We start from the raw sequence: 228,576 nt of genomic DNA, 5'->3' as shown, positions 1-228,576 counted from the left end.
CGGATGCGGCGAAGTGACAGGCGTCGCCCGGCTTCAGCACGCGCGCCGTGTCCGAGACGCGAAGCCGGCACTCTCCGGCCAGCACCACCACGAGTTCCTCGCCGGCGTGCCGGTTCGGCCGGGCGTGATCGCCCGGCTCGCCCCTGATCAGGCGTGACTGGAGTGTGGTCGCGCCATGAGCCGTCATGTTCCAGATTCCTTGACTTCCCGGCATTGCGGTCAGACCTGGAAGTGTCGTGAAACGCGCCGGAAACGGGCTGTTGTCCGTTATGTCGCCACGTTCGGCGCCGAGCAGTTCGTGCAGTTCGAGGCCGAGCACTCCGGCGAGTTGCGCCAGGCTGCGGACGGTCGGGTTCGCCGACCCGGATTCGATCTGCGAGACATACGCGGGGGAGAGGCCGGCCCCGGCCGCGGTGGCGGCCAGGGTCAGCTCTGCCGCCCTGCGTGCCGACGCAACGGTCTTGGCCAGGTGGGCGGTTGCCCGATCGGCGGCGGACGTCTCGACCGGTGAATCCGCGGCCGGCGGGGCGGGGGCTGGAACATCCCTTGACTCAGGCATGCAGTGACAGTAATACTCGCGCCACCTTAGATCAATGTATCCGCCACCAGGTGATACTCAGGGAAGAAATCGCTGGTGGTGGCGGTGAAGTCCACGCCACGGCATGGAGGGAGGTATCGATGTCTGTCCTTACGCCCGATCCTGTGCTCGGCCTGTTGGAGCGCGCCGCTGCGCAATGTGGTCCCGGGGCGGTTCGGCTGTACGCCGTGCTCGCCGCGGACTTCCCCGCGGCGCTGTCCCGGCGCCCCGCCCAGATCCTGCGGGCCGCCGACGCGAACGCCGAGGATCTCGATCAGCTGCTCGCCATGGCGGGCTTTGCCGACACCGAGGACCTGCGCGCCTGCGCCGCTCGCGAGACGGGCCGCCGGCTGCCCGTCCCCGACCAGCGCATCGCCGACCGCGAGGGCCGGCCCGGTGACCGCACCGCGCTGCCGCGCATCCTCGCTCGCGAACAGGAGAACCTCGCCGGCACGCTCGACGCTCTGCACACCAACGGCGCCTTGGAACTTGCCGCACGTGCGGTGGTCGCAGGCCGTCGACGCTGGGTGTTCGGTGACATGAAGTCCATCGGGTACGCGGCTCTGGTCGCCGCCGACCTCTCCTCCGCGCTCCGTGACGTGACGCTCGTCCAGCCGGGGGTGGGAGCGGCCGTCACCGCCCTCGCCGACGCCGGCGACCAGGACGTACTGATCACCTTCAGCTTCCACAGCTACAGCCGCCACACCGTGCGCGTGGCCCGCGAGTTCCATGCGCTCGGGGCCACCGTCGTGGCGATCACCGACGGCTACGACAGCCCGGTGTGCGCGTACGCCACCCATGTCCTCGCGGTGAACACCCGAAGCGAGTCGCGCACCCACTCGCCGACCGCCGTCACCGCCACCGGCCATCTGCTCGCCTCACTCGCTGCGGCCGGTGCGAAGGGCGCGGCCCGTCGCGCCCAGCGCCGGCACGCACTCACCTCGGCCCTGAGCGACGGCGAGAGCATCACCCCGCTCGGCCCGCCTGAAAGGACTGCTCCGTGACCCAGGAGCCCACCGACCCCTCCGCAGAACAGCTCTCCCACCACGAGGCGCTGGCCGCTGACACGATCGACCACTGCTCGCGGCTGATCCGCTTCGACACCAGCAACTACGGTGGAGGCGATTCCCGCGGCGAGCGGGAGGCCGCCGAGTGGGTCGCCGAAGTCCTGACCGACGCCGGATACGCACCGCAGGTCCTGGAGTCGGAGCCGCGTCGCGCCTCCACCGTGGTCCGTATCCCCGGTGCCGACCCGCTGGCGCCCGCGCTGCTGGTCCACGGCCACCTCGACGTCGTACCCGCCGAGCCTTCCGACTGGTCCTTCGACCCGTTCAGCGGCGAGATCACCGAGGGCGCGGTCCGCGGCCGCGGCGCCCTCGACATGAAGGACATGGACGCGATGATGCTGGCGTGCGCCACCGGCTTCGCCCGGACCGGCACCCGCCCGCCGCGCGACATCGTGATGGCGTTCGTCGCCGACGAGGAGGACACCGGCGCGTACGGAGCGGGGTTCCTCGTCGACAAGCACCCCGGACTCTTCGAGGGTGTCACCGCCGCCATCAGCGAGTCCGGCGGCTACAGCGTCCACCTGCCCAACGGCCGCCGCCTCTACCCGGTCGCCACGGGCGAGCGCGGCAGCGCCTGGATGACGCTCACGGCGCGCGGCGCCGCGGGGCACGGTTCCCGCCGGAACCCCGACAATGCCGTCGCCACGCTGGTGCGCACCGTCGCCGAACTCGCCGCGCTCTCGTGGCCGGTGCACCTGATCCCGCCGGTCCGGGCGCTGCTCGACGGACTCCAGGCGGAGCTCGGCGTCACCGTCGACCCGGCGGACCCGGAGAGCGTCGCCCAGCTCGGCGCGGCTGCCCGGCTGGTGGAGTCGACCATGTCGAACTCCCTCAACCCGACCCGCCTGAACGCCGGTTACAAGCACAACGTGATTCCCAGTGAAGCCACCGCAGGCATCGACGGACGTGTCCTGCCCGGCGCCGAGGATGCCTTCTTCGCCACCGTGGACCAGGTGCTCGGTACCAAGGTGACCCGCGAGTTCGCCAGCTGGACCAAGCCGGTCGCCGCCGATCACACCTCGCCCGAGTTCGCGGCCATGGCGGACGCCCTGCGCGCCCACGACCCGCAGGCCCTGGTCCTGCCGTTCTGCATGTCCGGCGGCACGGACGCCAAGGCGTTCGCCCGCCTGGGCATCGCCGGCTACGGCTTCGCCCCCGGCACCACCCCGCCCGGCTTCAATTCCTGGGACTACGTACACGGCGTCGACGAACACGTCCTCACCGACAGCCTCGCGTTCGGCGTCCGGGTCCTGGACACCTTCCTGCGGGCGGACCCCTTCGCTCCCACCTCGGGCTGACCCCACGGCCGCACCCGGCCGCACGGCAGGCGAGCCGCGCAGACACCGCGCCGGCTCGCCGCAGCACGGCACCACACAGCACGTTCACCGGTGCGGAGCGGACCCCACGTGGGCCGCTCCGTGCCCGCCCCCTGGAGTAGCACGACATGAGACACGCAATGGTCCGCGGCGCGATACGCCGACGTGGTACCGCCCTGGCCGCAGCCACCCTCACCGGCGCACTGGCCCTCGGCTCGGTGGCCCTGGCCCCGGCAGCCACCGCCGAGAGCAAGGGCACCACCCTCCGCGCGGCGATGACCGGCAACGGTATCGACTCGCTGAACCCGTTCCTGGCGTACTTCGCCGGTTCCCTGGACGTCGTCAGCGCCGTCTACCCCTCGCTGAACTCCCTGAACACGGACGGCTCCGCCGCGCCGTACCTCGCCACCAAGTGGGAGCCCTCCGCCGACAAGCTCACGTGGACCTTCACCATCCGTGACGGGCTGAAGTGGAGCGACGGCAAGCCGATCACCGCAGCGGACGCCGCCTGGACCCTCGAACTGATCCGCACGAACGAGGTCGCCGGCACCGCCAACGGCTCGCTGGTCGAGAACTTCGCGTCGGTCACCGCGCCCGACGCGACGACACTGGTCATCAAGACCAAGAAGCCGCAGTCGAACGTACCGTTCGTGTCCATCCCGTACAGCGGCGTGCCGATCGTTCCCAAGCACATCTGGGAGAAGCACGTCGACGGGCTGAAGGACTTCAAGAACGACTCCGGTGACATCGTCGGTTACGGTCCCTGGACGCTCACCGACTACAAGCCCGAGCAGTACGTCAAGTACGACGCCACCAAGGACTTCGTCCTCGGCGCCCCCAAGTTCGACCACCTGGTCCAGCAGCGCTACAAGGCCGTCGACGGCGCCGTGGCCGCGCTGCGCAGCGGTCAGCTCGACTACGTGTCGGACCTGAACTCCACCCAGTTCAAGGCGCTGAAGAGCGACAAGAAGGCCGACACCTTCCAGAACGCCGGCCGCCGCTGGATGAGCGTCGCGCTCAACTCGGGCGCCCACACCCGGTCCGGCAAGAAGATCGGCAACGGCAACCCGGCGCTCGCCGACGACGCTCTGCGCCGTGCCATCGCGCTGGGCACCGACAAGCAGACTCTGGTCGACAAGGTCCTCGACGGCTTCGGCCAGGTCGGGGCCGGATACATCCCGCCCACCTGGAAGCAGTGGGACTGGAAGCCTGCCGCCGGCCAGGAGCAGTCGTACGACGTCGCCAAGGCCAACACGCTGCTCGACGACGCCGGCTACACCAAGGGCAAGGACGGGATACGCGTCTCGCCCAAGACGAAGAAGCCGCTGAAGCTGCGCCTGGGCACCCACGCCGACGCCGCCTCCGACACCCAGATCGCCACCTACCTCACCGGGTGGATGAAGGAGATCGGTGTCGAGCTCACGGTCCAGCCGATGAGTTCCACGAAGCTCAACGACGACCTCGCCAAGGGCGACTGGGACCTGCTGATGGACGGCTGGGGCACCGGCCCCGACCCCACCTACCTGCTGTCGATCCAGAGCTGCGACGCGCTGCCGCTGGATGACGGCACCGGTGGTTCCACGGACTCCTTCCACTGCGACAAGGAGTTCGACAAGCTCTTCCAGCAGCAGGTCACCGAGTTCGACCCGGCGCAGCGCGCGGAGACCGTCGGCAAGATGCAGGAGATCCTTTACGAGGCCGACAACAACGTGATCCTCTACTACGGCACAGGCATGACCGCGACGAATGCCCGCACCGTGAAGAACCTCGCGGTCGGCAAGGCCGACGCCGCAGGCATCTACCCGATGCAGTACACCTTCGGCCAGTTCCGCAACGCCACTCCGGTAGTCGCGGAGAAGGCCGCCTCCTCCGGTTCCACCGCCATCTGGGGCGGCGCCGGTATCGCCGTGGTGATCATCGCGGGCGTCGCCTTCGGCATCAAGCGCCGCTCGTCGGCCGGCGAGCGAGAGTAACCGCTCATTCCTTCCGCGCACCCGGTGCCGGCACCGGGTGCGCGGTCCACCAGACCGAGCAGATCGAGAAATCATGACCACTACGTCCGACAGCGTGAGCGCCGTCGGCCCCGTGCCCGGGAGCGACGCGTCCGGCGATGCCTCCCGCCCGGGCACGGGGCGCGCCGCCTTCCTCCGCTTCCTGGGGGGCAAGCTCGCCGCAGCTGCCGTGAGCTTCGTCATCATCCTGGGCATCGGCTTCGTGATCTTTCAGCTGATGCCCGCCGACCCGGTCCAGACCATGACGCGCGGCCGTCCCACCAGCGACGCGCAGATGGCTCATCTGCGTGAGACGCTGGGCCTCGACCAGCCGGTCTGGGAGCGGTTCCTCTCCTTCGTGAACGACACACTCCACCTGGAGCTGGGCCGTTCCTGGCAGTACCAGCAGTCCGTCTCCTCGCTCATCGCGGAGCGCGTCGGTCCCACCCTGCTCCTGATGGGCACGGCCACCGCGATATCCGTGGTGCTCGGCCTGTGGCTGGGCGTCCGCAGCGGGTGGCGGCACGGCAGCCTCTTCGACCGGATCACCTCCTCCGCCGCGCTCACGTTCTGGTCGGTCCCCACCTACTGGCTGGGCATGATCCTGCTGATCTGGCTCAGCGTCGGCCTGGATCTGTTCCCGTCCGGCGGCATGTCCGACGCGGCGCTCGGCGCCACGGGCTTCGACCATGTCCTCGACGTGGCACGCCACATGGTGCTGCCATGTCTCACCATGGTGCTGGTGGTCTTCGCCCAGTACGTGTCGATCATGCGCTCGTCGATCATCGACGAGCTGGGCAGCCCGTACCTGCTGACCGCCCGGGCCAAGGGACTCGTCGACGACGCCGTACGCCGCAAGCACGCCGTGCCCAACGCGCTCCTGCCGTCGGTCACCGTGATCTTCCTTCATCTGGGCACCATGGTCGGCGGCGCGATCACCGTCGAGACCGTCTTCAGCTGGCCGGGACTCGGATCGCTCACCATCGAGGCCCTCAAGGTGCCCGACATCCCCGTCCTCCAGGGCACGTTCATCATCTTCAGCGCCAGCGTGATCCTGATGAACCTGCTCGCCGACGTGCTCTACCGCTTCCTCGACCCCCGGGTGCGTGTGCGATGACGACTCCTGACACCACCATCACGACCGCTCCGGCCGGCTCACCTCCCCGGCTGGCCGCCATCAGCCGCTTCGTACAGGACTACGCCAAGCGTCCGGCGGGACTCGTCGGGCTGGGCATCCTGCTCGTCTGCACGGCCCTCGCGCTGGCCGCCCCGCTCTTCATCGGCCCTGCACAACTCGACGTCACCAAGGTCGACGGCCCGCTGCTCGCCGCGCCCAGCGCCGACTATCTGCTGGGCACGGATCAGGCCGGCCGCTCCGTGGTGGATCTGCTGATCTGGGGGGCGCGCTCCTCGCTCTCCATCGGCGTCATCGCGACCGTGCTCACCATGGTGCTCGGCTCCGCGATCGGACTGCTCGCCGGCCACTATCCGGGCAAGCTCGGCAAAGCCCTGATGCACCTGACCGACTGGTTCATCGCCCTGCCCAGCCTGCCGCTCGCCATCTCGCTGGCCGCAGTGCTCGGCCAGGGAACGGCGTCCATCACCATCGCCATCGCGGTGACCTCCTGGACGTCCACCGCCCGGCTGGTGCGCGCCCAGACCCTCGCCGTGGAGGCCCGTCCGTTCATCGAGCGCGCCAAGGTGCTCGGCGCGGGCAACCGTCAGGTGATGCTCCGTCACGTACTGCCGAACGTAGCCCCGCTGATCCTGGTCTCCGGAACGCTCACGGTCGCCTCGGCGATCCTCTCCGAAGCCACCCTGACCTTCCTCGGACTCGGCGACCCGACCGGAGTCTCCTGGGGCTCCATGCTCAACGCCGCCTTCTACCAGGGCGCCATGACCTCCGGTGCGTGGTGGTACGTCGGAACGCCCGGCATCGCCATTCTTGTCGTCGTCCTCGGCTTCACCCTCACCGGGCGTGCCGTGGAGCACGTCCTCAACCCGCGGATGGTGGGCTGATCATGACCCTGCTCGACGTACGCGACCTGTCCGTCACCTATCGCGACGGCGACCGCGACATCCCCGCCGTACGAGGCGTCAGCTTCACCCTCGACCGGGGCGAGACCCTCGGAGTGGCCGGTGAGTCCGGCTCCGGCAAGACCACCATGGTGCTCAGCCTGCTGCGGCTCCTGCCCAAGAGCGCGAAGGTCACCGGCCAGGTGCTCTTCCAGGGTGAGGACCTGCTCACCGCCAAGTGGTCCACACTGCGCGCGGTGCGCTGGAACGGTGCCTCCGTGGTCTTCCAGGGCGCCATGAGCGCCCTCAACCCCGTGCGCCCCATCGGCGAGCAGATCTGCGAGCCGATCCTGCTGCACGAGAAGGTGTCCCCGCGCGTGGCCCGCGGGCGCGCCGCCGAACTCCTCGACAGCGTCGGCATATCCCGGCAGCGCATGGGCAGTTACCCGCACGAGTTCTCCGGCGGCCAGCGCCAGCGCATCATGATCGCCATGGCGCTCGCCTGCCGTCCCGACCTGATCATCGCCGACGAGCCCACCACGGCCCTCGATGTGATGGTCCAGGCGCAGATCATGGAACTCTTCACCGATCTGGTGAGGGACTTCGGCGTCGGCGTGATCATGATCAGTCACGACCTCTCCGTGCTCTCCGAGATGTGCGGGCGGCTCGCGGTCATGTATGCCGGCGAGATCGTCGAGACCGGTCCCTCGCAACAGGTCATCGAAGCACCCGAGCACCCGTACACCGGCGCCCTGTCCCGGGCGTTCCCCGCCATCGGCGACCCCGCCTCCCGGTTCGCGCCCTCCGGACTGCCGGGCGACCCGCCGGACGTCTCGGCGCTCGGCGACGGCTGTGCCTTCGCCCCGCGCTGCGCGCACGCCGTCGACGACTGCCGCACCCGGACCATCGAGCTGTGGCCCGCAGGCGACCGGCGCACCGCCGCATGCCTGCGCGTCCTGGACGCGCACACCCCCCCACCCGAAGGGAGCCGGTCGTGAGCACCGCGCCGACCCTGGAGGTCCGCGACCTCCACATCACCTATCCGGCGCGGGCCGGCCGCGGCCCCGCCCGCGCCGTGGACGGAGCCAACCTGACCGTGGGCCAGGGCGAGATCGTCGCCCTGATCGGCGAGTCCGGCTGCGGCAAGTCCACACTGGCCCGCGCGCTCGTCGGTCTCATCAAGCCCACCAGCGGCGAGATCCGCTACCAGGGCAAGCCCCTCACCTACTCGGCGAAGGCGCTCAAGGAGTACCGCCGCCACGCCCAGCTGGTCCTTCAGGACCCGGGCGGCGCCCTCAACCCCCGGCAGAACGTGTACGACGCGGTCGCGGAGGGACCCCGGCTGCACGGCATCACCGGCGAGCTCAACTCCCGGGTGCACACCGCCCTCCAGCGTGCCGGACTGCGCCCTCCGGAGCGGTTCCTCCACCGCTTCCCGCACGGGATGTCGGGCGGCCAGCAGCAGCGCGTGGTCATCGCGGGTGCACTCGCCCTCGACCCGTCGGTGATCGTCGCCGACGAGCCGGTCGCCTCCCTCGACGCCTCCGTGCGCGGCGAGATCCTCAAGCTGATCCTGGAACTGCGTGACGACTTCGGCCTGTCCGCCCTGGTGGTCAGCCACGACCTGGGCCTGGCCTGGAACATCGCCGACCGGGTCGCCGTGATGTATCTCGGACGGATCGTCGAGGTCGGCACCGTCGAGGAGGTACTGCTGCGTCCCCAGCATCCGTACACCAAGGCGCTGCTCTCGGTGCTGCCCGAGGCGGGCCGCGACCAGCCGCGGACCGTCCTGACCGGTGAGCCGCCGGACCCGACCCGCATCCCGGCCGGCTGCCGCTTCCATCCGCGCTGCCCGCGCTGGGCGGAGCTGAAGGGCGCCGAGCGCGCCTCCGCGGGCTGTGACACACGAGAACTGTCCGTACTGACCGCCGACCCGGCGGCCGCCCAGGCGGCCTGCCATTTCGCCCATGGCCGCTGACACCGCACTCGTCGTGCGCGACGTCGAAGGCCCTGCCGCCATGGCGGCCTGCATAGGTCTGTACACCGATGTGATGGGGCTGCGCCCGGCCGACGGGAGCCTCAACCCCCGCCTGCTGACCGCGCTCCAGACCAACGGAGGCATCGTCGTCGCCGCGTACGAGAGCGGCGACCCGGCGCGGCCGGTCGGCTTCGCATACAGCTTCCTGGCCCGCGAACCCGGCGGCGAGCTGTTCCAGTACTCGCAGCTCGCCGTCGTTGCCCGCCACCTCCAGGGGCGGGGAGTGGGCCGGCTCCTCAAGTACGCCCAGCGCGAGCGGGCACTGGCGATGGGGCTCACTCGTATCCGCTGGTCCTACGACCCCCTCAAGACCCGCAACGCGCACTTCAACCTGGACGTGCTCGGCGGGCGGATCTCCGTACTCAAGCCGTCCATGTACGGCGACGAGGGCTTCGGGGACGACGCGGGCGAGTCGACCGACCGGTTCCTCCTCGACTGGGACCTGACGCGCCCCGCCATGGCCCAGCCCGAACTACCCGACCGGGCCTGGCAACCAGGCGAGTGTCTGGCATACGGCGACGACCTGCTGATCGCCGTACCCGCCCTCTGGGACCTGCACCGCACCGCGATAGGAGCGTCCGCAGCCGCTGCGCTGCGCACCTCGCTCAGAGAAACTTTCACCGAGGCCCTTACCACCCATGTCGGGGTCTCCTGCCTGCGTGTCACCGACGACCTCGCGGTCTACCGGTTCGTCCCGCGCGGCACCGACCAGGAAGTCGCCTCATGACGATCACCATCACCGAGATCGAACTCTCTCTGGTGCGACTGGACTTGATCCACGAGTTCGAGACCAGTTCCCACCGCAAGTCGTACCTCGACCACATCGTGGTCAGGGCCACCGCATCCGACGGCACGGTCGGCTGGGGCGAGTGCGCCTCGCCCAGCGACCCGTACTACTGCAGCGAATCCACCGAGAGCTGCTGGTACGTGCTGAGCGAGCACCTCGCCCCCATGGTTCTCGGCCGCCCCTGGGAGCACCCGGACGACGCGGTGGCTCTCACCGCCCGGCTGTCGGGCAACCACTTCGCCCGCGCCGGGCTCGACATGGCCTGCTGGGACCTGTACGGGCAGGCCCGCGGCGAAACTCTCTCCACCCTCGTCGGCGGCACCGCCGAGCGGATCAGCGCGGGCGTCAGCCTCGGCATCGAGCCGACGGTCGACGCACTCCTTGCCCAGGTCGCCCGGCATGTCGGTGACGGCTACCGCCGGGTCAAGCTCAAGTGCCGCCCCGGCTGGGACCTCGAGCCGGTACGGGCGGTGCGCGCGGCCTTCCCCGGCATCGCGCTCCAGGTTGACGCCAACACCGGCTACCGGGCCGACTCACCCGAGCACCTGGCAGCCCTGACGGCCCTCGACGACCAGGGCCTGCTCATGATCGAGCAGCCCTTCGCCGAGGACGATCTGCTCGGCCACGCGGACCTCGCGGCCCGGCTCGACACCCCTGTCTGCCTCGACGAGTCGATCACCTCACCCGCCGTACTGGCCACGGCACTGCACCTGGGCGCCGCCGACATCGTCAACATCAAGGTGTCCCGGCTCGGCGGGATCGGACCGTCCGTCGCGGTGCACGACGTGTGCCGCGAGGCGGGAATCCCGGTGTGGTGCGGCGGTATGCACGAGTTCGGCATCGGCCGCGCCGCCAACCTGGCCGTCGCCTCGCTGCCCGGCTTCACGCTGCCCTCGGACGTGTCCGGATCCGACAAGTACTACCGCCAGGACATCGTCACGCCGCCTATCCGCGCCACCGACGGCCTGGTCCCGGTACCCGACGCCCGCCCGGGCCTCGGCGTCCATGTCGACGAGTCCCTGGTCAGGGCGAACCGGTTGCGGCACGCCGTGCTGAAGGAAGGCTGAGCCCGTGCGATTCGACGCCGCGCATCTGCGCGACCGGGCGCTCGCCCGCCTGGAAACCCTCGTCATGGCCGAGAGTCCGTCCGGGGAGCCCGCACTGCTCCAGATCGTCAACGCCGATCTGGAGCAGGCCTATCGGGCTCTCGGAGCCCGCGTCACCCGTGAGAGCGGACCGCACGGCGACCACCTGATCTGCGAGTGGCCGGGCGCCGACGGCGACGACGGCCACATCCTGCTCATCGGCCACAGCGACACCGTCCTTCCCGTCGGCACCACCGCCGATCGCCCGTTCACGCTCCACGAGGACGACGACACCGTCACCGGCCCCGGCGTGTACGACATGAAGGGCTCCCTCGTCGCCATCGAGCTGGCCTTCGTCCTGCTGCGCGAACACGGCCTCTCCCCGGCCCGCCCGGTGCGTCTGGTCGTCGCCAACGACGAGGAGATCGGCTCACCGGACGGCCGCCGCATCATCGCCGCCCATGCCGCGGGCGCCTTCGCCGCGCTCGGCTTCGAACCGCCGCTGCCGGGTGGCACGCTGAAGACCGGCAGACGTGGTGTGGCCCGGGTACGTATCGACGTCCAGGGCGTGGAGGCGCACGCCGGGCTCGACGCCTCGCTCGGCACCTCCGCGATCGACGAGCTCATCGACCAGATCGCCGCTGTACGAGCGGCCGTCCCGGCGTCGCCCGCCGCCGAGTTCAACATCGGCACCATCAGCGGCGGCACCCGCGCCAACGTCGTCGCGGGAGCCGCCTCGGCCGAGCTCGGCCTGCGCTTCGCCACCCCTGCCGCCGAAACCGCCGTACTCGGTGCGCTCGACGCCGTCACCCCGGTCCGCCCCGGCGCAAAGGTGACCGTCACCCGGCTGTCGTACCGTCCCGCCTGGGAGCGCGACCCCGCAAACCCCCTCGCTGCGCGACTCGCTTCGCTCGCGGCCGAGCGGGGCACGGAACTGCTCACCGGCACCTCGGGCGGCGCCGGGGACACCAACCTCACCGGCTCGCTCGGTATCCCCACCGCCGACGGCCTCGGCCCGGACGGTGCGGGCGCCCACTCCATGTCCGAACGCGCCTCGGTCGCCTCACTGCTGGACCGCGCCGCCCTGCTCGCCGCCTACCTCACCACGCCCGAGGAGTCCGCATGACCTCCCCCGAGAACACCGGCCTGATCCGTCCGCCCGCCCTCAAGGCGGGCGACCGGGTCGCCGTCACCGCCGCCTCGGGAGCGCCGCGCGCCGAGGACCTGGAGAAGGGCGTCGCAGCCCTGGAGAGTCTCGGCCTGATCGTCGACGTACTGCCCTCGGCGCGCGCCGCAGGCATCCCCCTCGACTACCTCGCCGGTGACGACGCCACCCGCGCCGCCGACCTCACCACCGCACTCACCGACCCCCGCTACCGTGCCGTCTTCCTGGCCCGTGGTGGCTACGGCGCCCAACGCACCCTGGAAGGCGTCGACTTCGCGTCCATGGGCACCCCCGCGCCGCGCGTCCTGGTCGGCTACTCGGACGTCACCGCGCTCATCGAGGCGGTCGCGGTGCACCTGGGCTGGGCGTCGCTCTTCGGGCCGATGCCCGTATCGGACGACTTCACGCCCGGTTCGTATGCCTTCGACATGATGGCGCGGACGCTGTTCACCCCGGCCGAGGCCACCCGGATGACCTTCCCGGCAGCCCGCACCCTGGTCCCCGGAACCGCCGAGGGCGTCACCCTCGGCGGGACCGCGAGCCTGCTCTGCTCTTCGCTGTCCACCTCCACCTCGCGCCCGGCCCGCGGCGGCATCCTCTTCCTGGAGGACGTGGACGAGGAGCCGTACCGGCTGGACCGCATCCTCACGCAGCTGCGCCGCTCCGGTTACCTCGACGGGGTCGCGGGCATCCTCTGCGGCACCTTCACCGGCTGCGGCGACCCGGCCGAGATCGACGCCCTGCTCATCGACCGGCTCGGCGATCTCGGCGCCCCGGTCCTTGCCGGCGCCGACATCGGCCACGGCGTCCCGATGCAGACCTTCCCGGTCGGTGTGCAGGCCCGTCTCGACGCCGACGAAGCCACGCTCACCTTCGACGTACCGGTGCTCGCCTGACCGGACCGACGGCCGGTGAGGCGCCCTTCGGCGGTGGCCGGGAGCTCCGGATGGAGCGGTGAAGAAGCGGCGGGGAGAAGCTCCCCGCCGCTTCGGCATGTCCTGACCAGGTCGGATCATGCGTCCGCGACCGCTGCACGACGTGACAGGGACCGCCGCTCACCGTTCGGTTGAAGTTCTTCACTCTGAAGGGTTGTTTTCAATCTAGTGAAGCTCTTCAATATGACCAAGCTCGGATCGTCGAGGCCGCACACGCTCCGCCGAAGCGCTTGTTGCTCAACGGCGAAGCTCCTTCCGTCCCCACGCCACTGAGGCAGGTCGAAGCTGTGAGTGACGCAATCCACGTACCCCAGGACGGTCAGCCGGACCTGGACGCTCTCGTCGCCACAGTGGGAATCCAGATCAAGGCACTGCGCAAGCAGGCCGGTTACACCCTCGACGACCTCAGCCGAGGATCCGGTGTGAGCACCGGCCTCATCAGTCAGATCGAACGCGGCAAGGGCAATCCGTCCTTCGCCACCCTGGTCCAGATCGCGCACGGGCTGGACATCCCCATCGGCAGGCTCTTCCACCTGACCGAACAGATCAGCCCCGTGGTGCGGCGCGCCGAGCGCCGCAGTCTCGATTTCCACGGCACCGATGGACTCGACGACGCCACCTACGAGTTGCTCACTCCTACGCTGAACGGCGCGCTCGAGGTCCTCTGGGTCGAGACCCAGCCGGGTCATGACACCAGCAGCACCCCCTTCCGCCACAACGGCGAAGAGTTCGGCATCGTTCTCTCCGGTGTCAAGGACGTCTATCTCGACGGCGTCCGGCACCGGCTCGAGGCCGGTGACTCGATCACGTACTCGTCGAGCGTCCCGCACTGGTACGCCAACCCCGGTGACGAGCCGTCCACTTCCGTCTGGGTCATCACCCCGCCCAGCTGGTAGGCCCGGGGCTCCGCCGTACCCCGCTCCCTCAACGCCCCGGCCGTCGGCCCGGGCGCAGCTCCCGCACGGCCTGAGCCGTGCGCCTTTCACCGCGAGGTGCCCCCGCTATGGCATCGCTCCATGAAAGATCAGCTACTGCAGTCCGTACTCCTCTCTCCCAGCGGCGCGCACTGCTGGCCCTCGGTGGCGGCAACGCCGTCGAGTGGTACGACTGGATGGTCTACGGACTGCTCGCGTCCTCCCTGGGACCGCAGTTCTTCCCCTCCACCGACAGTCTGTCGTCCACCATGTCCGCCCTGGCCGTCTTCGCGACGCCGAGCTGTACAAGGACCGCAACACCGTCGAGCGGTGCATCAACCGGCTGCGCAACTGGCGCGGGATCGCCACCCGCTACGACAAGACTCCCGAGAGCTACCTGGCCGGACTCCACTTGTGCGGCACGATGCTGTGGCTACGCAGCATCACCGGACCTGCATGACTAGTGACCTCGTTCCCGGCCGAGGAAGCACGACAGGAGTCGCCTGAAGTCGTGCGGGTGCTCGAGCGCCGGCACGTGCCCGCATCGGCCGAGCACGTGCAGACGGACATCGGCCAGGTGTTCGAGCAGGGGCAGGGCTGCCGTCCCGAGCGAGGTGACTCGGTCCTCGGCGCCGTGGACGAGCAGCACGGGCGCGCGGACCCCTGCCAGCGTTTGCGCCGAGAGGGTGAGCTCGTCGGCCCAACGTGCCCTAGGTGGAGGGAACAACGACGCGAATGCGGCCGCCCCCGCTCGCATCGCAGCTGCACGGGCAGCGACGGCCGACTCGGTCACGAGCGCTTGGTCGAGGACGAGGCGACTCAACATGTCTCGTGCCCCGAGCGGGCCGGCGGGGGCGGCCCAGACCGCGTCGAGCTCGGCGGACAGCGGCGCCCCGGGGGCGCCCATCGTCGAGACCGCCACGACACGGGTGACCTGCTGGGGACGCGCGGCCGCCAACGCCAGCGCCACGGCACCGCCCATGGAGTGGCCCACCACGGCGTAGTGCTCGACGCCGAGAGCATCCATCAGGCCCGCGGCCTGCTCCGTCCACAGCCGGAGCCCACCCCTGGAGCCCGCCGGGATTGGTGTACGGCCGAACCCCGCCTGGTCAGGAGCCACCAGGTGCCAGGACGTGCCCAGCGCCTGTGCCGTCGTTGACCAGGCTCCGGATCCGGTCGTACCGGGTCCGGAGCCGTGCAGCATCAGCACCGCGGGCCCGGTGCCGCTCTCCATGACGTGGACGGGGGAGCCGTCGACTGTGACGGTCCGAAGTGCCGTCACTGGGACAGGCCAGGTGTGCTCATGCCGATGCGGAGTTGATGGATTTCGAAAAGACCTCCATCATCGCCCTGCCGAATTGCGGCATGTCGGGCCACCCCCGGCAGGAGACGAGGTTGCCGTCCACGACGTCGGGAGCGTCGATGACCGTCGCGCCCGCGTTCTCCATGTCACCGGTGATGGGGGGGAAGCACGCTGTCTTCCTGCCCTTCAGCAGCCCGTACACAGCTGGCACCTGCGCGCCGTGGCATACCAGCGCGATCGGGAGGCTGCGCGCGAAGAAGTGCTCGGTGATGCGCCTGACGTCGGCGTCGACCCGGATCCACTCGGGGGCGCGTCCCCCAGGGATGATGAGGGCGTCATAGCGCTCGACGTCGACCTCGGCCCAGGGCACGTCGACCGGCAACTTTCGGCCGTTCTTCTCCACGTAGGCGTCGGAGTTGGGGTCGAACTCGTGGATGACCAGCTGAACGTCACGCATCGTCCGTGACGAGACGTCAACGTCCCAACCGCCCTCCTGCACGCGATAGTAGGGATACATGGTGTCGAGCTCCTCGGCGGCGTCGCCGGTCAGGAGCAGCGCTCTGGGCACCTACTTCTCCTCGCATCTGAGGCGGGTGACGTCGATCCAATCCAATCCGATCTGATCCAATTGCGTTAGCATTCCTCGGCCCAGCCCGCCCGTCAAGCCTTTACGCCATACCGTCCGAACCCTTGATTTCGTCGAACAATCGTCGGAACCGCTCGCCGGACAGCAGGATGTGCCGACGCATGGCGTAGGCGGCGGCGTCGGGGTCACGCGCGGCGATCGCGGCCACAACTTCTTCGTGCTCGGCCATCGCCAAGTGAGCGACCTGGGTGTCGTGGAGAAGCCGGAACAGGTGCACGTGCGCGTGCAGGCGAGCGAGCGCTTCGCGGATGAGCTGGTTCTCCGCGCTCAAGGCGATGAGATTGTGAAAAGCGGCGTCGCGGAGCCCGAAGGCGCCATAGGCCATGAGCCCGGTGCCCCCCTCCAGCTCAGCCATCTCCTCCAGCAGTCGCCGCAGGCCGGCCACCTGCTGCAATGATGCGCGTTCGGCAGATCTGCGCGCCGCCGCCGGCTCGAGGAGCAGGCGGAGCTCGAGCATGTCCTCGAATCGCTGACGGGTGATCTGGGGGGGAATGTGATAGCCGGCATGGGGCACACGCACGACCAGGCCCTCGGCCTCCATGCGGTTCAGAGCGTCTCGGATCGGCGTCTGCGAGACCCTCAGCTCTCGCGCCAGGACGTCGATCGTGACGCGGGAACCAGGCTCGATCCGTAGCGACATCAGCTGTCCGAGCAGCGTGTCGTACACCTCGTCGGCAAGCCGGCCGCGAGATCTTCCCGGCGGCGTTCCGCCCGTCATGGCCTCCTGGCGCCGCGCGATCGTCGCTTCGTCGTCCATCTTGACGTGAGGTCCTTTCTTACGTCTTCGCGAACCTGTTGACATCGGTCGCAACGCTGCTGCATGGTGACGACCACTCAGATCGTATAGGAAAGGTGACGGACGCCAGCCCTCCTTCACCCGTCCACCCGTCGCGGAACCGCCCGCCATCGCTCCGCTTCGATCAGTTGGAGCTCCTATGAGCATGCTCGATGTCCTACTCGGTTCGCCGCCGGGCCGCACAAGGGTCGAAGGACCTGTCGACTGCTTGAAGCCCCATTACCTCGCGGCGTACCCGTGACGCCGGTCTGCGGGTCAGCCCTTGCGGCAGCCGTCGACCCGCCTGAACATCCCCCAGCAACTGCTCGGCGAAGCACGCAGCAAGGCTCCAGAGCTCCCCACCCAGAAGGCAGGCAGGAAGATGCGGCATCCAGAGCGAATAAGACGACTGTCCGTTTCCGGTCGAACGGCGCAGCTGGCGACGGCGGCCGTATTAGTGGCCGCGACCATGGCGGCTTGCGGGCAGGACGACGGCGCGGATTCGAGCGCGCCCAAGGCGCCGGCGACCATCCCGGAGCTCACCAAGGACCCGCTGACCCTCAGCTTCATCTGGTTCGACTGGCCCCCCGCTCACGCTCTGGAAGCCTTCGCGAACGCGGAGTACACCAAGGCGCGGCCGAACGTGACCATCAAGGTCAACACCGTGCCGAACGCGAACTGGCACGACGCGATGTTCACCCAGTTCGCAGCGCACAAGACCGACTTCGACATCCCGATCCTGGACTCGCAGCACATCGGTGAGGCCGTGACGAACGGCAACATCCTCGACATCACCGACTTCGTCAAGAAGAACATCGACGTCAAGGCCTACAACCCGTACCTCCTGGCGGCCTACGGCCAGTTCCCGCAGGCGGAGACCGGGAAGCGCGACGAGAACGCCAGCCTGTACGGACTGCCGCTGCTCGGCGACACCTGGACGATGATCTATCGCAAGGATCTGATCGGCGACAAGCCACCGCAGACCTGGGACGAGATGATCTCAGTCGCCGAGAAGTGCCAGGCGGACAACCCTGGTGTCAGCGGGCTGGCTTTCCACCAGGCCAACGGCTCCGACGCCGCGGCCGTGACCTACAACACGGTCAACGGCGTCTACGGCGGCAACCTCTGGGACGCCAAAACGCACAAGACCGAGGGCGTCCTCAACGACGCGGCGGGCCAGGAGGCGATGGACGTCCTGGTCAACAAGATGAAGCCGCTGACCGCCAAGGGCTCCGGCAACTGGTTCATCGACGAGGTGAACGCGGCGGTCGCCCAGGGCAAGGCATGCATCGCGTTCAACTGGATCGCCGCGAGCGGCGGCCTGCTCGACCCGAAGCAGTCGACGCTCGGCACCACGCGGGAGCAGATTCTCGACAAGCTGGGTTTTGCCACCCTGCCGAGCCAGAAGACGAACCTGGTGCCTCTCGGCGGCATGGGGATGCACGTGTCGGCCTACTCCTCCAAGGCGAACCAGGCGGAGGCACTGAACTTCATGAAGTGGTTCGAGCGGGCTGACATCCAGAAGAAGTGGGCCGCGGCTGGTGGCGTGCCCGCACGTACGGACGCCCTGCAGTCGCCCGAGTTCCTCAATGCCGGGCCGTTCAACCAGGTGTACGCCGACTCGGTTCCGCGGATGCGGGACATGTGGAACGTGCCCGAGTACGCGCGCCTCGTCGACATCGAGAACACCAACGTGAACGCGGCTCTCAACGGCACGAAAAAGCCGAAGGATGCGCTCGACGACATCGCCAAAGAGCAGCAGAGCGTGCTCGACTCCGGCAGCCGCAAGGGCGGCGGCGGACTGTGAGTGACCCCACCCTTCTGACGACCGACCACGCCCGGCAGGTGGCGTCCGCGACGCCGCTTGCACCAAGTCGGTCCCGCCGCTTGAGCGACCGCGGGCTCGCCGTGGCCTTCATCTCCCCCGCGCTGCTGCTGCTGCTCGCCATGTCGGTGTTCCCGTTGCTGTGGGCGTTGTACCTGTCTTTCACCGACTACTCGGCCACCCGCGGGGGGCCGGCCCATTTCGTCTGGTTCGAGAACTACACCGCCATCCTGACTTCGGCGCAGGTCCACACGAGGGCCTTGACGACGTTGATCTACGTGGTCGGCGCGGTCACCCTGCAGACCGTGCTCGGCTTCTCCATCGCCTACCTGATCTCACGGCGCACGCACGGGCGAGGACTGCTGACCACTCTGTTCCTGGTCCCGATGATGCTGTCGCCGGTCGTGGTCGGGCTGTTCTGGCGATTCATGCTCGACGCGCAGTTCGGCGTGATCAACAGCATGCTCGACTCGCTCGGCCTGGGGCAGGTGGAGTGGCTCACCCAGCAGCGAACGGCACTGATCTCCCTGATCGTGGTCGACACCTGGCAATGGACGCCGTTCATCATGCTCATCGCACTCGCGGGCCTCACCGCGGTCCCCAAGTACCTGTACGAGGCCGCCTCGATCGACCGGGCGTCCGAGTGGTTCCGGTTCCGCACCATCACTCTTCCGCTGGTGTGGCCGCTGCTCCTCATCGCTGTGCTGTTCAGGGCCATCGAGGCCTTCCGGCTGTTCGACCTCGTCTACATCCTCACCAGCGGCGGTCCGGGGGTCTCCACCGAGACGTTGTCGTTCCACGTCTACAAGGTCGCGTTCCTGGGCTTCAACACCGGAACCGCCTCGGCGTACGGGATCCTCATGGTCCTCGTCGTCATCGTCCTCACGCAGCTCTACCTGCGCTACTTGAACAAGCTCAAGGAGGACTGATGGCCGTCTCCGTCGACGAGGCCGCGTCCACTGATCCTGTCCAGGATCACACGCCCCCCGCGAGTCGCCTCCGCGGCCGGGGTCGCTCCGTGCTGGAGGTCGCGCTGCTGACCGTGCTGGCCGTCGTGATGCTCTTTCCGGTGCTGTGGATGATCGAGACGTCCATCAAGGAGAACCGGGACGTCTACGCCATCCCGGCCAAGTTCTTCCACTTCATGGTCACCATGGACCATTTCAAGGACGTGTTCGTCGCCCCCGGCGGCGGTCGCTCGGAGTTGTCCGTCGCGTTCCTCAACTCCCTCCTTGTCGCCGGGGCCTCCACGGTGCTGGCCACCGTGCTGGGGGTCCCGGCGGCCTGGGCTTACTCGCGCTTCGCCGTGAAGGCCAAGAAGGACCAACTGTTCTTCATCCTGTCCACCCGCTTCATGCCGCCTGTGGTGGTCGTGATCCCGATCTTCCTCATGTACCGCGAAGTCGGGCTCATCGACAGCAAGCTCGGCCTGATCCTCATCTACGCCGCCTTCAACGTCCCGTTCACGATCTGGATGATGAAGGGGTTCGTCGACGAGGTGCCCGCAGAATACGAGGATGCCGCCATGCTCGACGGCTACACCCGCTTGCAGGCGTTCCGGCGGTTCACCCTTTCCCTGCTCCTGCCCGGCATCGCCGCGACGGCGGTCTTCGCACTCATCTTCTCGTGGAACGAGTTCGTGTTCGCCATCTTCCTCACCTCCAGCGATGACGTACGGACGGCCCCACCCGCCATCGCCGGCCTCATCGGCGGAACCACCGTGGACTGGGGTCTCGTGGCCGCCGCCTCCCTGGTGTTCGCCCTACCGGTGCTCGTCTTCGCCTACCTGGTGCGCAAGCACCTCGTCGCCGGTGTGACGCTCGGGGCGGTGCGACGCTGATGGCGGGCATCGAGGTGACCACCCTGCACAAGCGCTACCCGGATGGGACGGTCGCAGTCGAGCACGTGGACCTGTCCATCGACGACGGCGAGCTGTTCGTGATGCTCGGCCCTTCGGGCTGCGGCAAGACGACCACGCTGCGGGCCATAGCCGGCCTGGAGCGGCAGACGACGGGCGACATCCGCATCGGCGACACGCTGGTCAACGACCTGCCGCCAGCAGAGCGCGACATCGCCATGGTGTTCCAGTTCTACGCTCTCTACCCGCATCTGAGAACCCGCGACAACCTGGCGTTCCCGCTGCGGGCCGAGGGATTGCCCAAGGCGGAGGTGCGCGAGCGGGTCGACGAGGCCGCCCGGCTGATGCGGCTCGGTCCGCTCCTGGACCGGCGACCGCACCGGCTGTCCGGCGGGGAGCAGCAGCGCGTCGCGCTTGCTCGCGCCCTGGTGCGACGACCGCGCGCCTTCCTCATGGACGAACCCCTCACCAATCTGGACGCGGAGCTGAGGGCGGACATGCGCACGGAGATCAAGCACCTGCAGGGGGGACTGGGGACGACGATGGTCTACGTCACCCACGACCAAGTCGAGGCGATGTCGCTCGGCCACAGAATAGCCATCCTCAACAAGGGCCGCGTCGAGCAGATCGGCACGCCGCTGGAGGTCTACGACCGTCCGGCGAGTCTCTTCTGTGCCGCATTCATCGGCTCCCCGCCGATGAACCTGATCGAGGTGGAGCTGGCCGAAGGGAAGCTGCGCAGTCAGGGCGGACTGGTCCTCACGCCACCGCCAGGCCTGCCGCGCGACCGTCGCCTGGTCGCAGGCGTCCGGCCGGAGGCGCTGGAGGTCACGGAACCAGGGGCGGAGCGTTCGGCCCCGGCCCGCGTGGTCTCGGCGGAGTGGCTGGGAGACGAAATCATCTGCGTGGTCGACCACGGTGGCCGGCGCGACGTACGGGTTCGGATGCCACCGACTGTCCGTTTCGCCGCTGACGCGCCGGTCGGGCTGCGGCACACCGGCGGGCCCCCGCCGGTCTACGACGTGCGCACGGAAGAGCTGGTGGCCTGATGGGAACCGTGGCAGTGCACGGGCTGCGCAAGTCCTTCGGCAAGGTCCAGGCCCTGGACGGGGTGACGCTGGACGTGCCGGACGGCTCGTTCTTCGTCGTGCTCGGGCCCTCCGGGGCAGGCAAGACGACGACCCTGCGAGCGATCGCCGGCCTTGAGAGGCTTGACGCCGGGTCGGTGCATCTGGACGGGAGGGACGCGACCGGTGACTCCCCGGCCGCACGCGACCTGGCCATGGTCTTCCAGAGCTACGCCCTCTACCCGCGACTCACGGCGTACGAGAACATCGCTTCGCCGCTGCGGGCACGCCGCTGTTCTTCGAGCGAGATCGCCGCTGCCGTCGAGCAGATGTCGAGCCTGCTGCACATCGAACGTCTGCTGCAGCGTCGTCCCGCCCAGCTGTCGGGCGGTGAGATGCAGCGTGTCGCGCTGGCGCGGGCGCTGGTCCGTCGCCCGCGCGCGTTTCTCATGGACGAGCCGCTGACGAACCTCGACCTCAAGCTCCGCGTCGAGATGCGCACCGAGCTCACCCGCATCCACCGGAGTCTCGGGGGAACCTTCGTCCACGTGACCAACGACCAGGTCGAGGCCCTGTCCATGGCCGACCAGGTGGCGGTCCTCAAGGAGGGGAAGGTGCAACAGGTCGGAACGCCGACCGAGGTGTACGAGCGACCAGCCAACCAGTGGGTCGCAGGCTTCGTCGGGAGCCCGTCGATCAGCCTCCTCCCCTGCCGCGCCGAGGGGGATCGTCTGGTCGGGGCGGAAGGCTGGACGCTGCCGCGGCCCCGCTGGACCACGGCTGAAGACGGTCGTCCGCTGCTGCTGGGCCTGCGGGCAGAAGACTTGTCCATCGAGCAGCGTGGGGACGCGTCGTTGTCGGGTGAGCTCTACGGCCTTGAGCCGCTCGGTGACCGAACGGTGGTCGACGTCCGAGTGGGGACGGAGATCCTCAAGGTCAAGGCACGACCCACCGTCACGGGTACGCCGGGCGAACGGCTGCTTGTCACGGTCGACCTGGACCGCGCGCACCTGTTCGATGCGAGCACCGGGCTGGCGCTGTCCGAGGCCGGGAGGTAACCGCGCAGGGCGGCGACGTCAACATGCCCCCGCACGTGGCAATCGAGCCTCGGCGGACCGTCACCGGTGAGCACGCCTTGATGACGCTGAAGCAGCCATGGCCCGAGAAGGCGATCGGTGGCGCGGGGCGTCGCCCTGCAACCAAGGCCACGTTCGACCCGCTCGGCAACCTCGACCCCGACGAGGTCGTGTGACCGCTTCGTCCACGCGCGTGGCGCGATCGCCGAGGTCACGCCGGACATCACCAAGAACATCACAGGAGGCGACGCAATGAGTGACCCGATGAACGTCCTGGCCCCCGAGCACCGGCGGCTCCGGATTGGCGACGTCTGGCGCGACGCCGCCGGCGGAGCCACCTTTGTCGTCGAGGACCCGGCCACCGGCAAGACCATCGCCGAGGTGGCGGGCGCCGGCGTCGTCGACGGGCTCGCCGCTCTGGACGCGGCGAGCAAGGCAATGGCGGAGTGGGCGGCGACCCCGCCGCGAAAGCGGTCAGAGTTGTTGACCGCGACGTACCGGGCACTGACCGAGCGATCCGAGGAGGTCGCCCGGCTGATAACGCTCGAGATGGGCAAGCCGCTCGCCGAGGCTCGGGGAGAGGTGGCCTACGGTGCCGAGTTCTTCCGTTGGTTCGCCGAGGAGGCGGTGCGCGTCGAGGGGCGCTACAACGCCGCTCCCGCTGGTGGATATCGCATCCTCACCGTGCCGAAGCCGGTCGGACCGTGCGTCTTCGTGACGCCCTGGAACTTTCCGTTGGCCATGGGTGCCCGGAAGATCGCTCCTGCGCTGGCGGCGGGCTGCACGACGATCACCAAGCCGGCAGCCCGGACGCCACTCACCATGCTGTTCCTGGCCCGCATCATGGAGGAGGTCGGCGTTCCCCCGGGCGTCGTCAACGTCGTGACAACCGAGCGTTCCGGCGAGGTGGTCTCAGCACTGCTGGCCGACCGTCGGACCCGCAAGCTTTCGTTCACCGGGTCGACCGAGGTCGGGCGCGTGCTGTTACGACAGGCGGCGGACAACGTGCTGCGCACCTCCATGGAACTGGGCGGCAACGCGGCCTTGATCGTGTGTGCCGACGCGGACCTGGACGTCGCGCTCGACGGTGCCATGGTGGCCAAGATGCGCAACATCGGGGAGTCCTGCATCGCGGCGAACCGAATCTACGTCGAGGAGCCGGTGCGCGAGGAGTTCACGGCGCGCTTCGCCCAGCGGATGGGCGCGCTCTCGGTGGGCCATGGTCTCGACGACGGCGTGGACGTCGGGGCGTTGATCGACGAGGCCTCGGTCACCGAGATCGACGAGCTCGTCGCCGACGCGGTCAATCGCGGCGCCCGCGTCCTGGTGGGCGGCGAGTGTCCGGATGGGCCAGGCCATTTCTACCCGCCTACGGTCATCGTCGACGTGCCCGAAGACGCGCGGATACTGCAGGCGGAAATCTTCGGCCCGGTGGCGCCGATCATCTCGTTCACGTCCGACGACGAGGTCATGGCGAAGGCCAACGACACCGAGCACGGCCTGGCCGGATACGTCTTCACCCGTGACCTCCAACGGGCGCTCCGGTTCACCGAGGGGCTGGACACGGGGATGGTCGGCATCAACCGCGGTCTGATCTCGGACCCGTCAGCTCCGTTCGGAGGCGTGAAGCAGTCCGGGATCGGCAAGGAGGGGTCGCACGAGGGCATCCTTGAGTACCTCGACGTCACCTACGCGGCGATCGACCTACCGTGACCGGTTTGCTGCTCCGGGTGCCCGCCGAGGATGACCGCGCCCTGTGCACACATGACCTGACCGGCCTCCACCCGTGGGGCGGGACCCGGGCCATGGCCGGCACGAATCCGCTGGCACCCGGGGACGCCGTCGACTCCGCCGGTGTGCGCGTCACAGACGCGGCCGCGGCGGTGGATGGGGCGATCAGCCCTTTCGATGGTCCCAAAGGCTACGCCCTCGGGCTCATGATCGAGGTGCTGGTCGCGACCTTGACTCGTACCGCCCTTGGCGACGATGTCCGCGGGACCGTCGACCCGACTGACCTGCCCACCAGGGGCGATGTCTTCATCGCGATGGACCCGAGGGCGCCCGGGCACGACCGAGTCTGGGAGCCCGGCGCGCGCCTGCGCCACCCGGCAGCCGACGCCGTCCCGGTCTCGCAGGTGAACTGGACGTTGGCCCAGCAAATCACCGCCGACGTTCCAGAGAGGCACTGACATGCTTGAGACCGTCCGCGGACCACGCCAGCTGATAGTGGGCGAAGGGGTCGCGCAGAACATCCCACGAGTGGTGGCCGAGTGTGGCTCGCGAGTCCTCATCGTGACCGACCGGGTTCTTCTGGGGCAGCCGGGCGTGGCCGAGATCGTGGCCGCCGTGCGGGAGAAGGCCGAAGTCGTCGGGGTGTTTGCCGACGCGACTCCGGACGTGCCACTCGCCGATGTCGCCCTGGCCGTCTCGGTCGCCGCAGAGGTGGACGCCGACGTAATCCTCGCCATCGGGGGTGGCACGGTGATCGACCTCGCCAAAATCGTCGGCGTCATCCGGCGCCACGGTGGGACGCCGCGCGACTTCTACGGCGAGTCGAAGGTGCCGGGTCCGACGATTCCTCTCGTCGCGGTTCCGACGACGTCAGGGACCGGCTCCGAGCTCACGCCAGTCTCGGTGTTGACCGACCCGGACCGCGAGCTGAAGGTGGGGGTCTCCAGCGTCCACATCGTGCCCGACTTCGCCATCGTCGACCCCGAGCTCACCTACACCTGCCCTGCGACCGTCACTGCCCACTCCGGCATCGACGCGTTTTGTCACGCGGTGGAGAGCTACACCGCGCGACCCCGGGCCCACGGACCGCGCGACCCGGTGGAGCAGGTCTTCCTCGGCCGCAACCCGATCACCGATCACTACGCGCTCCTGGCCGCGAAGCGGATCGCCCGCAGCTTGCCCCATGTCGTCAGGGACGGAGGCAACAAGGACGCGCGCGCGGACATGTCCTATGGGTCCATGCTAGCCGGGCTCGCATTTTCCCATGCAGGCAACGCGGCTCCGCACGCCCTCCAATACCCCATCGGCGCAGCCACCCACACACCGCACGGCCTGGGCGTCGGGCTGCTGCTGCCCTACGCGCTGGACGCGGCCAGGGATGCCATCGGCGACCGGTTGACCATCCTCGCCGGGGTGTGCGGGCTCGACGTGACCGACGCCTCGGATGCCGAGGCCGCAGATACGTTCCTCACCTGGCTCGACGGGCTCCTTGCCGACATCGGCATTCCTGCCACCTTGGCGGACATCGGCGTGGCACGCGCCGACCTCCCGCGCTTCGCGGAGATGGCCAGTGGCGTCACCCGCTTGATCCAGAACCATCCAGGCCCGACCGACACCGCCAGTCTGACCGCGATCCTCGAAGCGGCCTGGATCGGGGACCGGACCCGACACGTCCTGACTCCGGAGCAGAGATAGTGACGGGCCTTTCACATGACGACGAGTTCCCTGCCCCACCCTGGGTATCGGAATTGTCGGCTACGACTTAGTACTCCAGCAGTACTTCGTGGCTTGACCTGGGGAAACGTCGAGTGGTGGGAGTGTAGCGGGCAGGATGCCGTCACGGACGGCTTCTGCCCGCTCGCCCCTCGAAGGAGTGCCCACGACGGCAAAGTCCTCCCGGGCCGGGGAAGCCTCGCGTCGTGATCACCGAACAGGCAGCCGAGACCTGGGACCGCGACCTGGACCACCTCTTCACCACCATCGGGCACCACTTCAGCCGCGTCGAACCACGCCGCCGCATGCGGGACTACGTACGCGGACTGTTCGCCCCGGTGGCCCGCAAGAACAGCTGGCAGCTCGCCGAACCCGTCGGCCACGCCACCCCCGACGGACTGCAGCACCTGCTCTCCCGAGCCCACTGGAACCCCGACAACATCCGCGACGACCTGCAGACCTACATCGCCGAACACCTCGGCCGCCCCCACGGGGTACTGATCATCGACGACACCGGCTTCCTGAACAAGGGCACCACCTCCGCCGGAGTTCAAAGGCAGTACTCCGGAACCGCCGGCCGGACCGAGAACTGCCAGATCGGCGTCTTCGCCGCCTACGCCAGCACGGCTGGCCGCGCTCTGGTGGACCGCGAGCTCTACCTGCCCAAGTCCTGGACCGACGACCGCGACCGCTGCCGCGCCGCCAAGGTCCCCGACCAGCGGGAGTTCGCCACCAAGAACACCCTTGCGGCAACGATCGTCCGCAGGGCGCTGGCCTCGCCGCTGCCGATCGCCTGGGTCACCGCGGACGCCGCTTACGGATCGGGTATGCCGCAGAACGCGGCGAGGTGGACTTGTCGCTGGTCAGCGTGGACTCTGCTACCTCCCGCGCTCACCACCACGCCGCCGGGATGGTTCTGGACGAGGAGCAGTTGAAAGCTCTGGTGGAGGCCGCAGAGTCCGAAAAGGGGGCGGGAAGAAGGGACAAGAGCCGCAAGACGAACAGGACGGAGACCCGGAACGAGCCGAGCGGCGGCGGCTGCGGCGACGCCGCCGGGCGCGTTTGAAGGCTGCTGACCTGGGTCGTTCCCGGGGTGGGCTGACCAGCAAAGTGCACTTGTCAGCCGACCGGCGCTGTCGTCCGCTGTCGTTCGTCCTCACTCCCGGCCAGGCCGGTGACAGTCCGCGGTTCGCGCGGGTCGTGGACAAGATCAAGTTCCGTGGCAGGAGGGGCCGTTCCCGCACCCGCCCGGACGCGGTCGCCGGCGACAAGACATCCCACGCTGATAAGCGTCAAGCCGCTGCTGCAGCGAGTTCGGGTGTCGGCTGCGGGAAGGCGATTGCTTCGTCGTAGATGTTTCCTCAAAGGCAGTACACATATCGGCGGCGCAAGTGGCGGGTGGGTGGTGCCGGTCTGCCCTAGACCCATGGCCTGGCGCGGGCGTTGAGCTGGGCTGTCGCGAGTTCGGTGGCCTGGGTGATTTCGTCCGGGCCAGCGAAGGTCTGTCCGGCGAGGGCGGCCTTGCGGAAGATGCGCCACCAGCCTTCCTGGAGGTTGAGCCAGCACGCGCCGACGGGTATGAAGACGTGTCGGATACGCGGGTGGTCCTCGAGCCAGGTCCGGGTCGACAGGCTGTTGTGGGAGGACAGGTTGTCGGTGACCACGTAGATGTCGCCCGCCGGGTTAGCTTCCTCCAGCTTCCGCAAGAACCGCTGGTAGAAGGCACTGTTGCGGGAGGACGCGGTCATGGTGACCTGCTGCCCGTCCGTGACACGCAAGCCGCCGTAGACCCAGGTCTTCTCCGGTCCGCGGCTGTACTCCACCTCAGCTTTGATGCGGTGTCCGTCCGGCGACCAGCCCGGCGCCGGCGGGAAGGTACGCGGGATCACCGGCCCGAGTTCGTCGACGCAGACGACCGTCGCGTCCTCGGGCGGGCAGGTGTAGAGGCCGACGACCCGCGTCCTTTTCCCTCGAAATCCGGATCCTTGGAACGGATCCAGGAACGCGTGCGGCGCCATCTGACGCCCTCGGCCAGCAGGATTCTGCGGACCTGCGAGCGACCCACCTCAATCCCCAGTTCCCTTGCCCGACCGGCCAACGCGTCCAGGGTCCACTCCGGCGGTCCTGCCTCGTCCATGGCCTCGAGATCCCCGCCCGGCTGGACCATCAGTCTGCCCGGCGGGGGCTGCCTGACCAGGGCGATGATCCTCGACCGCTCGAGTTCGGTGATCCGCCGCTTGCGGCCCTGCCCGCCCAGATCCTCCAGACCCTCGAGACCGTACCGGTTGAAACGGTGCAGCCAACACCGCACCGTCTTCTGGCTACAACCCAGTTCAGAGGCGATCGCGGGCACCGAGACCCGGCCCAGCTCAGCTCGACCATCCGCGCCCGCATCACCAAGTCCGCCGGCGCCTTCCGCGCTCGAGCTAACCGCCGCACCACCGAACCCTCACCCGAATCACGGCTCTGTCGCGCCCGCAACACCACCCCGAACCACCCACCCCGAACCACCCACCCCGACCACCCCAAACAACCCCGCCACCAGCATGTATACCCACTGAAAGCGGAATCCAGCACTAGTTGTATTGCCCTGCGACGTTGTTGACTCGGCTGATGGGCGGCTGGCCTCCGAGTGCGGTGTGGCAGCGATGGTAGTTGTAGCTGTGGAGGAAGTCGTCCAGGGCCGCGGTGCGTTCATCGTTGCTGGTGTAGGCGCGGACGTAGGCCCATTCCTCGATCAGGGTGCGGTTGAAGCGTTCGACCTTGCCGTTGGTCTGGGGCCGATAGGCGCGGGTCGGCTTGCCGGTGGCGCCGAGGTGGGCGAGTGCCTCTTTCCAGGCGAGGCCTTTGCGGTAGGCCCAGGCGTTGTCGGTGAGGACGCGTTCGATGCGGCTGATGCCGTGGGCTTGGAAGAACGCGGCGGCGCGGAGGAGGAAGGCTGTGCGGGTGGCGACCTTCTCGTCGGAGTGGATCTCGCTGGAGGCAAGGCGGGTGTGGTCGTCGACGGCGGAATGTACGTAGTCGAAGCCCATGCTGCTGCGGGTGGCGCGTCCGGCCTGTCGTCCGAGGACCTTGTGGCCTCCGCCATCAGGGATCCGGCCGAGTTTCTTGACGTCGATGTGGACCAGCTCGCCTGGGCGCTCGCGCTCGTAACGGCGGATGACCTGTCCGGTGGGCGGTCGAGGAACGCCAGGCGGTTCAGGCGGTTACGGGTCAGGACGCGGTGCACGGTCGACGCGGGCAGGCCGAGGATCGGGCCGATCCGGGCGGGGCCCAGCTTGCGTTCCTGCCGCAGCCGGCAGACTCTTCGGTCTCGGTGGCGGCCGGGGTCCGGTGCGGGGTGGTGCGGGGTCGGCTGGATCGGTCGTGCAGGCCCGCGTCGCCTTCGGCGGCGAACCGGCGGACCCACTTGTGCGCTGTGGTGCGGGATATGCCCATCTCGGCAGCGACATGGGCGACCGGACGGCCGGAGCTGACGCGCTCGACCAGGAGCCGCCTGCCATGAACGGTCAGACGGGCATTACGGTGGGACACGAAGACCTCCGGTGCGGTGCAGTCCTAGACAGCTCCACCACACCGGAGGTCTTCGTCATGATCAAGCCCCACGACGTGTCAACAACGCTCGTGATCAATACACCTAGTGCCGAACGGCCTTGGGCTGCTTCCGGGGGACGCTCTCCCGAACCGGGCCGTACGCCGAGCGCCCGGTACCCCTCTCGAACGAGAGGGGTACCGGGCGCTCCTGTTGTGACGTGCGAACTACTCGCGGTCGCCCGCGTTCGCCTTGCGACGACGGAGGAGCAGCACTCCGATGACACCGATCAGTGCCACACCGCCGACACCGGCTGCCAGGGTCCCGGTGGACATGGAGGACTCGGCGCTCTCGCTGACCGGAGCTGCCTTGATGTAGTTCCAGAAGGCCAGCTGGGTGGGCATCACGCCTGCCGCGTCCGCCTTGCCGGAGACGAGGCCCTTGACAGTGTCGGTGCGGGCCGCGGCGAGGCCGTTGTCGTAGTACAGGATCATGTCCTGGTTGTGGCGGTAGAGGATGTCCTGCATCTCGCCGACGATGCGCGCGCGCTCGGCCGGATCGAAGGCCTGGATCTGCTCCTGGAAGAGCTTGTCGTACTCCTTGTCGCAGTGGAAGGCATCGGTGGAGCCGCTCGTGCCGTCGTCCTGCGGGCGGGTGTCGCAGGTCTGGATGCCGAGCATGTAGCTGGGGTCGGGGCCGGTGCCCCAGCTGTCCATCAGCATGTCCCAGTCGCCCTTGGCGAGGTTGTCGTTGAGCTTGGTCATGCCGAACGGCTGGATGGTGACCTCGATGCCGATGTCCTTGAGCCAGCCCTTGACGTAGGACGAGATCTGCGCGTCGCCGGTGCTGTCGGAGTGGATACCCAGGCGCAGATTCAGCTTCTTGCCGGACTTCGGGGCCGTTCGCACCCCGTCCTTGCCCTTCTTGTAACCGGCTTCGTCCAGCAGCGCGTTGGCCTTGGCGAGATCGAAGTCCACCGCCTTGCCGGCCTCGGGCGTCCACGCCCACTGGCTCCAGGCGGGCGGAAGATAACCCACGCCGGGTGCGCCGAGGTCGTTGAGGACCTTCTTGACCAGGGTCTTCTTGTCCGTGGCGTAGGCGATGGCGGTGCGCACGGCCTGGTCGGCCAGTACAGGGTTCGCCGTGCCGATCGGCTTCTCATTACGGGTCTTGGCCCCGGCGTTGATCTCGATGGCGGTCCAGTGGTGGCCGGGCGTCTGGAAGGCCGTGACGTTCTTCTCGCTCTGCATGGCCTTGAACTGCGTGGAGTTCATCGAGGTGACGTAGTCGATCTGACCGCTGCGCAGGGCGGCCACGGCGGCGTCGGTGGTCTTGTACTGCTGCTCGAGCAGGTGGTCGTACTTGGGGGCGCCGAGGAAGAAGTCCTTGTTGGCGTCGAGCTTGGCGTACTGCTCGGTCTTGTAGGTGGTGAGCTTCCAGGGGCCGTAACCGACCAGCGGGAAGCTGTTGTTCTTGAAGTTCTTGAGGTCGCCGGTGTGCTTCTCCCAGATGTGCTTGGGCACGATCGGGATGCTGCTGGGGGTGGAGACGTACAGCATGTTCGACTGCGGGGCCTTGGTGGTGATCACCAGGGTGTTCGCGTCGGTGGCCTCGACCTTGGCGAAGTTGCGGACCAGCGAGCCGTTGGCGGTGGCCGCGGTCTCGTTCGTCATGATCAGGTTGAGCGTCCAGGCGGCGTCCTCGGCCGTGATCGGCTGGTCGTCGGACCACTTCAGACCCTTGTGGATCTTGAAGGTCCAGCTCAGCTTGTCGGCGGAGGTGGTCCAGGAGTCGGCGAGGTACGGAGTCGCGCTGCCGTCCGGCTTGAGTGAGTTCAGCGAGGGATAGACCTGGCCGAAGATGTCCAGGGCGCCGTCGAAGTACGCAAGGAACGGGTTGAGTGTGTCCACTCCGGAGGTGTCCATGGTCACGCGGAGGGTGGTGTCGCCGGATGCGGCCGCCGGTGTGGGCAGCGCGACGAGCGGCAGGGCCAGCGCGGCGAGGGTCGCAGCGGTTCTGCGAAGTATGCGCACGTTCAACGGGGACAACTCCCTTGTATGTGAGCGGTGGAGGTCGATGTGGCGGCGCGCCTGGCGGCACCTTAGTAAGTAAAATTCGCCACACTCAGCTTTGACGTCGAAAAGTTACAAAGATTCGGTGGTCGGCTCCGCGCCGCGGAGCCGACCACCGTCACTCGCCGCGCGTCAGTTGGTGAGGTGGTAGTACCCGAGCAGGTCCGTGTGCGACGCGACGGTGTCCTGCCGGACGTACGTGCCGGTGTGCGAGGCGTTGATCATCATCGCCACCCCGTCCACCTTGCCGATGTAGACACCGACGTGGTGCACGGTCGACGGCGAGCCGCCGAAGTACACCAGGTCGCCCGGGACCGCCGTGGCCGCGGTCACCTGCGCGAGGCGCGGGTTGACCACCTGATCCCGGGTGGTCTGGCCGATGTTCCCGGCCCCCGCCCGCCAGTACAGCCAGCGGGTGAAGCCCGAGCAGTCCAGGCCCACCTCCTTGTCGGCCGGGCACGGCGTGATCGAGCCCGAGTAGTCGTCGCAGATGCCGATCGACGGGCCGAAGTCCGTCTCGTGGCCGCCGCCCCAGACGTACTGGATGTTCTGACCGGTTGCCTCCTGGGCGAAGCTCACGACGGCGGCATAACGCCCCGCGCCGAGGTCCGCCGGCTGCTGCGGTGCCGGGTCGCCGTACAGCTTCGCCTTGGTGGCCGGGTTCACTTCCCCGGTGGACGGCAGCCCCACCGAGGACTGGTAGGTGCGCACGGCGTTCGTGGTGGCGGTGCCGAGGACATGGTCCACGGTCAGTGCGGCCCCGTGCGCGTTGAGCTTGTTCTGCAGCTCGGTGACACAGCCGTCGTTCTCGTTCGGTTCCAGGTCCGCCGGGCAGCGCAGCGAACGCAGGTCGATCGCCACCGCCGGGTCCTCGTAGTACAGCGCGGCCTTGGTCGCCGGGCCGACCAGGCCGTCCGAGGTGAGCCCGCGGGACGTCTGATACGCCTGGACCGCCGCGGTGGTCGCCGGGCCGAAGTCGCCGTCGACCGTCAGTGTGGCCCCACCGAAGTTCAGGAGCGTCTGAAGCTCCGTCACACACCCGCTCGCCTGCCCCTGCTTGATGGTGCTCGGGCAGTCGGAGGAGAGCAGATTGGTCCGTGCGGGTGCGGTGGCCGCCGCCGCGGGGCCGGCGGCGCTCAGCGCGAGCAGTCCGGCCGCGACCGCGACCGCCAGACCGCGGCCTGCCCGCCGGCGAACTCCGTACGCAGACATGGTTCTCCTTTGAATCGTCATGGGGCGGGGGTCACTTGCCGGCTTGCAGGGCGGTCCAGGTCAGACTGCCGACGATGCCGTCGGCGGTGAGGCCCTGGGAGGTCTGGTACGCCTTGACGGCCGCGGTGGTAGCGGGACCGAAGTCGCCGTCGATGGAGAGCGTCTGGCCGCGGGCCGCGATCAGCGCCCGCTGAAGGCGCTTGACGTCCGTTCCGGTGGCACCCGACTGGAGCGTCGGCTTGGTGCCCGCGGACAGCAGGGCGGTCCAGGTGTGGGAGTCCACGGTGCCGGTGGCCGACAGGCCCTTGGCGCTCTGGAACGACTGCACGGCCGCGGTCGTGCCGGCGCCGAACGCCCCGTCCACCGCGCCGCTGTAGTAGCCCTGGCGCTGCAGCAGGCACTGGGCCGCGCTGACCGTTCCGCCGGAGGAACCGGCCGAGATCGAGCCGTACAGCGAGAAGTCCAGGTTCGCGGAGCAGGAGTTGCCGAACGGCCCCGTGCCCACGTCCAGGTAGTCCCGGTCGATGTTGATGGTCACGCCGCCCCAGGTCTCGTCGGTGTCCCCGGTGAGCTGGTGGATGCGCTGGTGGTCGGCCCAGTACTCGTCCGGGACGTACGGCTTGGCGTCGGTGTCGGCCGCGCTGTTCCAGCGGGCGAACCAGATGTGGTCCGGCAGCGTGTAGGTGCCGGTGTTGTACTCCCCGGCCAGGTCCACCATGCCGGAGCCGGCGGAGGAGTAGACGCCGGAGAGGTAGCCGTTGGCGTGCAGTTCGTCGGTCCACGCGCTGAGGAACGTCATCACCGCGTCACTGCAGGCGGCGTTGTTCTGGTCGTACGCCTCCATGTCGTTGTAGAGCACGCTGCCCTGCGGCAGCCCGAGCGCCGCGGCGGCGGCGAGGGACTCCTGGGCCTCGGAGCGGCCCTGGCTCGCGGCGGTGGACAGCGTGTACGACACCTTGTGGCTGAAGGAGTTGCACGGCGCCTGCAGGCCGACATGGATCGGGATGATGTGCCATCCGGCCGAGGTCTGCGTCTGGATCCACGGCGCGGTCAGGTTCGGCTGGGCGCAGGCCGCGCTGATGCCGCTGATGTACACCCCGATGGCCCGGAACGGCGAGGCGGACCAGGCGGACATCTGCGCGTTGGAGGGTGCGGCGCACGGGTCGAAGCCGAGGCCCGTGTATCTGCCGGGCTGCGGAGCCACGGCTGCAGCGGCCATGGCCTCGACCTGCGCCGAGGGCGCGACGGAGAGTGTGACGGCCTTGGCGTCCGTGTCCAGGGCCGCGCTGTCCAGGATGGTCTGCGCGGCGGCATCGTCCGCGCCCACCGATGCGGTGACCAGTACGCCGGCGGCGGGTACCGCCTGACGTATCCGCCCGGACGGGGCGGCGGCGGTGCGCGGGACCGCCGCCTTGGCGGATCCCTTGGGTGCGATGCGGGTGGAGCCGTCCAGCGACTTCCGGCCCGTCGCGTCCAGCGGTTCGATCACCAGCGCCTCGGTGCGGCCCACCAGCCCGGCCGGACAGGTGGCCTGGCCGGCGGCGGTGGCGTGACCGAGGTAGACCGCGTGGCGGTCGAAGCGCACACAGGTGTCGGGGTTCGCGGCCAGGTCGATGACCGGCCAACTGCTGGGCACGCGTACGTGATAGCCGCGATAGGAGATGTCCTTCGCGCCCTCGGCGGCGGCAGGTGATGCGGTGGCGGTACTCAGTGCGGCGGTGCTCAGTGCGGCCAGCGCGGTGAGCACCGTGCTGGCGGCGCGCAGACGTGCTCGCGGGGGTCTGGGCAGGGTCATGACACTCCAGGTCGGCATCTGGGATGGACAGGACAGTGCACCTCACGCCCGGACTTCGGGGCCGTCGAGCACTGTTGTGCGACGCCGCCGAAGGCCGGGCAGGCGAAAGGTAGCGCGTCATTGAGTTGCGTTGCACTACCTGTTCCTGAAAATTTTTAACCAAACAGTGAGGGGCGGCCGAGCCAACGGTCCGGTCCGGTCCGGAACTTCGGCAGCGGGCACCTGCGGAGCGAGTCCCGGGTGCGGCGGCGCCGGGCGTTCCGTCGGGGGAATGTGCGGGGAATGACGGAATACGCAACGGTGTTGGGGACGTCATGTCTTTCTTTGTCGATGTGACGGTCCGCGGCTACGAACTCGATACACAGGGGCATCTGAACCAGGCCGTCTATCTGCAGTACGCCGAGCACGCCCGCTGGGAGCTGCTGCGGGCCGCCGGTCTGTCGCAGGAGAAACTGCTGGCCGGCGGCGTGGGCCCGGTCGCGCTGGAAGTCTCGGTGAAGTACCTGCGGGAGCTGCGCGGCGGCGATCGGGTCCGGGTGACCTGTCAGTTCGTATACGGAAGCGGGAAGACCTTCGAGGTCGTACAGAGGATCATCAAGGAGGACGGTGCCGTTGCGGCGGAGATCACGGGTGTGGCGGGCATGCTGGATCTGACCGCCCGCAGACTCATCGCCGACCCGGCCGGCCATCTCGCCTCGCTGGCGGAGAGGCCGGATCTGCTGAGCGGCTGACTGCGGGCCCGCCGTCGTGTGGGCGCCGGTGAACGGTGTGGATGCGGGGCGCCCTGCGGCGCCCGCTCTGCCGGGGTGCCCTCCCTGTGCTGCGCGTCCAGGACTGCACCCGTCCTGTCCCGTCCTGCCTCCGTGGTGCGGCGCTCGGCAAAGTACGATGAGCCTCGTACCATGGACCCGTCCGGACGCAGCGACGAAGTGGAGCCACCGTGACCGACGCCACCGTCACTGCCATCAGCGAGGCCGCCCCGGGCACCGGCGTCCGCACCCTCGCCCACCCTGCGCGCGAGGAGATCCGGATCGAGTCGGTGCTCCACGCGCTCTCCGACCCGATGCGTCTGCGGGTGGTCCGTGTGCTGGCCGCCGTCGAGGACGAGCTCACCTGCTCCCGTATCGAGCTGCCGGTGTCCAAGTCCACGACCACGCACCACTTCCGGGTGCTGCGCGAGAGCGGCATCATCAGCCAGACCTACCGGGGCACCTCCAAGATGAACGGGCTGCGCCGCGACGACCTCGACGCGCTGTTCCCCGGGCTGCTCGACAGCATCCTCGCCGCCGTGAACCGGCAGGCGGACCGGCTGGGCTAGGACCTTTCGTCTGGCTCAGGCTGGATCAGGGAGCGGCCCGCCGCGGAGCGTAGAGGACTGACGACAACGCGGCAGATGTGCGTGCCGGCCCCCGCGAGCCCAGCATGATCCAAACGAAAGGCCCTGGGGCTGACGCGGCGCCGCGGTCCCGGTCCCGGTTCCGTGGCCTCGTGTCAGTGCGGGCTGCTGTGTGCGGCCTCCAGCAGTCCCGCCCAGTCCGGGATCTTCACCGGCCCACGGCCCAGCGACCGCCCCCATGCCGCCTCCGCCCGCTCGATCGACTGCCAGCCGTCCCATTGCACCGGCCGCAGCCCCCATGCCCGCAGTGCGGCGACGGGATCGGGCGCCGTCGGCCGCCCGGAGAGCTGCGGCGCGTCATCCAGCAACGACGCCACGGTCTCCTTCGCGCACGACCGGTTGGAGCCGATCACCCCGGTCGGCCCCCGCTTGATCCAGCCCGCGACATACTCACCGGGCGCCGGTGCCCCGTCCCGGAGCACCCGTCCCGCCAGATGGGGCACGGTGCCGCGGGCCGGATCGAACGGCAGGCCGGGCAGCGGCAGCCCGCGGTAGCCGACCGCCCGCAGAACGAGCTGGGCGTCGATGTCCTCGTACGCCCCCGTGTCCTGTACGCCCCCGCTGCCGTCCGGAGCGGTGTGCGCGAAGCGCACCCCGGCGACCCGCCCGTCCCGTTCCAGGAGCTCGACCGGGCGCAGGAAGAACCGCAGGTGGATCGTGCGCACCGGGTCCGGCCCGCTGGCGGGGGCACCGGCCTCGGCCCACCCGCGCAGCACCTCGACATTGCGTCGGGCCACCCCCGACAGGGGCGCGGGTACATCCGACGGCGCAGCGCCGGGGGCGTATGCCGGATCGCGGGCCAGTTCCGCCTCCTCCACCACGACCCGCGCTCCGGGCAGCGTGCCCAGCTCACGCAGCTCCTTGGTGGTGAACCTGGCCTGCGACGGTCCGCGCCTGCCCGCCATGTGCACCTCGCGGACCCGGCTGCCGGCCAGCACATCGAGCGCCGGGTGCGGCACGTCGGTGGGCCGCAGCTCCTCGGCGCTCCGCGCCAGGATCCGTGCCACGTCGACGGCCACATTGCCGACGCCGATCACCACGACCGAACGGGCCTGCAGGGCAAAGCCGTCGGCAGCCGCATCGGGGTGTGCGCTGTACCAGGAGACGAACTCCGTCGCCGAGTGGCTGCCGGGCAGATTCTCGCCCGGCACCCCGAGACTGCGGTCGGTGGCGGCCCCGACGCAGTAGACCACCGCGTGATACAGCTCCCTGAGCCGTTCGGGTGGCAGTCCGTCGCCGCCGACCTGGACATTTCCGAGAAAGGTGATCCGCTCGTGCTCCAGGACGGTCCGCAGACTGTTCTGCAGAGACTTGATCTTCTCGTGGTCGGGGGCGACGCCGTATCGCACGAGGCCGTACGGGCAGGGCAGCCGGTCCAGCACGTCCACCCGGACATCGGGCACCCGGGTCTGCGCGACCAGAGACTGGGCGGTGTAGACCCCGCTGGGTCCGGAGCCGACGACGGCGACACGGAGCACGGCGCACCTCTTCCCTGAGGGTGCCTCCAGCATCGCACCGGTTGCCCGGCCAGGGGAGAGGCGCGACCGTGCGGCGCGTCAGGAGGACAGGGCGCGCATCCGGTCGATCTCGACGGTCTGCTGGGCGACGACATCGCCCGCCATCTCCTCGACCTGGACGTTGTTCCCCTGCGAGAGGGCCTCGGTCGCCATCGTGACCGCTCCCTGGTGGTGCGTGATCATCAGCTTCAGGAAGAGCTCGTCGAAGGCCTTGCCCTTCGCCGCCCGCAGCTGCTGCAGCTGTGCCTGCGTCGCCATGCCGGGCATCCCGGCGTGGTCGTGCCCGCTCTGCGGCTTCCTGCCGCCGTGGTGCGTGAGCCAGCCCTCCATGGCGCCGATCTCCGGCTTCTGCGCCGCGGAGATGCGCTCGGCGAGCCGCTTGACCGCGCTGGACGAGGCCCGTGAGGGCACAAGGCCGGTCAACTCCACGGCCTGCGCGTGATGCTGGATCATCTGCTGTACGTAGCGGAAGTCGGCCGAGTTGGGAGTGTCGTCCCCCGCCGCCTTCGCGGCCTCCTCGACGGACAGCGTCTGCGCGGGCTCGCCCGGCTTGCCCGGGGCCACGACCGAAGGACCCCTGTCCGCCTTGGTGTTCGCGGCTGTGTCTCCGTCGCCCGCATCGCACGCGCCGAGGGAGAGCACGGCTGCCGTGACGACGGCGGCGACCACGGATCTGCGTACCTTCGCAACCTGACGGTAAATCAACAAAGCTTCCTCCAGCGTCACATGGGGTAGTTGCGGATCATTCACCACGCATCAGGAATCTCACGTGTCAGAAACTTTCATTACGTCTCTGTTGCCATCTGTTGGGATACCCATGGGGAGGACGATACTGCCGGGGTCGATCGATAGTTCAACTACGTACTGGTTCAGGGGAGGACGCAGTGACTTCGTTGCACACCACCCAGGTGCGGCGCAGACGTCTGGGTGTGGCGGCTGCCGCCGCCGGACTCTTCGCCGCTCTGCTGACGGCCGGACCCGCGGCCGCGACGCCCGACCCCGGTGATTCATCCGCCACCCGTACCGGTCTCTCCGCCGCCCAGGAGGCAGTCGCCACGGCCGCCATCGAGGACGGCGAGATACCCGGCGTGGACGAGATCGTCCACAGCGACAACATCACCCCGCTGGTCAACATCCCGAAGGACGCGCTCAAGGGCCTCAACACGGACCTGGCCTTCCAGGGGAAGTACGCGTTCGCCGGGAACTACGACGGTTTCCGGATCTACGACATCAGCAACCCGAGGTCCCCGAAGACCGTCACCCAGGTCCTCTGCCCGGGATCCCAGAACGACATCTCGGTCTCCGGGAACCTGCTGTTCCTGTCCACCGACTCCTCGCGCAGCGACAACTCGTGCGCCAGCGCCACCCAGCCCGCCACGGAGAAGTCCTCCTGGGAGGGCATGAAGATCTTCGACATCAGCGACAAGCGCAACCCGAAGTACGTCGCCGCCGTCGAGACCGCGTGCGGCTCGCACACCCACACGCTGGTTCCGGAGCGCAGCAGCGTGTATGTGTACGTCTCGTCGTACTCGCCGAGCGACACGTTCCCCGACTGCCAGCCGCCGCACGACGGGATCTCGGTCATCAAGGTGCCGCGCAAGGCGCCCGAGAAGGCCGCGATCGTGAACTTCCCGGTGCTCTTCCCGGACGGCGGCAACCCGGGCGCGCCCACCAATCCGGGTGTCTCGAAGACGACCGGCTGCCACGACATCACCGTGCTGCCGTCGCAGGACCTGGCCGCCGGTGCCTGCATGGGCGACGGTCTGCTGTTCTCCATCAAGGATCCGGAGAACCCGAAGATCATCGACCGGGTCCAGGACAATGTGAACTTCGCGTTCTGGCACTCGGCGACGTTCAACCAGAAGGCCGACAAGGTCGTGTTCACCGATGAGCTCGGCGGCGGTGGCGCTGCCACCTGCAACGACGAGATCGGGCCGAAGCGCGGCGCCGACGGCATCTACGACATCGTCGGCAAGGGCGATCACCGCAAGCTGGTCTTCCGCAGCTACTTCAAGATCGACCGCCCGCAGGCCACCACCGAGGTCTGCGTCGCCCACAACGGTTCGATCATCCCGGTCAAGGGCCGCGACCTGATGGTCCAGGCCTGGTACCAGGGCGGGGTCTCGGTATGGGACTTCACCGACTCCTCGGCACCGAAGGAGATCGGGTACTTCGAGCGCGGTCCCGTCAGCCTCGACGCCGTCACCACGGCCGGCCCCTGGTCGGCGTACTACTACAACGGGTACATCTACTCCAACGACATCGCCAAGGGCTTCGACGTGCTGAAGCTCGACGACCGGCGGACCGACCCGGCGAAGCGGGTGCGCATGCCGGAGCTCAACGTGCAGACGCAGCCGGACTACTTCGCCAGGTGATCCGACTGCACGGGTGACGGCGGGCGAACGGGCCGTTACGGCGCCGTGTGCTCACGGCGCCTCCCGCCGGGCGGTTCTCCGCCCGGCGGGAATCCGCTCGCGGCGGAGTGCGGTGCGACGCCTCATTGACCGATGCGCCCTGCGGGCACATGCTGTACCTCTGCGTTGACCGGTGCATGCTGTCCGTCATCGGCGCAGCCGCCGACCGGTGCCTCACGGCGCAGGTCGACCGGGGCTGCCCGATTCCGGCGACACGGGGGATCGTCGGAATCGGCTGTCCCCCGGCGTCCGGGGGACAGGGTTCACGCGGCCCGCGCGTTCCCGCCGGTCACCGCGGCCCACTCCACGAGCAGTCGCTGGTACTGCTCCTCGTCGTCCGGGGAAAGGCATCCGCCGGAGCGCTGCCACAGGTCGCGAATCTCTTCATTCACCGCGGCGGCGGAACGCACGGAATCGGATGAGTACGGAGAACGGGACATGCCTCCAGGCTAAGGCCCCGGTGTGACAATCCGACCCATTGGGCGTCAGGGACATCTCTCACATGTCCCCCCGCCCGTATCAGGGAACCAGTCCCAGCGCCCGCAGTCCGTCCGGCCGTTCCTCCACAGGCAGGTGGTCCACGAAGCGCACCTCGCACCCCAGCGCCGCGGCCCCGCCGTCCGCGTGCCGGTCGTCACCGACCATCACCACATTCGTCGGATCCTGGCCGATGAGTGTGCAGGCGATGTGAAAGAGCTGTGGATCCGGCTTCTGGATGCCGTGCTCATAGGACAGGACATAGGCGTCGACGAAGCCGTCCAGACCATGGGCGCCGAAGACCGGCCGCAGATCCCAGCCGATGTTGCTCACCACGCCGATCCGGACCCCGCGCGCACGCAGCGCCCCCAGTACCTCCGCCGCGTCCGGGTACGGGCGCCACGCCGCCGGTGACCTGTGCCGGTCGTACAGCGCGTCGTACAGCCCGGGATCGGGCAGGGCCACCTGCCGGGCCAGCCCGGTGTACACCTCCCGGTGCCGTTCCGCGTTCGCGTCGCGGGTGGCCCACGCCTCGGCGAGCCGGTCGGGTACGCGCTGAGGGTCCGGGCCGCCCGGCAGTGCCCCGGCGGCCGTGAGTTCCTTCACGTACCGCTCGAAGTCGGCACCGGCCACGGCCACCCCCCGCTGGGCCAGCACCGCACCCAGCCAGGACCGGACCGGTTCGATACGGAACAGGGTCCCGGAGAAGTCGAAGAGCACACCCTTGATCGGCATGGACCGATCCTCGCCCGGTCAGGGGCGACGCGGCAAGGACGCCCGCTCGCGCCGCTCGTAGCCGGCGACCGAGAACGCGGCCACCGCCGCCCCCAGAAGCCAGCCGCCGAATACATCCGTCATCCAGTGCACCCCCAGATACAGGCGGGTGAGACCCACCCCGATCACCGAGACCCACGCCGCCACGAGCGCGGCCCGCCACACCCGCCGCCCCGCCCCGTGCCGGTGCAGCAGCCACAGCAGCAGCCCACACGTCACCGCAGCCGTCATGGCGTGTCCGGAGGGGAACGCCGCGTAGTGGGCGGAGTCCACCGGGTCCGGCCAGTGCGGCCGCTCGCGGCCGACGGCGGCCTTCAGCCCCTGCTGCAGCAGCGTGGCGAACAGACAGGTCGCCGCCACCCATCCCGCGAGCACCCGGGCCCCGCGGCGCCACAGCCACACCACGGCGACGGTGATCAGTACGCGCATCGTCCAGGGATCCCACACCCAGTCCGTCAGGATCCGGTTGGCGTGGACGAGCCCGGGCTCGTCCACCGCCCGCCGGTGCAGCGCGTCGGCGACGGAGCGGTCCAGCGACATCAAGGGGGACCAGCGGACCGCGACCAGGATCAGCAGCGCCACACCGAGCACCCCGCAGACGATGCCCGTTCCGAGGCCCGGTACAGGGGTGGGAACGCGGACCGGCGGGGAAGGCGGCGAGGAGGGGGAGGACATGGGACTGATCCTCGCGGACGGATCACTGCACCGGCTATCCCAGCGCGCTGAGACCCGGGACGAAGGCCACTAGAAGTGGTACCACCGGCACCAGGGCGGCCGCCGCCGTCAGCCGCAGCCGGCGTCCGGCGGTGAGCCGCTCCACCGGTGACAGCAGCCGGTTCACCCGCAGGGGCAGCTGCGCGTCCGGCGTCGGGGCGGGGCCGAACACACCCCGGTCCTCGTTCAGTTCGACCAGCGCCAGAGCGATCGTCAGCCGGCCGAAGCGACGTGACGCCACATCGTCCGCGGCCAGTTCGACGAGCCGGTGCATCTCGTCACGGAACGCGGCGAACACCGGTACCTGCGGGAAGCCCGTCGCCAGCGCGGCGGAGCAGTGCAGCAGCCAGTCGTGCCGCGCCTGCGCGTGCCCCTGCTCATGGGCCAGCACGGCATCCAGCTGACGTCCCTTCAGCCGTCCAAGTGCCCCGGTGGTGATGACCAGTTGAGGTGCGGCCCCCGGCAGCCACCAGGCGTCCGGGCGTGCGCCCTCCAGCACCACGAGCCGGTCGCTGCCGGGCTTCTCGCCGGGCATCAACGGGGAGCGGACCAGCAAGTCGGCCCGGCGCTGCCTGCGCCGCCGCCGCGCCCGGTGGACCTCCCGGGTGAGCATCGCGCCGGTCCAGATCCCGCCGAGCGCCAGCAGTACGGCGACGACGGCGGACCACGGCCCGTACGCGGCCAGCGCATACGCCTCCACCACGGCGTGGGGCGCGGGCGCGAACACCTGCCCGCGCACCGCCTGCCAGGCGGCGGCCGCGCTGAACGTCATGGAGAGACCGAAGGACAGCAACACCCCCGCCACCACGCACTGCCACACCCACAACGCCACAATGGGCTCGCGCTCCGGCCATTCGGCCTGCGCCATCAGACGCGGGGTCACGACGGCGGCCAGTGCACCGAGCAGCAGGAGCGCCAGGGAGACCAACATGGGCCTCAGCCTATGAGCGGCGCAGTACCCACGGGTATGGGTGCGCTCGGCAAGTGACGCACGCCACGATCGGCGGTGCCCCCTGTCTCACAACGTGAGCAGCATGGTGAACATCGCGATCCCCATCGTCAGCCGGCAGGCCAGCGCAAGCTCCGGCCGTGCGCCCCGGGTGCGCCCCTCAGGGACCTGCCCGCCACCCGCGTTCGCCGTGGCGGCGACGGGTATCAGCCGCACCCCGGACCGCAGTACATAGACCGCGTAGTAGACCAGCAACCCCCCGGTCAGCAGCGGCAGCCCCCCGGCGGCCTGCGCAAGCTGATGTCCGCCGTGCCCCCCGTGGCCCGCCGCGCCACTGCCCGGCGCCGCCATCACCACCGCCATGTAGACCATCGCCAGCGAGCCGACCAAATGGTGCAGATGGTGGCCCTTGCGCCGTGCGAACCACAGGGCGCGCACTGCTGCCCCGCCGAACAGCGCCACGTACACCGCCCACCCCCACACCGGCGGGGTGACGACCGCGGCGGGCACCGCCATGGCGGCCATGCCGAAGCCCATCAGCGCTTCCGCGCGCGCCGTTCTGCGTTCCTCCTCCGTCCCGCTGCGCATCCGGAGCAGGCAGTACGCGCCCGTCACCCCGCACAACGCCATCAGTAGCCAACTGGACATCGTCGGTCCGTGCACAGCGCACCTCCCCAGGACGTACGACGTCGCTGTCGACTAGTCGATGCCCCGGCCCGGCAGGTCGTACGCGGCGCACTGATGTATGAAGGGAGCGCGCCGCGGGCATGCGCTGCCGCGGGTGGACCTGTGCGCGCCGTGGAAGGATCAGGGCCGGTACCGCATCGGATGGTCCGCCGGTACCTCGACAACGGCGATCCGCACCCCGTCCGGATCACGGATCCACATCTCCACGAGCCCCCACGGCTCGCGCACCGGCGGGCGCTCGATGCCGACACCGCGGGCCGCCAGCTCCTCGTGCGCCGCGTGGACGCCCTCGACCTGGAGCCACAGCCGAAGTCCGGGCGAGGGCGGCGTGGCCGAGCGTCCGGAGACCTCCAGGAAGCCACCGCCGAGGAAGTAGACCGTGCCCCGCTCGGGGCCGGTGCCGAACTCCCGGTACACCGGGAGCCCGAGGGACTCGCCGTAGAACTTCCGTGACCGCTCGGGGTCCGTCGGGCTCAACAGGATCCTGCTGCTCAGCACATGCACCATGCGCCAGACCCTAAGGGCTGTCCCGTCATCCCCGGTGGATCAGCGCGCGGCGTCGGATGTGGTGCATCGCGCGGCGGAGGAGCGTCCTCATAGGGCCGTGTCCGGGCTTTCCGACAACGCGGCGAGGTGCCGCAGCTGTCGTCGTGCGCCCGCCAGGGATGACGGGGCAGACCTTGGGCGGGCACCACCGGGATACCCTGCTGCGGCACGGCCCAGCAGAGAAACGGAGACCCTGACGATGGACACCGCCCCGCCCCGTGACTCGGGACAGCTGACCTTCCGCGACGCGACGGACGCCGATGTTCCGGCACTCGTGGCGCTGATCCAGTCAGCGTACCGAGGGGACTCCAGCCGGGCTGGATGGACCACGGAGGCGGACATCCTGCAGGGGCAGCGGACCGACCCGGACGGGGTACGGCAGGTCGTCGGCGCTTCCGGCAGCCGGCTGCTGGTGGTGGAGCGGGACGAGGTGCTGATCGCCTGCTGCCAGCTCGAGCACCGCGGTGAGGCGGCCTACTTCGGGATGTTCGCGGTCCGGCCCGACCTGCAGGGCGGCGGGCTCGGCAAGGCGGTCATCGCCGAGGCCGAGCGGACCGTTCAGGACAGCTGGGGCGCGACCGAGATGCACATGACGGTGATCTCGGTGCGCGAGGAGCTGATCGCCTGGTACGAGCGCCGCGGCTACCGCCGTACAGGAAGGATGAGCCCGTTCCCGTACGGCGACGACCGTTTCGGCATTCCGCAGCGCGACGATCTCGCCTTCGAGCTGCTGATCAAGGACCTCGAGGCGAACCGGACCCTGACGGGCAAGTGACCCTCGAGGTGAAGTAGACCCTCAAGGGCCGCCGGCGCCGCTGTGCGCGGCGGCTACGCGGTGAAGCGGCCGGCGCGGCGGATCTCCGGGAAGTCGGTGGTCGCGCCGTCCAGCCCCAGGCCGCGAGCCAGACGCAGATGATCCTGGGTGTTCACCACCCAGCCGATGACCTTCAGACCTTCGGCGTGCGCCTGCTCGACGACCTCCAGGGTGAGGCGGCGGATGTTCAGCACGAGTGTCGCCGCGCCCACCGCTTTGGCCCGGTCCACCACATCGCTCTTCCAGCGGCTGGCGACGAGCGCGGTCCGCACCCCCGGTACGAGTTGAGCGATCTCGGCGACCGCCTCGTCATGGAACGACAACACCTCGACCCGGTCGACGAGATCGCGCCGCCGCATCACTTCGGCCAGCGCCCGCGCGGCCGTCGCATCCTTGATCTCCGCCTGCACGGGGGAGCGCACGGCGTCGAGCACCTCTTCGAAGACCGGCACCCGCTCACCCTGCCCGGCGTCTAGTTCGCGCAGCTCGGCGAGGGTCTTCTCGGCGATCGGGCCCGTACCGTCGGTCGTACGGTCCACGTCGGCGTCGTGCATGACGGCGAGTGCACCGTCCTTGGTGAGATGAAGGTCCAGCTCGATGACGTCCATCCCGGCCCGTTCGGCATGGACGAACGACCGCAGGGTGTTCTCCGGTTCGACACCCATGACCCCGCGATGACCGATGGTGAGAAAAGGCAAGGCATTCTCGCTTCCGTCGACGGCGACTCCCGCGTGCTGCTCCTACCCACGCGGCGATACGGCATTACGGCAACTCGGCATGGGGCAGCCTAAGGGCTGTCCCATGATCCCCGGTGGATTAGCGCGCGGCGTCAGATGTGGTGCATCGCAAGGCGGAGGAGCGGCCTCATACGGGGCGTATTCGGGCGTTCCGGCAACGCGGCGAGGTGCCGCAGCTGTCGTCGTGCGCCCGCCAGGGATGACGGGACAGCCCTCAGCGATCCGGCCACGTGAGGTGACCGGTCACGCGCGGCGGAGTGGCGCCGTGTCCCTGGATCTCGGCGGCGCCGAGCAGGAATCCGGTGATGACGGCAGCGACCAGGACGGCACGGATGCTCACGCGGCAGTTCTCCCGAAGGTGGTGCGCCGGGCGCAGGGCCGGCGATTTCCATGCCGTCCGTCCTATCGGCGGCAGCCGGTGCGCCGCGAGCCGTGTCACTCGTGCGTAGGCGCGCCGTGCGCCGCCTGAACGCTCGGGTGTGCGAGTGCGGGCCGCTCCGACCCCCGGCAGGCCGACGGAAGAGGCCGCGGAAGCGTCATGCGACAGGAAGAATCGCGGTGACCATGGGGGGTCGGCAGGATAATTTTCTGGGGTGCACTTGTCTGGAGGAACCACACATGGATACGGTGTCTTGACGCGAGGTTCTCCCGTGGAGGAAGTGTGATGACGGAAATTCTTGTGCATGAAGCCACCGCCGGCGCGATAGATACTGCCCAGCGCGTTGTTGAGCAGCCGGCCTGGCCTGCGCTCAAGAATGCCGTGGAGGAGATCCGCCCCTGGCAGTCGAAGGACGGCTCGATCGACTTCGACGCCGACGGCGCCCCCGCCCCGGCCACGGTGCGGGCCGCACTGGACCGCGTGATCGCCGCGGTCGAGGAGGTCGCCCCGCTGCTCCCGCACGACGCCGCGTACCACCGTGCCCTCGTCGTGGACCTGCGCCGCTGGGCGGCCGAGGGCTTCGGCGTACCGGATTTCCTGGACTCGCTGCTCGCCTTCCAGCCTGCCAAGGACCGTGCCGACGGCCGCCAGCACCTGGTTGTCTTCGCGATGTACACGCAGAACGGCAACCCGGACCGCAACCTCGAAGCGGTCGTGCTGCGGATGGTCTGGCCGGAGTGGCTGGCCGAGCTCGAAGCCACCCGTTACGACAACCCGCTGTTCTGCGGCATCACCTTCGAGGACTTCACCACCGGCTACGACACCAACTCCGCGGTGCTCTTCCCGGAGACGATCGCCGTGCGCGAGGCCCCCGAGCGGTTCAGCTGGGGCGGCATCTTCTGCGACCGCGAGGCCGCCCGCTTCCGCCGCGTCACCGAGGCCTCCGTCGACATCCTCGGCGTCCGCCTGCCCGACGACATCCGCGAGATGGTCGGCGACCAGCAGCGCTGCGAGCAGGCGTTCGTGCTCTGGGACATGGTCCACGACCGCACCCACAGCCACGGCGACCTGCCGTTCGACCCGTTCATGATCAAGCAGCGCCAGCCGTTCTGGATGTACGGCCTGGAGGAGCTGCGCTGCGACCTCACCGCCTTCAAGGAGGCCGTGAAGCTGGAGGCCGACGGCTTCCCGCAGGGCCGCGACGTGCAGTTCGCCGTACTGTTCGACCGGATGTTCCGCTTCCCGGTCACCGGCGAGCGGGTCCGCAACTACGACGGTCTCGGCGGCCAGCTGCTGTTCGCGTACCTCCACAAGCACGACGTGATCCGCTGGACCGACAACACCCTGAAGATCGACTGGGACCGGGCTCCGCAGGTCACCAACCAGCTGTGCGCCGAGATCGAGGATCTCTACCGCAAGGGCATCGACCGCCCGAAGCTGGTCCACTGGTTCGCCGCGTACGAGCTGGTCTCGACCTACCTCGCCCCGCACCCGGGTTCCCGCTGGGCCAAGGGCCCGGACGCCCTGGACCTGTCGCAGCCGCCCCGCAAGCTCGTGGACGATGTGCTTCCGGACGAGTTTCCCCTGAGCATGTTCTATGAGGCGCTCTCCAAGAAGCTGAAGCACGTGATCGCCTCCACGCGCGGAATCACCGCGGCCGGCGCCGAGCAGGCAGCCGCATGAGCGCTCGTTCCAAGGAGGCGGTGGCCATGAACGCAAACGGCAACGGTGCGCTCGAAGGTGCCGTGATCGCGGTCGCCGGAGCCGCCGGGCCGGCCGGCCGGGCGACGCTGCTCCGGCTCGCCGAGGCCGGCGCGATCGTCGTCGCCTCGGACGCGGACCCCACCCGTCTGGCGGAGGCTGTCGACGCCGCGCGCTACGCCCACGGCGGCGCCACCGTCACCGGCGACACCGTCGATCTGCTCGACCTCGCCGCGGCCCGCGCATGGGCGGACAAGACCGAGAAGGAATTCGGCCGGATCGACGGCCTGGTCCACCTCGTCGGCGGCTGGCGCGGCAGTGCCACCTTCGCCGAGACCGACCTCGCCGACTGGGATCTGCTGGAGAAGCTGCTGATCCGTACCGTTCAGCACACCTCGCTGGCTTTCCAGGCAGGGCTCCAGCGCAGCGACCGCGGCCGGTATCTGCTGATCAGCGCGGCCGGTGCGAGCAAGCCCACCGAGGGCAACGCCGCCTACTCCGCGTCGAAGGCGGCCGCCGAGGCCTGGACCCTCGCGCTCGCCGACGCCTTCCGCAAGGCGGGGGGCGACGAAGGGCCGAAGACGGCGGCTGCGATCCTGATCGTCAAGGCACTGGTGCACGACGCGATGCGCGCCGAGCGCCCGAATGCGAAGTTCGCGGGCTTCACCGACGTCAAGGAGCTGGCCGATGCCATCGCCGGCGTCTGGGAGCGGCCCGCCCCGGAAGTGAACGGAAAGCGTCTGTGGCTGACTCCGCAACCATAAGGACCGACGCGCGACGTCGCCACGACCCGCAGGTGCGCGGTTTCGCGAGTGACAACTACGCGGGCGTCCACCCGGAGGTCCTCGAGGCCATCGCCCTCGCCAACGGCGGTCACCAGATCGCGTACGGCGAGGACGACTACACCGGCCATCTCCAGCAGATCATGCACAGCCACTTCGGCCCCACCGCCGAGGCGTTCCCGGTCTTCAACGGAACGGGTGCCAACGTCGTCTCGCTCCAGGCGATGACCGACCGCTGGGGCGCGGTGATCTGTGCCGAGTCCGCGCACATCAACGTGGACGAGGGCGGTGCCCCGGAGCGGGTGGGCGGCCTCAAGCTGCTCACCGTGCCGACCCCGGACGGCAAGCTCACCCCCGAGCTCATCGACCGGCAGGCGTACGGCTGGGACGACGAGCACCGTGCCATGCCGCAGGTCGTGTCGATCACCCAGAACACCGAGCTCGGCACGGTCTACACGCCCGACGAGATCCGTGCCATCTGCGAGCACGCCCACGAGCGGGGCATGAAGGTGCACCTGGACGGGGCGCGGATAGCCAACGCCGCCGCGTCGCTGAACGTGCCGATGCGCGCGTTCACCAGCGAGGCCGGCGTCGATGTCCTGTCCTTCGGCGGTACCAAGAACGGGGCGCTCTTCGGCGAGGCCGTCGTCGTCCTCAACCCGGACGCCGTGCGGGCCATGAAGCACCTGCGGAAGCTGTCGATGCAGCTCGCCTCGAAGATGCGCTTCGTGTCGGTGCAACTGGAGGCGCTGCTCGCCGGCGACCTGTGGCTGCGCAATGCCCAGCACTCCAACGCCATGGCCCAGCGGCTGGCCGAGGGGGTCCGCTCGGTGGACGGCGTGGAGATCCTTCACCCCGTCCAGGCCAACGCCGTCTTCGCACGGCTGCCGCACGACGTGAGCGAGCGGCTCCAGAAGCGGTTCCGCTTCTACTTCTGGGACGAGCCCGCCGGTGACGTGCGCTGGATGTGCGCCTTCGACACCACGGAGGACGACGTCGACGCGTTCGTTCTCGCTCTGAAGGAAGAGATGGCCAAGTAGCGCCACCCGACGTATGGATATGCGGTCGGTCGGAAAGTCATTGGCTTCCGGTCGGCCGCTTCCGTATGCTCTGCGCGCATGGAGCTGACACAGCAAGTCCCGGAGATCTCTGCCTATCTCGCCGCTGACCCGGCCATCGATCATGAGCATCCGCTCGTGCGGCAGACGGTCGACCAGCTGCGCGCCGAGACGGTCGATGCATACTCATACGCGGTCGCTGCCTATGAGTTCGTCCGTGACGCCGTGGTGCACTCCGTCGACTCGGGCGATCTGCGGGTCACCTGGCGCGCCTCCGACGTCCTCGCAACCCGCAATGGCATCTGTCATTCGAAGTCCCATGCGCTGGCCGCCCTGCTGCGCGCGGCGGGCATCCCGGCCGCCCTCTGCTACCAGGGCTTCGACGACGACACCGGAGCTCCGGGAGTTCTGCACGGTCTGATCGCCGTGCGCCTGCCGGGCCGGGACCGGTGGGACCGTCAGGATCCGCGCGGGAACAAGCCCGGTGTCGATGCCCAGTTCTCCCTGGACGAGGAGCGGCTGGCCTGGCCCATCGGACCGGAGTCCAATGGAGTGGACTACCCGGTACTCTATGCAGCACCGCATCCGGCGGTTCTGCGCGCGCTGCAGTGCGCCGAGGACCGCGTGCAGCTGTGGCGCACTCTCCCGACCGCACTCTGACCGTCCCGTTCCGAACCGTCCCGGAGGCAAGGCAGCCGATGACCCTGAGTTTCACCGTTTCCGAGGACGTGCGCGCCCTCGCCCCCGGTTTCACCCACCTCGCCGTCGAGGCGCGCGGCCTGGTCAACGGGCCGAGCAACGAAGACACTTCGGCCCTGCTCGACGACGCCACCCGGCGGCTTGTCGAGCGGCTCGACGGCAGAGCGCCCGACGAGCATCCCCATGTCGCCGCCTGGCGGGACACCTATACCGCCTTCGGCGCAAAGCCGTCCCGTACCCGGAACTCCGCCGAGGCCCTTGCCAGGCGGGCTCTCACGGACTCCGGTCTGCCGCGCATCAACCTGCTGGTCGACCTCTACAACGCGATCAGCGTCGCCCATCTGGTTCCGGTCGGCGGCGAGGACACCGACCGCATCAAGGGCGCCATGCGGCTCGTGCGCTCCACCGGCCAGGAGCCGTTCCACACCGTTGCGGGCGGTGAGGACACCGTGGAGCACCCCGAGCCCGGCGAAGTGGTCTGGTGCGACGACGACGGCGTCACCTGCAGGCGGTGGAATTGGCGTCAGGGTGTACGCACTCGGCTCACTGAGCAGTCCGTCAACGCGGTGTTCCTGCTGGAGCGCCTCGATCCCATGACAATCGGCGAGCTCGAAGCCGCAGGCACCGAACTCGCCGAGTCGCTGGAGAAACTGAGCCCCGGAGCGCGGGTCACCGTACGCACTCCGGAGTGACGTTTCAGCTGGGGCCGTGACCCGGCCGGGTCAGCTCGCCTCACGCACCTCGGCGGGCGTCGGAGCCGTACCGCCGAGATGCGCGGGCACCCACCAGGTGTCGCTCGCGTCCCTCGGCCGCACCGGATAGGAGCGCTGGGCCGCTTCGAGAAGCTCCTGCACGCGCTCGCGCAGCCGCCGGGTGATCGCACCCGCGTACTGGTCGGTGGGGGCTTCCACCGGCTCACCGACCCGGATCGTCACCGGGATGTGGCTGCGCTTGAAGTTGCGCGGCCGGCCCTTGGTCCAGATCCGCTGGGTTCCCCACAGGGCCATCGGGATCAGCGGTACGCCGGCTTCCTGGGCCAGTCGTGCGGCGCCCGACTTGAAGCTCTTCAGGGTGAACGACTGCGAGATGGTCGCCTCGGGGAAAACGCCGATGATCTCGCCGGACCGCAGCGAGGCGAGTGCGTGCTGATACGCGTCCTCGCCCTGCTTGCGGTCGACGGGAATGTGCTTCATGCCGCGCATCAGCGGACCGGAGACCTTGTGCCGGAAGACCGACTCCTTCGCCATGAAACGCACCAGCCGCTTCTGCGGCAGAGTGGTCAGCCCGGAGAAGATGAAATCGAGATAGCTGATGTGGTTGCTGACCAGTACGGCACCGCCGGTCTTCGGGATGTGCTCCGAACCCTGAGTGTCGATCTTCAGGTCCAACGCCTTGAACATGGTGCGAGCGGCGCCGATGACCGGCCGATAGACGAGTTCTGCCATCTGGGGAAGACCCTTCTTCTGCGCCTGAGGAGGGTTCTCCCGGCGGAAGTTACGCAGCCGTAGGTTTTCGGCATTGGGGCGATCGTGCCCCATGCGCGTCGCCCTGGCCAGTCCCGGCGGGCGCGGGGCGCGAGATTCTCGTCACGTGGAAGCTTCGGGAATGTCGCCGCGCGCGGGGGCGCTCACCCTGTGCGAAGAGCTCTGACAGGAGGCCGAAGGTGGACGGGCAGACAGGCGTGAGAAGGCTGGACGCGGCCCAACTCGGTGCGGAATTGGGGGAGAGAGCAACCCTCGTGCAGTTCTCCAGCGCCTTCTGCCAGCCCTGCCGGGCCACCCGCCGCACCCTCGTCGAGGTGGCGGGGATGGTCGACGGCGTCGCTCACGTCGAGATCGATGCCGAGGCGCATCTCACTCTCGTACGCGAACTCGGCATCAGCCGCACGCCGACGGTGCTCGTCCTCGACGCAGCCGGCCGCATCGTCCGCCAGGCGGTCGGGCAGCCGCGCACGGTGGATGTGGTCGCGGCACTGGGGCGCGCAATGTGACGCACCGTGATGCATCTCCCACATTGCGGAACCCTCTTGACTGCACCCACCACGCATCGTCAGTCTGACGCTATGCCGCCGGAACTCCTTCTCTACGGCCGGGCCCATGTGGACCTGGCCCGCAACGCGAGTGCGCGCTGTCCGGGTGTCTGAGCACCCACGGCCCCGTATGCCCCCCTCGCAGAAGGACATCTCCATGACGGCTTCGCCCGAGCTCGGCACCGCCCGCACGGCATCCCCCGATCTCCTCCGTTCCGTCTTCCGGCAGCACGCCGCCGGTGTGGCCGTGATCACCGCCGCCGGTGACCGGCCGGTCGGCTTCACCGCCACCTCCCTGAACTCCGTCGCCGCCGAGCCGCCGCTGATCTCCTTCGGTGTGGGGACCTCGTCCTCCAGCTGGCCGGTCGTGGCGGAGGCCGAACACATCGGGGTCCACATACTCGGCGAGCACCAGCAGGAGGTGGCCGCCACGTTCGCGCGCAGCGGGGCCGACCGCTTCGGGCCGTCCACCGACTGGCGTAACGGACCCGAGGGCGTGCCGCTGCTCGACGGAGTGCTTGCCTGGCTGGTCTGCCGCGTGGTGGCGCGGATCCCGGCCGGTGATCACCGCATCGTGATCGCGCAGGCGGTGGTCGGCGATCCGGTCGGCGGAGGCCGTCCGCTGGTCTATCACCAGGGCCGTTTCACAGCGCTCCGGGAATGAGAACACCCAGGTGGCACTTGGCTACGGTGCGTTGGCTAGGTCACAGTTCCAAGCGCTTGCTTATGGGGTACGTACTGGGTGTACTGCTTAGTAATATTTCCCTCGGAGCGCCGGTCGCCCCGACCGGAAACCGCCCCATCAGGCGCCTATGCTGCGTGCAACAAGGCAGCCCAGAAATGACGATGCAGTAGGAGAGCCGGCGTGAGCTTGAGGATCGTTGTCTGTGTGAAGTACGTGCCCGACGCCACCGGTGACCGGCATTTCGCCGATGACCTGACGCTGGACCGTGAGGATGTCGACGGTCTGCTGTCGGAGCTGGACGAGTATGCGGTGGAGCAGGCGCTGCAGATCGCGGACGAGGCGGACGATGCGGAGATCACTGTGTTGACGGTGGGTCCGGAGGATGCCAAGGACGCGTTGCGCAAGGCGTTGTCGATGGGTGCGGACAAGGCCGTTCATGTCGAGGACGACGATCTGCATGGCAGTGATGTGATCGGTACGTCGCTGGTGCTGGCGAAGGCGATCGAGAAGACGGGTTACGACCTGGTCGTGTGTGGGATGGCGTCGACGGACGGGACGATGGGGGTGCTGCCGGCGGTGCTGGCGGAGCGTCTGGGTGTGCCGCAGGTGACGTTGTTGTCCGAGGTGAAGGTCGAGGGCGGCACGGTGACCGGGCGTCGGGACGGTGACAGTGCGTCCGAGCAGTTGCAGGCGTCGTTGCCGGCGGTGGTGTCGGTGACGGACCAGTCGGGTGAGGCGCGGTATCCGTCGTTCAAGGGGATCATGGCGGCGAAGAAGAAGCCGGTCGAGTCGTTGGATCTGGAGGATCTGGAGATCGACGCGGACGAGGTCGGTCTGGCGGGTGCGTGGACCGCGGTGGATTCTGCGGCGCAGCGTCCGGCTCGCACGGCGGGCACGATCGTCAAGGACGAGGGTGAGGGCGGCAAGCAGCTCGCCGAGTTCCTGGCGGGCCAGAAGTTCATCTAGGCGGCTGTGGCGGGCCGGGAGTTCGTCCGGGCCCGCGGGTTGTCATTCCCATCCGTTCCTCGTTTCTTCGCAACTCGCAGGAGAGCATTGTCATGGCTGAAGTTCTCGTCTATGTCGACCACGTGGACGGTGCCGTCCGCAAGCCCACGCTGGAGCTGTTGACGCTGGCGCGTCGGATCGGTGAGCCGGTCGCTGTTGCTCTGGGTGCCGGTGCCGCCGCGACGGCGGCGGTGCTGGCCGAGCACGGTGCGGTGAGGGTTCTGGCCGCGGAGGCGGCGGAGTTCGCCGACTATCTGGTCGTGCCGAAGGTCGACGCGCTGCAGGCCGCTGTGGAGGCGGTGTCGCCGGCAGCGGTGCTGGTTCCGTCGTCGGCGGAGGGCAAGGAGATCGCGGCGCGTCTCGCGGTCCGGATCGGTTCCGGGATCATCACCGACGCCGTCGATCTGGAGGCCGGTGAGCTGGGCCCGGTCGCCACGCAGTCCGCGTTCGCCGCGTCGTTCACCACGAAGTCCCGGGTCTCCAAGGGCACCCCGGTCATCACCGTCAAGCCGAACTCGGCGCCGGTCGAGGCGGCCCCGGCCGCCGGTGCGGTCGAGACCCTGGCGGTCACCTTCGGTGCGCAGGCGACCGGCACGAAGGTGCTGTCGCGGACCCCGCGCGAGTCGACCGGGCGCCCGGAGCTGACCGAGGCCGCGATCGTGGTCTCCGGCGGCCGCGGGGTCAACGGTGCGGAGAACTTCCACCTCATCGAGGCGCTCGCGGACTCCCTCGGCGCGGCGGTCGGTGCCTCGCGTGCCGCGGTCGACGCCGGCTGGTACCCGCACTCCAACCAGGTCGGCCAGACCGGCAAGTCCGTCTCCCCGCAGCTGTACATCGCGTCCGGGATCTCCGGCGCGATCCAGCACCGGGCCGGGATGCAGACCTCGAAGACCATCGTCGCGATCAACAAGGACGCCGAGGCCCCGATCTTCGACCTCGTCGACTACGGCATCGTCGGCGACCTCTTCCAGGTCGTCCCCCAGCTCACCGAAGAGGTCAACACCCGCAAGGGCTGACCCCCGGGGACTATGTGCTGTTCCGACGGTCCGGGGCCGCGCGGTGTGTTCTCACCGTGCGGCCCCGGGCCGTTTCCGATCACCATTGACGCAGATGTGACCGCCTTATAGCTTCACCATGCGGATTAGCGATTCCGGAAAGCGGAAGCAGACAGCGCGGAAGGTGCCGACATGGGTCAGCAGGAGAAGGTGGCAACGAGCCTCGCCGGTGCGGTCAGCGAGGAGATCAGTGCCTCCCTCACCGCGGTGGACGCCGAGCTCGCCCGCCGTTACCCGGGAGACCCGGGCACCCGCCAGCCCGTCCACACGGTCTACGTCCCCGGTGACGTCTTCACCGCCGGCACCCTCCGGTCCTGGGGCGACCAGGCGCTGAAGGCCCTCGACGAACACGCCCCCGACGCGGCCTCGTTCGCCGCGGTTCTCGGCATCCCGGAGGATCTTGCCGCGCCCGTCCACGATCGCGTGCGTGCCAAGCTGAGCCGCGAGCCCGTCGAGGATCTGCGGATCGACTTCGAGGACGGCTACGGCCCCCGTCCCGACGCCGAGGAGGACGAGGCCGCGGCCCGCGCCGCCCGGCTGGTCTCAGAGGCGTACGGGAACGGCACGGCGGCCCCGTACATGGGCATCCGGATGAAGTGCATGGAAGCGGCCGTGCGCGACCGGGGCATCCGCACCACGGACATCTTCCTCACCGGCCTGATGCAGGCGGGCGGCCTCCCCGACGGACTGATCCTCACCCTGCCCAAGGTGACGTACCCCGAACAGGTCACCGCCTTCGTCCGCCTGCTCGAAGCCTTCGAAGAGGCTCACGGCCTGCCGTCGGGCCGGCTCGGGTTCGAGATCCAGATCGAGACCAGCCAGTCGATCCTCGCCGCCGACGGCACCGCGGCCGTGGCCCGTATGATCGACGCCTCCCGGGGCCGTGCGACCGGCCTGCACTACGGCACCTTCGACTACAGCGCATGCGTCGGGGTCAGTGCCGCCTACCAGGCCAGCGACCATCCGGCCGCCGACCACGCCAAGGCCGTCATGCAGGTGGCCGCCGCCGGCACCGGCGTACGGGTGTCGGACGGCTCGACCAATGTCCTCCCGGTCGGCCCGACCCACCGGGTGCACGAGGCCTGGCGGCTCCACTACGGCCTCACCCGCCGGGCCTTGGCCCGTGCCTACTACCAGGGATGGGACATGCACCCGGGCCACCTGCCGACCCGTTACGCAGCCGTCTACACCTTCTACCGCGAGGGCCTGGAGCAGGCCGCCGCCCGCCTTGCGGCATACGTGGCCAAGGCGGGCGGCGACGTCATGGACGAACCCGCCACCGCCAAGGCCCTCAGCGGCTACCTGCTGCGCGGCATCGACTGCGGTGCCCTGGACACCGCCGAGGTCGCCCGCCTGACCGGGCTGACCCGTGCGGACCTCGACGCCTTCGCCTTGCCGCGGCGCGGGGGCCTGACGGTCACGGCGCCGTAGGGCCCGGCCCATCACCCCTGCAGGAAGGTTTCCACGGTGTGCCGGAAGCGGAGGGGGTCGTCGAGCCACGGGAAGTGGCCCGTGCCCGCTGAACGGTCAGTTCGGCTCAGGCCGCCAGCGTGTGGTCCACGCGGCGGCTGACGCGGCTCGCCAGGGCGAGCGGCGCGACGGAGCAGAGGACACCGGCGAGCAGCGCCGTCCACCAGAGCACGGCCGGGCCGAGGGCCGTGTAGAGAGTGACGCCCAGGGTGAGGGCGGCGAACCGGGACACCCCCCAGGTCCACTGGAACGCCCCCTGGTAGCGGCCGCGCGCGTGGGCCGGGGCGAGGTTGGCGACGATGGCCGAGGCGATCCCGGACACGCACGCCTCGCCCACGGACCAGACGACCACCGACAGCGTGTAGCCCACGACACTGTCCGCGACACCCGTGAGCGCCACACCCACCGCGATCAGAACGCTGCCCGCGGCGAGGACCGGAATCTGGGGCAGCCTGGCGAGCCGGGCTGTCGCGAACGGCTGGACGACCACCACGAGTACCGCGTTGACCGCCGCCATCGCCCCGTAAGCCGCGGGGGAGAGCGCACTGTCATGGATGGCGAGCGGCAGAGCGACCTCGGTCAGCGAGTAGACGAAGAGCTGGACGCCGAACAGCGGGAGCAGCGCGAGCATCAGCCGGTCATGCAGCACGACGCCGTATCCGACGCCGTCGCGCGCGCCGGCCCGGCCCTTCGTACGCGGGGTCTCGCTCACCCGGGTGGCGACGACGGCGGCGTACACCAGCATGGTCCCGGCGTCGACCGCGAAGAGGAGCCAGTAGCCGTGTGCGGCGAGGAAGCCGCCGAGGACGCCTGCCGCCGCCGCACCGATGTTGATGCCCCAGCCGAACAGGGCGTACGCACGCCGTCGTCGCTCCGCGTCCACGGAGTCGGCCATCAGCGCGTACACGGCCGGGCTGATCATCGCGCCGGTCGCGCTGAGCAGCAGTGCGGCGCCGGCCATCGTCAGTACGCCTGGTGCCAGGAAGAGCGCCCCCTGCGCTGCGGATGCGCCGAGAAGCCCGATGAGCATCGTCGGGCGGCGGCCGATCCGGTCGGCCAGCAGCCCGCCGATCGCCGGTCCGAGCAGGTTGCCCGCCCCCAGGGCGCCGAGGACGTACGAGGTCTGGGGGCCGGTGACGCCGCGTGCGGCCAGGAAGAACACCAGGAACGGAGTGACGAGATAGCCGAGCCGGTTGACGATCGTGCCGGCGAAGAGGGTCCAGACCGTGGGCGGCAGACCGCGAAAGGTGGAGAACATGCGAGGAGCGTGCGGCCCGACCGCCATGCAGGGCCATTGATTAAGCTGGGACCGAATCCGACGAGCGGTCGGCTCGGGAATTTCCGGACGGGCGGGGGCACATGGAGTCGGAACTGAGCTTCTCCACCGCGGACCTGGCGCAGACCCGGTTCGCCATCTCCCCGATGTGGGAGGTCGTCACGAGCTTCAGACTGCTGCGGGCCGAGGCCGAGCCGCTGCTGCACCGGCGCTGGGCCGCACAGGTGCGGCCCAGACTCCTGGAGGCGGGGCTCGACCGCGGTTGGCTCGCCGAACTGATTCCGGCCGGCGGCTACCTCGCGGACTTCCTCAACCCGACACCCCCCGCCCCGTTCCCGGAACTCGACGGCGAGCGGGAGGCGATCCGGCGGACGACTCCCGAGCGGGTACGGACCGATCTCGAACGGCTCGGCGCCGAGCGGGACATCAGCGGGTCCGCGCGGCTCAGGCTGCTGGGTGAAGCCCCGGAAGCAGCGCTGGAGAAGGTGGCCGCGGAGATCGAGACGTACTGGGAGCTGGCGCTCGCGCCCTACTGGGCCCGGATCCGCCGGGTGCTCGAAGCCGATGTGTTCCGCCGGGCCCGGCAGGTGGCCGAGCTCGGGGCCGCTCAGGTTCTTAACGAGCTGCACGAGTCGGTGCGTTGGGACGAGAGCAGCCTGCGTATGGTCCGCCGGCACTGCAGTCTGACCCGCGACGACACGGGCGCCGGGCTGCTGCTGGTGCCTTCCGTGTTCGCCTGGCCGCGGGTGCTGACCCGCTCGGTGGCGCCGGACCCGCCCCAACTCGCCTATCCGGCACGGGGTATCGGCACCCTCTGGGAGCCGCGGAGCCCGGTTGCCGCCGAGGCGGTCGCCGCCGTCCTGGGCCGCTCCCGCACCCTGCTCCTCGCCGAGCTCGACATTCCGGCCTCGACCACCGCGCTCGCCCAGCGCTCGGGACTGTCCGCGGCCGGGGTCTCCCAGCACCTCACCGCCCTGCGGAACGCGGGCCTGGTCACCGCTCACCGGGCAGGACGCTCGGTCCTCTACGCACGCACGTCCGTCGCGGACGCGCTGCTGACGCCTGCCGGAAGCTGATCGAGCCCCGTCTGCCGACGCTCCGTCTCAGGCCGGCGGCGGCAGTTCGCCGGAACCGCGGGCGATGAGGGACGTCGGCAGTTCCACCCGTGCCGGGGCGTCGTCCGCACCGTCCAGTCGGCGGAAGAGGTGTTCGGCCGCCGTCCGGCCCACCGCCGCGGCGTCCTGGGAGATGACCGTGATGCCCAGGAGATCGGCGAGTTCGATGTCGTCGAAGCCCACCAGGGCGACCGGGCGTTCGCGGTTCGCCAGCACACGGACCGCCGTGACCGTCACACGGTTGTTGCCGGCGAACAGGGCGGTGACGGGTTCCGGGCCGGAGAGCATCGCCTCGGCGGCCGCGGCGACTCGCTCCGGGTCGGTCGAGCCGAGAGACACCCAGGAGTCAGGGACCGTGATTCCGGCGTCCACCATCGCGGCGTGATAGCCGCGCAACCGCTCGGTGGCGGTGTGGATGCGCGGCTGGTCACCGATGAAGCCGATCCTGCGGTGGCCGTGCGCGATCAGATGGGCGACCCCCTCGCGGGCGCCGCCGAAGCTGTCGGAGAGGACGATGTCGGCGTCGATCCGGCCCGCCGGGCGGTCCACGAAGACGGTCGCGATGCCCGCCTTTATCTCGGGTTCCAGATAGCGGTGGTCGTCGCCGGCCGGGATCACGATCAGCCCGTCCACCCGGCGGGCGCACAGCGCGAGCACGAGTTCCTGCTCGCGCTCCGGGTCCTCGGCGCTCGACCCGTTGATGAGCAGGGCGCCGTGTGCGCGGGCGACCTCCTCCACGGCGCGGCTGAGCGGGCCGTAGAACGGGTCGGCCAGATCCTCCAGGACCAGGCCGATGGAGGCGGTACGGCCCTTGCGCAGCACGCGCGCGCTGTCGTTGCGGCGGAAACCGAGGGCCTCGATCGCCTCCTGCACCCGGCGCTCCGTGTCCGGGGTGACGCCGGGCTCGCTGTTGACCACGCGGGAGACCGTCTTGAGGCCCACCCCGGCGCGGGCCGCCACGTCTTTCATGGTCGGCCGGTTGCCGTATCGGGGCTCGGAGTGACGGGCGGTCTCGGCCACGGTGCGCGTTCCTGTCGTCGGGTGCGGGCTGTCCGTACGGCCCGCAGGCGGGTGCTGCGGAACAGCCCGGAAGCTGTGGCGTCGAGCATAGGCCCTGGACAACGTTGTCAGGGGAATGGAGACTATGCAGACCATTCAGTGAAGATGCAGGTCCCGCCCCTCACCCATCCGGAGCCCACACCGATGCATACCGACCTCGTCGCCGCGCTCGACATCGGCGGCACCAAGATCGCCGGCGCCGTGGTCGACGGATCCGGTGCTCTTCTCGTACGGGCGCAGCGGCCGACGCCCGCCAGGGAGAGCGGCGAGACCGTGATGGGTGCGGTGGCGGACGTGCTGGCCGAGCTGACCGCGTCGCCGCTGTGGGGCCGGGTGACCGCCGTCGGTATCGGCAGCGCGGGACCGGTGGACGCATCGGCGGGGACGGTCAGCCCGGTCAATGTCCCCGGCTGGCGGGACTTCCCGCTGGTGGAGCGGGTACGGAGGGCCGTCGGCGGGTTGCCCGTCGAGTTGGTCGGCGACGGGGTCGCGATGACCGCGGCCGAGCACTGGCTCGGTGCGGCCCGTGGCTACGACAACGCGCTGTGCCTGGTCGTGTCGACCGGGGTGGGCGGCGGCCTGGTCCTCGGCGGCAAGCTGCACACCGGCCCCACGGGGAACGCCGGTCACATCGGTCATATCAGCGTGGATCTGGACGGCGACGCGTGCCCGTGCGGTTCGCGCGGCTGTGTCGAGCGGATCGCCAGCGGCCCCAACATCGCGCGACGCGCCCTCCAGGGGGGCTGGCAGCCGGGCCCGGACGGCGACACCACGGCTGCCGCCGTGGCCGCCGCCGCCCGGGCCGGCCATCCGGTCGCCCTCGCCTCGTTCGAGCGCGCCGCCCAGGCGCTGGCCGCCGGAATCGCCGCCACCGCCACCCTCGTCGAGATCGACATCGCCGTGATCGGCGGGGGAGTGGCCGGCGCGGGTGACGTCCTCTTCACCCCACTGCGCCGCGCCCTGCGCAGCTACGCCACGCTCTCCTTCGTCCAGCACCTCACGGTGGCCCCTGCGGTGATGGGCAATGACGCCGGCCTGGTGGGTGCCGCGGCCGCTGCCTCGGTGGTCAGGCCGGGCGGGGCGCCGGCCGCGGCGGCGCTGAGCGGCTGAACGGGGTCCGTCAGCCTTGGCAGGGGCGGTCGCGACGGCGTGGCGGCGAGGGGAGACGGGGTGAATCACCATCGGCTCATCTCCGACCTCCTCTGGACCGGCCGGGACGGACTCGGCCTGCGACGTCGGCGGCCGGCACTGCTCCTTCCGTAGGGGCGGCCGTGGTGCGATCAGGCCGCGGGGTGAAGAAGCTGCGGGTCAGCCGCGGGATCGGCACCGCCGTCACGCCCGCGATCGCCGCGACGGCGACAACCGGCCGACCCGGTGCCACCGGCAACCCGGCCACCGTGGCGCCGAGCAGGACGAACACGTCGAGAGCCGCCGAAGCCTTCGACGCCGGGCGGTTCCGATGGCCGAGCGTCTCGGCGAGTCGGCAGGTGGTGATCCATAGGCGCTCCTGAGGCCTGACTTCTCAAGACAGAGTCGGTCCCACGTGCCCCATCGGCATCATCGATGTCGTATCCGACCCGTCCTACAGGCCTAGAGATCACGCCGTGGCCGCGGACGCTGGGCGGCGCGACCCGCGGTCGTGGCATAGCGGACCGCGAACACCGTGGTGTCGTCGGCCAGTTGGCCGCCGGTGTGCCGCAGCGTCGCGTCCCGGATCAGCTGGACCAGTCGCACCGGCTCCGCCACGCCGGGATCGTCGGCCAGCGCCGCGGCGATATGCTCGCGCAGCGGAAAGAACGTGCCGTCGGCGTCGCGTGCCTCCGTCACTCCATCGGTGAACAGCAGCAGTGTCTCGTCGAGCGCGAGGGATGCGTGTTGCAGCTGCGGCGGTACGCCTGTCAGATCGCCCATACCGACCGGCAGCCCGTCGCCGGGCGGGAGCTCGCGCACACCACAAGGGCCCACCACCAGTGGGGGGTCATGGCCGAAATTGACGACATGGATGCCCCTGCTGAAGTCGGGGGGTCCGTACCGAGGGTTGGAACTCTTGTGCGGGTCCGTGTCCTGGGCCGACGGCGGGAAGCCGACCAGGACCGCTGTGGCGAAACGCTCGCTGTCGAGCCAGGTGTCGGCTCCGGCGACATCATCCTCGGCCTGCGCAGCGTAGTATCCGGCGTTCGCTGCGCCCAACGTGTGGTCCTGGTAGTACCGGCTGTCGTACGCGGGGTCGAACGTGCTGTCGTACGGGTTGTCGTGCGTGCCGTCGTATGCACCCCTGCGGTCACGGGCCGCCTGGATCCGCGCCATGTGGGAGCGGTGGCGGCGTATGCGGATCTCCAGCCGCTCGGCGACGGTGGCAAGGTCCGGTTCGTGGTAGCCGGACTCGCGGAAGGTGCCGAGCAGCACGGATGCCACGGCGACCGCACCCAGGCCCTTGCCCTGGACATCACCGAGCACGATACGCGGGCCGTACGGACTCGGCTGGATGTCGTAGAAGTCGCCGCCGACGCGTGCCGCGCTGTCTGCCGGTAGATAGACGGCGGCGTGGTCGAGGCCGTACCAGCGGGACGGCAATGGACGCAGCACAGTGCGCCGGGTCGTCTCGACGACGTCCTGCATGTGCCGCAGGCGTCGATCGGCGCGGACGCGGACGCAACACGCCGCCGTGGCCAGTATGCCGCTCAACGCGACGAGGATGAGGCCCGGCAGACCCACCTGGTACTCGAGAGGCCGGGCGTAGTCGACCAGCAGGTACGTGATCAGGGCGAGGAGGCTGTAGATCGCGGTGATCCGCACGCCGCATATCGCCGCGGCCACCGCCGGCACGAGGACGACCCAGGACACGCTCCGAAAGTCCCCGACCGTGTTCCAGTCGACGAGGCAGATCATGGCGAGGAGGACGAGCGGCGGTATCCAGGCGACGCTGTGGCCGTGGACGTGGAGGGATGAACTCCGGTCCCGGATTCCCAGCATCTCGAACCTGCGCATCGCCTGTCTGCCCTTCAGCATGGGACCGGGATCCAGGCGCGCGGCTGGGTGCTGCTGTCGAGTTCGTCCCCGAAAGGGAGGGTCAAGGCGTCGACGCCGAAGCGGCCAGGACTGTCGGAGTCGTTCAGCAGTTGGTTGCTCGCGATGCAGGGGTGTCGGCGCGTTCGACGGGGCCGGTCGCGATGGCCGGAGCGTCCGCGGTTCGGCCCGTGCCGCTGACCGCGCGGTGGAAGGGCGAGGACGTCGCGGTGGGCGAGTGTCTCGCCGAGACAGCCGGCGGGGAAGCCGACTGCTTTCATGGCCGTCGCCGTCACAGCTGGTACGGGGGCCTGGCCGGTGCTGCCGCACGTGACGCGCCGGCCGCAGGTTACCGCCTGGGAGGGGACGCCGTTGCCCACCATGTCGATGGCACCGAACAGGACGATCTCCATGCACGGCTCCTGTTGCGTTCCTGTCGCCCACTGGGCCTGCGTCCCGAAACGCGGGCTGCTTACCGCGGCGCCTTTCATCAAGCCAAACATGGTGGAGTGCTGCACGCATCCGGGGTGTCCGGGCGGTTGTCAGACGGTTCTCCGGGATCGTGCAGCGGATCCCGCGCTCGCGCAGGTGGATGCGGCGCCGGGTGCCGTCTCGCCGTCAACGCCGGAACAGCCCGTACACCGTCCAGACGCCGACCGGATCAACGCAAGCCGACGGCAATCCGGGCGCACCGGTGCGGGTCGCCGGCGAGCCCGGCTGAACCCACAGTGACATCGCTGCCACGACGGTTTTCAAGATTCCGTGCTTTCCCCCTACACGGCATCCCCCGTCCTTGTGCGAGGGGCGGCCGGGCGTGATGGAGCCGGTTCCGGTGCTGCGGCGGCTTCGCGGACCGCGATCGTTCGGACGATGAGGGGCTGTGCGATGGCGAGGACGAGGCAGGCGGCCGCCATGCCGATCCACAGGGGAGTCGTCCCGGCATGCTCGAGAATCTGGGTGCCCGCGAGGGGTGCTGCAGTCGCGGCGATTCCCCAGCTGGTTCCGAAGGCGGCCATGTATCGACCGGTCCCGCCGGGGGGTGCGAGGTCGGCTACGACGGCATAAACCCGGCCCATCAGGAGCAAATCGCCAAGGCTCCAGCAGGTGGTCGATGCCAGGAACGCCCCCAGGGTGTGGTCTATGGCGTAACTGCCCAGGCCGGTGGCCAGCAAGAGGTATCCGGCAGTCAGTGCTCCGGGTACGGACAGTGCGGTGATCCACTTCAGGCGCAGCAGTGGTTGGCCGGCCACGATGGCCACGGCGGAGGTGGTGAACAGCATTCCTGCGTCCGCGGGTTGAAGACCTTGCTGGGTAACGGCCAGCGGCAGGGTGACCATGACCTGGAGATAGATCAGGGCGAACAAGGTCCCGGAAAGGAACATCGCAAGCAGCGCTCGGTCGTGCCACGGTTTGATGTCGATGGCCCTGTCCGCGGTGAGGGCCGGGGCGTTGGGCTGGTTGGCGGGCAGGACGAAGTGCACGACGGTCGCGCAGGCGAGGCATGTCAGGGCGTCGGCAACGAAGAGCCATCGAAGGTCCCAGCGCCCGAGGCCGGCAGCGATGAGGCCGGCGCCCATGCCCGCTGCGGCCAATGAGGCGTTCAGCAGGCTGTAAGCGCGTTCGCGTTCGGAGGATCCCACGGCGTCAGCGATCATTGCCTGGCTCGGTGGCTCGTAGAGCTCGAAGACGAGTCCGAGCAGTACGGCGCAGCTTGCGACCGTCGCCAAGGTGTCCGCAGCGGCGATCCCGAGCTGTGCGACGGCGCTGCCGGTCAGGCCCAGCACGATGGTGCGACGGCGTCCCAGACGGTCGGCCAAACGTCCGCCGGCCAGGCGCGAGGGAATCGTGGCGAGACCGAACGCGGCGGCAATGAGGCCGGCCGTGGCGACGCTCGCGCCATACTCCGTGCTGATCAGCACGGTGAGGAAGGACGGGGAGAACGCTCCGAGTCGGTTGATCGCTCTTGCTGCGATGAGCAGCCACACGGCACGTGGTAGCCGTTGCCCACTGACCAGGAATCGCACACAGACCCCGTTCGTCACTGATGAATCGGATAATGTCGGTGACGAAAACTAGAGCCAGAAGGAGTGACTGGTCAAGTGATGTACGACAGTCACGTGGGAGCGCTGCTGGACGTGGCGGTCTCACTCGTCAATGTGCTGACCGATGGCATGCAGCGCGGTAAGCCCTACACCGCACCGAGCGACAAGCTCGCAGTCGCGGTCAGTACCGCACTGCCTCCCGGCAGCACCGACCCCGCCGACATCGAGGAGGATCAGGCCGCCTATCTCGCCCACTCGGCTCGGCAGATGCGGGCTGTGTTCGAAGCCGTGGACGAAGGGCTGATCGACGATGCCGCCAGCGCACTCAACGCGCTCCTGTCGTCCACTGGAGCGCGACCGCAACTGGACCGCGTTGACGGCGAACCCTGGCAACTCCATTTCCACGGCGCGAACGATTCCCTCGCAGTGGGATGGAGCGCTGGATGCGCAACCGCGCTCGCTCTGGCCATCGGAAGCGACCATGCCGGCCGACTCGGCGTCTGCCAGGCAGCCCAGTGCGATCGCGTCTACGTCGACAGCTCCCGAAACGCCGCCCGACAGTTTTGCTCGACCACGTGTCAGAACCGTGTCAAGGCAGCAGCGTTCCGTGCGCGCCAGGCCGGCAAGAGTGAATCAGGGGCACCCTGACATCACCGGATGACATCAACGGCTGTGTACGGCGACGAACTTGATCGGGGGTGGGGTCTGCTCAGGGCCGTGTGCGTCGGGAACTGTTCCTGAGGGACAGCCCGGGCCCGAGGCGGGGTTGGTGCACATGTCGGCTGTGCTTCTGGCGTTTTCGGTCTGCGAGGAGTGGCGTTTCCGTACGCTGAGATTGCGGTACAAGCAGACCCGCAGGCCAAGGAGTTGGGATGAGCGCGGAGATCGTTCAGTTTGTGGGGCAGGCGGGCCCGTACCTGACAGCAGCCCTGGGGGCCTATGGCGCAGGAGTGTTGACCCGGACCGAGAACGCTGCGGTCGACGCGACCGCAAACGTGGGGCGGCGCATACTGCAGTCGGTGTGGCGTCGTCGGGGCGAGCAGGGGCGTGCCGAACTGGAGGCGGCTGTGCAGGACGCGGCCGAGGCAACCGACGATGAGGACGCAGCCGCAGCACTGCGGCAACAGCTCAGGCGTGCGGTACGCGAGGACGCCGAGTTGCTGCGGGAACTGACCGAGTTGCTGCCGGCTGCCGGTGGGCCGGTGACAGTGACCGCGTCGGGTGAGCGCTCCATCGCGGCCCAGACGATCGGTACCGCGGTCACCGGTGACAACGCCACGCTCAGGCCGTGAGCAGTGACGACCCGGCTGCGGCAAGCGGGCCACAGGCCTCGGGCCCGCGATCGGTCGCGGCCGCCGGCAGCATCGAAGTAGCGATCACGGGTGACGGCGCCCGGGTTGTGATGCTGCCGCCGGAGGCGGTGCGCTGGGCGCGTGAGGTGAGCGCGCCGCCGGGGGCAGCGAATCTGCCGGGATCGGCGTCCGGGGTGTTCGTGGGCCGGGACCAGGAGCTGAAACGCCTACGGGGGCTGCTGGCCCGGGGCGGTGAGGCCGCGGTGACTCAAGCGCCCTCGGGGACGCACGCCATCCACGGGCTGGGCGGGATCGGTAAGAGCTCTCTCGCGCTGCACTATGCCTATGAGTACCGGTCGAAGTACACGCTGGTGTGGTGGATCACTGCTGAGTCCACCGAACAGATCGTTACGAGTCTGGCCGCGCTGGCAATGAGGCTCTGCCCGCAATGGGCGGCAGCGGTGGGCGTGGAGGACCGCGCAGCATGGGCGATCGTCTGGCTCCAATGGCATCCGGGCTGGCTGCTGATCTTCGACAACGTTGAGGACCCGACGGACCTGCGCCACTACCTCGGCGCGCTGGCGGACGGCCATCACCTGGCCACCAGCCGCAAGGCAACCGGCTGGCACACCATCGCCCCGACCATGAGTTTGGGTCTGATGGACCCGGACGCGTCAGCAGACCTGCTCTGCACGCTCGCCCTCGGACAAGGACAGTCCCCGACCCCGGAACAGCGACGCCAGGCCGATGATCTGGCGGCCGAGCTCGGGTATCTGCCGTTGGCGCTGGAGCAAGTGGGAGCCTACCTGTACCAGACCGGAACCGATCTGGGCCTATACCGTCAGTTGCTGGGACGCGTCCTCGACAGGACAGCTGACGGCACCGCCCCGGAACGCACGATCGCCCGCATCTGGCTCCATACCCTGACCGCGGTCGAAGGCCGTGACCCGCTGGCCCTCAAGCTGCTGCACACGATCGCATGGCTGGCCCCTGATGACATCCCCCGGAGTCTCCTCGCTCCGCTGGCCACCGATCCCATCGCCCTGGGCGACGCGCTGGGCGTGCTCCACGCCTACAACATGATCGCCTTCGATGCCGACCGCCAAGCCATCACCGTGCATCGCCTGGTGCAGATGGTGCTGCGTACCCGCGCCACGGCTGATCCCAGCAGCGCCGCCCCGGGCCGGCAGGAGGCCGAACAGGTTCTGAAGCAGGCCATCCCCGAAGGGGACGAGGGTGCCACGGAGGCGAACACGCGGTGGGAGCGATTGCTCCCTCATATCTTCGCCCTGGCCGAATCCACATCGCTGAGCCGCCCTGCCTCACCCCAGAGCGTCGGCATTCACCGAGCTGCCGCGCAATATCTGTTCCGGCAGGGCCGCGATGCTCATTCCATCCCGCTTCGCACAGCTGTCCTTGCGCAGTCTGAGCAGGTGCTGGGTGACGCCGACCCCGCTACCCTCACCAGACGCAGCAGCCTGGCCAGCGCCTATAAATCGGCGGGGGATCTGGACCGGGCCATCGCGCTCTACGAGGCCACCCTCACCCAACAGGAGCGGGTACTGGGTGACACCCACCCCGACACCCTGAACAGCCGTACCAACCTGGCCGGGGCCTACGAGGCGGCGGGGGATCTGGAGCGGGCCATCGCGCTCTACGAGGCCACCCTCACCCAACAGGAGCGGGTACTGGGTGACACCCACCCCGACACCCTGATCAGCCGCAACAGTCTGGGCCTTGCCTACAACGCAGCGGGGGATCTGGAGCGGGCCATTTCGCTGCTCGAGTCCACCCTCGCCCAGCGCGAGCAGGAGTTGGGCGACGCCCACCGATTCACCTTGAACACCCGCAACAACCTCGCCCTCGCCTACATGGCGGCGGGGGATCTGGAGCGGGCCGTCCCGCTGTACGAGGCCACCCTCGCCCGGCGCGAGCGGGTACTGGGCGAGACCCACCCCGACGCCCTGACCAGCCGCAACAACCTCGCCCTTGCCTACGAGGCGGCGGGGGATCTGGAGCGCGCCATTCCGCTGCTCGAGTCCACTCTGGCTCAGCGCGAGCAGGTACTGGGTGCCACCCACCCTCATACGTTCACCAGCCGTGTCAACCTTGCGGGCGCCTACAAATCGGCGGGGGATCTTGAACGGGCCATCGCTCTCTGCGAGGCCACCCTTACCCAACAGGAGCGGGTACTGGGTGACACCCACCCCGACACCCTGATCAGTCGCAACAACCTCGCCCACGCCTACAACGCAGCGGGGGATCTGGAGCGGGCCATCGCGCTGTACGAGGCCACCCTCGCTCAGCGCGAGCGGGTACTGGGTGTCACCCACCCTCGTACGTTGACGAGCCGCAGCAACCTCGCCCTTGCCTATGAGGCGGCGGGGGATCTGGAACGCGCCATTCCGCTGTTCGAGGCCGCCCTTGTCCAGCGGGAGCGGGTACTGGGTGACACTCACCGCGACACCTTGACGAGCCGCAGCAACCTGGCCGGCGCTTACCGGGCGGCGGGGGATCTGGAGCGGGCCGTCCCGCTGTACGAGGCCACCCTGGCTCAGCGCGAGCGGGTACTGGGCGAGACTCACCCTCGTACGTTGACCAGCCGCAGCAACCTCGCCATCGCCTACGAGGATGCAGGGGATCTGGAGCACGCCATTCCGCTGTTCGAGGCCGCCCTTGTCCAGCGGGAGCGGGTACTGGGTGACACCCACCCCGACACCTTGACCAGCCGCGGCAACTTGGCCGGCGCTTACCGGGCGGCGGGGGATCTGGAGCGGGCCGTCCCGCTGTTCGAGTCCACCCTCGTCCAGCGCGAGCGGGTACTGGGCGAGACCCACCCCGACACCCTGGCCAGTCGCAACAGGCTCGCCCTTGCCTGCGAGGATGCAGGGGATCTGGAGCGGGCGATCGTGCTCTTCGAGGCCACCCTCGCTCAGCGCGAGCAGGTGCTCGGCGACACTCACCGCGACACCTTGACCAGCCGCGGCAACTTGGCCGGCGCGTACCGGGCGGCGGGGGATCTGGAGCGGGCCGTCCCGCTGTTCGAGTCCACCCTTGCTCAGCGCGAGCGGGTACTGGGCGAGACCCACCCTGACACCCTGGCCAGTCGCAACAACCTCGCCCACGCCTACAACGCAGCGGGGGATCTGGAGCGGGCCGTCCCGCTGTACGAGGCCACCCTGGCTCAGCGCGAGCGGGTACTGGGCGAGACTCACCCTCGTACGTTGACGAGCCGCAGCAACCTCGCCCTTGCCTATGAGGCGGCGGGGGATCTGGAGCGCGCCATTCCGCTGTTCGAGGCCGCCCTTGTCCAGCGGGAGCGGGTACTGGGTGACACTCACCGCGACACCTTGACCAGCCGCGGCAACTTGGCCGGCGCGTACCGGGCGGCGGGGGATCTGGAGCGGGCCGTCCCGCTGTTCGAGTCCACCCTCGTCCAGCGCGAGCGGGTACTGGGCGAGACCCACCCCGACACCCTGGCCAGTCGCAACAGGCTCGCCCTTGCCTGCGAGGATGCAGGGGATCTGGAGCGGGCGATCGTGCTGTACGAGGCCACCCTCGCCCAGCGCGAGCAGGTGCTCGGCGACACCCACCCCGACACCTTGACCAGCCGCGGCAATCTCGCCGGCGCTTACCGGGCGGCGGGGGATCTGGAGCGGGCCATCCCGCTGTACGAGGCCACCCTCGCCCAGCGGGAGCGGGTACTGGGTGACACTCACCGCGACACCTTGACCAGCCGCGGCAACTTGGCCGGCGCGTACCGGGCGGCGGGGGATCTGGAGCGGGCCGTCCCGCTGTACGAGGCCACCCTCGCCCAGCGCGAGCGGGTACTGGGCGAGACCCACCCTCGCACGTTGACCAGCCGCAGCAACCTTGCCATCGCCTACGAGGATGCAGGGGATCTGGAGCGGGCGATCGTGCTGTACGAGGCCACCCTCGCCCAGCGCGAGCAGGTGCTCGGCGACACCCACCCCGACACCTTGACCAGCCGCGGCAACCTGGCCGGCGTGTACCGGGCGGCGGGGGATCTAGGGCGTGCCGTCGCGCTGTTCGAGTCCACCCTCGCTCAGCGCGAGCGGGTACTGGGCGAGACCCACCCCGACACCTTGACCAGCCGCGGCAACCTGGCCGGCGCGTACCGGGCGGCGGGGGATCTGGAGCGGGCCGTCCCGCTGTACGAGGCCACCCTCGTCCAGCGGGAGCGGGTACTGGGCGAGACCCACCCTCGCACGTTGACCAGCCGCAGCAACCTTGCCATCGCCTACGAGGATGCAGGGGATCTGGAGCGGGCGATCGTGCTCTACGAGGCCACCCTCGCTCAGCGCGAGCAGGTGCTCGGCGAGACCCACCCCGACACCTTGACGAGCCGCAGCAATCTGGCCGGCGCGTACCGGGCGGCGGGGGATCTGGAGCGGGCCGTCCCGCTGTACGAGGCCACCCTCGCTCAGCGCGAGCGGGTACTGGGCGAGACCCACCCTCGTACGTTGACCAGCCGCAGCAACCTCGCTCGCGCCCGTAAAGCCGTCGAGACCGTACAGCAACCAGATACGGCAACCTCGGCAAACGCCCTTGGCCGTCAGTGCCCCTCAACTTCCTCCGAGCAACCGGAATGACCCCGGCAACCGTTACGCACAGAGCTGCGGATCAGAAGGCTTCTGACATCTACGGCTGACTTCAACGTCGCAGGACGGAGGCGTACACCAGCATCTCAGTCCGGCTGTCGGACCAGTCGACGGCAGCGGCCGGAGGGGGCTCGGATCGAACTCCTAACAGGTCATCTCGATAGGCGATCTCTGTGCGTTCCGGAGGGGACGATCAGCGTCACGAAGGACGTACTTCGGTGAGACGGCGTCAGTTCCTGTGTCACGGACCACATTGGCGTCTTTACGTCACTCCTGTCTCAACTCCCTTTCCGCTTCCTAGGATTGCGTGTCCATGGAACAAAGGGAGGTCACGTGCGCCGACTTGCGCGTATGAGTGTCGTGGCGGTCAGTGCAGCCGCACTGTTCGCTGCCATGTCCGGGGTGTCGTATGCCTGGACCCAGCCGCTGTCGCTCTGTGAAGGTTCGGAGAAGGACGCGGGCGGTGTGGACTGCAACGTCGGCTTCTGGACCGACCTCAGCTACCTCGACAAAGCCGGAAGCGGGTGGTTCACCGCCTACGGTGAGGGCCTGACCGCCTGGGACCAGCACGCGGACGGGTACGGCGTCTACGCCAAGGCGACCTGGGCCGCCGGCGGACAGTCCGGAGAGGTATGGGCCACCGGTGGCTCGGGCGACAGCAAGTCGGTGGACCTGTCGTTCCCCGAGGGCGCCAAGATCACCCTCAAGGTGTGCCAGACGGACAACGGCGGACTGTACAACTGCCTTTCGGTCACCGCGACGGCCTGACCGTCGTTGTCTCCGCCCGTCTCCCGGCGCCGGAAGGGCGCCCCACCCGAACATGGGGCGCCCTTCCGGCAGCAGGACGGCCCAGCGGCGGACTGGCTGGGGCGGTGCGAGTCCAGCCCCAGGCCGGGCTCGCACCGCCCCGGGCCCGCGCCCGGCCTGTCTCCGACAGCCCGACCATCCCGCCCCGCGCATTGCACTCCCGGGGGGCGTCCGCGCTCGGGCCGGGGTCGCGAGTCCTGCTCAGCAGCCGATCCGCAGGTCCGCCCAGTCCGCGTGGTCGGAGTCGACCCCGTCCCCGCCGTCGGTGACCACCAGCCGCACCACCTGCGCACCGCTCACATCCGCGGTGATCGGCTGTGCGGCCATCGCATTGGTCAGCACTCCGGAAGACGCCGCCTTCGTACCATCCGCCCAGATCTCGAACGCCACGGTTCCCTTGGCACCCTTCTCGTCGTCGACGCCGACCTGCGCGGTGACGGCGCTGCACGCGCCGCCCGCATAGAACTCGACGGCGCTGTCCGCGTGCACCCCGAGTCCCTTGGTGAAGACCGCGCCGCCGATGGTCAGCGGATGACCGTCGCCCGCAGCGCTCTCACCGTTGCTGGTGTCCTTCTCGACCGGGCCGTAGCCGTTGGCCGCGGACAGTTGCGGCAGATCGCTCAGATAGCTGTCGCCCGCCGGTGGCGCCACCACCACATGGGCACTAAACGGGACCGTGGACCGTACCCGCGTCCCGGCCGGTGAGCGGTACTGGGCGGAGAGCGTCAGATCGTACGTACCGGTGGCCGTGCCCGCGGGAGGCGTCACCTGCCAGCGTGTCGTCAGGGCCCTGCCGGTGGGCACGACGTGCGACCCCGTCGGGGACTGGGCCTTGATCCGCCAGCCGGCCGGGCCGGTGAGCGCCGCGGAGATGCTCTCGGCGGGTGTACGGCCCAGATCGGTGACCGTCGTCGTCAGCGGTGCGCTGCGGCCCGCCTCGACCAACGGGCTTCCGATCAGACCGAGTTCCACGGCCGGCGGGTGCGCGGCCCACTTGCGGTCGGCGGCGACGCGCAGCAGCACGGTGCCGTGCGCCGGGACGGTCGCCGAGATGCCGCCCGCCGTGTTGTACGTCGTGTGCTCCCACAGGTCGCGCATCGTGTACGCGGCGGCCTCCGGCAGGCCCGCCTCCCGCGCCGTCGTGGAGATGCGCTGAGCGCTTCCGGTCTCGTTGAAGAGCGCCACGACCCGGCTGCCGTCCTGCATCTCCTTGGCGACGACCCAGCGTCCGGCGGTCGACGAGAACACGGTGCCCTGCTTGCCCAGCGGGTCCTGGTCGACGGCGATGACCTCGTCGTTGGAGAGGATCTCGAAGGTCTCCGGGGTCGCCTTGCGCAGATCGGAACCGATCAGCAGCGGCGCCGCCATCACGGACCACATGGAGAAGTGGGTGCGGTACTCGGTGCCCGTCATTCCGCCGTTGCCGACCTCCAGCATGTCCGGGTCGTTCCAGTGTCCCGGTCCGGCGGCGGAGGCGAGCGGCAGGTTCTGCTTCATGATCGACAGCATGCTGCCCCAGCTGTCGCTGATGTCACCCGTGGTGCGCCAGAGGTTGCCGACGCCGGCCGCCCACTCCCAGGGCTTGTTCTGCCCCCATTCGCAGATGCTGTAGACGATGGGACGGCCGGTGGCCTCCAGCGCGTCACGCATGGTCGTGTAGCGCAGCTTCGCGTCGACGCCCTGGTTGTTGCAGTTGTCGTACTTGAGATAGTCGACGCCCCAGTCCGCGAACTGCTGTGCGTCGCTGTACTCATGGCCGAGCGCACCGGGCAGGCCGACGCTGTCGCACGTCTTCGTGCCCGCGCTGGTGTAGATACCGAGCTTGAGCCCCTTGGAGTGGACATAGTCCGCGACGGCCTTGATGCCGTTCGGGAAGCGCACCGGGTCGGCCTCCAGCTTGCCGTCCGCGTTGCGCTGCGGCTTCGCCCAGCAGTCGTCGAGGTTGACGTACTGATATCCGGCGTCCTTGAGGCCCTTCTCCACGAAGATGTCGGCGATGCCCTTGACCATCGACTCGTTGAACTCGGCCCGGCAGTGGGTCGAGTTCCAGTTGTTGAAGCCCATCGGCGGGGTGAGTGCGAGACCGTTGTCGGACTGCGGGGCGGGCATCTCCGCCGGAACCGGTGAGTCCGCGACGGCCGGAGCAGCCGCTCCCGCCGCGCAGAGCAGTCCGGCGGTCAGCGCTCCGATGACTCTCCTGCGGACAGTGCGGGTTGTACGGGTTGGAAGATGACGCATCGTTGCATTCCTCCGTACTCGTGCCAGATCGGATGACGCCATGTACACGCCGTTCGTGCGCGATTACGTTAGAGCGTGTTGAAGTCTGTTGGAAGGGGCGTGGTAACGGTTATTCGATATCTCGTCAAAACCCTTGACGGGTCCACGACTTGGGGGTGAGATCCAATCGCACGTTCGGTTGTGTTGGGTTGGCATCCCGAAGGAGGGGCCGTGGCGCACTCTTCGTACAACAGTTCAGGCGTGCCGGGCAGTGTGGCAGGACATCGGATGTCCCGGCGAAGCCTGTTGCGTGGTGCGGCAATGGGAGCAGGCGCGATCACGCTGCCTTCGCTGCTCACCGCATGCAGCAGCGGCCCCGGCGGCGACGGCAAGACGATCCACATGGGGTCGAATTCATCCGACCCTATTCCGAAGAAGGCCTTCGCCGAGGCGTTCAAGGCCTACGAGGCGCAGTCGGGGAGCCGCAAGATCGCGGTGAACACCGTCGACCACAACACCTTCCAGGAGAACATCAACAAGTACCTGCAGGGCAACCCGGACGATGTCTTCATGTGGTTCGCCGGCTATCGGATGCAGTTCTTCGCCAAGAAAGGCCTGTTGTACGACATCAGCGACAACTGGCAGCACTACGAGGGATTCTCGGACGCGCTGAAGGCCCAGTCCACCGGCGAGGACGGCAAGCAGTACCTCACGCCGTACTACTACTATCCGTGGGCCGTCTTCCACCGCAAAAGCCTCTTCGCCGACCGGGGTTACCAGGCACCCAAGACGCTCGACGAGTACGTGGCGCTCGCGAAGCAGATGAAGAAGGACAAGCTCGACCCCATCGCGTTCTGCGACAAGGACGGCTGGCCCGCCATGGGCACCTTCGACTACATCAACATGCGGACCAACGGCTACGAGTTCCACAAGAGCCTGATGGCCGGCGAGGCCGCCTGGACGGACAAGCGGGTCAGGGAGGTCTTCGACACCTGGCGCCGTCTCCTGCCGTACTGCCAGCCGGGCGCCAACGGACGCACCTGGCAGGAGGCCGCGACCAGCCTGCAGAAGAAGGAAGCCGGCATGGCGGTCTTCGGACTGCCGCACCCCGGCGCCCAGTTCCCGAAGGGCGAGCAGGAGGACATCGACTTCTTTCCGTTCCCGGTCATCAACCCGGAGCACGGCCAGGACGCGGTCGAGGCCCCCATCGACGGCTTCCTGCTGGCGAAGAAGTCCAAGAACCTCAAGAACAAGAAGAACGTGGAGAGCGCCAAGGACCTCCTGAAGTGGCTGGCCACCGGCAAGGCCGAGGACATCTACCTCAAGAGCGACCCCAACAACATCGCGGTCAACGACCAGGCGGACACCTCCCAGTACTCCGCGCTCCAGAAGAAGGCCGTGGAGCTCGTCTCCGGCGCGAAGCAGATTTCACAGTTCCTCGACCGTGACACCCGGCCGGACTTCGCCTCGACCGTGATGATCCCGGCCATCCAGAAGTTCATCAGCACCCCGAACGATGTGGACGGTCTGGTCAACGACATCGAGCGGCAGAAGAAGACCATCTTCGCCTCCGACTGAACCTGGAGTACCGACCGTGTCGTTCCTCTCGGAGCGGCGCACCGAACGGCGGGGCCTGCGACGATTCACCGGCCGCGACCTCGTCGTCATCGGTCTGCTGCTCGGCATACCCGTCCTGCTCGACATCGCCGTCGTGTGGGGTCCGACCCTTGCCTCCGTCGTTCTCTCCTTCACCAGCTGGGACGGGATCGGCGACATCCAGTGGGTCGGCACGCGCAATTACGTGAACCTCTTCACGAACTACCCGCAGTTCTGGCCCGCCGCCCGGCACAACCTGCTGTGGCTGGCCTTCCTCGGCCTCGTCGCGGCGCCGTTCGGACTGCTCCTGGCCGTGCTCATCGACCGGGGTGTGCGCTTCAGCCGCTTCTACCAGTCGACGCTGTACATGCCGGTCGTGCTGTCGCTCGCCGTGGTCGGCTTCATCGCGCAGCTGATCTTCTCCCGCGACCAGGGCGCCCTCAACGCGATCATCGGGGACACCAAGTCGCCCACCGACTGGCTCGGTGACCCGGACCTCAACATCTGGATGGTCCTGCTCGCCGCTGCCTGGCGGCACACCGGCTATGTGATGATCCTCTACCTCGCCGGGCTCAAGGCCGTGGACCCCTCGCTGAAGGAAGCCGCCGCCATCGACGGAGCGAACGAGGCCCAGACCTTCTTCCGCATCGTCTTCCCCACACTGCGACCGGTCAACGTCATCGTCGGCGTCATCACCGTCATCGAATCCCTGCGCGCCTTCGACATCGTGTACGCCGTCAACCACGGCCGCAACGGACTCGAACTGCTCTCCGTGCTCGTCACCGACAACATCATCGGCGAGGCCAGCCGCGTCGGCTTCGGTTCCGCCATCGCCGTCGTCCTGCTGACCGTCTCCCTCGGATTCGTCGTGACGTACCTGGTCCAGGAGCTCCGAGGGGAGAAGAACCGATGACCGTCGACACCGCCCCCGCCCGCCCTGCCGCGCAGCCCGCGCCCCCGAAGTCCGTCACCGGGCGCCGCGGGCTCCGTCCCGGCCGGCTCGGGGTGCACGCCTTCCTGATGGCGGTCTCGCTCACTTTCCTCGCCCCGCTGCTGCTGGCGGTGTACGCCTCGCTGCGGCCGTACGACGAGACCTCCCAGTACGGCTACTTCTCGCTGCCGAAGCATCTCTCCTTCGACTACTACCGGCAGGCGTTCGCCGACTCCGGTATGACGAAGTACTTCGTCAACACGATGATCATCGCCGTGCCCGGGGTGCTCGTCACCCTCTTCCTCGCCTCGTTCGTGGCCTTCGCTCTCGCCCGGTTGAAAATGCGCGGCGGGATCGTCCTGCTGATGCTCTTCACCGCCGGGAACCTGCTGCCCCAGCAGGTGATCGTGACGCCCCTGTACGTAGTGTTCAACCGCATCCCGCTGCCCTACTGGATGTCCGACTCGATGACGATGTACGACTCGTACTGGGCCGTTGTCGTCGTGCAGATCGGCTTCCAGATCGGGTTCTGCGTCTTCGTCCTCGCCAACTTCATGCGCACCCTGCCGCAGGAGATCCTGGAGGCCGCCATCGTCGACGGCGCGGGCGTATGGACGCAGTACTGGCGGATCACCCTGCCGCTGTGCCGCCCGGCACTCGCCGCGCTCGGCACGCTCCAGTTCACCTGGATGTACAACGACTTCCTCTGGGCCCTGGTCTTCGTCTCCGACGGCGACAAGCTCCCCATCACCTCGGCTCTCAACAACCTGCGCGGCCAGTTCTTCACCGACTACAACCTCCTGGCCGCGGGCTCGGTGATCGTCGCCCTGCCGACGCTCGTGGTCTTCCTGTTGCTGCAGCGCCACTTCATTGCGGGGCTCACGCTGGGGTCGAGCAAGGGGTAGGGGCGACCTGCGCACATGCAGTCACGCGCTCGCCTCTGCCAGAAGCGTCCTGCCGCGACCATCGGCCTCAGGTAAGAACGGCACCTCGGGCTCGGAGCTCTCACGGCAACCGCCATGCACAGGAGACTCGATGGCCGACAACCCGCCGCCACGCGTGGGTGAACCGCCTTCGCGGCCGCAATACACAGGCCTGTTCGTTGAAGCGGACCTGGTGCCCGTCGACGAAACAGAGTGAGGGCGAATGCCCCACCGCCCTTCTGGGACAGTGGGGCATCGTTGTGTTCCGGGGCCCTGGGCAGCCGGCAGGCGGTGGGCGTGACAGCGAGAAGCGGGGCTGCGGGCCCGGTTCGCCTACTCGCAGGCCACTCCGTCTCCGTCGCGGTCGAGGTGGCGCCCGTAGCCGGGGTCTCCCGCGTGGATGGGTGCGGCACCAGCAGCCCTCACCGCCGAGCAGTTCGCGTAGTACGCCGACTCACTGCCGCCGCCCGATCCGGATCCGCCGCTACCCGCGTCGGGCGCGACGGTGACCTTGACGGTCTTCGTCTTCGTCACGGTCGGCACAGGCTCCGGACTGGCGGTGACAGTCTCGGTGACGGCGGGCTCGGGCTCAGCGGTCTCGGTCGTCGTCACGGTTGCCGCGGGTGCGGCCTTCGCGCTGGCGACCTCTTCCGTCTTCGTGCTGTCGCCGGAGCCGCCGATGCCGACACCGATGAAGAACAGCAGCCCGGCCGCAGGGAACAGAACTCGCTTCCGCGTCCACTTCGGCCGTCCCCCGGCCGGCGCGGGAACGACATACGGGTTGGAGCCGGCAGGCTCCGGCGGCCGCCCCCAAGGAGGCTGCTGCGGCGGCGGATTATGCGACATGGGTCCCCCTGAGAAGTTCGTGGAGGGATGACCGTAGCGACGCCGTCCGAGGCGGGGGAGCCGGATGCTCCGGTAGTGACGGAGTTGTGACCGATACGTGGGGGAGTGAAGGCGATGGGGTCATGTCTGTGAGGGTGGGGATGGGGCGGGGCGCATCCGCGGCCGGGGCCGCGGCGTAGGGCAGGAAGCGGATGACGGCGGCGGCGATGACGGTGCGGCTGTCCCGGGCGGTGTCCACGCTGCGGGCGACGAAGGGCCCAGGAGGTGCGGTGACGCAGGCGCCCAGGGCGCCGGCCGGCCGGCCCGAGCCGCCGCTGGTGTTGACCGTCAGCACGATGACCACGACGGCGCCGCCGTCGGAGGTGCGGGCCAGGGTCGCCGCGATGACATAGCGGGCCGGTGGGCCTCAGCCGGGCTCGTCGACGAAGTGGCCGGTGCTTCGGCGCTTGGCCGCGCGCTCTCCTGTATGGATGTCGGGCAGAGGGATGGCTGGAGCGCCGCCGCCCCCTGTACGCGAGGGGGCGGCGGGCTGTCAGGCGTGGAGCTGGAGCTGCTCGAGCACCGTGGCGACGTGGGCGCAATCCTTGGTGTCGAGGCCGCGCAGCGGCAGGGGGAGGTTGCGGTGGGCGGTCAAGCCCAGGTGCGCGGCGGCCGCGGCGACGACCCGCAGGGATCCTCCGTGCTGGGCGAACAGGTCCCACAGGGGTTGGAGCCGCTGGGACTCCTCAAGGGCGTGCTCGTGCCGCCCGGCCTGCGCTGCGCGGGTGAGGGCGAGTGCCGGCTCGGGGAAGCTGCCGCCGATCACCGAATACCAGACGTCGCATCCGGCGTTCAGGCCCCTGGCTGCGGCAGCGTCTCCGCTGATGCCCACGGTCACCGTGTGGGGCAGGAGCCGGCGCAGATGCTGGACACGAGCCCGGGCTTCCGTGGGGTCGTCGGGAAGCGCGGGGATCTTGATGGATGCCACCTGCGGCAGCCGGGCCAGGCGGGTGTACAGCTCGTCGGTGAAGGTGAAGTGGGTGGTGCGGGGGTTGTCGTAGATCACCAGGGGGATCGACAGGCTCGCGGTGACCTCCTTGAACAGGCCGAAGACGTCCTCGTCGGTCAGCGGCTGGTAGGACACCGGCGCAAGCAGCACGCCGGAGGCCCCGGCGTTCTGCGCGTCCTCGGCCGCTTGAAGGACCTGGCGGGTGCGCAGCGCCCCGATGCCGACGATGACCGGCACTCCGTCGGCGTGCTCGACCGCGATGCGGGCGACGCGGGCGCGTTCCTCGCGGGTCAGGTAGGCGTAGGAGCCGGTGGAGCCCAGCGCTCCGATCGAGTCGACGCCGGCGCCGGCGAGCCGGTGGACCAGCGCGGCGAACGCCTTCTCGTCGACGCTGCCGTTGCCGGGGATGGGGGTGAGCGGGAAGGCGCTCAGACCGGTGAACAAGGCGAACCTCCAAGGGGTGCGGGTGGTCCCTCAGCGGTGATGGGCTGCGCCCTCACCGCCGTGTGTCTGGTGCCGCCGTGCGGCGGGCGGGCCGGAGGGTGGTGGTCAGGCGGTGGTGTCGGGGTGCGCCGGGCTGAGGTAGTGCACGGTGCTCTTCTCGCAGTGCGGCTGGAGCAGGGTCTGCAGGTCGTCGGCCGCGGTCTTGAGCAGGTGCCCGTCGCGGGTGGCGGCGACGGTCTCCAGGACGAAGGCGACATGGGTGGAGTCTTCGGTGACGCGGGTGCGGTGGGCGTCACGGTGGTTCCAGTGCCGGGTGAGGACGTCGGTGGTGTCGGTGTAGATGATCTCGCCGGGCTTGGGGTTCTCGACGGTGTCGGGTTCGCCGAGCGGGGTGAAGGTCTCGCTGCCGTCGGCGTAGCGGATCTCGACGTCGCCGGTGACGTGGTCGAGGTCGAAGGCGCCGGCGGGCAGCCCGTGGCGGACGGAGACGGAGTTGTAGGAGTCGACGGCCGGGTTGATCCGGGGCAGGGTGCCCTTCTTGGCCATGCGGCGGCCCAGGGCGTCGACGCTGGGCCGGATGCGGCGGGGATTCGTACCGAAGCAGCGGTAGGCGGCATGCCACGCCTCGATGCGGGGGTCGCTCTCGTCGGCCGGCTGCCAGACGCCGCCGGCGAGCTGGGCCTCCAGGTCCTCCAGGGCGGCGGCGGTGGCAGGCCAGGGCTCGCCGCCGCGCAGGCCGATGCCGGTGACCACGGCGATGAGCGTGTCGGGGAAGGCGTCGGCGACAGCGGGGCTGACACGGAAGGCGGTCATCAGTGGTCCGTTTCGGTGGAAGGCGGGTGTGAGCTACGGGGTCAGGTGAGGGCGAGGAGACTGACGGCGACGGCGGCGGTGCCCAGGCCGATCAGCTGGCCGCGGTGGATCCGCTCGGCAAGCACACTGCGGGCGAGCAGGACGGTGCCGGCCGGGTACAGGGCGGTGATCACGGCGACGACGGCCAGGTCGCCGCTGCGGGCGGCGAGCAGGAACAGCAGGTTGGCCACCGAGTCCAGCACGCCGGCCGTCGCCGAGGTCGCGTAGGCGGGCTTCTCCGGGCCGAGCCTGCGGTACATCAGCCCGGCCGCGGCCAGGGTGACGGCGGAGGAGACGGCGCGGCCGATGATCAGTGGGCCGACGCCGCTGTCGGACGGCGCCTGGTGAAGGAAGACGAGCTGGAGGGCGATGGCGGCCCCGGCACCGAAGGCCGGCAGCAGCGCGGTACGCGACGGTCGGGCGCTGCCGGCCCCGTGTCCGGCGCTGACCAGTACCACGGCCGCCAGCGCCAGCGGCAGCCCGATCAGTCCCGCCAGGCCCAGGTGCTCGCCCTGCAGCAGGCCCACGCCGACCGGCAGCATCGCCGAGACCAATGCGGTGACCGGGGACAGGACGTTCATCGGACCGATCGCGAGCGTGCGGTAGAGCAGGGCGAACGCGGCGGCCGACGCGACGCCGGACGCCGCGCCCCAGGCGAGGGTGGTGGGGGCGAAGGAGGCGCCGAGGAAGGGCCACAGCAGCAGCTCGACGGTGAGCGAGGCCGGGGCGGCGATCATCACGGTGCGCAGGACGTGGGCCTTGCGGGCGCCGAGACCGCCGAGGAAGTCGGCGCATCCGTAGGCCAGGGAGCTGCCAAGAGCCAGCAGCAGAGCGATCACGGGTACATCCCTTACTATCAATGGAACGACTACACCGTACAACGCACCGACCGGAAGTCGTCGACCGAATGACCGCGTGGTGCAGTGCACTGACCCACTGTCTGAAGGGTGATAGCGATGGCCGAGACTGAGGCGGCGCTGCGGACGCTCGCGCACAACGTCCGCGCGGCCCGTACCCGCGCCGGACTGTCCCTGGATGAACTCGGCCGCCGCGCCAAGGTCAGCAAGGGTGCCCTGGTCGGACTGGAGAAAGCCCAGGGCAATCCGAATTTCGCCACTTTGGTCCGCCTCGCCGACACGCTCGGCATCTCGGTGTCCGCGCTGATGGAAGGGCCGGCCGAAGGCCGTGTCCGGGTCGTGTCCGCCGACGCCGTCATGCCCTTGTGGGCCGGGGAGAAGGGGGGGCGAGGCGCGGCTCATGCTGACCACGTCGGGACCGGCCCCGGTCGAGGTCTGGCGCTGGACACTGGAACCTGGTGAGGAGTACCCCAGCCACCCGCACCAGACCGGCGTCGTGGAGACCGTCAGCGTCACTGCCGGGCAGATGGTGCTCGTGGTCGAGAGCACCGAGCATGCAGTCGAGGCCGGGCAGACCGCCACGTTCAACGGGGACGCCCCTCACACCTACCGCGGCTCGGGCACCGAGACATGCCATCTGATCATGACCGTTCACATCCCGCCCGGTCCTGGCTCTGCGGCCTGACCAGTACGTGCTACGGAGTACGAATTTCGCTGCCCTGCCCGGGCCAAGGGCTGTCCCGCCAGGGATTACGGGACAGCCCTTGGTGAAGGGTGCGCCGCCGTGGGCCCGCTGTACTTCGAGGGGGCCGCGGGTCCGTTGTCCGTCGTCGGGATCTGCCCGCACCTGCGCCTTTCACTGAGCCGGACCGGCCCAGTGACTACTGCCGTGATCGCTGCCGGGCAGCGAGGCAGGGAGCCCAGCTGTTCCCGGCAAGCTGCGACCAGCGCTGGGCAGTCACCGGGCTGATACCGAACAGGTCGGCCACGACGATGGGGGCAGGTCGGTAATCGCCTCCATCAGCGCGGTGTTGCGTGCCGCGCGTACGGGCAGCCCGTGGCGCTGTAGCCCGGATCGGAACGGGTCGGAATCAACCGGAACCCAGGTCAGAGGCAATCGGTGACGAACCTTCAGGACCAACAACGTGCGTGGCCGGTTCCCGGCACCGCCCGATCTGCCGCCAACCGACGAAGAAAGAGTGCCTCAGCACCCTCCCGACACGGCGGGATGTCTGCGGGCACGACTCGTCGTACTTCGGCGCCGGCATTGGTGACCGTGACCGGAATTTCTGTTGCTGCGGCGGGAGTTGACAGTGATGACCCCGATGGGTGTCGCGCACCCCACGACCTCGAACGAAGGACTCCGACCGTGGCAGCCGAGCTCTCCGACGAACTCAAGAAGTACCTCGACAACTCGAAGGCATTCGCCACCGTGGCCACTCTCTCGCCGGACGGGCAGCCGCACCTCACCGTCGTCTGGATCACGCGCGACGGTGACGACCTGCTGTTCTCCACGACCGTCGACCGGCTGCAGGGGAAGAACGCCGCCCGCGAACCTCGCGTCACCCTGCTGATCAGCCCGCCCGACAATCCGTACACGTACGCCGAGATCCGCGGCACCGCCACCGTCACACCCGACAGCACGCACGAGTTGCTGAACGACCTGGCGCACAAGTACACCGGTCAGGACTACGCCACGTTCAATCCGGCCTCGAAGAACGACGGCCAGCGGGTCGTCGTGCGTGTCACGCCGGTCAAGGTCGCGGGCAGGCTCTGACACCACGGCACATCCGGCCCTGCCGACCGCATCGGTGGGGCCGGATCAGTGACCCCGGTCCGCCGACTGCTGCGGTACGACCACCAGGAACGCGTCCTCCTCCAGGTCCATCACGACTTCGGCCGCCACGCCCTCCCCGCGGCGTGCTGCCGCGAACTCCTCCGCAGGCCAGCTGCCTCGCGGACCGCCCGCCGGAAACCGCTCCAGTACTGTGCGCCGCACGATGTACCCCCTTGCCCTCGACGGCTCCAACGACCTCCCGCCGCCGCCGTTACGGCCGGGCGGAGGCATGGACTCGTACAGAGTGGGACGCCCACCGAGGGCCTCCGGCGGTTCCGTTCGTGCAACAGGATCGCCACAGCCGGGTTTTCGCGGCAGGGTGTTACGGGCAAGCCACAGGGGGCTACGGAAGAGGGGGAACCGTGATCGTCTGGATCAACGGTGCGTTCAGCGTGGGCAAGACGAGCGCCGCGCGCGAACTGATCGATCTGATCCCGAACAGTACCTTCTACGACCCCGAACTGACCGGCGGGGCGCTGCGGCGCCTACTGCCGCAGAAGAGACTGGCCGAGGTGACCGACTACCAGGACCTTCCGATCTGGCGGCGGATGGTGGTGGACACCGCGGCCGCTCTGCTCGCGGAGCTGCCCGGGGTGCTCGTGGTGCCCATGACGCTGCTGCGCCAGGAGTACCGCGACGAGATATTCGGGGGGCTCGCCTCCCGGCGCATACCGGTGCGTCATGTCCTGCTCTCACCTGAGGAAACGATCCTGCGGCAGCGGATAGCGGGTCGTGAGGAGGTGCCGGACGACCCGGAAGCGAGTGCCCGTGTACGGCAGTGGGCCTACGAACACATCGAGCCCTACCGGACGGCTCTCGACTGGATCACCGCGGACGCCCACACCATCGACACCAGCACACTGACCCCGCAGGAGACGGCCGAGCGCATTGCCGAGGCCGTGCGCACCGGAGCGGCCGGCGCGTGCGAGATCGTGCAGACGCCCGAACCGGTCGCCGAGACCCTCGCCGCCGGGGTTCTGCTCTTCGACGAGCACGACCGGGTCCTGCTCGTCGACCCCACGTACAAGCCCGGCTGGGAGTTCCCCGGGGGAGTGGTGGAGACCGGTGAGGCGCCGGCGCAGGCCGGGATCCGGGAAGTGGCCGAGGAGATCGGCATACACCTCGACCGGATCCCGAAACTCCTCGTCGTCGACTGGGAGCCGCCGAACCCGCCCGGATACGGCGGTCTGCGGCTGCTTTTCGACGGCGGTCTGCTGCGCCGCGACGACGCGGAACGGCTGCTGCTGCCGGGATCCGAACTGCGCGGCTGGCGCTTCGTCACCGAGGCTGAGGCCGCCACGATGCTTCCGCCCGTCCGGTACGAGCGGCTCCGCTGGGCGCTGCGGGCCCGCGAGCGGTCGACCGTGCTCAACCTGGAAGCCGGAATCCCGGTCGGCTGACGCCCGACCCCCCGCCGCCGCGTCGACGGTACGCCTGGCCGACGCGGAAGCGGGACATGTGCAGTGGGTGGAGCATCTCTACGAGATCCGTGCGGCGAACGTGTGCAACCACGGGCGTCCGCCGCACGGATCCTCGCTCCGGGCGAACTCCGCTCAGCGCGAACCCCGGCCCCGGAGCGGGCAACGTGGGATCAGGCCCGCTTGGACTCCGCGTAGTTCTGCAGGAACAGCGCCTCGGCGACCGACAGCCGCTCCAGTTCCTCGGGCGACACGCTCTCGTTCACCGCGTGGATCTGGGCCTCCGGCTCGCTCAGCCCGATCAGCAGGATCTCCGCCTCCGGGTAGAGCGCCGCGAGGGTGTTGCAGAGCGGGATCGAGCCGCCCATGCCGGACGACTGCATCTTCTCGCCGGGGTAGGCGGCTTCCATCGCCTGAGCCATCGACGTGTACGCCGGGCTGGAGGTGTCCGCGCGGAACGCCTGGCCCTGGCCCACCTGCTGGACGGCCACCCGCGCGCCCCACGGGGCATGCGCCTTCAGATGGGCGGTGAGCAGCTTCGTCGCCTCGGCGGCGTCCTGTCCCGGCGGCACCCGCAGGCTGATCTGCGCCCGTGCGGTCGCCTGCAGCGACGGTGTCGCGCCGACCACCGGCGGGCAGTCGATGCCGATGACGGTGACGGCGGGCCGGGCCCAGATGCGGTCGGCGACCGTGCCCGTGCCGATGAGCTCCACACCGTCGAGGACCTTCGCGTCCTTGCGGAAATCGTTCTCCGGGTACTGCAGCCCGTCCCACTCGGCATCCGTGGTGAGCCCGTCGACGGTCGTGGTGCCGTCCTCGGCGCGCAGCGACGCGAGCAACTGGATCATCGCGGCCAGCGCGTCGGGTGCGGCGCCGCCGAACTGCCCGGAGTGCAGGTTGCCTTCGAGGGTGTCGAGCGTGACCCGGAGCATCGTCATCCCGCGCAGCGTCGCGGTGACCGTCGGCAGGCCGACGCGGAAATTGCCTGTGTCGCCGATGACGATGGTGTCGGCGGCCAGCAGTTCGGGGTGCGCCTCCGCGTACCGCTCCAGACCGCCGGTGCCCTGCTCCTCCGAACCCTCGGCGATCACCTTGACGGAGACCGGGACGCCGCCGTTCGCCTTCAGCGCGCGCAGGGCGAGGAGGTGCATGATGAAGCCGCCCTTGCAGTCCGCCGCGCCGCGGCCGAACCACCGGCCGTCACGCTCCGTCAGCTCGAACGGAGGGGAGAGCCAGGCGGACTCGTCGAGCGGCGGCTGCACGTCGTAGTGCGCGTACAGCAGCACCGTCGGGGCGCCGGCCGGGCCGGGCAGGAAACCGTAGACCGACTGCGTGCCGTCGGGGGTGTCGAGCAGGGCGACGTCCTGGAAGTCCTCGGCGCGCAGTGCGTCGGCGACCCAGTTGGCGGCCGCCTCGCATTCGCTCTTCGGGAACTGCGCGGGATCCGCCACCGACTGGAAGGCCACCAGCTCGGCCAGCTCCGCCTGGGCACGGGGCATCAGCGAGGCGACGGTCTCGGAAATCGGATGGGCGGTCATGGGCACGCTCCTCGTGGGTGCGACGTTATGTGTACGGATCCGTCTCACGCACGCCGTGGATGCGGCGTTGCGTGTATGGCGAAGGCGTGGTCGATCCTCCCACAGCGAGGCGCGGCCGCAACGCGCCGTAGGATGCCGTGAGCAGTGTGGGCCACTGGTCGGGATCGGGAGCAGAAGCACATCGTGAGCAGCGAGAACGCAGACGCCGGACGTGAGCTGGAAGAGTCGTCCGTGTGGGATGTCGTCGTAGTCGGCGCCGGGCCGGCCGGAGCCTCCGCGGCATACGCGGCCGCAGTCGCCGGCCGACGGGTACTGCTGCTGGAAAAGGCGGAACTGCCCCGGTACAAGACCTGCGGCGGCGGCATCATCGGGTACTCCCGTGATGCGCTGCCACCCGGGTTCGAACTGCCGTTGCAGGACCGGATCCACGCGGTGACGTTCTCGCTCAACGGACGGCTGGCGCGGACCCGCCGGTCCAAGCGGATGCTCTTCGGGCTCATCAACCGGCCCGAGTTCGACGCGGGCCTGGTGGAGCAGGCGCAGAAGGCGGGCGCCGAACTGCGCACCGGAGTGACGGTGACGCGGGTCGAGCAGCACGGCGCCGCGGTCCCTGACCGGCGCACGGTCGCCGTGGTGCTGTCCGGCGGTGAGGTCGTCCTTGCCCGTGCGGTCGTCGGCGCCGACGGCAGTGCCGGGCGGATAGGCGCCCATGTCGGTGTGAAGCTCGACCAGGTGGACCTCGGCCTGGAGTCGGAGATCCCGGTGCCGGCCACGGTTGCGGAGGACTGGGCGGGCCGGGTGCTGATCGACTGGGGCCCGCTGCCCGGCAGTTACGGCTGGGTGTTCCCGAAGGGCGACACGCTGACCGTCGGTGTGATCTCGGCACGCGGTGACGGCGCAGGGACCAAGCGGTATCTCGAGGACTTCATCGCCAGGCTCGGACTCGCCGGATTCGAGCCGACGATCTCCTCCGGTCACCTCACGCGCTGCCGCAGCGACGATTCGCCGCTCTCGCGAGGGCGGGTGCTCGTCTGTGGCGACGCCGCGGGCCTGCTGGAGCCGTGGACCCGCGAGGGCATCTCGTTCGCACTGCGCTCCGGTCGGCTCGCCGGTGAGTGGGCGGTCCGTGTCGCGGAGTCGCACGACGCGGTGGACGCCCGCCGCCAGGCGCTCAACTACGCCTTCGCCATCAAGGCGGGTCTGGGCGTGGAGATGGGCGTCGGGCGGCGCATGCTGAAGCTGTTCGAACGCCGCCCGGGCCTTCTGCACGCGGTGCTGACCGGATTCCGCCCGGCCTGGACGGCGTTCGCCGGGATCACCCGGGGGACGACGTCGCTGGCCGAGCTGGTCCGTACGCATCCGCTGGCGCAGCGGGCCCTGTCGGCGATGGACCGATAGGCGGACACCGGACACCGGACACCGGGCCAGCGTCGGCGGACGGCGAGCGGGACCGAAGGGCCGGACGGGGCCGGGCCGGATGGCCGGGCCGTCGGTTGCTGGACCCGTGGTCCTGCGGGTACTGACGGCCGGGTGCGGGTGTACCGGTCCGTCAGGCCTTGAGCGTGATGCGGAAGACCGGGTGGTCGGGGGCGATGCGGCGCAGTTCCTCGGCGGACGAGTCCGGGCCGACGCCTCCGAAGAAGACGCCGACCTCCGCCTTCCAGCGCTTGAGGTAGGCGCGAAGCAGGTCGGGCTTCTCGTCGTCGGGAACTTCTGCGGCGGTGAAGGCGTCGACCTTCTTGCCGAGGTGGAGCTCGCCACCGCCGGCGGCGCGCATGTTGTGAGTCCACTGGACATGGCCACGGGGAGCGACGAGGTACTGCTGCCCGTCCACGGTCAGGAGGTTCACCGGGGTGCGGCGCCACTCGCCGCTCTTGCGGCCGCGGACCGCCAGGACCCGGGAGCCCCAGACGCTGATGCCGCGCCGGGTGATCCAGGCGACGGTGCGGTTCATGACGTTGACCGTGAACCAGCCGGGCTTCTGAACGTGCACGGACATGGGACTCCCCTTTGGAAAGTGTGAGCACTGCTCTCGCTTGAGATCAGTGTGCACGTGTGTGGTGCTCAAAAGCAAGAGCACTGCTCTCGTTATTGGTCGGTGCTCCGAGTTCGTGGCAGACTGAAGACCATGAGCGCCATCCGAGGAGCCAGGGAACGGGCCCGTGTCGAAGTCACCGCCGCGATCAAGGACGAGGCGAGAAAACAGCTCGCAGCCGATGGCGCCGCGAGACTTTCGCTGCGCGCCGTCGCCCGTGAGCTGGGCATGGTCTCGTCCGCGCTCTACCGCTACTTCCCGAGCCGTGACGAGCTGCTCACCGCCTTGATCGTGGATGCCTACGACGCCGTGGGCGAGGCCGCCGAGGCCGCCGACCGCACCGCGTGCGCCGGCCCGCCCGGACCCGCTCCGCATCTCGCGCGCTGGACCGCGGTCGCCTGTGCCGTCCGCGACTGGGCCCTGGCCCACCCCCATGAGTACGCCCTGATCTACGGTTCACCGGTGCCCGGTTACAGCGCACCCGAGGCGACGATCGGCCCCGCCTCCCGCGTCGGCCTGGTCCTCATCGCGATCGTCGGCGATGCCCACCGTACGGACGGTCTCGCCCTGCCGCAGCTCATCGCCGAACTGCGCCCCGAGGGCGAGCGGATGGCCGCCGACTTCGCCCCGGACCTCCCTCCGGCGGCCGTGGTTCCCCTGGTGGCCGCGTGGTCGCAGCTCTTCGGGCTGATCTCCTTCGAGGTCTTCGGACAGTTCCACCGGATCGTCGAGGCCCGGGAGGACTTCTTCCGGCAGGCGGTCGGCGATCTGGCGCGGCACGTCGGTCTCCTCGGCGGCCGACCCGCGCGCACGGCCGGCACCGGCACCGGCGCCTGAGCCGGCCGTACGCGCAGGCCGGCCGCCTGCGGCGGCCGGGTACTCCGCCGGGAGTACGCGTGATCACCTCGCCCGGCTGACGCCGCCGCCGGGGCCCGCGGTCTAGCGTTGCCGGTATGGAAGAGCAGCGCTCACACGGAAGCGGCGGTCCCTCCCGGGAGCAGGGCGGACCATCGCCGCGGCGGCCCTGGGCGCACGCGGGTCCCGGCGGTCCCTGGGAGCCAGGCGGGCCGTTCGAGCACGGCGGACCACTGGGCAGGCTGATGGGCATGCGCGCGCGGTCGGCCGCCCGACTGCCGTGGCCGTCCACCCTTCTGCTGGGCGCATTCGTCATGATCGGATCGTCCGTCGCGGCGCGTGGGCAGCTCGACGAGCGTGCTCCGCTGGACCTCTTCGCCCGGATCCTGCTCTTCATCGCCGTGGCCGTGCTGCTGCTGCGCCACCGCCGGCCCGTTCTGGCGGTGTTCGTCTCCTCGGCCGCGGCCACGGTTTATCTCGGGGCCGGCTATGCGTACGGCCCGGTCTTCCTGGCCGTCGCAGTCGGCTGCTTCAGTGCCGTCGTCGCGGGGCACCGGAGGGCCGCCTGGGCGGCAGTGGGCATGCTGTGGGTGGGCCATCTGCTGGTGGCGCACTGGCTCTATCCCTGGTTGCCGCCGAGCGGCGACTCCGCCGCGCCCTGGGGGCAGGAACTGGGCGTCGCCGCCTGGGTGGTGGCGATCGTCGCGGCAGCGGAGTTCGTGCGGGTGCGCCGCGAACAGTGGGCCGCGCAGCGTGCCGAACGGGAGGCCGCGGAGAAGCGGCGGGCCGACGAGGAACGGCTGCGGATGGCCCGGGAGCTCCATGACGTGCTCGCCCACAGCATCTCCGTCATCAATGTCCAGGCGGGCGTCGGACTCGCGCTCCTCGACACCGACCCCGAGCAGGCGCGCACGGCCCTCACCACCATCAAGGCCGCCAGCAAGGAGGCGCTGGGCGAGGTCCGGCAGGTCCTCGACACGCTGCGTACCCCCGGTGACGCCCCCCGGGCCCCGGCCCCCGGTCTCGACCGGCTGCCCGAACTGGTGGACCAGGCGTCGAGCGCCGGACTGATCGTCACGGTGGAGACGGACGGTATACGGAACGCCGTCCCGCCCGGTACGGATCTGGCCGCCTTCCGGATCGTGCAGGAGGCGCTCACGAATGTGGTGCGGCATTCGGGCTCGCGCAGCGCACGCGTCCGGATCGGTTACGGCACCGGCCGCATCCGGCTCCGTATCGACGACGAAGGACCCGCCACCGGCAGCGAGGCCGGAGGCAGCGGCAACGGACTGGCCGGCATGCGGGAGCGGGCCGCCGCACTGGGCGGCACGATCGAGGCGGGCCCCCGGCCCGACGGCGGCTTCCGGGTGCGGGCCGAACTTCCCCTGCACCCGGAGTCACCGGAAGGCGCCGCGCAGCACGCGACGGAGGACACTGCACAGCACGCGACGGAGGACACTGTGCACCACACGACGGAGGAGGCACCGTGATTCGCGTACTGCTCGCCGATGACCAGCTTCTGGTCCGGGCCGGCTTCCGCGCCCTGCTGGACGCCCAGCCGGACATCGAGGTGGCGGGGGAGGCCGCCGACGGCGAGGAAGCCGTACGCCTGGTGCGCGAACTGCGGCCGGACGCCGTGCTCATGGACATCCGGATGCCGCATCTCGACGGCCTCGCCGCCACCCGCACCATCACCGGGGACCCGGAGCTGAACGACGTCAAGGTGGTCATGCTCACCACCTTCGAGCTCGACGAATACGTCTTCGAGGCGATCCGTTCCGGCGCCTCCGGCTTTCTGGTCAAGGACACCGAACCGGAGGAGCTGCTGCGGGCGGTGCGGGCCGTGGTGGGCGGCGATGCCCTGCTCTCGCCAGGAGTGACCCGGCGGCTGATCGCGGAGTTCGCGGCCCGCTCCAAGGAGCCCGCGGCTGCGACCGGGCTGAGCGAACTCACCGAACGGGAGAGGGAAGTGATGGCACTGGTCGGCATCGGGCTCTCCAACGAGGAAATCGCCCGCAGACTCGTCGTCAGCCCGCTCACCGCGAAGACGCATGTCAGCCGCACCATGGTGAAACTCGGAGCCCGCGACCGGGCCCAACTCGTCGTGCTCGCCTATGAGTCGGGGCTCGTGCGACCCGGCTGGCTCGGCTGAGGCGGAGTCTGCCGGCGGAGCCGTGCCGTCGGGCCACGGCCCCGACGGGGGAATCCCCACAACACGTCGACGAGGCGGGCGACGAAGACGACGGCCGCGACAACGGCTCCGCTCGTGAACACCACGTGCTCTGCCGTGCGCGACAGATCGAGGTACACGGAGGTCGCACCGATGGCAAGGAACGCGGCCGCGGCCAGAACGGCTCCGCTGACCAGGGCGAAGCCGATCTCGACGGTCATTGCGTCCCGGTCTTCCTGGCTTCGTCGCCCCATGTCCGAAGTGTCACAGGGGCGGTGGGCCGCGGGCAAGTACGCCTCGCCGCCCACCGCCCCTTCCCCCCGCCGTTCGGCCGGCGGGGCAGCGGTTCGGCCGGTCAGTCCCGGACCGTCACCCTCTCAACGGCTGCCGCCTCGGCGGCCGCCCGGTCGCCGGCGGACGACGCGACCAGCACGGAGTGCCCCGCGGGCCTGCGGCGGAGCAACCCGGACAGGGTGATCAGCAGCCCGCCGAACGCGATCACCGTCACGACCACGAGACCGGGCCGGTAGCTGTCGAGGACCGCCTGCGGGGAGCCGTCGCCGCTGCCGTGCGCGGTGATCACCGCGGTCACGACGGCCAGGAAGATCGCCCCGCCGACCTGGATGGACGTGTTCAGCAGGCCCGACACCATGCCCTGCTCGTCGTCGTCGACGCCATTGGTGGCCTGGATGTTGAGGGACGGGAAGGTCAGTGCGCAGGCCGCGCCCAGCAGCAGCATCGACGGCAGGATGACCGCTGCGTACGACGGAGTGAGGGTGATCCGCAGGAAGAGTGCGTATCCGACGACGAGGAAGGTGAAGCCGGCCGCGATCACGCGCGGCGTCCCGAACCGGTCCACCACATCACCGATCTTCGTCGACGACAGGGCGACCAGTACGCCCGCGGGCAGGAAGGCCAGTGCCGTCTGCAGGGCCGACCAGCCGAGCAGCGACTGCATGTACTGCGTGACCAGGAACTGGAAGCCGACGTAGCTTCCGAAGAACGCCGCGGCGCCCAGTTGCGCCCTGACCTGGCTGCCCGAGCGCAGCACGCCGAGCCGGACCAGCGGGTTCGCGGTGCGCCGCTCGATGGTGACGAAGACGGTGAGCAGTACGGCGACGGCGAGGAACGACAGCAGCGTGCGGGCGGAGGCCCAGCCCGCCTCCGGGGCCTGGACGACGGTGAACACCAGTAGCAGCATGGAGGCCGTGCCGGTGACGGCGCCCGGGAGGTCGTATCCGCGATGGGTGTCCTCGCGGTCGCTGTGCGGGATCAGCCTCAGCCCTGCGACGAGGGCGATCAGTGCGATGGGGGCGGGCAGCAGCATCGTCCAGCGCCACGAGAGCTGGGTGAGCAGACCGGACAGGACCAGGCCCATGGAGAAGCCGGTGGCCGCGCAGGTGGTGTAGATGGACAGGGCGCGGTTGCGCTGTGGGCCCTCCTTGAAGGTCGTGGTGATGATCGAGAGCCCGGCCGGCGCGGTGAACGCGGCGCTCAGTCCCTTGATGAAGCGGCTCGCGATCAGGAGAGGGCCGGAGTCGACGAATCCGCCGAGCAGCGAGGCGAGGGCGAAGACGGCGAGTGCGATCAGGAAGACCCGGCGCCGGCCGAGCAGATCGGCGGCGCGGCCGCCGAGGAGTAGCAGTCCGCCGTAGCCAAGGATGTATCCGCTGACGATCCACTGAAGGGTCGAAGTGGTCAGATCGAGATCGTCGGCGATGGACGGCAGGGCGACGCCGACCATGGAGACGTCGAGGGCGTCCAGGAACATCGCGGCGCAGAGCACGAGCAGCGTGCCCCACAGGCGTGGGCTCCATCGGGCAGGGGAATCGGGGCCGTTGGGCGCAGTGGTCATAAGCAAGAAGATACATGCACATGCATTGAATGCAAGCGCATTTAATTCCGATGCAACAAACGGCCTCATCTCTGCTAACGTGCGGATATGGCAGCGAACAAGCCCGAGCGGGTGCTCGTGGAAGAGTGGCGGGACATCCTTGCGCTGCACGCCAGGACGCTCTGCGAGCTCGATCGCGCGCTGCATCGGCACGGTCTCGGCGCCAGCGACTTCGAGGTGCTCGACGTCCTGGCCGAAGGCGCGTCGCAGGGCGGCGGCGCCGCCTGTCGCGTCCAGGAACTGGCCTCCCGGGTCCATCTGAGTCAGAGTGCGCTGTCGCGGCTGATCGCCCGGCTGGAGAAGGACGACCTCGTGCGCCGCGGGATGTGCAGCGAGGACCGGCGCGGCGTCCAGGTCGAGCTGACGGCGAAGGGCCGGGCGCGTCATGCCGAGGTGAAGCCGTTGCAGCGGTCGGTGCTCGCCCGGATGCTGGACGGCGCGGCCGGCTGACCGCGGTGCGGACCGCGGCTGGGGACCACCCGGCCGTCGGTCCCGTACGTCCGTCAGGACCAGGTGACCCCGGAGTTCTCGCACCACAGGCGAGCCAGTCCCCGGTCACCTGTCACGGTGACCGCGGTGAGCGGCAGCCTGTTCCAGAGCGTCAGATAGAGCCCCTCGGCCGTCCCGCTCAGTTCGCAGTCGACGGATTCCGCCCCCTGCGAGTCGGCCTCCGGCTCGTGTACCGCCTGCGGCGGCTCGGGCGAGAGCCGTACGGTCCATGCGTCGCCCGTGTCCGTGGCGCGCACCCGCAGAGTGCGTGGTGCATCGGTGCGCACCCTGCTCTTCGGGCGGGCGTGGAGGCCGAGCAGCAGCTCGTCGATCCCGTCCAGCGCCTGCCCGGCCGCCACCGGCGAGAGCGGGCCGCCCTGCGCGGACTCGGCGTCCACCCGGTGAATCGTCGTCTCGTGCGCCTGCCGCCGTGCCCAGAACGCCAGGGGGGAGGGTGCGGGCAGAAAGGTCCAGCACTCCAGGTCTGCCGGGGCGCTCGCCAGCGCGTTCACCAGCAGACTGTGTCCCTCGCGGAACCAGTCGAGCAACTCCCCGCCGTCCAGGTCGGGTTCCCCGCCGTCCGGGTGGTACGAGGTGTGGCCGTCGGCGACGTATGCGGTGGCCCAGCGGTGCACCATGCCGGTGTGCCGGAGCAGATTGCGCACCTGCCAGCCCGGGCATGTCGGCACCGAAGCGCCAGGCCCGGCCTGCTCCGCCGCGGCGGCCAGCAAGTGGCCTGCTTCCATGAGGGACTTGACGTGGTTCGTGATCTCCATGGCGGAGATTGTGCCAGTGGCTCAGACGCCCTGGGGACGGGCGGTACGGGACCGTCCCCCGCCGCGCACCAGCCGTACGAACCAGCCGAGGGCGAGCGCCTGCACGAGGACGGACACGACGAGGGCGAGATAGAGGAACCAGGCCGGTCCGGCCGTGTCCGTTCCCCACACGGAGCCGGCGGCGAAGAACACGAACACCGTGGGCGCCGCGAGAAGGAACAGCCAGACGCCCGCGAACGAGGCGTCCTCGTGCGCGACGAACAGGGTGTCCACGGCGACGAACACCGCTGTCGCCAGGACCACCCCGAGGTAGGTCAGCGAGGCGGCGTTGCCGAAGGTCAGCCGTGCGAGCGTGCGGAGGTGCTGCGTGTTCCTGACCGGCTTGTCCATGGCCTGCTCCCCGTAGATGGTCGATATCTCCCATCGTGCGGCCGGGGAGCCGGTCCCGCCTGAGTACGCTTACTCAGACCGGCATGTGCGTCGTACGGGGATCAGACGCGGGCCGTCGCATGACGTGCCGCGTACCCCAGCGCCGCGGCCGCACCTGCCAGCACCGCCACCGTCGTGAGGGCCAACGGCAGCGAGAACCAGTCGGCCAGGAACCCGATCGCGGGCGGCCCGAGCAGCATCCCGCCGTAGCCGATCGTCGACGCCGCGGCCACTCCGCTCGGGCCGGCCAGCTCGCCGGCCCGGCCGACCGCGACAGGGAAGATGTTCGCCAGGCCGAGTCCGGCGACGGCGAAGCCGAGAAGGGCGAGCCAGGTCGTCGGTGCGAGCGATCCGAGGAGCATTCCGGCCGCGCCCGTCGCGCCGCCCGCGACGAGCGTGCGGGTCTGCCCGAGCCGTTCCAGCAGCGCGGTGCCGGTGAGCCGGCCCGCGGTCATGGCCAGGGCGAACAGGGAGTATCCGGCGGCGGCGATCCCCGGGCGGGCGTGCAGGTCCTGTTCCAGGTGGAGCGCGCTCCAGTCGGCCAGTGCGCCTTCCCCGTACGCGGTGCAGAGCGCGATCACGCCGAACAGCAGCACCACGTTGCGGGCGCGCCCGGTCATCCGGCGCGGCTGCTCGGTGCGGTCGGCCACGGACACGGTTCGAGGAGCCCGGTGCCGCAGCAGGGTCGGTCCGGCGGCGGCGGTGACGAGCAGTCCGACCCCGGTGAGGATGAGGAGGTGGGTGGCGGGGGTGAGCCCGCCGGCGACCAGTCCGCCGAGGCCGGCGCCGAGCATGCCACCGAGGCTGAACGCGGCGTGGAAGCTGGGCATCACGGGACGCCGCAGACCCGCGACCAGGTCGACCGCGGCGCTGTTCATCGCGACGTTCATCGCGCCGTACGCGGAGCCGAAGACCAGCAGGACGAGACCGAGCGAGAGCGCCGAATGCGTCTGTGCGGGCAGGGCGATGGCCAGTGAGAGCAGCACTCCGCAGACCACGGTCACGGGGTGGCTGCCGAACCGTCGGCATAGCCCGCCGGCGAGCATCATGGTGATGACCGCCCCGGCGGAGACGCCCAGCAGTGCGAGGCCGAGCGTGGAGGCGGAGGCGCCGGTCTGGTGCTTGATGGCCGGGATCCGGACCACCCACCCGGCGAAAAGGAAGCCGTCGAGGGCGAAGAACACGGTCAGCGCGGTACGGAGGCGGGCCGACGAGGGTGGGACGGTGTCTCCGTCTGGTCCCCCCGACTGGGCCGTCCGCAGTTTGTTTAGTTGCGGCACAAAAGAAGCATAGGGGCCGCCGGGCAACGGATGCAAGACGGCCGGACACCGTGGCTGCCACGACCGCAAAGGGGGTGACGGCCATGACCGGGAGAGGCGACCGCGGTGGACGCACGCGGCGATCACCATGGGCCGCGGGTGCGTCCGCCGTGGCCGGAAGCGGGCAGGAGCCCGCCACCGGGGCGTCGGCAGTCGCTCAGGATCATGGGAGACTCGCCCCCATGAACGGCAAGGCGACCACCACCCGGACGAAGCTGGAGAGGGGCCGGAGCGCGCTCGGGCCCGCGCTGGAACTGGTCCACACAGGGCGCGCACCCACGCGTGCCGTGCTCACCTCCGAGCTCGGCGTCACCCGCGCGACCGCCGGTGCGGTCGCCGCGGAACTGGAGGCGCTCGGCCTCATCCGCGTCGACTCCAGCCCCGGTTCCGCGGCGGGCTCGCAGGGCCGCCCCTCTCACCGGCTGGCCATTCGGGAGTCCGGCCCGGTCGCCATCGCCGCGCAGGTGCATGCCGACGGGTTCCGTGCCGCGCTGGTGGGCCTCGGCGGCCGCCTCGTCGCCACCGACCCCGGCTGCGTCACGGTCACCTCGGACCCGGCGCAGGTCGTGGGCGAAGTCGTCGATGCCTGCGCCCGGTTGCTGCGCGACAGCGGACTGCGCTGCGTCGGCGCGGGCCTCGCCGTCCCCTCCGCGGTGGCCGAACCGGAGGGCACCGCGCTCAACCCGCTGCACATCGCCTGGCCGGCAGGCGCCCAGGTCCGTGAGATCTTCGCCACGTGTGTACGTGAAGCAGGTATCTCCGGCCCCGCGTTCACCGGGAACGACGTCAACCTCGCCGCGCTCGCCGAGCACCGCCACGGCGCCGGCCGCGGAGCCCAGCATCTGCTCTGCGTGGCCACCGGCCACCGCGGCGTCGGCGGGGCCCTCGTGCTCGACGGCCGTCTGCACACCGGAAGTTCGGGACTGGCCCTCGAAGTCGGGCATCTCACCGTGAACCCCGAAGGACGCCCCTGTCACTGCGGCGGACGCGGCTGCCTCGACGTCGAGACCGACCCGCTCGCCTTCCTGACCGCCGCCCGCCGCACACCGGGACCGGAGGAATCCCTGCTCAAGCAGGCGAGCGACCTGCTGCGTACGGAGTACGAGGACCCGGCCGTCCGGGCCGCGGCCGAGGAGCTCATCGACCGGCTCGGCCTGGGACTGGCCGGACTGGTCAACATCCTCAACCCGGACCGCATCATCCTCGGCGGACTGCACCGCGCACTGCTCGACGCCGCCCCGGATCGGCTGCGCGCCGTCGTCGCCGACCGCAGCCTGTGGGGGCGCAGCGGCAGTGTGCCGATCCTGCCGTGCACTCTCGATCACAACAGCCTGGTCGGCGCAGCCGAACTGGCCTGGCAGCCGGTTCTCGACGACCCGCTGAGCGCACTGGCCTGAACAGGTGCCGTGGAGCGCCGGCAGGACACTCCTCGTGCCGCTGCTCCACGGCCGCCGAGCCCGCATACCGGCAGTTCCGCGTCGCGAGCTCGCCGATCGACGGCAGGATCAGGGTGTCGGCCGTTCGTACGCCGATCCCGGGCCGTCCCGTATCTGTCGCAGGTCCGCCGCCGTGCGCACGACGGCGGCGAGCGCCGGATCGGACCTGCCCGCGACGTGGTGTCACATGCTGCCCTGGCCGGCGCCCGCGTGCTGCTGGATGACCTTGGGGCTCGTGCGCACCTAAGGGCTGTCCCGTAATCCCTGGCGGGCGCACGACGACAGCTGCGGCACCTCGCCGCGTTGTCGGAACGCCCGAATACGCCCCGTACGAGGACGCCCCTCCGCCTTGCGATGCACCACATCCGACGCCGCGCGCTGATCCACCAGGGACTACGGGACAGCCCTTAGCCGCGTTCCCACAGGAGCTCCCGGGTGGCCTCGATCAGCCGGTCCGGAGTGCGCACGAGACGCACGGTACATACCAGTAGGTACAGGATCCGTGGATCTTGGCCGGCCAACGGGAGCAGCCGCCCGTACGCCGCGTACTCCCAGAGGGGTACGCACACGGCCGCTGGCCGTACGACGACTCGGACCCCCACCCGGAGCCACGCTCGGAAGCGACAGAAAACAGCACACGGGACAACCGGGCAACCGAACCCCGTACCGAGGGAGCTGACCGAGATGAACACCCTGGCGCACTCCGGCGGACCCGGACCATGGATCCTTCTCTTCCCACTGATCTGGGCGGCCGTCGCGGTCACCGTCGTCACCGTGCTGCGCCGTACCGCCCGGCGCGGTGGCCGGCGCGGCCCCTGGGGCCCGCGCACGGCACACGGCGGCCCGGACGTGCCCGTCGAGCAGTCGCCCATCACCCTGCTCGGACGCCGCTTCGCCGCGGGCGAGATCGACGAGGACGAGTACTGGCGACGACTCTCCGTCCTGGAGGAGCAGTTCGGCCGTACGGGCCGTGGCGGTGCCGCATGACCATCACGGTCCGCACCACGGCCACGTCCACCGACGCCGTCACCGCCGCCCGCGTCGTCGACGCCGTGAAGATCTACGGCAGGGGTGACACCGAGGTCAGGGCCCTGGACGGGGTGAGCGTCGACTTCCCGGCCGGCCGCTTCACCGCGATCATGGGGCCCTCCGGCTCCGGGAAGTCCACCCTGATGCACTGCGCCGCCGGACTCGACACCCTCACCTCAGGCTCCGCCTTCATCGGCGACACCGAACTCAGCGCGCTCGACGACCGCCGGCTCACCCTGTTGCGCAGGCAACGCATCGGCTTCGTCTTCCAGGCCTTCAACCTCGTCCCGACCCTCACCGTCGCCGAGAACATCACCCTCCCCATGGACCTCGCGGGTGAGCGCGGCGACGAGGAGTGGATCGACGCCCTGATCGACACCGTGGGCCTGCGGGACCGCCTGCACCACCGGCCCGCCGAACTCTCCGGCGGCCAGCAGCAGCGGGTCGCCGTGGCGCGGGCCTTCGCGGGCAGTCCCGACGTCGTCTTCGCCGACGAACCGACCGGCAACCTCGACTCCCGGTCCGGCCAGGAGGTGCTGCAACTCCTCGGCCGCACCGTCCGGCAGTCCGCCCGTACGGTGGTCATGGTCACCCATGACCCGGTCGCCGCCGCCCACGCCGACGAGGTCGTCTTCCTCGCGGACGGACGCCTCGTCGACCGGATGCAGGATCCCACCGCGGAGCGTGTACTCGACCGGCTGAAGGCCTTCGACCCCGCGCCCGGCCGGGCAGTGGTGACGCCCTGACCGGCACGCGCGCCGCTGTGCGCCTCAGCGTCTCCTCGCTCCGCGCCCACAAACGCCGGTTCGCCGGTACCGTCACCGCCGTTCTGCTCGGCGTCGCGTTCCTCGCGGGCACGCTCGTCATGGGCGACACCCTGCGGGCGAGCTTCGGCACGATGTTCGCGAACGCCGCGGCCGGCACGGACGCGGTCGTCCGCAGCACCAATGTGGTGACCGTCCCCGGTGAAGGGGCGGGCACCCGGCAGCCGGTGAGCACCGCACTGGTGAAGACGATCGAAAGGACACCGGGCGTCGCCGCAGCAGCCCCCGACATCCAGGGCGCCGGCCAGCTGATCGGCGCCGACGGCAAGCCCATCGGCGGCCAGGGCCCGCCGACCCTCGCGGGCAACTGGATCCAGGACCCGGAGCTGAATCCCTACCGGCTCGCCGCAGGACGCGTTCCGTCCGCACCCGGCGAGGTGGTCATCAACCGCGGCACCGCCGACAAGGGCGGGTTGAAGATCGGCGACTCGACCGTCCTGCGCACCCCCGACCCCGTACACGTCACGGTCGTCGGCCTGGCCACCTTCGGCGGCGAGGACGGCATGGGCCAGGTCACCTACACCGGGATGACACAGGCCGACGCCGAGAAGTACCTCACCCCGAAGCCGGGCGAGGCGTCCGGTATCCAGGTGCGTGCCACCCCCGGCACCAGCCAGCAGGAGCTCGTGGACGCACTGACTCCGGTGCTGCCCGCGAACACCGAGGCCATCACCGGCCAGGCCTCCGCCGCCGAGAACCGGAACGTGATCTCCGGAGCGTTCCTCAGTCTGTTCACCACGCTCCTGCTCGTGTTCTCCGGGATCGTCCTGCTGGTCGCCACCTTCTCCATCCACAACACGTTCGCGATCGTCGTCGCCCAGCGCACCAGGGAGAACGCCCTGCTGCGCGCCCTCGGCGCCTCCCGTCGCCAGATCCTCGGTTCGACCCTCGTCGAGGCCGGCGTGGTCGGCGTGCTCGCGTCCGCCGCCGGACTGGTCGCGGGCATCGGCATCGCCGCCGGACTGCAGGCGCTCTTCCCCGCCGTCGGCTTCCCGTTTCCCGCGGGTGCGCTCGTGATCAGCGGGGTCTCGCTCCTGCTGCCGCTCGCGGTCGGCGTCCTCGTGTGCCTCGGCTCGGCCCTGCTGCCCGCCGTCCGCGCGGGACGCACCGCGCCGCTCGCAGCCCTGCGGGAGACCGCCGTCGACGACGCGGCGGCCTCCCGGACCCGCACCGTCGCCGGCGTCGCACTGCTGCTCGCGGCGGTCGGTGCCCTCCTGACCGGCGCCCTGGCCGATCCGTCCGTCCGGCTGTCGGCCACGGGCGCGGTTCTGGCACTCGCCGCGTTCGTCGTGCTCGGCCCGGTCGCCTCCTCGTACGCCGTACGGGTTCTCGGCGCACCGCTCGACCGGCTGAGCGGTGCCACCGGCGGTCTCGCCAGGCGCAACGCCCTGCGCAGTCCGAAGCGGACCGCGGCCACCGCCACCGCGCTGATGATCGGCGTCGCGGTCGTCTCGCTCTTCACGGTTTTCGGCGCCTCGCTGAAGGCGACCATGAACCAGACGGTGGACCGCTCCTTCGCCGGTGATGTCGCCATCAGCGCGCCCACGTTCGGCGCCGGCGGCAGCGGTCTCAGCCCCGGGCTCGCCCCCGCCGTCGACCGGCTGCCCGACGTGGCGACGGCGGTCGGCCTCGGCAAGGGCGTGGCGGAAGTGAACGGGGCGGGACGTGCCCTGACCGTCACCGACGCGGCCGCGCTCGCCGAAGTCTTCGACCTCGGCAGGACCCAGGGATCGATGGACGCCCTGGGCGCGAACGGCATGGCCGTCTCCGCGACCGAGGCCGCCCACCGCGGTCTGCACACCGGCTCCACCGTCCGGCTCACCTTCACCGACGGCACGCAGCAGACCTTCACGGTCCACGCGCTCTACGACCGGTCCGAACTCGCAGGCCATTACGTCATCAGCCGGCAGGCCTGGGCGCCGCACCGCGCACAGGACTCCGACACGCTGATCGCCGTGTCATTCAAGGACGGGGTGTCCATCGCCGACGGCAAGGACGCGGTCGAGAAGACCGCGGCGGCGTACGGCAGTCCGGACGTGCAGACCCGTGGTGAGTACGCGCAGTCCTCGGCCGGCCCCATCGACATGATGCTCACCCTGGTCTACGCCCTGCTGGCGCTCGCCGTACTGATCGCGCTCCTCGGCATCGCCAACACCCTCACCCTGGCCATCCACGAACGCACGAGGGAACTGGGCCTGTTGCGGGCCGTCGGCCAGACCCGGCGTCAGCTGCGGACCATGGTCCGCTGGGAGTCGGTCCTGGTCGCCGCGTTCGGCACGGCAGGAGGCCTGCTGCTCGGCGGCTTCCTCGGCTGGGTGCTGGTCAAGGCGTCGGAAAGCGCGGGCGAAACCCCGTTCGCCTTCGCGCTGCCGCCGACGCGGCTCCTGGCGGTCGCCCTGGTGGGGATCGCCGCCGGTGCGCTGGCGGGCTGGCGGCCGGCGCGGCGTGCGGCACGTCTGGACGTGCTCCGCGCGATCGCCGCCGATTAGGACCTCGTGTCGGCCGTCGACGACAGGCGGGGCGCCTCCGGGCGTCCCGCTCTCCGTCCGTCCAGGGCCTTTCGTTCGGATCGGGCCCGCTGCGGGGGAGCTGCTGCCACCGTGGTGCGTGCAACTGCATGGCGGGAGGGACGACTTGAGAGCCCTCAGCCCACCGCGGCCGACCGTGCGTCGGTGTGGGCCACCTTCTCCAGGGACGGAGGATCGACATCGCCGAACGGCCCGTCAGTTGTTGCCCCGTACACCGAATGCAGGGGAAGCTCGGCGAACAGTGAAGGCGCCGGCAGTGTGAACCAGACGACCTTCCCGGCCCCGCCCCGTGGCCGGACCCCCCAGCTCTCGCTCACCGCGGCGATCAGCGCCAGGCCGCGCCCGGAGGTGCTGGACGCGTCGGGATCACACACGGTCGGCAGCCGTGGGTCATGGTCGTGGACGGAGACCGTCAGCCGGTCGAGCAGCAACTCGATCTCGACGGTGCACGTTTTGTCCGGCTGTGCATGCCGGTGGACATTGGTCAGCAGTTCGGTGACGCCGAGCGCTGCCTGGTCGATCAGAGGATCCAGACGCCAGTAGCGCAATTGCGCCGCGATGATTCTGCGGACTTGACCGATCCGCGACGGCAGGGCCTGGAGCTCCACCGTGCAGTGCCTGCTTGGCTCGCTGATCACGGCTGCGACTCCCCGAAATAGGTCCGGAAGAAGACGGCGGAACGGAGTCGGCGGACGGCCGGCTTCCTGATTCCTGTTCCGGCGGACTGGATCGCAGTGTCACCGCCGGTAAACCATGAGTGACGTGAGACCAATGTCGCTCAGGGGGTACGCCTCCGCAACTTAGGGTGTTCCATCGGTGCCGCTCCGCAGTCCTGCCCGGCCGGGCCCGCGAGACCGGCGCGGCGCGGCTGCCCTCGCGATGCCCGTGACCCGGCCTGCGGCGTCGGCCCGACGGAGCCGGCCCGCGAGGTCAACTCAGCCGGGCGCCCGCGCTGCGCAGCGCTTCCAGGAAGCGGCGCGACGGTCCCTCGCGGTCCGGCCCGCGCTGCCCCATCGTCAGCCGATAGCGCGTCCCGTTGAACCGTGCCACCGCGGCGTTCGCACCGGCGAACCACGGTCTGCCCGCACTGACCGTCCCCACCGGAGCGCTGTCGATCTCCCGGCCGTAACTGGTCAGCAGGGCCACCCGGCCGTCCTTGACGACGACCTGCCCGGCCCTCGTGAGCGAGCGGGCCCACCGCTCGATCCGTACCCCCGTCGCACTGAACTCCGTTTCCGGCATGGTTGCTTCGCCCCCTTCGTCACGCTTCCGACGGCCAGTCTGCATGCGCCGCGACCGGCGCACCAGACCGGATCCGGACCGGATCCTGCAGGTGCGCCACGGTGAACGGCGGCCGCCGGGACCGCTGAGGCCAAGGCAGCGCTATGGATCCCCAAAGTCAACGTTTGCGCAGGTGGGGGGCATATCGTTGAGCTGCAGAGTCCGGCGGTCCGAAGGCCCGGCCGTTCGGCCATCGAGGTGACGACGAGCAGGAGCGTGCTGATGGACACCAGTGAGCACAGGCGCGGCGGTGCGGTCGTGGGGACCGTCGACATCGACCGCTCCGACCCCGAGTACCGCGCCTGGCTGAAGGAGGCCGTGCGCAAGGTCCAGGCCGACGCCAACCGCTCCGCCGACACGCATCTGCTGCGTTTCCCGCTGCCCGAGGACTGGGGGATCGACCTCTACCTCAAGGACGAGTCGACGCACCCCACGGGCAGTCTCAAGCACCGGCTGGCCCGTTCGCTCTTCCTCTACGGGCTCTGCAACGGCTGGATCCGGCCGGGCAAACCGGTGATCGAGGCGTCCAGCGGATCGACGGCCGTCTCGGAGGCGTACTTCGCGAAGCTGATCGGTGTGCCGTTCATCGCCGTGATGCCGCACACCACCAGCCCCGAGAAGTGCCGGCTGATCGAATTCCACGGCGGCCAGTGCCACTTCGTCGACGACGCCCAGAAGCTGTACGCGGAGTCGGCCAGACTCGCCGCCGAGTCCGGCGGTCACTACATGGACCAGTTCACCTACGCGGAGCGGGCCACCGACTGGCGCGGGAACAACAACATCGCCGAGTCGATCTACCAGCAGCTGCGGCTGGAGCGCTACCCCGAACCCACGTGGATCGTCGCCACCGCCGGGACCGGCGGCACTTCCGCGACCATCGCCCGCTATGTGCACTACATGCAGTACGACACCCGGATCTGTGTGCCCGACCCGGAGAACTCCTGTTTCTTCGACGGCTGGACCCACCACAACGCCCTCGCCACCAGCGACTGCGGCTCACGCATCGAGGGGATCGGCCGTCCCCGGATGGAGCCGAGCTTCGTGCCCGGCGCCATCGACCGGATGATGAAGGTGCCCGACGCCGCCACGGTCGCCACCGTACGCGCCCTGGAACAGGCCATCGGCCGCAAGGCGGGCGGCTCCACCGGCACCGGGCTGTGGAGTGCGTTCAAACTCGTCGCCGAAATGGTGGAGGAGGGCCGCACCGGCAGCATCGTCACACTGCTCTGCGACCCGGGCGACCGCTACCTCGACAAGTACTACTCCGACAGCTGGCTCGCCGAACAGGGCCTCGACATCGCTCCGTACGCCGCGACGATCGAGCACTTCCTGGCCACCGGCAACTGGCCCCGCTGAGGCCCGTTCGCCGTCCGCGGCACACGGCTCAGGCCGAGGCCCCGGCCAGACGTGTGCCGAGCCGGCGCACCGCGTTCCGGAACGACCGGCCCAGCGCCGGCCGGACCAGTCGCACGGCGAACCGGAACGGCGCGGGTCCGTCGGTGGCGAAGGTCCACTGCACCCGGGTGCCGGTCCTGGTCGGGCTGAGCCGCCACTCCTCCAACAGTGCTTGCACGGCAGGTGCATTGGTCTCGTCGACCCGGTAGGCATACCGCTCGCCCGGCTCCGTCGAGAGAACCGTCTCCTGGAACAGGGTGCCGCCCCTGAGCCGGATCTCGCGGCCCGCGCCCGCCGTGGTGGGGCGGGCCGACGTCACCGCGGTGAACCAGCCAGGCCACCCCTCGACGTCCTCGGCGAGCGCGCGGTACACCGCCTCGGCGGGCGCGGACACCTCGGCGGCGAACACCAGCCGCAGCGGAGCGGCCCGGACGAAGTCGAGATCCACGGAGCGCAGCCGACGTGCCATGGGACGCACCTCCTGTGCGATCGGCAGCGGACGCACCTGTCCGCGAGGAGCCACACCTTAGCTGTCATGCCGTCAGATGTCCGTACCCGTACGTGCTACGGGTACGGCTGCACCGGGCTGTCCAGGAGACCGTCCAGCACCCGGCCGAAGACCCGGCGGCCCGCGCCGGAGATCAGCGCGTCTCCCCACTGCGGCAGCAGCCGGATGCGGAGCTCCTCCACCCACACCACATGGGATCCGCACTCCGTCGGGTAGACATCGATCGACGCCCGGCCCAGTACCACCGAACCGCGCTTCTCCAGCCGGCAGAGCCCGGCCCGGCCGGCCGCGGGCGGTGTCCAGCGCACCACTTCCATCGGATCGTCGAAGCCCAGCGGGCCCAGCCCGGTGCGGGCCACGAAGACGGTCCCGATTCCGCTGGGCAGCCCTGCCGGGACACTGATCCGGGTGAGCGGGACATGAGCGGCGTGCCGTTCCCAGTCGGTCACCCGTCGCCAGGACTCGGCGGCGGGCAGGGGGCTGAATCGCTCGATGCGGAAGATGGCCACAGCGCGATCCTAGGACGTGACGGGCGCGGCGTGAGCTGAGCGGAATGTGCGGCCGGCGCTGCGCCGGCCGCTGCTCAGCCGTCCGAGGGCTCGTCGTGCGCGGCAGCGCCCGCCACCACCAGGCCCGGCAGATGTTCCTCGATCTCCTCGCGGGCCCCGGCCGACAGCCCGGAATCGGTGACGAACATGTCCACCTGCTCCAGCGTCGCGAACGAACTCAGGCCCACGGTGCCCCACTTGGTGTGGTCGGCGACGACCACCACCCGCCGCGCCGAGTGCACGAAACGCCGGTTGGTCTCGGCCTCCGCCAGATTCGGCGTCGACAGCCCGGCCTCGACCGAGATCCCGTGCACCCCGAGGAACAGGACGTCGAAGTGGAGCGAACCGATCGCCTGATCGGCGACCGGGCCGACCAGCGAGTCCGACGGAGTCCGTACCCCACCGGTGAGCACCACCGTGGCGGCGCCGGCCCGCGGTCCGCCGGTCACCGCCGAACGCTGGGCGGTGTGGAACACGTCGGCGACCCGCACCGAGTTCGTCACGACCGTCAACTCGGGTACGTCCAGTAGATGCTGGGCCAGCGCGTAAGTCGTCGTGCCACCGGAGAGCGCGATCGCGCTGCCGGGCACGGCCATGGCCGCGGCCGCCCGCGCGATGTCCTCCTTGGCGGAGAGCTCCAGCGCCGACTTCGCCTCGAAGCCGGGCTCATGGGTGCTCGCCTCGACGACGGGCACCGCCCCGCCGTGCACCTTCTCGATGACACCCTGGCGGGCGAGCGCGTCCAGATCGCGGCGGACGGTCATGTCGGAGACGTTCAGCCTGCGGGTCAGCTCATTGACCCTGACCCCGCCGCGCCTGCGCACCTCGTCGAGGATCAGGGCGCGCCGCTGCTCCGCGAGGAGGTTCTGATTCTCGCTCAACGCCGGGTCCGGTCCTTCCGTCTGGCCGCACAACAGTCTGTCGGACGGGGTCATCCTGCCACGCAGCTCCGTGCGGCGCCGCACTGGGGAGATTCGGTGAGACGGGTGCCCTCGCGGCCGCTGTTCCGCGATTCTGGTGACAGGGCATCAGCATGCCGCCCCTGATCCTCGAAAATCATGGGTAATGCCCGTAATGCCGAGAGCGCGAGAGAGCGAGTCACCCACGTGCCCCCTGTCACCCAGGCCCCGCAGAGCACGGGGGCCGCGCTGGAACTGCTCGTCCACGGAGTCGGTGGAGCCACCCCCCAGGGCATGCTCGACGATCCCCGGATCACCCGGGTCACCGGTGATGCGACGGCCGCCGTCTACCGGCGCACCGGGGACATCGACGCCGAGCAGCACCCCGAGCGGTACCGGGCCCGGCCCATCGAGGAGGCCTACTGCTGGTCCAACCTCACCTCCGGCAACGGCTCCCGCGCGCTCTGGCTGCTGCTCCTCCCGTTCATGGTGGTCAACCTCGCCCACTGGATGCGGCCCACCGCCAGGGGCCGCACCCGCGCGGTACGGCTCTACGGCGTACTCGTGCGGCTCGTCGCGCTCAGTCTCACCGTGCTGCTGACCGCCGCGGCCTGCGAGGTCGCACTCGACCTGGTGGCCTGGCAGTGTGCGGGCGTACCCGACTGCTCGAACCAGCGGTCCTGGCTCGGTTTCCTGTCGACGGCGCAGGGCGGCTGGTGGTCGCAGCCGGGCCGCCGGCTCGCGCTCGCCGCGGTGGTGCCGACGGCGCTGGTGGGGCTGCTCTGGTACCTCTCCAACCGGACCTGGAGCGCCTACGAGTCGCAGCGCCCGCTCACCGGCGCGGAGCCGGACGACGGCGATGCTCCCGACGACCCCACGACCGACGACCCGGCGACCGACGACCGCACCGCCGGTGGAGGCGACCCCGGCCCCGCTCCCACCGCAGTCGTCCGCCCCGCCCTCGGCCGACCCGGCTTCTGGTACGGCCGACGGCTGGTCGCCCGGCTGCGGGCCGCGCACACCGCCGCCGGCTTCCTGACCGTGGCGGCGGCCGTCGCCGGCGCCGCGGCCCGGCACGACCGCGCCGCCACCGGCCCCGTACCCGGCTTCCTCGGCAGTCTGATCGAGGCAATGCTCGTGCTGGGCACGCTCGTTGTGCTCTGGGTGGTGTGCCGTCGAGGCCGCAGCGAGCGCCGGCTCGACAACCGGCTCGACAGGGCCCTCATCAGCTGGCTGCCCGGCGCCGCCCTCGCCCTGCTCGTCCTTGCCGCCGTGTACGCCGCCTGGTCCCGTCCCGGCTGGGTCTCCGAAGGCTCACTCCCCGGAGATGTCACGTTCCGCGTCCTCACCGTGGGCCAGGGGGCTCTCGTGGTCGTCCTCGCGGCGGTGGCGCTCGGCCTGTACCGGCGGACACCCGAGCCGCGCACGGTCCTGTACGGACTCGGCGGCCCCGCGGTCGCGATGCTCGCCTGCGCCCTCGGCGGCGTCATGTCCGGCGGGGTCGCCCAGCGCGTCGCCGACTGGCTCGACGGCTCCGGCACCCCCGGCATGGGCCGGGCGCCCGTCATCGAAGGGCCGCCGGTGCTGCTCAGCTGGCAGGCTTCCGTCATCCCCGTGCTCCTGGTGCTGCTGGTGGTCCCCGCCGCCGTGCTGGGCGTCCGCACCTGGCTCGCCGCCCGCGCCCTGGAGCCCGAGGTCGACCAGGAGTACGGGCAGAAGTGGCCGGACGCCGCTCGCACCCGGCAGATCGCCAGGACCCGGGCCACGGCCGCCCTGACCGACTCGGCACCCTGGCTGCTCGGCCTGGTCTCCGGCGCCACCCTGCTGCTCGGCGCGGGGGCCGTCGCCGGAGCGTGGGTGAGCGGACAGGTGCCGGGACGGGCGATGGACGGTGCGGGACCGTTCATCGAATCGGTGGCGGAGGCAGCCCAGTCGACCGGGTCCTGGATGGTCGGCTTCGGCTTCATCCTCTTCGTCACCTGGGGGCGGCGCGCCTATCGCGATGCGTCCGCGCGGCGCACCATCGGCATCCTCTGGGACGTCGGTACGTTCTGGCCGCGCGCCGCTCACCCCTTCGCGCCGCCGTGCTACGCCGAGCGTGCCGTCCCCGACCTGGCGTCCCGGATGTCCGGCTGGACCGGCCTCACCCGCGGCAGACTGGTCATCTCGGGCCACTCCCAGGGCAGCGTCCTCGCGGCGTCCGCGGTCTGGCAGCTGCCCGCCGAGACCCGCGGGCGGGTCGCCCTGCTCACCTACGGCTCGCCGATCGAGCGGCTGTACGGGCGCTGGTTCCCGGCCTACTTCGGTCCAGGACCGCTGCGCGGACTGCACCGGTCCGTGCACTGCTGGCGCAACCTGTGGCGGGCAACCGACCCCATCGGCGGCCGGGTCCGGCTCGATGACGGGCCCGGGCCCGAGGTGGACCGGGGCCCCCTGCGGGACCCGCTGGTCTACCGGCGTACGCCGGAACACCCGCTTCCCGAACCGGTTCTGGGACACTCGGACTACCAGGCCGACCCGGTCTTCGCCGAGGAGCGCGCCGCACTGCTCGCCCGGCTCGGACCGGTCGTGCCCCGCCAGGGCGACGGGGGCACCGAGGAGACTCAGGGGAGCTCCGGCAGGTCCTCCGGGTAGAGGAGCGTGAGGTCGTCCGTGCTCGCCTCGGCGAGCTGGGCGACCCGGCCCGCATGCCGCTCGACCATCGACTCGAAGGTCTGACGGGCCGTCCGGCCGTTGCCGAACGCAGGGCCCTTGGGCAGCTCGGTGAAGTACTTGAGCAGCGCGTCCCCGGTGCCCTCGGCCAGGCTGTACTCGTGTTCCTCCGCCTGCTGATCGACGATCCGCAGCAGTTCGCCGGGCTCGTAGTCGCTGAAGGTGATGGTCCGTGAGAACCGGGACGCCACACCGGGGTTGACGGTGAGGAACCGCTCCATCTCCCGGGTGTAGCCGGCCACGATGACGACCACCGCGTCCCGGTGGTCCTCCATCAGCTTCACGAGCGTGTCGATCGCCTCGCGGCCGAAGTCCCGGCCCGAGTCCTCCGGCGACAGCGCGTACGCCTCGTCGACGAACAGCACCCCGCCGCGCGCCCGGTCGAAGGCCTCCTGGGTGCGGATGGCGGTCGATCCGATGTGCTCACCGACCAGGTCGACCCGGGACACCTCGACGAGATGCCCGCGCTCCAGCACGCCGAGCGAGGCGAGGATCTCGCCGTACAGCCGGGCCACCGTCGTCTTGCCGGTGCCGGGGGAGCCGGTGAAGACGAGATGGCGCCGCACCGAAGCGGCTTTGAGGCCGGCCTCCAGACGGCGGCGGCCCACCTCGATCATGTCGGTGAGGGCCCGCACCTCACGCTTGACGCTGTCCAGGCCCACCAGCGCGTCGAGTTCACCGAGAACGGCGCCCGATGTGCGTACCGGCTCGGTGGGCACCTCGACGGCGGTGGGCACGACCGCACGCTGCGTGGGTACCCCACCGAGCAGTCCGGGGGCCGTCTCGGTCGCCGTGACCACCGTGGGCGGCGGGGGAGGAGGAGTGCGCAGCCCGCTCTCGTCGCTGGTGCAGCCCTCCACGACCGGGCCCGTCCCCTGCCCGTCGCCGTGCGAGCCGCCTTCGGCGAACTCGTAGCCCCCGCGGGCGCACCGCTCCGTGCGGCACCGGGTCAGCGTCGTACGGCAGCCGTCCATCACATGGAAGCCGTAGCCGTCACTGCCGGTGACCCGGCAGCTGTGGAAGGTGCCGCGGCCCTCGGCGGAGACATAGAAACCGGCCTCGGCGGGCGAGGTGACCGTGCAGCGCTCGATGGTCGGGTCGGCGCCCTTGGTGACGATGACGCCGGTCTGCGCCGCGTCGATGGTGCAGTTGTTCAACGTGCCGCCGCTGCCGTGGTCACGGAACCAGGCACCGGTCGACGCCTCGCGGATCCGGCAGTCGTCGAGCTGCGCGGTCGCCCCGTCACTCACCGACACCGCCGTGTTGCGGACCTGGGTGAGATCACTGTCGACGACGTCGGCGCGCGAGCCCCGGTCGAGGACGAAGATCGCGTCCGGCACGTCATGGACCCGGCAGGAGTCCAGTATCACGGTCGCCCCGTCGCTCACCCAGACCGCCGGGTAATCGCCGGTACTGTCGTGGATCTCGCACTGGTTGGCATCGACCCGGGTGCCCGGGTCCCACACCGAGAGGCCGTTGCGGCCGAATCGGCGCACCGTGGAGCGGGTCAGCGTGAGAACCGAACGCGAGCGCAGATCCACCGCGTTCTCCGGGATGTCATGGATGTCGCAGTCGGCGAGCGTCAGCACCGCGTCGGTGTCGAGCGTGACCCCGTCGGACGAAGTGCGGTGCACCGTGCAGTCGGTGAGATGGGCCGAGGCGCGAGCGGTCACCTGTATGCCGCTGCCCTTGATCTCGTACACCTCGCAGCCGACGCCCTCCAGACCGCTGCCCTCACCGGTGACGCTCAGCCCCGCGCCCGAGGTGTGATGGATCCGGCAGCGCTCGAGCCGTGGATGCGCCCCGTCGCGTACGGCGACACCGGACTGTCCGGCCGAGACGATCTCGCACTCCTCGAACACCCCGCCCGCACCCTCGAGTACGGCGATGCCGACACCGGCGGGATTGTCGACCGTGCAGCGGCGCACGCTGGGGCGGGCCGCCCCGCGCACCTCGATCCCGGCGGCGGAGCGCGTCACGATCCGCAGATCCGCCAGTTCCGGAGCGCCGTCCTCGATGAGTACCGCGGGGGCCGCCGAGTCCTGGCCCTCCACATGCAGATCCTGGACGACGGCGGAGGCGCGGACCGTCAGTGGAACGCCGTCGACCGGGGCGATCCGCACGGAACCGACGGAGCCCTCGGGGCCGCGCAGTGTCACCGCGCGGTGCAGGACCAGATTCTCCCGGTAGGTGCCCGGCGCGACGGTGAGGACATCACCGTCCGCCGCGGCCTCGAGGGCTGCGGTGAGGGAGGCGTATTCGCCCGTGCGGCGCCGCCACCGCGATGTGCCGGTGTGCGTCACCTGGACCGTGCCCTGTGCCATGGCGCTGCTGTGCCCCCACCTCGTGCGTGTGTGATGCCCTGACCACCGGCCTTGCGGCAGCGGTCATTCCGGGTCCGCCCGCCGAAGAGGCGGGCGGGCCGGTCCACCGTAGCGCGCGCGGGGGGCGGGAGTTGACCCGATCAGCAGCTCATCAGCTGCCTGTGCCCGTCCTGCCCCAGTCCGGGCCCGACTCGGCCCAGTCCCGGTCGAGTCGCGCATACCGCCGTTGCACCATGCGCCATACGATCAGACGCCGCCCGGTCTCGATCAGACCGACGCCGATCAGCGTCACCCCGAACCCGGCCAGTGCCGCATGCGTGCGGGCCGTCGTCCCGTCCATGGGGGGCAGCGCGGCACGGCCCTGCCGGTCGGTCCAGATACGTACCCGGGAGCCGGGCTCCGTGACGCGGGAGGAGGTCGCCACCGTATCCCTGCGGGGCGTGCCGTCCGGGGCCTTCCAGCGTGCCAGCACCGTCGTCCGGGTCGTGCGCTCCGAGGAGACTTCAGGATCCGCGGCAAGATTCGACGCCCCCGGCACGCGGCGTACCACCACGGCCGTGATGACATGGCGCTGCGCCTGCTGGGCCCGTACCGCCTCCTGCAGGGCGCCGTCGGTGAGCACCCCGCACAGCCAGCCGCACACAGGCGCAGCCAGGACCATCAGCAGCAACGCGACCAGGGCCAGCCATGCCTCGAGCCGGTCAGTGGCGCGGCGCAGAGGATTGTGCCGCCAACGCCAGACTCCCGAAACTGCTCGCACCGTTCTGCACCCCCTTCCGCATCCGTCATAACCTGATACGGCACCGTTCGCGCGCTGGAGCAGCGAAGAGAGAGCTACTTCACTCTGTGCAACGCGCGGGTCACCCCGGTGAGTTCCCCCTCGACCGGTCCTCGTGCGTCGGCGTGATGATGAGACGACCGGCGCCGTGCGCGGCTGCCGGCTCGCGCGGGCCCCGCCCCGCGGACACGCGCCATCGGCGGCCGTCGTCGAGTCCCCACGGCTCGACGACGCCCCGACCGGATGCATGGGCACAGCACGCAGTGCCGGAGGATGCATGCCCCCGGCAAGCATCCCGGGCGGCCCGGTGTGCGGCGGGTCGCCCGGCTCGGTGCGGCCGGCCGGCAGCGCCGGCCGGCGTCCCCCGGCTCAGTACCCCCGGCTCAGTACCCCCGGCCCTGGTACGGGCGGTTGTACGGGTCCTCGTACGGAGAGGGCGCGGGCACGGGGCGCGGCGACGCGGGACGCATCGACTCGTATCCGGTGCTCGGCGCGGGGCGCTGCTGCTGGGGCTGCGGCGCCTGGTATCCGCCACGCATCCCCGTCGGCTGCTGCGGGATGTACGGCGCCGGGGCGTGCTGCAGATGAGCCGGCTGCATCGGCGTGTAGCTCTGCTGCTGCGCGGCCATCGGCTGCGGGTAGCCGTACGACGGGCCGGACTGGGAAGGCGCCGCGGGCAGGGCCGGCAACGCCGACGGCAGCGCCGGCAGATAGCTGCTGCCGGTGTCATAGGCGGCAGGCACTCGGATCGGGGCGATCTGAGGGGTGCCCCGCTCCGCGACCAGGGAGTCGTAGATCGGAGTGTCGGGGAACGACGGTGCGGCGTAGTAGCCGCCGCCGTAGGTGGAGCGGGGGGAGGTCATGGCACATAAGTTAAGCCCACGATGTGCTGGTTGGGGAGCCCGATAAGAGGGTTGGTTTACGAGATGTGAGTGAACTGGGATCCCCAATGCGAGCGAACTTGGGAAAAAAGGGCGTCCGGGCCCGTAGTGATCGTGTAAAGGGCGAGTTCACAGGGGGTTACCGGCGGATCGCCGGACGGGGCACGGCATGGCTGTGGGCTCCGCGGCGGGTACGGATTAGGTTGGCCCGGAAAGCCTTTGGCAGCCGGGCTCGCGATGGGGGCGGACATGACCATGCTAAAAGGAGCCAATGTTCCGGTGGCGGCTCAGGCCGTGCGCGTCGAATTGGGGTGGCGTGCCGCCCCCGGCACACCGGACGTGGACGGATCGGCGCTCCTTCTCGTGTCGGGAAAGGTCCGCAGCGACGCGGACTTCGTCTTTTACAACCAGCCGGTGCACGGATCGGGTTCGGTCCGTCACGAAGGGCGACGGAGTGTGGCGGGTGGTGTCGCGGACAGCATCGCGGTCGACCTGGCGCGGGTGGAGCCCGTCATCGAGCGCATCGTCCTGGCCGCATCCGCGGACGGCGGCGCGTTCGGGCAGGTGGCAGGGCTGCACGTACGGATCATGGATGCGTCCGACGGCGCCGAGATCGCGCGCTTCGACAGCGCCGATGCGACGGTGGAGACGGCATTCATTCTCGGTGAGCTGTACCGGCGGCAGGGAGCGTGGAAATTCCGCGCCGTCGGCCAGGGGTACAGCACCGGTCTCGAAGGGCTCGCAACGGACTTCGGGATTTCCGTCGACGAACCGCAGCGGCCCCAGCCCCCGCAACAGCCTCAACCGCCCCATAGTGCAACGCGAGTTGACCTGCCGGCGCCGCCGCAGGCGCCCGCGGGGCAGTACCTCCACACGTTGCCCACCGTCCCGACGGCACCACCCGTACCCCCGGCCGCCCCGCCGGCCACTCAGCCCGTCCGGCTGTCCAAGGTGACGCTCACCAAGGACGCGCCCTCGGTCTCCCTCGCCAAGCAGGGCGGTACTTCGGGAGCCATGCGCGTGAATCTCAACTGGCAGGTGCGCAAACAGTTCACGGGCTGGGGCAGCAAACTCGGCAGAGCCGTCGCCCACCACGCGGACCTCGATCTTGATCTCTGTGCGCTCTACGAACTCACCGACGGCAGGAAGGGAGTTGTGCAGGCGCTCGGAAACGCCTTCGGTGCCTTCGCGCAGCCGCCCTATATCCATCTCGACGGAGACGACCGCACCGGCGCCGTCTCGACCGGTGAGAACCTGACGATCAACCTCGACCACAAGGACCGGCTCCGCCGCGTCCTGATCTTCGTCACCATCTATGAAGGCGCCCGGAGTTTCGCCGATCTGCACGCGACCGTAACCCTCCAGCCGCAGCACGGCGCCGCCATCGACTTCTCGCTCGACGAATGCACCGTCCCCTCCACGGTCTGCGCGCTCGCACTCCTCACCAACAACGGGGGAGACCTCACCGTCCAGCGCGAAGCCCGCTATCTCGTACCCGAACGCGGGGTGAGCCCGCAGCGCACCGTCGACTACGCCTACGGGTGGGGGATGAACTGGACACCCGGTCGTAAATGACCCCCGGCCCGTCCGGTACCGCTACCGACGAAGGACGGGTACCCCCACCGCTCATCGCTCCGGTGCGGCCTCGGGACGGGCGTAGGTACGCCCCTTCCAGGCCGCACCGCGGCCCCGGTGGTGCTGTACCGCCGAATCGACGGTCATCAGCAGATACAGCACGGCGGTGAACGGCAGCAGCGGCCCCAGCCAGAGCGACTGCCGGTAGTAGCCCAGCATCGGCATGTACGTTCCCGCCATCACCGCCCACGCCGCGCCACCCGCCCACGCCGCCGCCGGATCACCGGCCGTCAGCCCCGCCGCAAGAGTGACCGGCGGTGCCAGATAGACGAGTGCGAGACCCAGTACCGTCCCGGCGAGCAGCAGCGGGTTGTGCCGCAGCTGCGCGTACGCGCTGCGCGAGACCATGCGCCACAGATCCGCCAGCCGCGGATACGGGCGCACACTGTCCACCCGCTCCGCGAGCCCCAGCCAGATCCGGCCGCCGCTGCGCTGCACCGCGCGCGCCAGCGACACATCGTCGATCACCGCCTGCCGGATCGACTCCGGCACCCGCGCCCGCTGTGCGGCCTCGGTCCGCAGCAGTACGCACCCCCCGGCCGCCGCCGCGGTCCGCGCCCCCGCCCGGTTCACCCACCGGAACGGATAGAGCTGCGCGAAGAAGTACACGAAGGCCGGCACGACCAGGCGCTCCCAGGCGCTCGCCACTCGCAGCCGCGCCATCTGCGAGACCAGGTCGAACCCGCCGGAGCAGGCCGCGGAGACCAGCTCCCTCAGGCTGTCCGGCTCATGTGCGATGTCCGCGTCGGTCAGCAGGAGATACTCCGGCGCCGGCTTCCGGGCCTGCGCCAGCGAGATCCCGTGCCGGACGGCCCAGAGCTTGCCCGTCCAGCCGGGCTCGGGCTCCCCGGGCGACACCACCGTCACCGGCAGCCCGCCGTGGCGTACAGACAGCGCACGCGCGAGATCACCGGTGCCGTCCTTGCTGCAGTCGTCGACCAGGAAGACCTCCGCGGCCCCCGGATAGTCCTGCGCCAGCAGCGACGGCAGACTCACCGGCAGCATGTCCGCTTCATCGCGTGCGGGCACGACGATCGCCACCGACGGCCAGCGGTCCGGGGCCGCGCGCCGCGGCAGCCGCTGGCCGGTACGCCAGAAGAAACCCTGCCCCAGCAGCAGCCACACCCATGCGGCCAGCGAACCCACGGCGATCCACGCAACGGCGCTCATCCGCCGCAGTCTGCCCCACTCCGACGAGAGCGCAAGGGCGGTCGACTATGGTGACCGGGTGAAGATCGCGCTCATGGACTCCGGAATCGGCCTGCTCGCGGCGGCCACCGCGGTACGCCGGCTGAGGCCCGACGCCGACCTGGTGCTCTCGTCCGACCCCGCCTCCATGCCGTGGGGACCGCGCACGCCGCAGGATGTGACCGGCCTCGCGCTCGCCGTCGCCCGTGCGGCCGCCGCCCACCGGCCCGACGCACTGATCGTCGCCTGCAACACCGCCTCCGTGCACGCCCTGCCGGCGCTCCGCGCCGAGCTGGAGCCCACGCTGCCGGTCATCGGCACCGTCCCCGCGATCAAGCCGGCCGCGGCCGGTGGCGGCCCCGTCGCCATCTGGGCGACCCCCGCCACCACGGGCAGCCCGTACCAGCGCGGACTCATCCGTGACTTCGCCGGCTCCGTCGCCGTCACCGAGGTCCCGTGCCCCGGACTCGCCGACGCCGTGCAGAACGCGGACATGGCCGCGATCGACCGGACCGTCGCCGCGGCGGCCGCCCTCACTCCACCGGACGTACGGGCCGTCGTCCTCGGCTGCACCCACTACGAACTGGTCGCCGAGCGCATCAGGGCCGCCGTTCAGCAGCCCGGTCGGCCGCCCGTCGCACTGCACGGCTCCGCCGGGGCCGTCGCCGCCCAGGCACTGCGCCGGATCGGGGCCGAACCCGCTCCGTCGGCCGAACCGGCCACCTCGCTCACCGTGCTCCTCGGCGGCCACGACGCCCAGCTGCCGGAAGCCGCCCTGACCTACGCCGAAGGGCTTCTGCTGAGCGCCGTCAGCCCCGCCCGCTGAGGCTTCGGCGGTCCCGCGAGAGCTGTTGGACCCATCCCCGCCGGGCGGATTCTGAGTACGCTGCTGGCATGAGGGACCACCCCCGAAAACCGAGGCACAACACGGCCGAGGCGTCTCCCACCGTTTGGACCGGGCGGGCCAGCAACAAGGCCCAGTGGGTTCTCGCCGCCGCCGGTGCGGCGTGCCTGGCCCTGGGTGTCGAGCTCGCGGTGAGCTCCAACTGGACCTCAGGCGTCGTCCCGCTGCTGATGGCGGTCATCGGCTGCGTGGCGGCCGGCCTGCTCATGCTGTTCGGCACGGTCGCCTTCGTCAACGTGGCCGTGCGCGTCGACGGGCACGCCCTCGAAGTGCGCTGCGGCCACATGGGCCTGCCGCGCCGCCGGATCCTGCTGGCCCACGTGGTGGGCGCGGAGTTCGTACCCCAGGTCACCCCCCGCCAATGGGGCGGCTGGGGCTACCGCTGGCGACCGGAACAGGGGACGGCCGTGGTGGTCCGCCGGGGGGAGGGCCTGGTGCTCCAACTCGGTGACGGCAGGACGTTCACGGTCACGGTGGACGACGCGGAGGCGGGGGTGCGCTTCATCCGCGAGCGGCTCCAGCTTCCCGCGGCGGGCGCACCGGCCGGAGGCTGAGCGCGCCCCGCCCCGCCTGCGAACGGGCGGCGGCCCCGCCGGCAAGAGCCTGAGGAGCCGGGGCGAGGGGGCTGCGCTCCCGTCGCTCAGAGCGGGGTGTGGTCCGCCCGCGGACCGTGCTCGGCCGTGGCATCCGCCCTGTCCGCCCCGTCCGCGTCGTACGCGCCGGGGCCCGCACCCTCGCCGCGCTCCTGCCGCGGGACGTCCGCTGCTTCTGCAGGGTCCGGTGCGGGGGCGCCGTCCCCGATGGGCCGCCGGGCCGATGCCAGCCCCGCGAGCAGCCCCGCTCCCGCCGTGACCGGCGTGAAGCTCAGTGCGTTCCCGACACTCGCCAGGGTCGCGAGCGCGGTGAGGGCCGCGCCCGCCGTCAGGACGACCGCCGTGGTGCGGGGCGAGCGCCAGAGCACGTACAGCAGCCAGCCGAAGGCCACCCCCAGCAGCGCCACCCCCACCACGCCCTGCTCGGCTGCCTGCTGGAGCGGTGCCGAGTGCGGTTTCCCGTCGGACCGCAGAGACTGCCGGGCGGTCGGGCTCAGCTCGGCGAACCGGTCGGGTCCGATGCCGAGCGCCGGATGCTCCTCGGCGAGTGTCACCGCGTCCTGCCACAGGAGCACCCGGTTCCGGGTGAGCTGGCCCTCCAGGGAGATCGTCAGGCCGTCGGGCAGCGCTTCCTCGGCCACCGCCCAGGACGTCCCGACCACCAGCGCCGTCACCAGCGCGAACCCGGCGAGACCGAGCAGCCTGCGGCGCATTCGTGCCGCGGCCAGCGAACAGAGCAGTACCCCGAGGGCCGCCACGAAACCGGCCACCGAGCGCAGCGTCAGCGCGGCGCAGGCGGTACCGAACGCCAGCAGGTGCAGCGCGAGGCGCAACGGCACCCGCCGGGCCGCCGCGGCCGCGCAGCAGGCGGCCCCCGCAGCCAGCACCAGCAGCGCGGCCGCCGCCCCCGTGTGCCCGGGCGCTATGTCGGCGGCGGCGGTGGCGCCCGGCAGACCGCTGCGTGAGAGGAGGGCCATGACCAGGGCGGCCACGGCGGCGGCGGTCGCGGTGGCCACCGGCAGCAGCGTGCCGCAGATACGGCCGCAGGCGAAGCCCGCCGCGACGGCCAGCAGCGCCAGCAGCACCCCCTCCGGCCGGGTCTCCCGCCCGGCCGCGCTGATCAAGGACCAGACCGCGCAGGCGGCGAGTATCACGGCTCCGGCGGCGTCCGACGCGTTGCCGCGTTCACGGGCCGCGTACCGGTCCGCTGGTGCAGTCATCACGTCCGACCCCCCGAACTGTGACCGTCCCGTCCGCGACGGCCGGAGGCGGCCGGTCGGCGGCGACTGGCGCACACGCTAACGGCAGTGGTGCGGGTTTGTGGAGGAAATGCGCAGGAACGATCCGGCAGGGACGATTCCGGCCACCGAACGCGACTGCCCCGCGCACAGCCGACCACCGTAGACTCCGCCGGGTGAGCGCCACCATCACCCCAGTCGACGACCTGCAGTCCGCCCGCGCGTCCCGAGGCGGACGGCTCCTGCCGCGGCTCGTCCGGCCTGCCGCAGCCCTGCTCGCAGGCGTGCTCCTGTACCTGAGCTTCCCGCCCCGCCCCCTGTGGTGGCTGGTTCTGCCCGGCTTCGCGCTGCTCGGCTGGTGCCTGCACGGCCGCCGGCTGCGCACCGGATTCGGCCTCGGCCTGCTGACCGGTCTCGGCTTCATGCTGCCGCTGCTGCACTGGACCGGCGAGGAGGTCGGCCCCGTGCCGTGGCTGGCGCTCGCCGCCGCCGAGGCGCTGTTCGTCGCGGTGGGCTGCATCGGGATCGCCGCCGTGTCCAGGCTCGCCTGGTGGCCGGTGTGGGCCGCCGCGGTCTGGACCCTCGACGAGGCGGTCCGCGCCAGGGTGCCGTTCGGCGGTTTCCCCTGGGGCAAGATCGCGTTCGGGCAGGCGGACAGCGTATTCCTGCCCCTCGCGGCCGTCGGCGGCACACCGCTGCTCTCGTTCGCCGTGGTGCTGTGCGGGTTCGGCCTGTGCGAAGCGGTGCGCCGGATCCGCACGTACCGCAGCACCGGTGAACTGCCGCGCGCCGCCGTCGCAGCCGCGGTCGTCACCGTTCTCGCACCCCTCGCCGGGGCGCTGGCCGCGCTGCCGCTCGTCGACGACTCGGCGGAGGACGGCACCGCCACCGTCGCCGCTGTCCAGGGCAACGTGCCGCGCCTCGGACTCGACTTCAACTCCCAGCGCCGCGCCGTCCTCGACAACCACGCACGCCGCACCGAACAGCTCGCCCGCGAGGTGAAGGCGGGCAAGGTGCCCCAGCCCGACTTCGTGCTGTGGCCGGAGAACTCCTCCGACCTCGACCCCTACCGCAACGCGGACGCGCGGATCGTGATCGACGACGCCGTGAAGGCGATCAACGCCCCCACCGTGGTCGGCGCGGTCGTCGAACCCGACACCGGCAAACTGCGCAACACCCTCATCCAGTGGGACCCGGCGGGCGGCCCCGTCGCCACGTACGACAAGCGCCACATCCAGCCGTTCGGCGAGTACATGCCGATGCGCTCGATCGCACGCATCTTCAGCTCGGACGTCGACCGGGTGCAGCGCGACTTCGGACCGGGCAAGAAGGTCGGCGTCTTCGACCTCGCGGGCACCCAGGTGGGGCTCGTCACCTGCTACGAGGCCGCTTTCGACGACGCCGTGCGCGACACGGTCGAACACGGCAGTCAGCTGATCGCCGTCCCCAGCAACAACGCCACCTTCGGCCGCAGCGAGATGACGTACCAGCAGCTGGCCATGAGCCGCGTGCGGGCCGTCGAGCACAGCAGGTCCGTCGTCGTCCCGGTCACGAGCGGGGTCAGCGCGGTCATCCGCCCGGACGGGACGATCGTCCAGCAGACGAAGATGTTCACCGCGGACGCGCTGGTGGACGAGGTGCCGCTGCGCTCGTCGCTGACCCCGGCGACCCGGCTGGGCACGCTCCCCGAAGGGCTGCTCGTGCTCGTGGCCGTGGGGGGACTGGGCTGGGCGGCCGTCCGGTCGGTACGGGTCCGCCAGGGGCGGTGAGCCGCCGCGCGGGCCACGTAGGGTCGTGGGCATGGCCACTCCTGACTTCATCCGCGAACTCCGTGCCACTGCGGGCACCCAGCTGCTCCTTCTGCCGGGCGTCACCGCGGTCGTCTTCGACGACGAGGGCCGGGTCCTGCTCGGGAGACGCGCCGACACCGGCAAGTGGTCGGTCATCGGCGGCATCAGCGAACCGGGGGAGCAGCCCGCGGTGACGGCGGTCCGCGAGGTGTACGAGGAGACTGCCGTGCGCTGCGTGGCGGAGCGGGTGGTGCTGACGCAGGCGCTGGATCCGGTGCAGTACGCCAACGGCGACCGGTGCCAGTTCCTGGACATCACCTTCCGCTGCCGCGCGACCGGGGGCGAGGCGCGCGTCAATGACGACGAGTCGCTGGACGTGGCCTGGTTCCCGGTCGACGCCCTGCCGCCGTTGAACGAGTTCGCACTCTTGCGGATCAAGCAGTCGCTCACGGACGAACCCACCTGGTTCGAGCCCGCCGGGCAGCAGTGAGGCACCAGTAGCAGCCGTTCATGCGGACGCCGGACGGGCTCGACCAATCAGCCCGTCCGGCGATTTTCTGGCTCACACAGTCAGATGCTCATGCGGTACGGGCGTCGGCGGTCACAGCAGTGGACGCCTCCGGCTCCGGCGCCGCCTCGATGTTCTCGAGGTCGCGCTGCCGGGTCTCCGTCGCACAGACGACCGCCAGCACGGTGATGAGCGCCGCGGCGATCACATACAGCGAGATCATCGTCGAGCTGTGGTAGTTCTCGAGCAGCGCGGTGGCGATGAGCGGCGCCGGGGCACCGGCTGCGACCGACGAGAACTGAGCACCGATCGATGCACCCGAGTACCGCATCCGGGTCGCGAACATCTCCGAGAAGAAGGCCGCCTGAGGCGCGTACATCGCCCCGTGGAAGATGAGTCCGACCGTGACGGCGAGCAGCAGGCTCCCGAAGCTGCGGTTGTCGATCAGCGCGAAGAACGGGAACATCCACAGCCCCACACCGATCGCGCCGATCAGATAGATGGGCTTGCGGCCGAACCGGTCCGACAGCGCGCCCCACACCGGGATGACCGCGAAGTGGATGGCGGAGGCGATGAGCACGGCGTTCAGTGCCGTCTGCTTGCTCAGCTCGGCGGCAGTCGTCGCGTACACGAGGATGAACGCCGTGATCACGTAGTAGCTGATGTTCTCCGCCATCCGGGCACCCATGGCGATGAGGACATCCCGCCAGTGGTGCCGCAGCACGGCGACGAGCGGCATCTTCTCGGCCGCCGCGGTGGCCCCCTTGCGCGCCTCGGCCTGCGCCAGCGCAGCCTTGAACACCGGTGATTCATCGACAGAGAGACGAATCCACAAGCCGACGATCACGAGCACGCCGGAGAGCAGGAACGGGATGCGCCAGCCCCAGGACCCGAAGGCGGAATCCGACAGCAGCGCGGTGAGCGCGGAGAGCACCCCGGTCGCGAGCAGCTGCCCGGCCGGCGCCCCGGTCTGCGGCCAGGAGGCCCAGAACCCACGGCGCTTCGCATCGCCGTGCTCCGATACGAGGAGCACAGCCCCGCCCCACTCACCACCGAGGGCGAAGCCCTGCACCAGTCGCAGGACCGTGAGCAGTACCGGAGCGGCGACACCGACGGTGGCATGCGTCGGCAGCAGCCCGATGGCGAAGGTCGCCCCACCCATCAGCAGCAGGCTCAGCACCAGCAGTTTCTTGCGGCCGAGCCGGTCGCCGTAGTGCCCGAACACCAGGGCGCCGAGCGGCCTGGCTGCGAAGCCGACGGCGTAGGTGAGGAAGGAGAGGAGCGTTCCGACGAGCGGGTCGGACTCGGGGAAGAACAGCTTGGGGAAGACGAGAGCGGCTGCTGACCCGTAGAGAAAGAAGTCGTACCACTCGATGGTGGTCCCGATGAGGCTTGCGGCGACGATGCGCTTGAGCGAGCGGGTGGTTGGCGGTGCGGATGCCGAGGCGGCCATGGGTACCACTTCCGGACGGTTGACGGGGACGGTTCTGTGTCGCCACACCGTAGGAAGGGCCAGGTCAGGGGCGTATGTGGTGGGGGACCATAGTTCGGGAGGCCGCTGTGCGCGCGGGCACCATGGGGGTGCCGCGGAGCCCTGGCCAGAGCTCCGGCGAGGCGCTCGGGGACTCTGCCCGGCATGCGGTGTTCGGCACGGTTCGGAGGCGGGTGCTGATTCCCGTGCCGGTTCGCAGCCGGCACAAGCCCACGTCATCAGCTGTGCTCCTTTCCGTGCCGACGTGGTGCCGGCTGTGCAGCGTCGAAGTCGGGCATGTGGGGTCGCGTCGGAGGGTGCAGTGCGGCAGTGCCCGGCGGGCGGGACCGAGGGGCCTCCCGCATCGCGACGCTCGTCCTCGAATGCCCGGCCGCGCCAGGTAGGTTGGGCGCCACCGGCCGGTGGAGCGGCCCGGTGGCGTCGCCCCACTCGGGGTCTGAGGAGACGGAGAGCGAGTGACGGACGGAATTGCCTGGATCGCGGACGCCTACGACACGTACTGCCTGACGTGCGTACGCGGGGTCACCGGGGTGGAGTTGGTGACGGCCCTCGGTGGTGATCCGGCCCACGTCATCGACGCGGCGGCGGAGACCGACCTCCTCACCCTGGAGGACGACTGGGGTGGGGCCGCTCGCTTCGGCGAGGACGGCTCGTGGGCGTGGGTACTGGAGCACTGGAGCGCAACGGGCCTGGACCGGCCGCGCCTGCGGGCACTGTCCTCGGGGACGGACGCCCTCTGCCTCCTGGAGACCGGAGCGTCACCGCGGTGGTTCGTACACGCCGGCGACGGGCGGATAGCCGCCGATTTCGAGCCCGGGGTCGAGCCCGACCAGTGGGGCGGACAGGCCCGTGAGCCGATGGTGGCCGCGCTCCAGGAGGCCGGAGCCCTGCGGCCCGACGGCACGGCGGTGGAGGACTGCGATGTACAGCGGTCCCTCCTGCGGGCGGTGGAGATCGCCTTCGGAGTCTCGCTGCCCCGCGACGTACTGCTCAACGGAACCACTGCGGCGGTGCCGTTCGGCCGCGCGTAGTGCAGGCTCGGCCACCACGCCTCCAGCGGCCGGTCGGATGTCACCGCACATCCGGCCGCCACGACCACCAAGCCGGCGCACACCGGCCGAGGCCCGTCCCCGTTCCCGCCGTGGCGAACGGGGACGGACCTCGCTCCGGTGCGGCCGGTCAGCTCCGCGAACGCATGAAGCAGATCTGGGACAGGTCCGAGCAGTCCTCGAAGCCCGGAGTGCTCACGAAGAACTTGTCCTTGTCCAGCATGCGGTTCTTGGGCACGAAGACGAGCCCGATACGCCAGGCGGCCCCGGAGTTCTCGTCACCGGGAATGGTGGCCCGGCCGCAGATCTCCGTCCAGGTATTGACCCGGGAGTAGTTCGGGTCCTCCAGGACGGTCCACCCGCTGCTGAGGGGCTTGGCGTACATCTGCGTGCAGTCCTTGCCGCTCAGCACTTGCTGGGGTGGCATTCCGCCGCTCTGGTACGTGGCGGCGAAGGGGTACTCGTCGCAACTGGCCGAGGACCCGGACTGGAGTGTCTCCGGGTTGCCGACCCACTTGTCGGCACCGCTCTTCGGGCAGATCACGCCCCGGTTGGCGTCCTGTCGCTCCTTGCTCGCCAGATAGTTCAGCGGCTGGTTGTGGTCCCTGCTGCCGGGGTGACTGGGCAGCTTCTGCATCAGGATCCAGTAGAACGCGGCGGCGGAGGGGTTCTCGTACGAGTTGACCACGTACGTCGGCGTGTACTCGGGGAAGACGCACCCCGGAACGCTGACGCCCTTCGCCTCCTTGTCGCACCGGATGGTCATCTCGGTGTCGGCGTCGTAGTCGTGGCTGGTGGTCGGTTTCCCTTCGACGGTGCCGGAGATGATCCAGTTGAGGTGCATCCGGTCGCTGCCCGACGTCCCCGTCCAGCTGTGCTCGATGGTCGCCGTAGCCGTATGCGTGTCACCCGGGATCCACAGCGGTGCCCCGGTGAACGTCGGCCCGGCCGGTGAACAGTTGGGCTGACAGAACGACTGGATGTTGAGGCCGACCTCCAGCATCTTCGGGTCGATCAGCTGGGGTGTGAGCGACACCGTCTGGACGAAGGTGCCACTCCTGATGTCCAGGTCGATCACATGCCGGTAGGTGAAGGTGGACGACGCCACCGGAACCTCGTCGACCAGCTTCACCACCGCGAAGGCGTCCTTGAGGCAGGCCGAGGTCCGGGTGAGGTACTTGTCCTCGGACCTGGCCGAGCAGAATGAGGTGTCACCGGCGATGCGGGCAACGCCGACGGGTGCCTCCTGCGCCTTCTTCTCGGCCGCGGCACTCGCCGGGCCGATGCACAGCTCGGTGTGTGCGCTGCCCTTGACGGGCCGGCAGTCCTGGAAGGCCGTGGGTGTCTCCCCGGCGGAGCGCTGCGCCGACTTGGCGGGCGCGACCCCGGGGAAGAGCTCACCGGGAACGACCTGGATCGGCTCCTCGTCGGCGGGCTCGGGGGCGTTGGGGTCCCCGGCCGGCAGACGGATGTCGGGGATGAGGTCGTAGTTGCCGGGCACGAACGCCACGGCATCGAACGCGATGTCCTCGTCACCGGTGCCGTCCGAGGCGATGGTGTCGAGTCGGACCTCGGGTGTGTTGTTGAACCGGAAGGCGCCGAGGGAGACCCAGCGGTTGCCGTCGCCGGGCTGGGCGATCTGGCGCCGCTCGGTGCCGTACGCGGTGTCGATCTCGTAGGTGGCGTAGTGCGTCTGGGCTCCGTGGTCCGGAAGGTGGACCATGACCTTGGCCTCACTGGAGAGCTTGTCCCGCAGCCGCCAGGTGCCCTGGATCTTCAGCCGCTCTCCCTTGGCGTCGGCCAGACGGGTGTGCCCGAACCAGAAGTGCCCCCCGAACCCGGCACCGAGCTGGTGCAGGTCGGCCTTGGAGGGGTAGACCGACTCGGTACCGTTGTTGGAGAAGGCGAAGGAGAACGTGCCGGCATTGTCCCAGCCGCTGTTGGAGCAGCCGGGCCGGACGACAGGGGTGTCCTCGGGGACGTCGTCGATGATGAGGGCACCGGCGGGCAGTCCGGTGGTGGTGCAGACCGGCGGGTAGGCCGTGCCGTCCGCCTCCTCCGGGTAGCTGCTGTTGAAGCGGACGAACTCGAAGCCGCAGGTGGTGGGACAGTCGGTCTTCCAGGTGACAGGCTCGTGCCACCAGCACATGAAGTCTTCCCGGCCGCAGGGGCCGGAGGAGCCGTTGTCGTTGCTCGCGCTGTCGGAGATGCGGCCGGGGAAGCAGTCGTTCGAGGTCGGCACGCAGAAGGCGTCTTCGGGCGCCTTGACGTGGGCCCGGTTGTACAGGGCGCTGCCCTTGACGCCGACGGCCTCGTTCGTGCCGTTCCAGCTGGAGGGCCGGAAGGCGGGGACCAGCACCCCGGGGGACTCCAGGAAGGACGGCGGGTGGGCGGCGAAGCCAAGGACCTTCTCCTGGTAGGGCCAGTCCTGGGGATGCGCGGCCGCGCCGGCGTTCTCACCGCCGGCGGCGTTCTCCATGAAGGGGAGGCGGCCTGCGTCCCACTCGGGGTTGGCGGGGTTGTTGGCCCAGCCCAGGCCCCATGGGGCGCCGTCGCCCGTGTTCGGGTGGAAGCCGGAGTTGTAGGCCCACAGGGCGAAGTACCAGTTCTCAGGCCGGCCGTCGGCGCCGTGGTTGGCGATGAGACCGGCGGCGCGGGTCTCGTTCCACTTGGAGACCAGGATCTGAAGGCCGGCGGCGATGTTGGCGGTGTAGTCCAGGGCGACCGCGCGCTGCTTCTGGTAGTCCCAGGCGGCGCCGCCGTGGCCGTCCTCGCGTCCGGCCATGCGCATGTGGTCGGTGACCTGGGTGATGCCGTAGCCGCAGTCGGCCTCGGCGAAGTCCACGTCCCAGTCGTTGGAGCTGTCGCCGTCGTAGAGGTCGATGCCGTAGTAGTTGCCGATGAGCGGGTTGGCGGTCACCCCCGGAACCGCCTCGCGACCGGCCTGCCACATGTTCGACTCCTGGGTGGTGACCCCCAGCATCACCTGTGCCATGGCGCGGCCGCCGCCGTCCACGACGGGGTTGAGGAAGAGCTCCTGGGGCATGTACGCGGGCATGCCGAGGTTCTTCCAGTTGGCAGGCCGCTGCACATGCGTGTTGAGGTAGCCCGTGATCGCCTGGTCCACCGCCCACTCGACCTGACGCGGCTTCGGCTGCATCGCCTGGTTGCGCGGGTCGTTGCGCGGCACCGAGCAGGTCCGCTCGTCCTCCACCGGGTCGGTGGGCGAGGACGCTGCGATCGCCAGCGAGCGGGCGGCCGTCTTCGCCTGTGCGTGGCCGGTCAGTCCCGGCGACATGGCCATGCCCTCGGCCAGACGGGCGGACTCGTGCCGCTCGGGGTCGACGACGAAGGAGGTCTTCGCCTTCGAGCCGGTGACGGTCATGCTCAGCTTCACCGTGCGAGCCTTGTCGGCGTCGCCCTGCAGGAGCATCGTCCCCTTGCCGTCACCCCAGGTGGTGCCGGTGATGACCGACGCCCCGCGGGTGGAGACGGTCGCGTCCTTCGGTACGTTCGCCAGGCGCCGCACCACCGAGGGCAGCGCCTTCGCGGCCCGCGGCCGGTCGGTGCTGCCGGTGATGTAGACGGTGCCCGCGCTGCGGGTCAGGCCGGTTTCGGCGGCCGGCCCCTGCGCCAGGACGGCGGCCTCGGCCGGCTTTGCCGCCGGGTGCGCGAGGGCCTCGGCGCCGATCCGCTTGACCTTGGTGGTGTCCTTCCGCTTGTCGAGGAAGGACAGGCCGCCCTCGCCGTCCGGGGTGAGGCGGTAGGGCACGCCGTCCGTCCGTACCAGCGGCGTGCGGGTGCCGGTACCGGAGATCCGCACCACCTGGGCGCCGGAGGCGCCCACCATGGTCCCGTCGGGCGCCGGCACCGCGGAGGTGACCTGCCCGGTGACCTTCACCGGGTCGGACAGCTTCCCGGTGGCGGCGTCCAGGCGTATCAGACGCGTGCCGGGCATGTCGTCCCCGCCCGACTGCGTCAGCACCGCTGACTCGTCGGTGCCGCAGCCCGGGTCGTAGTACGACAGCGACGCCTTGAGCGGCAGTTTGGTCACCTTGCCCGAGGCGAGGTCCACCACTGCCGTGAATCCACCGCGGGCCATGAGCTGCGGCTTGTTGGTGAAGGTGCGTGGCGCGTAGACCACGACGGCCCGCTTGCCCGAGCCCGTCACGCACACGTTGCCGATCCACGCGTCGACGTCGAACCCCGGTTCCGACAGGGTGGCGGTGGTCTTCCAGGTGTAGCCGTCCTTCTTTTGTGCCGTCAGGATGTGGAAGCCCTGCGCGTCACCACTGGTCGTCCACGCCACGTCCGCGGACGTGGACCAGTCCGGCCCCAGCAGTGCTTCGCGGTTGGCAGCCGGCACAGTGTCAGTTCTGGTTGGTGCCAAGGGCGTTGTCGTCGCCCGAGGAGCATTCGGTACCCGTTCCGCGGCGACGGCAGACCAATCCGCCAGCGACAGCAGTGTCGCTGCTGCGGCCAACGCGGACAGGGCCTTCCGCGATTGTCTGAGTTTCACATGAACTCCGTATGCAAGATGAATTGTTTGTTGCAGACGCATGTGGCCGAGGCGGGGCTACAACTGCGGTGGCCACGGGCGAGGTTGGGCAAAGAGACGGAACGCGGCTTTGGCGTAAGGAGGTTGAACGAAAACGACACATGCCGACCAAGACTGCAATTTGACATGTCCCTGTCTCTTCATGATCGAAAACTACATGCCCTTCACCGCTTCTGCAATGACGGGAGGCCTGGGGCGGGCGGGGGTCAAGGGCGGTGGCCGTAAATGGGGGTAAGGGGGCCGGTCGGTCCGGCGGACTCTTCTCGGCACCGTGACGGTCGTGGCGCCTGAAGGCCTGCGGGCAGCGATGGGGCCTCTGGTGACGTGACGTCAGGCAGGGTTCGGCAGGGCCGCCACCGAGCACTTTTCCCAGCTCCGGCGCGGGCACCGCGCCCGCACCGGCGCGCGCAAGGGCACATGGAAGCCGGGCGCCTTCGGGTGGGCGGGGTTCATGCTGCGCCGGCTCGTCGGCGGTATCCGGCTTGCCCGACTCGTTCGCCGCAAGGGGAGAGACTCTCCCGCCGCGTGCGGTAGCGCAGTTGGCGAAAATGCTGCGTGTCGTCCGATGCCCGGGCGGGCGGAAAGCGCACTCCGTTCATGTGCCGAGGGTCCGTAAGCCGGGCTCGGCATTCTCCCCGGCGGATATCGGTTCTTGCAGGCGTTCGCCGTTCGCCCGACAGGCCGGAGTGGCCGGCGTCCTTGCGTCCACTCGGATGCGGTGTTCCGGAATCGAGTGGGCCATGGGGGCTCGGGCCTGCCCCGGCTGCACCCGCCTCGGTGGTGGAGGCGGGTACTGCATTCCCTACCGGGCAAGGGCCGCCGGGACCGCCGGGACCGCCGGGACCGCCGGGACCGCCGGGACCGCCGGGACCGCCGGGACCGCCGGGATCAGTCGACGTCGCGTGCGATGTTCAGGGCGAGCGCCTGCAGGATTGCATCGGTCGAGTGGTCGGGATCCATTCGGTCGTACGCATCCGCGACGGCCTCGAATGCCAGAACGAATCCGTTGACCAAGGCACTCAGCGGGTCGGAGAGCTGGTCCAGCACGGCCAGCCCGACCTCGCGCGGGTCCGCCGTGTCGGGAACCACGAAGTGCGTCGGGATCACCTCGCCCAGCAGATCGGAGACGTAGTCCGCTCCCACGTCACCCCGCAGCGCCGTGAGGGCCGCGATCGCCTTGAGCTTGATCTCGTTCTCGGTCATGCAGAGAGCGTAGAAGCACCTGCGGTCAAAAGACGTGCGGCCGAGGCGCGGCACACGTGCGAGTCGACGTGTACGTCCGAAGCGATCAGGCCGGCTCAGGGCAGAGTGGTGGGCAGGCAGCCCCGGGGGATGAAGTACCAGCTCTGCAGGCCCGTGCCGTCCGTGCCGCCGCTGCGCGGGTCGCGGACCATCACATAGCGGCCGTCACGGGAGACGTAGCGCCACAGTACGGTCTGGCCGATGGCGACCTGGCTGTTCAGAGGCGCGGTAGCAGTGGTGGGCACCTCCCAGGGGCGGACGTTGCCGTACGCGGTGATATGGCTGCCGTCGTACGTTGCACAGCCGGAGCCGGCCGCTGTCGTCACCGTGGCGCCGTCCGAGGTGCCGCCGCCGATCTGGCCGTTGGTGAACTCCGAGACGGGCATCGTCACCGGGTCGCCGCAGCTGTCGGCCTGCGCGGCGTCCCCGGAGACCGCTCCGCTGTAGATCCACAGGCACTTGTTCAGGTTGCCGTACACCCGTGCCCAGCGGTAGCCGTCCTGCTGGTCGCCGTGGACGTCGGCGGTCCAGTCGCGGTAGGCGGTGCCGATGACGTACGAGGCGGGAGCGCGGCGCAGCAGGGTGTAGTCGGTGTCGACGTGCTTGCGGACGGCCGCGTGAGCCGTGGGGGTCGCTCCGGTGAACGGCACGGCCATCCCGACGGCGGCGGCTGCCGCGGCCAGGGCGGTCAGCAGGGCAGGCCTGCGGCCGGCTCGCGGCAGACGTCTGGTTCTCATGAGGTCTCCTGATTCGAGGGGGACGCGGATGGTTGCATCAGCGCCGGCGCGGCGAGGTCACGGCCGCGGCTTCGCCGGCTGCCAGGGTCAGGGTCGTGCGATGTCCGATGGCGCGGACCCTGACCGGGCGGAAGCCGGACCAGGTGCCGTCGGCGGCCACCTGGCGTCCGTCGATGCGGACGTGGGTGGCGTCCAGGGCAGGGGCGCCGCCGTCCGGGTCGTACGGGCTCATGCGGTCGACTTCGGCCTCGGTGCCCCGCAGGGGCACGGTCACCGTCACCGGATGGTCGGCCTTGTTGATGACGAAGAGGCGGCGCTCGCCGGACTCCGTGTCCAGCTGCCAGGCCTCGGGTGTGCGATCGGCATCGGCGGCGACGGACACCGGGCGCAGCCCCGACGTGTCCTGGGCGAGGCGGGCGAAGAACAGCAGGGCGTAGTACAGGGGAGCGGCGGTGGGGGCTCCCATCGCCTCGGTGGGGTCGTAATCGATCGCGTTGTAGTACGCGTTGCCCTCCTCGGGATGGAAGAAGGCGCGCACCTCGGCGTTGTGGAAGTTGACGCCCTTGGCGGCGGTGGTGCAGCCAGCGTTCGTCTCGGGCCGGTCCGGGGGCCGGGGGCAGGCGAGGTGGAACATCAACGACAGTGCGTACGTGGCGGAGGCGGCGACGTTGCTGACGCCGTCCGCGCCGCGGTTGGCCGCTGTGCTGGTCTCCTCGAGGCGGTAGCCGAGGCCGTGCCCGGCCGCCTCGGTGGCGTGGGTGTAGACCTCGTAGTCGAGACCCGCCAGGTGCTCGTCGGAGAGCAGGGCGGTGGTGCTGGGGCAGCGGTACGGCTTGCCGGCGCAGGTGCGGGCCAGGGGATAGAAGTGGTCGGAGGCGTACGCGCCGAAAGTTCCGGACCGCTGTGTCATGAACGGGGCGCCGGTGTCCAGGATCTGCGGCCAGTCGTGGAAGTAGCGGGTGGCGGCGGCCGGGTCGGCGAGCGTCGTCCAGGGCAGGATGTCCTCACTGGTGTTGGGCGCGATGACGGGGAAGCCGCCCGACACGGACGGGTCGGCGTAGGTGGCCAGGTCGCTGAGGTAGCGGTTCAGGTTCGAGCCGTACGAGAGGTCCGGCTCGTTGCCGAGTTCGATGCCGGCGATCTTCCTGGCGGCCTCGCCGGGGAAGGCCGGCCCGACTCCCTGCGTGAGGAAGGTCCTGGCGTGTTCCGGGCCGACCCAGGGCCGGGTGTCGGTGGGCGGTGACATGGCGGTGCCGAGGACCGTCCCCCAGCGGGGCTTTCCGCGACCGTGGCCGGAGGGCTCGCCGGCGGCGTCCAGGGTGGCCCGTACGTAGGCCAGGTCCTCCGGGGTGATCACGCGATCGGTGTTGGCAGCCGTCGCGTCGAAGGGCATCTGGTCCTGCGAGGAGCCGCCGATGCGGAGGATCCCGGTGTGCAGGTTGCGCAGCAGGTTGACGAAGGCCGGCCGGGCGGTGGGGTTCATGTACCGCTCGACCAGGGACCATTCGATGCTGAGGCCGACGAAGTGGTCGGGGATCCGGCCGCCCTGCACGGCAGCCGCAGCCGGTCGGGCCGTGGCGGCGCCCGGCGTGACGGCTGCCGTGGTGGCGGTCAGGGCGAGGGCGCAGACCAGGGCTCGTGCGCGATGCCGTTTCATGCGGCTCCTTCCGGGGACGGGCTGCCGTTCACCCGTGGCTTGCCTGACGGGGGCGTATGGCCGGCCGGGGTCCGGGGTCGTCCCCGGACCCCGGCGGGCGGTCAGTCGACGGCCGGCGCGGCAGGGACAGGAGCCTTCGCCGCAGCACCCCGCGGGCCGTCGGAGCCCACTGCGGCGACGATCGCGTCCGCCTCGTCGTTCGGTTCCGGCTTCAGCAGGCCGACGCCGACGTACACGACCAGCGAGGTGATCAGCGGTGTCGCCACGATGGCCGTCTGGCCGGACGGCTCGATGCCGTACTTCAGCAGGAAGTACGCGCCCAGACCCAGTGCCCACGAGCTGAGCGCCGCGACCGGGCCGCAGCGTCGGAAGGCCGGCAGCAGGCCGAGGAGCATGGGGATGGAGATCGGCCCCATCACGGCTGCGACCAGCGCCACGATGATGCCGAGGACGCCACCGAAGTGGTCGGCCTCGATCGCCACGACCATGCTGATCGAGACAAAGACGACCGTGCACACGCGGGCGGCCAGCAGCCCCGCCCGCGTGCTCATCGTGCGGGCGCGGCGGGACACGACCGGCAGGATGTCGCGGGTGACGACCGCGGAGATGGCGTTGGCATCGGACGAGGCCATCGCCATGGTGTGCGAGAACATTCCGGCGAGCGTGAGGCCGACGAGGCCGGCGGGCAGGTACGCCTTCGCCATCAGCGCGTACACCTGCTGCGCGTCGGCGACGTCCGGCATCAGCACTCCGGCCGCGACGGACGGGAAGAGCAGCACGAGCGGCCAGATCAGGTAGAGCACGGCGGACAGTACGGCCGAACGGCGGGCGGAGGCGGCGGAGTCGGTGGCCATGTAGCGCTGGGCCAGGTTCCACATGCCGCCGTTGTACTCGAAGAGTTTGATGACGAGGTACGCGGTCAGGAAGCCGGCGGTGTACGGGCCGACCAGCGGGTCGGCGTGTCCCGCGGGAAGCTTGTCCCACATGCCGGTGAGCCCGCCGTGACCGTTCAGCTTGACGATCACGGCGACGAGCATGGCGAGCGCGGCGACGCCCTGGATGATGAACTGCCCGAAGTCGGTGAGCGCGTCCGCCCACAGGCCGCCGACCGTGCAGTACAGCAGGGTGACGATGCCGGTGATGATGATGCCGGTGGTCATCGGCATGCCGGTGAAGACCTTGAGGAGGATCGCCACCGAGGCCCACTTGGCGGCGACGTCGAAGACCTTGAGCAGCGCGCCGCTCCAGGCGAGTGCTTGCTGGGTCGGGATGTTGTAGCGCTTCGCCAGATACTCCAGTGGGGAGACCACGGAGAAGCGGGCCCGCAGCCGGTTCCAGCGTGGTGCGAACAGGAACGCGCCGACACCGGTGCCCACCGCCAGTGGCACGAAGGCCCAGAAGTAGACGGTGATGCCGTAGCTGTAGGCGACGGCCGCGTACGCGACGAACACCGCGGCGCTGTAGCCGGACATGTGGTGGGAGATGCCGGACAGCCACCACGGCATCCGGCCGCCACCGGTGAAGTAGTCGCCGACCGTGCTGACACGGCGGTGGGACCAGAGGCCTATCAGCAGCATCACCAGGAAGTAGCCGGCAAGGGCTACCCAGTCGAGCCATGCCATGAGAACTCCTTACGAGGAGGTCGTCGCCTGCCGGTGCGGCGAGCGGAAACGGTGATCGGGGTGGAGCCGTTGCATGGAGCCGGTGTCGTCCCTGCTGTGCGGTGCGCACTCCGGGTACGGCTCTGCAGCCGGGCGACGGCGTCGCGGTCCCGCGCGGTCCCCGGGCCGGGGGCACGCGGTACCCGTACCGCGTCGACGGGGAGAGCCAGTTCGCCCGGCCGGATGACCGCGCGGGCAGCGCGCGCGAGGCGGAACGGATGGCCCCGGCCGGCGTATGCCTCGGCCGGGCCGGTGATTCCCATGCCCGTGGCCGTCTCGACGATCGCCCGCAGCGCGAACGGTTCGTGCACGCCGACGGCGTCGAGCAGCGACGGGTCGCGGAAGGCGACCGGCGCGACGGCGGTGCGGGGCTGGTCGCTCATCGCACGGCCGCGCGGTCGCACACGGCCAGCCCGGCCTCGGTGATCCGACGCAGTTCTTCGAGGTGCTCCGGAGCCGGGTCGACGAGCGGTGGCCGGACGCCGCCGACGTCGAGCCCGCGCTGCCGCACGGCGGCCTTCACCAGCGAGACCGCATAGCCGGGAACCTTCTCCCGCAGGGCGATCAACGGGTGGAAGAACCGGGTGAGCAGGGCCTCGACGAGTTCGCCGTCGTCTTGGCGCACCGCGTGGTGGAAGGCCAGCGAGATCTCCGGTGCGAAGCAGAAGACGGCCGACGAGTACAGCTCCACGCCGATGCCGCGGTACGCGCGGACCGTGGCCTCCGCGGTCGGCAGGCCGTTGAAGAACTGGAACGGCTTGCCGGCGCCGCGTAGTTCGCACTCGACGGCGGAGACGATGCGGGAGAGGGTGCCGAGGTCTCCGACGCCGTCCTTGAAGCCGGTGACGTGCGGGAGCCGGGCGACGTCGACCGCGGAGACGGGGTCGAAGCGGGCGTTGTCGCGGTGGTAGACGACGAGCGGCAGTTCGGTGGCGGCCGCGACCGCGTCGACGTACGCAACCAGGCCCGCGGGCGGCGACGTGACCAGGTAGGGCGGGAGCAGGAGCAGGCCGTCCGCGCCGGCGTCCCGGGCTGCGCGCGCGAACTGCCGGGCGAGCGGCAGCGGGCCGCCGGCGCCCGCGTAGACCGGCACCCGGCCGGCGGTGACCTCGACGGTGACGCGTACGGCCTCGGTGTACTCCTGCGGCTCGAGCGCGTGGAACTCGCCGGTCCCACAGGCCACGAAGACGCCTCCGGGCCCGGCCGCCAGGCCTGCCCCGACGTGCGTTGCGAGAGCGGCGGTGTCGACCGCCCCGGAGGCGTCGAAGGGGGTTACGGGAAAGAACAGCACGCCGTCGAGATTCGGCACAGGGGACTCCTCACGCCGAGCAAGTGCATGTATGCGAACGCAGATTGTGTCTGCGAACGCTCGGCGTGGACCTTAGGGACCCGCTCGACGCCGGGTCAATCCCTTTGCATCGTCTAAAGTCCTCGCATGGCCCAGGGGATGCGCAAGCCGACCATCGTCGATGTCGCCCGAGTGGCGGAGGTGTCGACCGCGACTGTTTCGCGGGTTCTCAACGGCAGGCGCGTGACGGACCCCGAACTCGTGCGCCGGGTGCGCCTCGCGGCGGCCGAGCTGCATTACCGGCCCAGCGGCACCGCGCGCAGCCTCAAGGCGGGCGTCACCCGGCTGATCGGCGTCGTGGTGCCCGACCTGGGCAATCCCTCGTTCTCCGAACTGCTGCGCGGGCTGGCGGACGCCGCCGGCACCCAGGACCACCGGCTGCTGGTCGCCGACGCGAAGGAGAGCCAGGACGAGGAGCGGGCACTGATCCAGGAACTCGCCCTGCACTGCGACGGGTTGGTGCTCTGCTCGCCACGGTTGCCGCTGGAGGAGCTGGCGCGGTTCGAGGTGGGCCCGATGGTGTGCACCAACCGGGCGGTCGGCGACCTGTCGATGAGCTCGGCCGGTGTGGACTCGTACGCCGGGATGGCCGCGGTCGTACGTCACCTCGCCGGGCTCGGACACCGGCACATCGGCTATCTCGCCGGCCCGCCGACGTCCTGGTCGAACGCCGAGCGGCAGCGCGCCTTCGACGACGCGGCCGCCTCCCTGCGGATCCGGGTGAGCGTGGCGCAGGCCGGCTCCACCAGCGACGACGGCCACCGCGCCCTGCCCGAGCTGCTGGCGGCGGGGGTGAGCGGCGTCGTCGCGTTCAACGACCTGGTGGCGATCGGCGCCCTGGCCCGGCTGCGCGAGGAGGGGCTCGAGGCGCCGGGCGACATCTCGCTGGCCGGGTTCGACGACATCCCGGTCGCCCAGTTCCTCGCGCCACCGCTGACGACCGTGCGGCTGCCGACCGAGGAGGTCGGCCGGCATGCCTGGGCGCTGCTGTGTGACCAGCTGGAACGGGCCGGACGGCACGGCACGGTGCGACTGCCGACCGAGCTTGTGGTGCGCGCGTCCACGGGTGTCGCCGCCCGGACCTGAACCGCGCCGTCGCAATCGCCAATTCCGTCAGGGGCGTTGACAGCGACCGGGGCACCCCGGCATGGTCCATCGGCGAGAAAACGTTTACTCAGTGGATCTTGTTCGTCGAGGCGTCCGCCCCGGTCCAAGGAGCCCCCGTCATGCGTCTTCGCCCGTCGCCCGCAACGTTCGTCCGTCCGGCGGCACTGGCAGCCGCCGTCGCCCTGTTCGCCTGTGCGGGCCAGGCCGTCGCCGCCCCGGCGCCCGGATCCGACACCACGGCGCCGGCAGCGACCCCCTTCGCCCTGGACGCCACGGGCTCCGCGTCGCCGGTCGAGTTCGACGGCGGCATGCAGGGCTTCTCCGTCGAGTCCGCGGACTTCGCCCACGGCTACCTCACCAAGGACCTGCTCGCCGAGCGGCTGAAGACCCTCGGCCCGCGCGGTGTGCTGCGCCTCGGCGGCTACTCGATGGACCTGGTGTGGCCGGCCTTCGGCGCGTACCGCGACGCCTCCGCTCCGGCGCAGGCCATCGGCGGCACGGTGGACCAGGCGGATCTGGACGGCCTGAAGCGGCTGCTGGACGCGACCGGATGGAAGGTCACACTCGGTGTACCGCTGAAGTCGCTCCTCGATCCGGCGAAGCTGAAGAACCCGCTCAAGGACCCGGCACCGCAGGTCACGATGGACCAGGTGGTGGCGGAGGTGAAGGCCGCACACGCCACGCTCGGCGACGGCCTGCTCTCCGTCGAGGTGGGCAACGAGTACGACAACGTCACCACGCTCACCCCCGCCGAGATGTGGTCGACCGTGAAGCAGTACCAGGCGGAGATCGACGCCGCTCTGCCGCACGCGCACCTGAAGATGACCGGCCCGTCGGCCAACACGGCCCTCACCAACTCCGTCATCGACGGCTTCGCCGACGCCGCGCTCGCCGACGGCACCGGCGCCCCGCGGCGCGCCCTCGCCGAGCTGTCCTCCCATCTGTACGCCGGGAGCCACTGCGGCACCTCGACGGCCACCATGGCGCAGCTCATGTCGCCCGACACGTACCTCAAGGCCCGTACCAAGCTCGAGGGCATCAAGGCCGTCGGTGAACGGCTGCACCACACCGTGCCGATGACGCTCAACGAGTCCAACAGCGCCTCGTGCAGCGGCCAGCCCGGGGTCAGCAACGCCTACGGATCCTCGCTGTGGGCGCTCGACCACCTTCTCGAAACGGCGCGGAACGGCGTCAGCCGACTCCTCTTCCACACCAACACGGCCGCCGTCTGCGGCGACTTCAAGCCCCGCGACTCGGCCGACTACCCCATCTCGTACCGCTACTACGGCGCCTTCTGTGCCGCCGACCAGGCGCAGCTCGACGCCCACCGGCTCTCCGCCTCGCCGCTCTACTACGGCCTGTGGGCCTTCCGGCAGCTCCCACAGGGCCACTTCGTCGACCTCGGCCTGTCCGACGACGCCCTGGGCAAGTTGCGTGCGTACGGGATCGAGGGCAGGGACGGCACGCTGCACGTCGTCCTCATCAACGTCCAGGACCCGGCCGCGGCGGACGCCACCGACGACACGGTCACGATCGGACTTCCCCGCAGCATGCACACGGCGCGCGCCACGGCCCTCGTGAGCTCCGCCACCGGCGGCCTGTCCTCCCTGGATGCCGAATCCATCACGCTCGGCGGCGCCAAGGTGACCTCCGCAGGGACCGCGGACCGGGCCCCGCGGAGCACGCCGCTGCGGATCGGCGCGGGCCGGTCCACCGTGACCGTGGCCCCGGGCAGCGCGCAGATCATCAGCATCTCCCGATGAGCGAGGCCGGTTCGCCGAGGGCCGTCGATGCACGCGCGACGTGTCAGCCGGTGAAGTGCACAGGGGACGGTCAGTACGTCACGGTGATCCGGCGGGCAGGGCCGTCCACTCTCACGCTTCCCCCGTACGGGATCACGAGCTGGGGATCGGTGTGTCCGAAGTCCACGTCGAAGACCGCCATCGTCGCAGGGGCGTACGCGGCCAACGCTCGCAGCACGGCTTCGCGTTGCTCGACGGCATAGCGGCGCTTGGCTTCCGGGTCGTTCGGCTTCTCGAAGGACCATGCCTTGGCGCGTGCCATCAGCAGGGCGGGGAAGCGGGCCAGCAGGCCGCGTTCGCCCATGTTGCGCAGGATGCGGAAGATCTCCTCTCCGCCGGGCATCTCCTCGGAGGTCTCCAGGAACAGGACGCCGCCCTCGTAGGCGACGGTGTCGCGCTCGATCTCGCGGTCGGCCATCAGCAACCAGGAGAGGATCTCCAGGTTTCCGCCCCACGCACGGCCTTCGACGACCCGCTCGGGCCGGTGCCAGATCCAGCCCTCGGCGGGCTGCGAGTCCGGCTCCTTGCCGAAGGTGGCCGGATCTGCCCAGTCACGGCTCGAGTCCCGGTAGCGCTCGGCGCAGCGAAGCTCATAAGGGCCGGAGGTGAAGAGGGCGGCGCGCACCGAATCCGCGGTCATCGGGTGAAGGGTGTGCGGGCGGCCGATCTCGGTCATCACGCAGGCGCCGTGATAGCCGACGATTCCCAGGTTGTGCAGAAAGATCAGCAGGTTGGTGTTGTCGCTGCTCCCGAAGAACGGCTTGGGGTTGGCGCGGATCAACTCCCGGTCGAGCAGGGGAAGCACGGTGATCTGGTCGTCACCACCGATCGTGGCCATCACCGCCTTGATGGTCGGATCGGCGAACGCGGCATGGATGTCGTCGGCACGCTCCTGGGGTGTGGAACCCATTCTTCGCGTGGCCGGGTATTCCACTGGTTCCAGACCGAAATCCTCACGCAGCCGCTCGAGTCCCAGCTCGTGCGGCAGGGGGAGGAGTCCGGCGAGACCGGAGCCGGGCGAGATGACCGCTATGCGGTCGCCGGGCACGGGCTTGGGCGGATACGCAGATGACCTCATGCGCACGAGGGTAAGGCGACAACCTCACGTTGTTCACCTCCATTTGACTGCGGGGCGCGTCATGACCGACGCCGCGCGGATCCGCGAGCTTCTCAGCCACCGGTCCCGGTCAGGGCCGGGCGAGACCCTCCCGCGAGACTGCGCCGAAGACATCACCGCTACCGGGATGGCCCCGCAGCAGACGCTGCCGCCATCGCGGGCAGGGTCACCCACAGCTTCGGTCAGCGGTCGGCGTCCGCGTCGCCCGTCGTCCGTCGGAGCCCGGGCGGCGCGGCCGGGGCGGGCTCGAGCGGCGGCCGCTCGGCCACAGCCACCTCCGCCGCACGCACCAGGTGCGCGCCGACCCGGTAACCGCGGCGCAGCACCTGGGCACAGGTTGCGCCGGTGGTCCGGGGGCTGCCGGCGCAGGAGGCGGCGGTGTAGGTGAGGGCCTCGTGCATGCGGGGGTCGAAGGGTTCGCCCGCTTCGCCGACGGCGTGCAGTCCCAGTGCGGCAAGTCGGGCCTCCAGGATCCGGGTGACGTGGTGGAAGCCGCCGGTGACGTCGCCCAGGGCCCGGGCCCGGTCGATGGTGTCCAGAACGGGCAGCAGCCCGGCCAGGACATTGGCGACGGCCGCCTCGCGGATCGCGAGGCGGTCCCGCCGTACACGCTTGCGGTAGTTGTCGTACTCCGCCTTGACCCGTTTCAGGTCGGCGGTGCGCTCGGCCAGCTCCGCCTCCAGCTGCCGGATCCGGTCCTCGGCGGTTGAGGGACCTTGGGCGGGACGCCTGCCCTCGGTGGCCGGGCAGGCCGTGGCGGTCGAGTCCGCCGTCGGCGCGCCCTCCTGCCGCTCGGGTCGATGGGGCGGAAGCACGGCGGGGCCGGTGGCCGAGGGGTCGCGGACGACAACGGGGGGCCGGGAATCCGGATGCGGGGGCTGGACCGACTGCTTCATCGCGTCCCTCCTTCTACGGTGTCGTCGTCCACGATCTCCGCGTCGACGACCTCGTCCTCGCCGCCCGTCCCCGCCTGTTCCGCGGCGCCGGGGGGCTGATCCGTCCGGGCCTGCGAGTAGAGGGCGGTGCCGATCTTCTGAACGGCGGTGGTCGCCCGTTCCACGGCGGCGCGGAGGGCAGTGGTGTCGTCGCCCTTCGCCTTCTCCTTGACGTCGGCGAGCGCGGTCTCGACTTCGGCCTTGACGTCCGCGGGCAGCTTGTCGGCGTTCTCGGCCAGGAGCTTCTCGGTGCTGTAGATGAGCTGCTCGGCGCTGTTGCGGGTGTCGGCGGCCTCCTTGCGGCGGCGGTCCTCCTCCGCGTGTGCCTCGGCATCGCGCATCATCTGCTCGATGTCGTCCTTGGGCAACGCGGAGCCGCCGGTGACGGTCATCTTCTGCTCCTTGCCGGTGCCGAGGTCCTTGGCGGCGACGTGCATGATGCCGTTGGCGTCGATGTCGAACGTGACCTCGATCTGCGGCAGGCCCCGCGGCGCAGGCGGCAGACCCGCCAGGTCGAACACGCCGAGTTTCTTGTTGTACGCCGCGATCTCGCGCTCGCCCTGGAAGACCTGGATCTGCACCGACGGCTGGTTGTCCTCGGCCGTCGTGAAGATCTCGGACCGCTTGGTCGGGATCGTCGTGTTGCGCTCGATGAGCTTCGTCATGATGCCGCCCTTGGTCTCGATACCGAGGGACAGCGGGGTGACGTCGAGGAGCAGGACGTCCTTGACCTCGCCCTTGAGGACACCGGCCTGGAGCGAGGCGCCGATGGCGACGACCTCGTCCGGGTTCACACCCTTGTGCGGGTCCTTGCCGGTCAGTTCCTTCACCAGGCCCGTGACGGCCGGCATGCGGGTCGAGCCACCGACGAGAATGACGTGGTCGATGCCGGAGACCTGGATCCCGGCGTCCTTCACCGCCTGGTGGAACGGGTCCCTGCAGCGCTCCAGGAGGTCCGCGGTGAGCTGCTGGAACTCAGCACGGGTGAGCTTCTCGTCCAGGTGCAGCGGGCCCTCGGCGGAGGCACTGATGTAGGGGAGGTTGATCGTCGTCTCGGTCGCCGCGGACAGTTCGATCTTCGCCTTCTCGGCGGCCTCACGCAGCCTCTGAACGGCCATCTTGTCCTTGGCGAGGTCGACCCCGTAGTTGTTCTTGAACTGTTTCACCAGCTGGTCGACGACGCGCTGGTCCCAGTCGTCCCCGCCCAGGTGGGTGTCGCCATTGGTGGACTTCACCTCCACGACGCCCTCCCCGACGTCCAGGAGCGACACGTCGAACGTGCCGCCGCCGAGGTCGAAGACGAGGATCGTCTGGTCGTTCTCCTTGTCCAGGCCGTATGCCAGGGCGGCCGCGGTGGGTTCGTTCACGATCCGCAGCACCTTCAGACCGGCGATCTCACCGGCCTCCTTCGTGGCGGTGCGCTGCGCGTCGTTGAAGTACGCGGGCACGGTGACCACGGCGTCGCTCACGTCCTCGCCCAGATACGCCTCGGCATCCCTCTTGAGCTTCTGCAGCACCCGCGCGGAGATCTCCTGCGCGGTGTAGCGCTTCCCGTCCACGCTGCCGGACTCCGGGAACCGCCAGTCCGCCTCACCCATGTGCCGCTTCACCGACCGGGCGGTGCGCTCCACGTTGGTCACCGCCTGCCGCTTGGCGACCTCGCCGACCAGCACGTTGCCATCCTTGGCGAAGGCCACGACGGACGGCGTGGTCCGGGCGCCCTCCGCGTTCGGGATCACCGTCGGTTCGCCGCCCTCCAGAACGCTGACGACCGAGTTCGTCGTACCGAGGTCGATACCGATCGAGCGAGCCATGATGCCGCTCCTTCCCGCACGCCTCACGTCAGGCGCCGGGCTGCCGCGCAGCGCCCCTCAGATTCCGGGATACGTCGCCTCGCACACGCTGTCAACGCGTCCCCGCGCAGCGGCTCCCCGGAAGCGGCGACGCGGAGCCCGGCCCCCGCGACAACACGGGATCCACCGCGGGCACAGCGGTGCTGAAGTGCGGCGGGGCACTGCCGGGTACAGGGTGAGGGCAGGAGCCCGATCAGCCGGCCGTGAGGTCGGCCGGGCGGCCGGGGCGTCAACGCGCCCAAGACCGTTCATCGGAAGGAGCACCGGATGCCTGCCCTCGAACAGATCGTGCCGGTGACCGGTGCACCCTGCTGGGTGATCCTGATCGCCCAGGACCTGGATGCCGCACAGTCCTTCTACGGGGCAGTGATGGACTGGACGTTCCGTGACACCACCCTCGGCAGCAACTTCTCGGTGGCCCTGTCGCACGGTGAACCCGTCGCCGGGATCGGAGCCTGCTCGTCCAGCGGACTTCCCACCCTCTGGACACCGTATTTCGCCGTCGGCAACGTCGACGAGACGGCGGACCGCGTCAGAGAACGCGGTGCCACGCTCGCTGTCGGGCCTGTGAAACTCGGCAAAGGACGTGCTGCGCTCGCCGCCGACCGTGACGGGGCGACCTTCGGTTTCTGGGAGGGCCCGGCCCTCGCCTGGTCGCCAGGCCATGGCAGCGCGCCCGCACGGCTGGATCTGCAGACGCGCGACGCCTTCGAGGCGGCCATCTTCTACGCAGAGGTGTTCGACTGGGCCAAGCCGCCCGGCGACTGCACGGTCGACTACGCGGACGACCACGTACTCGTCCAGGTCGCGGACCACACGGTCGCCACCCTTTGGGGTGGAGGCGTCGAAACCGCCCCGGACCCGAAGATCCGTCCCCGGTGGATCGTCGACTTCCACGTCGAGGACAGCAAACGCGCCGCGGCCGCCGCCGTCGCCGCCGGAGGGGACGCCTCACCAGCCCCACCGCTGGGCCGTTCCTCGAAGGACGCTTTCATCATCCGTGACCCTGAGGGCGGCCTGTTCACGGTCTCTGACGCCTGACGAGCGCCCCCCGGCGCGCGCACGCGCCCGTACTCACCCGAGTGGACCGCGCTGACCGGCGGCCCCTGTGGTGCAGGGACGGCGGGAGGCTACGCGTGCCGGATCAGGGGCGGACCGGTGCCCTTGATCTGGGTCCAGTTCGAGGAGTGAGGTCCGGATGACAAGTGGGAGCCGGTCACCTTGGCCGGCCAGGATTCGCCGGAGTCGAAGATCAGGGTGACGTCGCCGCCGAGCAGCAGCGCTTCGCCGCCGCGGGCCGTCAGCTGCGCTGTCCAGGGCGGCCTGTCGGCGGGCCCGTTGATGGCGTCCGATTTCTCACCGATGGACACCTCGGCCCACACACGGACCACCGAGCCGTCGGCACGTTGCACCGTGGCCAGCCCCTCATACGGGTTCATGTCCCCAGTCTCGGTCGGCATCCGCACCGCCGCCTCCCGGGATCGGCCCTGCCGCCCCGCCCGCCGCCCCGGCGGTCAGGACCTGCGCCGCCCTGTGCCAGGGCGGTGACCGGGAACGCGACTCAGCAGGCGACCAGTGCGGCCGCGTCCGCGGTGAAGACGGCCCGCCCGGCGGCGATCCGCCGGTCCCGCAGGGGACCGGGGCGCACCAGCCGGTCCAGGGAGCGGAGCAACGCGTTCTCGTCGGCAACACGCTCGGTGAGGCCTGCGGCGGCCATCTCGTGAACGCCCTCGACACCGTGGCCGGCGATCGGCCGGTACCCGATGACAGGTACGCCCGCGGCGAGCGCCTGCACGGCCGTCTGACCTGCAGCGTTGTCCACGAGGGCGCTCGAGGCCGCCATGAGGTCGGGCAGGTCCTCGACCCAGCCCAGCGCCAGAACGCCGGGGAGCGCCGCGGCGCGGGCCCGCAGGCGTTCGTCCGTGCCGCACAGCAGCACCGGGAGGTGCCCGGTGGCGGCGAGCAGGCGCGCGGTGGGGAGCAGCCCGTGTCCGACGCCCCAGGCACCGGCCGAGATCAGCACGGCGGGGCGGCCTTGGCCGCGCCGCGCGAACTCCCGCGCCCAACGGGACGGCTCCGCGCCCGTGTCCTCGTGGCCCACTGCCGCGAAGGCCGGGGGCACGACCGGGCCGCACACCTGCGCCGGGCGTCCGGTCGCGGCGCGGACGCGTGCCGCGACGGCCTCGGTCAGGCACAGATACCGGTCATTGCCGGGATGGAGCCACTGCCGGTGCACGGCGAAGTCGGTGACCACGACGGTGCTGGGCGGGCAGTCACCGTACCGGGCCCGCAGCCGGCCGGTGACCTGGGCAGCCTGGTGGAAGGTGGAGACGAGCGCGTCCGGTCGCCGGTGTTCGACGACCCTGCGCAAGCGCGGCTGCAGGGCTGCGGCGAGCGGCCCGGTGTCCGGCGCCCAGTCGTTCCGTTCGCCCGCCTCCGCGCCGTCGCGGAAGAATGCCGAGTAGACCGCTCCATAGACCCACGGGCAGCGGTGGAGCGCCGTGCGGTACGCGGCGCGCAGCCCGGGCCCCACGCCGGGAGGCAGCATGTCGAGGAGGTCCACCCGTGCGGTCAGGTGTCCGCCGGACCGCAGCCGCCGGGCCAGTTCGGCGGCGACGGCATCGTGTCCGGCGCCCATGCTCGCGCTGACGATCAGAATCCGGCGTCCCATTCCTTGGATGTTCCTCGCACGGCAGCCGGTGTGCCACATGGGAGATGAGGCGGACCGTTAGCCCAGTGCGGTCGGTGCGTTTGCCGATGCGCCGGTTGCATGAAGGAATACCCGGTAATGGGCCGGTCAAGGCGGCGCCCGCAGCGGAGCACCAGGATGCCGGCGGTCCCGGAGGACGGAAGGCCTATGCGCAAGAGCCCCCCAACCCGCGGCACCCCCACAGCCAGGGCCGACGCGACGCTGTCGGCTGCGGGGCGCCCGCCTGCCCGCAGCCCGCGGCCAGTCGTCCTGATCACCGGGGCCTCCTCCGGTATCGGCGCAGAAGTCGCGTCCCGGCTCGCCGGCGGCGGCCGGTGGGAGCTGCTGCTCAACGGGCGGGACGAGGACCGGCTCGACGGTGTCGCCGCCCGCACCGCCGGGACCGCGCTGCCGATGGACCTGGCCGCCGAGGACGGCTGCCGCAGGCTCGCCGAGGCGGCGCTGGCGCACAGTGGCCGGGTCGACGCGCTCGTCGCCGGAGCGGGGCTCGGCTGGGCCGGCGCGTACACCGCCATGCCGGCCGCCACGGTGGACCGTCTGGTGAGTGTCAACGTCTGTGCCGTGCTCCATCTCGTCCGCCTGGTGCTGCCGCAGATGGTGGCGCGCGGGTCGGGCCGGCTGGTGCTGATCGGCTCTGTGGCAGGCCGGTTCGGTGTGCGCGGCGAGGCGGTGTATGCGGCGACGAAGGGGGCGCTGATCGCGTTCGCGGAGAGCCTTCGCTACGAGCTCCGGGGCACCGGCGTCCAGGTCTGCCTGGTTCTGCCAGGTCCGGTCGACACACCGTTCTTCACCCGCCGCGGCACCCCGTACTCGCGGTCCTGGCCACGGCCGGTCCCCGCCGGGCTGGTCGCCGCAGCGGTCGAGGAGGCATTGGCCGGAGGCCGGGACGAGATCACCGTGCCACGCTGGCTGGGCGTGCCCGGCCGCATCCAGGGCGTGGCCCCGCATCTCTTCCGCAGGCTGGCCATGCGCTTTGGCTGAGCGGGCACCCGGCAACGGACACGCGCGCAGGGGTGGTGGCACATGATCATCGTCTCCGTCGTACTGGCGCTGTTGGCCGCGCTCGGGAACGCGGCCGCCTCCGTGCTCCAGCGCCGTGCTGCCGCGACCGACCCGCCCGGCCCCCCGGGCAGCCGTCTCCTCGGGCGGCTCGGCTTCATACGCCGGCGTTCCTGGCGGTGGGGCGCGGGGCTGCTGGTCGTCTCCGGGGTGGCGCAGGCCCTTGCCCTGGCGACCGGGCCGCTGGCGGTGGTGCAGCCGGTGATGACGACGGAGCTCCTGTTCACGCTGGTGCTGGCCGCGGTCGTCTTCCGGCGGCCGCCGGGGGCGCGGACCTGGTGGGCGTTCCTCGGGATGGCACTCGGCCTGGCCGCTTTCCTCCTGCTGGCCAGTCCGGCCGGCGGTGTGGAGACCGTGCCGCCACGGAGGTGGCTGGTCAGCGCCGTGCCCGCCGCCGCCGTGTCGATCATGCTGGCCGTGGTGGGCATGAGACTGCAGGGCTCGGCCCGGGCGGCGGTGCTGGGGTCGGTGACCGCCATCGGCTTCGCCTTCACCGCGGCCCTGATCAAGGACACGCTCGGCTTGGTCTCCGGTGGAGTCGGGGAGCTGTTCGCGACATGGCAGATCTATACGGCCGCGGCCGTCGGCCTGGGCTCCTTCCTCATGCTGCAGGCCACCTTGCGGGCCGGCTCGCTGGCGGCGTCACAGCCCGCGCTCACCCTCGGCGACTCATTGCTGAGCGTCGTTCTGGGGGTCTCGCTGTTCGGGGAGCGGATCGAGCTGGGCTATCGGGTACTGCCGGAAGCCGCGTCGCTGGGGCTCATCGCCTTCGCCAGTGTGCAATTGAGCAGATCACCTCTGGTGTCCGGGAAGGAGGAGCAGCGATGGTGAGACGCTTCGGGACGGGGTGGACGGCGGTGTCACCCGGCGCGGCGGCGGCCGCAGCGGGTCTGGCCGCGGGTGTGGCTGCCGCGTGCCACATCGGACCCGCCGCCACCTGGCTGCCCCCTGTACGGAGGATCCTCGCCCCCGCGCTGGACGGCCGCGGCCATCGAACCCATGTGGCACTGACCTTCGACGACGGGCCGGACCCGGCCAGCACCCCGCACTTCCTGCACGTCCTGGAGGAGCACCGGGTACGGGCCACCTTCTTCGTCGTCGGCAGCGCATTGGAACGTCATCCGGCCCTCGGCCGGGCGCTCGTGGCGGGTGGTCACGAGGTCGCGGTGCACGGCTGGCAGCACGAGCGCCCCTGGTTCCCCACACCGCTGCGCGACGCACGCGAGGTGACGCGGACCGCCGCCGCGGTGCAGGACATCTGCGGGACCGCGCCGCAGTGGTACCGACCGCCCTACGGCATTCTCACCGGCGGCCGCCTGGCAGCTGCCCGCCGCGCCGGCCTGCGTCCGGTGCTGTGGTCGGCATGGGGCCGGGACTGGACGGCACACGCCGATACCCGTTCCGTGCGGGCATCCGTCCTGGCGGATCTGACCGGTGGTGGCACCGTGCTGCTGCACGACGCGGACGGGTGGAGCGCGCCGGGCGCCTGGCGCGCCACGCTCGCTGCACTGCCCAGACTGCTGACCGAGTGCAGCCGGCTCGGCCTGACCGTCGGCCCGCTGGCGGAGCACGGCATCGGGCACGCCGACATCGGCACACACCGTCGTCGGGCACGGCCGCCCCGGTGACGCCGCCCCGCCTAACTCGAACAGCGGTATGAGGAGTCACCGTTCCTCACTCGACGGCAGGCACCGGTGCGCAGCACCTGATCAGAGCAGCACGGCGCGCTGCTGATCGGCGGGGGCGCGCCCGGCCACGAGACGGCCGCGGCGGCAGTGTCTGCGATACCTGCCGGGAGGCGCCGGACTCCGATCAGCCGCCCGGATCCGCGCCTTTCCGGGCCGGACCGCATCCAGGCGCTGTACCGGGCGGGGGCGCCCCACCGGTGCCCCCGCCTGCCGGGGCACCGGTGGGAAACGTGCGCAGAGATCAGACGGCCGGGGCCGGGTAGGTCGGGTACTCCACCCCGGAGACGTGCTGGACGACCCGGATGACCTGGCAGGAGTAGCCGAACTCGTTGTCGTACCAGAGGTAGAGGATCGCGTTGTCGCCCTCGACCTTGGTGGCGCCGGCGTCGACGATCGAGGCGTGCCGCGAGCCGATGAAGTCGTTCGAGACGGCGTCGGGGGCGCTGGTGAAGTCGATCTGACGCTTGAGCGGCGAGGTCAGGGACACCTCGCGGAGGTAGTCCAGGACTTCCTCGCGGTTGGTCTCGCGGGCGAGCTGCAGGTTGAGGATCGCGATCGACACGTCCGGCACCGGGACGCGGATCGAGCTGCCGGTGATCCTCGCCTTGAGGTCCGGCAGCGCCTTGGCGACGGCGGAGGCGGCGCCGGTCTCCGTGATGACCATGTTGAGCGGCGCGGAACGGCCGCGACGGTCGGACTTGTGGTAATTGTCCAGCAGGTTCTGGTCGTTGGTGAACGAGTGGACGGTCTCCACGTGGCCGCGCAGAACGCCGTACTCGTCCTCCATCGCCTTCAGCGGCGGGACGATCGCGTTGGTGGTGCAGGACGCGCAGGAGATGATCTGCTCGTCCGGCTTGATCATGTCGTGGTTGACGCCGTGGACGATGTTGGGGACGTCACCCTTGCCCGGCGCGGTCAGGACGACCTTCTCGATGCCGGGGCGGAGGTGGCTCGACAGCCCCTCGCGGTCGCGCCACTTGCCGGTGTTGTCGATGAGGATGGCGTCCTTGATGCCGTACGCCGTGTAGTCCACCTGCGACGGGTCGTCGGCGTAGATGAACGTGATCTCGTTGCCGTTGGCGATGATCTTGTTGTTCGCCTCGTCGACGGTGATCGTGCCCTGGAACTGGCCGTGGATCGAGTCACGGCGCAGCAGCGAGGCACGCTTGACGATGTCCTCGGCGCCGCCCCTGCGGACGACGACGGCGCGCAGCCGCAGGCCGTTGCCGGAGCCGGACTTCTCGATGAGCAGGCGGGCCAGCAGGCGGCCGATGCGGCCGAAACCGTAGAGGACGACGTCGCGCCCCTCGCGACGCTCGATCTTGTTGGCGCCCGTGGCGCCGGCGACGGCTCCTGCGGTGAACTCCTCCACCGTCAGGCCGCGGTCGTCGGCCTTGTACGTCGCGGCGAGCATGCCGATGTCGATCTGGGAGGGACCGAGATCGAGTGTGGTCAGAGCCTGCAGGAAAGGCAGCGTCTCGGTGACCGAGAGTTCCTCACCGGCGATCTGCCGGGCGAATCGGTGGGTCTTGAGAATGCTGACCACCGACTTGTTCACCAAGGAGCGGCTGTGGAGCAGGATCGTGACGTCCCGCTCCCGGTGCAGCTTCCCGATGATCGGGATCATCGACTCCGCGATCTCCTCGCGGTTCTTCCAGTTGGTGAACGAGTCCTCGTTGACAGTCACAAGTTTATCTTTCGAGCTAGGGGGCGCTCATATGCTAACCCCCTGCCACTTTGATCATTCAAACGGACCCATCCGGCCGGGATGTGAGGATCGGACCCTCAGTCGCAACGAGGGTGGAATCGGTCATTTTGCAAGGTCTGAACATTTGTTTTTGCGAGATTCGCACCGATTTGATCTCGGTGTGTGATCCTCGTCGGCCCCCGTCGACGTGATCCGCTCGCCCGGCTCGGCGGACCTCTGCCGGGCGGCGTTCCCGCGTTCACAGGGGACGGCCGGACGGACCGCGTCGTTCTCCGGATCAGTCCTTGCCGTCTTCCGCCGTGGCGGATTCTGCCGCGGCAGCGGCCGATTCGGCCGCGTCCACCAGTTGCTTCATGTGCCTGACCTCTGACGGGCTGGTGGTCACGGGGCGGTCGGAGGTGCCGCTGCTCTCTCCGTCACCGCCCTGTCCGCAGCCGGTGAGGGCCGTGAGCAGCAGGACGGCGGCCGCGACGGCGGTGGCGGCGTGGCGGACCGTCATTTCTTGCTCCCGTTGCTGTTGGCCTTGCACCAGGTCTTGACCGAGGTCAGGTCCTTCTGGCGCTTCTCGAGCGTGGGAACGAGCGAGCGGCGGAAGGTGAGCTTGTCGTTGAGGTAGGTCTCGATCTCCGTGTGACCTGCTGCCTTGGCGTTCTCCACCCGCTTCGCCAGCCGGGCGACGGAACCGCGCTGTGCCGCGTCGGCGCCGAGACGGTCCAGGGCCCGCTCGATGCGCTTCTCGATCTTCGGTACCCGCTTGCACAGCACGTGCGCTCCGTCGCCGGTCGGAGTGGGGTTCGGCGCCGGCGATCCGCCCCCGGCCGCGGCCGTGCCGGCGGCGGCGAGCAGTGCGCCGACGGTGGTGAGAGCCAGGGCGGTGGGTTTGGCGATCCTCATGACGGTGTCTCCTCCAGGAGCGGGCGCGAGGCCCATGCACCCGCGCATGCGCAGAAGTTAGGAGCTGTCCTTGTGGAAACCTTGTGGGGGTGCGGCGGTTGCGATCAGCCAGTCCCGCTCGGTCGGCAAGGAGATCTCCGCCTGCCTGCTGTCTCGCACGGGGAGCCGGACCTCGATCCGTGTGCCCCGGCCGCCGGGGCGGTCCTGGATCCGGATGCTGCCCGTGTGCAGGGCGGTCTGTTGCGCGACCAGCGTCAGACCGAGGCCGGAGCCGGGACTGTCCGGGCTCCGCTCGAAGCGACGGAAGACGGCATCACGCTGCGAGGGGAGGACGCCGGGGCCGCGGTCGTCGATCGTCAGCACCGCGCACGACCCCCTGGGGTGTCCGCCCGCTCGAAGACCCAATTCCACCCGTGCGCGTCCGTCATCGCTCCGACCGTGGATCAGGGCATTGGCCAGGAGGTTGTCGATGATGGTCCGCACTCCGGGCTCCCACGCGTGCACATGCAGACGCGGCATGACCGGCACGGCGATCTCCGCCGTGGGGTGCCTGCGCCTGGCGTCGGCGACGGAGGCGTCGATCGCCTCGGTGAGGTCCACCGCTCCGAAGGCATCGGCCTCGACCAGGTCGCCCCGGCCGAGCTCCCTCAGCATCACCAGCAGGCCCAGCATCCGGGCGTGCTCGGCCCGGAGATCGCCGAGGACCTCGTCCCGGTCCGCCGATGCCAGGCCGGGATGCTGGTCGAGGATCTCCAGGTTCGTCTGCATGCTCATCAGCGGGGTACGCAGCTCGTGCGCCGCGGCGGCGGCGAAGGACCGGGCGGTGGTCAGGGCCTGAGCGGTCCGCGAGGCCTGTTCGTCGTAGCGGGCCAGCACGGTCTGCAGAGTCCGGGCCAGGTCATCGACCTCGGAGACCCCGGTCGGTGTGTGGTCGAGCCTTGCCGTGTCCACCCGCGGGTCGAGGCCGCTGGTGCGCTGCTGCAGCCGACGCAACGGGCGGCCGGCCCGTGAGGCGACAGCGAACGCCACGAGCCCCGACGCCACTGCTGCCAGCAGTGCCACGGTCACCACGCGTCGGCGAACGAGAGTCAGTTGGCTGTCGCCGGCGGTGTCGGGGGAGAACAGCCACAGTGTGCCCTGGACACCCGGGCGCGACCCCTGCACACGTACCGACAGCACCCGCCAGCTCCTGGCCCCGTCCTCGACGGTGACCGGAGTCCGTGCCCGGGCCGGCAGGGGCACGGATGCATCGGGCTGAGGGCCGCCCGAGACGGTGCCGTGCGGTCCGGTCAGCCGGATGCCGACATCCAGGCCGGAGGCGTACAACTGCCGTTCACGCGCCTGTTCGACCGCTGCGGGACGGTCGGCGGCGGTGGCCCGCAACAGCTGGCGGGCGTTGACGGCTGCCACCTCCGCACGCTCTCGCAGATGCGCGTCCTGCTCGGCATGCAGGTCATGGGCGACCAGCAGGAGCAGCAACCATCCCGCCGCCAGCACCAGTACCGGCACGGTGGCGCCGACGGCGAGCGCGATACGCGTGGCCAGCTTCACGCGTTGCCACCCCCATGGTCCGCGCGCAGGACGAAACCGACTCCCCGCACCGTGTGGATGACCCGAGCCCGGCCGCCACACTCCAGTTTGCGTCGCAGGTAGCTGACGAAGGTGTCGACGGCGTCCGTACGCACCTCGACGTCGTACCCCCAGACGCGCTCCAGCAACTGGTCCCGGGTGAGGACGATCCCCGCGTTGCGCGCGAGGACCTCCAGCAGCTCGAACTCCCGCCGGGTCAGCGTCAGCAACTCGCTGTCCAGCCGTGCCTCGCGGGCAGCCGGATCCAGCACGAGCGGGCCGACGCGGACCATGTCCGTGGCCCTGGGCGGCCGCCGGCGCAGGAGTGCATCGAGCCGCAGCACCAGCTCCTGCAGCGCGAACGGCTTGACCAGGTAGTCGTCGCCACCCGCCTGGAGCCCCGCGATGCGGTCCGCCGTCTCGTCCAGAGCCGACAGCATCAGCACGGGCAGGTCGTTGCCGTCCTCGCGCAACGCCCGGCACACCTGGATGCCGTCGAGGTCGGGCATCGATATGTCGAGCACGACCACATCGGTCGGTTCCCGTCGCACATGGGCCAGGGCGGTCCGCCCTCCTCCGGCAAGCGCCACCGCGAAGCCGGCCAATCGCAGTCCCCGCTCCAGCGAACGCCGGATCGCCGGATCGTCGTCCACCACCAGCACCTGCCCCCGACCGACGCCACCGCTCATCCGGTCCCCCTTCTCTCCCGGTCCGTGCACCGGACCGGTGCACGGACCATCGTGCTACCGGGGCCGTGCCGCGTCATCATCGGGATGACCGGGCCATCGGCGTGAGCGGCCCGGCAGCGCGACGGCAGGAGCGGGGTGACCCCGGTGAGGCGGGGCACTGTCCGGGTGCCGACCGTAGTGCGCAACCGGCCGTTGTCCGCCGGGCGACTCCACGCGCCGCGCGCCGGAAGCCGGTCCCCTCCGTGCGGGTACGAGGTGCGCCCCGACCGGTTCGCACGGGAGTGAGCGGAGGGCGCGGCGGCCGCGCTCACGGTCGGCGGGACCTCGTCCGACAGGCCCAACGGAAACGGCGTCACCCGTCTGACCAGCCCGACCTGCCGTCGGCTGACGCACACGGAAGTCTAGGATCCGTCACCAGAGACGGAGATGTCGCCTGCCCGCGCCCGACCTGGGCGGCCCCATTTTCATGACCGGAGGAGACGGGATGTCGCACCGCTCCGGCAGGACCAGCTGGAAGCGCTTCGCCGCTGTTCTCGTTCCGGGTGTCACGGCCGCCACCGTTCTCGGAATCGCCATGGCACAGGGAGCGCTGGCCGCGTCCTTCTTCGTCTCCGGCCAGAGGTTCCAGGTGACGGCGGACACTCTGAGGTCCCGCGGTGTGAGCATCTACGGCATGGTGGATGTGAGCCGGGCGGGCACCCTCGTGCCGGTCGTGGTCATCGGGGCCCGCAACGCGACGATCAGTGGGCTGTGCCAGTCCGTGGTGGCACCGGTCCCGGTCCTGGGCCCGTACACCCTGAGGTTCACCGGCGGCGAACAGAGGCCGGTGGAGGCCAGGGACCTGTTCCTCGACGTGACGTCCGCGTCGGTCGGACAGGCGAATCTCGACGGCCTGGACATCGGCGTGGCAGCGGGTGCGGTCACCAAGGGCCCCATCAGCCCGGAGGACAGGAACTCGCAGTTCTTCGACCCCAACGGCTTCGCCCAGCAGGCGGTGTCGAGCACTCTGACCGACGTGCGCGTGACCGCGGTCGCGGTCACGGCCGCCACGTTCAACGTTCCCGATTTCGGTGTGCGGCTCGAGCAGGGCCGTCACGAATGCTTCTGATCCTTCCGCAGGGAGCACGCGTGTTCTTCGAGCCTTCCGGCAGGCGGCAGAACCTGCGCGTGACCGCCGCCGACGTCCGACGGAGATTCAGGGCCTGGCGGGGTGAACGGCCCTTCTGGGCCGGTCTGTTCACTGCCACTGCGGGCCTGCCCATCATCTACTTCCCCTATGCGCATGTGACTCTGGGCGGCATTCCCCTGGCCCTGTCGACCACGGCCGGCGCGGGAGCGCTGGTCATCGGGGTTCTGCTCCTGGTTCTGGGCTTCTCCCTGTGGTTCCATCGGCAGGTGCGCACGTTCGCCGGGATCGCGACCATGCTCCTCTCCCTGATCTCGTTTCCCGTCGCGAATTTCGGTGGCCTCCTCCTCGGGCTGCTCTGCGGTCTGATCGGCGGTTCCCTGGCCTGTGCCTGGACTCCTCCCACGGACGCCGACGGGGCGACGCCCGCGGTGGGCCCTGTGCCGACGGCCGGCCCGTTGAGCGAGGACCAGGGTGGGATGTGACGACCTGACCGGTCACGCGGCGGGCGGTCAGCGGCCCGAGCCTTTCCACCCGAGCAGTACCGTGCCGGGAACCAGCACGGCGGGCACGATGCAGCGGCCTCTCGCCTGCGCGTTGGCGGTGGCCGCCCTGCCGGTGGCCCTGCACCTCTTCGCGCCGGCGGGCTCGAGCGCGCTGCGCTCCTCCGGCGCCATCCGCACGTCCGAGGCACCGGTCGGCCGCTCGTCTGCCCTTCCGGCAGGCGTGCTCTCGGAGCTCCGCGCCGGCAGACTCGTGCTTCACGGCAGTACCTTCCGCGGTGTGGTCACCGTGCGTACCGCAGCCGGGTCCGAGCCGGTGCTGAAGTTCACCGCTCGGTCGCTGGACATCGGCGGACTCGACCTGAGAGCGGGCCGCGACGGCGCGGCCATGCGTCTGCGCACCGGGCCCGCGACGACGTCCACGGTCAAGGGCAGAGACACGGTGGCGCTCTACATCCGCAAGCTGTCCGGCATGCTCGCCGGACTGGGCGGGGCTCCGCTCCCGGCCGACCGCAGCGTTGCCATCACCCCCGACGCCCTGCCCCCTTGGCTCACCCATCCCGCCGTTCCCACCCGTACGGTCACCTTCGAGAACGTGACCGTTTCACAGCTCGTCCGGTTCAGCGGCGACATGTCCCTCACGGGAACGGTCCTGCGCCCCGGGGCCGGGTGACCGGCGCAGTCGCGCCGGTCGGTAGCGGGGCCTCGCCGATGCCCAGGACGACGGAGCGCGGCACGACCGGTCTAGCCGGCCGAGCGGGGCCGCGTCGTGTCGTCCGCGTGTGCTCCCACCCGATCAGACGGCAGAGCCGGCGCGTACCAGGGCAGGAAGTTCGCGAAGCGAGGTGATCTCGTGCGACGGGGGCCGCAGCCGGGGGTCGCGCTCCACGCGCGACCGGTTCAGCCATATCGAGGCACCCAGTCCCGCGTTGTGCGCTCCGCCGACGTCGGTCACCAGGCTGTCGCCCACGTGGCAGACGTCGGCGGCGCCGAGCCCCAGGCGGTCGAGCGTGATGTCGAAGATCCTTCGGTCGGGCATGGACACGGCGACCTCGCCCGAGATCACGGTGAGGTCCAGGAACTCGTCCAGACCGGTTGCCGTGATCTTGTCCCGCTGTGCGTCGCCCGGACCGTTGGTGACGAGAACCAGTCGGCACGAGGCGCTGCGCAGCGCACTGAGTGTGTCCGTCACGTCGTCGAACAGGGCGTAGCGCAGACGACGCTGCCGCGTGTACTCGTCGGTGGCCGGCCCGGCGAGTTCGGCGTGCCCGCACTCGTCGAGCGCCTGCCGCCAGAACTCCCTCCAGAGGGAACCGGCATCAGGGATCCGGCCGGGCGGGTGCGGTGCACCGTCCCCCGCCGCGCGCATGTGGTCGAGGTAGCGGCGTACATAGGCGCCGTAGAGCGCGTCGCCATCGAGGTCGGGGGCCTGTTCGCCCAGGGTCGCGCACACGTCCCGCACCGTCGCACGCCAGGCGGGCATGCCGTAGTCGAGCAGGGTTGCGTCGAGGTCGAGCAGTACTGCCTGGATCATGCACCGAGCATACGCATCGGCTGCGTCACGACATCGCCGTACTGCTACGGCGGTTGAGGACGCTGCTCGTCGCGGTCGCTGCTCACGCGTACGGGTGGAGGTCCGGGCACCGTCCTCAGCGGGCGCGGGCGAGCCGGGTGCCGCTGCCGTAGGGGGCGGACACGGTGAGCCGGCGGTCACGGGCATCACGGTGCCCACCGTGGGGCCCATCCGGCACCGTCACCGGACCGGCGCCGCTCTCCGGTCGCCCGACCGGGTCGCGTACGCGCACGCCCCTCCCCCCTCGCGCGGCTCGGCGGGGTGCCCGAGGAGCCGTCGACGCGCGCCGTCGGTGCTCGTCCACCACCGGAACGCCGCTGTTGTCGTGCTGTGCGGGCAACTTCGCGACATCCTTGTAGGAGGCGGCGGCCACCACCGGGACGACCGTATACGCGGTTGTGCCCCCGCCCCGCGGAGGACGGTGCCTCCCGTCACCCGGAGTCGTCCAGGAGGGCAGCCCTCACCGGTGGGCCCGCAGTCCCACGATCCGCCCGGCTCCGCCGGGGCGAGAAGGGCGAACGGTCCTCCGAAGAGGCCGTTCGGGTCACCGTGGCAGCGGCGGCGCCTCCATGGGGACCTGAGCAGCCCTCGCGCGAGGGTGGCACCGGTGCCGGCATGGAAGTCGTCTTACCGGTTCGGTGAGGAGGAACCATGGAAGGCACGATCCGGAACCCGGACGACAGCTCCGTCGTCCTCGGCATCGACGGGTCCGAGGCCGCACGCAGCGCGGCGCTGTGGGCCGCCGCGGAGGCCGCACGACGCAACCAGCCACTCCACATCGTCTACGCGGGCGACACGGACAGCAGGGCCCTGTACCTGTCGGCGGAGAGCATCGAACGGGTCCGTGAGGCCGGCAGCGCACTCCTCAAGGACACCGCCGACGCGGTCGTGGCCGCGTACCCCGGGCTGCATGTGACGAGGGAGTTCAGCCGCAGCGACCCCGTGACCAGCCTGCACAGATCAGCCGGCCTGTACGGCACGGTCGTGGTCGGCAACCGCGGCCTCGGAGGTTTCAACTCCCTCATGCTGGGCTCCGTCGGCCTCAGGAGCGCGGCCATCGCCAGGACGCCCCTGGTCGTGGTGCGGGGCACCGATGACGCGACGGAGAGCGGGGTGGTGCTCGCCGCCGTCCGCGATGAGCACGACCTCGCATGCGCCCGCTACGCCGCACGCGAGGCGGAACTGCGCGAGGGCTCCCTGCGGCTGCTCCACGTGTGGAACATGTTGCAGTCCGTCGGCACCGTCGTCAGCATGCTCGACGCCGTCGACGAGATCGCGGGACAGCACGTTCAGGCTCTGCAGGCCGTGACGGCACGGATCCGCGACGATTTCCCGGACCTCACCGTGGAGGCGGACGCGGAGAAGAGTGTCTCCGTGGCCGGCGTCCTGGTCGAGGCATCGGCTCATGCGGACCTGCTGGTCATGGGCGGGCGCCGCCGCTCGCCCGGGCACTTCGGACCCTCGCTCGGGCGGGCCACTCACAGCCTGTTGCACCATGCGAACTGCCCTGTGCTCCTCATCCCCCGGATTTCCCGGCACGGCGACGAGTCCGCGAGCGGGTCGTGAGCCACCGGGCCGCCGCGAGCCGCGCGCCCAGGACGGACCTCGGGCCGGCCGGGGCGTGACACCTGCCCCCGGCCGGGCGGCCGACGAGGGTGATCGGAAGGAGGCGTCTCAGAGCGGGCTTCCGCTGCTGCGAGGGGCGTAGACGTCGAGGAGCCGAACGCGCGTGGTCTGCAGCCGGTGGGCGAGAATCTGTGCCACCCAGTTCGCGACCGCGAGACCGAAAGCCGGGTCGGCGTCCATCATCATCCGTACGGCCGTCGCGTCGAATTCGTGCGTACGGATGGGTGTCATCGCCTCGGCGCTCAGCTGCCACGTGTACGGCCGGAACATCCAGGACCAGCCGACCAGCTCGCCGGGCCCGAGGCTCTCGATGACCACGGCCGGTCTGCCCGGGACGGGCATGTCCAGCGTGACGGAGCCGGACCGCACGATCCAGAACCGGTCGGCCGCACCGCCCTCGTCGAAGAGGCGCGTGCCCTCGGCGAAGTTGACCTCGCGGGCCTGTTTCATCAGGCGGGCGCGGTACTCCGTGGGCAGTGCCCTGGTGATACGGGTGGGGGAAGGCGTGCTCATGGGGACCTCCCTTCGCCTTCATTTTCCAGTCTCGCCGGGTGGTCTGCTTCTCGCGAGGGGTCGTCCGGCCCATCCGCGGGCCCGACCGGCCCCGTCGGCCGGTGCGACGGGCGTCAGGCTGGACTCCGAGAGTGGGCCGGACACGCCGCAACGAGCGAGGGGGCGCATGCGATGAACCCCGCGGCCGGGCAACCGGCGAAGGCACGCGCGCAGGACGGGATCGTCCCCCGGTCCCTCGTGCAACTCGAGCCGGGCGAGGCTCTCGGGCTGCTCGGCACCGTGGGAATGGGCCGGGTGATCTTCTCGCAGCATGCCCTTTCGGCCGCGCGGCCGGTGCATCACATCGCGGACGGTGAGGACATCGTCGTCCGGCTGGAGGACGGCGGTGCGCCGCGCCGGCGGTCCCGCACGATGCGCCCGGCACCGTCGTGGCCTGCGAGGCCGACACCATCGACCCCGTGACGCGTCTCGGCCGGAGCATCGTCGTCACGGAACATGCCGGCCTCGTCCCGGACAGCGACGACAGCACGTGCTACGCCGAACCGCTGCGACCGTGGGTCGAAGGCCCGGCGAGCAGGGCACTGTGCATCCGGCCCCGCCTTGTGTATCCGGCCCCGCCGTGTCACGGGATTTCGCCTTGACGTGGAGCAGCCGTCCCCGCCGGACACATGACGGCGGGGACGCGTCGGGGGACGGTCCCGGGTCCGGTGGCCGGCGGTCAGGCGGAGGCGGGCGCGCCGCTGGGCCGGAGGAGCGTGGCGGCGAGCGGGTCCCAGTCCTCGGGGAGGGCGACCGGCCGGGGGCATCGGGAGGTGACGGTGCGGAACTCGCCGTGGGCCGCGGAGTGTTCGATGGCCGTCATGGTGTCGAGGACGTGCTGTGCCAGTGTGCCGGAGGCGCGGGGCGGTTGTCCCGCGCGGAGCGCACGGGCCATTTCCAGGACGCCGATGCCACGTCCCATGTCCGTGCCGGTGATCGGCAGCAGGCGCCACTCCTGGTCGGCGGCGCCCCGTACCCGCAGCGGACCGGTGAAGGTGTTGGGGTCCGGCAGCGACAACGTTCCTTCGGTCCCGGTGACTTCGAACTGGGTGCGGGGGAGCGCCGAATCGAAGCTGAACGTGGACGCGGCGCTCGCTTCTGCCGTCGCGAAATCGACGAGCGCGGCGACATGCGTGGGTATCTCGACCGGGAAGCGGGTGCCGGCCTTCGGGCCGGAGCCGATGACGCGTTCGGTACGGCCCCGGCGGGCGCGTGCGGCGACCCTGGAGACCGGACCGAGAAGGGCGACCAAGGAGGTCAGGTAGTAGGGACCCATGTCGTGCAAGGGGCCGGCGCCCGGCTGGAAGAGGAACTCGGGGCTGGGGTGCCAGCGTTCGGGACCGAAGTTCAGCATGGCGGTCGTCGCGGCGACCGGGGTGCCGATGGCACCCGATTCGATCGCCCGCATGGCGCTCTGGATGCCCGCGCCGAGGAACGTATCGGGCGCGCAGCCCACCCACAGGCCGCGGCTCGCGGCATCGGCGAGCAATTTCTCGCCCTCTGCCGGGTCAAGGGCCAGCGGCTTCTCCCCATAGACATGCTTTCCGGCAGCCAACGCTGCTGTCGCGACGGCGACATGGGCGCCCGGGACCGTCAGATTGACGACGATCTCCACCTCGGGCAGCGCCAGTACGGTCGCGAGGTCGCCGGCGACGGGCACACCGTATTCCGCTGCCGCGGCCTGGGCCCGGGCGGTGTCGAGGTCGGCGATGCCGAGGACCCGCAGGTCGGGGAAGGCGGTCAGGTTGCGCAGGTACTGCCTGCTGATGACGCCTGCGCCGACGATTGCGACGCCCACCGGTCCTGTGGTCATGCCTGCTCCAGGGAGTTGAGGTAGGTGTGGCTCGCGGCCAGCGCGTCGAGCATGTCGGTCGCGCAGGAGTCCAGTTCCACGATGCGCCAGGCGTCCCGGGGCGCGGCGTCCAGGATCGCGGGCACCGGCATCCTGCCCCGTCCCACGGCGCTGTGCGGCTCCTGCTTGACGACCGGGCCGTCCTTGATGTGCAGCGCGCGGACGCGCTCGCCGAGGTTGCGCAGTACGGCCGGGACATCCGCACCGGTCACGGCGGCCCAGTAGGTGTCGATTTCGAGGAAGACGTCCGGGACCAGCAGGCCGGCGAGGACCTCCAGGGCGGGCCGGCCCTCGACCTTCGGCTCGAACTCCCACCAGTGGTTGTGGTAGCCGATCCGCTGCCCGAACGAAACGGCCTGCCCGGACAGGTCGTTGAGGGTGTCGGCGGCGCGCTCCAGGCCGTGGGTCGTGGTGAAGTCCTCCGGGGGGATTCCGGCCGGGAGGATCACCAGATCCGTGCCCAGGACGGCGGCGGCCTCGAATACCGCGGTCGGGTTGTCACCGATCAGCTCCATGGAATGGACGCTCGAAATGACCAGGCCCAGGTCGTCGGCAGCCTTGCGGAAACCGTGCGGGTCGGTGGTCGGCCGGAAGGGCTCCACCGCGCCGTAGCCGATCTCTGCCAGGCGGCGCAGCACGCCGTCGCGGTCGTCGGCCAACTGGTCGCGCACGGAGTACAGCTGGACCGAGAGGGGTTTCGTCATCGGGCGTTCCTTCCCTTGCATCCATGGGGGCCGGGAGTGCACGGGACGCGCTTCGGCCGGTCGGTCTGCAGGTGGACGGGGAAGCCGGGACGTTTCCGGTGTCCCCGGCCTGAGCGCCACTCCCGTCGGCCCCGTGCGGTACGGCGTGGAGCAGGTTCGGTCTCCGCCCCGTCCCGACGAAGGGTGTTCACCGACGTCCGACGGGGGAGTGCGGTGTCACAGCGGGAAGGTGCGAGGGAAGACGCGTCGGCCATGCCTAGTCGGTTCCCTGCCGGGTCGGAACGTAACTCGGAAGACGGTCCGGGTTGTGGTGGACGCCTCGCCGCCGGGGCCGGGCCGTCGATGGGCACGGCTGCGCCCGGTCCGCCGGCCGTCATCGGGAGGCATCGCCCGGCGCTGGTAGATTTTCCCTGTGCATCAGGGTGTCTGGGTCCGACCGGGACGTGCGTGCGCGGTGCGGCTCGACGAGCCACCGCAGGTGGTCGCGGCCGGGGTCGGGGTGCATGGGACGGCGAGTCTGCTCGACGTGTTCCGGCTGCCCGATCTGTGGCAGCTGCACCTCTACCGGTACGCAGCGGAGCTCACCGTCGACGGCGTGGCCCATGCCGTCCGGCCCGGCCATGTGAGCCTGGTGCCGCCCGGGGCGGTGGTGCGTTACCAGTACCGCGGGCGGTCCGAGCACCTCTACGTCCATCTCAGGCTGCCCGGAACCGGCGATCCGTCGACGGTGCCGGTGGTGCAGGACGCCGGGGCGCTGACGCCGGTGCTGTCGGAGCTGCTGCTGCGCGCCATCGCGACCGCGGCGCGCAGTCCGCGGCGGGCGGACGCCGAGGTGTGGTCCGCCTTGTGGCGGGTCGCCGACCTCGCCGAACCGGCCGGGGGAGAGGCCCGGCCGCACGCCTCGGTCGCCTCGGCCATGGCGTACATCGAGTCCCATCTCGCCGGGCACCTCACCGTCCCGGAGGTGGCCCGGGCGGCCAGGGTGTCGCACAACCACCTCATCCGGCTGTTCCGGGCCGAGACCGGTACCACGGTGGTGGCCTACATACGTCGGCGCAGGATGGAGCGCGCCCGGCATCTGCTGCGGGAATCGACGCTGCCGATCCCCGCGGTCGCGGCGGCGATCGGCGTCGAGGACCTGCAGGCGTTCAACAAGGCGTGCCGCCGCGAACTGGGCGCGTCCCCGAGGGCGGTCCGTGCCGGCGCATGAACCCGGGCGGACATCAGTCCCGGCCCGTGCCCCGGTACACATCGAGTTCGCCGTCGAGTTCGACGGCCAGCACGGTGGCGAGCTCGTCGGTATCGGCCGCCTCGGGCGCATCGATCCACAGCACGCCCGGCACGTCCCCCAGACCGCCGACGAGCCGGTGCCCCAGCTCGGTACCGCTGCCGACCACGCTCACACGTGTGACCGGCGTCCGCAGGCCGCGCAGCGAGACGGTCTCGCGCGGCGTGTCGAAGCACATCAGATACAGCGTGCGGCGGTCGGCGGACAGCGTGCTCGGACCGTAGTGGTGTCCGGGCGGCAGGCCGGCCACCGTGCCGTACACCGCCTCGGAGTGCTTGGCGATCCACGTACCCAGGCCCTCCAGTCGGACGGCCTGCTCGGCGGGGATGGTCCCGTCCTCCCGCGGGCCGACGTCCAGGAGGAGGTTGCCGCCCATGCCGATGGTCTCCGCGAAGTAACGCACCAGCTGGCGCACCGACTTGTGGTGGTGGTCCTGGGGCTGGAAACCCCACGAGTCGTTGACCGTCAGGCACAGCTCCCAGGGCCCTTCCGGCGGCAGCAGTGGGACCCCCTGTTCGGGTGTGGAGTAGTCGCCGTAGCTCAGCATGCGCGCGTTGAGCACGGTGTCCGGGTTCCCCGCGAGGATCAGCTCGGACAGTTCGCGCATCTCCCACTGCTCCTCGCTGCGCTCCCACTCGCCGTCGAACCACAGCAGGTCGGGGCGGAAGCGCGTGACCAGCTCGCCGACCTGTGCGTTGCGGTACGCGAGGAACCGGGCCCAGGCCTCCGGGTCCTCCTGGCCGGGCGCGGCAGAGGCGTAACGGTTGGCGCGGACCTCTTCGTTCGGCGGATCCGGGTGGACGGCGCTCGCGTAGTCGGGGTGATTCCAGTCCGAGTGCGAGTAGTACAGGCCGACCTTCAGGCCCTGGGCGCGCAGCGCTTCGGCGTACCCGGCGAGCAGATCGCGGCCGGCGGGCGTCCGCCGGACGACCGACAGATCGCCCTGCTCGGTGTCCCAGAGGGCCACGCCGTCGTGGTGGCGGGCGGTCAGTACGGCGTACTTCGCCCCCGCGCGGGCGAAGAGACCGGCCCAGACCCCGGGGTCGTAGTCCGAGGCCGTGAAGCCGTCCAGCTGCTTCATGTAGTGGTCGTGCGGTACCTGCCCGGTGTAGAAGGACCAGGACTCGGGTACTCCGTCGACGGCGTAGATGCCGTAGTGGACGAAGATGCCCAGTTTGGCTTCGGAGAACCAGGGCTGCATCGGCATGGGATCAGATCCTCGGTGCGGGACGGCGAAGGGGCGGCGGCCTGCTGCCGCCACCGCCGAAGCTATGCCGGACCGGTTGCTGCACGCGTGGGGTGTACTCACCTTCACTGGTCCGTTTTCACCCTGCGCAGGCCGGTAGTCCTGCGGCGAAGCGCGGAGGCCGGGCGCCGGCACCGTCCTTGCGTGCTTCGCGCGCCCGTGCGGGGCCGGGAACGGTTCAGCCTGTGGGGACGGCCGGCCGGATCTCCCTGACGCGGCCGTAGCGGCGGCTGATCGGCTCGGTGCTCAGACCGTGCAGCACGATGCTGAGCATGACGGTGATGGTCATCACCTGGGCGATGAAATCACCGCTCGGAGTGGGAAGTTCGATGACCGCGAGGGATCCGAAGACGATGGATGTCACGCCTCTCGGACCCATCCATCCGAGGAACAGCTTGTCCGTCAGTTTCATCCCCGTCCCCGCGAGCGCGATGAGGACGGGAAGCATGCGGACGAGCGTGAGGGCGACGAGCGCGTAGAGGATCACCGAGAAATTGAATCCGTCCCAGAACGCGTCGTTGACGATCTGCCCGAAGAGGAACCACAGCGCAATGGTCATGAGCGCGGCCAGATCGTCGGTCATCTCCACCGCGCCTTCGGGAAGCCGGCGTGCCGCGGGGGCGAAGCAGACGCCCGCGACGAAGGCGGCGACGAATCCGTTTCCCCCCAGCGCGCCGGACAGGGTGTACGCCGCCACGGGCACGGTGAGTACACCGAGCCTCAGCGCCGAGGGCCGGGTCCATCCACATGCCCAGGACCGGCGCAGCAGCCATCCGGCCGCGTAGCCGATGACCAGACCCGTGGCGACGGCCCAGGCGGCGGCCTGGACTGCTTCGAGCAACGCGCCCGCGTAGTCGGCGGCCCGTACGAACGACTCGGCGCTGGCGGCGATGCACAGCAGAAAGACCGGCGAGAGGATTCCGTCGTTGAGGCCTCCTTCGACGTTGAGCACTTCACGGAGCCGCGCGGGAATCCTGCTGTCGCGGATGACGGCCGAAGCGGGCGCCAGATCCAGAGGGACGACGACGGTCGCCAGGACCGCGAGGATCCACCCCGGCTGATCGGGAAAGAAGGCGAGTGCGGCCAGGAACGCTGCGCACAGGGTGAGCGGCAAGGCGCCTCCGATCAGGCGCAGGACCAGGCCTTTCTCCCTGCCGAGGATCCCTCCCGGGACTTCGATGGCATCGACGAAGAGCAGCAGCGCCAGGATGACCTCCACCGTGTGCTCGAAGGTGGCCGTATCGAGGTCGAAGTGGAGCGGGGGATCCGAACCGCCGGTCAGCGCGATGCCCGCTGCCATCATGGCGATGGGAGCGGTGATGCTCCAACGGGCGAGCCGGTGTGCGAGAAGTGCCCAGACGAACAGGATTCCCGCGATGACCGCGACGGCAAGCATGGCCCCTGCCTTCCGACGGTGACCGTCCCTCGAACTCGTGCAGCGTGTGACCGCCACGGGCACAGTGCCATCCGACCGGCCGGGCAGGCGTCGGGCAACAGGCCCGACCCGAATGGGTGGCAGCGTCCCGCCCCGCTTCGGTCGAAGCACCGAAAGGGCAGCATAAGCGCGCAATTGGTTCATAGCGCGACAAAATGATTGAACGGCACTAGATTTGCCTCCCGACGGACATGCGGTGTCGCGGTCGGCACGGCCCCTGTGCGAACCGGAGCTGATGTGACAGACGATGACCAGGCAGGTCGTAGGCCCGCGGCCCGGATGCCGGCGGCGCTGAGGCGGTCGTCCCCCCTCGCTCCGGCCCTTCCGGTGGCCCGCTCGTTCGCGACGGCCCCGCAGACCGGAGACCGCCGCACACACCCGGCCGATGTGGTCGTCCCCGCCGTACCCCGTACGAAGGAACGCACCGGTCACGACCGCTACGGACGACCGCGCACAGCAGGCTCGCCGTCCAGCAGGGCGCGTGGGAGGGGGAATTGATGACCGACTCCGACACCGGGGCCGCCACCCCCACCGCTGCGGCCGAAGGGCGGCCTGCGGCCAAGCTGACGCTGTTCACGCTGACGGCGATGGTCGTCGGTTCGATGGTGGGCGCCGGGGTGTTCTCCCTGCCCCGGAGGTTCGCCGAGGAGACGGGAGTCGCCGGCGCGCTGATCTCATGGGTCATCGCGGGCGTCGGCATGCTGATGCTGGCGTTCGTGTTCCAGACGCTCGCAGTACGCAGGCCCGACCTCGACGCCGGTGTCTACGCCTACGCCAAGGCCGGCTTCGGCGAGTACCTCGGCTTCTTCTCGGCGTTCGGGTACTGGGCGAGCGCTTGCGTCGGCAACGTCACCTACTGGGTGCTGATCATGTCGACGATCGGCGCCATCGCACCCGCGCTCGGCGACGGTGACACGCTCCTCGCGGTCGTCCTGTCATCCATCGGACTGTGGGCGTTCTTCCTTCTGATCCGGCGCGGGGTGAAGGAAGCGGCGGCGATCAACAGAGTGGTGACCGTGGCCAAGGTCGTCCCGATCCTGGTCTTCGTCCTCCTCTCCCTCTTCTGCTTCGACCCGTCCGTCTTCGTGGACAACTTCGGCGGCGCCGACTACGCCGGTTCCCTGTTCCACCAGGTCCGCGGCACCATGCTCGCCACCGTCTTCGTCTTTCTCGGGGTCGAGGGCGCCAGCGTCTACTCCCGCCACGCCAAACGGCGTGAGGACGTCGGCAAGGCCACGGTGCTGGGGTTCGTGAGCGTCTTCGCCGTCTTCGCCTCGGTCACGATCGTGTCGTACGGAATCCTGCCGATGAGCGAGATCGCCGAGCTGCGCCAGCCGTCGATGGCGGGCGTGCTCGAGGCGGCGGTTGGCACCTGGGGCATGGTCTTCGTCAGCGTCGGGCTCATCGTCTCCGTGCTCGGCGCCTATCTGGCGTGGACGCTGATGGCGGCCGAGGTGCTGTTCGTCGCGGCCAAGGACGACGACATGCCGCGCTTCCTCGGCCGGTCCACCGCGGCCGACGTCCCCGTCCCCGCGCTGCTCCTGTCCACCGCGCTGAGTCAGATCGTCCTGGTCGTCACGATGTTCTCGGACGACGCCTTCAATTTCGCCCTCGACCTGACCAGCGTGCTCAGCCTGATCCCGTTCCTTCTCGCGGCCGCCTTCGCCGTCAGGATCGCGTCCAGGCCCGGCCCGGAGGGAGGGGCGGGAGGCGGAATCCGTCGGGACATGGTCGTCGCCGTGCTGGCCACGGTCTACACCGCATTCCTGGTGTACGCCGCGGGCCTGAGGTTCCTGCTGGTCTCCCTGATCATCTACGCCCCCTCGACGTTCTTGTTCGTCAAGGCCCGGCGCGAGCAGAACAAGCGGCTGTTCTCGCCCGCCGAAGCGGTCATGTGCGCCGTCTCGGTCGCGGGCGCCGTCGTGGGTGTGATCGCCCTGGCGGCCGGCTGGATCGAGCTCTGACAGCACGTCTCACCCCTGTCTCCCTCCTGCGAAAAGGCACACCGTGACTGACACCACCACCCCCGCGCAGGCGCTCGGCGTCCATTCCGAAGTCGGAAGACTGCGCAAGGTACTGGTATGCGCGCCCGGCCTGGCGCACCGCCGGCTCACCCCGACCAACTCCGACGAACTGCTCTTCGACGACGTCATGTGGGTGGAGAACGCCCAGCGTGACCACGCCGACTTCGTCGGCAGGCTGATCCAGGGCGGTGTCGAGGTCGTCGAACTGCACGACCTGCTCGCCCGGACCATGGCGATTCCGGAGGCCCGTACCTGGCTGCTGGACCGGAAGATCACCGCGAACGAGGTGGGCATCGGACTCATCGACGACACCCGGGCCTTCCTGGAGTCACTCGATGAGCACCGGCTCGCCGAGTACCTGATCGGCGGGCTCGCCACCATGGACCTGCCGGATGCGTTCCGTTCGGGGTACGTCGCGCTCGCCCGCGATTCGACGGGGGCGCGCGAGTACCTCATGCCACCGCTGCCGAACACGCTCTACACCCGCGACACCACCTGCTGGCTCTACGGAGGTGTGACGCTGAATCCCCTCTATTGGCCCGCCCGGCACGGCGAGACCCTCCTGATGAAGGCCATCTACACCTTCCACCCGGACTTCAAGGGCTCCACGGTGTGGTGGGGCGACCCCGAGCAGGACTGGGGGCAGGCCACGTTCGAGGGCGGCGACATCATGCCCGTCGGCAACGGCGTCGTCCTCATGGGCATGAGCGAACGCACCTCCCGCCAGGCCATCACCCAGGTCGCAGCCTCGCTCTTCAGGAACGGCGCCGCCGAACACGTCATCGTCGCGGGCATGCCCAGGCTCCGTTCGGCGATGCACCTGGACACCGTCTTCACGTTCGCCGACCGCGACATCGTGACGGTCTACCCGACGATCGTGGACGCGATGCACACCTTCTCCCTGCGCCCCAGCGACAAGGCGACGGGGGTCGAGGTCACCGACGAGGGGTCGGCCGCCTTCGTGGACGTCGTTGCCACGGGACTCGGTCTGCCCGGCCTGCGGGTGATCGAGACGGGCGGCGACGTGTACGCCTCCGAGCGGCAGCAGTGGGACAGCGGCAACAACGCGGTCGCCCTGGAGCCGGGTGTCGTCTTCACCTACGACCGCAACACGCAGACCAACGCCCTTCTGCGCAAGGCCGGGGTCGAGGTCATCACCATCGTCGGCGCCGAGCTCGGCCGTGGGCGTGGCGGCGGCCACTGCATGACGTGTCCGCTGGTCCGCGAGGCCGTCGACTTCTGACACAGGGGCGGGCTCGGAGCGGGTCGACTGGCCCTGGACGGCGGCGGACACGGAGGCAGAGGCTGAGCATGGCGGTTGCGGGGATCGACTACGCGGCGGTGTTCCAGGGGCTGCCCGGCATGGTGGCGCTGCTGACTCCCGAGCTGGTGTACGCGGACGCGAACGAGGAGTTCCTCCGTATGTCCGGGCGCACGCGCGAGCAGGTGGTCGGGCGGTATCTGTTCGACGTGTTCCCCGACAATCCGAACGCCACGACCCCGAGCGGCATGCGGAATCTGGAGGCGTCGCTCAAGCGGGTGCTGGCCACCGGTGAGCGGGACGCCATGGCGCTGCAGCGCTATGACGTCCAGTCCTTGCTCCGGCCCGGCGAGTGGGAGGAGCGGTACTGGAGCCCGGTCAACGCCCCGGTGTCCGGACCGGACGGGCGGGTGGTCCTGCTGGTGCACCGGGTGGAGGAGGTGACCGAACTCATCAAGGCCCGTGAGCGATCGGACAGCAGCCGGGGCCGCGTGCTGGAGGCCGAGCTCTACACCCGGGCCCGGGAACTGCAGGAGGTCAACGAGCGGCTGCGGCAGGCCCACGCCCGGGAACGCGAAGTGGCCCTCGCCCTGCAGAAGGCGATGCTGCCCGCCCCCGGGCCGGTCGGTCACCTCCGGGTCGCCGTGCGCTACCGGCCCGCCGTCGGCGCGCTGAACGTGTGCGGCGACTGGTACGACCTGGTCGACCTGCCCGGCGACCGCGTCGGCGTCGCCGTGGGCGACGTCGTCGGCCACGGCCTGCAGGCCGCCGGCAGCATGGGTCTGCTCCGCAGCGCTCTCAGCGCCGTCTCCCGCGTCGCCGACGGCCCGGCCCGCGCCCTGGACGTCCTCGACCTGTACTCCCGCTCGGTCGACGGGGCCGAGAACACCACGGTGGTCGATACGTGCATCGACTGGGAGACGCACATCCTCACCTACAGCAGCGCCGGGCACCCTCCACCCGCCCTGCTGCGCACCGACGGCACGGTGGAATTCCTCGACCGGGCCACCGACCCGCCGCTCGGCGCCCGCCTCGATCAGGTACCGCGGCCCCAGGCCGCCACCGCCTTCATCGAGGGCGACACGCTTGTCCTGTACACCGACGGTCTGATCGAGCGCCGCCGCGAGGACATCGACATCGGCCTCGACCGTCTCGCCGCCTCCCTCGTCCGGCACCGGGAATCCACCCCCGAGCCCCTTGCCGACGCCGTCCTGCTCGAACTGCTCCCGCCCGACGGCGCCACCGATGACACCGCCCTGGTCATCGTCCGGCTCTGACACCCCCTCCCGGGCCGGACGTCGCGGGATTTCCGTACGCGTACAAGAGAAGGCCACGGAGGGGAGACGGGAGGAGAATGGAGTCGTGTCGGGTGCAGAGAAGAAGCAGGCAGCGGGCCGGCGGTCCGTGGGTCGGCCGCGCAGGCTCGACCCCGACACGATGGTCGCCACCGCGCGCCGCATCCTCGAGGAGGAGGGCCTGGACGCCCTGAGCATGCGACGGGTGGCGAAGGAACTCGGCAGCACGCCGATGGCGCTCTACCACTACGTACGGGACAAGGACGAGCTGCTGATGCTCACCCTGTCCGGGACCATGGGCGCCTTCCCGCGTCCCGAACTGCCTGAGGATCCTCGCGAACGGCTGCTCGCCGTCGCTGTGCACGCACACGGGGTCCTCAGCCGTATCCCGTGGGTACTCGACGTCCTGGCGCTGGGCGAGCTCACCGACAGAGATGCCCTGTGGATGGTGGAGGAGATTCTCGACTGTGCCCAGAACTGCGGTCTCTCCCCGGCCCGGTCGGTACGTGCCTGCTGGACGATATGGCAGTACATCTACAGCGACCTGATCTTCCGCAGGGCCGCCGCCCGCCGCGCGGAGCACCCGCCGAGCAGCCACTGCTTCCCCGAGATGATCACTGAGGAGGACGCGGAGGAGTTGCCGCGGCTCACCGCGATCAAGGACCAGTGGCGTACCTACGCCGCCGACTACTCGGTCGCCGACGAACTCGAGGCGATCATCGACGGGCTGATCAGCCGGGGTGCTCGCGGGTCGACCGCTCTCACCGCGCTGCCCTGAGGCCTTCGGGACTTTTCGGGCATGGCTCGCGGGTGTGGGTGACAATGGAAGGCGCAGGCAGCCTGGTCGCCGTCGCCGATTGTTGTCCGGAGCCCCTCATGCATCACCCGGAAAGTTACGAGCTGGTATTTCAGGCGTCCGCGGTCGAGGACGACGCCGTGATCGTCCGGCGCACCGCCAGGGAGGGGGCGGGCGGTTATCCCATCTACGAGGACGAGACGGGGATCGTACGCGCGGAGATCAGTGATGACGGGGAGGTGCGGATGCTTGCGAGCGGTGGTCACCAGGTGCTCGGCTCGCCGCTGGTCCGCACGGTCGGCAAGCCCTGAACGTCCCGTGAGCACATGACTCCTTCACGACGGGAGATCAGATACCCGTCGCTGCAAGCGAGTTCCGCTGTGGTACGGGGATGGCCGGCCGGTGTGCACATGCAGTGGGAGTGCGGTCATCGCGCTCCGGAGTGTGATCGGTCAACCACGCTCCGGGACATGGTCAACGGCAGAGGCCGATGGTCCGCCGCACACTCATGGACAGAGCGGCGGACCATCGGCCGTGGTGCGGACCTACTTGTGCGGGCGCGTCTCGCCGCTCATGTTGCTGAGCTGCTCGCTCTGCTCCTGCAGCTTCCGAGCCTTCTCCTGGAGCCGCGAACGCTGCTCCGGGTCGGTTGCGCGTTCCGCGGCCTCGGTCATCTGCCTGGCCTTGTCGCGCATCTGCTGAGCTCGGCCACTGGTTTCGCCTGCAACGCTCATCGTCACTCCTTGGACGCTAGGGAAGAGCGGGCTCCATCAGAGAACCAGCGTCGCGGACTCTTCGCATTCCGAAGCGTCACGCTCCGTCATCGTCGGGCCTGGGCGTCCGCCGGCAGGCCTGGCGCTGGCATGATCGAGGCATGAACGAGCGCATGATCGCCGCGTGTGACGGGGCATCCAAGGGAAATCCGGGGCCTGCTGCCTGGGCGTGGGTCGTGGCCGATGCACAGGGGCGGCCCGAGCGTTGGGAGGCGGGACCGCTGGGGACCGCCACCAACAACATCGCCGAACTCACCGCGCTCCAGGAGCTGCTGGAGTCCACCGACCCGGGTGCGGCGATCGAGGTGCGGATGGATTCGCAGTACGCGATGAACGCAGTGACGAAGTGGCTTCCGGGGTGGAAACGCAACGGCTGGAAGACCTCGGCCGGAAAGCCCGTGGCCAACCGCGATCTGGTGACCCGCATCGACGCGCTGCTCAGCGGCCGGACCGTGACCTTCGTCTACGTACCTGCCCACCAGGTGGATGGCGACCCGCTCAACGCCCTGGCGGACCAGGCGGCCAGCGAGGCTGCCGTGACGCAGCAGGCGGCCGGTACCCTGCATGGCTCGCCGCTGCCGACGCCCGCTCCTTCCAGGGCGTCCGGGAGTCGGAGCGGCGGTGGCACGGCGGCGAAGAAGGCGACCGGTGCACCACGCGCCGGGGCCACCATCCGGGCCAGGTTCGCCGGGCGGTGCCACTGCGGAAAGCCCTACGCGGCCAAGGACATGATCGCCAAGAACCCGAACGGCTGGGGCCACCCCGAGTGCCGGTCCGCGCCCGCCTGAGGCGGCCGTCTGCCGGTCCGACCCCGGGAGTGGCCGCACAACGGCGGCTCTCCATGCCATGATGCGGCTCCGACCGCAGCGTCCGCGGTGCTCCGCCGGCGCTGCGCTAACGGCTGGACGCTGGGGGGCGTATGGGATCCACAGGCACGGTGCTGCGCGAACTGCGTGGCGCACAGAAGACCGCCAAGGGTGTGTCGCTCTACTCGCGGTACGTGAACCGCCCGGCCGGGCGCGTGCTCGCGGCGGGCGCCTATCGATGCGGACTGACACCCAATCAAGTCACGTTGATCAGCGCGGCATTCACCTTCGCCGCTCTCGCGGCGGTGGCGCTGGTCCGCCCGTCCTGGGGGCTTGCGGGCGCCGTGTACGCGGCTCTGGCTGTCGGCTTCGCCTTCGACTCGGCCGACGGGCAGCTCGCCCGGCTGACCGGACGGGGCGGGCCCGACGGCGAGTGGCTGGACCATGTCGTGGACTGCGCCAAGATGGTTCTCGTGCACACCGCCGTGCTGATCTCGTTCCACCGGTTCTTCGAACTGCCCGGTGACGGCTGGCTGCTGCTGCCGCTGGGCTTCCTGTTCGTCGCCGTGGTCACCTTCTGCGCCGGTCTGCTGCGCGAACAGCTCGGCAAGGCCGCCGCCCGCCCTGCGCCGGCCGGCAGTGCCACGGCTCCGGTGTCCCGGGTGCGGGCCGTGGCACTGCTTCCCGCGGACTACGGGGTGTTCTGCCTGGTGTTCCTGTTGTTCGGCGACGAGACGGCGTTCCGTGCCGGCTACGCCGTGCTCGCCGCCGTGCACACGCTGTTTCTGGTGGCGTTCCTCGGCAAGTGGTTCACGGAGCTGAAAGCGCTCCGGACTGCGGGCTGACGAGCGTGTCCAGCGCCCGGCGCAGCTGGGTGCTGGACGTGTGCACGGTGTACGGGAAGTAGACCACCTCCACGCCGACCTCCGCGAAGTCGCGCTCCAGTCGCTTCCCCTTCTCCGTTCCCCGCCAGTCGTCGCCCTTGAAGATGACGTCGAACCTGACCTGCTGCCAGGTCTCGACCTTGTCGGGCACGGTCTCGACGAACGCCGCGTCCACATAGCGCACGCTGCGTACGATCTCCAGCCGTTCGGGCAGTGGAATCACCGGCTTGTGGCCCTTGGCGAGTGCGGCCATCTCGTCCGAGACCACCCCCGCCACCAGGTAGTCGCACTGGCTGCGGGCGTGCCGCAGGATGTTCAGGTGTCCTACGTGAAACAGGTCGTAGACCCCCGGCGCGTAGCCGACTCTGTGCACCATCCGTTCTCTCCCCCCACGGTGAACGTGACGTCCGTGTCCCGGATGCAGGTGTCCGGACATGGCATCCGGTCCTGCGGGATATCGGTATCGGTGTTGATGGTGCAATGACCTTACTGTGAAGACCACTTGCGCATCACGTGAACGGATAAGCTCACTTTTGGGGCTGTTCCTTGAAGGGAGCAGAGGGTGTACCGGGGGGAAGGCGATCGTCCGATGTCCGATGCTGATCACCACAAGCCGTTCGAGCACCGCAGGCTTCTTGTGGTCTCGACCAACTATGCGCCGGAGCTGACCGGCATCGGTCCGTACGCCGCTCAGCTCGCCGAGCACTGGGCGGCGTCAGGGGCCGACACGCACGTTCTGACCGGGATGCCGCACTATCCCTCCTGGCGCACGGAGGCCGCATACCGGGGTGTCTGGCGGACCGCGGAGAGCCGTGTCGGTGTCACCGTCCACCGGCGAAGGCACTATGTACCACCCCGTCAGACCGCCGTGCGCAGAGGTGCGTTCGAGGCCACGGTCCTCGCCCACGGTCTGCTCGCGCCGCCGGGGATGCGGCCCGACGCGGTGATAGCGCAGCTGCCGAGCCTGGCGGGCGGTGTCATCGGTGCGCGACTGGCCCGCCGCCATCGGGTCCCCTACATACCCGTCGTACAGGACCTGATGGGGGCCGCCGCCGCACAGAGCGGCATCCGGGGCGGGGGCCGGGCGGCAGCCGTCGCCGCGTGTGCCGAGCGGTACGCGCTGCGAGCCGCCGCCCTCGTCGGAGTCATCCACGAGAGCTTCGTCCCCCGTGTCACCGCCTACGGCGTGGACCCGTCCCGCATTCGGCTTGTTCCCAACTGGACGCATGTGGAAGGCCCTTCGGCCGTACGCGCCGCCACCCGGGCCCGGCTCGGCTGGCGCGAAGGGACGCCGGTGGTGCTGCACTCCGGGAACATGGGCCTCAAACAGGGCCTCGAAGTCCTCGTCGACGCGGCCCGGCTGGCCCCGGAGGTGCGCATCGTGCTGATGGGCGACGGCAACCAGCGTGATGCGCTGCAGGCCCGCGCGGCGGGCCTGCCGAACCTCGACTTCCTGCCGCCCGCCGCCGCCGACGAGTTCACCGACGTGCTCGCCGCGGCAGACGTGCTCGCGGTGACGCAGCGCGCGTCCGTGCTCGACATGAGCGTCCCGTCCAAGCTCACCTCGTACTTCGTCTCCGGCCGTCCCGTCGTCGCCTCCGTGGCCGACGAAGGGGGCACCGCCCAGGAGGTGCGCCGCTCCGGCGCCGGGGTCCTCGTCGCCCCCGAGGACCCCGGCGCACTGCTGGCAGCCGTACGCAAACTCGTCGACGGGCCGGCCGAGGCGGACGCGCTGGGCGCCCGCGGACCGGAGTACGTCGCACGTCACCTCAGCCGCGAAGCGGGCCTCGCCCGGTTCGACGCACTGCTCACCGAGGTCCTCGACGACGCGCAAGGGAGAACACGCCGATGACACATCCGATCCGCGCCCTGGAGGACCAGGACGAACCCGCGCTGCTGCGCGATCAGTTCAGACAGCTCCTGCGCTACCGGGCGCTCCTCGCCACCGGCGTGGTCCTCGGTCTGCTCGGCGGCGGCTGGCTCGCGCTCAGCGGCGAGGCGAGCTACACCGCCACCGGCGAGGTGTTCGTGCGCAACGCCACCTCCGACCCGTTCGCCACCGGCGCCTCCGCGGACAAGGGGATCAACATCGGCTCCGAGCGGCAGACCGCCGTCAGTGACGCCGTGGGCACCATCGCCGCAAAGTCCCTGGCCGGTGGGGGCGACCGGGTGGAGGTCGGGAAGCTGCTGACCGGTCTCCAGGTCACCAACCCGCCGAACACGCTCGTCCTGCGGTTCTCCTACACCGGCCGCACCCCCGCGCTCGCCAAACAGCGGGCCGAGGCGCTTGCCGACGCCTATCTGGAGATTCGCCGTGAGCGCACCGAGAACAGCATCGACAACATGGTCGACGGCTACCGGGCCCAGCTGAAGCCGCTCACCGAGCAGCGCGACAAGCTGGCCGCATCGGCCGGAACCAGTGGCGACGACGTGACCAGCGCCCGGGCCAACCTGGTCGTCGCGATCTCCGAACTGAGCCGCAAAATATCGGAGTTGCGGGCTCTCGACACCACTCCCGGCTATCTGAACAAGAAGCCCGTAGCACCGGAGAAGCCCAGCGGTGCGGGACTGCCCCTGCTGCTCGGGCTCGGTGGCGTCGTCGGGCTCGCGCTCGGTCTGCTGCTGTCCTGGGTGCGTCTCGTCTTCGACCCGGCGGTCCGCTCCACCCGTGAACTGGTCCGCTCGCTCGGCGCCCCGCTGCTCGGCACCCTGCCCAGGGAGCGCGGCTCGGTGGACGCGCTGCTGGCCATCGGGCGCAGCGGCAGCCGGCTGGCCGAGGAGTACCGGGCCGTGGCGTTCCGGCTCGCCTACGATCCGTCGTTCGAGGAGCGCCGCCGTGTCCTCGTCACCGCCCCGCGCGGTGACAACGAGGCGGCCGCCGCCGCGGCGGTCAACCTGGCCGCCGCCTTCGCCGAGATGGGCCGCGACGTGCTCCTCGTCGAGGCCGATCTGCGCACGCCGGCCCTGGCCCGGGACCTCGGTCCGGCCGTGCAGGGGCGGCCCCGCTGGGCCGCCGTGGGCGACGACCGCGCATGGCCGTCGGACAGCCGCACCAACGTGGACGTACCCGGCTCCGGTGCCTTCACGCTGGTCGCGGGTCGGCGGGTGGACAACGTGCCGCGGGCCCTGACCTCGGCGCCGGTCGGCCGCATCGTCGCCGAGGCCGACCGGCCCGGCGCCGTGGTCATCGTGCTCGCCCCGCCCGTGCTCTCGTACGCCGACGCCGTCGCGCTGATCGACCGCGTCGAGGGCGTCGTCGTGGTCTGCGATCCGCGCGAGGTCCACCGCAGCGACCTGGAGCGGATCCGCGAGATCATCGGTGCGGCCGGAGGCACCGTGCTGGGTACCCTGCTGCACCCGGGCCGGAGCCGGTTGGAGCGCAGGTCCCGGAAGAAGAAGGCGGGCCGGCGCCGCAGCGGCGAGGGCCGGCCCGGCAACGACGGCCAGGCCGGCCGCGGCGGATCCGAGGGCCCGGAACACACCGGCGACCCCACCGAGACGCTGGGCCTGCGCACCTTCGACACCCCCGCAGCCCGCAGGTGAAGGCACGCACCGCGATCGTCAGCTCCGTGGCGGACCAAGGGGTGGCGGCCCTCACCAACATCCTGGTGCTGGTGGCCGCCGCCCGGCTCTCCACCGTCGACGGTTTCGCCCGCTTCTCCGCGGTCTATCTGGTCTTCACGGTGCTGCTGGGCATCTCCGGCGCCTACACCGGGCAGCCGCTCGTGCTGAGGCGCGGCGAGCGCGACGAGGTGCGCACCGCCTGTCGGTCGGCGGTCGCCTTCACTCTGCTCGTCGCGTCGGTGCTGGGCGCGCTGCTCGCTGCGGTCTGTCTGTTCGTGCCCGGAGACACCGCCCGCGCCCTGCTGATGCTGGGTCTCGTCCTGCCCGTCGTCCTCGGGCAGGACGCCATGCGATACGCCTTCTCCACCCTGCATCTGCCGCACCTGGCGCTGGCGTCCGACGTGCTGAGGCTGGTGTGCGTGCTGGGCACCCTGGCCGTCCAGCCGCACGGCGCCTCGGCGGCGCGGCTCGTCGCCGTCTGGGGACTCTCCGCCCTGCCCGCCCTCCTGCTGTCCGCCGCCCTGGTGCGCCGCCATGTGGCGCACGTCCCAGTGCAGTTGCGGGTCCTGACGAGGCGAGGACACCTCGGGCAGCGGTTCGTCGTCGAATTCGGCGTGGGGAACGCGACCAGTCAGCTCTCCGTCCTTGGCCTCGGCGTGTTCGGCAACCCGCTGGTGGTGGGGGCGTTGCGCGGCGCGACCACACTCTTCGGACCGCTCAACGTGCTGTTCACCTCCGCCACCAGCTTCGGCCCGCCGTTGCTCGGACGGCTTGCCTCCGAGCGTCGGCGGATACGCGCCACCGCGGGCCTGGCCGCGGCTCTGGCGGTGACCGCGGCAGCCTGGGCCACCGCGCTCGCACTGCTGCCCGACGGGGTCGGCCGCCATCTGCTCGGCGACACCTGGCCGGCCGCGTCCGCCCTGCTGCCGGCGACCGGCAGCCAGTACACGGCGATGGCCGTGGGCACCTGCGGTCTGCTGGCCCTGCGCATGCTCGACCCGCGCACCACCCTCACCATTCAGGTGGTGTTCTCGCTCGCCTCCGTCGCCTTTCTGGCCGGTGGCTACGTACTCGGCGGCGTCCCCGGCGCAGCATGGGGCCTTTGCCTGGGATCCGCCTGCAAGGCGGCCGCGACCTGGATCCGCGTGGCCGGGCTGCGCCGCCGCAGCGCACCGGAGCGCACACCGGTCAGCGTGCCCGCCGTCCGCTCCGGCCACTGAAGCTCGTGACCAGGAGCAGACACAGGGCCCCGATGGCCAGCTTCCCGACGGACTGCAGCAGCGGTCCACGCAGCAGGATGAAGGCGTACCCGGCGATCAGCGGCGCCGCGATCGCCAGCACACTGCCCGGCCCGGGGCCGTCCCGGGAGACGGCACGCGCGTAACGGCGGTCGGTGCGGGCGGCGGCGTACCCGATCAGCGCCAGACCGCCGATCATCCCCGGCGCACCGAAATCCACCCAGAGCTCGGTCCACAGCGGGGCGGAGAGGTTGGTCATGTTCATCCCCATCCACTGGCCGACCCGGACCCCGGTGTCCTCCGGTTTGCCGCTCCACACCGCCCGTGGCACGAAGAACAGCGCGGAGCCCGCGAGCTGGCGGCCGTAGGTGTGGTCGCGGGTGCCGACCCAGGAGATGGTGTTGGCGAACATCACCGTCTGGTCGTAGTCCTTCGTCGCCAGCGGTTCGAACACCGACGACGACTGCACCGGGTGGTACCCCGCGTCGTCGTACCGGAACCGGTCCGCGTACGGGAACAGCACCAGCGCCCCCACCACCCCCATCGCGAGCACCGACCGGTACATCGCGGCGCTGCTCGGGAACGCGGTGAACAGCAACGAGACCAGCACCGTCAGGAACCAGTAACGGGCATTGGAGACCGGGTTGTTGACGATGACGTTCAGGATCGCCAGCGCAATCCAGACCAGGACCGTCGAGGGGGAGCGCCGGGCCCGCCGCGAGGTCACCAGGCGACGGGTGTAGAAGAGCAGCGCCAGCAGCGCGGGGACCGTGCCGAACCCCTTGAGGAAGGCCGAACCCACATTGGACTCGGATGTGGCGACCGAACTCACCGCGACCGAGGCGCTGATCTCCTGGCGGCTGGTGAAGAAGATGGCGGGCCCGCCGAGCTTCAGGATGTAGTACCCGCTCGCCGCGAACGCGAGCAGCACCAGCAGCCGGAGCCGGATCCGGTTCGCGGTGGCAGGGCCGCCGGTGCTGCGCGCCGCCGAACGACGGCGCAGCGGCCGCCGGGACGCGAGCAGCGCCCCGAGGTCGAAGGCCGCGCAGCCCACCAGGATCAGCGAGATCGCCGTCACCAGGTCGGACCGGGGCCCCACCACGGGCGTCGGGGTCTGCCCGATGACCGCCTGGGCGAACGGCGCGACCCCCATGGCGATGTACACGAACATCCAGAAGACGCCCTGCAGGAGCCGGCGTGCGGTGGACAGGATCATCGTGGCCAGCCGTGCCCCCGCGTAGCAGGTCAGCACGAGCTGCAGCCAGTAGGCGTTGTCCCGGACGCCTGTGCCCGGCTGGGCGGCGATCACCGCGGGCAGGAAGCAGACCAGCCCCAGAATGAGCGGCACGGCCAGCGCCCGCGAGAGCATCGCCCAGGACATCGGCCTCGCGGGCGGCTGGACCTGCTCGCCCCGGCCGCCCCGCCGCATGGGTACGGGCGGCGCCGTCTCGTGCACGGACGTCATTCGCCCCCCGTTCCGTGGACCGATGAACACTCTAACGAATCAACCCACTTGGGGTGATCGGGATGACTACTCTGTGAAGAGTGGGCCGAGGTCGAGGGGAACCCTGGTGAAGATCCTGCACATTGTCACGTTGCACACGCCGGACCATGCGTTCGGCGGTCCGACCCGGGTGGCGCTCAACCTGTCGAAGGTCCAGCGTGCCCACGGCGACGACGCCCGGATCATGGCGCTCGGCGACGGCTTCGACGGCGGGCTGCCGGGCGAGATCGAGGGCGTGCCCGCCCACCTCTTCCGTGCTCGCCACCTGCTGCCGATGTTCGAGGTCAGCGGCATCACCTCGGGCGCCCTGCTGCTCGCCGCCCGGCGCATGATGCGGGGGGCCGATCTCGTCCATGTACACCTGATGCGCGATCTGGTGACCCTGCCGGCCGCTCTGCTCGCGCTGGCGCTGCGCAGGCCGTTGGTCGTCCAGACGCACGGCATGGTGGACCCGACCGAGAAGCGCGTCGCCCAGCTGACCGATCTGCTCGGCGTACGCAAGGTGCTGCGTGGTGCCGACGCGGTGCTGCACCTGACCGAGATGGAGCGCCGCGATGTGAATGCCGTGGCCGCTCCGGTGACACTCACCCGTACCGTGCGGCTGGTCAACGGAGTTCGCCCGCAGGAACGCAAGCCCGCCCGGGACCCCGGGCGGCCGCCGACGGTTCTCTTCCTGGCCAGGATCCAGGAGCGCAAGCGCCCGGAGGACTTCGTCGCCGCGATGCCCGCGGTCCTCGCGAAGTACCCGGACGCCCGGTTCGTGCTGGCAGGACCCGACACCGGAGCACTCCCAGGGACGCTGGAACTGGCCGCGAAGCTCGGGGTGCTGGAGTCGCTCGACCATGTCGGACCACTCGGCCACGAAGAGGTGCTCGCCGCCGGACGGGAAGCCGATGTGTACGTCCTGCCGTCGATCGAGGAACCCCTCGGGGTGTCGGTCCTCGAAGCGATGTCGGTCGGCACCCCTGCGGTCATCACCCGTACCTGCGGACTGGCCCCCGATGTCGCGGAGGCCGGGGCGGGGCGGGTGATCGACAGCCGGGTCGGTGAGGACGGCCCCAACGCGCAGAAGGTCGCGCAGGCGATCCTCGAGCTCCTGGAGCCCGAGGCCAACGCCGAGGCGGGGCAGGCCGCGTGGCGGCTGGTCAATGACCACTTCACCATCGAGGCCGTGACGCAGACCCTCCGGCGGACCTATGAGGACGTGGTCCGCCGGAAGGCCGCAGCCCGCTGACACCGAAGACGGTGCGGGCGGGTCATCCCACCTTGCCCTCACGGGACTTGAGTGCGATCTGCCACCGGTAGAAGCTCATCGCCAAGGCGAAGTCGAAGCCCGCCCGCCCGTCGAGGAACCCGCGCCGGTACACGTACATGTACGCGAACGACACCAGCGGCTTGAACGGCGCCTTGTGGAACAGCTGTCCCTGGCGCGACTTCACCTTCCTGACCTGCTCCTTGACGTCCGGATGGTGCTCCAGCCACGCCTCCCAGTCCGAGTAGCGGTTGTGCCGCTCGAACCACGCCGTCACCGGGTCGAGGTCCTGATGCTCGATCGGGTTGCGGAGCGTACCGGCCGTCGGGGCGACCGGCTGGTAGTGCCCTTCCACCTCGCCGATGCCGGGCGCCGCGAGATCACCCACCTCCGGATAGTGGCACCGCGTCCGGTCGGTCAGCGACCGCTTCCGGATGGTGTATCCGTGGCGCAGCCGCCGGCCAGAGAACCAGTAGCCCAGCGGTATGTCGTACGCGGCAGGCTTCGGCGCACCGGGATCGGCGAAGATCTCCCGCAGCTCCGCCAGCAGACCGGGGCTGAGCCGCTCGTCGCCGTCGAGCAGCAGGATCCAGTCCAGGTCCGTGCGGACGTGGTCCAGACACCACTGCTTCTTCCGCGGATGACCGCCGTCCCAGGTGTACGTGACGACCTCGGCCCCGCACTCCTCGGCGATCTTCGCCGTTTCGTCCGTGCTGTGCGAGTCGACGACGACGACCGCCTCGAAGTGGCCGAGGACCGATTTCACTGCCTCGGCGATGTTGAGGCCCTCGTTCTTCGTGGGGATCGCCACGGCTATCGGCAGCTTGTTCACTCGTTGTCTCCTTCCGGCAGCCAGGCGTAGCAGCCCGTGGACGTGAACGCACGGGCTGTCTGTGCGACGGTGATCGCCACTCGCTTCCCGGTGTCGGACGTGCCCGAAGCCAGGCTCTTGCCACCGGCCCCGGTGATCTGCCACGTGCAGCTCTTGGTCGGGGTGACGGCGTAGTAGCGGCCCGGCCGCGGGCTCTTGTGCGTGCCGTCGGCGTAGCCGAGGGCGGCCCGCGCCACCAAGTCCCTGTGCTCGGTACACAGATGGGCGACGGCCGGCTCCGCACCGGCGACCTCGCCGGTGACGATCCCCGCGACAGCGGTGTCCTTGTCGACCTTGACCAGGTACGACAGCTTGTCGCAGGTCTCCTGGCCGGTCTGCAGGACGGCTGCCGGGTCCATTCCCTTCGGGACCCGGTTCACCAGGTAATCCTTCTGCTTCTTCGTGAAGGAGCCGGTGGCCGGAGTGAGTTGGTCGGTGGGCAGCTTCGGCGGTTCGCTCGTCGTCGTGGAGGACGGACCGGCCGGGGCGTCGGGCCCGGCCGCCGGCCCCGCGACAGGGGCGCCGGTGGCCGACGGCTTCGCGCCGCCCGCCTCCCGCCGGTCCCCGTCGGAGGACGAGCCACACGCGGCCAGCGCCGCCGTCAGTATCACGACGGCGGCGCCGGCCAGGAACGGAGACCTCATCCACCGGTCCTCAGGGCGTAGTGGGCGCTGATCGTGGAACCGCTGAGCGCGGTCGGGTACACGGCGGTCTCGTCGATCTGCCCGGCGAAGAAGTCGCTCGTCGGACGGTTCGGCCAGCTCGACAGGTTGTCCCCGCCGACGCGCCAGTACCCGCTGTAGCTCTCGCTTCCGGTGAACAGGAAGTTGGACGCACGCAGCTGCCCGTCCACGTACAGCGCCATACCACCGCTGCCCTGCGTGGCGACGACATGATGCCAGGCGCCGTCGTTGTAGGCCCCGGTGGTCGTGACGGTCCGGGTACCGCCGCTGTAGACCCCGAACATCAGCCGCCCGTCATTGCGCATGTACACATGCTTGTCGTACTGGCTGCTGTTCTGCATCGTCAGGTTGCCGAAGCCGACGATCTTTCCGCCCCTGGTGGTCGTGGTCTTGATCCAGGTCTCCACCGAGAAGGTGGTCGGCTGCGAGTGCCGCTTGTTGCTGTACGCGTACTGGGTGGAGCCGTTGAAGCCGATCGCGGTCGATGGACCGGCGACCGCCGCCGGAGTCTGCCGGTAGGCCGGGGCGTTGCGCAGGAAGCCGTTGTCCAGGCCGGTTCCGGAGTCGGCTGCGAACGTCGACGTGCCCTCGTCGTACCGCCAGTACAGCGACGCCCCGTCGGCGATCACGCGGGCGGGGTAGGCCTCCGCGGCGGAGGCCACGGTGGCCGTCTGCGCAGGGGACTTGGCGCTGGTGTTGGTGCCGTCGCTCGCGCTGATCCGGTACGTGTGCGTCTCGCCCGGAGCCACGTCGGTGTCGGTCCACCTCAGCTGCGGCCGGTCCCAGAACAGCGATGACCCGGTCGTCGTGTACACGGGGGTGCTCGCACCGTCCTTGTAGATCCGGTACGTGAGCTCCCCGTCGTCGGTGTCGAAGCTGGTCTGCCAGTTCACCTCGACCTTGCCCGAGGCGACCGTGGACACGCTGACGTTGGGCACCCACGGCGCCCCGGTGTCCGGGCCGTCGGCGAACCGGGTCAGGCTCTGCTGGGCGGAGCCGTTGACCGTGGTGAACTCGCCGCCGACCCACAGGTAGTGATGCCCGCCCAGATCGGTCTGAGCCATCACCCGCGGTCCGACCGGCTCCCCGATGCCGTCGTTCGTGTCCGGGAACCACGGCAGCAGCTTGGGGTCGTCAACCGACTGGGCGAGCAGATGCTTGCGCGGCTGGTCGGGGAACTCGCCCATGCTGGAGCAGTCATGGGCGTGACTGCCGCTGTACAGCACCCCGTCATGGACCAGGATGGCCTGGGTCGCCCCGAGGCAGGTGTCCCGCCACCGCTGCTCGAAGTTGCTGAGGTTCAGGGCGATCCGACCGTCGAAGACCCCGCCTCCGGTGCCCTCGTTGGCGGTGTAGAGACCGGTGGCGTCCGTGGTCAGGTCCTGCACCGTGGAGGTGTTCGGGATGAAGCCCGGGTAGCTCTTGGTGACCGCACCCGTGGTGGCGTCCACGACGGCGAGGGCGTGCGAGGTGGTGCCGTTGACGGTGAAGAAGTCGCCGCCGATCACCACGTGCTGCCCGTCCGGCGTCACCTGCACGGCGCGGCCCACCTCGTCCGTGTTGGCCGTCCACGGCTTCAGCTGGGCGTCGGTGGTGACCGCGGCGAACATGTTCCGGGTCTGTCCCGCCACCGTGTTGAAGTCGCCGCCGAGATAGACGGTGTCAGCGGTGACGGACAACGCCCGTACGGTCGCGGAGACGGAGACCTTGAAGTCCTGACGCGGGGTGCAGGTCGCCGTGTCGATCGCGGCGATATTGCTCACGCCCACGCCGTTCACCGCGCCGAACTGCCCGCCCGCGTAGAGCGTCTGCTCGTCGGGGGAGAGAGCCAGCGCCCGTACGGTCGCCGTCCCGGAGGTCATCGTGAAGGAGAGGCTGCAGCCGGTCGGTGCGCCGGTGGCGGCGTTGAAGGCGGCGAAGTTGACCGCGGGTTGTTCGGATGTGCCGGCTGCCGCATCCGGTGGCCGGACGGAGGAGAAGGTACCGCCGGCGTACACGACTCCGTTCGCCGAGGCCGCCATCGACCAGACGATGCCGTTCGTCTGCCAGGTGGAGAGGTCGTCCGCGGTGAGAGAGACCGGTGGCGTGAGAGCCGCCGCCGGGGAGGCCCCGGCCGCGGTCGCGGCCAGGGCTCCGGCGAGCAGGCAGAGCGCGGCGGCCGCGGCACGCACCCGGCCACGTCCCACGGGTCTGCGCCCCGTACTTCCGTTCATCATTCAGCTCCGAAGGTGAGAACGAGCTGCGGCCGGTAGGCCGCCGTAGATACCTCGCTCGACCAGATGCGGAGACTGTCCGTCCCGCTGTTGGTCAGGGCGAGTGAGTAGGCGGAGCCGAGGGCTCCGCCCAGTGCCGACGCGTTCAGCTCCACCGAGTAGTCGGTGGAGACCGAGGTCGCGCCGGAGATGGTCCCCAGCACCGTCGAGGAGAGCGACGGCCGGGTGTTGTAGGTGACCGCCGACTCGGTCCAGGTGCCGGTGACCGGCACCACGGTGTGATTCTCGGAGGACCCCGCCGTCGAGTCCGACGAGGTGCGGAAGGTGAGCCGGGCGCTCTTGAGGACCTGTCCGGCCGGGGCTGCGGGCACGGTGAAGCGCAGATAGCTCAGATAGGCCGTGGTGCCCCGCGATGCGAGCTGGTTGTCGTTGTAATTGGTGTTTGCCGCAACGCTGTTGACGTATGCGTCCTCGTTCGGCGTCAGCGTCACCGTGGTGTCGCCGGGACCGGGCGGGGTGCCCGCCAGATCGTGGTGCGCGGCGGCCTGGGCGGCGGTCAGCGCCGTCGGGTACACCGCGGTCTCGTCGACCTGCCCGGCGAAGTAGGTACTGGTGGGACGGTTCGGCCAGGTGGTCGGCATGGCGTCGCCGCCCACTCGCCAGTACCCGTTGTACGAGCGGTTGCCCGCGGTCGTGTTGGAGCCGACCGCCACCCCGTCCACGTACAGCCGCATGCCCGGCGATCCCTGGGTGGCGACGACATGGTGCCAGGCGTTGTCGTTGTAGGAAGCCGTCGTGGTGAGGGTGGGCCGGCTGTTGGTGCTGCCGACCTGGACGCCGAACGCGAGGCGCCCGTCGTTGGTCATGTACACGAGCTTGTCGGAGATGCTGCTCGTGTGGCCCTGCGCCGTACCGATGTTGTTGCCGTAGCCGACGATCCGTCCGCCGCTGGTGGTGCCGGTCCGGAACCAGGTCTCGATGGAGTACGGCGTCGGTGAGGTGTAGTGGTGCAGCCTGTCGCTGTACACGTACTCGTCCGTGCCGTTGAGGGACAGGGCCGCCGAACCGGCCACGGCGGACGGTGTGGAGCGGTATGTCGGCGTGTTCATGTACACGCCGCCGTCGTCGCTGTCCGATGCGTCCGAGGCGAACTGCCCGCCCGCCTCGTCATAACGCCAGTACAGGTCGGCGCCGTCCGCGAGCACCCGCTCCGCGTAGGGACTCGCCGAGGCGGCGGCGGTGACGGAGGCGGCGGCCGAGAGCGCGCTGGTGTTGGTACCGTCGCTCGCCGTCACCCGGTACGTGTACGTCCGGCCGGCCACCACATCGGTGTCGGTGAACGTCAGCTGCGGCCGGCTGAAGAACAGCGAGGATCCCTGCGTCGTGTACACGGGCGCCGAACCGCCGTCGCGGTAGACCCGGTAGGTGAGCAGACTGTCGTCCAGATCCAGAGCGGACCGCCAGCTGACCCGTACCTCACCGGCCCGCGGCGCGGACACGCTGACGGCGGGTGCGGCGGGCGCTCCCGTGTCGGGCGTGTTGGCGAACCGGGTCAGTGACTGCTGGGCGACACCGTTGACCGTGGTGAACTCGCCGCCCACCCAGAGGAAGTCGCGGCCGTCCCGGGACGCGATGGTCAGGGCACGCGGCCCGACCGGCTCCCCGATGCCGTCATTGGTGTCCGGGAGCCAGCCGAGCATCGCCGGATCGTCGACGGACTGGGCGGTGAGGTGCTTGCGGACCTGGTTGGGGAATCCGCCCATGGTGGAGCAGTCGTGAACATGACTTCCCGCGTAGAGCACCCCCTGGTAGACCCGCAGTGCCTGGGTCGCACCCTGGCAGGTGTCCCGCCAGCGCTGGTCGAACGTACCGAGGCGCATGGCGAGCCGGCCGTCGAAGGAGCCGCCCCCGGTGCCCTCGCCCGCGACGTACCAGCCGTCGGAGGCGGTGTCGGTGATGATGTCCTTGATCACTGCGGTCGACGGGATGAAGCTGCCCGTGTAGGCCCGGGTCAGCGCACCCGAGGCAGCGCTGGTCACGGCGAGCGCGTGCGAGTCGGCGCCGCCGACGGTGAAGAAGTCGCCGCCGATCAGGACGTTCTGCCCGTCCGGGGTGACCTTGAGCGTCCGGCCGGGCTCGTCGGCGTCCGGGTTCCACCCGGTCACCGCGCCGGCGGCGGTGACGGCGCCGAAGAAGCGCCGGGGCTGGCCGTTGACGGTCTGGAAGTCGCCTCCGGCGTAGACCGTGCCGTTCGCCGCGACGTCGAGCGCCCGCACGGTCGCCGAGAAGTTCGGCGCGAACCCCGAACGAAGCGTGCAGGTGGCGGTGTTGATGGCCACCAGGCCGTTGGCGGCCGTCCCGTTGACGGCGCTGAAGTAACCGCCTGCGTAGAGCGTGGACTTGTCGGGGGAGAGCGCGAACGCCCGGACCGTGGCGGTGCCGCTGCTGCGCGTGAACGACAGCGAGCAGCCGGTGGGCGCGCCGGTGGCCGCATTGAACGCGGCGAAGTTGACGGCGGGCGTCGTACCACTGCCGGCGGGCGACCCCGCCGGCCGGACATTGGCGAAGGTGCCCCCTGCGTAGACCACGCCGTTCGCCTCGGCGAGCGCCCAGACGATGCCGTTGGTCTGATAGGTGGAAAGGGAGTCGGCGGTGAAGCCGACCGGAGGTGTCAGCGCCGCGACCGGGGGAGCGGTGGCGGCCGAAGCGGAGAGCACGCCCGCGGCGAGTGCGAGGACCGTGGCGAACACGCCACTGCGGCTCCGTCCGGGGCGTCCTGGCCCGCTCATCGGTCCACCCGCACAGTTGCTCCGGTGAGTTGGTCGGCGAGTTGCCGGATGTCCGCGTCGACCATGATCCTGGCCAGCTCCTGTGCCTTCACGGCGGGCTTCCAGCCCAGCAGTTCCTCGGCCTTGGTGGCGTCCCCGATCAGCGCGTCGACCTCGCTGGGGCGCTCGTACTTCGCGTCGTAGCGGACGTGGTCGCGCCAGTCCAGGCCCGCATGCTCGAAGGCGTATTCCAGGAACTCCCGGACGCTGACCCCTTCGCCGGTGGCCACCACATAGTCGTCGGGCGAGTCGCACTGCAGCATCCGCCACATCGCGTCGACGTACTCGGGGGCGTAACCCCAGTCGCGCACGGCATCGAGATTGCCGAGGTGGAGGTGCTGCTGCAGGCCGGCCTTGATCCGGGCCACCCCGCGGGTGATCTTGCGGGTCACGAAGGTCTCGCCGCGGCGCGGGGACTCATGGTTGAAGAGGATCCCGTTGACCGCGAACATGCCGTACGCCTCGCGGTAGTTGACCGTAGCCCAGTATGAGTAGACCTTGGCGACGCTGTACGGGCTGCGGGGATGGAACGGGGTGCTCTCGTTCTGCGGCGGCGGGGTGGCGCCGAACATCTCGGACGACGAGGCCTGGTAGATCCGGGTGTCGATGCCGCTGGCGCGGACCGCCTCCAGCAGCCGGATGGTGCCGAGCCCGGTGATGTCACCTGTGTACAGCGGCGCGTCGAACGAGACCCGGACATGCGACTGCGCGCCCAGGTTGTACACCTCGTCGGGCTGGATGTCGCGCAGCAGGTTCACCAGCGCGACCCCGTCGGCGAGATCGGCGTGATGCAGGACGAAGGAGCGGTTCTCCTCCTCCGGGCCCTGGTAGATGTGGTCGATCCGCTCGGTGTTGAAGCTCGACGAGCGGCGTATGAGGCCGTGCACGGTGTACCCCTTCTCGAGCAGCAGCTCCGAAAGGTACGAACCGTCCTGCCCGGTCACACCGGTGATGAGTGCGGTCTTCGCCACAACTCCCCCCCTCCTTGGTCGCCTGAAAGGCTGTTGGTTCTCCGAAATATCGGAATTCGAGCGATCTGCGGCAAAACATCACCGCGGCGTACAGCTGCTGGCACAATCCGAGCCATGACGACCGATCTCCCCGGCCCTCCCCAGGAATCCGACCGCCCCCTCCTACGACCCGGCGCCCGCATATTCGTCGCGGGGCACCGCGGGCTCGTCGGCTCGGCAGTGGTGCGCCGCCTCACCGCCGAAGGCCACGAAGTGATCACCCGCGGCCGTGACCGGCTCGATCTCCGCGACGCGGCACCGACCCAGGCCTTTCTGCGCGACACCCGCCCGGACGCCGTGGTGCTCGCCGCCGCCAAGGTCGGCGGAATCATGGCCAACAGCACGTATCCGGTGCAGTTTCTCGAGGACAACCTGCGTATCCAGTTGAGCGTGATCGCCGGAGCGCATGCCGCCGGCACCGAGCGTCTGCTCTTCCTCGGCTCGTCCTGCATCTATCCCAAGCGCGCCCCGCAGCCGATCCCCGAGAACGCCCTGCTCACCGGCCCGCTGGAACCGACCAACGAGGCGTACGCGCTCGCCAAGATCGCCGGCATCGTGCAGACCCAGTCGTACCGGCGGCAGTACGGCGCCTCGTACATCAGCGCCATGCCCACCAATCTCTACGGACCGGGCGACAACTTCGACCTGGAGTCCTCGCACGTCCTGCCCGCCCTGATCCGCCGCTTCCACGAGGCGCAACGGGACGGAGCGCCCGAAGTCACCCTCTGGGGCTCCGGCAGCCCCCGGCGCGAGTTCCTGCATGTCGACGACCTTGCCGCCGCGTGCCTCCTGCTCCTTGAGCGCTACGACGGTGACGATCCGGTCAACATCGGTTGCGGAGAGGACCTGACGATCCGGGAACTCGCCTCCACCGTCCAGGATGTGACGGGTTATCAGGGAAGCATCGCCTGGGACACGTCGAAGCCCGACGGCACCCCCCGCAAGCTCCTGGACGTCTCCCGACTCTCCTCTCTCGGATTCAAACCGAAGATCGCGCTGCGCGACGGCATCGCCGATACCTACGCCTGGTGGCTGGACCATCGGCGCGACGAGCGCTGACATCGTCCGCCCGGTCCGCCGGGGCCGGGCGGCCGCCGCAGTACGACGACCGCCCGCCCGTCCGGCCCCGCACGGCCGGCCGGGGTTCACTTCTCTCATCCGGTGTCCCCGCCGCTCTCAGTAGGCCCCGCGGCCGTCGGTGACGGCGCGCAGCGTGCGGGCCATGAGACCCAGGTCCGTGGCCACCGACCAGTTGTCGACGTACCACAGGTCCAGCGAGACGGTCTCCTGCCAGGACAGGTCCGAGCGTCCGCTGACCTGCCACAGGCCGGTCAGTCCGGGCCGGACCGCGAGCCGCCTGAGTTCGCGCTCGTCGTACCGTGACACCTCCTCCGGAAGGGGAGGGCGCGGACCCACCAGTGACATCTCGCCGCGGACCACATTGAACAGTTGCGGGAGTTCGTCGACCGACGTCCGGCGCAGCACCCTGCCGATCCGTGTCACCCGGGGATCGCGCCGCATCTTGAACATCAAGCCGTCGTTCTCGTTCGCCGTCGCCAGCTGCGCCTTGTGCGTCTCGGCGTCCTCCACCATCGTGCGGAACTTCCACATGGTGAACGGCTGGTTGTGCTGCCCCTGGCGGATCTGGCGGTGGAACACCGGACCCTCGGAGGTGAGCCGTATCGCCGCCCCTACGAGGAGCAACAGCGGTGCCAGCAGCACGAGTCCGAGCGCCGCACCGATACGGTCCACCGCGGCCTTCAGTGCCATCTGCGGGCCCCGGCGCAGCGGCGGCACGATGTGCAGCAGCGTCAGCCCGGCCGCGGAGGCCGGCCGGACCCGGCCCGCCGCGATCTCCGAGAGGTCCGACAGCACGGACAACTGGAGCCCGCCGTCGTGCAGCCCCCAGGACAGCCGCCGCAGCCGCTCCCCGGAGAGTTGCGGTCCGGGTACGACGAGCGCGAGGTCCGCGTCATGGGCGAAGGCTCCGCCCAGGACCGTCGTCACGTCGTCGTCGGCCGGCGCGGGTGCGAGCCGTCCCGGCACCGGAGCCTCGCAGTCCAGTGTCGCCGCCCCGACGGGGACGACGGCCACCACGGTGTAGGCGTGGTCCGAACGGGAACCGAGCAGCCGCACCGCCCGTTCCACCCCCGGAGCCTCACCGACCACCAGCACCCGGTGTTCTGCGTGATTCTTCCTTCCCGGCCAAGGGAGTTGACGCACCGTCGACACGACGACGGTCACCAGCAGGCCGGGTACCAGCGCCACGACCGCGGTCACCGGCTGGACCGGCTGGACCGGCTCCCTGAACACGGTTGTGAGAACCGCAAGCACGCCTATGAGCAGCAGCCAGTCCCCCGGAGCGGTCAGTGCCCCCCTGAAGCCCCCTGGCCGGCGGTCCGTGTAGCGGCCACCCACCGCCCGGACGCCGCACCATGCCAACGCGGCTACCGTCGCAGCGAGTTGAGCCTGCTGTTGCTCGTAGGCGCGCAGGACGAGCCAGGCCGGAACCCCCAGGCCGACGAGGTCGGCACAGACGATGAGCGGCAGGTGCCGCCCGGGTCTTCTCTTCGGTGCCCGCCCTTGGTCGGAGCGGTCGCGCTGTACGGTCGGGGCCCTCCACAGCTGTTCGAGTTCCTTGCTGTGAGGCCGGTGTGCATCGGTCCGCGGACGTGGCGCCCCCGCCAGTCCCGCGGGCCTTGATATATCGGATTCGGGTAGCTCGACATGCCCCATGAACCCCCCAGTCACAGTTGCATCTCCACAAACGGGACGCATCCGCCGATCCCATGGACTGACGGATGCGCCCTCGCTCGGTGCACGATATCCACACACGTGCCATTTCGCTGGAGTTCTCGTGAAGTTCAGAACACGGGGCGAGCCCATGGACTCGTCCCGATCCGCGCTGGATCGCAGCTTCTGCGGACGGGTGGTGGCATTTGTGGGGTTCCGCGCTGGGATTCTGTGCGGACATGTCACGCTTGCATCTCCTCCCCGCCAGGCCTTGCAGGCCTTCGCAGCCTCGTCTGGGAGAATGGATCACCGGGCGGCGACGGCCGGCCACGATCGAAAGAGGGACGTGCGGTGACTCCCGCGGAGAAGAACTGGGCCGGCAACATCACCTTCGGTGCGCAGCGGCTGCGCACCCCCCGCTCGGAGGCCGAGCTCCAAGAGATCATCGCCGGCGCCACGACGGCACGGGCGCTGGGCACCCGGCACTCCTTCAGCACCGTCGCCGACACGGCCGGCGACCTCGTGTCGGTGGCCGGACTGCCCCGCACCGTCGAGATCGACCGGGACGCGCAGGCAGTCACCGTCAGCGCCGGCCTGCGCTTCGGGGAGTTCGCCGGCGCGCTCCACGAGAACGGCTACGCCCTGCACAACCTGGGTTCGCTTCCGCACATCTCGGTGGCCGGCGCTTGCGCGACCGGAACACACGGCTCGGGCGTGGGCAACCGCTCGATCGCCGGTGCGGTCGGGGCGCTGGAGATGGTCACGGCCGACGGATCCCCGGTACGGCTGGCCCGCGGCGACGCGGACTTCCCCGGAGCGGTGGTCGCCCTGGGCGCCCTGGGAGTGGTGACCCGGCTGACGCTGGACCTGGTGCCCGCCTTCGATGTGCAGCAGTGGGTCTACGAGGACCTGCCGCAGTCCCAGATCGCCGACGGAGCCGGGTTCGACGAGGTGATGTCGGCCGCGTACAGCGTCAGCCTCTTCACCGACTGGCGCGGCGGCCCCGTCAATCAGGTCTGGCTCAAGCGGCAGGTCGGTGCGGACGGGGTGCGGCCGGCCCCTGACGAGTGGCTCGGCGCCCGGCTCGCGGACGGAGCACGCCACCCCATCCCGGGCATGCCGGCCGAGAACTGCACCCGGCAACAGGGTGTTCCCGGCGCATGGCACAAGCGCCTGCCGCACTTCCGGCTGGAGTTCACCCCGAGCAACGGGGACGAGCTGCAGTCGGAGTACTTCGTGGCGCGGCGCGACGCCGCGGCCGCCTTCGAGGCGCTGGACCGGATCCGGGACCGGATCGCACCCCTGCTCCTGGTCAGCGAGATCCGCACGGTGGCCCGCGACGACCTGTGGCTGAGCCCGGCGAGCGGAAGGGACTCCGTGGCCTTCCACTTCACCTGGGCGCCGGACACCGAGGCCGTCACTCCGGTGCTGAGGGCGATCGAGGAGGCACTGGCACCGTTCGGTGCCCGGCCGCATTGGGGCAAGGTGTTCACGACCGCGCCCGAGACGCTGCGCACGCTGTACGGGCAGTACGCCGAGTTCGAGAAGCTGATGGCCCGGTACGACCCGACGGGCATGTTCCGCAACGCTTTTCTGGACCGCCACTTCCCGCAGGCATGAGCAGTGACGTACGGGGATCTCACCTTTGTGTCCGCAAAGAGCGGGACACTGCCCCGCTCACGGTCCGTGGCTGTTGCGCCGGTGCTCGTACCGCGACGGCCACGCGGCCGCCGACCGGCCCGGCGCGAGTTGGTCCACCACCTCGGCCAGGTCGTCGCAGGCCTGCTCGATCCGGCGCCGGACGTTCATGCTCTCGGTGACGATCGCTGCCAGCAGCAGCGCGGTGAGCGCCACGGATCCGTTGAAGATCGCCAGATTGAGCATGACCTCCAGGAGGGTGTGCCCGGCGAACGGTCCCACGCCCTCCGTCGCCGAGAGGACCGCCAGGACGGACACCAGCAGGGCAACGGGCGCGCTTCCCGCCAGCTGAAAGCGCAGGGCGGCCCAGATGAGCAGCGGGAACACCAGGTAGAACAGGGAGAGTTCGCTCCTGGTGGCCAGCAGCCCGATGGCGACGGAGGCGACCGCGAGCGCGGTCGCCTCCAGCCATCTGTCGCCGGCCCGGGGCAACCGCGCCTTGCGCAGGACGAGCAGTACCGGGGTGACCACCAGCACGCCCATGGCGTCCCCCGCCCAGTACGCCGCCCAGACCGGCCAGAAGTGGCGGACGGGCAGTTTGCCGTCGAGTACGAAGAGCACGGTGCCCACCGTTGCGCTGATCAGCATGCCGGCCAGCGCGCCGAGAAACACCAGGACGACACCGTCGCGCAGCCGGTCCAGCTCGATCCGGAACCCGAACCTGCGGAGCATGAGGTACGAGCAGACGGGAGCCAGGGTGTTGCCGGCCACGATGCCGAAGTCGGAGAGGGTGAGCGAGTCGGCGAGTGTGGCGCTGCTGACCAGGGAGCCGAGAGTGATGCCGGGCCAGATGCCGATGCCCAGGTACAGCAGGCAGCCCACGGCGATACCCGTCGACGGCCAGAGCGGTGTCACGGTGGCGCCGTGGATGGTCACCCGTCTGAGCAGGCCGATCTCCCCTGCCCCGTAATAAGCGGCGGCGACGCCCAGGATGCGCAGAGCGGCGGATGCCTTGCGTCTGGTTTCCTGGCTGCGGATCACAGAACTCATCAGACACCGGGGCCACGGAGTCGCCGCTGTGTGACACGCTCCGCCCCGGCGTCCGGCTCACCCGGCGCCGCCGGGGAAGCCGTTGTGGCGCAGGACGAGAACGGCGGCGTCGTCCTCGTGACCGGTACGCTCCGCCGTCCGCATCACCTCGTCGGCGAGCCGCTCGGCCGCGGCCGACACGTGCGCCGTCACCAGCCGCATCACCGCCTCCAATCCCTCGTCGATCGGCAACGACCGCCCTTCGACGACACCGTCGGTGACGAGCACGAACGCCCCCGGTGCGGTCAGCCGGTGCCGGGTGACCGGATACTCCTGCTCCGCCTGGATACCCAGTGGCAGGCCGCCCTCGTCCTGGGCGATGCCCGACCGTCCGTCGACCGCCGCCCAGACGGCGGCCACGTGACCGGCCCGGGCGGTGCGCAGCTCCCGGGCGCGGGGGTCGAGCCGGACGAATGTGCAGGTCGCCAGGAGCGTGGAGCCGATCGACAGCAACAGGTCGTTGGTGCGGGCCATGATCTCGCCCGGATCCGCGGTGGTGGCGGCAATCGCCCGCATGGCGATCCGGATCTGCCCCATGAAGGCGGCAGCCTCGACATCATGGCCCTGGACGTCACCGATGGCGAAGGCGAGCGTGCCGTCCGGCAGCCGGAAACCGTCGTACCAGTCGCCGCCGATGTTCAGACCGCTGCGGGCCGGCGAGTAGCGGGCTGCGGTCTGCAGACCCGGGAGCGCAGGGAGACTGCCGGGCAGCGTCTCGCGCTGCAGCGCCTCGGCCAGCTCCACCCGCGCCTGATGCACCTGGACCTCGTGACGCGCCCGCGCGGTGAGCTTCTGCAGTGTGGTGAGCAGCTCCTCGGCACTGGCGGAACGGCGAGCACGACGCCGGTTCATGGGCCGCTCCACGGTGCATTCGTTCGCGAGCCGCAACGCAGGGCCTGACGGCACGGGTGTCCGGGACGCCTGCCGGCATTCCGGGAGGCCCTCGGTGGCACTTGCCCCTTGCATCATATTTCGGCGGTGCCCTCGGTGCAGGGCGAGCCACCGTGACGGAGCCCGTCCGGAGCGCGCGGACCGGCCCGGCCGGGTGGATGCTGAGTAGAGGACCGCGTCGTGGCGGCGCACCGTGGCCGGACGCGGATGAGGGAGGTGCGCTATGACACGCACACACGAATGGAACGTCCACCTCGACCTGTCCGAGGACAACGGCACGACCAAGGCAGAAGCCGTGCTGGACACCGGCTCAGGGAAACTCACCGGCCACGGGGTGGCCCGCTGCAACCCGCAGGACGTGGACATCCCCACCATCGGTGACGAACTCGCGGCGAGCCGCGCCATGAAGGATGTGGCCGGCCAGCTGATGAGAGCGGCCGACCACGAAATGGAGGCGGTGGGAGCCGGACCCGCGAAAGGCCCCATCAGCAAGCCCTACGCCTGGACGGATGTGACGAGCTGAAGCCGTAGGCGGATGCAGACGTCACATGAACCGGGTCCCCGACCGAGGGCGGGCACGGATCCGCACGTCGTGGCACGGGCCGCCGAAGAGGCCGCCCAGGGCACCCGTCCTGCGTCCGGCCGGTCGGGCCGGCCGAGTACCGCGAGCACCTGGCACGGGTGCTCGCCGGCGGTGCGGCGCCGGCCGCGGCCGGCAGGGTGTGACAGGGTGACGGGCGCGCAGGAGGCACGCGCGGACGGTGAGCGCCATGCGTGAGATCCTCCCGGCGTTGCGCCGCTGGTACGCCTCCGGGGAACCATTCGGCCTCGCCACGGTCGTCGCCGTCACCCGCAGCGCGCCGCGCGGCCCCGGGGCGGTGATGGCGGTGGGCCCCGGCGGCGAAGTCGCGGGCAGCGTCTCCGGCGGCTGCGTCGAAGGAGCCGTACTCGACCTGGCCACGGAGGTCGTCGAGACCGGCCGGGCGCAGCTCAGCACCTTCGGCTACAGCGCCGAGGACGCCTTCGCCGTCGGACTCACCTGCGGCGGCGAGATCACCCTGCTGGTGCGCCCCGTGTCGGCCGCGACCGACCCCGCGTTCGGAGAGGTGGCCGCATCGGTCGCCGAGCACCGTCCGGTGGTGATGGCCACCGTGACCGACGGCCCGGCCCCGCGCGGCGCCGCGCTGGCCGTATGGCCGGACACCGTGGCCGGCTCGCTCGGCACCACCGGCCTCGACGCGGCCGTCACCGCCGACGCACGCGGCGAACTGGCGCAGGGGGCAACGGGCCTTCGTCACTACGGTGCGCGCGGCGAGCGGCGTGAGGACGATGTCACCGTGTTCCTGCAGTCGTTCGCCCCGCCACCGCGCATGCTCGTCTTCGGCGCCATCGACTTCGCCGCCGCGGTCGCGCGGATCGGTGCGTTCCTCGGCTACCGGGTCACCGTCTGCGACGCACGCCCGGCCTTCGCCGACCCCCGGCGCTTCCCGGCCGGAGCGGAGGTGGTCGTCGACTGGCCGCACCGCTACCTGCGTGCCACGGACACCGACGAGCGGACCGTCATGTGCGTCCTCACGCACGACCCGAAGTTCGACGTTCCGCTGCTGGAGGTGGCCCTGCGCCGGCCGGCTGCGTACATCGGAGTGATGGGCAGCCGCCGGACCCACGACGACCGCCTGGCGCGGCTGCGGGAGACCGGAATCGGAGAGCCGGAACTGGCGCGACTGCGCTCACCCATCGGTCTCGACCTCGGCGCCCGCACCCCGGAGGAGGTGGCCGTCTCCATCGCGGCGGAGATCGTCGCCCTGCGCTGGGGCGGCACCGGCGCCCCGCTCGCCGACAGCACCGGGGCGATCCACCGGCCACGGCCGAAGCCCGTGTGAGGGGGAGACCGGACGGCTGAACCACTCAAGCACCGCGGCTCTCCCGGTACCGGTGAATGAAGAGGCCCGCCCCGGGAATTCGCCGAACCGGGGCGGGCCTCCTGTCAGGTGGCGAAACAGGTCGCGTCAGTCGACGTAGGTGATGTCCGAGGGGGAGTAGATGCAGTTGGTGCCGTCCGCTCCGGTGCCGATCTTGGTCGGCTCGCCGCTCGTCACACCCTTGTACTTGGTGCAGATGTCGATATCGGCATCTGCGTCGTCATAGATCGTGATGCCGGAGAACCGCGCCGTGTCGCCGTAGTTGGTGTTGATGCCGACGATGGTGTCGCCCGGCGAGGTGACCCAGACATTCTGTACCTCGACGTGCCGGCCGTACATCGTGGAGCAGTTGCCGCACGAGCGGTACAGCTTGCCGAAGTCCGAGACCTGGAAGTTCTTGATGATCAGGGTGCCGCCGCCGTTGTGCTGGAACACCTTGTCGTCCGCCAGCCTCGCGCCGCCGCCGTCGACCGTGCGCACCAGCGAGGAGGAGCTGCCGAGGAAAGTGGCGGCGTCCTCGCCCACGTCCTCCCACCACACGTTCTTGAGCGTGCAGGCGCCGAGGCAGTGAACGCCGTCGGCCGCCGGAGCACCGAGGATGACGTTCTGCAGCGTGGCGCCGTCCGCCAGTTCGAACATGGCCGGCTGGTCCTCGTCCTGGCCGTCGCTGCCCAGGTCACCGCTGCCGTAGAAGCGCTTCAGGCCTCCGTCGTAGGTGCCGGACACCGAGATGGTCGCCGACACGGCCTGGCTGCCGTTGGCGGTGGGCCATGCGGGCGGCGCTCCGGGTGTGGTGGGCGGCGTCGTGGGAGGTGTGGTCGGAGGATCGGTGGGGACCGAGCCGGCCGCGGTGAAGGTCCAGCGCTTGCTCGTCACCGAGTCGCAGGAGTTCTGCTGGACCAGGGCCCCGGCGGCCGTCGAACTGTCCTTCGTGTTGAGGCACTTGCCGCCGTTGCTGTTGACGACCTGGTAGGTGTTGCCGCTGACCGGAGTGAGCGTCCACACCTGACTGGGGGCGCCGCTGCAAGTCTGCTGCTCCACCGCCTTGCCGGCGCTGGTGGAGGCACCACGCACCCCGGCGCACTTGCTGCTGTGCGAGGCGGTCAGTGTGTAGCCGCTCCCGGAGGCCGTGAGCCGCCATGTCTGGTGGGCGGCGCCGGTGCAGGTGTTCTGGCCGAGCTGGACGCCGTCGGACGTTCCCGAGCCGGGAACCTCCAGACACAGTCCGCTTCCGGCGTTCGACAGGCTGTACGAGCCCGCTGCAGGCGCGGCTGTGGCCGAGCCGGTGCCGAACAGCGCGGTGAGCGCCGCGGCGATCAATGAGACGACCGCGACGAACGAGGCGGCTGCCCGTCCGCCCCGCCTTCTGGCATGCTGCTTCTCTGTGCGCACTCGGTGTTCCTTTCACCGCCTGCGGTGTCCTCCGCAGGCACCCATGAGGTGGTTGGTGCGGTGGTAAAAGCAATCGCCCGGCCAGGAATGATGTTCCGTATTCTGAACCGAGTTCTTGTACGCGAACATCGGTGACGGTACGTCAACTGGATCCGGCGGTCAATGAGTTGACAGAACACCAACAATGCCGGGATCGGTCGTGTCACCCGGGGTGTGGTCGGCGAGAGTCCGGACGCTGCTGGTGAAAGGCCGATTCACGCGTTCTCGAACCCAGGGGTGACGTCATGTGCTGGAGTGCGACTGCCGACCTGGTGGCCGGTGCCGGCATTGCCGCGATCGGTGTGGTCTGCGTCGCGCGCACGCGCCGGGTCCGCGATCTGCCGCTCGCGGCACTGCCGCTGCTTCTCGGGGCCCATCAGATCATCGAGTCCTTCGTCTGGCGCTCAGGCGGCGGTACGGGGCCCGCCGTGGCGGCCTGGGCCGCCATCGCCCTTCCGGTGCTGGCGCTCTGGGTCCCGCTCGGTGTGCTGGCCGCCGCGCCGCCGCATGCCCGGCGCCGGCTGTTCGTTCCCGTCGCGGCCGGCGCCGCGACCGCTGCCTCGCTCGCGTACTGCCTGGCCGCCGGCCCCGTGACCGCCGAGATCCGCGGTCACACCCTTGGCTACGTCCTCGGCCTTCCCCGCCGGGAACTGCTCGTCGCGGGTTACCTCGTGGCGACGGTCGGGTCCCTGCTGCTCGCCGGTGACCGGCTCCTGAGGCTCCTCGGTGTGCTGGTCGCCGTCGGGGCCGCGATCTGTGCGGCGCTGTGGCGGCTGGAGTTCGTCTCCACCTGGTGCGCGTTCGCAGCGGTGTGCTCGGTCATCCTTCTCTGCCGGACGCGTCGCCCGCCGGCGCCGAACGGCTGAGTTTCCCTTCACCGGCAGCCCCGGCAGCCCCGGCAGCCCCGGCAGCCCCGGCAGCCCCGGCAGCCCCGGCGGGCCGATGGGGTGGGCTACGGCAGAGGCGCCGACATCCGCGGTGCTCTTCGGTCCGACCGGAGGGCATTTCCGTGTGCGCGAACCTTTTTTCCCTTTTCTTTCGGTAATGGAAAGTCTGTTTGGGGTTGCGCGTGGGGTGGCTGTTACAGAGTTCGAGGCCCGACACGCGGGGGTGGGCCGTGGCGGGCGGCGGGCGCTGTACCTGTGCGCAGGTCCGGATGAACCGGTACCGAACGGGTGGATGTAGAGGTCAGTGATTGACGCGCGACCGGGGATTCACTGCGTGCCGAATGCAGGCGTGTGTGACGGAAATGTCTGTATTTCGTAACACGTATCGGGGCGTCTGTCATGAGTCGGGTTACCGGGTCAAAGTGTGCGATCTCGGTATCACGCCGGGATCGAACAACGCCCGGACCGCAAGGCCCGGGCCTGCACCTGAGGGGTTTTCATGTCCCGTTCCGCACGGCGGCTCGCCGCTACCGTTATCGCTGCCGGTGCCATGGTGGGCGCCGCGGCGCTGCCGGCCGCCGCCGCCGACCACGGTCACGACCGCGGCTACTCGTCCATCGTCCTGGGCGAGATCCAGTACGACAGCCCCGGACGTGACAACGGCTCCAACCGCAGCCTGAACGACGAGTGGGTCACCGTCACCAACACCAGCTGGCGCACGGTCAGCCTCCGTGGCTGGACGCTCAGAGACGAGAGCCGCCACACCTACCGGTTCAACCTGCAGCTGGCCGGCCGTTCCTCGGTGCGGGTCCACACCGGCGTCGGCCGCGACACCCGTTACAACGTCTACCAGGACCTGGGCCGCTACGTCTGGGACAACAGCGACACCGCGACCCTGCGGGACAACCGCGGTTACAAGGTCGACTCGAAGTCCTGGGGCCGCCACTACGGCGGCTACGACTACGACTACGGCTACGGCTATGGCAACGACCGCGACTACGGCCGTGACCACGGCAAGAAGCACGACCGCGACCACGGCAAGAAGCACGACCATGACCACGGCAAGGGTCACGACCATGACCACGGCAAGGGTCACGACCGTGACCACGGCAAGGGTCACGACCGTGACCACGGCAAGGGTCACGACCGTGACCACGGTTGGGACGGTCGCCGCTGATCCTCTGACGACCGCTCCCTGATCCGGGAGCCGATCCCACTGCCTCCCCATCCTGCGGCGTACCACGGCCCCCCCGGACGTGGTACGCCGCACTCGTCAGGGGCGGCCGCCGGCGCTTCAGCCGGCGGACCGGTGCGCGACACGCTCCGAGTCGAGCGTGTCGACCGCCCCGCGGGTGTCCCCGATCGTCGTGCGGTCCACCGCGATGAAGCTGACCGGGCTGCCGCGCAGCGGTGCGCCCGGTGCAGCACCCGGTCGCGGGCGTCGACCGTCCCCGTGCCGATCAGGCTGCCGCCCGCCACGGTGATGAAGTGATGGAGCGGGAAGAGCCGTTTGCCGGTGCCGCCGCGGTGGGGGACGCAGCTCATCGCCGCGGGGCTCCGGATGGAGAACGGCGTCGGCATCAGCCGGCGGCCGGAGCCGGCCCGGTCCGGCGAACCAGAGGAGGGTGAGCGCGGCGACGCCCAGCACGGTGGCGATGGCCTCCACCAGGCGGCTGCGGGCCACCGTGGATGCCCTCCTGCCCCGTCCCTGCACGGCCGGGCGCGAGCGGAGGCACCCCTGCACCCTCTGCGCGGCGCCCCGCCCACCGCTGCTCCGGACCGGCTTCGTCACAGGGGAGGCAAGAGCTCCTGCTCGGTCCAGAGCGCCTTGCCGTGCAGGCTGTACCGGGTACCCCAGTGGGTGGCGAGCTGGGAGACGATGAACAGCCCGCGTCCGCCCTCGTCGACGGTCCGGGCGTGGCGCAGGTGTGGTGCCACCGTGCTGCTGTCATGGACTTCGCATGTCAGTGACCGGTCCAGGATCAGCCGCAGTTGGAGGGGCGGGGTGCCGTAGCGGACGGCGTTGGTGACCAGTTCGCTCACGATCAGTTCGGTCGCCCGGACCGTCTCGTCGTCGAGATTCCAGCCGTCGAGCCGGTCGCGCACGAGGGTACGGGCGATGGCAGGGGTCGTCCGGTCGTGGGCCAGCTCCCAGGTGGCGACGCGGTCGGGCGGGACGGTGCCGGTACGGGCGAGGAGGAGAGCCGCGCCGTCGGGGAGGCTTTCGGCCGGCAGGGTGTAGATGACGCCGTCGCACAGCTCCTGCAGATTGCGTTCGGCGCCCTCGAGTGCGCTCCGAATCCGCGTGGCGGACTCGTCGTCGGTCAGCAGGGCGTCGGTTCCGAACGCGAGAATGCTGCCCTCCTCGAGGTCGAGGGTGGCGGTGGCGAACGGAGCGCGGTCGGTGGAGAGGAGCGAAGGCCCCTCCGGTACGTCGACGGCCGGCGTGCTGCCGTCGGGCGAGATGACGATCGGGGCGGGGTGCCCGGCCCGGGCGATCGTGCAGGTGCGCGAGAAGGGGTCGTAGACCGCGTAGATGCAGGACGCCCTCAACGACTCCCGGTGCAGCGCGTCGCCCGGCGGCAGAGAGGCGCGCTCGTCGGCCAGCCGGTCGGCCGTGTCGTTGAGCCGGGCCATGACCTCGTCCGGCGGCAGGTCGAGAGCGGCCAGCGCCTGGATGACCGTACGCAACTGCCCCATGGCGATCGCCGTCTGCAGACCGTGCCCCGCGACCTGGCCGACGACCAGTGCGGTGCGGGCTCCGGACAGGCCGATGGTGTCGAACCAGCAGCCGCTGTTGTGACCGGGCATAAGGACGTGAGCGGTCTCGATGGCGGCTCTGGCACGGTCGCCCTGCGGAAGCAGCCGGCGCTGGACCGTCGACGCGATCACATGGTCGCGCTCGAACCGGCGCGCGTTGTCGATACTCAGCGCGACGTGAACGGCCGCGGTCTGCGCGAGCGCGGTGTCGTTGTCGTCGTACGGCTCCGACCCAGGGCACAACCGGTACAGGCTCACCAGCCCGAGGACCGCGCCGTGCACCGTCAGAGGGACCACCATCAGCGAATGGGCCCCGAGCGTCCGGATCAGCTGGGCGGTCTGCGGGTCCGCGGCAAGCCACGGGGTGTCCGCGTCGAGTGCGACGTGCCGGATCTGCAGGTCCGACACCGCCAGGGAGAAGGGGGTGCGGGTGGGCAGTCGCCGCGTGTCACCGACTTGCCCGTCCTGGTCGCCGGCGCTCCTGACACCGCGCAGGGCGGCCCGGCGCAGCGGGACGTCCGCTCCCAGCGGGCCCACCGGAGGATCCGCGCCGCGCAGCACATCGTCCACGACCTCGACCACGGCGAAGTCGGCGAACCCCGGCACGATGGCCTCGACCAGCGCCTGGCACGTGGTCGCCACATCGAGAGACCGGCCCATGCTCCTGAGCAACCTTGCCCGGTACATCGCCCGGGTGCGTGCCTTTTCACGTTCGGTGACATCGACGACGGCGGCGAGCAGACCGAGGATCTGGCCTCTCTTGTCGTTGAGCCGGAAAACGGTGACCAGGAAGCTGCGGCTCGGACCGGGACCGCTCCTGATACGACCGTGGACCAGCCGATCGTGCACCGGCACACCCGTGTCCAGCACGCGCTGCAGCAGTTCCCCGGTGGAGTTCGGCCGGTCGAGATGGTACGCATCGGTGAAGCGGCGCCCGATCACCCTCTCGGCGCGGTCGGGACCGGCCAGAGAGCTGATCCGTACCACCCGCAGCTGCGGATCGAGCACATGAAGACCCACCACGGACTGGGCGAACAGTCTGTCGAGGAGCGCCGCGTCCATACCGTCCGTCGGCACGGGCGCGGGGACCGGTGCCCCTTCGTCCGGCACGCTGTCACCCCCATCGGACTCTGCCCCACCGCTGCGATGGGGCACGTACGCGATCAGCGTCCGTGCTTCCCGGGTGCCACGCCAGCGAAGCGCAGCAGACGGGTGACTCCCCTTTCGGCCGATTACATGCGTCGGCGCCCGGACACTCAGGCGTACACCGAACCGGCCGGGACGGTGTTCCCGGAGGCCCGGGACGGCGCGGAGGCTTCTGGTGTCACGGGCCCGGACGGCGGAGGCTCCGGGGCCGGCCGGGAGGCGGGCGACTCGGTGACCGGCGGTTCCTCGGAGGGAGGCGGGCTCGACGGCTCGGCGGACGGGGATTCGGAGGCGGGGGGCGGGGAGGACGGCGGTGCGGAGGGCGTCGATTCCGGAGACTCGGAGGACGGGGACTTCGAGGCCGACGGGCACGGTTCGGTGGACTTCCCGCCGGGCGCCTCCGGGCAGGGCGACGGCGTGCGGTGGGCAGGCGGCTTCGTCTTCTTGTCGCTGCCACCGGTGTCGCCAGCCTTGCGGGAGAACCAGCCGCCGCTCTTCGGGTCGTGCATGACGAACGCCGTCACCGCATGTGCCGAAGGCTCCACCACCACGACGTTCGAGGAACGGTACCCGGGCCAGGCCTCACCCTTCTGCCGGGCATTGCCCTTCAGCGCGACCGGCGGCAGCAGCGGATTCCCGCATGCGCAGCGCACCCGCGGTACGCCGTGGTCGTCGACGAGCACGGCCGTACCGGCCTGGAGCACTGCCTGGTAGCTGGTGGCGGCTCCGTCCCGGAACCCGTGATTGGTGACCCGGGTGTCCAGCCGCAACTGGACGGGGGTCAGCGCCCGCAGGTACGCGGGAACCCCGGACGGATCGATGTCCAGCACCGAGGCGAAGGCGTCGTTCTTGTCCGGTTCGGCCGTCAGCGCGGTGATCTGCTTCTCCACGTCGCAGCTGGCGACCTTGCGGGTCCCGCCGTACAGACCGGGGGCCGAACCGTCCACACCCTGCGTGACGTTGGCCCCGGTCATGGTCGGGCTGGGCGCCGTGGCTGGCGTCGCCGGGGCGCTGGCGCGCGCCGTCGACGCGGTGAACGGGTCCTGCCCCGCGGCGCTCGCCGGCTGCAGGAAGATTTCACCGGGCGCCCCCGAACCGCCGTCGGGGCGCGTGAGGACGACGGCCAGCACCACCGTCGCCACGACCACCGCGGCGACCGTCGCCACCGTAGGCACGGACCGCCACCAGGGGCGACCCGACCCGCCGGGACCACCGGGCCCCGATGGTCCGCCCCCGCCGCCGGAGCCGCCGAATCCGCCGCCGGGCGGCCCGCCGGGGGAGCCGGGCGAAGTGTCGGGCGGCACCGAACCGGGTGGCGGATGGCCGGAGAGAGGGCCGGAAGGGGGGCCTGTCGGGCGGTCGGGCGACGGCGGTCGGGTACTCATGGGCTCTTCTTCCCCGTGTAGCGATCAGCCCCCTTTCCTCCCCGGATGCTCATTGTGTGCGCGCGGACCGCACGCCTCGCAAGCCGACGCCACGCGCCGGCTGCGGGTGGCGGAGCACTGCATCCGATGCAGTGCGCTGATCCGACGAGATCGCGGAACAGCCCTTAGCGTGGCGGCATGAGCCAACAGGGTTTCAGCGGGCCCAGCGGCGCGCCGCGCTCCGCGCACGGCTGGGGCGACGCCCTCCTGACGGTGCTCGCCGCGCTGGTGGTCATGGCCGCCACGGCCGCCCTCGGCCTGTGGGCGGCGGGTGCGGCCGGCCTGCCCGGCGGCGCGTTGCCCCACGTAGTCGCGGCCGTCGTCGTGATGGCGGCGGGCGGTTCCGTCGCCCTCTCGGGCAACGCGGGAGACCTCGCCAGGACGCATGCGGAGATCTCGGTGCTTCCGCTGTCGGTGACCCTGGCCGGCGCCCTGGTGATGGCCGCGGGTTTTCTGCGGCCGCTGCGCCACCGGGCCGTTGCGGGGGGCCGCGAGCTGGCCGGCTGGGCCGCCCGGGTGGCGGTGCTCTGGGCACTCGCCCTCATCGGCCTCTCGTTCCTGGCCGGAGAGCGCTTCGACATCCCCCTGCAGGACGCGGGGGAGGCGGACGTCGGGGACCTGCTGGGTGCCTCCCCGGAGGTCGGGTTCCGGACCGATGTCCTCCTCACCCTCGTCCTCGGCCTGGTCTGGCTGGCGGGGATCCTCGTCCTGGCCCTTCTCGTCTCGCGCAGCGCCCCGCTCCCGGCCCGGCTGGTGCGCGTCCAGGAGACGGTGCGTCCGCCCGCGTTCGCCATGGTGGCGCTCCTGCTCGGGTACGTCCTCGTGGGCCTGGTCGTCGCACTCGTCGTGGCGGCGACCCGAGGGCACCCGGCACAGACGTTCGCCGTGATCCTCCTGGGGCTGCCGAACCTTGTCTGGCCCGCGTACACGCTGGGGCTCGGTGCGTCCTGGGAGGGGAGGGCCGACGGCCCGTTCGGGCTGCCGATGCCGCAGCTGCTGGACTCGGTGCTGCGTACGCCGGACATCTCCACCGTCAACGTCGCCACACTCGCCGACCGGGACGGGCGGGCCTGGTGGCTGGTGGTCGTCGCCGCGCTGTTCACCCTCGCGGCCGCCTTCCTCATGGCGGTGCGCTCACCGGCCCGGCTGCGTCCCTGGCAGCACGCCGTACACATGGCGGTGGCGCTCGTGCTGACGGTGCTGACCATCTGTCTCGTCGCCCGGGTCTCCGCCCATTACGGACTGTCGCTGCTGGGCATCGGAGACCTCGGTGGAGCCCTCGGCGCGGAGGTCACCCTGCGCCCGCGGCTGTGGAGCGCGCTCGCCATTGCCGCCCTCTGGGGCCTGGTCACCGGGTTCCTCGGCGGCGTGCTGGCGTCCGGGGTCCTGCGCCGGGGCGAAGTGCCGGCGGACAGCTGAAGCCGGCGCCGGCTATCGGATGGGCCCGGGGAACACCGGCAGTGCCCATTGCGGCGGCGGGGGCGGCGGATCGGGCCCGGTGGACCGGACACCGGCCGGCAAGGCGACCTGCGTCGGCGGATGGGCCTCCCGTGCCTTGCTCCGCGCTGCCGCGCGCAGAGCCGCCACGAACTGCAGACAGGAGTCGTACCGGTCGTCCGGGCTCTTGGACAGGGCCTTCGCGATCACGCCGTCGACGGCGGCCGGGAGGCCGGGGCACCGGCCGGTCAGGGGCGGTGGCGGGTCGAACTGATGCGCCCACAGCAGCGCCATGTCGTCGTCGCGCTGGAACGGCGGCGCCCCGGCCAACGTCTCGTACACGACGCAGGCCAGGCTGTAGACATCGCACCGGCCGTCCACCGGACGCCCCGAGATCTGCTCGGGCGCCACATAGTCGAGCGTGCCGACGAACTGCCCCACCGATGTGAACCCGGTCAGCGAGAGCGACTTCTTGGTCAGCCCGAAGTCGGTGAGGTACACATGCTCCGGATGGTCGCTGTCCGTGCCCGCCGCGACCAGGATGTTGCCGGGCTTGACGTCCCGGTGCACCAGCTCGTGGTCGTGTGCGGCATCGAGCGCGGACGCCACCTGCGTGGCGATGCGGACCGCCGCCCCGATCCGCAGCGGCCCCTGACGGTCGATGAGGGCACGGAGATCCTGTCCGGCGACGTACCGCATCGCGATGTAGAGGATGCCCTCGGCCTCACCGGCCTCGAAGACCGGCACGATGTGCGGGTGGTCGATCGCGGCGGCCACCCGGGACTCATGGGCGAACCGCTTCCGGAAGGTGTCGTTGCGGGCGAGTTCGGGGGCGAGCAGTTTGAGGGCGACCGTGCGGTCTAGCCGGAGATCCCTGGCGCGGTACACGACCGCCATGCCCCCGCGGCCGATCTCGCTCTCCACCCGGTAGCCCGCGATCTGCCTGCCGAGCAGATCCGACGGCCGGCCCACGGGCAGTGCGGAGTCGTGCCGCGGAACGGAGGCTTGCGGCGTACCGGGGTCCGCGGGCATCACCTCTCACCCCGAGAGGTGGGCGGATGCGAAGGAGCGGCCCCGGACCCGCCGACCGGCGGCGGGAGCTGCGTCGGCTCGGTGCCGGCGGGTTCCGTCGGGCGGTGTCCGGCCGCGTGCGCGATGTCGACGACCTGCGTCGGCTCCGGTGCCGCCACCTCGTCCGTGGCGCCCGGTCCGTCCTCCGCCGCAGCGGCCCCGTCCGTGGCGCCCGGTCCGTCCTCCGCCGGCGCTCTGTCCGGCCTGCCGGGTTCCGCCGAGGCGGCGTACGTCTGCAGGTGCGTTCCGTCGCTGTACACCCAGCGCTCGTGTTCGGCGTCGTACAGCCACACCGCCTCGCCGTCGACGACCATCCCCACCCGCAGTCCCCGGGTGCGCACGCCGAACGTCTCCCCGTCGATCCGGCCGTCCGCCAGTTCCTCCGCGGCGCGCCGGTACCGGCGCAGCGACTCCTCGGCCCGCCCCATCAGCGGCCGTGGGTCGGCCGCATGGGCGAGCGGCTGCTGGGACTCCGGCGGGTTCTGCGGTACGGACACGAGCAGGCGGCCGTCGACCCACGCCGACCAGCCGTTGGCGCACAGGATCCGCCCCCAGTCGCCGCGCCGGGTGATCAGCTGGACGGGGAGCAGCGGGTCGAGCGGCTCGGTGGGCCGGGCGGCGTCCGGCGCCTCCCAGGCCGGCAGCCCGTCCTGGGGAACGACGTGTGTCGGGCGGAACTCCGGTGTCGCCATGGGCCCTACTTCCGCATGACGGCGGGTTCATGCCGGCGCAGCAGCCGCGCGACCGCGTACCCGAAGACGGCCGAGAGCACCACCAGCATGCCCATGTTCAGCAGCCATACCGCAGGGGAGTGCTCGAACAGCGGATCCGCGCTCACCTTGCCCGGCACGATCCTGCCGAGCCCGATGGTCCCGCCCATGGCCGCCAGTGCCCACCGGGACGGCACCAGCCATGCCAGCTGTTCCAGCCCGGGCACCCCGTTCAGCTTCAGCAGGGCACCGCAGAAGACGACCTGGACGATGGCGAGGAGCACCAGCAGCGGCATGGTGACCTCCTCCTTGCGCACCAGCGCGGAGACGAGCAGACCGAGCATCATCGCCGTGAACGACAACAGGGCCACGGCCAGCGTGATCTCGACCAGTGGTGGCAGGAGCACGCCCTTGCCGCCCGGGGCGTTCAGATCGACGCCCACCAGGCCGACGAGGGTCAGGACCACGGCCTGCAGCACCGTGATGGTGCCCAGCACCACCACCTTGGACATCAGATACGCCGATCTGGAAAGCCCGACGGCGCGCTCCCGCTGGTAGATCGCCCGTTCCTTGACCAGTTCCCGTACGGCGTTGGCGGCGCCGGTCAGCACGGCGCCCACGCACAGGATCAGCAGCGCGTTGATCGCCGTGTCCTGGTTCAGCCGGCTGCCGGCCAGGGCCCGGGTCATAGCGCCCATCACGAACGGCAGGGCGATCATGATGGCCAGGAAGGTCCGGTCGGCGCTCAGCGCGGCGGCGTACCGGCGGACGAGCGTCCGCAGCTGAGCGCCGCCGCTCCGGGTCTTGGGAGGCGGTGCGATCGGGGCCGCCGGGGCGTGCGGCAGCCGGGGCTGCGCGGTGGAGTTCGCGATGTACTGCCGGTGGAACGGGGACGCGCGGTACTCCCCCGACCAGTCCCGGTCCCGGTCGTTCTCGAACGCCTCGAACGCCTCGGGCCAGTGCGCGAACCCGAGGAAGGGGAGTGCGTCCTCCGGCGGCCCGTAGAAGGCGGTCTTCCCGCCGGGGGCGAGGACCAGCAGCCGGTCGCAGACATCGAGGCTGAGCACGCTGTGCGTGACGACGATGACGGTGCGCCCGTCGTCGGCGAGCCCGCGGAGCATATGCATGACCGAGCGGTCCATGCCGGGGTCGAGCCCCGACGTCGGCTCGTCGAGGAAGAGCAGCGACGGCTTCGTCAGCAGCTCCAGCGCGACGCTGACACGCTTGCGCTGGCCGCCGGAGAGGCTGTGGATCGCCTGGGCCGACCGCTTCTCCAGACCCAGTTCACGGATCACTTCGACAACCCGGGCCCGGCGCTCGGACGGGGCGGTGTCGTGCGGGAAGCGGAGCTCGGCGGCATACCCGAGGGCGCGGCCCACGGTCAGCTGGGTGTGCAGGATGTCGTCCTGCGGGACGAGTCCGATGCGATGGCGCAGCTCGGCGTAGTCGTGGTAGAGATCGCGGCCGTCGTACAGGACGCTGCCCTCGTCGGCCGGACGGAGGCCGGTCAGTGCGTTGAGCAGGGTGGACTTGCCGGAGCCGCTCGGACCGACCACGCCGAGCAGACACCTCTCGCCCACCGGGAAGGAGACATCGTCGAGCAGGGTCTTGCGGCCCCGGTCCACGGTGACCGCCAGGTCCTGTACATCGAGCGAGACCTCACCGGTGTCGACGAACTCCTGCAGCACGTCGCCGATCAGAGAGAACTCGGAGTGACCGATGCCGACGATGTCACCCGCGGCGACCGGGGCGCGGCCGACCAGCTGGCCGTTGAGATACGTGCCGTTGTGCGAGCCGAGGTCGACGATCTCGTACATGCCGTCCGGATGTGCCCGCAGTTCGGCGTGCTGGTGCGAGACGGTCAGGTCGTCGACGACGAGGTCGTTGTCGGGGCTGCGGCCGATGCGCACGGTGTGGACGGGGCGCGGCCGCACCGTGGTCGGCTGCCGGAACGTGCCGGTGGCCGCGGGCATGGAGACGGCGGTCGGGCGGTCGGCCGGATGCAGCGCGGGGGCCGGGGGTTCCTGGCCGACCAGCACGGCGCACGGCCCGTCCGCGGGATGACCGAACCGGATGACGCTGCCGGGGCCCACGCCCGACTCATGGATGCGCTTGCCCCCGGTGAACGTGCCGTTCGTACTGTTCTCGTCCTCCAGGGACCAGTGGTCGGCCACGGGCCGGAGCACCGCGTGGTGCCACGAGACCCGGACATCGTCGATCACGATGTCGCTCAAGGGGTCGCGGCCGACGTGGTAATCCCGGCTCGGACTCATCACCGTGGGTCCTGCATCGGTTTCGAGCACAAGTTCAGGGGCAGTCGGTGCGACAGGCCGCTCTACCATGCTCGAATTCTATCTATTGGTCCCTTTATGTGCTTGTGGGTCATCATCGACATTCCCGGACACCGGGGCACATCCACCGCGCGTCGCGGAGCGGCCTCCCGCGACGGCCGACGTCATGGGAGGCCGCTCGACGGCCGGCCTCAGGCGCCCAGGGCCGCGGAGACGACCGCCTTGGCCTCCTCCTGCACCCGGCCGAGGTGACCGGGTCCCAGGAACGACTCCGCGTAGATCTTGTAGACGTCCTCGGTGCCCGAGGGCCGGGCCGCGAACCAGGCGTTCTCCGTGCTCACCTTGATGCCGCCGATCGGTGCACCATTGCCCGGAGCCGACGTGAGGACGGCCGTGACCGGATCGCCGGCCAGCGTGTCGGCTGTGACCTGCTCAGGGGAGAGCCGGCCGAGCACCGCCTTCTGCTCACGGTTCGCGGGGGCGTCGATACGGGCGTACGCGGGTTCGCCGAAGCGTGCGGTGAGTGCCGCGTACTGCTCCGAAGGCGACTTCTCCGTCACCGCGAGGATCTCCGAAGCGAGCAGCGCCAGGATGATGCCGTCCTTGTCGGTCGTCCACACCGAACCGTCACGGCGCAGGAACGACGCGCCTGCCGACTCCTCACCCCCGAACCCCAGCGACCCGTCGACCAGACCGTCCACGAACCACTTGAAGCCGACCGGCACCTCGACCAGCCGCCGTCCGAGATCGGCGGCGACCCGGTCGATCATCCCCGACGACACCAGCGTCTTGCCGACGCCGGCCGTGCCCGGCCACTGACTGCGGTGCGCGAACAGGTAGTCGATGGCGACCGCGAGGTAGTGGTTCGGGTTCATCAGCCCGCCGTCCGGGGTGACGATGCCGTGCCGGTCGGCATCGGCGTCGTTGCCGGTGGCGATCCCGAACCGGTCGCGCTGCTCGATCAGCGACGCCATCGCATGCGGTGAGGAGCAGTCCATCCGGATCCTGCCGTCCCAGTCCAGCGTCATGAATCGCCAGGTGGGGTCGGTCAGCGGATTGACGACGGTGAGATCGAGCCGGTGCTGCTCGGCGATACGGCCCCAGTAGGCGACCGAGGCGCCGCCCAGCGGGTCGGCACCGATCCGTACCCCGGCGGAGCGGATCGCGTCGAGGTCGAGCACGGACGGCAGATCGGCCACGTAGCTTCCGAGGAAGTCGTACGTCGATGTGGTGGGCACCGCCAGCGCGCGGACGTACGACAGCCGCCGTACGTCCTTCATCCCGGCCGCGATGATCTCGTTGGCCCGATCCTGGATCCAGCCGGTCGCCTCGGATCCGGCCGGGCCGCCGTTCGGCGGGTTGTACTTGAACCCGCCGTCACCGGGCGGATTGTGGGACGGCGTCACCACGACACCGTCGGCGAGGCCCGAGGCGCGGCCCCGGTTGTGGGTGAGGATGGCGTGCGACACCGCCGGGGTCGGGGTGTAGCCGTCGGCGGAGTCGATCAGCACGGTCACGTCATTGGCGGCGAACACCTCGATGGCGGTGACCCGCGCGGGCTCCGACAGAGCATGGGTGTCCGCCCCGAGGAACAGCGGTCCGTCCGTGCCCTGCAGGGCACGGTACTCGCTGATGGCCTGGCTGGTCGCGGCGATGTGGTCCTCGTTGAACGCGGTGGCCGTCGACGACCCGCGGTGACCGGAGGTGCCGAACGCCACCCGCTGGTCCGGCTCGGCCGGATCGGGATGCAGCGCGTAATACGCCGTCACCAGCCGGGCCACATCGGTGAGGTCCTCCGGCCGCGCCTGCTGTCCAGCTCGTTCGTGCGGCATCTGCCCACTCCTCCGTATCGGTTGGTCGTCCTGCTCTGCCCGCCGGATCATTTTCGCTGGTGGCCGCCCTGGTCCGGTGACTGCCCCGCCGTACGGACCGCCACCGCGGCGGCGTAGCCGGCCGGAACCTGTACGTCGGTGAGGCTCCAGCCCGCCGGGCCGGGCCGCGGCACGGGCCCGGTGCCCACATGGTCGAGCGAGAGGTCCCGCGCCAGTCCGATCCCCTCGCCCTTGAGATACGCCTCCTTGCGCGTCCAGGTCCGGGCGAAGGCGGCGGGCCGGTCCGCCGCCGGGAGGGCGGCCAGCTCCCGCGCCTCCACCGGATGCAGCATCGCCCCGATCTCCGCCGTGGCCTTCCCGTCGGGTACCGCTTGCACATCGACGCCCAACGGCACGGCGGCGAACGCCAGCAGGGACACGTCCCGGCTGTGCGAGAGCGAGAAGTGCACCCCGCCGCCGGTCGCCGGGCGGCCGTGCGGACCACCGCAGGACGGGCACGGCTCGCGCACCATCCGTACGTCGCGGGGGTCCACCCCCATCCGGTCGCCCAGGAGGATCCGCAACGCCACATGGGCCGCGACGTAGCAGCGGCGATCGGCCGGCCGGACAAATCGCTCTGCACGCCGCTGTTCCCCGGCGTCGAGGATTGCGGGAGCGAGCCGTTCCGCTCCGTCACCGTGCCGCACGGCGTCCACGATCCACAGGGCGGGCATCCCGCTGGGCCCGGACGGCCATGCACCCCGGGTGTCGTCCTGCGGGTCGAAATCGATGGGCTGAAGCACCGGCCGGGTCGTCCCTTCACCTGGTGAGACCGCCGGGAAGCGTCGACTGCGAGCGGCCGGTCCCCATCCTATGAACGCCCACGGGGGCCCCGGCGCGGGTTCGTCCGCGATGTGGAGCAGCTCACGGCGCCGGGGCGGGCGGGACGGACGCCGCGCGCGCGGACACCCACGAGTTGCGCTGTCCGGCTGATCGTGCTCAAGGCGCAAGCGGGTCCCGGACGAAGGACAGGTGTCGGCGCGCCGCGGAGCCCGTCCCGTCCGCCCCCTGTCCGCGCCCGGTCCAGGCATTCAAGGAGTCATGCATGCGTATGCGTACACGCTGGGCGTCGGCCGCCCTGCTGCTGCTCGTACCGCTGATCGGCGGCACCGGCGCCGCCGCCCGTCCGGCTGACGGCGGTGTAGTGGTGGAGCGTTCCGCGCGGGCCGTCCCCGGCCAGTACATCGTCACCCTCACACCCGAGTACTCCGCCTCTTCCGTCATGCAGCAGTTCGGCGTGGAACCCCTGTTCACGTACGACAGCGTGCTGCACGGATTCGCCGCCACGCTCAGCCCCGCCCAACTGACGGTCGTCCGTTCGTCGCCCGGTGTGGCGGCGGTCGAGGAGGACTCCGTGGTCACCGTGAGCGAGCCGGCGGCCGCCCCGCCGCGTTACGCGGTCACGGCGGCGGACTGGGGACTGGACCGGATCGACCAGCGGAATCTCCCGCTCGACAACACGTTCAGCAGTTCGGCCACCGGCAAGGGCGTCACGGCGTACATCGTCGACACCGGAATCGACACCCTGCACAGTGAGTTCGGCGGGCGCGCCACCGTCGGATTCGACGCCGTCGGCGACGGCCGGGCCGGTCAGGACTGCAACGGCCACGGCACCCACGTGGCGGGCACGGTCGGCGGCGCCACCTTTGGAGTCGCCCCGTCCGTCTCCCTCGTCGCCGTGCGCGTTCTCGACTGCGAGGGCAACGGCACCGGTGCGGGGATCCTGGCCGGTCTCGACTGGGTCGCCAGGAACGCCAAGCAGCCCGCGGTGCTGAACGCCTCATTCGGCGGCCCCGCGTCCGCGTCGGTCGACGATGCCGTCGACGCCATCGCGGCCGGCGGGATTCTCCCCGTCGTCGCGGCAGGCAACAGTGCGGCGGACGCCTGCGGTGTCTCACCGGCGCGTGCCCCGCGGGTGGTCACCGTCGCGGCCAGCGACGGCAGTGACCGGGGGACCGGCTTCAGCAACTACGGCACGTGCGTGTGGATGTACGCCCCCGGTGCGGCCATCGTCTCCGCCAAGCTCGGCGGCGGCTCCGTGGCACTGGACGGAACGTCCATGGCCAGTCCGCATGTTGCCGGTGTCGCCGCCCTCTACAAGGAGATGAACCCGGACGCGGCGCCGGACGGCATCGCCCGCTGGCTTGCCGACCAGTCGACCAAGGACGTCCTGTCCTCTCTGGGTGCGGGTTCGCCCAACCGTCTCCTCTACACCGGGGGGCTCTGACCTGCAGGTCGAAGCCGCGCGAGGAGCGGGGCGCGCGGTTGCGGGCCCCGCTTGTGCCTCAGGGCTGTCCGGAACGGCGGTCCTTCGTTCCCGGCACCCCGAAACACCCTGCCACGCACGCCACATGCGTATCGCTGTCAAACTTTTACGAAATCTGCGTGAGATATTGCGCTGAGATGAGGGCGGTGGTTGAGTGTGCCGCGCCCCGGCAGAGAGCCGGCCGAGGGACTTCCACGCTCATGCCCGAAGGGACCACCGATGAGAAGTGCTGGGTTCCGCCGTCATCGCCGTACACGACGCACCTCCGCGGCCGCCCTCGTCACCGCACTCGCCCTGACCGCTCTCGCGTCCTGCGGTACGAGCAGCAGCAGCGACGACAACGGCGGCGGCGGTTCCGGCGGCTCGTCCGATCCGTCAGCCCCGCTGGACCCGAAGGCGAAGGTGACGCTCTCGATCGACTGCATGCCGCCTGCCGCGAAGGCCGCGGAACTGCGGGAGTGGAACGAGGACATCAAGACGTTCAACAAGAAGTACCCGAACGTCACGATCAACGGAAAGTCCACGCCCGGTCAGTGCCTGGAGCCGCCGCGTTTCACCGCCATGCTCAAGGCGAAGTCGCAGCCCGACGTCTTCTACGCGTACTTCACCGACCTGGAGCAGGTTCTGGACAACGACGGGGCGACGGACATCTCCGCGTACGTCACCGACACAACGGTCCCGGCTCTCAAGGACATTCAGCCGCAAGTTCTCGACGTGGCCCGCAAGGACGGCAAGCTCTACGCGCTGCCGACCAGCAACTACACCATGGGCCTGATGATCAACCGGAAGCTCTTCACTCAGGCCGGTCTCGACCCGGACACGCCGCCGGCCACCTGGGAAGAGGTCCGGGCCGCCGCCAAGAAGATCGCGGCGCTCGGTAAGGGCATCGCCGGCTACGGCGAGTACAGCGCGGCCAACACCGGTGGCTGGCACTTCACCGCCGCCCAGTACTCCCTCGGTGGCGACGTGGTCGACTCCACCGGCAAGAAGGCCGCCTTCAACGACGACACCGGCAAGCAGGTCCTCCAGCAGTTGCACGACATGCGGTGGGAGGACGACAGCATGGGTCAGACGCAGCTGCTGAAGTGGGGTGATCTCCAGAAGCAGATCGCCAGCGACAAGCTCGGCATGTTCCTTGCCGCACCCGACGACATCACGTACATGGTCCAGCAACTCGGCGCCAAGTACGAGAACTTCGGCATGGGCCCGATCCCCGGCGCCAAGGGCACCCTGTTCGGCGGCAACAACTACATGATCAAGAAGGGCAGTTCGCCCGACAAGATCAAGGCCGCGATCGCCTGGCTCAACTTCAAGAACCTCACCCAGGGCAAGGGCCAGTTCGACTGGGCACGCACCAAGGCCGACCAGTTGCCCGTAGGACTGCCGCAGCCGAACTTCTTCCTCGGCGCCACCAAGACGAAGGACGACGCGGAGCGCGTCGCCAACGCCACCATGCCGGTCGAGAACTTCAAGGCCTTCATGGACAACCCGGTGACCGGCAAGGCCGAGCCGCCGAAGGCCCAGGAGATCTACAAGATCCTCGACAACGCCATGTCCGGCGTCCTGACCAACAAGAACGCGGACATCGACAAGCTGCTCTCCGACGCCGAGAAGCAGGTCAATCAGGTCCTCGCGGCCCAGTGACGGACGTGCGGGGCCGGGTCACACGGACCCGGCCCCGCATCCGGAGCGTCCGCATCCGGAATGTCCCTCGCGTATGACGCACACCGGCACCGAGGAGAGACCATGTCGGCCCCCACCCTGTCCACCAGCAAGGCGACCAGGCCACGCCGCGGACACCCGGGCCCCGCCCGCGAGGAGTTCGTACGCGCGCTGCGCCGCAACATGACGGCGCACGGCTTCCTGATCGGAGCGGTCCTCTGCTTCTCGTTCTTCTCGTGGTACCCGATGGTCCGTGAATTCGTTCTGGCCTTCCAGAAGAACGAGGACGGCAGGACCACCTGGGCCGGCTGGTCCAACCTCAGCTACGTGGTCAACGACCCGGCCTTCTGGCAGGCCTGGCGCAACACCCTGCTCTTCACCGGCCTCGCCCTGCTGCTGGGCTTCGCGGTCCCGTTCGTCGTCGCCGTCGTGATCAACGAGTTCCGGCACGGACAGGGCTATCTGCGGCTGCTGGTCTACCTGCCGGTGATGCTGCCACCGGTCGCCTCCGTCCTGCTGTTCAAATACTTCTACGACCCCGGGTACGGGCTCTTCAACCGGGTCCTGGAGGTCTTCCACCTCCCCGCCCAGCAGTGGCTCCAGTCCACGGACACCGCCATGCTCTCCGTCGTGATCGCCGCCACGTGGATGAACATGGGGGGCGCCACCCTCATCTACCTGGCCGCGCTCCAGTCGATCCCCGGCGAGCTGTACGAAGCGGCCGAACTCGACGGCGCCGGACTGCTGCGCAGGGTCTGGCACGTCACCATCCCGCAGACCCGGCTCATCCTCTCGCTGCTCCTGCTGATGCAGATCATCGCCACGATGCAGGTGTTCACCGAACCGTTCCTGCTCACCAACGGCGCGGGCCCGGAGGGCTCCACCACGACCGTCGTCTACCTCATCTACCAATACGCCTTCAATTTCAACAACTACGGCAGTGCGGCCGCCCTCGGGCTCGTCCTGCTCGTCGTCCTCGCGGGCTTCTCCGCGGTGTACGTACGGCTCAGCCGCGGCAGCGAAGACCAGTAGGGGGCCCGACCATGGCATCGAACACCTTCCTCTCCCGACGGCCCGCCCCGGCACAGCCGGTCCGCGGACGGGGCGGGGCCGGACGGGGCCCCGCCGACCAGCAGCGCCAGCGGACCCTGATCTCGCCGGCCCAGCTCGCCCGGCCGCGCAGCAGAGCCGCCTACTGGATCGTCCTCGCGCTGGTGACCGTCCTGTTCACCCTTGCCTTCCTGGGGCCGCTCTACTGGATGGTCACCGGCGGACTCAAGACCACCCAGGAAGTCGTGCAGAGCCCGCCCACCGCCTTCCCGACATCCCTCCACACGGAGAACTACTCCCGGGCATGGACCGTGATGGACCTGTCCCGGCTCCTCTTCAACACCCTCTACTACGCGTTCGGCGCGCTCGCCTTCCAGCTCCTCTTCGACGTCGCCGCCGCCTACTCGCTCTCCAAACTGAGGCCCGTCCTCGGCAAGGTCATCCTCGGGATGATGCTGGCCACACTGATGATCCCGGCCACCGTCCTCGTCGTACCGCAGTACCTCACCGTCCTCGACGTGCCGATCGTGCAGCGCAATCTGCTCAACTCGCCCTGGGCGATCTGGCTGCCGTCCGTCACCAACGCCTTCAACATCTTCCTGCTGAAGAGGTTCTTCGACTCGATCCCGCGCGAACTCCTGGACGCCGCCGCCATCGACGGGGCCTCCGCGCTGCGCACCCTGCGCTCCGTGGTCCTGCCGATATCCCGGCCGATCCTCGGCGTCGTCTCCATCTTCGCGATCGTCGGCGTCTGGAAGGACTTCCTCTGGCCCATGCTCACCCTGCCCGACCCCAGCAAGCAGACCCTCAACGTCGGCATCTACTCACTTGCCAGCGGAGTCCCCGAGAACGTGCTGATCGCCGCGCTCACCATCGCCTCCGTCCCGACGCTGATCGTCTTCCTGCTCTTCCAGCGCAACATCATGGGCGGCCTCACCGCGGGCGGTCTCAAGGGCTGACGTCGCCCGCCCCCTCGCAACCGACTCCTCCCCAGCACTCCGCCGCCGGCCCACCCATCCAGCGCCCCGCTGTCCGGGGCCGGCGGCGGAGTCCCACCTGCCCGAAAGGAACGTCACGTGGCAGTCAACCGTCCGTCCGCCGCCACCGCGCACTGGTGGCGCGACGCCGCCATCTACCAGATCTATGTACGCAGCTTCGCCGATGGCGACGGTGACGGCACCGGAGATCTCGCAGGAGTACGGGCCAGACTTCCGCACCTCGTCGAACTGGGCGTCGACGCCCTCTGGTTCACCCCCTGGTATCTCTCGCCGCTGGCCGACGGCGGATACGACGTGGCCGACTACCGCACCATCGACCCCGCCTTCGGCACGCTCGCCGAAGCCGAGAAGCTCATCGCCGAGGCGCGCGAACAGGGCATCCGCACGATCATCGACATCGTTCCCAACCACGTCTCCGACCAGCACGCATGGTTCGCGGCGGCCCTCGCGGCCGGCCCCGGAAGCCCCGAACGGGAGCTCTTCCACTTCCGTTCCGGCCGCGGCCCGGACGGCGCCCTGCCGCCGAACGACTGGGTATCCGAGTTCGGCGGCACACCCTGGACCAGGCTCGACGACGGCGACTGGTACCTCCACCTCTTCGCGGCGCAGCAGCCCGACCTCAACTGGGCCCACCCGGCCGTCCGCCAGGAGCACGAGGACGTGCTGCGCTTCTGGTTCGAGCGGGGCGTGGCAGGCGTACGGATCGACTCGGCGGCCCTGCTCGCCAAGGACCCCGCACTGCCCGACTTCACGGCCGGCCACGACCCCCACCCGTATGTCGACCGGGACGAACTCCACGACATCTACCGTTCCTGGCGTGCCATCGCCGACGAGTACGGGGCGGTCTTCGTCGGCGAGGTGTGGCTGCCGGACGCCGAGCGGTTCGCCCGCTATCTGCGCCCCGACGAGCTGCACACCGCCTTCAACTTCAACTTCCTGGCCTGTCCCTGGGACGCCGGACTGCTCCGCTCCGCGATCGACGGCACGCTCGCCGAGCACGCAGCGGTCGGCGCCCCCGCCACGTGGGTGCTGTGCAACCACGATGTGACCCGGACCGTCACCCGCTACGGACGCGAGAACACCGGCTTCGACTTCGCGGCGAAGACCTACGGAACCCCGACCGACCTGCGGCTCGGCACCCGGCGCGCGCGGGCCGCCGCACTGCTCTCGCTGGCTCTGCCGGGGGCGGCCTACCTCTACCAGGGCGAGGAGCTGGGCCTCCCGGAGGCGGACATCCCCCGCGACCGGATCCAGGACCCGATGCATTTCCGTTCGGGCGGGACCGACCCGGGACGTGACGGCTGCCGGGTCCCGCTGCCCTGGTCGGCCGGGGCTCCGTACGCAGGCTTCGGTTCCACCGTCGAGCCGTGGCTGCCGCAGCCCGCCGACTGGGCCTCGTACGCCGCCGATCTGCAGCACACCGACCCGGATTCGATGCTCAGCCTGTACCGCGAGGCGCTCCGGCTGCGCCGGACGGAGCCCGGCTTCCGCGACACGGGGACGGCGGGGGAGCGTCTCGAGTGGCTGCCGACCCCGCCCGGGGTGCTCGCCTTCACCCGCGCCGACCGGCTGATCTGCGTGGTCAACCTGACCGGGGAGTCCGTCGAACCGCCCGCTCACACCGAGGTCCTGCTCAGCAGCGGCCCGCTGACCGACGGGGGGAGGATCCCCCACGACACGGCGGCCTGGCTGCGCGGCTGATCCCGGCGCACGGCCTGGGGGGCACCCGCAGGCCGACACGCGGGTGCGCGGGCGGATCGCGGCGGTCGTGGGGCTGCGGCAGAGTGGGCACATGGATGATCTCAACGCCCTTGCCGACGAGCATCTGGCTGCCGCGCGCACGTCCCCGCACGGACGCAGCGCCCACCTCCTGCTGCGGCAGGAGCCGCTGCGGCAGACGGTCATCGCGCTCACCGCGGGCTCGGCCCTCGACGAGCACAACGCGCCGCCCGCGGCCTCGCTCCAGGTCCTGCGCGGAGCGGTCCGCCTCACCGCCGCCTCCGGCGACGTGGAACTGACCGTCGGGGGCCTGCAGCCCATCCCGCACGAACGGCACGGACTGCTGGCGCTGGAGGACGCCGTGGTGCTGCTGACCGCGGTCAACGACTGACGGTGCGGATGCGGCCGCCACCGCGGGCCGGGCTCGGGGCGAAGGGCTGCCGCCGCCGGGCCTTGACGCCTCCTCAGCCGGGGGGCAGCGCCCGGCGGCGGCGGAGCAGGAACTCCTGCTCGGCGGTGTTCTCCGTGCGGGCGAGGGCGGCGTCGTACGCCGATGCCGCTTCGGCGGAACGCCCCAGCCGCCGCAGCAGGTCCGCCCGTACGGCATGGAACACGTGGTATGGGTCCAGCCCGAGCTCCTCCACGAGTGCGAGCGCCGGACCGGGACCGTTCACCTCGGCCACTGCGACGGCGCGGTTGAGCGCCACCACCGGAGTCGGTGCCTGTGCCAGCAACTGGTCGTAGAGCCGCAGGATCTGTCCCCAGTCGGTGGCGGCCGCGGTCGGAGCATCGCTGTGCACCGCATGGATCGCCGCCTCGATCTGGTACCGGCCCGGCCGGTTGCGGCGCAGGCACCGGCGTACGAGTGCCTGCCCCTCGGCGATCAGCTCCCGGTTCCACCGGCCGCGGTCCTGCTCGGCCAGAGACACCGGTTCCCCGTCCGGGCCGCAGCGGGCGGTGCGGCGCGATTCCGTGAGCAGCATGAGGGCGAGCAGGCCGAGCACCTCCGGCTCGTCCGGCATCAGACCGGCCAGCAGCCGGCCGAGACGGATGGCTTCCGTGCAGAGGTCCTCCCGTACGAGGTGCTCACCCGAGGTCGCCGTATGCCCCTCGTTGAAGATCAGGTACACGACGGCGAGCACCGCCCCGACCCGGTCGGGGAGGTCCGCATCGGCCGGGACCCGGTAGGGGATGCGGGCGTCACGGATCTTGCCCTTGGCGCGCACCAGCCGCTGCGCCATGGTCGGCTCCGGCACCAGGAACGCGTGCGCGAGCTCCGCGGTGGTCAGTCCGCCCAGCAACCGCAGCGTCAGCGCGACCTGCGCGGGGGTGGACAGCGCGGGGTGGCAGCAGGTGAAGATCAGCCGCAAACGGTCGTCCTGCACAGGTCCCTCCTCGGCCTGTTCGTCGCGGGCACCCGAGGCATGCACCAGCGCGGCCCGGGCCTGGCGGTCGGCGCGGGACGCCTCCCGGCGCAGGCGGTCGATCGCCCGGTTGCGCGCCGTGGTGATGATCCAGCCGGCCGGGGAGGGCGGCAGCCCGGCGGACGGCCAACGGGCCAGCGCGGTGGCGAACGCGTCCTGGACGGCTTCCTCCGCGAGATCGATGTCGCCGAAGGCGCGGACGAGCACGGCGACCGCGCGCCCGTACTCCTCGCGGAAGAGGCGCTCGATGTCCGCGGCGAGTACGGCGGGTGCACCGCCCGATGCGTCGTGCGGCGTGTCGTGGGGTGCGTGAGGTGGACCGTGCGGCGTGTCGTGGGGCGCTTGAGATGAACCGTGCGGCGCGTCGTGGGGTGCGTCGTCCGCCGAACGGGGCACTTCGGCGGCGCCGGACGGCCCGGGGGCGCCGGACATCAGCCCTCCACGTCACCCTCGAACGGCCGGACCTCGATGGGCAGTGTGATCGCCCGAGCCGCCTTCCGGCCCCAGTCGAGGGCGGCATCCAGGTCGGGCGCCTTGATGATGCACAGCCCGCCGAGATACTCCTTCCCCTCGGCATACGGGCCATCGGTGATCAGCATGTCCCCGTCCTTCGGCCGCACCACCGTGGCGGTGCTCGGGGCGTGCAGTCCGCCCGCGAACACCCAGGCCCCGGCCTCCTGGAGCTCCTGGTGGAAGTCGCCCACGTTCCGCATGATCCCCTCCAGCACCTCGGGTGCGGGCCGCTCGCCGCCGGTGGGCGTGATCACGCTCAGCAGGTAGTGCTTCATGGTGTGCCTCCTCGGACGGGACGCCGACGCGCTGCCGGTGTCTCACCTTCCATACGAACGGCTTCCGCCCGGATCGACACGGAACACGGCCGCGACCCGAGGAAATTCTCCAGCGGGCTCCCGGTCCGCGCAGACTTTCGGGCAAGGGGCCGTCGGGACTCTTGTGGGAGCGCTCCCAAGACCGGCACGATGGGGCGATGACCAAGCCTGCCGGCCTACGGGCCTACCACCCCGACGACCGTGCGGCCCTTGCGGACATCTGTGTCCGGACGGCCGACAACGGCGGCGACTCGCGACACCTGTTTCCGGACCTCGACCTGATGCCGTCGATCTTCGCCGCGCCCTATGCGTACCTCGAACCGGATCTGACGTTCGTGATCGACGACGGCACGGGCCGGGCGGTCGGCTACATCCTGGGGACCGCGGACACACCGCAGTTCGTGGCGGCGTTCCGCAAGCAGTGGCTGCCGCTGGTCGAGGACCGCTTCCCGCAGCTCGACGGCGCGCCGCGGACCCCCAGCGAGGAGATGATCGCCCTGCTGCACGACCCGGAACGCATGATCGTCCCCGAAATGGCCGCCCACCCCGCCCACCTGCACATCGATCTGCTCCCCGCATGGCAGCGGCGGGGATACGGCAGGGAGCTGATGCGAGCGTTCCTCGGCGCACTGAGGGCGAAGGGGGTCGAAGCCGTGCACCTGTCCATGCTCACGGCGAACACTCCCGCCAGGGCCTTCTACGACCGCCTGGGCTTCGAGGAGATCGACGTACCGGACCCCGGCCCCCTGACCTATCTGGGGCGCAGCACCGCAGTGGACCTCTAGGGCCTTTCGTTCGGATCAGGCTGGATCAGGGAGCGGGGTCGGGGCGTGCAGCTGCAAGGCGGAGGAAGGAGCCGACGCGGAGCGCATGGGGTCTCCCCTGCTCGAGCGAAGCCGAGAGCTTGGGGAAAACTGACGACGACGCGGCAGATGTGCGTGCCCGACCCCGCGAGCCCAGCCTGATCCAAACGAGAGGCCCTGGACGCACCGTGCCATACCGCCGCCCCGTCCCGGCAGTCGCCTGCGCGGTGGCGGGATCTCGCCCCGGCGGGGGTGTTGCGGCGAACAGCTGGGCAGGTACTGGTGTGTACGGGCCCGGAGCGGGGTGGGGTCAGCCGGCGCAGAGGGGTGTGTGGCGTGAGGGAGCAGACCGTGTGGCAGTTCTCCGACGACCGTGGGCAGTTGTCGACCGCCGGGCGGCGTCCGTCGAAGGTGCTCGCCTACGTCCAGGCCGGCGCCACCCTGTGGGACTACGACATACGTCCCTGGGCGATCTTCGGCTCGGACCACGACGGCGACACGCCCGACCCGGCGAAAGCCGGATCCCTGCCGTCGGCTGCCGTCGAGTACCTCGGCGCGGGCAGCGCCCTCGACGCGGACACGCTGTTGCGAGGCGAGCCGGACCTCGTGGTCGCCGTCAGCTACGGGGGAGGCCGTGTCTACGGGCTTGCCCCCGAGACCGCCAAACACGTGGAGGAGCACGTCCCGGTCGTCGTCATCGACGTGGGACAGGCGCGCACGCTCGCCGACATCGGTGACCGGTTCGCCGAGCTGGCCCGCTCGCTCGGGGCCGAGGAGACCCCGGCCGCGACGCAGGACCTGGACGCCGCCCGGGACCGGCTGCGCAGCCTCGCCACCGGTCCGTCCGGGCCCCGGGTGCTCGCCCTGTCGCCGGCCGGGCAGGACCAGGCGCATCTCGCCCGCCCGCGCATGTGGCCGGAGCTTCGCGTGCTGCTGGAGCTCGGCGTCGACGTCGTCGAACCGGCCGCCGGGCCCGGGTCCAACTGGTCCACCGTCGGATGGGCGGAAGCGACGGCCCTCCGGCCCGGGATCCTGCTCACCGACATCCGGTCCAACGCGACCCCCCTGGACGCACTCGGGCCGAACGCGCTGTGGGCGGCGCCGGACGGGGCGGCCGCGGTGGTGCCGTGGAATCCGGAGCCGGTGTGCAGTCCTCAGGCCCATGCCCGGTTCCTGGCGCTCGTGGCGGACGCGGTGGAGGCGGCGCAGCGGCGGTAGGGCGCGGCGGAGCCGCCGCATCGCACCGTACGGCGGAACCGCCGCATCGCACCGTACGTCCGACCGGCGGGCAACAAGGGCCGGGGACGGACAGGGGTGGGGCATGAACAGAGTCGGAGTCAGGTTGGGTGCAGCGGTCGCGGGTGTCCTGGTGACCGCGCTGGCGGCGGTGGCGTGCGGGAGCGGATCCGAGGACCTCGTGATCGAGGGGACCCCGCCGGCCGCGCCCTACAGCGGCCCGCTCCACCTGCCGCACCCGAAGGTCGAGGCCGACACCGCGCAGGCCAGGATGACGGAATCGGGTGCGGCCGGCCGCGCTCTGGAGTGCGACGGGGTCATCTACTCCGGAGGCGGCAGTGAACCCTGGAGCAAGGGCGACGGCGGGGCGAGGCCCGAGGAAGGGCTCAAGCTGCACTTCGAGATCGAGCAGCCGGATCTTCCGCAGTACGGCTACCGCGTGGAGCGCAGGGAAGCGGACCGGGTCCTGTACTCGTTCGACGTGGACGGCAGGACGAAGATCGCCGTCATCGTCGCCAAGGACGGCGAGGGGCGCCCGGGCTGGGGACCGGAGACCGCCGCCTCGTGCGACCCGGCGGAGCTGCCGTCGAGCTATACGGACAAGCAGCCGTACCGGGTCTGGACGGACAAGGACGGCCACCGGGTGCCCGTGGCCGAGCTGAGCAGCTCGGCAGGCTCGGCGCACTGCGACTGGCAGGAGGCGAACTTCCTTGAACGGGGCGCGGGTTCGGGGGAGGGACCGGCCGGCCGGAAGGTGTACGCGCGTGATCCGAAGGGCGTACTCCCCTCGGGCATGCTCACCTCGGCGTACGACGGGGACGTGACGATGCCCGCCGATGCGCGGTCCACGGGCTACCACCTGGACGATTGGGAACTGTGGCTGACGGACGACACGTCCAGGGTCTATGTCCGCACCCCGGACGGGGTGGAGGCATGGCCCGCCGTGAAGGAGCACATGGGCTGCCGGTGATCTGCCCGGCATGCCGAAGCCCGCGGGGCCGAGCGGCCGTCCTCGGACGCCGGACCGGCCCCGCACGGCACCGGGGGCACGGCACGGCCCCCCGTACGGACCGTCTGCGATCGCGCCCACCCGCTCCGTTCGCGAGGCTGGGCTGGAGCCGAGTCCGTCCGTACCTCCCCAGGAGCAGGCATGCAGCAGGACAAGCACCCTTCATACCGGCCCGTCGTCTTCCGCGACCGCTCCGCGGGCTATGCCTTTCTGACCCGGTCCACCGCGTCCAGCGACCAGACCATCGACTGGGACGACGGCAACACCTATCCCGTCATCGACGTGGAGATTTCCGCCGAGAGCCATCCCTTCTTCACCGGCAAGGCCCGCGTGGTCGACACCGAGGGGCAGGTCGCCAAGTTCGAGCGTCGGTACGGGGAGGAGGGGCGCGAGGACGCCTCCTGACCCCACCCGCCTCCGGAGTCCCCCGCGTGCGCCCCACGGCCGGCCGGGGGACTCCGGCCGTTCACCTCCGGACACCTCCGGTCGGCCGGGCCGGCGCAGCGCCGCACGCCGCCTCGCCGGCGCCACCGGCGGCGAACGGCTCCTGCGCGTGCGGCCGTTCAGGAGCCCCCTCCGTCGTCGACGGTCCCCGGACACGCCGACGGCCGGCCGGCCCACCGCCGTGACGGGTATCCGCCGTCCGGCATTCCGCGCGGGCAGGGCAGGATCGGACCCGACGGGTTCGGCGGCCGCGCCGCCGGCCGCCACACGTACGTACGCGCACGCAAGGAGACATCCCGCCCATGCCCGACACGGCCGACCTCCTCGACTCACCGGACTCGCCCGGCTTCCTGGTCATCGGTGAATGCGTCGCCGACATCGTCCGGCTGCCCGGCGCGGCCGACCAGGTGCACCCCGGCGGCAGCCCGGCCAATGTGGCGTACGGCCTGGCCCGGCTGGGCCGGTCCAGCACTTTGCTCACCCAGCTGGGCCCGGACGACGAGGGCCGGCTGATCGCGGACCATCTGACGTCGGCCGGGGTCGTCCTGCGTACTGACGGCTCCACGGCACCCACCCCGACGGCAGCGGTGGCGCTGGACGACGGCGGCCACGCCGCGTACACCTTCGACATCACCTGGACGCTGTCCCCGGTGGTGCCCAAGCGGTCGCCGGACCATGTGCACACCGGCTCGATCGCGACGGTGATGGAGCCCGGCGCGGCCACCGTCCTCGCCGCCGTCGAGTCGCTGCGTACCTCCGCGACCGTCAGCTACGACCCCAATGTGCGGGCGGCACTGATGGGCGACCACGACGGGGCCGTCCGCCGGGTGGAGCACTGCGTCGCACTCAGCGACGTCGTCAAGGCCAGCGACGAGGACCTGGACTGGCTGTACCCGGGGCAGTCCCCGGAGTCCGTCGCCGCACGCTGGCTCGGCACGGGCGGTCCCGCCCTCGTCCTGGTCACCCGCGGCGCCGACGGTGCACTTGCCTTCACTCCGGGCGGGCGGGCCACCGTCGACGCACCCGCCACCGAGGTCGTCGACACCGTGGGCGCAGGCGACGCGTTCATGTCGGGCACGCTGCACGCCCTTGCCGCACACGAGTTGCTGGGCGCCACCGGACGCGAACGGCTGCGCGCCATCGCCCCGGCGACCGTGACCGACGTACTCCGGCACGCGGCGGCCTCCGCGGCGCTCACCGTCGCACGGGCCGGGGCGAACCCGCCCGACGAGCCGGAGCTGCGGGCGGCACTGGCCCACGCCTGAACACGGCCGGGTCATCGCCCTCCCGGCGGCGGTGGCCCCGGGCGCCACGGCCAAGAACCGTCCCGTAGTCCCTGGCGGGCGCACGCCGACATCTGAGGCACCTCGCTGCGTTGTCGGAACGCCCGCATACGCCCGTTTGAGGACGCCCCTCCGCCGTGCGAGGCACCACATCCGACGCCGCGCGCTGATCCACCAGGATGACGGGACAGCCTCTACCCGTGCGGAGCCGGAGTCAGATGCGGTGTGCTGTCGTCGTCGAGGAACTCCACGACCGCGAGGGCGAACAGCGCCGCGATCGCGATCCATACGGTGACCAGCGCCGTCGGGCGGTTCCACACGATCAGCACCACAGCGGCCACCACGACGACCGTCCAGTTCAGCGGGGTCTTCGCCCGGTGTACCCAGGCGCCGACCGGGCCACCGGTGAGACCCGCCGCATCGCGCACGGCACCGATGCCGCCGCCCCACATGGCCTTGACCCGGGCGGCGGCGCGGCCCTCACCCGTGAGCCAGGCGGCGAGCGCCACCACCACGCCGAGCGTGATCACCATCCGGACCCCGGCGCGGAGATATCCGACCAGGGCGTCGAAGACCGAACCGGCCGCCGGCTGCGACACCGCCGCCGGAAGACTGTCCAGATAGAACGCGCGGAAGACCCAGAGCGCCAGGCCGAGCACCGCGGCGCCCACCGCGACCGCGAGGGCCGCAGTGATCAGCGCGCGACGTCGGCGCACGGCGAGCAGCACCCCGACGGCGGCGAGCACGAGGGTCAGCACCGGCAACCAGAATCCGACGATCTGCAGCAGCCGGAACCCTTTCTTGGCCTTGCCGATCGCGTCGGACGTCAGCACGGTGAAGTCGGTGTGGATCTCGGGGATCTTCGCCGCGATCGTCAGCCCCCGGTCGACGAGGCGCTGTTTCACCCGGTCGATGACCGGAGCAAGGTCGATGACCACCGTGTCATTGGTGAGTTTCACCGCGCCGCCGCCGCTGCCCGAGAGCGCCTTCACCACGGCTGCGTGGGCATCCCGGTTGAGATCGACCCACACCTTCTCGAAGGCGTCCGACGTCACGAACCTGTCCACCGTCTCGCGCACGAAGTTCGAGACCCCCGTGGTGATCGGGCCGCTCAGCCGCCCCAGCGCCTTGTCGACGACCGGCCGGTCCGCGGGGGCCACCTGTTCGAGGAGGGAGTGGACGTCCAGATGGGTCATCACGACATCGGTGACCCGCTTCGACACCGCGGCCTGCACGTCGGGGTCGGAGGCCAGGGGTCTCACCATCGCCACATAGCGGTCGGTGTCACCGATGTCGTCCCTGGCCCAGGCGGCGACCACGCTCAGCGGGGTCAGGACGGCCGCGACGAGGATCAGCAGGACGGCGAAGAACGGCCGGATCCGGTGCCGGGACCGCGCCGGAGCACGCGCCTCCAACTGCGCCACCCGTGCGCGCAGCGCATCGAGATCGCCACGGGAGGCGGAGGAATCCGAGCGGCCGGGGTCCGGTGATGCCATGACTCCAGGGGATGCTCTGCACGCCCGCGCAGCGCGGCGGGCTGCTGCGTACGGGTGAGCACGGGGTGTTCGCGGGAGGTATGGCCGTTCACGCCCCCGGACCGCACGTGCGCCCGTTCGGCGCAGTGCACGCATCCTCGCGGGGGTGACCGCCGTTCGACAGCCGACAACCGCGCGCTGGTCACCGCCTTCGACGGCGTTCCGGCCCCGGGGCCCGCGGCGCTGCGCCGGGCGGGCCGCGCACGAACACGCACGGTGCCCGACGGAGGGAATGGGACATGACGCAGGATGACACCGGGGTCGCGGTGACGGGAATGGGGCTGGTGACTCCCGCGGGGGCCGACGAGCCCACCTTCTGGGCGGGACTGTGCGCGGGACGTTCCGTGGCGCGGAGCATCGACGAACTCGCCGGGCTGCCGGTCGACTTCGCCTGTCGGATCGACGGGATCGACCTGGACCAGGCGGTGGGCGAGCGCACGGTGTGGCGGATGGCACGGTTCGTGAAACTGGCCGTGATCGCCGCCCGGCAGGCCGTGGCGGATGCCGGGCTCTCCCCGGCGGGCTGGGACGGCTCCAGGGTCGGTGTGGTGCTGGGTGTCGGCGTCGGCGGCGTGTCCGTGCTCATCGACAACCTCCGCAAGCTGGACGACGCAGGACCGGAGGCGATCTCACCGCTCCTGGTACCGATGATGATCCCGAACGCGGCGGCCGGGGAGGTCGCGATTGCGCTGCGCGCCCACGGGCCCAGCCTCGCGACCGCCACCGCCTGCGCCTCCGGGGCCACCGCGATCGCCGTCGCGCGTGACCTGCTGACGAGCGGCCGCTGCGACATCGCTGTCGCGGGCGGGGCGGAGGCCGTACTGACGCCGCTGGTGGTGGCGGCGTTCGCGAAGCTGGGCGCGCTCTCCACCCGCACCGCCGATCCGGCGGGCGCGTCGCGGCCGTTCGCCGCGGACCGTGACGGGTTCGTCATGGGCGAGGGCGCCGCCATGCTCGTACTGGAGCGCACGGCCGACGCCCGGGCTCGCGGCGGGCGGCCGAGGGCGCTGCTGGCCGGTGCGGGTTCCAGTACGGACGCCCGCCACCCCACCGCTCCGGAGCCCGACGGCCGTGGCGCACAGCAGGCGGTGGAAGCGGCGCTGGACCAGGCGGGCTGGGCGCCCCGCGAGGTCGATCACATCAATGCGCACGGCACATCCACTCCACTGAACGATGCGATGGAGACCGCGCTGGTCTCCCGGCTCTTCCCGCACCGGCCCTCGGTCACCGCCCCGAAGGGGGTACTCGGGCACACTCTCGCCGCCGCCGGTGCGATCGAGGCGGTGGCGACCGTACTGACGCTGGAGCACGGCGTCGTGCCGCCGATCGCCAACCTGGACGCGCTGCCGGACGGATTCGGTCTCGACTGCGTGACCAAGGAGCCGCGCCGGCAGGACGTCGAGCGGGCCGTCAGCCACTCCTTCGGCTTCGGCGGACACAACGTGGCGCTGGCCTTCGAGCGCGCCTGACCGCATGTACCGATGTGCAACGCATGGCGAGGGAGGAAGGAGTGTGTCCTCGCCGATCCTTGATCGTTCTCGTATGCATGACCGCAACGATCGACAGCACTGCCACGCAGCTCACCGCGGAGGTCCTCCAAGGCGTGCTCTTCGGTGGCGACTTCCGCCGGGAGCACGGACCTGGCGCCGGCTGATCTCCACAGAACCGTTCCGACGCCAGGCCGACCACACCCCAGACGAGCGCCTCGCCCTTGCGTACGAGCGAGTGAGACTCCTCAACAACACCCTCGACAGCGCCGCCAGGACCGCTGCCGACCCGCGCGCCCTCGCCGCCGTCGACGGGTCACCGGCCGGGGCCGCGGAACTTCCTGGTGAGGCCGTAGTGCCGGTAGAGCTCCTCCTCCTCGGCCACGGAGAGATGCGCGTCCGCGTCCACCCGGGGAGCGTCCCTGACCCGGTCCTTCGGATGCGCGATGTGCAGGTCGGAGCACACCTTGCGGGCGCCGAGGAGCGGCACGAAACTCTCCTTCAAGCCGAACAGACCGGTCTTCACCGTGATCCAGTCCGGCAGGCGGGTCTCGTCGTCCACGTACACCCGCCCCACGCTGCCGACCTTCTCGCCCGCGATGTCGTACACCGTCAGACCGTCGAGTTCGGCGGGATCCGTAAAACCCTCAGCGGCCGTCATGACCGGTTCCTCCTCGCCCGGGCGCCCTGCCGCGGTTCCACCACGGCAAGCATGTCCGGATTCCATCGCGCCC

Annotated in this window: 200 protein-coding genes and 10 pseudogenes (1 of these 210 cut by a window edge); 112 read left to right on the top strand and 98 right to left on the bottom strand. The window is 70.4% G+C overall.

All coding sequences use genetic code 11. The features are described 5' to 3' along the window. A protein-coding gene (locus LRD69_RS01320; RefSeq protein ID WP_277324687.1) for a cupin domain-containing protein crosses the window boundary here: on the bottom strand, positions 1 to 559 show its 5' portion. It extends 65 nt beyond the left edge of the window; 559 of the gene's 624 nt are visible here — the first part of the coding sequence; the start codon lies at positions 557 to 559; the stop codon falls past the left edge of the window. A gap of 119 nt (positions 560 to 678) precedes the next feature. Here LRD69_RS01320 and LRD69_RS01315 point away from each other — a divergent pair, with 119 nt between their 5' ends. The 13 genes and pseudogenes from LRD69_RS01315 to LRD69_RS01255 all read left to right on the top strand — a co-directional run. Further along, on the top strand, positions 679 to 1,581 hold the full coding sequence (locus tag LRD69_RS01315; RefSeq protein WP_277324686.1) for an SIS domain-containing protein: 903 nt from the start codon (positions 679 to 681) through the stop codon (positions 1,579 to 1,581). After that, positions 1,578 to 2,942 (top strand): M20/M25/M40 family metallo-hydrolase, encoded by a 1,365-nt coding sequence (locus LRD69_RS01310; RefSeq protein ID WP_277324685.1) that lies wholly within the window; start codon positions 1,578 to 1,580, stop codon positions 2,940 to 2,942. The genes LRD69_RS01315 and LRD69_RS01310 overlap by 4 nt, the downstream gene beginning before the upstream one ends. 146 nt (positions 2,943 to 3,088) lie before the next feature. After that, positions 3,089 to 4,933: an ABC transporter substrate-binding protein gene (locus LRD69_RS01305; RefSeq protein WP_277324684.1), complete on the top strand. Its 1,845-nt coding sequence runs from the start codon at positions 3,089 to 3,091 to the stop codon at positions 4,931 to 4,933. A 73-nt stretch (positions 4,934 to 5,006) separates the two neighbouring features. Next, complete coding sequence (locus LRD69_RS01300; protein WP_277324683.1) at positions 5,007 to 6,068, top strand: ABC transporter permease; 1,062 nt, start codon at positions 5,007 to 5,009, stop codon at positions 6,066 to 6,068. Further along, complete coding sequence (locus LRD69_RS01295; RefSeq protein WP_277324682.1) at positions 6,065 to 6,970, top strand: ABC transporter permease; 906 nt, start codon at positions 6,065 to 6,067, stop codon at positions 6,968 to 6,970. Before LRD69_RS01300 ends, LRD69_RS01295 begins: the two co-directional genes overlap by 4 nt. A gap of 2 nt (positions 6,971 to 6,972) precedes the next feature. Continuing rightward, complete coding sequence (locus tag LRD69_RS01290; protein WP_277324681.1) at positions 6,973 to 7,965, top strand: ABC transporter ATP-binding protein; 993 nt, start codon at positions 6,973 to 6,975, stop codon at positions 7,963 to 7,965. After that, complete coding sequence (locus tag LRD69_RS01285) at positions 7,962 to 8,945, top strand: ABC transporter ATP-binding protein (RefSeq protein WP_346771893.1); 984 nt, start codon at positions 7,962 to 7,964, stop codon at positions 8,943 to 8,945. The genes LRD69_RS01290 and LRD69_RS01285 overlap by 4 nt, the downstream gene beginning before the upstream one ends. Beyond that, the gene (locus LRD69_RS01280; RefSeq protein WP_277324679.1) at positions 8,935 to 9,732 is read left to right on the top strand and encodes a hypothetical protein; all 798 of its coding nucleotides are present in this window, start codon (positions 8,935 to 8,937) and stop codon (positions 9,730 to 9,732) included. Before LRD69_RS01285 ends, LRD69_RS01280 begins: the two co-directional genes overlap by 11 nt. Beyond that, positions 9,729 to 10,859, top strand: a complete 1,131-nt coding sequence (gene menC / locus LRD69_RS01275; protein ID WP_277324678.1) for an o-succinylbenzoate synthase — start codon at positions 9,729 to 9,731, stop codon at positions 10,857 to 10,859. Before LRD69_RS01280 ends, menC begins: the two co-directional genes overlap by 4 nt. A gap of 4 nt (positions 10,860 to 10,863) precedes the next feature. Beyond that, the gene (locus LRD69_RS01270) at positions 10,864 to 12,003 is read left to right on the top strand and encodes a M20/M25/M40 family metallo-hydrolase (protein ID WP_277324677.1); all 1,140 of its coding nucleotides are present in this window, start codon (positions 10,864 to 10,866) and stop codon (positions 12,001 to 12,003) included. Then, on the top strand, positions 12,000 to 12,938 hold the full coding sequence (locus tag LRD69_RS01265) for an LD-carboxypeptidase (protein ID WP_277324676.1): 939 nt from the start codon (positions 12,000 to 12,002) through the stop codon (positions 12,936 to 12,938). The genes LRD69_RS01270 and LRD69_RS01265 overlap by 4 nt, the downstream gene beginning before the upstream one ends. A gap of 326 nt (positions 12,939 to 13,264) precedes the next feature. Continuing rightward, positions 13,265 to 13,873 (top strand): XRE family transcriptional regulator, encoded by a 609-nt coding sequence (locus LRD69_RS01260; RefSeq protein WP_277324675.1) that lies wholly within the window; start codon positions 13,265 to 13,267, stop codon positions 13,871 to 13,873. Positions 13,874 to 14,183: 310 nt separating this feature from the next. Next, positions 14,184 to 14,351, top strand: a pseudogene (locus LRD69_RS01255) (IS5/IS1182 family transposase); the annotation flags it as partial. On the opposite strand, the gene LRD69_RS01250 reads toward LRD69_RS01255, so the two are convergent. The 3 genes from LRD69_RS01250 to LRD69_RS01240 all read right to left on the bottom strand — a co-directional run bounded on the left by LRD69_RS01250 (position 14,352) and on the right by LRD69_RS01240 (position 16,597). Then, positions 14,352 to 15,173 (bottom strand): alpha/beta hydrolase, encoded by an 822-nt coding sequence (locus tag LRD69_RS01250; protein WP_277324674.1) that lies wholly within the window; start codon positions 15,171 to 15,173, stop codon positions 14,352 to 14,354. It abuts the pseudogene before it with no gap. A gap of 19 nt (positions 15,174 to 15,192) precedes the next feature. Beyond that, positions 15,193 to 15,762, bottom strand: a complete 570-nt coding sequence (locus LRD69_RS01245; RefSeq protein ID WP_277324673.1) for a DJ-1/PfpI family protein — start codon at positions 15,760 to 15,762, stop codon at positions 15,193 to 15,195. Between the two features lie 100 nt (positions 15,763 to 15,862). Beyond that, the gene (locus LRD69_RS01240) at positions 15,863 to 16,597 is read right to left on the bottom strand and encodes a GntR family transcriptional regulator (protein ID WP_277324672.1); all 735 of its coding nucleotides are present in this window, start codon (positions 16,595 to 16,597) and stop codon (positions 15,863 to 15,865) included. 487 nt (positions 16,598 to 17,084) lie between these two features. Between LRD69_RS01240 and LRD69_RS01235 the strand changes: the two genes are divergently transcribed. From LRD69_RS01235 to LRD69_RS01185, 11 genes and pseudogenes are all read left to right on the top strand, one after another. Continuing rightward, on the top strand, positions 17,085 to 18,422 hold the full coding sequence (locus tag LRD69_RS01235) for an extracellular solute-binding protein (protein ID WP_277324671.1): 1,338 nt from the start codon (positions 17,085 to 17,087) through the stop codon (positions 18,420 to 18,422). An 80-nt stretch (positions 18,423 to 18,502) separates the two neighbouring features. Next, positions 18,503 to 19,369 (top strand): sugar ABC transporter permease, encoded by an 867-nt coding sequence (locus LRD69_RS01230; RefSeq protein ID WP_277324670.1) that lies wholly within the window; start codon positions 18,503 to 18,505, stop codon positions 19,367 to 19,369. Beyond that, on the top strand, positions 19,369 to 20,280 hold the full coding sequence (locus LRD69_RS01225; protein WP_277324669.1) for a carbohydrate ABC transporter permease: 912 nt from the start codon (positions 19,369 to 19,371) through the stop codon (positions 20,278 to 20,280). Before LRD69_RS01230 ends, LRD69_RS01225 begins: the two co-directional genes overlap by 1 nt. Further along, entirely contained in the window at positions 20,280 to 21,347 is a 1,068-nt protein-coding gene (locus LRD69_RS01220) for an ABC transporter ATP-binding protein (RefSeq protein WP_277324668.1), read from the top strand. Before LRD69_RS01225 ends, LRD69_RS01220 begins: the two co-directional genes overlap by 1 nt. After that, a complete protein-coding gene (locus LRD69_RS01215) occupies positions 21,347 to 22,423 on the top strand; it encodes an ABC transporter ATP-binding protein (protein WP_277324667.1) in 1,077 nt (358 codons plus the stop codon). The genes LRD69_RS01220 and LRD69_RS01215 overlap by 1 nt, the downstream gene beginning before the upstream one ends. A 35-nt stretch (positions 22,424 to 22,458) precedes the next feature. After that, a complete protein-coding gene (locus tag LRD69_RS01210; RefSeq protein WP_277324666.1) occupies positions 22,459 to 22,617 on the top strand; it encodes a hypothetical protein in 159 nt (52 codons plus the stop codon). A gap of 76 nt (positions 22,618 to 22,693) precedes the next feature. Beyond that, positions 22,694 to 24,154, top strand: a complete 1,461-nt coding sequence (locus tag LRD69_RS01205; protein ID WP_277324665.1) for an NAD-dependent succinate-semialdehyde dehydrogenase — start codon at positions 22,694 to 22,696, stop codon at positions 24,152 to 24,154. Then, positions 24,151 to 24,630, top strand: a complete 480-nt coding sequence (locus tag LRD69_RS01200) for an Ldh family oxidoreductase (RefSeq protein WP_277324664.1) — start codon at positions 24,151 to 24,153, stop codon at positions 24,628 to 24,630. Before LRD69_RS01205 ends, LRD69_RS01200 begins: the two co-directional genes overlap by 4 nt. A gap of 1 nt (position 24,631) precedes the next feature. Continuing rightward, the gene (locus tag LRD69_RS01195; RefSeq protein WP_277324663.1) at positions 24,632 to 25,867 is read left to right on the top strand and encodes an iron-containing alcohol dehydrogenase; all 1,236 of its coding nucleotides are present in this window, start codon (positions 24,632 to 24,634) and stop codon (positions 25,865 to 25,867) included. Between the two features lie 263 nt (positions 25,868 to 26,130). Next, positions 26,131 to 26,706, top strand: a pseudogene (locus LRD69_RS01190) (IS701 family transposase); the annotation flags it as partial. Between the two features lie 29 nt (positions 26,707 to 26,735). Next, positions 26,736 to 27,157 (top strand): annotated as a pseudogene (locus tag LRD69_RS01185) (hypothetical protein); the annotation flags it as partial. A gap of 146 nt (positions 27,158 to 27,303) precedes the next feature. Here LRD69_RS01185 and LRD69_RS01180 read toward each other — a convergent pair. The 6 genes and pseudogenes from LRD69_RS01180 to LRD69_RS01155 form a co-directional block, all read right to left on the bottom strand. Next, entirely contained in the window at positions 27,304 to 27,885 is a 582-nt protein-coding gene (locus LRD69_RS01180; protein ID WP_277329587.1) for an IS630 family transposase, read from the bottom strand. Then, entirely contained in the window at positions 27,771 to 28,238 is a 468-nt protein-coding gene (locus LRD69_RS01175; protein ID WP_277324662.1) for a helix-turn-helix domain-containing protein, read from the bottom strand. Before LRD69_RS01175 ends, LRD69_RS01180 begins: the two co-directional genes overlap by 115 nt. A 223-nt stretch (positions 28,239 to 28,461) precedes the next feature. Next, positions 28,462 to 29,419 (bottom strand): annotated as a pseudogene (locus tag LRD69_RS01170) (IS481 family transposase). A 225-nt stretch (positions 29,420 to 29,644) separates the two neighbouring features. Continuing rightward, on the bottom strand, positions 29,645 to 31,450 hold the full coding sequence (locus LRD69_RS01165) for a peptide ABC transporter substrate-binding protein (RefSeq protein WP_277329586.1): 1,806 nt from the start codon (positions 31,448 to 31,450) through the stop codon (positions 29,645 to 29,647). Between the two features lie 171 nt (positions 31,451 to 31,621). Next, the gene (locus tag LRD69_RS01160) at positions 31,622 to 32,701 is read right to left on the bottom strand and encodes a peptidoglycan-binding protein (RefSeq protein ID WP_277324661.1); all 1,080 of its coding nucleotides are present in this window, start codon (positions 32,699 to 32,701) and stop codon (positions 31,622 to 31,624) included. Positions 32,702 to 32,732: 31 nt separating this feature from the next. Continuing rightward, positions 32,733 to 34,496, bottom strand: a complete 1,764-nt coding sequence (locus tag LRD69_RS01155; RefSeq protein ID WP_277324660.1) for a glycoside hydrolase domain-containing protein — start codon at positions 34,494 to 34,496, stop codon at positions 32,733 to 32,735. A 314-nt stretch (positions 34,497 to 34,810) separates the two neighbouring features. Here LRD69_RS01155 and LRD69_RS01150 point away from each other — a divergent pair, with 314 nt between their 5' ends. Beyond that, positions 34,811 to 35,227, top strand: coding sequence for an acyl-CoA thioesterase (locus tag LRD69_RS01150; RefSeq protein WP_277324659.1), 417 nt, complete (start codon positions 34,811 to 34,813; stop codon positions 35,225 to 35,227). A 233-nt stretch (positions 35,228 to 35,460) separates the two neighbouring features. Further along, complete coding sequence (locus tag LRD69_RS01145) at positions 35,461 to 35,814, top strand: helix-turn-helix domain-containing protein (protein WP_277329585.1); 354 nt, start codon at positions 35,461 to 35,463, stop codon at positions 35,812 to 35,814. A gap of 173 nt (positions 35,815 to 35,987) precedes the next feature. Here LRD69_RS01145 and LRD69_RS01140 read toward each other — a convergent pair whose 3' ends face one another. Together LRD69_RS01140 and LRD69_RS01135 are read right to left on the bottom strand one after the other, a co-directional pair. Continuing rightward, a complete protein-coding gene (locus LRD69_RS01140) occupies positions 35,988 to 37,370 on the bottom strand; it encodes an FAD-dependent oxidoreductase (RefSeq protein WP_277324658.1) in 1,383 nt (460 codons plus the stop codon). Positions 37,371 to 37,448: 78 nt separating this feature from the next. After that, complete coding sequence (locus LRD69_RS01135) at positions 37,449 to 38,117, bottom strand: DUF305 domain-containing protein (RefSeq protein ID WP_277324657.1); 669 nt, start codon at positions 38,115 to 38,117, stop codon at positions 37,449 to 37,451. Between the two features lie 176 nt (positions 38,118 to 38,293). On the opposite strand from LRD69_RS01135, the gene LRD69_RS01130 reads away from it, so the two are divergent. Then, positions 38,294 to 39,784, top strand: coding sequence for a hypothetical protein (locus LRD69_RS01130; protein WP_277324656.1), 1,491 nt, complete (start codon positions 38,294 to 38,296; stop codon positions 39,782 to 39,784). Positions 39,785 to 40,086: 302 nt separating this feature from the next. Here LRD69_RS01130 and LRD69_RS01125 read toward each other — a convergent pair whose 3' ends face one another. The 6 genes from LRD69_RS01125 to LRD69_RS01100 form a co-directional block, all read right to left on the bottom strand. Beyond that, the gene (locus LRD69_RS01125) at positions 40,087 to 40,263 is read right to left on the bottom strand and encodes a hypothetical protein (protein WP_277324655.1); all 177 of its coding nucleotides are present in this window, start codon (positions 40,261 to 40,263) and stop codon (positions 40,087 to 40,089) included. 79 nt (positions 40,264 to 40,342) lie between these two features. Further along, positions 40,343 to 41,035: an HAD-IA family hydrolase gene (locus LRD69_RS01120; protein ID WP_277324654.1), complete on the bottom strand. Its 693-nt coding sequence runs from the start codon at positions 41,033 to 41,035 to the stop codon at positions 40,343 to 40,345. Positions 41,036 to 41,053: 18 nt separating this feature from the next. Then, positions 41,054 to 41,749, bottom strand: a complete 696-nt coding sequence (locus LRD69_RS01115; RefSeq protein WP_277324653.1) for a phosphatase PAP2 family protein — start codon at positions 41,747 to 41,749, stop codon at positions 41,054 to 41,056. Positions 41,750 to 41,783: 34 nt separating this feature from the next. Beyond that, a complete protein-coding gene (locus LRD69_RS01110) occupies positions 41,784 to 42,719 on the bottom strand; it encodes a M56 family metallopeptidase (RefSeq protein WP_277324652.1) in 936 nt (311 codons plus the stop codon). A gap of 87 nt (positions 42,720 to 42,806) precedes the next feature. Beyond that, on the bottom strand, positions 42,807 to 43,400 hold the full coding sequence (locus LRD69_RS01105) for a DUF5134 domain-containing protein (protein WP_277324651.1): 594 nt from the start codon (positions 43,398 to 43,400) through the stop codon (positions 42,807 to 42,809). A 144-nt stretch (positions 43,401 to 43,544) separates the two neighbouring features. After that, the gene (locus LRD69_RS01100) at positions 43,545 to 43,931 is read right to left on the bottom strand and encodes a VOC family protein (RefSeq protein WP_277324650.1); all 387 of its coding nucleotides are present in this window, start codon (positions 43,929 to 43,931) and stop codon (positions 43,545 to 43,547) included. A 238-nt stretch (positions 43,932 to 44,169) separates the two neighbouring features. On the opposite strand from LRD69_RS01100, the gene LRD69_RS01095 reads away from it, so the two are divergent. Continuing rightward, entirely contained in the window at positions 44,170 to 44,745 is a 576-nt protein-coding gene (locus LRD69_RS01095) for a GNAT family N-acetyltransferase (RefSeq protein ID WP_277324649.1), read from the top strand. 53 nt (positions 44,746 to 44,798) lie between these two features. Here the strand turns inward: LRD69_RS01095 and LRD69_RS01090 are convergent, their stop codons facing one another. Beyond that, positions 44,799 to 45,482 (bottom strand): glycerophosphodiester phosphodiesterase family protein, encoded by a 684-nt coding sequence (locus tag LRD69_RS01090; RefSeq protein ID WP_277324648.1) that lies wholly within the window; start codon positions 45,480 to 45,482, stop codon positions 44,799 to 44,801. A 253-nt stretch (positions 45,483 to 45,735) separates the two neighbouring features. After that, positions 45,736 to 45,861 (bottom strand): hypothetical protein, encoded by a 126-nt coding sequence (locus LRD69_RS01085; RefSeq protein ID WP_277324647.1) that lies wholly within the window; start codon positions 45,859 to 45,861, stop codon positions 45,736 to 45,738. Between the two features lie 324 nt (positions 45,862 to 46,185). Between LRD69_RS01085 and LRD69_RS01080 the strand changes: the two genes are divergently transcribed. The 5 genes from LRD69_RS01080 to LRD69_RS01060 all read left to right on the top strand — a co-directional run bounded on the left by LRD69_RS01080 (position 46,186) and on the right by LRD69_RS01060 (position 50,832). After that, positions 46,186 to 47,583 carry a DUF6421 family protein gene (locus tag LRD69_RS01080; RefSeq protein ID WP_277324646.1) on the top strand — a complete coding sequence of 466 codons (1,398 nt, stop codon included), beginning with the start codon at positions 46,186 to 46,188 and terminating at the stop codon, positions 47,581 to 47,583. Continuing rightward, positions 47,580 to 48,365 carry an SDR family NAD(P)-dependent oxidoreductase gene (locus LRD69_RS01075; protein ID WP_277324645.1) on the top strand — a complete coding sequence of 262 codons (786 nt, stop codon included), beginning with the start codon at positions 47,580 to 47,582 and terminating at the stop codon, positions 48,363 to 48,365. Before LRD69_RS01080 ends, LRD69_RS01075 begins: the two co-directional genes overlap by 4 nt. Beyond that, complete coding sequence (locus LRD69_RS01070) at positions 48,362 to 49,423, top strand: low specificity L-threonine aldolase (protein WP_277329584.1); 1,062 nt, start codon at positions 48,362 to 48,364, stop codon at positions 49,421 to 49,423. The genes LRD69_RS01075 and LRD69_RS01070 overlap by 4 nt, the downstream gene beginning before the upstream one ends. A gap of 78 nt (positions 49,424 to 49,501) precedes the next feature. Then, positions 49,502 to 50,101 (top strand): transglutaminase family protein, encoded by a 600-nt coding sequence (locus tag LRD69_RS01065; protein WP_277324644.1) that lies wholly within the window; start codon positions 49,502 to 49,504, stop codon positions 50,099 to 50,101. A 38-nt stretch (positions 50,102 to 50,139) separates the two neighbouring features. Then, positions 50,140 to 50,832 (top strand): phenylalanine--tRNA ligase beta subunit-related protein, encoded by a 693-nt coding sequence (locus LRD69_RS01060; RefSeq protein ID WP_277324643.1) that lies wholly within the window; start codon positions 50,140 to 50,142, stop codon positions 50,830 to 50,832. A gap of 30 nt (positions 50,833 to 50,862) precedes the next feature. Here LRD69_RS01060 and LRD69_RS01055 read toward each other — a convergent pair whose 3' ends face one another. Next, a complete protein-coding gene (locus tag LRD69_RS01055) occupies positions 50,863 to 51,585 on the bottom strand; it encodes a lysophospholipid acyltransferase family protein (RefSeq protein ID WP_277324642.1) in 723 nt (240 codons plus the stop codon). 218 nt (positions 51,586 to 51,803) lie between these two features. On the opposite strand from LRD69_RS01055, the gene LRD69_RS01050 reads away from it, so the two are divergent. The 5 genes from LRD69_RS01050 (at position 51,804) to LRD69_RS01030 (ending at position 56,345) form a co-directional block, all read left to right on the top strand. Beyond that, a complete protein-coding gene (locus LRD69_RS01050; RefSeq protein ID WP_277324641.1) occupies positions 51,804 to 52,130 on the top strand; it encodes a thioredoxin family protein in 327 nt (108 codons plus the stop codon). A 196-nt stretch (positions 52,131 to 52,326) separates the two neighbouring features. Then, the gene (locus tag LRD69_RS01045; RefSeq protein WP_277324640.1) at positions 52,327 to 52,833 is read left to right on the top strand and encodes a flavin reductase family protein; all 507 of its coding nucleotides are present in this window, start codon (positions 52,327 to 52,329) and stop codon (positions 52,831 to 52,833) included. Between the two features lie 201 nt (positions 52,834 to 53,034). Further along, positions 53,035 to 53,820 (top strand): electron transfer flavoprotein subunit beta/FixA family protein, encoded by a 786-nt coding sequence (locus LRD69_RS01040; RefSeq protein WP_277324639.1) that lies wholly within the window; start codon positions 53,035 to 53,037, stop codon positions 53,818 to 53,820. 92 nt (positions 53,821 to 53,912) lie between these two features. Next, positions 53,913 to 54,875: an electron transfer flavoprotein subunit alpha/FixB family protein gene (locus tag LRD69_RS01035; protein ID WP_277324638.1), complete on the top strand. Its 963-nt coding sequence runs from the start codon at positions 53,913 to 53,915 to the stop codon at positions 54,873 to 54,875. A gap of 171 nt (positions 54,876 to 55,046) precedes the next feature. Next, positions 55,047 to 56,345, top strand: a complete 1,299-nt coding sequence (locus LRD69_RS01030) for an aldolase/citrate lyase family protein (protein ID WP_277324637.1) — start codon at positions 55,047 to 55,049, stop codon at positions 56,343 to 56,345. A 106-nt stretch (positions 56,346 to 56,451) separates the two neighbouring features. Here LRD69_RS01030 and LRD69_RS01025 read toward each other — a convergent pair whose 3' ends face one another. Beyond that, positions 56,452 to 57,642, bottom strand: a complete 1,191-nt coding sequence (locus LRD69_RS01025) for an MFS transporter (RefSeq protein ID WP_277324636.1) — start codon at positions 57,640 to 57,642, stop codon at positions 56,452 to 56,454. A gap of 101 nt (positions 57,643 to 57,743) precedes the next feature. On the opposite strand from LRD69_RS01025, the gene LRD69_RS01020 reads away from it, so the two are divergent. Then, positions 57,744 to 58,736, top strand: coding sequence for a DUF5937 family protein (locus LRD69_RS01020; protein ID WP_277324635.1), 993 nt, complete (start codon positions 57,744 to 57,746; stop codon positions 58,734 to 58,736). A 27-nt stretch (positions 58,737 to 58,763) separates the two neighbouring features. On the opposite strand, the gene LRD69_RS01015 is transcribed toward LRD69_RS01020, so the two are convergent. Further along, positions 58,764 to 59,795, bottom strand: coding sequence for a LacI family DNA-binding transcriptional regulator (locus tag LRD69_RS01015; RefSeq protein WP_277324634.1), 1,032 nt, complete (start codon positions 59,793 to 59,795; stop codon positions 58,764 to 58,766). Between the two features lie 183 nt (positions 59,796 to 59,978). Here LRD69_RS01015 and LRD69_RS01010 point away from each other — a divergent pair, with 183 nt between their 5' ends. Both LRD69_RS01010 and LRD69_RS01005 read left to right on the top strand, forming a co-directional pair. Beyond that, a complete protein-coding gene (locus LRD69_RS01010; protein WP_277324633.1) occupies positions 59,979 to 60,944 on the top strand; it encodes an ROK family protein in 966 nt (321 codons plus the stop codon). A gap of 161 nt (positions 60,945 to 61,105) precedes the next feature. Then, positions 61,106 to 61,345 carry a hypothetical protein gene (locus LRD69_RS01005; RefSeq protein WP_277324632.1) on the top strand — a complete coding sequence of 80 codons (240 nt, stop codon included), beginning with the start codon at positions 61,106 to 61,108 and terminating at the stop codon, positions 61,343 to 61,345. 79 nt (positions 61,346 to 61,424) lie between these two features. On the opposite strand, the gene LRD69_RS01000 is transcribed toward LRD69_RS01005, so the two are convergent. The 3 genes from LRD69_RS01000 to LRD69_RS00990 form a co-directional block, all read right to left on the bottom strand. Next, entirely contained in the window at positions 61,425 to 62,807 is a 1,383-nt protein-coding gene (locus LRD69_RS01000) for a PP2C family protein-serine/threonine phosphatase (RefSeq protein ID WP_277329583.1), read from the bottom strand. Positions 62,808 to 62,836: 29 nt separating this feature from the next. After that, entirely contained in the window at positions 62,837 to 63,253 is a 417-nt protein-coding gene (locus LRD69_RS00995) for a hypothetical protein (protein ID WP_277324631.1), read from the bottom strand. Positions 63,254 to 63,613: 360 nt separating this feature from the next. After that, positions 63,614 to 64,825, bottom strand: a complete 1,212-nt coding sequence (locus LRD69_RS00990; RefSeq protein WP_277324630.1) for an MFS transporter — start codon at positions 64,823 to 64,825, stop codon at positions 63,614 to 63,616. Positions 64,826 to 64,942: 117 nt separating this feature from the next. Between LRD69_RS00990 and LRD69_RS00985 the strand changes: the two genes are divergently transcribed. The 4 genes from LRD69_RS00985 to LRD69_RS00970 all read left to right on the top strand — a co-directional run bounded on the left by LRD69_RS00985 (position 64,943) and on the right by LRD69_RS00970 (position 71,564). Beyond that, positions 64,943 to 65,530, top strand: coding sequence for a CGNR zinc finger domain-containing protein (locus LRD69_RS00985; RefSeq protein WP_277329582.1), 588 nt, complete (start codon positions 64,943 to 64,945; stop codon positions 65,528 to 65,530). Between the two features lie 224 nt (positions 65,531 to 65,754). After that, positions 65,755 to 66,174 (top strand): hypothetical protein, encoded by a 420-nt coding sequence (locus LRD69_RS00980; RefSeq protein ID WP_277324629.1) that lies wholly within the window; start codon positions 65,755 to 65,757, stop codon positions 66,172 to 66,174. After that, positions 66,171 to 70,787 (top strand): tetratricopeptide repeat protein, encoded by a 4,617-nt coding sequence (locus LRD69_RS00975; protein WP_277324628.1) that lies wholly within the window; start codon positions 66,171 to 66,173, stop codon positions 70,785 to 70,787. Before LRD69_RS00980 ends, LRD69_RS00975 begins: the two co-directional genes overlap by 4 nt. A 342-nt stretch (positions 70,788 to 71,129) precedes the next feature. Then, positions 71,130 to 71,564, top strand: coding sequence for a hypothetical protein (locus LRD69_RS00970; RefSeq protein ID WP_277324627.1), 435 nt, complete (start codon positions 71,130 to 71,132; stop codon positions 71,562 to 71,564). Between the two features lie 240 nt (positions 71,565 to 71,804). Here the strand turns inward: LRD69_RS00970 and LRD69_RS00965 are convergent, their stop codons facing one another. Further along, entirely contained in the window at positions 71,805 to 73,841 is a 2,037-nt protein-coding gene (locus LRD69_RS00965; RefSeq protein WP_277324626.1) for an NPCBM/NEW2 domain-containing protein, read from the bottom strand. A 267-nt stretch (positions 73,842 to 74,108) separates the two neighbouring features. On the opposite strand from LRD69_RS00965, the gene LRD69_RS00960 reads away from it, so the two are divergent. From LRD69_RS00960 to LRD69_RS00950, 3 genes are read left to right on the top strand one after another with little or no spacing between them, the layout of a single operon-like run. Then, positions 74,109 to 75,398, top strand: coding sequence for an ABC transporter substrate-binding protein (locus tag LRD69_RS00960; protein ID WP_277324625.1), 1,290 nt, complete (start codon positions 74,109 to 74,111; stop codon positions 75,396 to 75,398). Between the two features lie 16 nt (positions 75,399 to 75,414). Beyond that, a complete protein-coding gene (locus LRD69_RS00955) occupies positions 75,415 to 76,329 on the top strand; it encodes a sugar ABC transporter permease (RefSeq protein WP_277324624.1) in 915 nt (304 codons plus the stop codon). Then, the gene (locus tag LRD69_RS00950) at positions 76,326 to 77,252 is read left to right on the top strand and encodes a carbohydrate ABC transporter permease (protein ID WP_277324623.1); all 927 of its coding nucleotides are present in this window, start codon (positions 76,326 to 76,328) and stop codon (positions 77,250 to 77,252) included. Before LRD69_RS00955 ends, LRD69_RS00950 begins: the two co-directional genes overlap by 4 nt. A 351-nt stretch (positions 77,253 to 77,603) precedes the next feature. On the opposite strand, the gene LRD69_RS00945 is transcribed toward LRD69_RS00950, so the two are convergent. Next, on the bottom strand, positions 77,604 to 78,116 hold the full coding sequence (locus tag LRD69_RS00945) for an excalibur calcium-binding domain-containing protein (RefSeq protein WP_277324622.1): 513 nt from the start codon (positions 78,114 to 78,116) through the stop codon (positions 77,604 to 77,606). Positions 78,117 to 78,307: 191 nt separating this feature from the next. On the opposite strand from LRD69_RS00945, the gene LRD69_RS00940 reads away from it, so the two are divergent. Then, positions 78,308 to 78,508, top strand: coding sequence for a hypothetical protein (locus LRD69_RS00940; RefSeq protein ID WP_277324621.1), 201 nt, complete (start codon positions 78,308 to 78,310; stop codon positions 78,506 to 78,508). Positions 78,509 to 78,648: 140 nt separating this feature from the next. Here LRD69_RS00940 and LRD69_RS00935 read toward each other — a convergent pair whose 3' ends face one another. The 3 genes from LRD69_RS00935 to LRD69_RS00925 form a co-directional block, all read right to left on the bottom strand. Continuing rightward, positions 78,649 to 79,548: a dihydrodipicolinate synthase family protein gene (locus tag LRD69_RS00935; RefSeq protein ID WP_277324620.1), complete on the bottom strand. Its 900-nt coding sequence runs from the start codon at positions 79,546 to 79,548 to the stop codon at positions 78,649 to 78,651. A 105-nt stretch (positions 79,549 to 79,653) separates the two neighbouring features. Further along, positions 79,654 to 80,361: a phenylalanine--tRNA ligase beta subunit-related protein gene (locus LRD69_RS00930; RefSeq protein ID WP_277324619.1), complete on the bottom strand. Its 708-nt coding sequence runs from the start codon at positions 80,359 to 80,361 to the stop codon at positions 79,654 to 79,656. A gap of 41 nt (positions 80,362 to 80,402) precedes the next feature. Further along, positions 80,403 to 81,239: a DMT family transporter gene (locus tag LRD69_RS00925; RefSeq protein ID WP_277324618.1), complete on the bottom strand. Its 837-nt coding sequence runs from the start codon at positions 81,237 to 81,239 to the stop codon at positions 80,403 to 80,405. 117 nt (positions 81,240 to 81,356) lie between these two features. Between LRD69_RS00925 and LRD69_RS00920 the strand changes: the two are divergent. Together LRD69_RS00920 and LRD69_RS00915 are read left to right on the top strand one after the other, a co-directional pair. Next, positions 81,357 to 81,942, top strand: a pseudogene (locus LRD69_RS00920) (XRE family transcriptional regulator). Between the two features lie 684 nt (positions 81,943 to 82,626). Then, positions 82,627 to 83,034: a PPOX class F420-dependent oxidoreductase gene (locus LRD69_RS00915; protein ID WP_277324617.1), complete on the top strand. Its 408-nt coding sequence runs from the start codon at positions 82,627 to 82,629 to the stop codon at positions 83,032 to 83,034. A 45-nt stretch (positions 83,035 to 83,079) separates the two neighbouring features. On the opposite strand, the gene LRD69_RS00910 is transcribed toward LRD69_RS00915, so the two are convergent. Next, on the bottom strand, positions 83,080 to 83,256 hold the full coding sequence (locus tag LRD69_RS00910) for a hypothetical protein (RefSeq protein WP_277324616.1): 177 nt from the start codon (positions 83,254 to 83,256) through the stop codon (positions 83,080 to 83,082). A gap of 200 nt (positions 83,257 to 83,456) precedes the next feature. Between LRD69_RS00910 and LRD69_RS00905 the strand changes: the two genes are divergently transcribed. Continuing rightward, positions 83,457 to 84,494 carry an NUDIX hydrolase gene (locus LRD69_RS00905; RefSeq protein ID WP_277324615.1) on the top strand — a complete coding sequence of 346 codons (1,038 nt, stop codon included), beginning with the start codon at positions 83,457 to 83,459 and terminating at the stop codon, positions 84,492 to 84,494. 191 nt (positions 84,495 to 84,685) lie between these two features. Here the strand turns inward: LRD69_RS00905 and LRD69_RS00900 are convergent, their stop codons facing one another. Continuing rightward, positions 84,686 to 86,050: a dipeptidase gene (locus LRD69_RS00900; RefSeq protein ID WP_277324614.1), complete on the bottom strand. Its 1,365-nt coding sequence runs from the start codon at positions 86,048 to 86,050 to the stop codon at positions 84,686 to 84,688. Positions 86,051 to 86,233: 183 nt separating this feature from the next. Here LRD69_RS00900 and LRD69_RS00895 point away from each other — a divergent pair, with 183 nt between their 5' ends. Beyond that, the gene (locus tag LRD69_RS00895) at positions 86,234 to 87,448 is read left to right on the top strand and encodes a geranylgeranyl reductase family protein (RefSeq protein WP_277324613.1); all 1,215 of its coding nucleotides are present in this window, start codon (positions 86,234 to 86,236) and stop codon (positions 87,446 to 87,448) included. A gap of 151 nt (positions 87,449 to 87,599) precedes the next feature. On the opposite strand, the gene LRD69_RS00890 is transcribed toward LRD69_RS00895, so the two are convergent. Then, entirely contained in the window at positions 87,600 to 88,049 is a 450-nt protein-coding gene (locus tag LRD69_RS00890; RefSeq protein WP_277324612.1) for a nitroreductase family deazaflavin-dependent oxidoreductase, read from the bottom strand. A 129-nt stretch (positions 88,050 to 88,178) separates the two neighbouring features. On the opposite strand from LRD69_RS00890, the gene LRD69_RS00885 reads away from it, so the two are divergent. The 3 genes from LRD69_RS00885 (at position 88,179) to LRD69_RS00875 (ending at position 91,092) form a co-directional block, all read left to right on the top strand. Beyond that, positions 88,179 to 88,922 (top strand): TetR/AcrR family transcriptional regulator, encoded by a 744-nt coding sequence (locus tag LRD69_RS00885; protein ID WP_277324611.1) that lies wholly within the window; start codon positions 88,179 to 88,181, stop codon positions 88,920 to 88,922. A gap of 263 nt (positions 88,923 to 89,185) precedes the next feature. After that, complete coding sequence (locus LRD69_RS00880; RefSeq protein ID WP_277329581.1) at positions 89,186 to 90,430, top strand: sensor histidine kinase; 1,245 nt, start codon at positions 89,186 to 89,188, stop codon at positions 90,428 to 90,430. Next, the gene (locus tag LRD69_RS00875) at positions 90,427 to 91,092 is read left to right on the top strand and encodes a response regulator transcription factor (RefSeq protein ID WP_277324610.1); all 666 of its coding nucleotides are present in this window, start codon (positions 90,427 to 90,429) and stop codon (positions 91,090 to 91,092) included. Before LRD69_RS00880 ends, LRD69_RS00875 begins: the two co-directional genes overlap by 4 nt. Here LRD69_RS00875 and LRD69_RS00870 read toward each other — a convergent pair. After that, positions 91,053 to 91,364, bottom strand: a complete 312-nt coding sequence (locus tag LRD69_RS00870; protein ID WP_277324609.1) for a DUF6332 family protein — start codon at positions 91,362 to 91,364, stop codon at positions 91,053 to 91,055. The genes LRD69_RS00875 and LRD69_RS00870 overlap by 40 nt on opposite strands. A gap of 101 nt (positions 91,365 to 91,465) precedes the next feature. Next, positions 91,466 to 92,965 carry an MFS transporter gene (locus LRD69_RS00865; protein WP_277324608.1) on the bottom strand — a complete coding sequence of 500 codons (1,500 nt, stop codon included), beginning with the start codon at positions 92,963 to 92,965 and terminating at the stop codon, positions 91,466 to 91,468. A gap of 87 nt (positions 92,966 to 93,052) precedes the next feature. Here LRD69_RS00865 and LRD69_RS00860 point away from each other — a divergent pair, with 87 nt between their 5' ends. Continuing rightward, positions 93,053 to 93,454 carry a MarR family transcriptional regulator gene (locus tag LRD69_RS00860; RefSeq protein ID WP_277324607.1) on the top strand — a complete coding sequence of 134 codons (402 nt, stop codon included), beginning with the start codon at positions 93,053 to 93,055 and terminating at the stop codon, positions 93,452 to 93,454. 53 nt (positions 93,455 to 93,507) lie between these two features. On the opposite strand, the gene LRD69_RS00855 is transcribed toward LRD69_RS00860, so the two are convergent. From LRD69_RS00855 to LRD69_RS00845, 3 genes are all read right to left on the bottom strand, one after another. Further along, complete coding sequence (locus LRD69_RS00855) at positions 93,508 to 94,269, bottom strand: maleylpyruvate isomerase family mycothiol-dependent enzyme (protein WP_277324606.1); 762 nt, start codon at positions 94,267 to 94,269, stop codon at positions 93,508 to 93,510. A gap of 21 nt (positions 94,270 to 94,290) precedes the next feature. Further along, positions 94,291 to 94,659, bottom strand: a complete 369-nt coding sequence (locus LRD69_RS00850) for a hypothetical protein (RefSeq protein ID WP_277324605.1) — start codon at positions 94,657 to 94,659, stop codon at positions 94,291 to 94,293. Positions 94,660 to 94,760: 101 nt separating this feature from the next. After that, positions 94,761 to 95,978, bottom strand: coding sequence for an MFS transporter (locus LRD69_RS00845; protein ID WP_277324604.1), 1,218 nt, complete (start codon positions 95,976 to 95,978; stop codon positions 94,761 to 94,763). 221 nt (positions 95,979 to 96,199) lie between these two features. Here LRD69_RS00845 and LRD69_RS00840 point away from each other — a divergent pair, with 221 nt between their 5' ends. The 4 genes from LRD69_RS00840 to LRD69_RS00825 all read left to right on the top strand — a co-directional run bounded on the left by LRD69_RS00840 (position 96,200) and on the right by LRD69_RS00825 (position 101,795). Continuing rightward, on the top strand, positions 96,200 to 97,414 hold the full coding sequence (locus tag LRD69_RS00840) for an ROK family protein (RefSeq protein ID WP_277324603.1): 1,215 nt from the start codon (positions 96,200 to 96,202) through the stop codon (positions 97,412 to 97,414). A 723-nt stretch (positions 97,415 to 98,137) separates the two neighbouring features. Continuing rightward, positions 98,138 to 98,440, top strand: a complete 303-nt coding sequence (locus LRD69_RS00835) for an SHOCT domain-containing protein (protein ID WP_277324602.1) — start codon at positions 98,138 to 98,140, stop codon at positions 98,438 to 98,440. Continuing rightward, positions 98,437 to 99,228, top strand: a complete 792-nt coding sequence (locus LRD69_RS00830; RefSeq protein ID WP_277324601.1) for an ABC transporter ATP-binding protein — start codon at positions 98,437 to 98,439, stop codon at positions 99,226 to 99,228. Before LRD69_RS00835 ends, LRD69_RS00830 begins: the two co-directional genes overlap by 4 nt. Further along, entirely contained in the window at positions 99,225 to 101,795 is a 2,571-nt protein-coding gene (locus LRD69_RS00825) for an ABC transporter permease (protein ID WP_277329580.1), read from the top strand. The genes LRD69_RS00830 and LRD69_RS00825 overlap by 4 nt, the downstream gene beginning before the upstream one ends. Before the next feature lie 155 nt (positions 101,796 to 101,950). Here the strand turns inward: LRD69_RS00825 and LRD69_RS00820 are convergent, their stop codons facing one another. Next, positions 101,951 to 102,472 (bottom strand): ATP-binding protein, encoded by a 522-nt coding sequence (locus LRD69_RS00820; RefSeq protein ID WP_277324600.1) that lies wholly within the window; start codon positions 102,470 to 102,472, stop codon positions 101,951 to 101,953. Positions 102,473 to 102,764: 292 nt separating this feature from the next. Then, entirely contained in the window at positions 102,765 to 103,076 is a 312-nt protein-coding gene (locus LRD69_RS00815; RefSeq protein ID WP_277324599.1) for a hypothetical protein, read from the bottom strand. 261 nt (positions 103,077 to 103,337) lie between these two features. Between LRD69_RS00815 and LRD69_RS00810 the strand changes: the two genes are divergently transcribed. After that, the gene (locus tag LRD69_RS00810; protein WP_277324598.1) at positions 103,338 to 104,471 is read left to right on the top strand and encodes a PLP-dependent cysteine synthase family protein; all 1,134 of its coding nucleotides are present in this window, start codon (positions 103,338 to 103,340) and stop codon (positions 104,469 to 104,471) included. 28 nt (positions 104,472 to 104,499) lie between these two features. Here LRD69_RS00810 and LRD69_RS00805 read toward each other — a convergent pair whose 3' ends face one another. The 3 genes from LRD69_RS00805 to LRD69_RS00795 form a co-directional block, all read right to left on the bottom strand. Beyond that, positions 104,500 to 104,979, bottom strand: a complete 480-nt coding sequence (locus tag LRD69_RS00805; protein ID WP_277324597.1) for an SRPBCC family protein — start codon at positions 104,977 to 104,979, stop codon at positions 104,500 to 104,502. Positions 104,980 to 105,074: 95 nt separating this feature from the next. Beyond that, positions 105,075 to 105,527 (bottom strand): SRPBCC family protein, encoded by a 453-nt coding sequence (locus LRD69_RS00800; RefSeq protein ID WP_277324596.1) that lies wholly within the window; start codon positions 105,525 to 105,527, stop codon positions 105,075 to 105,077. A gap of 74 nt (positions 105,528 to 105,601) precedes the next feature. Continuing rightward, a complete protein-coding gene (locus LRD69_RS00795) occupies positions 105,602 to 106,447 on the bottom strand; it encodes a DeoR/GlpR family DNA-binding transcription regulator (protein ID WP_277324595.1) in 846 nt (281 codons plus the stop codon). A gap of 225 nt (positions 106,448 to 106,672) precedes the next feature. Here LRD69_RS00795 and LRD69_RS00790 point away from each other — a divergent pair, with 225 nt between their 5' ends. Continuing rightward, complete coding sequence (locus tag LRD69_RS00790; RefSeq protein ID WP_277324594.1) at positions 106,673 to 109,099, top strand: hypothetical protein; 2,427 nt, start codon at positions 106,673 to 106,675, stop codon at positions 109,097 to 109,099. Here the strand turns inward: LRD69_RS00790 and LRD69_RS00785 are convergent. The 3 genes from LRD69_RS00785 to LRD69_RS00775 all read right to left on the bottom strand — a co-directional run bounded on the left by LRD69_RS00785 (position 109,069) and on the right by LRD69_RS00775 (position 113,142). Continuing rightward, positions 109,069 to 111,501, bottom strand: coding sequence for a right-handed parallel beta-helix repeat-containing protein (locus tag LRD69_RS00785; protein WP_277324593.1), 2,433 nt, complete (start codon positions 111,499 to 111,501; stop codon positions 109,069 to 109,071). The two genes, LRD69_RS00790 and LRD69_RS00785, sit on opposite strands and share 31 nt — an antisense overlap. Before the next feature lie 151 nt (positions 111,502 to 111,652). Then, the gene (locus tag LRD69_RS00780; RefSeq protein ID WP_277324592.1) at positions 111,653 to 112,261 is read right to left on the bottom strand and encodes a hypothetical protein; all 609 of its coding nucleotides are present in this window, start codon (positions 112,259 to 112,261) and stop codon (positions 111,653 to 111,655) included. Positions 112,262 to 112,662: 401 nt separating this feature from the next. Continuing rightward, positions 112,663 to 113,142, bottom strand: a complete 480-nt coding sequence (locus LRD69_RS00775) for a DUF6643 family protein (RefSeq protein ID WP_277324591.1) — start codon at positions 113,140 to 113,142, stop codon at positions 112,663 to 112,665. 255 nt (positions 113,143 to 113,397) lie between these two features. Between LRD69_RS00775 and LRD69_RS00770 the strand changes: the two genes are divergently transcribed. Next, positions 113,398 to 114,735: a TerD family protein gene (locus LRD69_RS00770; RefSeq protein ID WP_277329579.1), complete on the top strand. Its 1,338-nt coding sequence runs from the start codon at positions 113,398 to 113,400 to the stop codon at positions 114,733 to 114,735. 51 nt (positions 114,736 to 114,786) lie between these two features. On the opposite strand, the gene LRD69_RS00765 is transcribed toward LRD69_RS00770, so the two are convergent. Further along, entirely contained in the window at positions 114,787 to 115,965 is a 1,179-nt protein-coding gene (locus LRD69_RS00765) for a glycosyltransferase (RefSeq protein ID WP_277324590.1), read from the bottom strand. A gap of 58 nt (positions 115,966 to 116,023) precedes the next feature. On the opposite strand from LRD69_RS00765, the gene LRD69_RS00760 reads away from it, so the two are divergent. After that, the gene (locus tag LRD69_RS00760; protein WP_277324589.1) at positions 116,024 to 116,809 is read left to right on the top strand and encodes an aspartate/glutamate racemase family protein; all 786 of its coding nucleotides are present in this window, start codon (positions 116,024 to 116,026) and stop codon (positions 116,807 to 116,809) included. Positions 116,810 to 116,877: 68 nt separating this feature from the next. Next, positions 116,878 to 117,441, top strand: coding sequence for a hypothetical protein (locus tag LRD69_RS00755; protein ID WP_277324588.1), 564 nt, complete (start codon positions 116,878 to 116,880; stop codon positions 117,439 to 117,441). An 86-nt stretch (positions 117,442 to 117,527) separates the two neighbouring features. Here LRD69_RS00755 and LRD69_RS00750 read toward each other — a convergent pair whose 3' ends face one another. After that, positions 117,528 to 118,700 carry an O-antigen ligase family protein gene (locus tag LRD69_RS00750; RefSeq protein ID WP_277324587.1) on the bottom strand — a complete coding sequence of 391 codons (1,173 nt, stop codon included), beginning with the start codon at positions 118,698 to 118,700 and terminating at the stop codon, positions 117,528 to 117,530. A 194-nt stretch (positions 118,701 to 118,894) separates the two neighbouring features. On the opposite strand from LRD69_RS00750, the gene lnt reads away from it, so the two are divergent. Next, a complete protein-coding gene (lnt, locus tag LRD69_RS00745; RefSeq protein WP_277324586.1) occupies positions 118,895 to 120,487 on the top strand; it encodes an apolipoprotein N-acyltransferase in 1,593 nt (530 codons plus the stop codon). A 31-nt stretch (positions 120,488 to 120,518) separates the two neighbouring features. Continuing rightward, complete coding sequence (locus LRD69_RS00740) at positions 120,519 to 120,998, top strand: NUDIX domain-containing protein (RefSeq protein ID WP_277324585.1); 480 nt, start codon at positions 120,519 to 120,521, stop codon at positions 120,996 to 120,998. Positions 120,999 to 121,086: 88 nt separating this feature from the next. On the opposite strand, the gene LRD69_RS00735 is transcribed toward LRD69_RS00740, so the two are convergent. After that, positions 121,087 to 122,469 carry an MFS transporter gene (locus LRD69_RS00735; protein ID WP_277324584.1) on the bottom strand — a complete coding sequence of 461 codons (1,383 nt, stop codon included), beginning with the start codon at positions 122,467 to 122,469 and terminating at the stop codon, positions 121,087 to 121,089. 494 nt (positions 122,470 to 122,963) lie between these two features. Here LRD69_RS00735 and LRD69_RS00730 point away from each other — a divergent pair, with 494 nt between their 5' ends. Next, complete coding sequence (locus tag LRD69_RS00730; RefSeq protein WP_277324583.1) at positions 122,964 to 123,539, top strand: DUF6461 domain-containing protein; 576 nt, start codon at positions 122,964 to 122,966, stop codon at positions 123,537 to 123,539. A gap of 148 nt (positions 123,540 to 123,687) precedes the next feature. Here LRD69_RS00730 and LRD69_RS00725 read toward each other — a convergent pair whose 3' ends face one another. From LRD69_RS00725 to LRD69_RS00695, 7 genes are all read right to left on the bottom strand, one after another. After that, a complete protein-coding gene (locus LRD69_RS00725; RefSeq protein ID WP_277324582.1) occupies positions 123,688 to 127,923 on the bottom strand; it encodes a hypothetical protein in 4,236 nt (1,411 codons plus the stop codon). A gap of 1,080 nt (positions 127,924 to 129,003) precedes the next feature. Continuing rightward, entirely contained in the window at positions 129,004 to 129,318 is a 315-nt protein-coding gene (locus tag LRD69_RS00720; protein ID WP_277324581.1) for a hypothetical protein, read from the bottom strand. A gap of 95 nt (positions 129,319 to 129,413) precedes the next feature. Beyond that, the gene (locus LRD69_RS00715) at positions 129,414 to 130,094 is read right to left on the bottom strand and encodes a hypothetical protein (RefSeq protein WP_277324580.1); all 681 of its coding nucleotides are present in this window, start codon (positions 130,092 to 130,094) and stop codon (positions 129,414 to 129,416) included. Positions 130,095 to 130,131: 37 nt separating this feature from the next. After that, entirely contained in the window at positions 130,132 to 131,751 is a 1,620-nt protein-coding gene (locus LRD69_RS00710) for a hypothetical protein (protein ID WP_277324579.1), read from the bottom strand. A 101-nt stretch (positions 131,752 to 131,852) separates the two neighbouring features. Then, complete coding sequence (locus LRD69_RS00705; RefSeq protein WP_277324578.1) at positions 131,853 to 133,373, bottom strand: sodium:solute symporter family protein; 1,521 nt, start codon at positions 133,371 to 133,373, stop codon at positions 131,853 to 131,855. Further along, positions 133,352 to 133,795, bottom strand: coding sequence for a hypothetical protein (locus LRD69_RS00700; RefSeq protein WP_277324577.1), 444 nt, complete (start codon positions 133,793 to 133,795; stop codon positions 133,352 to 133,354). Before LRD69_RS00700 ends, LRD69_RS00705 begins: the two co-directional genes overlap by 22 nt. Continuing rightward, positions 133,792 to 134,721 (bottom strand): 5-dehydro-4-deoxyglucarate dehydratase, encoded by a 930-nt coding sequence (locus LRD69_RS00695; RefSeq protein WP_277324576.1) that lies wholly within the window; start codon positions 134,719 to 134,721, stop codon positions 133,792 to 133,794. The genes LRD69_RS00700 and LRD69_RS00695 overlap by 4 nt, the downstream gene beginning before the upstream one ends. 126 nt (positions 134,722 to 134,847) lie before the next feature. Here LRD69_RS00695 and LRD69_RS00690 point away from each other — a divergent pair, with 126 nt between their 5' ends. Together LRD69_RS00690 and LRD69_RS00685 are read left to right on the top strand one after the other, a co-directional pair. Further along, positions 134,848 to 135,846: a LacI family DNA-binding transcriptional regulator gene (locus LRD69_RS00690; protein ID WP_277324575.1), complete on the top strand. Its 999-nt coding sequence runs from the start codon at positions 134,848 to 134,850 to the stop codon at positions 135,844 to 135,846. 140 nt (positions 135,847 to 135,986) lie between these two features. After that, positions 135,987 to 137,630 carry a hypothetical protein gene (locus LRD69_RS00685; RefSeq protein WP_277324574.1) on the top strand — a complete coding sequence of 548 codons (1,644 nt, stop codon included), beginning with the start codon at positions 135,987 to 135,989 and terminating at the stop codon, positions 137,628 to 137,630. Between the two features lie 70 nt (positions 137,631 to 137,700). Here the strand turns inward: LRD69_RS00685 and LRD69_RS00680 are convergent, their stop codons facing one another. From LRD69_RS00680 to dnaK, 3 genes are all read right to left on the bottom strand, one after another. After that, positions 137,701 to 138,747 carry a S66 peptidase family protein gene (locus LRD69_RS00680; RefSeq protein WP_277324573.1) on the bottom strand — a complete coding sequence of 349 codons (1,047 nt, stop codon included), beginning with the start codon at positions 138,745 to 138,747 and terminating at the stop codon, positions 137,701 to 137,703. A 221-nt stretch (positions 138,748 to 138,968) separates the two neighbouring features. Beyond that, on the bottom strand, positions 138,969 to 139,682 hold the full coding sequence (grpE, locus tag LRD69_RS00675; RefSeq protein ID WP_277324572.1) for a nucleotide exchange factor GrpE: 714 nt from the start codon (positions 139,680 to 139,682) through the stop codon (positions 138,969 to 138,971). Then, the gene (gene dnaK / locus LRD69_RS00670) at positions 139,679 to 141,535 is read right to left on the bottom strand and encodes a molecular chaperone DnaK (RefSeq protein ID WP_277324571.1); all 1,857 of its coding nucleotides are present in this window, start codon (positions 141,533 to 141,535) and stop codon (positions 139,679 to 139,681) included. The genes grpE and dnaK overlap by 4 nt, the downstream gene beginning before the upstream one ends. Before the next feature lie 306 nt (positions 141,536 to 141,841). Here dnaK and LRD69_RS00665 point away from each other — a divergent pair, with 306 nt between their 5' ends. Beyond that, positions 141,842 to 142,615 carry a VOC family protein gene (locus LRD69_RS00665; RefSeq protein ID WP_277324570.1) on the top strand — a complete coding sequence of 258 codons (774 nt, stop codon included), beginning with the start codon at positions 141,842 to 141,844 and terminating at the stop codon, positions 142,613 to 142,615. Between the two features lie 89 nt (positions 142,616 to 142,704). Here LRD69_RS00665 and LRD69_RS00660 read toward each other — a convergent pair whose 3' ends face one another. Then, positions 142,705 to 143,013 carry a hypothetical protein gene (locus LRD69_RS00660; protein ID WP_277324569.1) on the bottom strand — a complete coding sequence of 103 codons (309 nt, stop codon included), beginning with the start codon at positions 143,011 to 143,013 and terminating at the stop codon, positions 142,705 to 142,707. Between the two features lie 122 nt (positions 143,014 to 143,135). Further along, entirely contained in the window at positions 143,136 to 144,245 is a 1,110-nt protein-coding gene (locus LRD69_RS00655) for a galactosyldiacylglycerol synthase (RefSeq protein WP_277324568.1), read from the bottom strand. 186 nt (positions 144,246 to 144,431) lie between these two features. Between LRD69_RS00655 and LRD69_RS00650 the strand changes: the two genes are divergently transcribed. From LRD69_RS00650 to LRD69_RS00640, 3 genes are read left to right on the top strand one after another with little or no spacing between them, the layout of a single operon-like run. Beyond that, positions 144,432 to 145,265 (top strand): SDR family oxidoreductase, encoded by an 834-nt coding sequence (locus tag LRD69_RS00650; protein ID WP_277324567.1) that lies wholly within the window; start codon positions 144,432 to 144,434, stop codon positions 145,263 to 145,265. Positions 145,266 to 145,307: 42 nt separating this feature from the next. Then, the gene (locus LRD69_RS00645) at positions 145,308 to 146,174 is read left to right on the top strand and encodes a DMT family transporter (RefSeq protein WP_277324566.1); all 867 of its coding nucleotides are present in this window, start codon (positions 145,308 to 145,310) and stop codon (positions 146,172 to 146,174) included. Next, positions 146,168 to 146,971, top strand: coding sequence for a polysaccharide deacetylase family protein (locus LRD69_RS00640; RefSeq protein ID WP_277324565.1), 804 nt, complete (start codon positions 146,168 to 146,170; stop codon positions 146,969 to 146,971). Before LRD69_RS00645 ends, LRD69_RS00640 begins: the two co-directional genes overlap by 7 nt. 301 nt (positions 146,972 to 147,272) lie before the next feature. Here the strand turns inward: LRD69_RS00640 and LRD69_RS00635 are convergent, their stop codons facing one another. From LRD69_RS00635 to LRD69_RS00615, 5 genes are all read right to left on the bottom strand, one after another. After that, positions 147,273 to 148,718, bottom strand: coding sequence for a glyceraldehyde-3-phosphate dehydrogenase (locus LRD69_RS00635; RefSeq protein ID WP_277324564.1), 1,446 nt, complete (start codon positions 148,716 to 148,718; stop codon positions 147,273 to 147,275). Positions 148,719 to 149,016: 298 nt separating this feature from the next. Further along, positions 149,017 to 149,238, bottom strand: coding sequence for a hypothetical protein (locus LRD69_RS00630; protein ID WP_277324563.1), 222 nt, complete (start codon positions 149,236 to 149,238; stop codon positions 149,017 to 149,019). After that, the gene (locus LRD69_RS00625; RefSeq protein ID WP_277324562.1) at positions 149,235 to 149,633 is read right to left on the bottom strand and encodes a hypothetical protein; all 399 of its coding nucleotides are present in this window, start codon (positions 149,631 to 149,633) and stop codon (positions 149,235 to 149,237) included. The genes LRD69_RS00630 and LRD69_RS00625 overlap by 4 nt, the downstream gene beginning before the upstream one ends. 57 nt (positions 149,634 to 149,690) lie before the next feature. Continuing rightward, entirely contained in the window at positions 149,691 to 151,184 is a 1,494-nt protein-coding gene (locus LRD69_RS00620) for a HAMP domain-containing sensor histidine kinase (RefSeq protein ID WP_277324561.1), read from the bottom strand. Next, positions 151,181 to 151,891, bottom strand: coding sequence for a response regulator transcription factor (locus tag LRD69_RS00615; RefSeq protein WP_277324560.1), 711 nt, complete (start codon positions 151,889 to 151,891; stop codon positions 151,181 to 151,183). Before LRD69_RS00615 ends, LRD69_RS00620 begins: the two co-directional genes overlap by 4 nt. Before the next feature lie 484 nt (positions 151,892 to 152,375). On the opposite strand from LRD69_RS00615, the gene LRD69_RS00610 reads away from it, so the two are divergent. The 3 genes from LRD69_RS00610 to LRD69_RS00600 all read left to right on the top strand — a co-directional run bounded on the left by LRD69_RS00610 (position 152,376) and on the right by LRD69_RS00600 (position 154,193). Next, entirely contained in the window at positions 152,376 to 152,999 is a 624-nt protein-coding gene (locus LRD69_RS00610; protein ID WP_277324559.1) for a DUF6230 family protein, read from the top strand. Positions 153,000 to 153,019: 20 nt separating this feature from the next. Then, positions 153,020 to 153,502: a DUF6114 domain-containing protein gene (locus LRD69_RS00605; RefSeq protein ID WP_277324558.1), complete on the top strand. Its 483-nt coding sequence runs from the start codon at positions 153,020 to 153,022 to the stop codon at positions 153,500 to 153,502. Positions 153,503 to 153,563: 61 nt separating this feature from the next. Continuing rightward, complete coding sequence (locus LRD69_RS00600; RefSeq protein ID WP_277324557.1) at positions 153,564 to 154,193, top strand: hypothetical protein; 630 nt, start codon at positions 153,564 to 153,566, stop codon at positions 154,191 to 154,193. A gap of 123 nt (positions 154,194 to 154,316) precedes the next feature. Here LRD69_RS00600 and LRD69_RS00595 read toward each other — a convergent pair whose 3' ends face one another. Further along, positions 154,317 to 155,054, bottom strand: a complete 738-nt coding sequence (locus LRD69_RS00595; RefSeq protein ID WP_277324556.1) for an HAD-IA family hydrolase — start codon at positions 155,052 to 155,054, stop codon at positions 154,317 to 154,319. A gap of 690 nt (positions 155,055 to 155,744) precedes the next feature. Between LRD69_RS00595 and LRD69_RS00590 the strand changes: the two genes are divergently transcribed. After that, entirely contained in the window at positions 155,745 to 156,659 is a 915-nt protein-coding gene (locus LRD69_RS00590) for a universal stress protein (protein ID WP_277324555.1), read from the top strand. Positions 156,660 to 156,767: 108 nt separating this feature from the next. On the opposite strand, the gene LRD69_RS00585 is transcribed toward LRD69_RS00590, so the two are convergent. Beyond that, positions 156,768 to 157,232 carry a cyclic nucleotide-binding domain-containing protein gene (locus LRD69_RS00585; protein WP_277324554.1) on the bottom strand — a complete coding sequence of 155 codons (465 nt, stop codon included), beginning with the start codon at positions 157,230 to 157,232 and terminating at the stop codon, positions 156,768 to 156,770. Between the two features lie 171 nt (positions 157,233 to 157,403). Here LRD69_RS00585 and LRD69_RS00580 point away from each other — a divergent pair, with 171 nt between their 5' ends. Continuing rightward, a complete protein-coding gene (locus tag LRD69_RS00580; protein ID WP_277324553.1) occupies positions 157,404 to 157,694 on the top strand; it encodes a hypothetical protein in 291 nt (96 codons plus the stop codon). Positions 157,695 to 157,950: 256 nt separating this feature from the next. Here the strand turns inward: LRD69_RS00580 and LRD69_RS00575 are convergent, their stop codons facing one another. Both LRD69_RS00575 and LRD69_RS00570 read right to left on the bottom strand, forming a co-directional pair. Beyond that, positions 157,951 to 159,084 (bottom strand): Gfo/Idh/MocA family oxidoreductase, encoded by a 1,134-nt coding sequence (locus LRD69_RS00575; protein WP_277324552.1) that lies wholly within the window; start codon positions 159,082 to 159,084, stop codon positions 157,951 to 157,953. Continuing rightward, complete coding sequence (locus LRD69_RS00570) at positions 159,081 to 159,827, bottom strand: sugar phosphate isomerase/epimerase (RefSeq protein WP_277324551.1); 747 nt, start codon at positions 159,825 to 159,827, stop codon at positions 159,081 to 159,083. The genes LRD69_RS00575 and LRD69_RS00570 overlap by 4 nt, the downstream gene beginning before the upstream one ends. A gap of 412 nt (positions 159,828 to 160,239) precedes the next feature. Here LRD69_RS00570 and LRD69_RS00565 point away from each other — a divergent pair, with 412 nt between their 5' ends. Further along, positions 160,240 to 161,037, top strand: a complete 798-nt coding sequence (locus LRD69_RS00565) for an AraC family transcriptional regulator (RefSeq protein ID WP_277324550.1) — start codon at positions 160,240 to 160,242, stop codon at positions 161,035 to 161,037. Between the two features lie 13 nt (positions 161,038 to 161,050). Here LRD69_RS00565 and LRD69_RS00560 read toward each other — a convergent pair whose 3' ends face one another. Next, on the bottom strand, positions 161,051 to 162,376 hold the full coding sequence (locus LRD69_RS00560) for an alpha-L-fucosidase (RefSeq protein ID WP_277329578.1): 1,326 nt from the start codon (positions 162,374 to 162,376) through the stop codon (positions 161,051 to 161,053). Positions 162,377 to 162,539: 163 nt separating this feature from the next. Then, a complete protein-coding gene (locus LRD69_RS00555) occupies positions 162,540 to 163,757 on the bottom strand; it encodes a cation:proton antiporter (RefSeq protein ID WP_277324549.1) in 1,218 nt (405 codons plus the stop codon). A 536-nt stretch (positions 163,758 to 164,293) separates the two neighbouring features. On the opposite strand from LRD69_RS00555, the gene LRD69_RS00550 reads away from it, so the two are divergent. The 5 genes from LRD69_RS00550 (at position 164,294) to LRD69_RS00530 (ending at position 169,483) form a co-directional block, all read left to right on the top strand. Next, positions 164,294 to 165,760 (top strand): basic amino acid/polyamine antiporter, encoded by a 1,467-nt coding sequence (locus LRD69_RS00550; RefSeq protein ID WP_277324548.1) that lies wholly within the window; start codon positions 164,294 to 164,296, stop codon positions 165,758 to 165,760. Between the two features lie 43 nt (positions 165,761 to 165,803). Further along, positions 165,804 to 167,063 (top strand): arginine deiminase, encoded by a 1,260-nt coding sequence (locus tag LRD69_RS00545; RefSeq protein ID WP_277324547.1) that lies wholly within the window; start codon positions 165,804 to 165,806, stop codon positions 167,061 to 167,063. A 68-nt stretch (positions 167,064 to 167,131) separates the two neighbouring features. Next, on the top strand, positions 167,132 to 168,358 hold the full coding sequence (locus LRD69_RS00540; protein WP_277324546.1) for a SpoIIE family protein phosphatase: 1,227 nt from the start codon (positions 167,132 to 167,134) through the stop codon (positions 168,356 to 168,358). Between the two features lie 85 nt (positions 168,359 to 168,443). After that, positions 168,444 to 169,154, top strand: coding sequence for a TetR/AcrR family transcriptional regulator (locus LRD69_RS00535; protein WP_277324545.1), 711 nt, complete (start codon positions 168,444 to 168,446; stop codon positions 169,152 to 169,154). Positions 169,155 to 169,252: 98 nt separating this feature from the next. Then, positions 169,253 to 169,483 carry a DUF6296 family protein gene (locus tag LRD69_RS00530; protein WP_277324544.1) on the top strand — a complete coding sequence of 77 codons (231 nt, stop codon included), beginning with the start codon at positions 169,253 to 169,255 and terminating at the stop codon, positions 169,481 to 169,483. Between the two features lie 234 nt (positions 169,484 to 169,717). On the opposite strand, the gene LRD69_RS00525 is transcribed toward LRD69_RS00530, so the two are convergent. Then, positions 169,718 to 169,906, bottom strand: a complete 189-nt coding sequence (locus LRD69_RS00525; RefSeq protein WP_277324543.1) for a DUF6381 family protein — start codon at positions 169,904 to 169,906, stop codon at positions 169,718 to 169,720. 140 nt (positions 169,907 to 170,046) lie between these two features. Here LRD69_RS00525 and LRD69_RS00520 point away from each other — a divergent pair, with 140 nt between their 5' ends. Both LRD69_RS00520 and LRD69_RS00515 read left to right on the top strand, forming a co-directional pair. Next, positions 170,047 to 170,733, top strand: a complete 687-nt coding sequence (locus LRD69_RS00520) for a ribonuclease H (protein ID WP_277324542.1) — start codon at positions 170,047 to 170,049, stop codon at positions 170,731 to 170,733. 131 nt (positions 170,734 to 170,864) lie between these two features. Then, positions 170,865 to 171,596, top strand: coding sequence for a CDP-alcohol phosphatidyltransferase family protein (locus LRD69_RS00515; RefSeq protein WP_277324541.1), 732 nt, complete (start codon positions 170,865 to 170,867; stop codon positions 171,594 to 171,596). On the opposite strand, the gene LRD69_RS00510 is transcribed toward LRD69_RS00515, so the two are convergent. Next, a complete protein-coding gene (locus tag LRD69_RS00510; protein WP_277324540.1) occupies positions 171,562 to 172,011 on the bottom strand; it encodes an adenylyltransferase/cytidyltransferase family protein in 450 nt (149 codons plus the stop codon). The two genes, LRD69_RS00515 and LRD69_RS00510, sit on opposite strands and share 35 nt — an antisense overlap. Positions 172,012 to 172,224: 213 nt before the next feature. Between LRD69_RS00510 and LRD69_RS00505 the strand changes: the two genes are divergently transcribed. The 3 genes from LRD69_RS00505 to LRD69_RS00495 are packed head-to-tail and all read left to right on the top strand — an operon-like array spanning position 172,225 to position 176,419. Next, complete coding sequence (locus LRD69_RS00505) at positions 172,225 to 173,487, top strand: glycosyltransferase (RefSeq protein ID WP_277324539.1); 1,263 nt, start codon at positions 172,225 to 172,227, stop codon at positions 173,485 to 173,487. After that, positions 173,484 to 175,178: a lipopolysaccharide biosynthesis protein gene (locus LRD69_RS00500; protein WP_277324538.1), complete on the top strand. Its 1,695-nt coding sequence runs from the start codon at positions 173,484 to 173,486 to the stop codon at positions 175,176 to 175,178. The genes LRD69_RS00505 and LRD69_RS00500 overlap by 4 nt, the downstream gene beginning before the upstream one ends. Continuing rightward, positions 175,175 to 176,419, top strand: coding sequence for a hypothetical protein (locus tag LRD69_RS00495; RefSeq protein ID WP_277324537.1), 1,245 nt, complete (start codon positions 175,175 to 175,177; stop codon positions 176,417 to 176,419). The genes LRD69_RS00500 and LRD69_RS00495 overlap by 4 nt, the downstream gene beginning before the upstream one ends. On the opposite strand, the gene LRD69_RS00490 is transcribed toward LRD69_RS00495, so the two are convergent. Beyond that, a complete protein-coding gene (locus tag LRD69_RS00490; RefSeq protein ID WP_277329577.1) occupies positions 176,388 to 177,866 on the bottom strand; it encodes a hypothetical protein in 1,479 nt (492 codons plus the stop codon). The two genes, LRD69_RS00495 and LRD69_RS00490, sit on opposite strands and share 32 nt — an antisense overlap. A 142-nt stretch (positions 177,867 to 178,008) precedes the next feature. Between LRD69_RS00490 and LRD69_RS00485 the strand changes: the two genes are divergently transcribed. Continuing rightward, positions 178,009 to 179,175 (top strand): glycosyltransferase, encoded by a 1,167-nt coding sequence (locus tag LRD69_RS00485; protein WP_277324536.1) that lies wholly within the window; start codon positions 178,009 to 178,011, stop codon positions 179,173 to 179,175. Between the two features lie 22 nt (positions 179,176 to 179,197). On the opposite strand, the gene LRD69_RS00480 is transcribed toward LRD69_RS00485, so the two are convergent. Genes LRD69_RS00480 through gmd form a run of 5 tightly spaced genes read right to left on the bottom strand, consistent with a single transcriptional unit; the run spans position 179,198 to position 186,759 of the window. Continuing rightward, positions 179,198 to 180,025, bottom strand: a complete 828-nt coding sequence (locus LRD69_RS00480) for a glycosyltransferase family 2 protein (protein WP_277324535.1) — start codon at positions 180,023 to 180,025, stop codon at positions 179,198 to 179,200. After that, a complete protein-coding gene (locus tag LRD69_RS00475) occupies positions 180,022 to 180,708 on the bottom strand; it encodes a hypothetical protein (protein WP_277324534.1) in 687 nt (228 codons plus the stop codon). Before LRD69_RS00475 ends, LRD69_RS00480 begins: the two co-directional genes overlap by 4 nt. After that, complete coding sequence (locus tag LRD69_RS00470; RefSeq protein WP_277324533.1) at positions 180,705 to 182,960, bottom strand: LamG domain-containing protein; 2,256 nt, start codon at positions 182,958 to 182,960, stop codon at positions 180,705 to 180,707. The genes LRD69_RS00475 and LRD69_RS00470 overlap by 4 nt, the downstream gene beginning before the upstream one ends. Then, entirely contained in the window at positions 182,960 to 185,749 is a 2,790-nt protein-coding gene (locus LRD69_RS00465) for a DNRLRE domain-containing protein (RefSeq protein ID WP_277324532.1), read from the bottom strand. Before LRD69_RS00465 ends, LRD69_RS00470 begins: the two co-directional genes overlap by 1 nt. After that, positions 185,746 to 186,759: a GDP-mannose 4,6-dehydratase gene (gmd, locus tag LRD69_RS00460; protein ID WP_277324531.1), complete on the bottom strand. Its 1,014-nt coding sequence runs from the start codon at positions 186,757 to 186,759 to the stop codon at positions 185,746 to 185,748. Before gmd ends, LRD69_RS00465 begins: the two co-directional genes overlap by 4 nt. A 114-nt stretch (positions 186,760 to 186,873) precedes the next feature. Between gmd and LRD69_RS00455 the strand changes: the two genes are divergently transcribed. Then, on the top strand, positions 186,874 to 187,857 hold the full coding sequence (locus LRD69_RS00455) for a GDP-L-fucose synthase (RefSeq protein ID WP_277324530.1): 984 nt from the start codon (positions 186,874 to 186,876) through the stop codon (positions 187,855 to 187,857). Between the two features lie 117 nt (positions 187,858 to 187,974). On the opposite strand, the gene LRD69_RS00450 is transcribed toward LRD69_RS00455, so the two are convergent. Next, positions 187,975 to 189,534, bottom strand: coding sequence for an exopolysaccharide biosynthesis polyprenyl glycosylphosphotransferase (locus tag LRD69_RS00450; RefSeq protein ID WP_277329576.1), 1,560 nt, complete (start codon positions 189,532 to 189,534; stop codon positions 187,975 to 187,977). A 348-nt stretch (positions 189,535 to 189,882) separates the two neighbouring features. Here LRD69_RS00450 and LRD69_RS00445 point away from each other — a divergent pair, with 348 nt between their 5' ends. Beyond that, positions 189,883 to 191,151, top strand: coding sequence for a D-arabinono-1,4-lactone oxidase (locus LRD69_RS00445; protein WP_277324529.1), 1,269 nt, complete (start codon positions 189,883 to 189,885; stop codon positions 191,149 to 191,151). Between the two features lie 57 nt (positions 191,152 to 191,208). Here LRD69_RS00445 and LRD69_RS00440 read toward each other — a convergent pair whose 3' ends face one another. After that, positions 191,209 to 192,210: an MASE1 domain-containing protein gene (locus LRD69_RS00440; protein ID WP_277329575.1), complete on the bottom strand. Its 1,002-nt coding sequence runs from the start codon at positions 192,208 to 192,210 to the stop codon at positions 191,209 to 191,211. A gap of 66 nt (positions 192,211 to 192,276) precedes the next feature. Then, positions 192,277 to 193,110, bottom strand: a complete 834-nt coding sequence (locus LRD69_RS00435; RefSeq protein WP_277324528.1) for a PP2C family protein-serine/threonine phosphatase — start codon at positions 193,108 to 193,110, stop codon at positions 192,277 to 192,279. 262 nt (positions 193,111 to 193,372) lie between these two features. On the opposite strand from LRD69_RS00435, the gene LRD69_RS00430 reads away from it, so the two are divergent. Together LRD69_RS00430 and LRD69_RS00425 are read left to right on the top strand one after the other, a co-directional pair. Further along, a complete protein-coding gene (locus LRD69_RS00430; RefSeq protein WP_277324527.1) occupies positions 193,373 to 193,672 on the top strand; it encodes a DUF1876 domain-containing protein in 300 nt (99 codons plus the stop codon). A 247-nt stretch (positions 193,673 to 193,919) separates the two neighbouring features. Continuing rightward, entirely contained in the window at positions 193,920 to 195,032 is a 1,113-nt protein-coding gene (locus tag LRD69_RS00425; RefSeq protein WP_277324526.1) for an XdhC/CoxI family protein, read from the top strand. Positions 195,033 to 195,158: 126 nt separating this feature from the next. Here the strand turns inward: LRD69_RS00425 and LRD69_RS00420 are convergent. Both LRD69_RS00420 and LRD69_RS00415 read right to left on the bottom strand, forming a co-directional pair. Continuing rightward, a pseudogene (locus LRD69_RS00420) lies at positions 195,159 to 195,863 on the bottom strand (pectate lyase); the annotation flags it as partial. Between the two features lie 60 nt (positions 195,864 to 195,923). Next, a pseudogene (locus LRD69_RS00415) lies at positions 195,924 to 196,463 on the bottom strand (RICIN domain-containing protein); the annotation flags it as partial. A 284-nt stretch (positions 196,464 to 196,747) separates the two neighbouring features. Between LRD69_RS00415 and LRD69_RS00410 the strand changes: the two are divergent. Together LRD69_RS00410 and LRD69_RS00405 are read left to right on the top strand one after the other, a co-directional pair. After that, positions 196,748 to 197,368 carry a DUF6629 family protein gene (locus LRD69_RS00410; RefSeq protein ID WP_277324525.1) on the top strand — a complete coding sequence of 207 codons (621 nt, stop codon included), beginning with the start codon at positions 196,748 to 196,750 and terminating at the stop codon, positions 197,366 to 197,368. A 520-nt stretch (positions 197,369 to 197,888) separates the two neighbouring features. After that, positions 197,889 to 198,341 (top strand): annotated as a pseudogene (locus tag LRD69_RS00405) (lamin tail domain-containing protein); the annotation flags it as partial. Positions 198,342 to 198,683: 342 nt separating this feature from the next. On the opposite strand, the gene LRD69_RS00400 reads toward LRD69_RS00405, so the two are convergent. The 3 genes from LRD69_RS00400 to LRD69_RS00390 form a co-directional block, all read right to left on the bottom strand. Beyond that, complete coding sequence (locus tag LRD69_RS00400) at positions 198,684 to 199,073, bottom strand: hypothetical protein (protein WP_346771892.1); 390 nt, start codon at positions 199,071 to 199,073, stop codon at positions 198,684 to 198,686. 104 nt (positions 199,074 to 199,177) lie between these two features. Continuing rightward, positions 199,178 to 201,211 carry a SpoIIE family protein phosphatase gene (locus LRD69_RS00395; protein ID WP_277329574.1) on the bottom strand — a complete coding sequence of 678 codons (2,034 nt, stop codon included), beginning with the start codon at positions 201,209 to 201,211 and terminating at the stop codon, positions 199,178 to 199,180. A 194-nt stretch (positions 201,212 to 201,405) separates the two neighbouring features. After that, a complete protein-coding gene (locus tag LRD69_RS00390) occupies positions 201,406 to 202,680 on the bottom strand; it encodes a DUF6777 domain-containing protein (protein ID WP_277324524.1) in 1,275 nt (424 codons plus the stop codon). Positions 202,681 to 202,857: 177 nt separating this feature from the next. Here LRD69_RS00390 and LRD69_RS00385 point away from each other — a divergent pair, with 177 nt between their 5' ends. Next, complete coding sequence (locus LRD69_RS00385) at positions 202,858 to 204,138, top strand: streptophobe family protein (RefSeq protein ID WP_277324523.1); 1,281 nt, start codon at positions 202,858 to 202,860, stop codon at positions 204,136 to 204,138. A gap of 12 nt (positions 204,139 to 204,150) precedes the next feature. Here LRD69_RS00385 and LRD69_RS00380 read toward each other — a convergent pair whose 3' ends face one another. From LRD69_RS00380 to LRD69_RS00360, 5 genes are all read right to left on the bottom strand, one after another. Next, on the bottom strand, positions 204,151 to 205,188 hold the full coding sequence (locus LRD69_RS00380; protein ID WP_277324522.1) for a serine/threonine-protein kinase: 1,038 nt from the start codon (positions 205,186 to 205,188) through the stop codon (positions 204,151 to 204,153). Then, on the bottom strand, positions 205,188 to 205,919 hold the full coding sequence (locus LRD69_RS00375) for a hypothetical protein (RefSeq protein WP_277324521.1): 732 nt from the start codon (positions 205,917 to 205,919) through the stop codon (positions 205,188 to 205,190). Before LRD69_RS00375 ends, LRD69_RS00380 begins: the two co-directional genes overlap by 1 nt. 5 nt (positions 205,920 to 205,924) lie before the next feature. Next, positions 205,925 to 208,279: an FHA domain-containing protein gene (locus LRD69_RS00370; protein ID WP_277324520.1), complete on the bottom strand. Its 2,355-nt coding sequence runs from the start codon at positions 208,277 to 208,279 to the stop codon at positions 205,925 to 205,927. A 140-nt stretch (positions 208,280 to 208,419) separates the two neighbouring features. Further along, on the bottom strand, positions 208,420 to 210,060 hold the full coding sequence (gene pgm / locus LRD69_RS00365; protein WP_277324519.1) for a phosphoglucomutase (alpha-D-glucose-1,6-bisphosphate-dependent): 1,641 nt from the start codon (positions 210,058 to 210,060) through the stop codon (positions 208,420 to 208,422). 47 nt (positions 210,061 to 210,107) lie between these two features. Continuing rightward, positions 210,108 to 210,842, bottom strand: a complete 735-nt coding sequence (locus LRD69_RS00360; protein ID WP_277324518.1) for a 4'-phosphopantetheinyl transferase superfamily protein — start codon at positions 210,840 to 210,842, stop codon at positions 210,108 to 210,110. Positions 210,843 to 211,144: 302 nt separating this feature from the next. On the opposite strand from LRD69_RS00360, the gene LRD69_RS00355 reads away from it, so the two are divergent. The 6 genes from LRD69_RS00355 to LRD69_RS00330 all read left to right on the top strand — a co-directional run bounded on the left by LRD69_RS00355 (position 211,145) and on the right by LRD69_RS00330 (position 218,185). Beyond that, positions 211,145 to 212,326, top strand: coding sequence for a S8 family peptidase (locus tag LRD69_RS00355; RefSeq protein WP_277324517.1), 1,182 nt, complete (start codon positions 211,145 to 211,147; stop codon positions 212,324 to 212,326). A gap of 258 nt (positions 212,327 to 212,584) precedes the next feature. Continuing rightward, entirely contained in the window at positions 212,585 to 214,009 is a 1,425-nt protein-coding gene (locus LRD69_RS00350) for an extracellular solute-binding protein (protein ID WP_277324516.1), read from the top strand. 102 nt (positions 214,010 to 214,111) lie between these two features. Continuing rightward, positions 214,112 to 215,059 carry a sugar ABC transporter permease gene (locus tag LRD69_RS00345; protein ID WP_277324515.1) on the top strand — a complete coding sequence of 316 codons (948 nt, stop codon included), beginning with the start codon at positions 214,112 to 214,114 and terminating at the stop codon, positions 215,057 to 215,059. An 11-nt stretch (positions 215,060 to 215,070) separates the two neighbouring features. Next, positions 215,071 to 216,036 (top strand): carbohydrate ABC transporter permease, encoded by a 966-nt coding sequence (locus LRD69_RS00340; RefSeq protein WP_277324514.1) that lies wholly within the window; start codon positions 215,071 to 215,073, stop codon positions 216,034 to 216,036. A 117-nt stretch (positions 216,037 to 216,153) separates the two neighbouring features. Then, complete coding sequence (locus LRD69_RS00335) at positions 216,154 to 217,776, top strand: glycoside hydrolase family 13 protein (RefSeq protein WP_277324513.1); 1,623 nt, start codon at positions 216,154 to 216,156, stop codon at positions 217,774 to 217,776. 91 nt (positions 217,777 to 217,867) lie between these two features. Beyond that, positions 217,868 to 218,185: a hypothetical protein gene (locus tag LRD69_RS00330; protein WP_030920527.1), complete on the top strand. Its 318-nt coding sequence runs from the start codon at positions 217,868 to 217,870 to the stop codon at positions 218,183 to 218,185. Between the two features lie 73 nt (positions 218,186 to 218,258). On the opposite strand, the gene LRD69_RS00325 is transcribed toward LRD69_RS00330, so the two are convergent. Then, entirely contained in the window at positions 218,259 to 219,650 is a 1,392-nt protein-coding gene (locus tag LRD69_RS00325) for a sigma-70 family RNA polymerase sigma factor (protein WP_277324511.1), read from the bottom strand. Then, positions 219,650 to 220,006 carry a YciI family protein gene (locus LRD69_RS00320; RefSeq protein ID WP_277324510.1) on the bottom strand — a complete coding sequence of 119 codons (357 nt, stop codon included), beginning with the start codon at positions 220,004 to 220,006 and terminating at the stop codon, positions 219,650 to 219,652. The genes LRD69_RS00325 and LRD69_RS00320 overlap by 1 nt, the downstream gene beginning before the upstream one ends. Before the next feature lie 197 nt (positions 220,007 to 220,203). Here LRD69_RS00320 and LRD69_RS00315 point away from each other — a divergent pair, with 197 nt between their 5' ends. From LRD69_RS00315 to LRD69_RS00295, 5 genes are all read left to right on the top strand, one after another. Beyond that, positions 220,204 to 220,830 (top strand): GNAT family N-acetyltransferase, encoded by a 627-nt coding sequence (locus LRD69_RS00315; protein ID WP_277324509.1) that lies wholly within the window; start codon positions 220,204 to 220,206, stop codon positions 220,828 to 220,830. Positions 220,831 to 221,184: 354 nt separating this feature from the next. Beyond that, positions 221,185 to 222,066, top strand: coding sequence for an ABC transporter substrate-binding protein (locus LRD69_RS00310; protein ID WP_277324508.1), 882 nt, complete (start codon positions 221,185 to 221,187; stop codon positions 222,064 to 222,066). Between the two features lie 103 nt (positions 222,067 to 222,169). Beyond that, on the top strand, positions 222,170 to 223,054 hold the full coding sequence (locus LRD69_RS00305; RefSeq protein ID WP_277324507.1) for a hypothetical protein: 885 nt from the start codon (positions 222,170 to 222,172) through the stop codon (positions 223,052 to 223,054). 180 nt (positions 223,055 to 223,234) lie between these two features. Then, positions 223,235 to 223,498: a type B 50S ribosomal protein L31 gene (locus LRD69_RS00300; protein WP_277324506.1), complete on the top strand. Its 264-nt coding sequence runs from the start codon at positions 223,235 to 223,237 to the stop codon at positions 223,496 to 223,498. 341 nt (positions 223,499 to 223,839) lie between these two features. Beyond that, positions 223,840 to 224,802 (top strand): carbohydrate kinase, encoded by a 963-nt coding sequence (locus LRD69_RS00295; RefSeq protein ID WP_277324505.1) that lies wholly within the window; start codon positions 223,840 to 223,842, stop codon positions 224,800 to 224,802. 212 nt (positions 224,803 to 225,014) lie between these two features. Here LRD69_RS00295 and LRD69_RS00290 read toward each other — a convergent pair whose 3' ends face one another. Further along, positions 225,015 to 226,316, bottom strand: coding sequence for a hypothetical protein (locus LRD69_RS00290; RefSeq protein ID WP_277324504.1), 1,302 nt, complete (start codon positions 226,314 to 226,316; stop codon positions 225,015 to 225,017). 278 nt (positions 226,317 to 226,594) lie between these two features. On the opposite strand from LRD69_RS00290, the gene LRD69_RS00285 reads away from it, so the two are divergent. Together LRD69_RS00285 and LRD69_RS00280 are read left to right on the top strand one after the other, a co-directional pair. Further along, positions 226,595 to 227,824 carry a beta-ketoacyl-[acyl-carrier-protein] synthase family protein gene (locus LRD69_RS00285; RefSeq protein ID WP_277324503.1) on the top strand — a complete coding sequence of 410 codons (1,230 nt, stop codon included), beginning with the start codon at positions 226,595 to 226,597 and terminating at the stop codon, positions 227,822 to 227,824. Positions 227,825 to 227,828: 4 nt separating this feature from the next. After that, a pseudogene (locus tag LRD69_RS00280) lies at positions 227,829 to 228,152 on the top strand (hypothetical protein); the annotation flags it as partial. A 27-nt stretch (positions 228,153 to 228,179) separates the two neighbouring features. On the opposite strand, the pseudogene LRD69_RS00275 reads toward LRD69_RS00280, so the two are convergent. After that, positions 228,180 to 228,503: pseudogene (locus LRD69_RS00275) on the bottom strand (PRC-barrel domain-containing protein); the annotation flags it as partial. Between the last annotated feature and the right edge of the window lie 73 nt (positions 228,504 to 228,576).

Origin of the sequence: Streptomyces sp. JH14 (assembly GCF_029428675.1) — a bacterium.
Taxonomy (GTDB): domain Bacteria; phylum Actinomycetota; class Actinomycetes; order Streptomycetales; family Streptomycetaceae; genus Streptomyces.
This window is presented reverse-complemented; position numbering and strand designations above follow the sequence as displayed.

Bases quoted from the DNA above. Each gene is read 5' to 3' on its own strand.
- LRD69_RS01315 (WP_277324686.1), top strand. From the start codon at position 679: ATGTCTGTCCTTACGCCCGATCCTGTGCTCGGCCTGTTGGAGCGCGCC.
- LRD69_RS01305 (WP_277324684.1), top strand. From the start codon at position 3,089: ATGAGACACGCAATGGTCCGCGGCGCGATACGCCGACGTGGTACCGCC.
- LRD69_RS01300 (WP_277324683.1), top strand. From the start codon at position 5,007: ATGACCACTACGTCCGACAGCGTGAGCGCCGTCGGCCCCGTGCCCGGG.
- LRD69_RS01295 (WP_277324682.1), top strand. From the start codon at position 6,065: ATGACGACTCCTGACACCACCATCACGACCGCTCCGGCCGGCTCACCT.
- LRD69_RS01290 (WP_277324681.1), top strand. From the start codon at position 6,973: ATGACCCTGCTCGACGTACGCGACCTGTCCGTCACCTATCGCGACGGC.
- LRD69_RS01280 (WP_277324679.1), top strand. From the start codon at position 8,935: ATGGCCGCTGACACCGCACTCGTCGTGCGCGACGTCGAAGGCCCTGCC.
- menC (WP_277324678.1), top strand. From the start codon at position 9,729: ATGACGATCACCATCACCGAGATCGAACTCTCTCTGGTGCGACTGGAC.
- LRD69_RS01265 (WP_277324676.1), top strand. From the start codon at position 12,000: ATGACCTCCCCCGAGAACACCGGCCTGATCCGTCCGCCCGCCCTCAAG.
- LRD69_RS01240 (WP_277324672.1), bottom strand. From the start codon at position 16,597: ATGGACGACGAAGCGACGATCGCGCGGCGCCAGGAGGCCATGACGGGC.
- LRD69_RS01235 (WP_277324671.1), top strand. From the start codon at position 17,085: ATGGCGGCTTGCGGGCAGGACGACGGCGCGGATTCGAGCGCGCCCAAG.
- LRD69_RS01225 (WP_277324669.1), top strand. From the start codon at position 19,369: ATGGCCGTCTCCGTCGACGAGGCCGCGTCCACTGATCCTGTCCAGGAT.
- LRD69_RS01220 (WP_277324668.1), top strand. From the start codon at position 20,280: ATGGCGGGCATCGAGGTGACCACCCTGCACAAGCGCTACCCGGATGGG.
- LRD69_RS01215 (WP_277324667.1), top strand. From the start codon at position 21,347: ATGGGAACCGTGGCAGTGCACGGGCTGCGCAAGTCCTTCGGCAAGGTC.
- LRD69_RS01205 (WP_277324665.1), top strand. From the start codon at position 22,694: ATGAGTGACCCGATGAACGTCCTGGCCCCCGAGCACCGGCGGCTCCGG.
- LRD69_RS01195 (WP_277324663.1), top strand. From the start codon at position 24,632: ATGCTTGAGACCGTCCGCGGACCACGCCAGCTGATAGTGGGCGAAGGG.
- LRD69_RS01160 (WP_277324661.1), bottom strand. From the start codon at position 32,701: ATGTCTGCGTACGGAGTTCGCCGGCGGGCAGGCCGCGGTCTGGCGGTC.
- LRD69_RS01155 (WP_277324660.1), bottom strand. From the start codon at position 34,496: ATGACCCTGCCCAGACCCCCGCGAGCACGTCTGCGCGCCGCCAGCACG.
- LRD69_RS01150 (WP_277324659.1), top strand. From the start codon at position 34,811: ATGTCTTTCTTTGTCGATGTGACGGTCCGCGGCTACGAACTCGATACA.
- LRD69_RS01125 (WP_277324655.1), bottom strand. From the start codon at position 40,263: ATGTCCCGTTCTCCGTACTCATCCGATTCCGTGCGTTCCGCCGCCGCG.
- LRD69_RS01120 (WP_277324654.1), bottom strand. From the start codon at position 41,035: ATGCCGATCAAGGGTGTGCTCTTCGACTTCTCCGGGACCCTGTTCCGT.
- LRD69_RS01115 (WP_277324653.1), bottom strand. From the start codon at position 41,749: ATGTCCTCCCCCTCCTCGCCGCCTTCCCCGCCGGTCCGCGTTCCCACC.
- LRD69_RS01110 (WP_277324652.1), bottom strand. From the start codon at position 42,719: ATGTTGGTCTCCCTGGCGCTCCTGCTGCTCGGTGCACTGGCCGCCGTC.
- LRD69_RS01100 (WP_277324650.1), bottom strand. From the start codon at position 43,931: ATGGTGCATGTGCTGAGCAGCAGGATCCTGTTGAGCCCGACGGACCCC.
- LRD69_RS01095 (WP_277324649.1), top strand. From the start codon at position 44,170: ATGGACACCGCCCCGCCCCGTGACTCGGGACAGCTGACCTTCCGCGAC.
- LRD69_RS01080 (WP_277324646.1), top strand. From the start codon at position 46,186: ATGACGGAAATTCTTGTGCATGAAGCCACCGCCGGCGCGATAGATACT.
- LRD69_RS01075 (WP_277324645.1), top strand. From the start codon at position 47,580: ATGAGCGCTCGTTCCAAGGAGGCGGTGGCCATGAACGCAAACGGCAAC.
- LRD69_RS01065 (WP_277324644.1), top strand. From the start codon at position 49,502: ATGGAGCTGACACAGCAAGTCCCGGAGATCTCTGCCTATCTCGCCGCT.
- LRD69_RS01060 (WP_277324643.1), top strand. From the start codon at position 50,140: ATGACCCTGAGTTTCACCGTTTCCGAGGACGTGCGCGCCCTCGCCCCC.
- LRD69_RS01055 (WP_277324642.1), bottom strand. From the start codon at position 51,585: ATGGCAGAACTCGTCTATCGGCCGGTCATCGGCGCCGCTCGCACCATG.
- LRD69_RS01045 (WP_277324640.1), top strand. From the start codon at position 52,327: ATGACGGCTTCGCCCGAGCTCGGCACCGCCCGCACGGCATCCCCCGAT.
- LRD69_RS01035 (WP_277324638.1), top strand. From the start codon at position 53,913: ATGGCTGAAGTTCTCGTCTATGTCGACCACGTGGACGGTGCCGTCCGC.
- LRD69_RS01030 (WP_277324637.1), top strand. From the start codon at position 55,047: ATGGGTCAGCAGGAGAAGGTGGCAACGAGCCTCGCCGGTGCGGTCAGC.
- LRD69_RS01025 (WP_277324636.1), bottom strand. From the start codon at position 57,642: ATGTTCTCCACCTTTCGCGGTCTGCCGCCCACGGTCTGGACCCTCTTC.
- LRD69_RS01020 (WP_277324635.1), top strand. From the start codon at position 57,744: ATGGAGTCGGAACTGAGCTTCTCCACCGCGGACCTGGCGCAGACCCGG.
- LRD69_RS01010 (WP_277324633.1), top strand. From the start codon at position 59,979: ATGCATACCGACCTCGTCGCCGCGCTCGACATCGGCGGCACCAAGATC.
- LRD69_RS01000 (WP_277329583.1), bottom strand. From the start codon at position 62,807: ATGCTGGGAATCCGGGACCGGAGTTCATCCCTCCACGTCCACGGCCAC.
- LRD69_RS00995 (WP_277324631.1), bottom strand. From the start codon at position 63,253: ATGGAGATCGTCCTGTTCGGTGCCATCGACATGGTGGGCAACGGCGTC.
- LRD69_RS00985 (WP_277329582.1), top strand. From the start codon at position 64,943: ATGTACGACAGTCACGTGGGAGCGCTGCTGGACGTGGCGGTCTCACTC.
- LRD69_RS00980 (WP_277324629.1), top strand. From the start codon at position 65,755: ATGAGCGCGGAGATCGTTCAGTTTGTGGGGCAGGCGGGCCCGTACCTG.
- LRD69_RS00965 (WP_277324626.1), bottom strand. From the start codon at position 73,841: ATGCGTCATCTTCCAACCCGTACAACCCGCACTGTCCGCAGGAGAGTC.
- LRD69_RS00960 (WP_277324625.1), top strand. From the start codon at position 74,109: ATGTCCCGGCGAAGCCTGTTGCGTGGTGCGGCAATGGGAGCAGGCGCG.
- LRD69_RS00950 (WP_277324623.1), top strand. From the start codon at position 76,326: ATGACCGTCGACACCGCCCCCGCCCGCCCTGCCGCGCAGCCCGCGCCC.
- LRD69_RS00945 (WP_277324622.1), bottom strand. From the start codon at position 78,116: ATGTCGCATAATCCGCCGCCGCAGCAGCCTCCTTGGGGGCGGCCGCCG.
- LRD69_RS00940 (WP_277324621.1), top strand. From the start codon at position 78,308: ATGACGGCGGCGGCGATGACGGTGCGGCTGTCCCGGGCGGTGTCCACG.
- LRD69_RS00930 (WP_277324619.1), bottom strand. From the start codon at position 80,361: ATGACCGCCTTCCGTGTCAGCCCCGCTGTCGCCGACGCCTTCCCCGAC.
- LRD69_RS00900 (WP_277324614.1), bottom strand. From the start codon at position 86,050: ATGACCGCCCATCCGATTTCCGAGACCGTCGCCTCGCTGATGCCCCGT.
- LRD69_RS00890 (WP_277324612.1), bottom strand. From the start codon at position 88,049: ATGTCCGTGCACGTTCAGAAGCCCGGCTGGTTCACGGTCAACGTCATG.
- LRD69_RS00885 (WP_277324611.1), top strand. From the start codon at position 88,179: ATGAGCGCCATCCGAGGAGCCAGGGAACGGGCCCGTGTCGAAGTCACC.
- LRD69_RS00880 (WP_277329581.1), top strand. From the start codon at position 89,186: ATGGGCATGCGCGCGCGGTCGGCCGCCCGACTGCCGTGGCCGTCCACC.
- LRD69_RS00870 (WP_277324609.1), bottom strand. From the start codon at position 91,364: ATGGGGCGACGAAGCCAGGAAGACCGGGACGCAATGACCGTCGAGATC.
- LRD69_RS00865 (WP_277324608.1), bottom strand. From the start codon at position 92,965: ATGACCACTGCGCCCAACGGCCCCGATTCCCCTGCCCGATGGAGCCCA.
- LRD69_RS00860 (WP_277324607.1), top strand. From the start codon at position 93,053: ATGGCAGCGAACAAGCCCGAGCGGGTGCTCGTGGAAGAGTGGCGGGAC.
- LRD69_RS00855 (WP_277324606.1), bottom strand. From the start codon at position 94,269: ATGGAGATCACGAACCACGTCAAGTCCCTCATGGAAGCAGGCCACTTG.
- LRD69_RS00850 (WP_277324605.1), bottom strand. From the start codon at position 94,659: ATGGACAAGCCGGTCAGGAACACGCAGCACCTCCGCACGCTCGCACGG.
- LRD69_RS00840 (WP_277324603.1), top strand. From the start codon at position 96,200: ATGAACGGCAAGGCGACCACCACCCGGACGAAGCTGGAGAGGGGCCGG.
- LRD69_RS00835 (WP_277324602.1), top strand. From the start codon at position 98,138: ATGAACACCCTGGCGCACTCCGGCGGACCCGGACCATGGATCCTTCTC.
- LRD69_RS00830 (WP_277324601.1), top strand. From the start codon at position 98,437: ATGACCATCACGGTCCGCACCACGGCCACGTCCACCGACGCCGTCACC.
- LRD69_RS00815 (WP_277324599.1), bottom strand. From the start codon at position 103,076: ATGCCGGAAACGGAGTTCAGTGCGACGGGGGTACGGATCGAGCGGTGG.
- LRD69_RS00810 (WP_277324598.1), top strand. From the start codon at position 103,338: ATGGACACCAGTGAGCACAGGCGCGGCGGTGCGGTCGTGGGGACCGTC.
- LRD69_RS00805 (WP_277324597.1), bottom strand. From the start codon at position 104,979: ATGGCACGTCGGCTGCGCTCCGTGGATCTCGACTTCGTCCGGGCCGCT.
- LRD69_RS00785 (WP_277324593.1), bottom strand. From the start codon at position 111,501: ATGGCACAGGGCACGGTCCAGGTGACGCACACCGGCACATCGCGGTGG.
- LRD69_RS00775 (WP_277324591.1), bottom strand. From the start codon at position 113,142: ATGACCTCCCCCCGCTCCACCTACGGCGGCGGCTACTACGCCGCACCG.
- LRD69_RS00770 (WP_277329579.1), top strand. From the start codon at position 113,398: ATGGGGGCGGACATGACCATGCTAAAAGGAGCCAATGTTCCGGTGGCG.
- LRD69_RS00765 (WP_277324590.1), bottom strand. From the start codon at position 115,965: ATGAGCGCCGTTGCGTGGATCGCCGTGGGTTCGCTGGCCGCATGGGTG.
- LRD69_RS00755 (WP_277324588.1), top strand. From the start codon at position 116,878: ATGAGGGACCACCCCCGAAAACCGAGGCACAACACGGCCGAGGCGTCT.
- LRD69_RS00750 (WP_277324587.1), bottom strand. From the start codon at position 118,700: ATGACTGCACCAGCGGACCGGTACGCGGCCCGTGAACGCGGCAACGCG.
- LRD69_RS00740 (WP_277324585.1), top strand. From the start codon at position 120,519: ATGGCCACTCCTGACTTCATCCGCGAACTCCGTGCCACTGCGGGCACC.
- LRD69_RS00735 (WP_277324584.1), bottom strand. From the start codon at position 122,469: ATGGCCGCCTCGGCATCCGCACCGCCAACCACCCGCTCGCTCAAGCGC.
- LRD69_RS00720 (WP_277324581.1), bottom strand. From the start codon at position 129,318: ATGACCGAGAACGAGATCAAGCTCAAGGCGATCGCGGCCCTCACGGCG.
- LRD69_RS00715 (WP_277324580.1), bottom strand. From the start codon at position 130,094: ATGAGAACCAGACGTCTGCCGCGAGCCGGCCGCAGGCCTGCCCTGCTG.
- LRD69_RS00710 (WP_277324579.1), bottom strand. From the start codon at position 131,751: ATGAAACGGCATCGCGCACGAGCCCTGGTCTGCGCCCTCGCCCTGACC.
- LRD69_RS00705 (WP_277324578.1), bottom strand. From the start codon at position 133,373: ATGGCATGGCTCGACTGGGTAGCCCTTGCCGGCTACTTCCTGGTGATG.
- LRD69_RS00700 (WP_277324577.1), bottom strand. From the start codon at position 133,795: ATGAGCGACCAGCCCCGCACCGCCGTCGCGCCGGTCGCCTTCCGCGAC.
- LRD69_RS00690 (WP_277324575.1), top strand. From the start codon at position 134,848: ATGGCCCAGGGGATGCGCAAGCCGACCATCGTCGATGTCGCCCGAGTG.
- LRD69_RS00685 (WP_277324574.1), top strand. From the start codon at position 135,987: ATGCGTCTTCGCCCGTCGCCCGCAACGTTCGTCCGTCCGGCGGCACTG.
- LRD69_RS00680 (WP_277324573.1), bottom strand. From the start codon at position 138,747: ATGAGGTCATCTGCGTATCCGCCCAAGCCCGTGCCCGGCGACCGCATA.
- grpE (WP_277324572.1), bottom strand. From the start codon at position 139,682: ATGAAGCAGTCGGTCCAGCCCCCGCATCCGGATTCCCGGCCCCCCGTT.
- dnaK (WP_277324571.1), bottom strand. From the start codon at position 141,535: ATGGCTCGCTCGATCGGTATCGACCTCGGTACGACGAACTCGGTCGTC.
- LRD69_RS00665 (WP_277324570.1), top strand. From the start codon at position 141,842: ATGCCTGCCCTCGAACAGATCGTGCCGGTGACCGGTGCACCCTGCTGG.
- LRD69_RS00660 (WP_277324569.1), bottom strand. From the start codon at position 143,013: ATGAACCCGTATGAGGGGCTGGCCACGGTGCAACGTGCCGACGGCTCG.
- LRD69_RS00655 (WP_277324568.1), bottom strand. From the start codon at position 144,245: ATGGGACGCCGGATTCTGATCGTCAGCGCGAGCATGGGCGCCGGACAC.
- LRD69_RS00650 (WP_277324567.1), top strand. From the start codon at position 144,432: ATGCGCAAGAGCCCCCCAACCCGCGGCACCCCCACAGCCAGGGCCGAC.
- LRD69_RS00645 (WP_277324566.1), top strand. From the start codon at position 145,308: ATGATCATCGTCTCCGTCGTACTGGCGCTGTTGGCCGCGCTCGGGAAC.
- LRD69_RS00640 (WP_277324565.1), top strand. From the start codon at position 146,168: ATGGTGAGACGCTTCGGGACGGGGTGGACGGCGGTGTCACCCGGCGCG.
- LRD69_RS00630 (WP_277324563.1), bottom strand. From the start codon at position 149,238: ATGACGGTCCGCCACGCCGCCACCGCCGTCGCGGCCGCCGTCCTGCTG.
- LRD69_RS00625 (WP_277324562.1), bottom strand. From the start codon at position 149,633: ATGAGGATCGCCAAACCCACCGCCCTGGCTCTCACCACCGTCGGCGCA.
- LRD69_RS00615 (WP_277324560.1), bottom strand. From the start codon at position 151,891: ATGAGCGGTGGCGTCGGTCGGGGGCAGGTGCTGGTGGTGGACGACGAT.
- LRD69_RS00610 (WP_277324559.1), top strand. From the start codon at position 152,376: ATGTCGCACCGCTCCGGCAGGACCAGCTGGAAGCGCTTCGCCGCTGTT.
- LRD69_RS00595 (WP_277324556.1), bottom strand. From the start codon at position 155,054: ATGATCCAGGCAGTACTGCTCGACCTCGACGCAACCCTGCTCGACTAC.
- LRD69_RS00590 (WP_277324555.1), top strand. From the start codon at position 155,745: ATGGAAGGCACGATCCGGAACCCGGACGACAGCTCCGTCGTCCTCGGC.
- LRD69_RS00585 (WP_277324554.1), bottom strand. From the start codon at position 157,232: ATGAGCACGCCTTCCCCCACCCGTATCACCAGGGCACTGCCCACGGAG.
- LRD69_RS00580 (WP_277324553.1), top strand. From the start codon at position 157,404: ATGAACCCCGCGGCCGGGCAACCGGCGAAGGCACGCGCGCAGGACGGG.
- LRD69_RS00575 (WP_277324552.1), bottom strand. From the start codon at position 159,084: ATGACCACAGGACCGGTGGGCGTCGCAATCGTCGGCGCAGGCGTCATC.
- LRD69_RS00570 (WP_277324551.1), bottom strand. From the start codon at position 159,827: ATGACGAAACCCCTCTCGGTCCAGCTGTACTCCGTGCGCGACCAGTTG.
- LRD69_RS00555 (WP_277324549.1), bottom strand. From the start codon at position 163,757: ATGCTTGCCGTCGCGGTCATCGCGGGAATCCTGTTCGTCTGGGCACTT.
- LRD69_RS00550 (WP_277324548.1), top strand. From the start codon at position 164,294: ATGACCGACTCCGACACCGGGGCCGCCACCCCCACCGCTGCGGCCGAA.
- LRD69_RS00540 (WP_277324546.1), top strand. From the start codon at position 167,132: ATGGCGGTTGCGGGGATCGACTACGCGGCGGTGTTCCAGGGGCTGCCC.
- LRD69_RS00530 (WP_277324544.1), top strand. From the start codon at position 169,253: ATGCATCACCCGGAAAGTTACGAGCTGGTATTTCAGGCGTCCGCGGTC.
- LRD69_RS00525 (WP_277324543.1), bottom strand. From the start codon at position 169,906: ATGAGCGTTGCAGGCGAAACCAGTGGCCGAGCTCAGCAGATGCGCGAC.
- LRD69_RS00520 (WP_277324542.1), top strand. From the start codon at position 170,047: ATGAACGAGCGCATGATCGCCGCGTGTGACGGGGCATCCAAGGGAAAT.
- LRD69_RS00515 (WP_277324541.1), top strand. From the start codon at position 170,865: ATGGGATCCACAGGCACGGTGCTGCGCGAACTGCGTGGCGCACAGAAG.
- LRD69_RS00510 (WP_277324540.1), bottom strand. From the start codon at position 172,011: ATGGTGCACAGAGTCGGCTACGCGCCGGGGGTCTACGACCTGTTTCAC.
- LRD69_RS00505 (WP_277324539.1), top strand. From the start codon at position 172,225: ATGTCCGATGCTGATCACCACAAGCCGTTCGAGCACCGCAGGCTTCTT.
- LRD69_RS00500 (WP_277324538.1), top strand. From the start codon at position 173,484: ATGACACATCCGATCCGCGCCCTGGAGGACCAGGACGAACCCGCGCTG.
- LRD69_RS00490 (WP_277329577.1), bottom strand. From the start codon at position 177,866: ATGCGGCGGGGCGGCCGGGGCGAGCAGGTCCAGCCGCCCGCGAGGCCG.
- LRD69_RS00475 (WP_277324534.1), bottom strand. From the start codon at position 180,708: ATGAGGTCTCCGTTCCTGGCCGGCGCCGCCGTCGTGATACTGACGGCG.
- LRD69_RS00470 (WP_277324533.1), bottom strand. From the start codon at position 182,960: ATGAACGGAAGTACGGGGCGCAGACCCGTGGGACGTGGCCGGGTGCGT.
- LRD69_RS00465 (WP_277324532.1), bottom strand. From the start codon at position 185,749: ATGAGCGGGCCAGGACGCCCCGGACGGAGCCGCAGTGGCGTGTTCGCC.
- LRD69_RS00455 (WP_277324530.1), top strand. From the start codon at position 186,874: ATGACGACCGATCTCCCCGGCCCTCCCCAGGAATCCGACCGCCCCCTC.
- LRD69_RS00450 (WP_277329576.1), bottom strand. From the start codon at position 189,534: ATGGGGCATGTCGAGCTACCCGAATCCGATATATCAAGGCCCGCGGGA.
- LRD69_RS00435 (WP_277324528.1), bottom strand. From the start codon at position 193,110: ATGAACCGGCGTCGTGCTCGCCGTTCCGCCAGTGCCGAGGAGCTGCTC.
- LRD69_RS00430 (WP_277324527.1), top strand. From the start codon at position 193,373: ATGACACGCACACACGAATGGAACGTCCACCTCGACCTGTCCGAGGAC.
- LRD69_RS00425 (WP_277324526.1), top strand. From the start codon at position 193,920: ATGCGTGAGATCCTCCCGGCGTTGCGCCGCTGGTACGCCTCCGGGGAA.
- LRD69_RS00410 (WP_277324525.1), top strand. From the start codon at position 196,748: ATGTGCTGGAGTGCGACTGCCGACCTGGTGGCCGGTGCCGGCATTGCC.
- LRD69_RS00395 (WP_277329574.1), bottom strand. From the start codon at position 201,211: ATGGACGCGGCGCTCCTCGACAGACTGTTCGCCCAGTCCGTGGTGGGT.
- LRD69_RS00390 (WP_277324524.1), bottom strand. From the start codon at position 202,680: ATGAGTACCCGACCGCCGTCGCCCGACCGCCCGACAGGCCCCCCTTCC.
- LRD69_RS00385 (WP_277324523.1), top strand. From the start codon at position 202,858: ATGAGCCAACAGGGTTTCAGCGGGCCCAGCGGCGCGCCGCGCTCCGCG.
- LRD69_RS00380 (WP_277324522.1), bottom strand. From the start codon at position 205,188: ATGCCCGCGGACCCCGGTACGCCGCAAGCCTCCGTTCCGCGGCACGAC.
- LRD69_RS00375 (WP_277324521.1), bottom strand. From the start codon at position 205,919: ATGGCGACACCGGAGTTCCGCCCGACACACGTCGTTCCCCAGGACGGG.
- LRD69_RS00370 (WP_277324520.1), bottom strand. From the start codon at position 208,279: ATGGTAGAGCGGCCTGTCGCACCGACTGCCCCTGAACTTGTGCTCGAA.
- pgm (WP_277324519.1), bottom strand. From the start codon at position 210,060: ATGCCGCACGAACGAGCTGGACAGCAGGCGCGGCCGGAGGACCTCACC.
- LRD69_RS00355 (WP_277324517.1), top strand. From the start codon at position 211,145: ATGCGTATGCGTACACGCTGGGCGTCGGCCGCCCTGCTGCTGCTCGTA.
- LRD69_RS00350 (WP_277324516.1), top strand. From the start codon at position 212,585: ATGAGAAGTGCTGGGTTCCGCCGTCATCGCCGTACACGACGCACCTCC.
- LRD69_RS00345 (WP_277324515.1), top strand. From the start codon at position 214,112: ATGTCGGCCCCCACCCTGTCCACCAGCAAGGCGACCAGGCCACGCCGC.
- LRD69_RS00340 (WP_277324514.1), top strand. From the start codon at position 215,071: ATGGCATCGAACACCTTCCTCTCCCGACGGCCCGCCCCGGCACAGCCG.
- LRD69_RS00330 (WP_030920527.1), top strand. From the start codon at position 217,868: ATGGATGATCTCAACGCCCTTGCCGACGAGCATCTGGCTGCCGCGCGC.
- LRD69_RS00325 (WP_277324511.1), bottom strand. From the start codon at position 219,650: ATGTCCGGCGCCCCCGGGCCGTCCGGCGCCGCCGAAGTGCCCCGTTCG.
- LRD69_RS00320 (WP_277324510.1), bottom strand. From the start codon at position 220,006: ATGAAGCACTACCTGCTGAGCGTGATCACGCCCACCGGCGGCGAGCGG.
- LRD69_RS00315 (WP_277324509.1), top strand. From the start codon at position 220,204: ATGACCAAGCCTGCCGGCCTACGGGCCTACCACCCCGACGACCGTGCG.
- LRD69_RS00305 (WP_277324507.1), top strand. From the start codon at position 222,170: ATGAACAGAGTCGGAGTCAGGTTGGGTGCAGCGGTCGCGGGTGTCCTG.
- LRD69_RS00300 (WP_277324506.1), top strand. From the start codon at position 223,235: ATGCAGCAGGACAAGCACCCTTCATACCGGCCCGTCGTCTTCCGCGAC.
- LRD69_RS00295 (WP_277324505.1), top strand. From the start codon at position 223,840: ATGCCCGACACGGCCGACCTCCTCGACTCACCGGACTCGCCCGGCTTC.
- LRD69_RS00290 (WP_277324504.1), bottom strand. From the start codon at position 226,316: ATGGCATCACCGGACCCCGGCCGCTCGGATTCCTCCGCCTCCCGTGGC.
- LRD69_RS00285 (WP_277324503.1), top strand. From the start codon at position 226,595: ATGACGCAGGATGACACCGGGGTCGCGGTGACGGGAATGGGGCTGGTG.